The organism is Cupriavidus sp. 207A1 (assembly GCF_057798955.1).
This window is the reverse complement of the sequence record NZ_JBYOJO010000007.1, coordinates 214820-387658: the sequence shown is the minus strand read 5'-3', so window position 1 is coordinate 387658 and position 172839 is coordinate 214820. Positions and strand designations below refer to the sequence as shown.

157 protein-coding genes, 6 tRNA genes and 3 pseudogenes are annotated in these 172839 nt (G+C 67.7%); 68 read left to right on the top strand and 98 right to left on the bottom strand.

The window, feature by feature from the left end:
- Positions 1-1038, top strand: a 1038-nt coding sequence (locus AC3FMM_RS16015) for a bifunctional UDP-4-keto-pentose/UDP-xylose synthase (protein WP_488686920.1), incomplete at its 5' end; no start/stop codon positions are given.
- Between the two features lie 66 nt (positions 1039-1104).
- Here AC3FMM_RS16015 and AC3FMM_RS16010 read toward each other — a convergent pair.
- The 12 genes from AC3FMM_RS16010 to AC3FMM_RS15955 form a co-directional block, all read right to left on the bottom strand.
- Entirely contained in the window at positions 1105-1527 is a 423-nt protein-coding gene (locus tag AC3FMM_RS16010; RefSeq protein WP_115709134.1) for an Hsp20/alpha crystallin family protein, read from the bottom strand.
- 15 nt (positions 1528-1542) lie between these two features.
- The gene (locus tag AC3FMM_RS16005; RefSeq protein ID WP_115709132.1) at positions 1543-1983 is read right to left on the bottom strand and encodes an Hsp20/alpha crystallin family protein; all 441 of its coding nucleotides are present in this window, start codon (positions 1981-1983) and stop codon (positions 1543-1545) included.
- 172 nt (positions 1984-2155) lie between these two features.
- Entirely contained in the window at positions 2156-3244 is a 1089-nt protein-coding gene (locus AC3FMM_RS16000; protein WP_115709130.1) for an alpha/beta fold hydrolase, read from the bottom strand.
- Positions 3245-3367: 123 nt separating this feature from the next.
- Complete coding sequence (locus tag AC3FMM_RS15995) at positions 3368-3784, bottom strand: hypothetical protein (RefSeq protein ID WP_488686919.1); 417 nt, start codon at positions 3782-3784, stop codon at positions 3368-3370.
- Positions 3785-4229: 445 nt separating this feature from the next.
- The gene (locus AC3FMM_RS15990; protein WP_115709126.1) at positions 4230-6128 is read right to left on the bottom strand and encodes a potassium transporter Kup; all 1899 of its coding nucleotides are present in this window, start codon (positions 6126-6128) and stop codon (positions 4230-4232) included.
- Between the two features lie 330 nt (positions 6129-6458).
- Positions 6459-7199: an ABC transporter ATP-binding protein gene (locus AC3FMM_RS15985; RefSeq protein WP_115709124.1), complete on the bottom strand. Its 741-nt coding sequence runs from the start codon at positions 7197-7199 to the stop codon at positions 6459-6461.
- On the bottom strand, positions 7196-7966 hold the full coding sequence (locus AC3FMM_RS15980) for an ABC transporter ATP-binding protein (RefSeq protein ID WP_116312435.1): 771 nt from the start codon (positions 7964-7966) through the stop codon (positions 7196-7198). Before AC3FMM_RS15980 ends, AC3FMM_RS15985 begins: the two co-directional genes overlap by 4 nt.
- On the bottom strand, positions 7963-9042 hold the full coding sequence (locus AC3FMM_RS15975; protein ID WP_115709120.1) for a branched-chain amino acid ABC transporter permease: 1080 nt from the start codon (positions 9040-9042) through the stop codon (positions 7963-7965). The genes AC3FMM_RS15980 and AC3FMM_RS15975 overlap by 4 nt, the downstream gene beginning before the upstream one ends.
- 1 nt (position 9043) lies before the next feature.
- Positions 9044-9910 (bottom strand): branched-chain amino acid ABC transporter permease, encoded by an 867-nt coding sequence (locus AC3FMM_RS15970; protein WP_025582061.1) that lies wholly within the window; start codon positions 9908-9910, stop codon positions 9044-9046.
- Between the two features lie 101 nt (positions 9911-10011).
- Positions 10012-11217, bottom strand: a complete 1206-nt coding sequence (locus AC3FMM_RS15965) for an ABC transporter substrate-binding protein (RefSeq protein ID WP_115709118.1) — start codon at positions 11215-11217, stop codon at positions 10012-10014.
- A gap of 121 nt (positions 11218-11338) precedes the next feature.
- The gene (locus tag AC3FMM_RS15960) at positions 11339-12154 is read right to left on the bottom strand and encodes an alpha/beta fold hydrolase (RefSeq protein ID WP_240987708.1); all 816 of its coding nucleotides are present in this window, start codon (positions 12152-12154) and stop codon (positions 11339-11341) included.
- Between the two features lie 34 nt (positions 12155-12188).
- Positions 12189-13802, bottom strand: coding sequence for a benzoate-CoA ligase family protein (locus AC3FMM_RS15955; protein WP_488686918.1), 1614 nt, complete (start codon positions 13800-13802; stop codon positions 12189-12191).
- A gap of 286 nt (positions 13803-14088) precedes the next feature.
- On the opposite strand from AC3FMM_RS15955, the gene AC3FMM_RS15950 reads away from it, so the two are divergent.
- From AC3FMM_RS15950 to AC3FMM_RS15940, 3 genes and pseudogenes are all read left to right on the top strand, one after another.
- A complete protein-coding gene (locus AC3FMM_RS15950; RefSeq protein ID WP_116312433.1) occupies positions 14089-15036 on the top strand; it encodes a helix-turn-helix transcriptional regulator in 948 nt (315 codons plus the stop codon).
- 101 nt (positions 15037-15137) lie between these two features.
- Positions 15138-16019: pseudogene (locus AC3FMM_RS15945) on the top strand (enoyl-CoA hydratase-related protein); the annotation flags it as partial.
- A pseudogene (locus AC3FMM_RS15940) lies at positions 16013-16210 on the top strand (bifunctional UDP-4-keto-pentose/UDP-xylose synthase); the annotation flags it as partial. The pseudogenes AC3FMM_RS15945 and AC3FMM_RS15940, both read left to right, overlap by 7 nt.
- A 66-nt stretch (positions 16211-16276) precedes the next feature.
- Here the strand turns inward: AC3FMM_RS15940 and AC3FMM_RS15935 are convergent.
- The 12 genes from AC3FMM_RS15935 to AC3FMM_RS15880 form a co-directional block, all read right to left on the bottom strand.
- Positions 16277-16699 (bottom strand): Hsp20/alpha crystallin family protein, encoded by a 423-nt coding sequence (locus AC3FMM_RS15935; RefSeq protein ID WP_115709134.1) that lies wholly within the window; start codon positions 16697-16699, stop codon positions 16277-16279.
- Positions 16700-16714: 15 nt separating this feature from the next.
- On the bottom strand, positions 16715-17155 hold the full coding sequence (locus tag AC3FMM_RS15930; protein WP_115709132.1) for an Hsp20/alpha crystallin family protein: 441 nt from the start codon (positions 17153-17155) through the stop codon (positions 16715-16717).
- A gap of 172 nt (positions 17156-17327) precedes the next feature.
- Positions 17328-18416, bottom strand: a complete 1089-nt coding sequence (locus tag AC3FMM_RS15925; protein WP_115709130.1) for an alpha/beta fold hydrolase — start codon at positions 18414-18416, stop codon at positions 17328-17330.
- A gap of 123 nt (positions 18417-18539) precedes the next feature.
- On the bottom strand, positions 18540-18956 hold the full coding sequence (locus AC3FMM_RS15920) for a hypothetical protein (RefSeq protein ID WP_488686919.1): 417 nt from the start codon (positions 18954-18956) through the stop codon (positions 18540-18542).
- 445 nt (positions 18957-19401) lie between these two features.
- On the bottom strand, positions 19402-21300 hold the full coding sequence (locus tag AC3FMM_RS15915; protein WP_115709126.1) for a potassium transporter Kup: 1899 nt from the start codon (positions 21298-21300) through the stop codon (positions 19402-19404).
- 330 nt (positions 21301-21630) lie between these two features.
- Complete coding sequence (locus AC3FMM_RS15910) at positions 21631-22371, bottom strand: ABC transporter ATP-binding protein (protein WP_115709124.1); 741 nt, start codon at positions 22369-22371, stop codon at positions 21631-21633.
- Positions 22368-23138 carry an ABC transporter ATP-binding protein gene (locus AC3FMM_RS15905; RefSeq protein WP_116312435.1) on the bottom strand — a complete coding sequence of 257 codons (771 nt, stop codon included), beginning with the start codon at positions 23136-23138 and terminating at the stop codon, positions 22368-22370. Before AC3FMM_RS15905 ends, AC3FMM_RS15910 begins: the two co-directional genes overlap by 4 nt.
- Positions 23135-24214 (bottom strand): branched-chain amino acid ABC transporter permease, encoded by a 1080-nt coding sequence (locus AC3FMM_RS15900; protein ID WP_115709120.1) that lies wholly within the window; start codon positions 24212-24214, stop codon positions 23135-23137. Before AC3FMM_RS15900 ends, AC3FMM_RS15905 begins: the two co-directional genes overlap by 4 nt.
- 1 nt (position 24215) lies before the next feature.
- Positions 24216-25082, bottom strand: a complete 867-nt coding sequence (locus AC3FMM_RS15895) for a branched-chain amino acid ABC transporter permease (RefSeq protein ID WP_025582061.1) — start codon at positions 25080-25082, stop codon at positions 24216-24218.
- Positions 25083-25183: 101 nt separating this feature from the next.
- The gene (locus tag AC3FMM_RS15890; protein ID WP_115709118.1) at positions 25184-26389 is read right to left on the bottom strand and encodes an ABC transporter substrate-binding protein; all 1206 of its coding nucleotides are present in this window, start codon (positions 26387-26389) and stop codon (positions 25184-25186) included.
- A 121-nt stretch (positions 26390-26510) separates the two neighbouring features.
- Positions 26511-27326, bottom strand: coding sequence for an alpha/beta fold hydrolase (locus AC3FMM_RS15885; protein WP_240987708.1), 816 nt, complete (start codon positions 27324-27326; stop codon positions 26511-26513).
- 34 nt (positions 27327-27360) lie between these two features.
- A complete protein-coding gene (locus AC3FMM_RS15880; RefSeq protein WP_488686918.1) occupies positions 27361-28974 on the bottom strand; it encodes a benzoate-CoA ligase family protein in 1614 nt (537 codons plus the stop codon).
- Positions 28975-29260: 286 nt separating this feature from the next.
- Between AC3FMM_RS15880 and AC3FMM_RS15875 the strand changes: the two genes are divergently transcribed.
- The 16 genes and pseudogenes from AC3FMM_RS15875 to AC3FMM_RS15800 form a co-directional block, all read left to right on the top strand.
- Positions 29261-30208, top strand: a complete 948-nt coding sequence (locus tag AC3FMM_RS15875; RefSeq protein WP_116312433.1) for a helix-turn-helix transcriptional regulator — start codon at positions 29261-29263, stop codon at positions 30206-30208.
- A gap of 101 nt (positions 30209-30309) precedes the next feature.
- A complete protein-coding gene (boxC, locus tag AC3FMM_RS15870; RefSeq protein WP_326346857.1) occupies positions 30310-32007 on the top strand; it encodes a 2,3-epoxybenzoyl-CoA dihydrolase in 1698 nt (565 codons plus the stop codon).
- A 29-nt stretch (positions 32008-32036) separates the two neighbouring features.
- Positions 32037-33461, top strand: coding sequence for a benzoyl-CoA 2,3-epoxidase subunit BoxB (gene boxB, locus AC3FMM_RS15865; protein ID WP_488686917.1), 1425 nt, complete (start codon positions 32037-32039; stop codon positions 33459-33461).
- A 13-nt stretch (positions 33462-33474) separates the two neighbouring features.
- Positions 33475-34719 carry a benzoyl-CoA 2,3-epoxidase subunit BoxA gene (boxA, locus tag AC3FMM_RS15860; RefSeq protein ID WP_488686916.1) on the top strand — a complete coding sequence of 415 codons (1245 nt, stop codon included), beginning with the start codon at positions 33475-33477 and terminating at the stop codon, positions 34717-34719.
- Positions 34720-34827: 108 nt separating this feature from the next.
- Positions 34828-35217: an antitoxin Xre/MbcA/ParS toxin-binding domain-containing protein gene (locus AC3FMM_RS15855; RefSeq protein ID WP_488686915.1), complete on the top strand. Its 390-nt coding sequence runs from the start codon at positions 34828-34830 to the stop codon at positions 35215-35217.
- The gene (locus AC3FMM_RS15850; protein ID WP_488686914.1) at positions 35177-35929 is read left to right on the top strand and encodes an RES family NAD+ phosphorylase; all 753 of its coding nucleotides are present in this window, start codon (positions 35177-35179) and stop codon (positions 35927-35929) included. The genes AC3FMM_RS15855 and AC3FMM_RS15850 overlap by 41 nt, the downstream gene beginning before the upstream one ends.
- A 122-nt stretch (positions 35930-36051) precedes the next feature.
- A tRNA-Met gene (locus AC3FMM_RS15845) sits at positions 36052-36127 on the top strand.
- Positions 36128-36322: 195 nt separating this feature from the next.
- Positions 36323-36907 carry an NUDIX hydrolase gene (locus AC3FMM_RS15840; protein WP_062798246.1) on the top strand — a complete coding sequence of 195 codons (585 nt, stop codon included), beginning with the start codon at positions 36323-36325 and terminating at the stop codon, positions 36905-36907.
- 40 nt (positions 36908-36947) lie between these two features.
- A complete protein-coding gene (gene aat, locus AC3FMM_RS15835) occupies positions 36948-37700 on the top strand; it encodes a leucyl/phenylalanyl-tRNA--protein transferase (protein WP_116312428.1) in 753 nt (250 codons plus the stop codon).
- A 79-nt stretch (positions 37701-37779) separates the two neighbouring features.
- Positions 37780-38577: an arginyltransferase gene (locus AC3FMM_RS15830; RefSeq protein WP_115709098.1), complete on the top strand. Its 798-nt coding sequence runs from the start codon at positions 37780-37782 to the stop codon at positions 38575-38577.
- Positions 38578-38685: 108 nt separating this feature from the next.
- Positions 38686-39720, top strand: a complete 1035-nt coding sequence (locus AC3FMM_RS15825) for a quinone-dependent dihydroorotate dehydrogenase (protein ID WP_326346855.1) — start codon at positions 38686-38688, stop codon at positions 39718-39720.
- A gap of 436 nt (positions 39721-40156) precedes the next feature.
- Positions 40157-41134, top strand: coding sequence for an ABC transporter substrate-binding protein (locus AC3FMM_RS15820; RefSeq protein WP_092313453.1), 978 nt, complete (start codon positions 40157-40159; stop codon positions 41132-41134).
- Between the two features lie 177 nt (positions 41135-41311).
- On the top strand, positions 41312-42208 hold the full coding sequence (locus AC3FMM_RS15815) for an ABC transporter permease (protein ID WP_012352597.1): 897 nt from the start codon (positions 41312-41314) through the stop codon (positions 42206-42208).
- A 1-nt stretch (position 42209) separates the two neighbouring features.
- A complete protein-coding gene (locus AC3FMM_RS15810; protein WP_012352596.1) occupies positions 42210-43004 on the top strand; it encodes an ABC transporter ATP-binding protein in 795 nt (264 codons plus the stop codon).
- 401 nt (positions 43005-43405) lie between these two features.
- Positions 43406-43786, top strand: coding sequence for a hypothetical protein (locus AC3FMM_RS15805; protein ID WP_488686913.1), 381 nt, complete (start codon positions 43406-43408; stop codon positions 43784-43786).
- Positions 43787-43880: 94 nt separating this feature from the next.
- A pseudogene (locus AC3FMM_RS15800) lies at positions 43881-44042 on the top strand (LysR family transcriptional regulator); the annotation flags it as partial.
- 46 nt (positions 44043-44088) lie between these two features.
- Here the strand turns inward: AC3FMM_RS15800 and AC3FMM_RS15795 are convergent.
- The 3 genes from AC3FMM_RS15795 to AC3FMM_RS15785 are packed head-to-tail and all read right to left on the bottom strand — an operon-like array spanning position 44089 to position 46522.
- On the bottom strand, positions 44089-44358 hold the full coding sequence (locus AC3FMM_RS15795; protein ID WP_115709094.1) for a hypothetical protein: 270 nt from the start codon (positions 44356-44358) through the stop codon (positions 44089-44091).
- Positions 44355-45767, bottom strand: coding sequence for a LutB/LldF family L-lactate oxidation iron-sulfur protein (locus AC3FMM_RS15790; RefSeq protein ID WP_488686912.1), 1413 nt, complete (start codon positions 45765-45767; stop codon positions 44355-44357). Before AC3FMM_RS15790 ends, AC3FMM_RS15795 begins: the two co-directional genes overlap by 4 nt.
- Before the next feature lie 29 nt (positions 45768-45796).
- Entirely contained in the window at positions 45797-46522 is a 726-nt protein-coding gene (locus tag AC3FMM_RS15785) for a (Fe-S)-binding protein (protein WP_116312425.1), read from the bottom strand.
- Between the two features lie 237 nt (positions 46523-46759).
- Between AC3FMM_RS15785 and AC3FMM_RS15780 the strand changes: the two genes are divergently transcribed.
- The 3 genes from AC3FMM_RS15780 to AC3FMM_RS15770 all read left to right on the top strand — a co-directional run bounded on the left by AC3FMM_RS15780 (position 46760) and on the right by AC3FMM_RS15770 (position 49861).
- Positions 46760-47545 carry an IclR family transcriptional regulator gene (locus AC3FMM_RS15780; protein ID WP_012352591.1) on the top strand — a complete coding sequence of 262 codons (786 nt, stop codon included), beginning with the start codon at positions 46760-46762 and terminating at the stop codon, positions 47543-47545.
- Positions 47546-47683: 138 nt separating this feature from the next.
- A complete protein-coding gene (locus AC3FMM_RS15775) occupies positions 47684-48433 on the top strand; it encodes a FadR/GntR family transcriptional regulator (RefSeq protein WP_116312424.1) in 750 nt (249 codons plus the stop codon).
- Between the two features lie 15 nt (positions 48434-48448).
- Positions 48449-49861, top strand: a complete 1413-nt coding sequence (locus tag AC3FMM_RS15770; protein WP_116312423.1) for an FAD-binding oxidoreductase — start codon at positions 48449-48451, stop codon at positions 49859-49861.
- A gap of 67 nt (positions 49862-49928) precedes the next feature.
- Here the strand turns inward: AC3FMM_RS15770 and pbpG are convergent, their stop codons facing one another.
- The 5 genes from pbpG to AC3FMM_RS15745 all read right to left on the bottom strand — a co-directional run bounded on the left by pbpG (position 49929) and on the right by AC3FMM_RS15745 (position 54549).
- On the bottom strand, positions 49929-51146 hold the full coding sequence (pbpG, locus tag AC3FMM_RS15765) for a D-alanyl-D-alanine endopeptidase (protein ID WP_147299821.1): 1218 nt from the start codon (positions 51144-51146) through the stop codon (positions 49929-49931).
- Positions 51147-51418: 272 nt separating this feature from the next.
- Positions 51419-52141, bottom strand: a complete 723-nt coding sequence (locus AC3FMM_RS15760) for a nitroreductase (protein WP_115680017.1) — start codon at positions 52139-52141, stop codon at positions 51419-51421.
- A gap of 16 nt (positions 52142-52157) precedes the next feature.
- On the bottom strand, positions 52158-52616 hold the full coding sequence (locus AC3FMM_RS15755; RefSeq protein WP_112775448.1) for an acyl-CoA thioesterase: 459 nt from the start codon (positions 52614-52616) through the stop codon (positions 52158-52160).
- Positions 52617-52699: 83 nt separating this feature from the next.
- Positions 52700-53626 (bottom strand): DMT family transporter, encoded by a 927-nt coding sequence (locus AC3FMM_RS15750; RefSeq protein WP_116312422.1) that lies wholly within the window; start codon positions 53624-53626, stop codon positions 52700-52702.
- A complete protein-coding gene (locus AC3FMM_RS15745; protein WP_488686911.1) occupies positions 53623-54549 on the bottom strand; it encodes a histone deacetylase family protein in 927 nt (308 codons plus the stop codon). Before AC3FMM_RS15745 ends, AC3FMM_RS15750 begins: the two co-directional genes overlap by 4 nt.
- Positions 54550-54917: 368 nt before the next feature.
- Here AC3FMM_RS15745 and phaP1 point away from each other — a divergent pair, with 368 nt between their 5' ends.
- A complete protein-coding gene (gene phaP1, locus AC3FMM_RS15740; RefSeq protein ID WP_115680014.1) occupies positions 54918-55496 on the top strand; it encodes a TIGR01841 family phasin PhaP1 in 579 nt (192 codons plus the stop codon).
- Positions 55497-55853: 357 nt separating this feature from the next.
- Here phaP1 and lpdA read toward each other — a convergent pair whose 3' ends face one another.
- The 4 genes from lpdA to aceE form a co-directional block, all read right to left on the bottom strand.
- Complete coding sequence (gene lpdA / locus AC3FMM_RS15735; protein ID WP_326346847.1) at positions 55854-57638, bottom strand: dihydrolipoyl dehydrogenase; 1785 nt, start codon at positions 57636-57638, stop codon at positions 55854-55856.
- Between the two features lie 33 nt (positions 57639-57671).
- Entirely contained in the window at positions 57672-58331 is a 660-nt protein-coding gene (locus AC3FMM_RS15730; protein WP_115706649.1) for an Ntn hydrolase family protein, read from the bottom strand.
- A gap of 59 nt (positions 58332-58390) precedes the next feature.
- Positions 58391-60052 (bottom strand): dihydrolipoyllysine-residue acetyltransferase, encoded by a 1662-nt coding sequence (gene aceF / locus AC3FMM_RS15725; protein WP_115709079.1) that lies wholly within the window; start codon positions 60050-60052, stop codon positions 58391-58393.
- Positions 60053-60218: 166 nt separating this feature from the next.
- Positions 60219-62906 carry a pyruvate dehydrogenase (acetyl-transferring), homodimeric type gene (gene aceE, locus AC3FMM_RS15720; protein WP_111519763.1) on the bottom strand — a complete coding sequence of 896 codons (2688 nt, stop codon included), beginning with the start codon at positions 62904-62906 and terminating at the stop codon, positions 60219-60221.
- 424 nt (positions 62907-63330) lie between these two features.
- Between aceE and AC3FMM_RS15715 the strand changes: the two genes are divergently transcribed.
- Positions 63331-65943 carry a PAS domain S-box protein gene (locus tag AC3FMM_RS15715; RefSeq protein ID WP_473703763.1) on the top strand — a complete coding sequence of 871 codons (2613 nt, stop codon included), beginning with the start codon at positions 63331-63333 and terminating at the stop codon, positions 65941-65943.
- A 159-nt stretch (positions 65944-66102) separates the two neighbouring features.
- Positions 66103-66735, top strand: a complete 633-nt coding sequence (locus tag AC3FMM_RS15710) for a response regulator transcription factor (protein WP_012352577.1) — start codon at positions 66103-66105, stop codon at positions 66733-66735.
- Positions 66736-66837: 102 nt separating this feature from the next.
- On the opposite strand, the gene AC3FMM_RS15705 is transcribed toward AC3FMM_RS15710, so the two are convergent.
- Positions 66838-67518, bottom strand: a complete 681-nt coding sequence (locus tag AC3FMM_RS15705; protein ID WP_115680009.1) for a hypothetical protein — start codon at positions 67516-67518, stop codon at positions 66838-66840.
- Positions 67519-67678: 160 nt separating this feature from the next.
- Between AC3FMM_RS15705 and folD the strand changes: the two genes are divergently transcribed.
- The 5 genes from folD (at position 67679) to AC3FMM_RS15680 (ending at position 74011) form a co-directional block, all read left to right on the top strand.
- A complete protein-coding gene (folD, locus tag AC3FMM_RS15700) occupies positions 67679-68530 on the top strand; it encodes a bifunctional methylenetetrahydrofolate dehydrogenase/methenyltetrahydrofolate cyclohydrolase FolD (protein WP_115680008.1) in 852 nt (283 codons plus the stop codon).
- Positions 68531-68658: 128 nt separating this feature from the next.
- Positions 68659-70743 (top strand): M3 family metallopeptidase, encoded by a 2085-nt coding sequence (locus tag AC3FMM_RS15695; protein ID WP_488686910.1) that lies wholly within the window; start codon positions 68659-68661, stop codon positions 70741-70743.
- Positions 70740-71570, top strand: a complete 831-nt coding sequence (gene xth / locus AC3FMM_RS15690; RefSeq protein WP_488686909.1) for an exodeoxyribonuclease III — start codon at positions 70740-70742, stop codon at positions 71568-71570. Before AC3FMM_RS15695 ends, xth begins: the two co-directional genes overlap by 4 nt.
- Before the next feature lie 109 nt (positions 71571-71679).
- Positions 71680-72198, top strand: coding sequence for a homoprotocatechuate degradation operon regulator HpaR (hpaR, locus tag AC3FMM_RS15685; RefSeq protein ID WP_116312415.1), 519 nt, complete (start codon positions 71680-71682; stop codon positions 72196-72198).
- Positions 72199-72217: 19 nt separating this feature from the next.
- Positions 72218-74011 carry a SulP family inorganic anion transporter gene (locus AC3FMM_RS15680; RefSeq protein ID WP_473703762.1) on the top strand — a complete coding sequence of 598 codons (1794 nt, stop codon included), beginning with the start codon at positions 72218-72220 and terminating at the stop codon, positions 74009-74011.
- Positions 74012-74191: 180 nt separating this feature from the next.
- Here AC3FMM_RS15680 and AC3FMM_RS15675 read toward each other — a convergent pair whose 3' ends face one another.
- On the bottom strand, positions 74192-74455 hold the full coding sequence (locus AC3FMM_RS15675) for a DUF1488 family protein (protein WP_018006788.1): 264 nt from the start codon (positions 74453-74455) through the stop codon (positions 74192-74194).
- A 227-nt stretch (positions 74456-74682) separates the two neighbouring features.
- Here AC3FMM_RS15675 and AC3FMM_RS15670 point away from each other — a divergent pair.
- A tRNA-Lys gene (locus tag AC3FMM_RS15670) sits at positions 74683-74758 on the top strand.
- A 134-nt stretch (positions 74759-74892) separates the two neighbouring features.
- Here AC3FMM_RS15670 and AC3FMM_RS15665 read toward each other — a convergent pair.
- Both AC3FMM_RS15665 and AC3FMM_RS15660 read right to left on the bottom strand, forming a co-directional pair.
- Positions 74893-76281, bottom strand: coding sequence for an 8-oxoguanine deaminase (locus AC3FMM_RS15665; protein ID WP_116312413.1), 1389 nt, complete (start codon positions 76279-76281; stop codon positions 74893-74895).
- Positions 76282-76420: 139 nt separating this feature from the next.
- The gene (locus AC3FMM_RS15660; RefSeq protein WP_116312412.1) at positions 76421-77329 is read right to left on the bottom strand and encodes a LysR family transcriptional regulator; all 909 of its coding nucleotides are present in this window, start codon (positions 77327-77329) and stop codon (positions 76421-76423) included.
- Positions 77330-77470: 141 nt separating this feature from the next.
- On the opposite strand from AC3FMM_RS15660, the gene AC3FMM_RS15655 reads away from it, so the two are divergent.
- The 3 genes from AC3FMM_RS15655 to AC3FMM_RS15645 all read left to right on the top strand — a co-directional run bounded on the left by AC3FMM_RS15655 (position 77471) and on the right by AC3FMM_RS15645 (position 79556).
- Positions 77471-77546: transfer RNA gene (locus tag AC3FMM_RS15655), tRNA-Lys, on the top strand.
- A 355-nt stretch (positions 77547-77901) separates the two neighbouring features.
- The gene (locus AC3FMM_RS15650) at positions 77902-78882 is read left to right on the top strand and encodes a tripartite tricarboxylate transporter substrate binding protein BugE (RefSeq protein WP_012352566.1); all 981 of its coding nucleotides are present in this window, start codon (positions 77902-77904) and stop codon (positions 78880-78882) included.
- A gap of 323 nt (positions 78883-79205) precedes the next feature.
- Complete coding sequence (locus tag AC3FMM_RS15645) at positions 79206-79556, top strand: hypothetical protein (RefSeq protein ID WP_115709063.1); 351 nt, start codon at positions 79206-79208, stop codon at positions 79554-79556.
- Positions 79557-79624: 68 nt separating this feature from the next.
- Here AC3FMM_RS15645 and scpC read toward each other — a convergent pair whose 3' ends face one another.
- Positions 79625-81142 (bottom strand): succinyl-CoA:acetate CoA-transferase ScpC, encoded by a 1518-nt coding sequence (scpC, locus tag AC3FMM_RS15640; protein WP_488686908.1) that lies wholly within the window; start codon positions 81140-81142, stop codon positions 79625-79627.
- Between the two features lie 388 nt (positions 81143-81530).
- On the opposite strand from scpC, the gene AC3FMM_RS15635 reads away from it, so the two are divergent.
- Positions 81531-82091: a MarR family transcriptional regulator gene (locus AC3FMM_RS15635; protein ID WP_116312411.1), complete on the top strand. Its 561-nt coding sequence runs from the start codon at positions 81531-81533 to the stop codon at positions 82089-82091.
- A 165-nt stretch (positions 82092-82256) separates the two neighbouring features.
- Positions 82257-87110 (top strand): NAD-glutamate dehydrogenase, encoded by a 4854-nt coding sequence (locus AC3FMM_RS15630; protein WP_116312410.1) that lies wholly within the window; start codon positions 82257-82259, stop codon positions 87108-87110.
- Between the two features lie 21 nt (positions 87111-87131).
- On the opposite strand, the gene AC3FMM_RS15625 is transcribed toward AC3FMM_RS15630, so the two are convergent.
- From AC3FMM_RS15625 to AC3FMM_RS15615, 3 genes are all read right to left on the bottom strand, one after another.
- A complete protein-coding gene (locus AC3FMM_RS15625; RefSeq protein ID WP_115679999.1) occupies positions 87132-87485 on the bottom strand; it encodes a hypothetical protein in 354 nt (117 codons plus the stop codon).
- 97 nt (positions 87486-87582) lie between these two features.
- On the bottom strand, positions 87583-87867 hold the full coding sequence (locus AC3FMM_RS15620; RefSeq protein ID WP_115709055.1) for a hypothetical protein: 285 nt from the start codon (positions 87865-87867) through the stop codon (positions 87583-87585).
- 120 nt (positions 87868-87987) lie between these two features.
- Entirely contained in the window at positions 87988-88380 is a 393-nt protein-coding gene (locus AC3FMM_RS15615; RefSeq protein WP_488686907.1) for a DUF6566 family protein, read from the bottom strand.
- Between the two features lie 184 nt (positions 88381-88564).
- On the opposite strand from AC3FMM_RS15615, the gene AC3FMM_RS15610 reads away from it, so the two are divergent.
- The 3 genes from AC3FMM_RS15610 to AC3FMM_RS15600 all read left to right on the top strand — a co-directional run bounded on the left by AC3FMM_RS15610 (position 88565) and on the right by AC3FMM_RS15600 (position 89869).
- A complete protein-coding gene (locus AC3FMM_RS15610; RefSeq protein WP_111519746.1) occupies positions 88565-88825 on the top strand; it encodes a hypothetical protein in 261 nt (86 codons plus the stop codon).
- A gap of 44 nt (positions 88826-88869) precedes the next feature.
- The gene (locus tag AC3FMM_RS15605) at positions 88870-89376 is read left to right on the top strand and encodes a cupin domain-containing protein (protein WP_116312409.1); all 507 of its coding nucleotides are present in this window, start codon (positions 88870-88872) and stop codon (positions 89374-89376) included.
- A 268-nt stretch (positions 89377-89644) separates the two neighbouring features.
- A complete protein-coding gene (locus tag AC3FMM_RS15600; RefSeq protein ID WP_092313567.1) occupies positions 89645-89869 on the top strand; it encodes a DUF2188 domain-containing protein in 225 nt (74 codons plus the stop codon).
- A 15-nt stretch (positions 89870-89884) separates the two neighbouring features.
- On the opposite strand, the gene AC3FMM_RS15595 is transcribed toward AC3FMM_RS15600, so the two are convergent.
- The 14 genes from AC3FMM_RS15595 to AC3FMM_RS15530 form a co-directional block, all read right to left on the bottom strand.
- Complete coding sequence (locus AC3FMM_RS15595; RefSeq protein WP_154676077.1) at positions 89885-90025, bottom strand: hypothetical protein; 141 nt, start codon at positions 90023-90025, stop codon at positions 89885-89887.
- Between the two features lie 188 nt (positions 90026-90213).
- A tRNA-Pro gene (locus AC3FMM_RS15590) sits at positions 90214-90290 on the bottom strand.
- A gap of 55 nt (positions 90291-90345) precedes the next feature.
- A complete protein-coding gene (locus AC3FMM_RS15585; protein ID WP_115709049.1) occupies positions 90346-90771 on the bottom strand; it encodes a MerR family transcriptional regulator in 426 nt (141 codons plus the stop codon).
- A gap of 116 nt (positions 90772-90887) precedes the next feature.
- The gene (locus AC3FMM_RS15580; protein WP_111519743.1) at positions 90888-91298 is read right to left on the bottom strand and encodes an integration host factor subunit alpha; all 411 of its coding nucleotides are present in this window, start codon (positions 91296-91298) and stop codon (positions 90888-90890) included.
- Between the two features lie 88 nt (positions 91299-91386).
- Positions 91387-93834 carry a phenylalanine--tRNA ligase subunit beta gene (pheT, locus tag AC3FMM_RS15575; protein WP_488686906.1) on the bottom strand — a complete coding sequence of 816 codons (2448 nt, stop codon included), beginning with the start codon at positions 93832-93834 and terminating at the stop codon, positions 91387-91389.
- 60 nt (positions 93835-93894) lie between these two features.
- Positions 93895-94926, bottom strand: coding sequence for a phenylalanine--tRNA ligase subunit alpha (pheS, locus tag AC3FMM_RS15570; RefSeq protein WP_029047729.1), 1032 nt, complete (start codon positions 94924-94926; stop codon positions 93895-93897).
- A 250-nt stretch (positions 94927-95176) separates the two neighbouring features.
- The gene (gene rplT / locus AC3FMM_RS15565) at positions 95177-95533 is read right to left on the bottom strand and encodes a 50S ribosomal protein L20 (RefSeq protein ID WP_008650487.1); all 357 of its coding nucleotides are present in this window, start codon (positions 95531-95533) and stop codon (positions 95177-95179) included.
- A 28-nt stretch (positions 95534-95561) separates the two neighbouring features.
- A complete protein-coding gene (rpmI, locus tag AC3FMM_RS15560; protein WP_006575466.1) occupies positions 95562-95759 on the bottom strand; it encodes a 50S ribosomal protein L35 in 198 nt (65 codons plus the stop codon).
- A 167-nt stretch (positions 95760-95926) separates the two neighbouring features.
- Positions 95927-96448: a translation initiation factor IF-3 gene (gene infC / locus AC3FMM_RS15555; protein ID WP_081479471.1), complete on the bottom strand. Its 522-nt coding sequence runs from the start codon at positions 96446-96448 to the stop codon at positions 95927-95929.
- 47 nt (positions 96449-96495) lie between these two features.
- The gene (thrS, locus tag AC3FMM_RS15550) at positions 96496-98403 is read right to left on the bottom strand and encodes a threonine--tRNA ligase (RefSeq protein WP_115709045.1); all 1908 of its coding nucleotides are present in this window, start codon (positions 98401-98403) and stop codon (positions 96496-96498) included.
- Between the two features lie 350 nt (positions 98404-98753).
- Positions 98754-98830, bottom strand: a tRNA-Val gene (locus tag AC3FMM_RS15545).
- A 21-nt stretch (positions 98831-98851) separates the two neighbouring features.
- Positions 98852-101080, bottom strand: a complete 2229-nt coding sequence (locus AC3FMM_RS15540; protein ID WP_115709043.1) for a RelA/SpoT family protein — start codon at positions 101078-101080, stop codon at positions 98852-98854.
- A 15-nt stretch (positions 101081-101095) separates the two neighbouring features.
- The gene (locus AC3FMM_RS15535; RefSeq protein WP_012352549.1) at positions 101096-101458 is read right to left on the bottom strand and encodes a RidA family protein; all 363 of its coding nucleotides are present in this window, start codon (positions 101456-101458) and stop codon (positions 101096-101098) included.
- A 58-nt stretch (positions 101459-101516) separates the two neighbouring features.
- The gene (locus AC3FMM_RS15530; RefSeq protein ID WP_326346838.1) at positions 101517-102398 is read right to left on the bottom strand and encodes an alpha/beta fold hydrolase; all 882 of its coding nucleotides are present in this window, start codon (positions 102396-102398) and stop codon (positions 101517-101519) included.
- 204 nt (positions 102399-102602) lie between these two features.
- On the opposite strand from AC3FMM_RS15530, the gene AC3FMM_RS15525 reads away from it, so the two are divergent.
- Together AC3FMM_RS15525 and AC3FMM_RS15520 are read left to right on the top strand one after the other, a co-directional pair.
- Entirely contained in the window at positions 102603-103379 is a 777-nt protein-coding gene (locus tag AC3FMM_RS15525; RefSeq protein WP_115679988.1) for a 3-hydroxybutyrate dehydrogenase, read from the top strand.
- Positions 103380-103416: 37 nt separating this feature from the next.
- Positions 103417-103908, top strand: a complete 492-nt coding sequence (locus AC3FMM_RS15520) for a DUF411 domain-containing protein (RefSeq protein WP_326346837.1) — start codon at positions 103417-103419, stop codon at positions 103906-103908.
- A 43-nt stretch (positions 103909-103951) separates the two neighbouring features.
- On the opposite strand, the gene AC3FMM_RS15515 is transcribed toward AC3FMM_RS15520, so the two are convergent.
- Complete coding sequence (locus AC3FMM_RS15515; protein ID WP_414247898.1) at positions 103952-104332, bottom strand: putative zinc-binding protein; 381 nt, start codon at positions 104330-104332, stop codon at positions 103952-103954.
- A gap of 231 nt (positions 104333-104563) precedes the next feature.
- Between AC3FMM_RS15515 and AC3FMM_RS15510 the strand changes: the two genes are divergently transcribed.
- Together AC3FMM_RS15510 and AC3FMM_RS15505 are read left to right on the top strand one after the other, a co-directional pair.
- A complete protein-coding gene (locus AC3FMM_RS15510) occupies positions 104564-104941 on the top strand; it encodes a type II toxin-antitoxin system RelE/ParE family toxin (protein ID WP_115679985.1) in 378 nt (125 codons plus the stop codon).
- Entirely contained in the window at positions 104922-105257 is a 336-nt protein-coding gene (locus AC3FMM_RS15505) for a helix-turn-helix domain-containing protein (protein WP_115679984.1), read from the top strand. The genes AC3FMM_RS15510 and AC3FMM_RS15505 overlap by 20 nt, the downstream gene beginning before the upstream one ends.
- A 68-nt stretch (positions 105258-105325) precedes the next feature.
- Here AC3FMM_RS15505 and AC3FMM_RS15500 read toward each other — a convergent pair whose 3' ends face one another.
- Together AC3FMM_RS15500 and AC3FMM_RS15495 are read right to left on the bottom strand one after the other, a co-directional pair.
- Positions 105326-105964: a CoA transferase subunit B gene (locus AC3FMM_RS15500; RefSeq protein ID WP_018006816.1), complete on the bottom strand. Its 639-nt coding sequence runs from the start codon at positions 105962-105964 to the stop codon at positions 105326-105328.
- A gap of 11 nt (positions 105965-105975) precedes the next feature.
- On the bottom strand, positions 105976-106677 hold the full coding sequence (locus tag AC3FMM_RS15495) for a CoA transferase subunit A (RefSeq protein WP_012352543.1): 702 nt from the start codon (positions 106675-106677) through the stop codon (positions 105976-105978).
- Positions 106678-106858: 181 nt separating this feature from the next.
- Here AC3FMM_RS15495 and AC3FMM_RS15490 point away from each other — a divergent pair, with 181 nt between their 5' ends.
- Complete coding sequence (locus tag AC3FMM_RS15490) at positions 106859-107404, top strand: PAS and helix-turn-helix domain-containing protein (protein WP_092313615.1); 546 nt, start codon at positions 106859-106861, stop codon at positions 107402-107404.
- A gap of 13 nt (positions 107405-107417) precedes the next feature.
- Here AC3FMM_RS15490 and AC3FMM_RS15485 read toward each other — a convergent pair whose 3' ends face one another.
- The 5 genes from AC3FMM_RS15485 to AC3FMM_RS15465 form a co-directional block, all read right to left on the bottom strand.
- Positions 107418-107819: an acyl-CoA thioesterase gene (locus AC3FMM_RS15485; RefSeq protein ID WP_115679983.1), complete on the bottom strand. Its 402-nt coding sequence runs from the start codon at positions 107817-107819 to the stop codon at positions 107418-107420.
- Between the two features lie 52 nt (positions 107820-107871).
- Entirely contained in the window at positions 107872-108900 is a 1029-nt protein-coding gene (locus AC3FMM_RS15480) for a DctP family TRAP transporter solute-binding subunit (protein ID WP_488686905.1), read from the bottom strand.
- Positions 108901-108964: 64 nt separating this feature from the next.
- Positions 108965-110269 (bottom strand): TRAP transporter large permease, encoded by a 1305-nt coding sequence (locus AC3FMM_RS15475; RefSeq protein ID WP_172581733.1) that lies wholly within the window; start codon positions 110267-110269, stop codon positions 108965-108967.
- Entirely contained in the window at positions 110266-110868 is a 603-nt protein-coding gene (locus AC3FMM_RS15470; RefSeq protein WP_115709034.1) for a TRAP transporter small permease, read from the bottom strand. Before AC3FMM_RS15470 ends, AC3FMM_RS15475 begins: the two co-directional genes overlap by 4 nt.
- A 266-nt stretch (positions 110869-111134) precedes the next feature.
- Positions 111135-111920, bottom strand: a complete 786-nt coding sequence (locus AC3FMM_RS15465) for an SDR family oxidoreductase (RefSeq protein WP_041232111.1) — start codon at positions 111918-111920, stop codon at positions 111135-111137.
- A gap of 363 nt (positions 111921-112283) precedes the next feature.
- Here AC3FMM_RS15465 and AC3FMM_RS15460 point away from each other — a divergent pair, with 363 nt between their 5' ends.
- Complete coding sequence (locus AC3FMM_RS15460) at positions 112284-113972, top strand: electron transfer flavoprotein-ubiquinone oxidoreductase (RefSeq protein WP_115709032.1); 1689 nt, start codon at positions 112284-112286, stop codon at positions 113970-113972.
- Between the two features lie 83 nt (positions 113973-114055).
- On the opposite strand, the gene AC3FMM_RS15455 is transcribed toward AC3FMM_RS15460, so the two are convergent.
- From AC3FMM_RS15455 to AC3FMM_RS15445, 3 genes are all read right to left on the bottom strand, one after another.
- Positions 114056-115102 (bottom strand): lipase secretion chaperone, encoded by a 1047-nt coding sequence (locus tag AC3FMM_RS15455; RefSeq protein ID WP_488686904.1) that lies wholly within the window; start codon positions 115100-115102, stop codon positions 114056-114058.
- Positions 115089-116210: an esterase/lipase family protein gene (locus AC3FMM_RS15450; protein ID WP_488686903.1), complete on the bottom strand. Its 1122-nt coding sequence runs from the start codon at positions 116208-116210 to the stop codon at positions 115089-115091. The genes AC3FMM_RS15455 and AC3FMM_RS15450 overlap by 14 nt, the downstream gene beginning before the upstream one ends.
- Positions 116211-116299: 89 nt before the next feature.
- Positions 116300-117187 (bottom strand): flagellar brake protein, encoded by an 888-nt coding sequence (locus AC3FMM_RS15445; RefSeq protein WP_115709026.1) that lies wholly within the window; start codon positions 117185-117187, stop codon positions 116300-116302.
- A 243-nt stretch (positions 117188-117430) separates the two neighbouring features.
- On the opposite strand from AC3FMM_RS15445, the gene AC3FMM_RS15440 reads away from it, so the two are divergent.
- Both AC3FMM_RS15440 and AC3FMM_RS15435 read left to right on the top strand, forming a co-directional pair.
- On the top strand, positions 117431-118147 hold the full coding sequence (locus AC3FMM_RS15440; protein ID WP_115679976.1) for a FadR/GntR family transcriptional regulator: 717 nt from the start codon (positions 117431-117433) through the stop codon (positions 118145-118147).
- Between the two features lie 38 nt (positions 118148-118185).
- Positions 118186-119292, top strand: coding sequence for an NAD(P)/FAD-dependent oxidoreductase (locus tag AC3FMM_RS15435; protein WP_473703752.1), 1107 nt, complete (start codon positions 118186-118188; stop codon positions 119290-119292).
- Here the strand turns inward: AC3FMM_RS15435 and AC3FMM_RS15430 are convergent.
- The 5 genes from AC3FMM_RS15430 to AC3FMM_RS15410 all read right to left on the bottom strand — a co-directional run bounded on the left by AC3FMM_RS15430 (position 119214) and on the right by AC3FMM_RS15410 (position 124976).
- A complete protein-coding gene (locus AC3FMM_RS15430; RefSeq protein WP_115679974.1) occupies positions 119214-120485 on the bottom strand; it encodes an MFS transporter in 1272 nt (423 codons plus the stop codon). The two genes, AC3FMM_RS15435 and AC3FMM_RS15430, sit on opposite strands and share 79 nt — an antisense overlap.
- A gap of 1 nt (position 120486) precedes the next feature.
- Positions 120487-121596, bottom strand: a complete 1110-nt coding sequence (gene aroC, locus AC3FMM_RS15425) for a chorismate synthase (RefSeq protein WP_115679973.1) — start codon at positions 121594-121596, stop codon at positions 120487-120489.
- 85 nt (positions 121597-121681) lie between these two features.
- Positions 121682-122416, bottom strand: coding sequence for a glutathione S-transferase C-terminal domain-containing protein (locus AC3FMM_RS15420; RefSeq protein WP_488686902.1), 735 nt, complete (start codon positions 122414-122416; stop codon positions 121682-121684).
- A 33-nt stretch (positions 122417-122449) separates the two neighbouring features.
- On the bottom strand, positions 122450-124348 hold the full coding sequence (locus tag AC3FMM_RS15415) for an MFS transporter (protein WP_115709018.1): 1899 nt from the start codon (positions 124346-124348) through the stop codon (positions 122450-122452).
- Between the two features lie 181 nt (positions 124349-124529).
- The gene (locus AC3FMM_RS15410; RefSeq protein ID WP_488686901.1) at positions 124530-124976 is read right to left on the bottom strand and encodes a CBS domain-containing protein; all 447 of its coding nucleotides are present in this window, start codon (positions 124974-124976) and stop codon (positions 124530-124532) included.
- Positions 124977-125225: 249 nt separating this feature from the next.
- Here AC3FMM_RS15410 and AC3FMM_RS15405 point away from each other — a divergent pair, with 249 nt between their 5' ends.
- The 3 genes from AC3FMM_RS15405 (at position 125226) to AC3FMM_RS15395 (ending at position 127776) form a co-directional block, all read left to right on the top strand.
- Entirely contained in the window at positions 125226-126536 is a 1311-nt protein-coding gene (locus tag AC3FMM_RS15405) for an O-acetylhomoserine aminocarboxypropyltransferase (protein WP_488686900.1), read from the top strand.
- A complete protein-coding gene (locus tag AC3FMM_RS15400; RefSeq protein ID WP_414247905.1) occupies positions 126536-127360 on the top strand; it encodes an alpha/beta fold hydrolase in 825 nt (274 codons plus the stop codon). Before AC3FMM_RS15405 ends, AC3FMM_RS15400 begins: the two co-directional genes overlap by 1 nt.
- Before the next feature lie 98 nt (positions 127361-127458).
- The gene (locus AC3FMM_RS15395; protein ID WP_115679968.1) at positions 127459-127776 is read left to right on the top strand and encodes an Mpo1-like protein; all 318 of its coding nucleotides are present in this window, start codon (positions 127459-127461) and stop codon (positions 127774-127776) included.
- 961 nt (positions 127777-128737) lie between these two features.
- Here AC3FMM_RS15395 and AC3FMM_RS15390 read toward each other — a convergent pair.
- On the bottom strand, positions 128738-130084 hold the full coding sequence (locus AC3FMM_RS15390; protein ID WP_115709013.1) for a YihY family inner membrane protein: 1347 nt from the start codon (positions 130082-130084) through the stop codon (positions 128738-128740).
- A gap of 185 nt (positions 130085-130269) precedes the next feature.
- On the opposite strand from AC3FMM_RS15390, the gene wrbA reads away from it, so the two are divergent.
- Genes wrbA through AC3FMM_RS15375 form a run of 3 tightly spaced genes read left to right on the top strand, consistent with a single transcriptional unit; the run spans position 130270 to position 132714 of the window.
- A complete protein-coding gene (gene wrbA, locus AC3FMM_RS15385; protein WP_115706561.1) occupies positions 130270-130872 on the top strand; it encodes an NAD(P)H:quinone oxidoreductase in 603 nt (200 codons plus the stop codon).
- Entirely contained in the window at positions 130869-131276 is a 408-nt protein-coding gene (locus tag AC3FMM_RS15380) for a DUF2069 domain-containing protein (protein ID WP_115709011.1), read from the top strand. The genes wrbA and AC3FMM_RS15380 overlap by 4 nt, the downstream gene beginning before the upstream one ends.
- A gap of 19 nt (positions 131277-131295) precedes the next feature.
- Positions 131296-132714, top strand: coding sequence for an FAD-binding oxidoreductase (locus AC3FMM_RS15375; RefSeq protein WP_115709009.1), 1419 nt, complete (start codon positions 131296-131298; stop codon positions 132712-132714).
- 12 nt (positions 132715-132726) lie between these two features.
- On the opposite strand, the gene AC3FMM_RS15370 is transcribed toward AC3FMM_RS15375, so the two are convergent.
- The 8 genes from AC3FMM_RS15370 to AC3FMM_RS15335 form a co-directional block, all read right to left on the bottom strand.
- Positions 132727-133605, bottom strand: coding sequence for an N-formylglutamate amidohydrolase (locus tag AC3FMM_RS15370; protein WP_488686899.1), 879 nt, complete (start codon positions 133603-133605; stop codon positions 132727-132729).
- Positions 133606-133607: 2 nt separating this feature from the next.
- Entirely contained in the window at positions 133608-134645 is a 1038-nt protein-coding gene (locus AC3FMM_RS15365) for a porin (RefSeq protein WP_414247909.1), read from the bottom strand.
- A gap of 164 nt (positions 134646-134809) precedes the next feature.
- Positions 134810-135769 (bottom strand): ABC transporter ATP-binding protein, encoded by a 960-nt coding sequence (locus AC3FMM_RS15360; protein ID WP_116312397.1) that lies wholly within the window; start codon positions 135767-135769, stop codon positions 134810-134812.
- Complete coding sequence (locus tag AC3FMM_RS15355; protein WP_115709001.1) at positions 135766-136728, bottom strand: ABC transporter ATP-binding protein; 963 nt, start codon at positions 136726-136728, stop codon at positions 135766-135768. The genes AC3FMM_RS15360 and AC3FMM_RS15355 overlap by 4 nt, the downstream gene beginning before the upstream one ends.
- 10 nt (positions 136729-136738) lie before the next feature.
- Positions 136739-137695 (bottom strand): ABC transporter permease, encoded by a 957-nt coding sequence (locus AC3FMM_RS15350; protein WP_115708999.1) that lies wholly within the window; start codon positions 137693-137695, stop codon positions 136739-136741.
- A gap of 60 nt (positions 137696-137755) precedes the next feature.
- Entirely contained in the window at positions 137756-138727 is a 972-nt protein-coding gene (locus AC3FMM_RS15345; protein ID WP_115708997.1) for an ABC transporter permease, read from the bottom strand.
- 38 nt (positions 138728-138765) lie between these two features.
- Positions 138766-140394: an ABC transporter substrate-binding protein gene (locus AC3FMM_RS15340; RefSeq protein WP_488686898.1), complete on the bottom strand. Its 1629-nt coding sequence runs from the start codon at positions 140392-140394 to the stop codon at positions 138766-138768.
- A 186-nt stretch (positions 140395-140580) separates the two neighbouring features.
- Positions 140581-141339, bottom strand: a complete 759-nt coding sequence (locus tag AC3FMM_RS15335) for an IclR family transcriptional regulator (RefSeq protein WP_115708994.1) — start codon at positions 141337-141339, stop codon at positions 140581-140583.
- Between the two features lie 243 nt (positions 141340-141582).
- On the opposite strand from AC3FMM_RS15335, the gene AC3FMM_RS15330 reads away from it, so the two are divergent.
- Together AC3FMM_RS15330 and AC3FMM_RS15325 are read left to right on the top strand one after the other, a co-directional pair.
- Positions 141583-142749, top strand: a complete 1167-nt coding sequence (locus AC3FMM_RS15330; protein ID WP_115708992.1) for a thiolase domain-containing protein — start codon at positions 141583-141585, stop codon at positions 142747-142749.
- Between the two features lie 17 nt (positions 142750-142766).
- Entirely contained in the window at positions 142767-143165 is a 399-nt protein-coding gene (locus AC3FMM_RS15325) for a Zn-ribbon domain-containing OB-fold protein (protein ID WP_012352500.1), read from the top strand.
- 63 nt (positions 143166-143228) lie between these two features.
- Here AC3FMM_RS15325 and AC3FMM_RS15320 read toward each other — a convergent pair whose 3' ends face one another.
- From AC3FMM_RS15320 to cysS, 10 genes are all read right to left on the bottom strand, one after another.
- Positions 143229-144104, bottom strand: coding sequence for a pirin family protein (locus tag AC3FMM_RS15320; RefSeq protein ID WP_116312393.1), 876 nt, complete (start codon positions 144102-144104; stop codon positions 143229-143231).
- 133 nt (positions 144105-144237) lie between these two features.
- The gene (locus AC3FMM_RS15315; protein WP_473703026.1) at positions 144238-144813 is read right to left on the bottom strand and encodes an acyloxyacyl hydrolase; all 576 of its coding nucleotides are present in this window, start codon (positions 144811-144813) and stop codon (positions 144238-144240) included.
- A gap of 269 nt (positions 144814-145082) precedes the next feature.
- Positions 145083-148586: a pyruvate carboxylase gene (locus AC3FMM_RS15310; protein WP_488686897.1), complete on the bottom strand. Its 3504-nt coding sequence runs from the start codon at positions 148584-148586 to the stop codon at positions 145083-145085.
- Between the two features lie 218 nt (positions 148587-148804).
- Positions 148805-149734 (bottom strand): adenylate/guanylate cyclase domain-containing protein, encoded by a 930-nt coding sequence (locus tag AC3FMM_RS15305; protein ID WP_414248031.1) that lies wholly within the window; start codon positions 149732-149734, stop codon positions 148805-148807.
- A gap of 282 nt (positions 149735-150016) precedes the next feature.
- A tRNA-Ser gene (locus tag AC3FMM_RS15300) sits at positions 150017-150110 on the bottom strand.
- A gap of 129 nt (positions 150111-150239) precedes the next feature.
- Positions 150240-151493, bottom strand: a complete 1254-nt coding sequence (locus AC3FMM_RS15295) for an aspartate kinase (protein ID WP_115708984.1) — start codon at positions 151491-151493, stop codon at positions 150240-150242.
- Positions 151494-151637: 144 nt separating this feature from the next.
- Positions 151638-153092, bottom strand: a complete 1455-nt coding sequence (gene tilS, locus AC3FMM_RS15290) for a tRNA lysidine(34) synthetase TilS (protein WP_488686896.1) — start codon at positions 153090-153092, stop codon at positions 151638-151640.
- Positions 153058-154029, bottom strand: a complete 972-nt coding sequence (locus AC3FMM_RS15285) for an acetyl-CoA carboxylase carboxyltransferase subunit alpha (RefSeq protein ID WP_115708980.1) — start codon at positions 154027-154029, stop codon at positions 153058-153060. Before AC3FMM_RS15285 ends, tilS begins: the two co-directional genes overlap by 35 nt.
- Positions 154030-154144: 115 nt before the next feature.
- Positions 154145-154996: a DNA-3-methyladenine glycosylase family protein gene (locus AC3FMM_RS15280; RefSeq protein WP_115708978.1), complete on the bottom strand. Its 852-nt coding sequence runs from the start codon at positions 154994-154996 to the stop codon at positions 154145-154147.
- Positions 154993-156381, bottom strand: a complete 1389-nt coding sequence (gene cysS, locus AC3FMM_RS15275; RefSeq protein WP_115708976.1) for a cysteine--tRNA ligase — start codon at positions 156379-156381, stop codon at positions 154993-154995. The genes AC3FMM_RS15280 and cysS overlap by 4 nt, the downstream gene beginning before the upstream one ends.
- 262 nt (positions 156382-156643) lie before the next feature.
- Between cysS and AC3FMM_RS15270 the strand changes: the two genes are divergently transcribed.
- From AC3FMM_RS15270 to AC3FMM_RS15255, 4 genes are all read left to right on the top strand, one after another.
- Positions 156644-157360, top strand: a complete 717-nt coding sequence (locus tag AC3FMM_RS15270) for a tetratricopeptide repeat protein (RefSeq protein ID WP_115708974.1) — start codon at positions 156644-156646, stop codon at positions 157358-157360.
- 70 nt (positions 157361-157430) lie between these two features.
- Positions 157431-158015 carry a peptidylprolyl isomerase gene (locus tag AC3FMM_RS15265; RefSeq protein WP_488686895.1) on the top strand — a complete coding sequence of 195 codons (585 nt, stop codon included), beginning with the start codon at positions 157431-157433 and terminating at the stop codon, positions 158013-158015.
- Positions 158016-158037: 22 nt separating this feature from the next.
- Complete coding sequence (locus AC3FMM_RS15260) at positions 158038-158538, top strand: peptidylprolyl isomerase (RefSeq protein ID WP_012352488.1); 501 nt, start codon at positions 158038-158040, stop codon at positions 158536-158538.
- Positions 158539-158616: 78 nt separating this feature from the next.
- On the top strand, positions 158617-159414 hold the full coding sequence (locus AC3FMM_RS15255; protein WP_488686894.1) for a UDP-2,3-diacylglucosamine diphosphatase: 798 nt from the start codon (positions 158617-158619) through the stop codon (positions 159412-159414).
- Positions 159415-159456: 42 nt separating this feature from the next.
- Here AC3FMM_RS15255 and cysE read toward each other — a convergent pair whose 3' ends face one another.
- The gene (gene cysE, locus AC3FMM_RS15250) at positions 159457-160200 is read right to left on the bottom strand and encodes a serine O-acetyltransferase (protein ID WP_115711614.1); all 744 of its coding nucleotides are present in this window, start codon (positions 160198-160200) and stop codon (positions 159457-159459) included.
- Between the two features lie 303 nt (positions 160201-160503).
- The gene (locus tag AC3FMM_RS15245; protein ID WP_442784890.1) at positions 160504-161322 is read right to left on the bottom strand and encodes an RNA methyltransferase; all 819 of its coding nucleotides are present in this window, start codon (positions 161320-161322) and stop codon (positions 160504-160506) included.
- A 207-nt stretch (positions 161323-161529) separates the two neighbouring features.
- Between AC3FMM_RS15245 and AC3FMM_RS15240 the strand changes: the two genes are divergently transcribed.
- From AC3FMM_RS15240 to AC3FMM_RS15215, 6 genes are all read left to right on the top strand, one after another.
- Positions 161530-162351 (top strand): inositol monophosphatase family protein, encoded by an 822-nt coding sequence (locus AC3FMM_RS15240; protein ID WP_116312388.1) that lies wholly within the window; start codon positions 161530-161532, stop codon positions 162349-162351.
- 216 nt (positions 162352-162567) lie between these two features.
- Positions 162568-162783 (top strand): HP1242/YdcH family protein, encoded by a 216-nt coding sequence (locus AC3FMM_RS15235; protein WP_115708966.1) that lies wholly within the window; start codon positions 162568-162570, stop codon positions 162781-162783.
- Between the two features lie 14 nt (positions 162784-162797).
- Positions 162798-163919: a polyphosphate kinase 2 gene (gene ppk2 / locus AC3FMM_RS15230; RefSeq protein WP_115708964.1), complete on the top strand. Its 1122-nt coding sequence runs from the start codon at positions 162798-162800 to the stop codon at positions 163917-163919.
- A 77-nt stretch (positions 163920-163996) separates the two neighbouring features.
- Positions 163997-164431, top strand: coding sequence for a universal stress protein (locus tag AC3FMM_RS15225; RefSeq protein WP_115679941.1), 435 nt, complete (start codon positions 163997-163999; stop codon positions 164429-164431).
- Between the two features lie 216 nt (positions 164432-164647).
- Positions 164648-167341 (top strand): DNA mismatch repair protein MutS, encoded by a 2694-nt coding sequence (gene mutS / locus AC3FMM_RS15220; protein WP_326346863.1) that lies wholly within the window; start codon positions 164648-164650, stop codon positions 167339-167341.
- A complete protein-coding gene (locus AC3FMM_RS15215; protein WP_115708960.1) occupies positions 167338-168378 on the top strand; it encodes a hypothetical protein in 1041 nt (346 codons plus the stop codon). Before mutS ends, AC3FMM_RS15215 begins: the two co-directional genes overlap by 4 nt.
- Before the next feature lie 66 nt (positions 168379-168444).
- On the opposite strand, the gene AC3FMM_RS15210 is transcribed toward AC3FMM_RS15215, so the two are convergent.
- Positions 168445-168972, bottom strand: coding sequence for an FKBP-type peptidyl-prolyl cis-trans isomerase (locus AC3FMM_RS15210; RefSeq protein WP_025582242.1), 528 nt, complete (start codon positions 168970-168972; stop codon positions 168445-168447).
- Positions 168973-168983: 11 nt separating this feature from the next.
- Between AC3FMM_RS15210 and AC3FMM_RS15205 the strand changes: the two genes are divergently transcribed.
- Positions 168984-170189, top strand: a complete 1206-nt coding sequence (locus AC3FMM_RS15205) for a cupin domain-containing protein (protein ID WP_198035966.1) — start codon at positions 168984-168986, stop codon at positions 170187-170189.
- A 198-nt stretch (positions 170190-170387) separates the two neighbouring features.
- Entirely contained in the window at positions 170388-170630 is a 243-nt protein-coding gene (locus tag AC3FMM_RS15200) for a hypothetical protein (RefSeq protein WP_092313758.1), read from the top strand.
- 87 nt (positions 170631-170717) lie between these two features.
- Here the strand turns inward: AC3FMM_RS15200 and AC3FMM_RS15195 are convergent, their stop codons facing one another.
- Together AC3FMM_RS15195 and bamC are read right to left on the bottom strand one after the other, a co-directional pair.
- Positions 170718-171506, bottom strand: coding sequence for an MBL fold metallo-hydrolase (locus AC3FMM_RS15195; protein WP_488686893.1), 789 nt, complete (start codon positions 171504-171506; stop codon positions 170718-170720).
- Positions 171507-171573: 67 nt separating this feature from the next.
- On the bottom strand, positions 171574-172701 hold the full coding sequence (gene bamC, locus AC3FMM_RS15190; protein ID WP_488686924.1) for an NlpB/DapX family lipoprotein: 1128 nt from the start codon (positions 172699-172701) through the stop codon (positions 171574-171576).
- Between the last annotated feature and the right edge of the window lie 138 nt (positions 172702-172839).

Below are 172839 nucleotides of genomic sequence, written 5' to 3'. Positions count from 1 at the left end.
CTGATTCTCGGCGTCAACGGCTTCATCGGCCACCACCTGACGCGCCGCATCCTGGAAACCACGCCGTGGGAGGTCTACGGCATGGACATGAACACGGACCGCCTGGGCGACCTCGTCGACCACCCGCGCATGCATTTCTTCGAGGGCGACATCACCATCAACAAGGAGTGGATCGAGTACAACATCCGCAAGTGCGACGTGGTGCTGCCGCTGGTCGCCATCGCCACCCCGGCCACCTACGTGCGCCAGCCGCTGCGCGTGTTCGAGCTGGACTTCGAGGCCAACCTGCCGATCGTGCGCGCCGCGGTCAAGTACCGCAAGCACCTGGTGTTCCCGTCGACCTCCGAGGTCTACGGCATGTGCGGCGACGAGGAATTCGACCCCGACGCCTCGCCGCTGGTCTACGGCCCGATCAACAAGCCGCGCTGGATCTACGCCTGCTCCAAGCAGCTGATGGACCGCGTGATCCATGCCTATGGCATGGAGCAAGGGCTCAATTACACGCTGTTCCGCCCCTTCAACTGGATCGGCGCGGGGCTGGACTCGATCTTCGAATCGAAGGAAGGCTCGTCGCGCGTGGTGACGCAGTTCCTGGGCCATATCGTGCGCGGCGAACCGATCAGGCTGGTCGACGGCGGCGCGCAGCAACGGGCCTTCGCCGACATCGCCGACGGCATCAGCGCGCTGATGCGCATCATCGAGAATCCCGGCGGCGTGGCCAGCGGCAAGATCTACAACATCGGCAACCCGGACAATATCCACTCGGTGCGCGAGCTCGCCGAGATGATGCTGAAGATGGCCGCCGACTACCCGGAATACGCGCAGCAGGCGCGCCTCACCCAAATCGTCGAGACCTCGTCGGGCGACTTCTACGGCAAGGGCTACCAGGACGTGCAGCACCGCGTGCCGAAGATCGACAACACCATCGAGGAGCTGGGCTGGCGCCCCGAGATCGGCATGGAAGCGGCGCTGCGGTGCATCTTCGAGGCGTACCGCAGCCCCGTCAGCGATGCCCGCGTGCTGGTCAACCACGGCTGAGCGCTCGCGGCCCATGCAAAGCAGAACGGCGGTGCCCAGGCACCGCCGTTCTGCATCCGGGCATGCTTAGCCCACCGAGACCTCGATCCGGCGCGGCCGCGCTTCATCGCGGCGCGGGATGGTCAGCTTCAGCACGCCATCCTGCAGGTTGGCCTCGATTCCGGACGCGTCAAGGTCCGGGCTGAGCGTGAACGTGCGCGCATAGCGCGGCTGCCGTACCTCGGCATGCTGCACGCGCAGGCCCGCCGGCATTGGCAGCACCGCCTCGCCCTCGATGCGCAGGCTGCTGTCGTGCACGTTGACCTCCAGCTTCTCGCGCGGCACCCCCGGCAGGTCCGCCCACAGCGTAACGCCCGCGGCGGTTTCGAAGATGTCGACGGCGGGGATCAGCGTCATGGCCGGGGCCTCGTCGCGGCGCTGCGCCACGGCACCGCCCTGCCCGGCCGCATTGGCCTGGTCGCGCTGGACGACTTGATTCAAATCGGTCATGGCTACCTCCTCACATTAGCTGACGGTGATGGCACGCGGGCGCGAGGCCTCGCGCTTGCCGACGCTGATCGACAGGCAGCCGTTGGCGTAGCGTGCCTGCACCTTGTCGGGGTCGGCCGCCTGCGGCAGCTCGATCACACGGCGGAAGCTGCCCGCAAAGCGCTCCTGCGCGTAGGGCCGCGCCTCGGCGTCGCCCTCGGGCTGCGTCGCGGCGCGCTCGCCGCTGATGGTCAGCAGGCCCTTGTCCACCGACACCTCGAACTGCTCCGCCTTCAGGCCCGGGGCAAACACCACGATCTCGATGGAGTCGTCGGTGGTGCCGATATTGAGCGGCGGAAACGCACCGAAACGCCCGGAGCGCAGGCTCGACGGAAAGCCGCCGAACAGGCCGGCCATTTGCCGTTGCATCCGGTCGAATTCACTGAACAGATCAGTCCCGAAAATGAAGTCACTCATGGTTGGATCCTCCTTCTGTGCAGCGGGGAGGCGCACGGACGCCTTGTTTCCCGGCCGCCGGCGCGCCGGCTGGCGGGGAAGCCACAGCGCGTTGCTGCAGCGGCTGGGCAATCCTTAATTAGTGTCCGGGCCGGAGGATTTCAAGAGGGGTTGGTGCAGGCTGGCCGGCGCCTCAGGCACCGGCACGATCGAAGCCGGCCTTGCGCGCCAGCACGATGGCCTGGCCGCGGTTTTCCACTTCCAGCTTGGCGAAGATGCTGGTGATATGGTTGCGCACGGTCTTTTCGCACAGGTCGAGGTGGGCAGCGATCTGCGCGTTGTCGCGCCCCTGCGCGATCAGTTCGACGATATCGCGCTCGCGGCGCGTGAGCGCGGTGAACGCGGCGAAGGCGGGAGAGCGCGCCGGCTGCGCCAAGGGCAGGAACCCGCGCACCTCGTCGAGCCAGCGGCGCCACGCCGGCTCGTCCTCCAGCAGCAGGTGGTTGCCGCTTTCCAGCGGCACGAAGCGCGCCCCGGGAATCTCGCTGGCCATCAGGCGGCCTTCATCGAACGGCACGCGCGCGTCGCGCACCGCGTGCAGCACCAGCGTCGGGCACGATACGCGCGGCAGCAGCGCCACCACATCAATCTCGTTGAACACGCGCATGAAGCGCGCCGCATTCAGCGGCGAGGTCGACACCCGCTCCAGTTCATTGAACCAGGCATGCTGCTCGGCGGTGCCGCCGGGAATGAACTGGGTGGTGAAGAACTGGCGGAAGGCGGGGTTCTCCTGGCCCCAGCCGAGTTCGGCCAGCTTGTTCATCAGCTCCGCTTCTTCCAGCAGGCGCTGGCTCAGGTGGTCGCGCTTGAGGCGCCCGCGCGCGTAGCCGCCGTGCAGCACCAGGTGGCTGACGCGCTGCGGATGCGCCACCGCGTAGGCCACGGCGATCGATGCGCCCTGCGAGATACCCAGCAGCGGGAAATGGTCCACGCCGGTGGCGTCGACGATGGTTTCGAGATCGCGCAGCCAGGCATCGAAGGACAGGTCCTCGATGTCGCGGTCGGACAGCCCGCAGCCGCGCTCGTCATAGCGGATCAGCGTATGCGTATCGGACAGCGCCGTGATCATGTGGCTCCACACCGGGCTGCCGACGTCGAACTCCAGGTGGCTCATCCAGTTGGCCGCCTTGACCAGCGGCGCGCCGCTGCCGGTGATGGCATAGGCCAGCCGCACGCCATCGCGGCTGGTGCACAGGCGGATCTGCTGCTTGAACATCGGCATGTCGGGGCCGCGCGGGCAGGAGCTGCCTGCCGGAGGCCGCGGGCCGCGGCCGCCATGCGGGCGCGCCGCGTGACTTCCCTAGCTTAGGCAAAGGACGGGCGGCGCAAAAGCGCCGCCGCGGGTTCAGGACAGGCATTCCCCGCTGCCGCGCGCATCGCTGCGCGCGCCGTCGGTATACGGGTCACGAGAGGGGTCACGAGAGGGGTCACGAGAGGCGGCGCGCGCGCCCTCGGTGAAGACGTCGAAACGCCCCATGCGCGCGCCGTCGGTATAGGGATCCGCCTTGCGCAGTCCGTCCTGGCTCGCGTCGAAGCCGCGCACCCGGCACACGGAAAGGTTGCCGCGCGCCACCACGGGCAGCAGCGCGGTCCCTGCGTCCGGACTGCGCGCGCCCTCGGTAAATGCATCGCGCTGGGCGGCGGCGTGGCGCGGCATGGCAGCGGCCAGCGCTTCGCCATAGGCACCGGCGCGGGCCGGCTGGCTCAGGCCGGCGGCGAGTGCGGCAGCGGCAACGAGGGTGTGGGCAAGATTCCTGTGCATTGCAATCTCCAACTGCGGTAGCCGGCGGCAGGGTCAGCCGCGGCAGCTCCGTCATTCAGGCGATCGGCGGCGAAACGGCGCGGCTGCACGGGATCGCCCGTGCCGTGCAAGCCATGGCCTGGCGCCGGCCGGCTGCGATCCATCAGGGCAGCGGCATGGCGCCGGACTCCGGATTTCCGGGGGGTGCTGGGGCAGTCTGGAAGGCCGCCGCGCCGATGAGGGAACTGCCGCAAGGCGCGGGGCTGAGACAAGCTGAGGGACGCATTGTCGGACGCGGGTCGGTTGGCCGCATGAGGCTACGGTCCCGGTTCGGGCTGCCGCATGGCCGTTTTCCGGGACCTGTGCCCCGCAGCGGGCATTGCCCCAAAATGAAAAGCCCCCGGGGCGCCTGGCGGCGCAGACCCGGGGGCTGGGGGAGCGGGCGGCGGGCGCGGCCCGCGCGCGCTCAGATCTCGACCTTGGTGCCCAGTTCGACGACCCGGTTGGCCGGGATCTGGAAGAAGTCCGACGGCTTGGCGCCGTTCTGGTGCATCCACGCGAACAGGCTTTCGCGCCACATCGGCATGCCCGGCAGCTTGGACGGGATCACCGATTCGCGGGCGATGAAGAACGAGGTCTCCATCAGCTCGAAATGCATGTCCAGCTTGCGATCGGCCAGGTCCAGCACCTTCTGCACGTCCGGCGTTTCCTTGAAGCCGTATTCGGACTTGAGGATAAACACGCCGCCGCCCAGGTCCTTGCAGCTCAGGCGCTGGTCGTCGTCGACGTACGGCACGTCGCGCGTGATGAAGTTCAGGAACACCACGCGCTCATGCAGCACGCGGTTGTGCTTCAGGTTGTGCAGCAGCGAGACCGGCACCGAGTCGGTGTTGCCGGTCAGGAACACCGCGGTGCCCTCGACCCGGTGCGGCGGGTGCGCCAGCAGGCCGGCGATGAACGGCTCGAGCGGGATGCCGTCTTCCAGGCTGCGCGCGCGCAGCAGCTTGCGGCCGCTGTACCAGGTCATCAGCAGGAAGAACGCACTGCTGCCCAGCAGCAGCGGGAACCAGCCGCCTTCGGCGACCTTGAGCAGGTTGGCCGCGAAGAACGACAGGTCGACCACCAGGAAGGCCGCGCCCAGCACCGCGACCAGCGCCGGGTTCCATTTCCAGACGTTGCGCATGCACACCGTCGCCAGGATGGTGGTGATGACCATGGTGGTGGTCACCGCGATGCCATAGGCCGCCGCCAGGTTCTCGGACTTCTTGAACGAGATCACGACCGCGAACACCAGCACCAGCAGCAGCCAGTTGACCACCGGCAGGTAGATCTGGCCAATCTCCGCCGCCGAGGTATAGCGCACCCGCATGCGCGGCAGGAAGCCCAGCTGGATCGCCTGGCTGGTCAGCGAGTACGCGCCCGAGATCACCGCCTGCGAGGCGATCACGGTGGCGCAGGTGGCCAGCAGCACCATCGGGATCAGCAACAGCTCCGGCACCATCAGGTAGAACGGGTTCTCGGCCCCGGCCGGATTGTTCAGCAGCATCGCGCCCTGGCCGAAGTAGTTCAGCATCAGGCACGGCATCACCAGGATGAACCAGCCGATGCGGATCGGGCGCGCGCCGAAGTGGCCCATGTCGACATACAAGGCCTCGGCCCCGGTCAGCACCAGGAACACCGAGCCGAGCACGATGAACGCCTGCAGCGAGTGCTCCACCAGGAAGGTGATGCCGTAGTAGGGATTCACCGCCTTCAGGATTTCCGGCGCCTGCACCAGGTTGTAGACGCCCAATGCGCCCAGCGCGAGGAACCACGCCAACATCACCGGCCCGAACAGCTTGCCCACCGCGGCGGTGCCATGACGCTGGATCAGAAACAGCGCCGCCAGAATCACCAGCGTGATCGGTATCACGAATTGCGACAGCTGCGGCGCGGCGATCTCCAGCCCCTCCACCGCCGACAGCACCGAGATCGCCGGCGTGATCACCGCGTCGCCGTAGAACATGCAGGCGCCGAAGATGCCCAGCATCATCAGCACCCTGGCCTTGCCGGAGCGCGGCGCCACGGTGCGCAGCACCAGCGCCATCAGCGCCAGCACGCCACCCTCGCCGTCGTTGTCGGCCCGCATCACGAACACCACGTACTTGATCGAGACCACGATGATCATGGCCCAGAACAGCATGGAGATCACGCCCAGCACGGCGTCCGTGCTGAAGGCGATGCCGTGCTCCTTGCTGAAGCATTCCTTGAGGGCGTAAAGCGGGCTGGTGCCGATGTCGCCGAAGACGACGCCTACCGCGCCGAGCACCAGCGCGCGCGTGCTGGGGCTCTCGACAAAATAGTGGCTGGTTGTGGATTGGGTCATGAAGTTGGGTCTGCCCGACCGGAGCGCCGGCAGGTTTGTTGGCTCTGCAGCGGGCCGGTCAGATCCGGCGCAACAGCTTGCTGCGCCCGGTGCCGGTGCTGGGTGCGGTTCTTATTGCATTGCACAAACGCGCGCAATTCTAGTGGAACTGTCGACTATCGACCACTGCGGCAAACCGGGATGCCGCTTTCGTGACTTCGGAAGGATGGGAGGGAAGTGGCGGATGGTCAAGCCCCGCGAGAGCAAAACAGCGATACCTTGCGCCCGCAAGTGCCGTTGCGGCAGGGCAACAATAGTGCCTTATACGCCGCTCTCTCTTTCTCTCTCGATTCAGACGCCGAGGTAGCGGTCCAGCGCTTCGGGCTTGCCGGCCAGGTCAGAGGCGGGGCCGGACAGCACGACCCGGCCCTTTTCCAGCACCACGGCACGGTCGGCGTGGGCCAGCACCGAGCGGAAATTGCGGTCGACCACCACCGAGGCGATACCGGTGGCCCGCACCGTGGCGATGACGGCCCAGATCTCGCGGACGATGCGCGGCGCCAGTCCTTCGGTGGCCTCGTCCAGCACCAGGCAGTCAGGATTGGTCATCAGCGCGCGGCCGATCGAGAGCATCTGCTGCTCGCCGCCGGACAGTTGCTGGCCGCCATGAGACAGGCGCTCCTTCAGGCGCGGGAACAGGTCGAGCACGCGCGCCTCGTCCCAGTCGTTGCGGCCATTGCAGCCCTGGCGCGCCGCCATCAGCAGATTCTCGCGCACCGACAGGCTCGGGAAGATGCCGCGCCCCTCCGGCACGTAGGCCACCCCCAGCCGCGCGACCTCGAACGGCTGCGCGCGCGAGAGATCGCGGCCGGCCACCAGGATCCGGCCCTGGCGCTGGCGCACGTGGCCGAGCAGCGTGCGCAACAGCGTGCTCTTGCCCATGCCGTTGCGCCCCAGCAGCCCGACCGTCTCGCCCGCGCCGACGGTGAAGTCGATGTCGCGCAGCACGTGGCTGGAGCCATACCAGGCGTTGATGCCGGTGGCCTCGATCATCGGCGTGGCCGCAGCCGCCGCGGAGTTCTGCAGGTTCATGCGGCCTCGTCCTCTTCCTCGCCCAGGTAGGCCACCTGGACTTCGTGGTTGGTGCGGATCGCCTGCGGGCTGCCGGTGGCGATCACGGCGCCGTTGACCATCACGGTGATGCGGTCCGCGACCGAGAACACCGCGTCCATGTCATGCTCCACCAGCAGGATGGCGTGGCCTTCGCGCAGGCCGCGCAGCAGCGCCAGCATCCGCGCCGACTCTTCCGCGCCCATGCCGGCCAGCGGCTCGTCCAGCAACAGCGCGACCGGCTGCGTGGCCAGGCACATCGCCACTTCCAGCTGGCGCTTCTGCCCGTGCGCGAGGTCGCTGGCGCGCCGGTCCGCCAGGTGCTCCAGCCCGGCGCGCTCCATGGCCTCGTCGGCCAGCGTCGCGGCGGTGCGGCAGCCCTGGGCGCTTTCCCACACCCGCCACGCGCGCTGCGCGCGCGACTGCGCCGCCAGCCGGCAGTTCTCGCGCACCGTCAGCGGCAGGAAAATGTTATTGCGCTGGTAGCTGCGCCCCACGCCATGGCGCGCCAGCCGCGGCTGCGACCAGCCGGTCACGTCCTCGCCCTTCAGGCGCAGCCGGCCCGAGGAAGGCGGCAGTTCGCCGGACAGCATATTGATCAGGGTCGACTTGCCCGCGCCGTTGGTACCGATCACGGCGTGGATCTCATGCAGCGCCAGCGTCAGGTCGACCCCCGCGACGGCGGTCAGGCCGCCGAAGCGGCGCGTCAGCTGCTGCGCCTCCAGGATAGGGGTGGCGGGCGCGTTCATGCGGCCTCCGTATGGCTGCGCGGCTCGGCGGCGGCTTCGTCGGTGCCAGAGCCGGCATCGCCATTGCGGCGGCGCCGGCGTCCGTGCCGCAGCACCGACGGCAGGCTCACCAGCCCGCGCGGCAGCAGCGCCACCGCGACAATGATGAAGCCGCCCATCAGCAGCTGCCAGTGCTTGGTCAGGGTACTGAACCACTCGGCCAGCAGCACGAACGAGAACGCGCCCAGCACCGCGCCGGCGAGGCTGCCGACGCCGCCCAGGATCACCATCAGCATGGCGTTGCCGGACTGGTGCCACGACGCGATTTCCGGATTGACGAAGCCGAACTGGATCGCATAGAGAAACCCGGCCAGGCCCGCCAGCAGCCCGCCCGCGACAAAGGCACCAAGCTGGTAGCGATAGGTGGCATAGCCGGCCGCGCGCATGCGCTGCTCGTTGTGGCGGATGCCGACCAGCGCGTGGCCGAAGCGCGAGCGCAGCACCAGCATCAGCACCGCCACGGTCGCCAGCAGGCCCAGCCACACCAGCCAGTAGAAGTGCATCGGGTCGTTCACCGTCAGCAGGTGCTCGCCGGGCACGGGGAATTCCGGACGGAAGTAGATATAGGTGCCGTCGCTGCCGCCCGCGACCTTGGTGTCGTGGAACACGAAGTACACCATCTGCGCGAACGCCAGCGTCACCATGATGAAATACACGCCGCGCGTGCGCAGCACCAGCGCGCCCACCACCAGCGCCAGCGCGGCCGATGCCGCCAGCGCGCCGGCCAGCAGCACCCAGCCGTTGCCAGGGCCGCTCTGCGGCGCCAGCATGGCGGTGGCGTAGGCGGCCATGGCGAAATAGGCGGCATGGCCCAGGCTGACCAGCCCGGTGTAGCCGATCAGCAGCTGCAGCGAGAGCGCGAAGATCGCCATGATCATCACCTTGCTGAGCAGCTCGATATAGAACTTGTGGCTGTCCGCGGTCAGCAGCAGCGGCAGCCCGGCCAGCACCGCGAAAGCCACCACCCAGCCCAGCGCGGTGGCCAGCGTGGCGTTGCGCGCAGCGTGCCGGCGCGCCGGCAATGTCGTCGGATTCATGTCACCCCGCCTTGAACAGCCCCTGCGGCTTCCACAGCAGGATCACCGCCATCAGCAGGTAGATCAGCACGCCGGCTGCCTCCTGCCAGAACACCTTGCCGAAGGTATCGACAAAGCCCAGCAACAGCGACGCCACCAGCGCGCCCTTGACCGAGCCGATGCCGCCGATCACCACCACCACGAAGCAGACGATCAGCACCTGCGCGCCCATGCCGGGATAGACCGACGACACCGGCGCCGCGATCATGCCGGCCAGCACCGCCAGCGCCACGCCGAGCGCGAACACAAAGCGGTACAGCACGGTGATATTGATGCCAAGCGACTGCACCATCTCGCGGTTGGTGGCGCCGGCGCGGATCATCATGCCCAGGCGCGTGCGGCGGATCACGTAGTACATCGCCAGCGCCACCACCAGGCAGATGGCGGAGATGAACAGGCGGTACACGGGATACGTCATGTCATTGCCGATCGGCAGCGCGCCGTCGAGCAGCGCCGGCACCTGCACGCCGTGCACGTCATCGCCGACCAGGATGCTGCGCAGCTCCTCGAACACCAGGATCAGGCCATAGGTCATCAGCACCTGCTGCAGGTGGTCGCGCTCGTACAGGTAGCTGAAGAAGGCCCATTCCAGCACGTAGCCGAACGCCACCGCCAGCACGATGCCCAGCGGGATGGCGATGAACAGGTTGCCGGTCAGTCCGGCCAGCGTGAAGGCCAGGTAGGCGCCCAGCATGTAGAAGCTGCCGTGGGCCAGGTTGATCACGCCCATGATGCCGAAGATCAGCGTCAGGCCGCTGGCGACCAGGAACAGCAGCAGGCCGTACTGGACGCTGTTCAGGCACTGGATGAGGAAGGAGACGATGTCCATGCGGGCAATACATCAAGGAACCGATAGCGCCACGCATGCTGGTGGCAAGCTCCCTCTCCCGCGCCTGGGAGAGGGGCGCAAACACGCGGGTGTTGAAGCGCTTACAGCCGGCAGCCGCGCGCCGGATCGGCCAGCGCCTTCACCGCCACCGCACTGACCTTGTTCTCGCGCCCGTCAACCTTGCGCAGGTAGAAGTCCTGAACCGGGTTGTGCGCCTTGGACAGCGTGAAGGTGCCGCGCGGGCTGTCGATCCTGGCGCCGCCCATGGCCTTGTACAGGTCGGCCTTGCGCGTCATGTCGCCCTTCACCGCGGTCGCGCCGGCCGCCAGCAGCTGCGCGGCATCGTAGCCCTGCACCGCGTACACGTCGGGCTGCAGCTTGTAGGTCTTGGCGTAGTCCAGGCGGAAATTCTTGTCGCGCGCGTTGCTCAGGCCGTCGGCGTAATGCAGCGTGGTCTCCAGGCCCTGCGCGGCGTTGCCCTGCGCCTCGAGCGTGCCGTCGGTCAGGAAGCCCGAGCCATACAGCGGAATCTTGTCCTTCAGCCCGGCCGCGGCCCAGTCCTTGACGAACTTGACCGCGCCCCCGCCGGCAAAGAACACGAACACGGCATCGGGCTTGAGCGATGCCACTTCGGTGATCAGCGCCTGGAACTCGACATTGGGGAACGGCAGGCTCAGCTCCTTCACCACCTTGCCGCCCTTGGCCTCGAACGCTTCCTTGAAGCCCTTGACCGACTGCTCGCCGGCAGCGTATTTCCAGGTCAGCGTCACCACCTTCTTCAGGCCGCGTTCGCCCAGCACCTGGCCCATGGCATAGCCCGGCTGCCAGTTCGAGAACGAGGTGCGGAAGATGTTGGGCCCGCACAGCGGTCCGGTGGCCTCGTCGACGCCGGCGTTGGGAATGATCAGCAGCGTGTTGTTTTCCTTGGCCACCTTGACGATGCCCATCTGCACGCCGGAATGCACCGTGCCGACCACCACGTCGACCTGGTCGCGCTTGACCAGCTTGGTGGCATTCTCAGGCGCCTTGGCCGGATCGGACTCGTCGTCGACCTTGAAGTACTCGATCTCGCGCCCGCCCAGCTTGCCGCCCTGCTGCTGCACGTACATGCGGAAGCCGTTTTCGATGGCGTTGCCCAGCGCGGCGTAGGTGCCGGTGTACGGCAGCATGAAGCCGACCTTGATCTTGCCGCCGGCGGGGGCGCCGGTCGCGGGGGCCGCGGTCTGCGCGGACGCGCCGGCCATGGCAAAGACGGTGGCGACGGCAAGGCAGGCAGGCGCAAGCCTGCGCGATGGGAAGCGACGCATGGTGTCTCCTGGTGGTCAAGCCGGTTGGCTCGCTGGACCGTTGCCGGTCACCCCTGCCCTTGCCACGGGCCGCCGGCGCATCTGGCACCGGGAACCCCTGCGCAATCGGCGGGAAGCCGAATTATTTTAGGTTTGAAGTATATGCGTTTATATGCCGAACCGCGGCCAGCGTCAACGGATCTTTTTGGTCGCGATGGGGCGAATGTCCGCATCGCGCGAGTTTAAGCAAGGTGGTCTGGGGGGCATATCGATGGATACCCTCGATCTGCGCCATGGTGCCGTACTCGTCGTCCTCGCCCTGCACCGCCAGCACCGGGCATCGGATGCCGGACAGCAGCGGCCGCAGGTCCCAGGCGCGGAATTCAGGGTCGAGCCAGATATCGTTCCAGCCCCAGAACGCCGAATCGACATCCGCGTGGTGGCGCGCCAGCCGCTCGCGCAGGTCGGTTTCGAGATAGGCCTGGCGCGTCGCCGCGATGCTTTGCACCGACAGGTCTTCGACCACGATATGGGGCGCCAGCACGGTGATGCCCGCCACCGCACGCGCAAAGCTGGCAGCGTGGATCAGCGCGATCGAGCCGCCGTCGCTGTGGCCGAGCAGCCAGGGCGTGCCGTGCGCGCGTCCGGGTCCGATTTCGAGCGCATCGAACAACGCGGGCAACGCCTCGCGCGCCTGCCGGTGCATGAAATCGGGGCGCCACTTCTGGTCGTGCGGCCGCGGCGTGGAGCGACCGTAGCCGTAGCGGGAAAACACCAGCCCGCGGTAATCGCCGGCCTCGCAGAAGTCCAGCGGAAAGTCGCGCCACATGCTGACCGAGCCCAGGCCCTCGTGCAGGAACACCACCAGCGGGCGCTGCGCGCGCTGCGGGCGCAGCCACTGGTATTCGATCTGGATGCGGCGGTTGTCGAACGGAATCTCGACCAGGCTGCTGGGCATGGACATCTTGTCTGGTTGCATCGGTTAAGGAAGTTCAGCCGCGCGCGGCCTGCTCGCGCTGGCGCAGGCGGAAGCGCTGGATCTTGCCGGTCGCGGTCTTGGGCAGTTCCGGCACGCATTCGATCTGGCGCGGGTACTTGTACGGCGCCAGGCGCGACTTGATGAAGGCCTGCAGTTCCGCCGCCATGCCGTCGTGCCACTGCTGGCCGGGCCGCAGTACCACGAACGCCTTGGGCTTGACCAGTTCGTCGGCGTCCGTCACGCCGATCACCGCTGCTTCCAGCACGGCCGGATGCTGTGCCAGCGCTGCCTCGACCTCGAACGGCGAGACGTAGATGCCGCCGACCTTGAGCATGTCGTCGCTGCGGCCGGCGTAGGTGTAGTAGCCGTCCGCATCGCGCAGATACTTGTCGCCGCTGCGGGTCCAGGCGCCGACAAAGGTCTCGCGGCTCTTGTCGCGGTTGCACCAGTACATCAGCGCGGCGCTCGGGCCCTTGATGTAGAGCTCGCCGATCTCGCCGGCGGCGCACGGCTGGCACTGCTCGTCGAGCAGCCTGATTTCGTAGCCGGGGACCGGCACGCCGGTGGTGCCGTAGCGCACCGCGCCCGGCCGGTTCGACAGGAAGATATGCAGCATCTCGGTGGAGCCGATGCCGTCGAGGATGTCGCAGCCGAAATGCGCCAGGAAGCGTTCGCCGATATCGCGCGGCAGCGCCTCGCCGGCCGAGGTGCATACGCGCAAGGCCACCTGCGCTCGCGCCGGCAGCTCGGGCGCGGCCAGCATGCCGGCGAACAGTGTCGGCACGCCGCAGAACAGCGTCGGCTTGTGCTCGCACAGCCGTTTGAACACGGCCGCGGGCGTGGGCCGCTCGGCCATCAGCACGGTGGTGGCGCCGACCGACAGCGGGAAGGTCAGCGCGTTGCCCAGCCCGTAGGCAAAGAACAGCTTGGCCGCGGAGAACACCACGTCGGCCTCGCGAATGCCCAGCACCTGCCGTGCATAGAGGTCGGCGGTATGGAACAGGTTGGCGTGGGTATGCACGGTGCCCTTGGGCCGGCCGGTCGAGCCGGACGAGTAGAGCCAGAACGCCATGTCGTCGGGCCCGGTGCTCGCAGTCGTTGCCGGTGTGCGCGTGCGCGCCAGCATCGCGCCGACGCTGCACGACGGTGCGGCGCCGGCGTGCGGTGCGGCCTGGATCACGGTCGGCGACAGCCCGCTCTTGTCGATCGCGGCCTGCATCACCTGCAGCAGCGGCTCGGACACCACCACCGCGCGTGCGCCGCAGTGTTCGAGCATGTAGGCGTAGTCGTCGGCCGTCAGCAGGGTATTGACCGCCACCGGCACCACGCCGGCCAGCAGGCAGCCGAGGAACACCACCGGAAAATCGACCGTATCCAGCGCGCACAGCAACAGGCGCTCTTCCTGGCGCAAGCCGGCCGCGCGCAGCGCGCCGGCGAAGCGGCGGGCCCGCTCGTCGAGCTCGGCGTAGGTCAGCGCGGTGGTGTCGTCGCGATAAGCGGTCTTGGCCCCGCGGCCGGCCGCGAGGTTGCGCGACAGCAGATCGTCGGCGGCGTTATAGCGTGACGGCGGCGCCGCAATGGCACCAGCGGTGCCGGCCGCGGCCGCGGCAAGGGTGGGGGGCGTCATGTCTGCACTCCTCGGGGTCGCGCGCCGCGGCCCGCTACTGCCCCGCGGGCGCGCGCCGGCACCAGGCCAGTCGCTGTTATGGGGACCGGCCGGAATGGAGCCGGAATCCGCTTGTTGATGCATTTTATTTCACATCAACTATTATGCAACCAAGGGAATGCACTATAGGACAGGGTTCGCGGTCGCAGCCGCCTCCGGCACCACTTGGTGCGGCCCCGCTGAACGTATAATGCGCCCCTGCTTTTGCCCGAGCCTTCATTGGCCGCCTCCAACCCCGACCGACACCATGCGCCGCGATTCCGCACCGCTGCCCGCCGCCAGCGCCGCCGAGGCCGACACCCCTGCCGCGCCCGCTGCCAACGCCGAACGCGACCCCTACCTGACCCGGCTGGGCGAACGCATCCGCTCGCTGCGCGCCTCGCGCGGCATGTCGCGCAAGGACCTTGCGCGCGGCGCGGCCGTGTCCGAACGCTATCTGGCCAATCTGGAAACCGGCACCGGCAATGCCTCGGTGCTGCTGCTGCGGCAGGTGGCGCGCGCGCTCGATGTGCCGTTGCCGGTGGTGCTGGCCGAGGTGGACACCCTCAACGGCCAGCAGGCGTCCGAATTCGCGCAGATGGTCCAGTGGCTGGCGCAATTGCCAGCCAGCGACCTTGCGCGGGTACGCGAAGCCTGCCGCCATGCGCTGGCGCCGGAACAGTCCGGCGATGCGCGCCACCGCCGCATCGCGCTGATCGGCCTGCGCGGCGCCGGCAAGTCGACGCTCGGGCGCGCGCTCGCCGCGGTGCGCGACGTGCCCTTCGTCGAACTGAATACCGTGATCGAGCAGGAAGCAGGCGCCAGCCTGTCCGAGATCCACTCGCTGTACGGGCAGGCCGCCTATCGCCGCTACGAAATGCGCGCGCTGGAGCGGACCCTGCGCGAACACGACCGCATGGTGCTGGCCACCCCCGGCAGCCTGGTGTCGGAGCCGGCCACCTTCAACCTGCTGCTGGCGCAGTGCTACACCATCTGGGTGCGCACCTCGCCCGAAGAGCACATGGCGCGCGTGGTGGCCCAGGGCGACATGCGGCCGATGGAAGGCAACCGCGAGGCCATGGCCGACCTGCGCCGTATCCTCGAAGCGCGCGCGCCGCTGTATGACCGGGCCGACCTGTCGATCGACACCAGCGGCCAGGACGCCGCCGCCTCGCTGCAGCAACTGCGCGCCCGGCTGGAGGCCGCGGGCGCCTGAGCTGCCCCGGCGCAGGCCGACAAAGACGTTGCACCACCCGTCTCCATGCACTATATTTCATCAAAAGCCGCAAGGCACGATAGTGCACTCTGGAGACAGCCATGTCCACGCCGGCAATCGCCCCGCAGCACCCCGGCTCGGCCGACGCGCCCGCGCCGGTCACGTTCGAGCGCCACCCCGACCAGTACCGCCACTGGAAGCTGAACTTCAACGGCCCCATCGCCACGCTGGCGATGGACGTCGACGAGGAAGGCGGCCTGCGTCCGGGCTATGCGCTCAAGCTCAATTCATACGACCTCGGCGTCGACATCGAACTGCACGACGCGCTGCAGCGCATCCGCTTCGAGCACCCCGAGGTGCGCACCGTGGTGCTCACCAGCGCACGCGAGCGCATCTTCTGCTCGGGCGCCAATATCTTCATGCTGGGGCAGTCGTCGCACGCGTGGAAGGTCAACTTCTGCAAGTTCACCAACGAGACCCGCAATGCCATCGAGGACGCCAGCCGGCACTCGGGATTGAAGTTCATCGCCGCCTGCAACGGCACTACCGCCGGCGGCGGCTATGAACTGGCGCTGGCATGCGACGAGATCGTGCTGGTCGACGACCGTTCGTCCGCGGTAAGCCTGCCCGAGGTGCCGCTGCTGGGGGTGCTGCCCGGCACCGGCGGGCTTACGCGCGTAACCGACAAGCGCCATGTGCGCCGCGACCACGCCGACATCTTCTGCACCACCACCGAAGGCGTGCGCGGCCAGCGCGCCAGGGACTGGAAGCTGGTCGACGAGGTGGTCAAGCCGGCGCGCTTCGCCGAATACGTGGCCGAGCGCGCCGCGGCGCTGGCAGCGACCAGCGACCGTCCGCAAGGCCACCACGGCATCACCCTGACGCCGCTGTCGCGCACCATCGAGCCGGACGGCTATCGCTACGAGACCGTGCGCGTGCACGTCGACACCGCCGCGCGCAAGGCCACGCTGACCGCCAAATCGTCGAGACCTCGTCGGGCGACTTCTACGGCAAGGGCTACCAGGACGTGCAGCACCGCGTGCCGAAGATCGACAACACCATCGAGGAGCTGGGCTGGCGCCCCGAGATCGGCATGGAAGCGGCGCTGCGGTGCATCTTCGAGGCGTACCGCAGCCCCGTCAGCGATGCCCGCGTGCTGGTCAACCACGGCTGAGCGCTCGCGGCCCATGCAAAGCAGAACGGCGGTGCCCAGGCACCGCCGTTCTGCATCCGGGCATGCTTAGCCCACCGAGACCTCGATCCGGCGCGGCCGCGCTTCATCGCGGCGCGGGATGGTCAGCTTCAGCACGCCATCCTGCAGGTTGGCCTCGATTCCGGACGCGTCAAGGTCCGGGCTGAGCGTGAACGTGCGCGCATAGCGCGGCTGCCGTACCTCGGCATGCTGCACGCGCAGGCCCGCCGGCATTGGCAGCACCGCCTCGCCCTCGATGCGCAGGCTGCTGTCGTGCACGTTGACCTCCAGCTTCTCGCGCGGCACCCCCGGCAGGTCCGCCCACAGCGTAACGCCCGCGGCGGTTTCGAAGATGTCGACGGCGGGGATCAGCGTCATGGCCGGGGCCTCGTCGCGGCGCTGCGCCACGGCACCGCCCTGCCCGGCCGCATTGGCCTGGTCGCGCTGGACGACTTGATTCAAATCGGTCATGGCTACCTCCTCACATTAGCTGACGGTGATGGCACGCGGGCGCGAGGCCTCGCGCTTGCCGACGCTGATCGACAGGCAGCCGTTGGCGTAGCGTGCCTGCACCTTGTCGGGGTCGGCCGCCTGCGGCAGCTCGATCACACGGCGGAAGCTGCCCGCAAAGCGCTCCTGCGCGTAGGGCCGCGCCTCGGCGTCGCCCTCGGGCTGCGTCGCGGCGCGCTCGCCGCTGATGGTCAGCAGGCCCTTGTCCACCGACACCTCGAACTGCTCCGCCTTCAGGCCCGGGGCAAACACCACGATCTCGATGGAGTCGTCGGTGGTGCCGATATTGAGCGGCGGAAACGCACCGAAACGCCCGGAGCGCAGGCTCGACGGAAAGCCGCCGAACAGGCCGGCCATTTGCCGTTGCATCCGGTCGAATTCACTGAACAGATCAGTCCCGAAAATGAAGTCACTCATGGTTGGATCCTCCTTCTGTGCAGCGGGGAGGCGCACGGACGCCTTGTTTCCCGGCCGCCGGCGCGCCGGCTGGCGGGGAAGCCACAGCGCGTTGCTGCAGCGGCTGGGCAATCCTTAATTAGTGTCCGGGCCGGAGGATTTCAAGAGGGGTTGGTGCAGGCTGGCCGGCGCCTCAGGCACCGGCACGATCGAAGCCGGCCTTGCGCGCCAGCACGATGGCCTGGCCGCGGTTTTCCACTTCCAGCTTGGCGAAGATGCTGGTGATATGGTTGCGCACGGTCTTTTCGCACAGGTCGAGGTGGGCAGCGATCTGCGCGTTGTCGCGCCCCTGCGCGATCAGTTCGACGATATCGCGCTCGCGGCGCGTGAGCGCGGTGAACGCGGCGAAGGCGGGAGAGCGCGCCGGCTGCGCCAAGGGCAGGAACCCGCGCACCTCGTCGAGCCAGCGGCGCCACGCCGGCTCGTCCTCCAGCAGCAGGTGGTTGCCGCTTTCCAGCGGCACGAAGCGCGCCCCGGGAATCTCGCTGGCCATCAGGCGGCCTTCATCGAACGGCACGCGCGCGTCGCGCACCGCGTGCAGCACCAGCGTCGGGCACGATACGCGCGGCAGCAGCGCCACCACATCAATCTCGTTGAACACGCGCATGAAGCGCGCCGCATTCAGCGGCGAGGTCGACACCCGCTCCAGTTCATTGAACCAGGCATGCTGCTCGGCGGTGCCGCCGGGAATGAACTGGGTGGTGAAGAACTGGCGGAAGGCGGGGTTCTCCTGGCCCCAGCCGAGTTCGGCCAGCTTGTTCATCAGCTCCGCTTCTTCCAGCAGGCGCTGGCTCAGGTGGTCGCGCTTGAGGCGCCCGCGCGCGTAGCCGCCGTGCAGCACCAGGTGGCTGACGCGCTGCGGATGCGCCACCGCGTAGGCCACGGCGATCGATGCGCCCTGCGAGATACCCAGCAGCGGGAAATGGTCCACGCCGGTGGCGTCGACGATGGTTTCGAGATCGCGCAGCCAGGCATCGAAGGACAGGTCCTCGATGTCGCGGTCGGACAGCCCGCAGCCGCGCTCGTCATAGCGGATCAGCGTATGCGTATCGGACAGCGCCGTGATCATGTGGCTCCACACCGGGCTGCCGACGTCGAACTCCAGGTGGCTCATCCAGTTGGCCGCCTTGACCAGCGGCGCGCCGCTGCCGGTGATGGCATAGGCCAGCCGCACGCCATCGCGGCTGGTGCACAGGCGGATCTGCTGCTTGAACATCGGCATGTCGGGGCCGCGCGGGCAGGAGCTGCCTGCCGGAGGCCGCGGGCCGCGGCCGCCATGCGGGCGCGCCGCGTGACTTCCCTAGCTTAGGCAAAGGACGGGCGGCGCAAAAGCGCCGCCGCGGGTTCAGGACAGGCATTCCCCGCTGCCGCGCGCATCGCTGCGCGCGCCGTCGGTATACGGGTCACGAGAGGGGTCACGAGAGGGGTCACGAGAGGCGGCGCGCGCGCCCTCGGTGAAGACGTCGAAACGCCCCATGCGCGCGCCGTCGGTATAGGGATCCGCCTTGCGCAGTCCGTCCTGGCTCGCGTCGAAGCCGCGCACCCGGCACACGGAAAGGTTGCCGCGCGCCACCACGGGCAGCAGCGCGGTCCCTGCGTCCGGACTGCGCGCGCCCTCGGTAAATGCATCGCGCTGGGCGGCGGCGTGGCGCGGCATGGCAGCGGCCAGCGCTTCGCCATAGGCACCGGCGCGGGCCGGCTGGCTCAGGCCGGCGGCGAGTGCGGCAGCGGCAACGAGGGTGTGGGCAAGATTCCTGTGCATTGCAATCTCCAACTGCGGTAGCCGGCGGCAGGGTCAGCCGCGGCAGCTCCGTCATTCAGGCGATCGGCGGCGAAACGGCGCGGCTGCACGGGATCGCCCGTGCCGTGCAAGCCATGGCCTGGCGCCGGCCGGCTGCGATCCATCAGGGCAGCGGCATGGCGCCGGACTCCGGATTTCCGGGGGGTGCTGGGGCAGTCTGGAAGGCCGCCGCGCCGATGAGGGAACTGCCGCAAGGCGCGGGGCTGAGACAAGCTGAGGGACGCATTGTCGGACGCGGGTCGGTTGGCCGCATGAGGCTACGGTCCCGGTTCGGGCTGCCGCATGGCCGTTTTCCGGGACCTGTGCCCCGCAGCGGGCATTGCCCCAAAATGAAAAGCCCCCGGGGCGCCTGGCGGCGCAGACCCGGGGGCTGGGGGAGCGGGCGGCGGGCGCGGCCCGCGCGCGCTCAGATCTCGACCTTGGTGCCCAGTTCGACGACCCGGTTGGCCGGGATCTGGAAGAAGTCCGACGGCTTGGCGCCGTTCTGGTGCATCCACGCGAACAGGCTTTCGCGCCACATCGGCATGCCCGGCAGCTTGGACGGGATCACCGATTCGCGGGCGATGAAGAACGAGGTCTCCATCAGCTCGAAATGCATGTCCAGCTTGCGATCGGCCAGGTCCAGCACCTTCTGCACGTCCGGCGTTTCCTTGAAGCCGTATTCGGACTTGAGGATAAACACGCCGCCGCCCAGGTCCTTGCAGCTCAGGCGCTGGTCGTCGTCGACGTACGGCACGTCGCGCGTGATGAAGTTCAGGAACACCACGCGCTCATGCAGCACGCGGTTGTGCTTCAGGTTGTGCAGCAGCGAGACCGGCACCGAGTCGGTGTTGCCGGTCAGGAACACCGCGGTGCCCTCGACCCGGTGCGGCGGGTGCGCCAGCAGGCCGGCGATGAACGGCTCGAGCGGGATGCCGTCTTCCAGGCTGCGCGCGCGCAGCAGCTTGCGGCCGCTGTACCAGGTCATCAGCAGGAAGAACGCACTGCTGCCCAGCAGCAGCGGGAACCAGCCGCCTTCGGCGACCTTGAGCAGGTTGGCCGCGAAGAACGACAGGTCGACCACCAGGAAGGCCGCGCCCAGCACCGCGACCAGCGCCGGGTTCCATTTCCAGACGTTGCGCATGCACACCGTCGCCAGGATGGTGGTGATGACCATGGTGGTGGTCACCGCGATGCCATAGGCCGCCGCCAGGTTCTCGGACTTCTTGAACGAGATCACGACCGCGAACACCAGCACCAGCAGCAGCCAGTTGACCACCGGCAGGTAGATCTGGCCAATCTCCGCCGCCGAGGTATAGCGCACCCGCATGCGCGGCAGGAAGCCCAGCTGGATCGCCTGGCTGGTCAGCGAGTACGCGCCCGAGATCACCGCCTGCGAGGCGATCACGGTGGCGCAGGTGGCCAGCAGCACCATCGGGATCAGCAACAGCTCCGGCACCATCAGGTAGAACGGGTTCTCGGCCCCGGCCGGATTGTTCAGCAGCATCGCGCCCTGGCCGAAGTAGTTCAGCATCAGGCACGGCATCACCAGGATGAACCAGCCGATGCGGATCGGGCGCGCGCCGAAGTGGCCCATGTCGACATACAAGGCCTCGGCCCCGGTCAGCACCAGGAACACCGAGCCGAGCACGATGAACGCCTGCAGCGAGTGCTCCACCAGGAAGGTGATGCCGTAGTAGGGATTCACCGCCTTCAGGATTTCCGGCGCCTGCACCAGGTTGTAGACGCCCAATGCGCCCAGCGCGAGGAACCACGCCAACATCACCGGCCCGAACAGCTTGCCCACCGCGGCGGTGCCATGACGCTGGATCAGAAACAGCGCCGCCAGAATCACCAGCGTGATCGGTATCACGAATTGCGACAGCTGCGGCGCGGCGATCTCCAGCCCCTCCACCGCCGACAGCACCGAGATCGCCGGCGTGATCACCGCGTCGCCGTAGAACATGCAGGCGCCGAAGATGCCCAGCATCATCAGCACCCTGGCCTTGCCGGAGCGCGGCGCCACGGTGCGCAGCACCAGCGCCATCAGCGCCAGCACGCCACCCTCGCCGTCGTTGTCGGCCCGCATCACGAACACCACGTACTTGATCGAGACCACGATGATCATGGCCCAGAACAGCATGGAGATCACGCCCAGCACGGCGTCCGTGCTGAAGGCGATGCCGTGCTCCTTGCTGAAGCATTCCTTGAGGGCGTAAAGCGGGCTGGTGCCGATGTCGCCGAAGACGACGCCTACCGCGCCGAGCACCAGCGCGCGCGTGCTGGGGCTCTCGACAAAATAGTGGCTGGTTGTGGATTGGGTCATGAAGTTGGGTCTGCCCGACCGGAGCGCCGGCAGGTTTGTTGGCTCTGCAGCGGGCCGGTCAGATCCGGCGCAACAGCTTGCTGCGCCCGGTGCCGGTGCTGGGTGCGGTTCTTATTGCATTGCACAAACGCGCGCAATTCTAGTGGAACTGTCGACTATCGACCACTGCGGCAAACCGGGATGCCGCTTTCGTGACTTCGGAAGGATGGGAGGGAAGTGGCGGATGGTCAAGCCCCGCGAGAGCAAAACAGCGATACCTTGCGCCCGCAAGTGCCGTTGCGGCAGGGCAACAATAGTGCCTTATACGCCGCTCTCTCTTTCTCTCTCGATTCAGACGCCGAGGTAGCGGTCCAGCGCTTCGGGCTTGCCGGCCAGGTCAGAGGCGGGGCCGGACAGCACGACCCGGCCCTTTTCCAGCACCACGGCACGGTCGGCGTGGGCCAGCACCGAGCGGAAATTGCGGTCGACCACCACCGAGGCGATACCGGTGGCCCGCACCGTGGCGATGACGGCCCAGATCTCGCGGACGATGCGCGGCGCCAGTCCTTCGGTGGCCTCGTCCAGCACCAGGCAGTCAGGATTGGTCATCAGCGCGCGGCCGATCGAGAGCATCTGCTGCTCGCCGCCGGACAGTTGCTGGCCGCCATGAGACAGGCGCTCCTTCAGGCGCGGGAACAGGTCGAGCACGCGCGCCTCGTCCCAGTCGTTGCGGCCATTGCAGCCCTGGCGCGCCGCCATCAGCAGATTCTCGCGCACCGACAGGCTCGGGAAGATGCCGCGCCCCTCCGGCACGTAGGCCACCCCCAGCCGCGCGACCTCGAACGGCTGCGCGCGCGAGAGATCGCGGCCGGCCACCAGGATCCGGCCCTGGCGCTGGCGCACGTGGCCGAGCAGCGTGCGCAACAGCGTGCTCTTGCCCATGCCGTTGCGCCCCAGCAGCCCGACCGTCTCGCCCGCGCCGACGGTGAAGTCGATGTCGCGCAGCACGTGGCTGGAGCCATACCAGGCGTTGATGCCGGTGGCCTCGATCATCGGCGTGGCCGCAGCCGCCGCGGAGTTCTGCAGGTTCATGCGGCCTCGTCCTCTTCCTCGCCCAGGTAGGCCACCTGGACTTCGTGGTTGGTGCGGATCGCCTGCGGGCTGCCGGTGGCGATCACGGCGCCGTTGACCATCACGGTGATGCGGTCCGCGACCGAGAACACCGCGTCCATGTCATGCTCCACCAGCAGGATGGCGTGGCCTTCGCGCAGGCCGCGCAGCAGCGCCAGCATCCGCGCCGACTCTTCCGCGCCCATGCCGGCCAGCGGCTCGTCCAGCAACAGCGCGACCGGCTGCGTGGCCAGGCACATCGCCACTTCCAGCTGGCGCTTCTGCCCGTGCGCGAGGTCGCTGGCGCGCCGGTCCGCCAGGTGCTCCAGCCCGGCGCGCTCCATGGCCTCGTCGGCCAGCGTCGCGGCGGTGCGGCAGCCCTGGGCGCTTTCCCACACCCGCCACGCGCGCTGCGCGCGCGACTGCGCCGCCAGCCGGCAGTTCTCGCGCACCGTCAGCGGCAGGAAAATGTTATTGCGCTGGTAGCTGCGCCCCACGCCATGGCGCGCCAGCCGCGGCTGCGACCAGCCGGTCACGTCCTCGCCCTTCAGGCGCAGCCGGCCCGAGGAAGGCGGCAGTTCGCCGGACAGCATATTGATCAGGGTCGACTTGCCCGCGCCGTTGGTACCGATCACGGCGTGGATCTCATGCAGCGCCAGCGTCAGGTCGACCCCCGCGACGGCGGTCAGGCCGCCGAAGCGGCGCGTCAGCTGCTGCGCCTCCAGGATAGGGGTGGCGGGCGCGTTCATGCGGCCTCCGTATGGCTGCGCGGCTCGGCGGCGGCTTCGTCGGTGCCAGAGCCGGCATCGCCATTGCGGCGGCGCCGGCGTCCGTGCCGCAGCACCGACGGCAGGCTCACCAGCCCGCGCGGCAGCAGCGCCACCGCGACAATGATGAAGCCGCCCATCAGCAGCTGCCAGTGCTTGGTCAGGGTACTGAACCACTCGGCCAGCAGCACGAACGAGAACGCGCCCAGCACCGCGCCGGCGAGGCTGCCGACGCCGCCCAGGATCACCATCAGCATGGCGTTGCCGGACTGGTGCCACGACGCGATTTCCGGATTGACGAAGCCGAACTGGATCGCATAGAGAAACCCGGCCAGGCCCGCCAGCAGCCCGCCCGCGACAAAGGCACCAAGCTGGTAGCGATAGGTGGCATAGCCGGCCGCGCGCATGCGCTGCTCGTTGTGGCGGATGCCGACCAGCGCGTGGCCGAAGCGCGAGCGCAGCACCAGCATCAGCACCGCCACGGTCGCCAGCAGGCCCAGCCACACCAGCCAGTAGAAGTGCATCGGGTCGTTCACCGTCAGCAGGTGCTCGCCGGGCACGGGGAATTCCGGACGGAAGTAGATATAGGTGCCGTCGCTGCCGCCCGCGACCTTGGTGTCGTGGAACACGAAGTACACCATCTGCGCGAACGCCAGCGTCACCATGATGAAATACACGCCGCGCGTGCGCAGCACCAGCGCGCCCACCACCAGCGCCAGCGCGGCCGATGCCGCCAGCGCGCCGGCCAGCAGCACCCAGCCGTTGCCAGGGCCGCTCTGCGGCGCCAGCATGGCGGTGGCGTAGGCGGCCATGGCGAAATAGGCGGCATGGCCCAGGCTGACCAGCCCGGTGTAGCCGATCAGCAGCTGCAGCGAGAGCGCGAAGATCGCCATGATCATCACCTTGCTGAGCAGCTCGATATAGAACTTGTGGCTGTCCGCGGTCAGCAGCAGCGGCAGCCCGGCCAGCACCGCGAAAGCCACCACCCAGCCCAGCGCGGTGGCCAGCGTGGCGTTGCGCGCAGCGTGCCGGCGCGCCGGCAATGTCGTCGGATTCATGTCACCCCGCCTTGAACAGCCCCTGCGGCTTCCACAGCAGGATCACCGCCATCAGCAGGTAGATCAGCACGCCGGCTGCCTCCTGCCAGAACACCTTGCCGAAGGTATCGACAAAGCCCAGCAACAGCGACGCCACCAGCGCGCCCTTGACCGAGCCGATGCCGCCGATCACCACCACCACGAAGCAGACGATCAGCACCTGCGCGCCCATGCCGGGATAGACCGACGACACCGGCGCCGCGATCATGCCGGCCAGCACCGCCAGCGCCACGCCGAGCGCGAACACAAAGCGGTACAGCACGGTGATATTGATGCCAAGCGACTGCACCATCTCGCGGTTGGTGGCGCCGGCGCGGATCATCATGCCCAGGCGCGTGCGGCGGATCACGTAGTACATCGCCAGCGCCACCACCAGGCAGATGGCGGAGATGAACAGGCGGTACACGGGATACGTCATGTCATTGCCGATCGGCAGCGCGCCGTCGAGCAGCGCCGGCACCTGCACGCCGTGCACGTCATCGCCGACCAGGATGCTGCGCAGCTCCTCGAACACCAGGATCAGGCCATAGGTCATCAGCACCTGCTGCAGGTGGTCGCGCTCGTACAGGTAGCTGAAGAAGGCCCATTCCAGCACGTAGCCGAACGCCACCGCCAGCACGATGCCCAGCGGGATGGCGATGAACAGGTTGCCGGTCAGTCCGGCCAGCGTGAAGGCCAGGTAGGCGCCCAGCATGTAGAAGCTGCCGTGGGCCAGGTTGATCACGCCCATGATGCCGAAGATCAGCGTCAGGCCGCTGGCGACCAGGAACAGCAGCAGGCCGTACTGGACGCTGTTCAGGCACTGGATGAGGAAGGAGACGATGTCCATGCGGGCAATACATCAAGGAACCGATAGCGCCACGCATGCTGGTGGCAAGCTCCCTCTCCCGCGCCTGGGAGAGGGGCGCAAACACGCGGGTGTTGAAGCGCTTACAGCCGGCAGCCGCGCGCCGGATCGGCCAGCGCCTTCACCGCCACCGCACTGACCTTGTTCTCGCGCCCGTCAACCTTGCGCAGGTAGAAGTCCTGAACCGGGTTGTGCGCCTTGGACAGCGTGAAGGTGCCGCGCGGGCTGTCGATCCTGGCGCCGCCCATGGCCTTGTACAGGTCGGCCTTGCGCGTCATGTCGCCCTTCACCGCGGTCGCGCCGGCCGCCAGCAGCTGCGCGGCATCGTAGCCCTGCACCGCGTACACGTCGGGCTGCAGCTTGTAGGTCTTGGCGTAGTCCAGGCGGAAATTCTTGTCGCGCGCGTTGCTCAGGCCGTCGGCGTAATGCAGCGTGGTCTCCAGGCCCTGCGCGGCGTTGCCCTGCGCCTCGAGCGTGCCGTCGGTCAGGAAGCCCGAGCCATACAGCGGAATCTTGTCCTTCAGCCCGGCCGCGGCCCAGTCCTTGACGAACTTGACCGCGCCCCCGCCGGCAAAGAACACGAACACGGCATCGGGCTTGAGCGATGCCACTTCGGTGATCAGCGCCTGGAACTCGACATTGGGGAACGGCAGGCTCAGCTCCTTCACCACCTTGCCGCCCTTGGCCTCGAACGCTTCCTTGAAGCCCTTGACCGACTGCTCGCCGGCAGCGTATTTCCAGGTCAGCGTCACCACCTTCTTCAGGCCGCGTTCGCCCAGCACCTGGCCCATGGCATAGCCCGGCTGCCAGTTCGAGAACGAGGTGCGGAAGATGTTGGGCCCGCACAGCGGTCCGGTGGCCTCGTCGACGCCGGCGTTGGGAATGATCAGCAGCGTGTTGTTTTCCTTGGCCACCTTGACGATGCCCATCTGCACGCCGGAATGCACCGTGCCGACCACCACGTCGACCTGGTCGCGCTTGACCAGCTTGGTGGCATTCTCAGGCGCCTTGGCCGGATCGGACTCGTCGTCGACCTTGAAGTACTCGATCTCGCGCCCGCCCAGCTTGCCGCCCTGCTGCTGCACGTACATGCGGAAGCCGTTTTCGATGGCGTTGCCCAGCGCGGCGTAGGTGCCGGTGTACGGCAGCATGAAGCCGACCTTGATCTTGCCGCCGGCGGGGGCGCCGGTCGCGGGGGCCGCGGTCTGCGCGGACGCGCCGGCCATGGCAAAGACGGTGGCGACGGCAAGGCAGGCAGGCGCAAGCCTGCGCGATGGGAAGCGACGCATGGTGTCTCCTGGTGGTCAAGCCGGTTGGCTCGCTGGACCGTTGCCGGTCACCCCTGCCCTTGCCACGGGCCGCCGGCGCATCTGGCACCGGGAACCCCTGCGCAATCGGCGGGAAGCCGAATTATTTTAGGTTTGAAGTATATGCGTTTATATGCCGAACCGCGGCCAGCGTCAACGGATCTTTTTGGTCGCGATGGGGCGAATGTCCGCATCGCGCGAGTTTAAGCAAGGTGGTCTGGGGGGCATATCGATGGATACCCTCGATCTGCGCCATGGTGCCGTACTCGTCGTCCTCGCCCTGCACCGCCAGCACCGGGCATCGGATGCCGGACAGCAGCGGCCGCAGGTCCCAGGCGCGGAATTCAGGGTCGAGCCAGATATCGTTCCAGCCCCAGAACGCCGAATCGACATCCGCGTGGTGGCGCGCCAGCCGCTCGCGCAGGTCGGTTTCGAGATAGGCCTGGCGCGTCGCCGCGATGCTTTGCACCGACAGGTCTTCGACCACGATATGGGGCGCCAGCACGGTGATGCCCGCCACCGCACGCGCAAAGCTGGCAGCGTGGATCAGCGCGATCGAGCCGCCGTCGCTGTGGCCGAGCAGCCAGGGCGTGCCGTGCGCGCGTCCGGGTCCGATTTCGAGCGCATCGAACAACGCGGGCAACGCCTCGCGCGCCTGCCGGTGCATGAAATCGGGGCGCCACTTCTGGTCGTGCGGCCGCGGCGTGGAGCGACCGTAGCCGTAGCGGGAAAACACCAGCCCGCGGTAATCGCCGGCCTCGCAGAAGTCCAGCGGAAAGTCGCGCCACATGCTGACCGAGCCCAGGCCCTCGTGCAGGAACACCACCAGCGGGCGCTGCGCGCGCTGCGGGCGCAGCCACTGGTATTCGATCTGGATGCGGCGGTTGTCGAACGGAATCTCGACCAGGCTGCTGGGCATGGACATCTTGTCTGGTTGCATCGGTTAAGGAAGTTCAGCCGCGCGCGGCCTGCTCGCGCTGGCGCAGGCGGAAGCGCTGGATCTTGCCGGTCGCGGTCTTGGGCAGTTCCGGCACGCATTCGATCTGGCGCGGGTACTTGTACGGCGCCAGGCGCGACTTGATGAAGGCCTGCAGTTCCGCCGCCATGCCGTCGTGCCACTGCTGGCCGGGCCGCAGTACCACGAACGCCTTGGGCTTGACCAGTTCGTCGGCGTCCGTCACGCCGATCACCGCTGCTTCCAGCACGGCCGGATGCTGTGCCAGCGCTGCCTCGACCTCGAACGGCGAGACGTAGATGCCGCCGACCTTGAGCATGTCGTCGCTGCGGCCGGCGTAGGTGTAGTAGCCGTCCGCATCGCGCAGATACTTGTCGCCGCTGCGGGTCCAGGCGCCGACAAAGGTCTCGCGGCTCTTGTCGCGGTTGCACCAGTACATCAGCGCGGCGCTCGGGCCCTTGATGTAGAGCTCGCCGATCTCGCCGGCGGCGCACGGCTGGCACTGCTCGTCGAGCAGCCTGATTTCGTAGCCGGGGACCGGCACGCCGGTGGTGCCGTAGCGCACCGCGCCCGGCCGGTTCGACAGGAAGATATGCAGCATCTCGGTGGAGCCGATGCCGTCGAGGATGTCGCAGCCGAAATGCGCCAGGAAGCGTTCGCCGATATCGCGCGGCAGCGCCTCGCCGGCCGAGGTGCATACGCGCAAGGCCACCTGCGCTCGCGCCGGCAGCTCGGGCGCGGCCAGCATGCCGGCGAACAGTGTCGGCACGCCGCAGAACAGCGTCGGCTTGTGCTCGCACAGCCGTTTGAACACGGCCGCGGGCGTGGGCCGCTCGGCCATCAGCACGGTGGTGGCGCCGACCGACAGCGGGAAGGTCAGCGCGTTGCCCAGCCCGTAGGCAAAGAACAGCTTGGCCGCGGAGAACACCACGTCGGCCTCGCGAATGCCCAGCACCTGCCGTGCATAGAGGTCGGCGGTATGGAACAGGTTGGCGTGGGTATGCACGGTGCCCTTGGGCCGGCCGGTCGAGCCGGACGAGTAGAGCCAGAACGCCATGTCGTCGGGCCCGGTGCTCGCAGTCGTTGCCGGTGTGCGCGTGCGCGCCAGCATCGCGCCGACGCTGCACGACGGTGCGGCGCCGGCGTGCGGTGCGGCCTGGATCACGGTCGGCGACAGCCCGCTCTTGTCGATCGCGGCCTGCATCACCTGCAGCAGCGGCTCGGACACCACCACCGCGCGTGCGCCGCAGTGTTCGAGCATGTAGGCGTAGTCGTCGGCCGTCAGCAGGGTATTGACCGCCACCGGCACCACGCCGGCCAGCAGGCAGCCGAGGAACACCACCGGAAAATCGACCGTATCCAGCGCGCACAGCAACAGGCGCTCTTCCTGGCGCAAGCCGGCCGCGCGCAGCGCGCCGGCGAAGCGGCGGGCCCGCTCGTCGAGCTCGGCGTAGGTCAGCGCGGTGGTGTCGTCGCGATAAGCGGTCTTGGCCCCGCGGCCGGCCGCGAGGTTGCGCGACAGCAGATCGTCGGCGGCGTTATAGCGTGACGGCGGCGCCGCAATGGCACCAGCGGTGCCGGCCGCGGCCGCGGCAAGGGTGGGGGGCGTCATGTCTGCACTCCTCGGGGTCGCGCGCCGCGGCCCGCTACTGCCCCGCGGGCGCGCGCCGGCACCAGGCCAGTCGCTGTTATGGGGACCGGCCGGAATGGAGCCGGAATCCGCTTGTTGATGCATTTTATTTCACATCAACTATTATGCAACCAAGGGAATGCACTATAGGACAGGGTTCGCGGTCGCAGCCGCCTCCGGCACCACTTGGTGCGGCCCCGCTGAACGTATAATGCGCCCCTGCTTTTGCCCGAGCCTTCATTGGCCGCCTCCAACCCCGACCGACACCATGCGCCGCGATTCCGCACCGCTGCCCGCCGCCAGCGCCGCCGAGGCCGACACCCCTGCCGCGCCCGCTGCCAACGCCGAACGCGACCCCTACCTGACCCGGCTGGGCGAACGCATCCGCTCGCTGCGCGCCTCGCGCGGCATGTCGCGCAAGGACCTTGCGCGCGGCGCGGCCGTGTCCGAACGCTATCTGGCCAATCTGGAAACCGGCACCGGCAATGCCTCGGTGCTGCTGCTGCGGCAGGTGGCGCGCGCGCTCGATGTGCCGTTGCCGGTGGTGCTGGCCGAGGTGGACACCCTCAACGGCCAGCAGGCGTCCGAATTCGCGCAGATGGTCCAGTGGCTGGCGCAATTGCCAGCCAGCGACCTTGCGCGGGTACGCGAAGCCTGCCGCCATGCGCTGGCGCCGGAACAGTCCGGCGATGCGCGCCACCGCCGCATCGCGCTGATCGGCCTGCGCGGCGCCGGCAAGTCGACGCTCGGGCGCGCGCTCGCCGCGGTGCGCGACGTGCCCTTCGTCGAACTGAATACCGTGATCGAGCAGGAAGCAGGCGCCAGCCTGTCCGAGATCCACTCGCTGTACGGGCAGGCCGCCTATCGCCGCTACGAAATGCGCGCGCTGGAGCGGACCCTGCGCGAACACGACCGCATGGTGCTGGCCACCCCCGGCAGCCTGGTGTCGGAGCCGGCCACCTTCAACCTGCTGCTGGCGCAGTGCTACACCATCTGGGTGCGCACCTCGCCCGAAGAGCACATGGCGCGCGTGGTGGCCCAGGGCGACATGCGGCCGATGGAAGGCAACCGCGAGGCCATGGCCGACCTGCGCCGTATCCTCGAAGCGCGCGCGCCGCTGTATGACCGGGCCGACCTGTCGATCGACACCAGCGGCCAGGACGCCGCCGCCTCGCTGCAGCAACTGCGCGCCCGGCTGGAGGCCGCGGGCGCCTGAGCTGCCCCGGCGCAGGCCGACAAAGACGTTGCACCACCCGTCTCCATGCACTATATTTCATCAAAAGCCGCAAGGCACGATAGTGCACTCTGGAGACAGCCATGTCCACGCCGGCAATCGCCCCGCAGCACCCCGGCTCGGCCGACGCGCCCGCGCCGGTCACGTTCGAGCGCCACCCCGACCAGTACCGCCACTGGAAGCTGAACTTCAACGGCCCCATCGCCACGCTGGCGATGGACGTCGACGAGGAAGGCGGCCTGCGTCCGGGCTATGCGCTCAAGCTCAATTCATACGACCTCGGCGTCGACATCGAACTGCACGACGCGCTGCAGCGCATCCGCTTCGAGCACCCCGAGGTGCGCACCGTGGTGCTCACCAGCGCACGCGAGCGCATCTTCTGCTCGGGCGCCAATATCTTCATGCTGGGGCAGTCGTCGCACGCGTGGAAGGTCAACTTCTGCAAGTTCACCAACGAGACCCGCAATGCCATCGAGGACGCCAGCCGGCACTCGGGATTGAAGTTCATCGCCGCCTGCAACGGCACTACCGCCGGCGGCGGCTATGAACTGGCGCTGGCATGCGACGAGATCGTGCTGGTCGACGACCGTTCGTCCGCGGTAAGCCTGCCCGAGGTGCCGCTGCTGGGGGTGCTGCCCGGCACCGGCGGGCTTACGCGCGTAACCGACAAGCGCCATGTGCGCCGCGACCACGCCGACATCTTCTGCACCACCACCGAAGGCGTGCGCGGCCAGCGCGCCAGGGACTGGAAGCTGGTCGACGAGGTGGTCAAGCCGGCGCGCTTCGCCGAATACGTGGCCGAGCGCGCCGCGGCGCTGGCAGCGACCAGCGACCGTCCGCAAGGCCACCACGGCATCACCCTGACGCCGCTGTCGCGCACCATCGAGCCGGACGGCTATCGCTACGAGACCGTGCGCGTGCACGTCGACACCGCCGCGCGCAAGGCCACGCTGACCGTGTTCGGCCCCGACAAGCACCAGCCCGCCGACCTGGCCGGCGTGGTCGCGGCGGGCGCGCAATGGTGGCCGCTGAAGATGGCGCGCGAACTCGACGACGCCATCCTGACGTTGCGCACCAACCATCTCGACCTCGGCATCTGGGTCCTGAAGACCGATGGCGACCCCGCCGCGGTGATGGCGGCCGATGCCCTGCTGCAGGCGCACGCCGGCCACTGGTTCGTGCGCGAGACGCTGGGCATGCTGCGCCGCACGCTGGCGCGGCTGGATGTGTCGTCGCGCAGCCTGATCGCGCTGATCGAACCCGATTCCTGCTTTGCCGGCACGCTGCTGGAACTGGCGCTGGCCGCCGACCGCAGCTACATGCTGCACCTGCCCGACGCCCCCGACGACGCGCCGCGCGTGTTCGTCTCGCCGCTCAACTTCGGCCACTACCCCATGCCCAACGGCCACACCCGGCTGGCCGCGCGCTTCTACGGCGACGAGGCCGCGCTGGGCCCGGTGCGCGACCACATCGGCGCGCCGCTGGACGCGCTCAGCGCCGATTCGCTCGGCCTGATCACCGCGGCGCCGGACGATATCGACTGGGAAGACGAGATCCGCATCGCGCTGGAGGAACGCGCCAGCTTGTCGCCGGATGCGCTGACCGGGCTGGAAGCCAACCTGCGCTTCGGCGGCGCCGAGACCATGGAGACCCGCATCTTCGGCCGGCTCACCGCCTGGCAGAACTGGATCTTCCAGCGCCCCAACGCCGTCGGCGAGCACGGCGCGCTGAAGGTCTTCGGCAGCGGCAACAAGGCCCGCTTCGACTGGGATCGCGTCTAGCGCGCCCGCAAGACACAGGAGACCAGGACGTGAGCATCGACTACAGCCAGAAGATCCCCAACAACGTCAACCTGTCCGACGACCGCGCGCTGCAGCGCGCGCTGGAACACTGGCAACCCGCCTTCCTCGACTGGTGGCGCGACATGGGGCCCGATGGCTCGCACGACTTCGAGGTGTACCTGCGCACCGCGGTGTCGGTCGATCCATCGGGCTGGGCGCATTTCGATCACGTCAGGATGCCGGACTACCGCTGGGGCATCTTCCTGCAGCCGGCCGATCCCGAGCGTCGCATCCACTTCGGCGAGCACAAGGGCGAGGCCGCGTGGCAGGAGGTGCCGGGCGAGCACCGTGCCAACCTGCGCCGCATCATCGTGACCCAGGGCGACACCGAACCCGCCTCGGTCGAGCAGCAGCGCCATCTCGGGCTGAGCGCGCCGAGCCTGTACGATCTGCGCAACCTGTTCCAGGTCAACGTCGAAGAAGGCCGCCACCTGTGGGCGATGGTGTACCTGCTGCACCGCTATTTCGGCCGCGACGGCCGCGAGGAAGCCGAGGCGCTGCTGGCGCGCCGCTCCGGCGACCAGGACAACCCGCGCATCCTCGGCGCCTTCAACGAACGCACGCCGGACTGGCTGTCGTTCTTCATGTTCACCTATTTCACCGACCGCGACGGCAAGTTCCAGCTGTGCGCGCTGGCCGAGTCCGGCTTCGATCCGCTGGCGCGCACCACGCGCTTCATGCTGACCGAGGAAGCGCACCACATGTTCGTGGGCGAATCGGGCGTTTCGCGCGTGATCCAGCGCACCTGCGAGGTCATGCGCGAGCGCGGCATCGACGATCCGGCCGAGGTGCGCGCCGCCGGCGTGATCGACCTGCCGACCATCCAGCGCTACCTGAACTTCCACTACAGCGTCACCATCGACCTGTTCGGCGCCGACCAGTCATCGAACGCCGCCACCTTCTACAGCGCGGGGCTGAAGGGACGCTTCGAGGAGGGCAAGCGCGCCGACGACCATGTGCTCAAGGGCGAGGTCTACCGCGTGCTGGAGGTGCGCGACGGCCGCCTTGGCGAGCGCGAGGTGCCGATGCTCAACGCCCTCAACGAAGTGCTGCGCGACGACTACATCAAGGACGGCATGGGCGGCGTGGCGCGCTGGAACAAGGTCTTCGAAAAGGCCGGCATCCCGTTCCGCCTGAGCGTGCCGCACAAGGCCTTCAATCGCAAGATCGGCACGCTGGCCAACGTCCATGTCTCGCCCGACGGCAGGCTGATATCGGAAGCCGAATGGAAGGCCAGCGAGCGCGACTGGCTGGCGACCGACGAAGACCGCGCCTTCGTCGCCTCGCTGATGGGCCGCGTCACCGAGCCCGGCAAGTACGCCAACTGGATCGCGCCGCCGGCGGTGGGCATCAATCGCCAGCCGATGGATTTCGAATACGTGCGCTTCAACTGAAACCAGATACGCCATGGGCGCCCCCGACATCATCAAGCAGCATCTGATCGATCCGGAAATCTGCATTCGCTGCAACACCTGCGAAGACACCTGCCCGATCGACGCCATCACCCATGACGACCGCAACTACGTGGTCCGGGCCGACGTTTGCAACGGCTGCAACGCCTGCCTGTCGCCCTGCCCGACCGGCGCCATCGACAACTGGCGCACCATGCTGCGCGGCCAGGCCTACCCGATCGAGGCGCAGCTGCTGTGGGACGAACTGCCGGCCGAGCTGCCGTTGCCGGAGCTGGACAGCGCGGACCAGACCGCGCCGGCCACCGCCGGCAGCGGCACCACCACGGCCGACGACGCCGCGATCCAGGCGGTCGAGACCAGCCGCCATACCTCGCCGCGCGCACCGTGGTCGGCCGCCCATCCCTATGTGAACCTGCACGGCGTGCGCGTCCCGGTGACCGCCACCGTGGCCGGCAATTACCGGCTCACCGCCGCGGATGCCTCGAGCGACATCCACCATATCGTGCTGGATCTCGGCACCCACTTTTTCCCGATCCTGGAGGGCCAGTCGATCGGCATCGTGCCACCCGGAACCGATGCCGCCGGCAAGCCGCACTACATCCGCATGTATTCGGTCGCCAGCCCGCGCGACGGCGAGCGCCCGGGCTATAACAACCTCGCGCTGACGGTGAAGCGGGTCGAGCAGGACCACGACGGCAAGGCGGTGCGCGGCGTGGCGTCGAACTACCTGTGCGACCTGGCCAAGGGCGACACGGTGCAGGTGGTGGGCCCGTTCGGCTCGACCTTCCTGATGCCCAACCACGCCGAGGCCAGCGTGATGATGATCTGCACCGGCACCGGGTCGGCACCGATGCGCGCCATGACCGAGCGCATGCGCCGCAACCTGGCGCAATTCAGCGGGCGTCGCCTGCTGTTCTTCGGCGCGCGCAATGCCGCCGAACTGCCCTACTTCGGCCCGCTGCTGAAGCTGCCCAGGGACTTCCTCGACATCCACTTCGCCTTCTCGCGCGACCCGGCCACGCCGCGCCGCTATGTCCAGGACGCGATCCGCGAAGCCGCCGACAGCGTTGCCGCGCTGCTTGGCGACGCCAACGGCCATGTCTATATCTGCGGCCTGAAAGGCATGGAGGAAGGCGTGCTGGCGGCATTTGAAACGGTCTGCGCCGGCGCCGGTCTTAACTGGAAGGCGCTGGAAACCACCATGAAGGCCGAAGGACGGCTGCATATCGAAACCTATTAGCCGCGACCCGGGCAACCGCCCGCGCGGCGCCACGGATCTTTTGGGGCAGCCCCTTCCCTTCTGAAATTCATCGCCTATAATCTTTCTGAAGAAACAGGAGCATAGGCGATGCAATCGAGGCGGATTCCCGAAACCGATCCCGCCGGCGGCCCCGACCCCGGCACCACGCTGACCAAGGCGGTCATGCGCGCCGCGGGCTTCCTGGGCATCAGCCAGGCCATGGTGGCAAGCGTGCTGGGCATCAGCACCGCCTCGGTCTCGCGCATGGCGTCGGGCGGCTATGTGCTCGACGCGCACCGCAAGGAGTGGGAGTTCGGCGTCTTGTTCGTGCGCCTGTTCCGCTCGCTCGACGCCATCCTGGGCCACGGCGACCAGGCCCGCCTGTGGCTGACCAACGACAACCTCGCGCTGGGCGCCAAGCCGCTTGAACTGATCCGCACAACCGAAGGTCTGGTCCGTGTCGTTCACTACCTGGACGCCACCCGCGGTCGCATCTGAGCGCCGGCAGTTCGCGCTCACGCTGTGGCGGGCGGTGGAAGCCCAGCATGTGGTCTCCACCATGCCGCTGGTCGACAGCCTGGAGGAACAGGCGGTGCTGGAAGCGGTGCTCGACGCCGGCAAGCCGGCCGTGCCCCTGGAGGCACGCCATCTGCACTATCTGCTGTTCACCCCGTTCCGCTACCCGTCCTCCCCGTGGGGCTCGCGCTTCCGCGCCAGCCAGGACCCGGGCGTGTTCTATGGCGCCAACGAGATCCGCACCGCCTGCGCCGAGCTCGGCTACTGGCGCTGGCGCTTTCTCAACGACAGCCCGGCGCTACCCCGCATCGACGCACGCGCGCAGACGCTGTTCGAAGTGCGGGTCGAGACCTCCGGGGTGGCGCTCGACCAGCCGCCGTTCGACCGCGACCGCGCCGCCTGGACCGATCCGGACAACCACGAACCCTGCCAGGCGTTCGGCCGCATCGTGCGCGAAGCCGGCCTCGGCATGATCCGCTACACCTCGGTGCGCGATCCGCAGCACGGGCCCTGCGGCGCGGTGCTGACGCCGCGCGCGTTCTCGCACCCGACACCGCTCGCCACCACCACGTGGATGCTGACCGTGCGCCGCGACCGCGTGATCTGGCAGCGCGACGACCTGCAGCAGCGCGACAGCTTCGAGTTCGAGGCCGCGCTGTGGCAGCGCACAAGCGATACCCCCGAGGCGCGCTGAACCTCTGCCCCGCCGCGGCGATCTAATCGTTATGGCATGTGGCAATGCGCATCGCCCACAGGTTTTGTTAAACAGGTGTTGCATTGCGCAACCAGATGCCATATAATCTTTTCTTCGACGGACGCGGGGTGGAGCAGTTGGCAGCTCGTCGGGCTCATAACCCGAAGGTCGCAGGTTCAAGTCCTGCCCCCGCAACCAACCGCACAGATGCTTATCTGTGACGCCGTCGACGCAGACAAACCCGCCTTCGGCGGGTTTTTTGTTTGGTGCCGCCAACCCGCGTCGCGCGGGTGCCGCTGCGGCATGCCGACCGATGGTGCACCACCGCTCCTACGGCCCGCCGGTGCTCTCGGCGGGGGTGATACACTTTCGCCATTCTCCCGGACGCCCCTCATGAAATTCTGCTCGAACTGTGGTCATGCGGTCGTGTTGCGCGTGCCTGACGGCGACAACCGCCCGCGCAGCGTTTGCGACAACTGCGGCACCATCCACTACGTCAATCCCCGCAACGTGGTCGGCACCATCCCGGTCTGGGAAGACAAGATCCTGCTGTGCAAGCGCGCGATCGAGCCCCGCTACGGCTTCTGGACCCTGCCTGCGGGCTTCATGGAGATCGGCGAGACCACCGCCCAGGCGGCCTCGCGCGAAACCCTGGAAGAAGCCGGCGCGCGCGTGCAGGTGGGCGAGCTGTTCTCGATCCTGAACGTGCCGCATGTGCACCAGGTGCACCTGTTCTACCTCGCCACGCTCGACGACCTCGACATCGCGCCCGGCGAGGAAAGCCTGGAAGTGAAGCTGGTGGCTGAGGCCGATGTGCCCTGGGATGAACTGGCCTTCCCCACCGTGATCCATACCCTGCGCTGCTTCTTTGCCGACCGCGCCGCCGGCCGGCTGCAGGACGGCAGCTTCCGGCTGCACAGCCTGGACATCGACAAGCCCATGCGCCCGCTGACCAGCCGGGCCACGGTCACGCCCTGAGCGGCAGGCCCGCCGCGCACCGCCCTCCGGCGCAGCCCGCATGATTGCCTGGCTGGACCCGCAAGATCCGTTTCCCCCGGTCGAGCACGCGCTCGGGCCGGATTCCGAGGCCCCCGGCCTGCTTGCCGCCAGCCGCGAGCTGTCGCCGCAGCGGCTGCTGCTGGCGTATCGCCAAGGCATCTTCCCGTGGTATTCGAGCGGCCAGCCGGTGCTGTGGTGGAGCACCGATCCGCGCATGGTGCTGGCGCCGCCGGCGCTGCGCGTCTCGGCCAACCTGCGCAAGACGCTGCGGCGCGTGCTGCGCGATGCCGACTGGGAAATCCGCGTCGACCACGATTTCCTGGCGGTGATGCGCGCCTGCGCGAGCACGCCGCGCGAGGGCCAGGACGGCACCTGGATCACCGATGCCATCGTCGCCGCGTACGGCACCCTGCACCGCAACGGCCTGGCGCACTCGGTCGAGAGCTGGTACCGCGGCGAGCGCGTCGGCGGCCTGTATGGCGTGGCGCTGGGGCGGATGTTCTTTGGCGAATCGATGTTTGCGCACCGCACCGACGCGTCCAAGATCGCGCTGGCGGCGCTGTGCGCGTTCCTCGGCAACCACGGCGTGGCGATGATAGACTGCCAGCAGGAAACCGACCACCTGGCTTCGCTGGGTGCGCGCCCCATCCCCCGCGCCGAATTCGTGGCACATGTGCGCGCGGCAACGGCACAGCCGGCGATCAGTCCGTGGCGGTTCGACAAATCGGTGCTGGAGCGCTGGGCCGGGACACCCGCCGCGCCGGCAGCCTGAATCCCTGGCACGGGTGCCGACGCTGACGCTGCGGACCACCGTGCCAACCGCGCCGTCCCGCCCCGGAGCACCCTGAGTCATGAGCAAGCTGAAGGAACTACCGCTGTCCGCGCTGCAGTTCTATGCCACGGCGCCCTACGCTTGCAGCTATCTCGACGGGCGCATGGCGCGCTCCCAGGTGGCCACGCCGGCGCACCTGATCAATGCCGACGTCTATTCGCGCCTGGTGCGCGCGGGCTTCCGCCGCAGCGGCATCTTCACTTACCGGCCCTATTGCGACGATTGCCACGCCTGCACGCCGTGCCGGGTGCTGGTCGATCAGTTCACCCCGGACCGCTCGCAGCGCCGCGCATGGAACCGCCACCAGCACCTGCAGGCGCTGGTGGCGCCGCTGACCTACGTCGAAGAGCACTATTCGCTGTACCTGCTGTACCAGTCGATGCGCCATGCCGGCGGCGGCATGGACCAGGACAGCCGCGACCAGTACGAGCAGTTCCTGCTGCAGAGCCGCGTCAACTCGCGCCTGGTCGAGTTCCGCGACCCCCCCGGCTCGCCCGAGGCCGGCCGGCTGCGCATGGTCAGCATGATCGACGTGCTCGACGACGGGCTGTCGTCGGTCTACACCTTCTACGATCCGCTCGAACGCAACGCCAGCTACGGCACCTACAACATCCTGTGGCAGATCCGCCAGACCCATGCGCTAGGCCTGCCGCACCTGTACCTGGGCTACTGGATCGCCGACAGCCGCAAGATGGCCTACAAGGCGCGCTTCCGGCCGCTGCAGGTGCTGACCGGCAACCACTGGCACGCGTTCGAGGACGTCGCCGCCGAAGCCCCGGAAGCCGCTGCGCCGGTGCCGCCCGCGACGCAGCCGTAGCCCGGCTCGGCCGCGGGCCACCGCCACGGCCGCCCTCGCGGACGGGCCAGCCGCTACAATGCCGCCCTGGTCCCGACTTCCGCGCCGCCCCGGCGGCCGCCTGCCCACGTGCTCAACGCGCTCTACCCCCTGTTTCGCCCCGCCCTGTTCTCGATGGATGCCGAGGACGCCCACCATTTCACGCTGAACAACCTGCTGCGCGCCCACCGCATGGGCCTGGGCGGCTGCATCGGCAATCGCATCGCCGACGACCCGCGCACGGTCATGGGGGTGCGCTTTCCCAACCCGGTCGGCCTGGCCGCCGGGCTGGACAAGGACGGCGCCTATATCGACGGCCTCGCCGCGCTCGGCTTCGGCTTTATCGAGGTGGGCACGGTCACGCCGCGCGCGCAGCCGGGCAACCCGCGCCCGCGCATGTTCCGGCTGCCGCAGGCGGATGCGCTGATCAACCGCATGGGCTTCAACAACGGCGGCGTCGATGCCTTCGTCGCCAATGTGCAGGCGTCGCGCTGGAAGGCCGAGGGCGGCGTGCTGGGGCTGAATATCGGCAAGAACGCCGATACCCCGATCGAGCGCGCCAACGACGACTACCTGTACTGCCTGGAGCGCGTCTATCCGCACGCCAGCTATGTGACGGTCAACATCTCGTCGCCCAACACCAAGAACCTGCGCCAGCTGCAGGGCGCGAGCGAGCTCGACAGCCTGCTGTCGACGCTGAAGGCCGCGCAGCAGCGCCTGGCCGACCAGCACAAGCGCTATGTGCCGCTGGCGCTGAAGATTGCGCCGGATCTCGACGCCGACCAGATCGGCAATATCGGCGACGCGCTGGTGCGCCACCAGATCGATGGCGTGATCGCCACCAACACCACCATCTCGCGCGAGGCGGTCAAGGGCCTGCCGCATGCCGACGAAGCCGGCGGCCTGTCGGGGCGCCCGGTGTTCGAAGCCTCGACCCGCGTGGTGCGCGCGCTGCACGGCGTGGTCGGCGACGCGGTGCCGATCATCGGCGTGGGCGGCATCTTCGGCGGCGCCGACGCGCGCGCCAAGACCGACGCCGGGGCCAGCCTGGTGCAGGTCTACAGCGGCCTGATCTACCGCGGCCCGGCGCTGGTACGCGAGTGCGCCGCCGCGCTGCGCGGCTGAGCGCGACGGGGCCGGCCCAAGGCCCCGATCCTACCCGGCCGATGCGCCACCCGCACCGCCCGGGTCGAGGAAAACCTCGACACCCTGGTGACACGCAATTGCATGAAGATGCGGCCGCCGCAATCAGGGTAATCCACAAGCAAATCCCGGTTCCCGCGCAATAAAATGCGCCTCGATGGCGGATAGCGGGCGTCTGGCAGCATCGGATGCCCCACTTCCGCATGATGACTATCCATTTCGTGCGCGGGAAGTGGTATCCTCGCAGGCTTATCGCTGTCGCATCCGACGCGTCCGCGCACGCTCCCTCCCGCCGCAGGAAGCCGCCGCGCCCGCCCGGACCGGCACCGTGCGCCAGCATGCGCGCGGGCCAGGACGGCTGACCGAACCATCCGCGGCCGTATCCAATCCAGAACCGAGTTTCGGGGGAGCACACATAATGAAATCCACCAAGGGTCTCGCAGCATCCAAGTCCATCCTGGGCGGCGCCGTGGCGCTGGCACTGCTGTACGGCGGCGCCGTGCAGGCCCAGACCGTCAAGGTGCTGTCGATCGTCGACCATCCCGCGCTGGACGCCATCCGCGACGGCGTGCGCGCAGAGCTGAAGGCGGCCGGCTATGACGCCGACAAGAGCCTGAAGTGGGAATACCAGAGCGCCCAGGGCAACACCGGCACCGCCGCGCAGATCGCGCGCAAGTTCGTCGGCGACAACCCCAACGCCATCGTCGCCATCGCCACGCCGTCGGCGCAGGCCGTGGTGGCCGCCACCAAGACCGTGCCGGTGGTGTACTCGGGCGTGACCGATCCGGTCGCGGCGCAGCTGGTCAAGAGCTGGTCGGCGTCGGGCACCAACGTCACCGGCGTGTCGGACAAGCTGCCGCTGGACAAGCAGGTAGCCCTGATCAAGCGCGTGGTGCCCAAGGCCAAGACCGTGGGCATGGTCTACAACCCGGGTGAAGCCAACTCGGTGGTGGTGGTCAAGGAACTGAGCGCGCTGCTGGCCAAGGAAGGCCTGACGCTCAAGGAAGCCGCCGCGCCGCGCACCGTCGACATCGGCCCGGCCGCCAAGAGCCTGATCGGCAAGGTCGACGTGATCTACACCAACACCGACAACAACGTGGTGTCGGCGTACGAGGCCCTGGTCAAGGTCGCCAACGAATCGAAGATCCCGCTGGTGGCGGCCGATACCGACAGCGTCAAGCGCGGCGCCGTGGCGGCACTTGGCGTCAACTACGGCGACCTGGGCCACCAGACCGGCAAGGTGGTGGTGCGCATCCTGAAGGGCGAGAAGCCGGGCGCGATCGCCTCGCAGACCAGCGACAACCTGGAACTGTTCGTCAACACCGGCGCGGCCGCCAAGCAAGGCGTCACGCTGTCGCCGGAGCTGGTCAAGGAAGCAAAGACCGTCATCAAGTAAGCCCAGCCACGCCCTGCCATGCCGCCGCCGCGAGGCGGCGGATGCGCTGGCCCGGCCTACCCGGCCCGGCCGGAACAGACCAGGGCGAGGCGGCCGGCGGCCCCACCGGGCGTGCCGGGCGCACCGCCCCGAAACCGGCGCCAAGACAGACGCCGGACCCCGCAACAGGATTCCCCCATGTCCCTCTTTTCCCTTCTGGGCGCCCTGGAGATCGGCCTGATCTTCAGCCTGGTGGCGCTCGGGGTGCTGATTTCCTTCCGCATCCTCAATTTTCCCGACCTGACCGTCGACGGCAGCTTCCCGCTGGGCGGCGCCGTGGCCGCGACGTTGATCGCCGCGGGCCAGGACCCGTTCCTGGCGACCGTGGTCGCCATCGCGGCCGGCGCGCTGGCCGGCTGGATCACCGGCTGGCTCAACGTGCGGCTCAAGATCATGGACCTGCTCGCCAGTATCCTGATGATGATCGCGCTGTACTCGGTCAACCTGCGCATCATGGGCCGCCCCAACGTGCCGCTGATCACCGAGCCGACGCTGTTCACCGTGCTGCAGCCGGAGTGGCTGCCCGACTACGTGCTGCGCCCGCTGGTGCTGTTCGTGGTGGTGGTGGTGGCCAAGGTTGGCCTGGACTGGTTCTTCAGCTCGCAGCTGGGCCTGGCGATGCGCGCCACCGGCGCCAACCCGCGCATGGCCCGCGCCCAGGGCATCCCCACCGGCCGCGCCACGCTGGCCGGCATGGCGCTGTCCAACGCGCTGGTGGCGCTGGCCGGCGCGCTGTTCGCGCAGACCCAGGGCGGCTCCGATATCTCGATGGGCATCGGCACCATCGTGATCGGGCTGGCCGCGGTGATCATCGGCGAGACCATCCTGCCGGCACGCCGGCTGATCTGGACCACGCTGGCGGTGGTGCTGGGCGCCATCCTGTACCGCTTCTTCATCGCGCTGGCGCTGAACAGCGACTTCATCGGCCTCAAGGCGCAGGACCTGAACCTGGTCACCGCCGCGCTGGTGACGATCGCGCTGGTGCTGCCGGCGACGCGCAAGAAGCTCTTTGCCCGCAAGAACGGAGGTGCCTGAGATGCTGCGCGCACAAGACCTGAAGCTCACCTTCAACCCGGGCACCCCGATCGAGACCCGCGCACTGCGTGGCCTCAGCCTGGAAATCCCGAGCGGCCAGTTTGTCGCCGTGATCGGCTCCAACGGCGCCGGCAAGTCGACCTTCCTGAATGCGATCAGCGGCGACCAGATGGTCGACTCGGGCCGCATTACCATCGATGACACCGACGTTACGCGCAAGCCTGCGTGGGACCGCGCCCACCTGGTGGCACGCGTGTTCCAGGACCCCATGGCGGGTACCTGCGAAGCGCTGACGATCGAGGAGAACATGGCGCTGGCGATGGCCCGTGGCAGCCGCCGCGGCTTCCGCCCGGCGCTGAACCGCGCCTCGCGCGAGCTGTTCCGCGAGAAGCTGCGCCTGCTCAACCTGGGCCTGGAAAACCGCCTGACCGACCGCATCGGCCTGCTCTCCGGCGGCCAGCGCCAGGCGGTCAGCCTGCTGATGGCCTCGCTGCAGCCGTCGCGCATCCTGCTGCTGGACGAGCACACCGCCGCGCTGGACCCGAAGACCGCCGCGTTCGTGCTGGAGCTGACCGCGCGCATCGTCGAGGAAAGCAAGCTGACGACGATGATGGTGACGCACAGCATGCGCCAGGCGCTCGACTACGGCCAGCGCACGGTGATGCTGCACCAGGGGCAAGTGGTGCTGGATGTCTCGGGCGACAAGCGCAAGGGGCTGGATGTGCCGGACCTGCTGAAGATGTTCGAGCAGACGCGGCATGAGCAGCTGGATGACGATGCGTTGTTGCTGGGGTGACAGCGCGGGCAAGAAAAAATGCGGGGAGCTTCGGCTCCCCGTTTTTTGTTTAGCGCCGATCAGCGGGCGACGGCAACGGGGCGCGCCATGACGCCCAACTGTGCCGACTGTGCGCTCCCGCTCCCGCTTGCATGCCGGCGATAGCCGATGCGCTGAACTGCCCGGTACGCGACGGCGCGCTCGATCTTACCGCTACGTACGCAGAACAGGCAGCAAGGAAGTGTCGTTTAAACGATAATCAAAAAATCGTGGGATTTTTAAACGGCTGCCGGCCAAATTAAACGTTCACGCCGACCCGCCAGTTGTATCCGGATGGTGTTCAGTCGAACTTTACGTTCGCCGGATACGACGCAGCATTGCCCGCATGGCGTTACCCTGACCTGACTGCGCAGGTCGAGTATATGGCTGATGTCATCGACAGGACCATCAGGCAAGAAATGAGGACGGAGGCCGGTATTCTGCAGGAGTGGACCACCGCTCGGCGGATGGTGAAGGACATCATCGACGGTCCTGACGCCGATATCGATCGGATCATCCGCTCGGTCAGGGACAACCAGGGTACAGTCTCGAACAAGCTCCGAAAGGAGTTCCCTGTTCTCGAAAATGTGGAGATCGTGACAGATCTGGTTGGTGCTCTGAAAACCGCCTTCAAGCATTTCGATGGCGGCTCCCCAACCAGTGAATTGCCTGACGAGCATCGGCTGGCCACGGAACCGGTCCGCACCAAGCGAGAGCCTGAAACTCGGCCGGCCCGGATTCGCGACGCCGAGGATAGCGATTGAGTGAGGGGATAAATTGTTCGGCGAGTATGGAGTCGATGACTGATCACGATGCGTTCGCAGCACTGCAAGCCGAGAACGCCCGCCTGATCGGGCTGATGCGATGACGGTATTCGGTGCGAACTGGCCCAATATCGTCGCCGTGCCGATCCGCACCAAGGTCAATGCCTCGGTGCAGATCTTCCATGTGCAGACGGAGCCGCTGTCGCGGCTGTCGCTGGAATTCGTGGAGACGCTGACGGGGACGATGAAGCGTTAGGCCGCGGCGGCGATTGAAGAAGCGGCCGCGGCGAAGCGTGAAGGCCTCAGGCCGTCGCCGCCTTGTCCAGCCACCGCGCCAGCTGGTCCGTCACCGCGCTGCTCGAGAACGAGCAGCTGTCCTGCGCAAACACCGCGGACATCTCCAGCCTGCGCAGCAGTTCTTCCATCGCCTGCCCGTAGACAGGCGGCAGCGCCAGCGCGCTGCCGGCATCGCGCCAGGCGCGCACGAGTTCCTGCGCGGGCATCGACCCCGCGACATGCTGGTCCAGCGCGGCGCGCATGCGCGCCAGCGTTTCCGTGTTGGCTGCGCTCATGAACGCGCCCTCCTTTCCTTGTAGAGTTCGCGGAATGTGCGGCCCGACGGCGCCGGCATGTCGCGGGTTTCGGTCCAGCCCTTGCCCGCCAGCGGCAAGCTGGCAATCAGTCCGTTGCTGCCGCCCATGCGGCCCAGCAGCCAGGCACCGATGCGGGCAGTCAGCGCATAGAGTTCGGGCCGCTTGGCCACGTAGCCCCAGGCCTTCAGCGCAAAGCGCTCCTGCCATGGCCGCAGGCCACGTTCCATCTGCTTTTCGCGCAGCTTGCGCAGCAGGTCCGACAACGGAATCGATGCCGGGCAGACGCGATTGCATTCGCCGCACATGGTGGCCGCCTGCGGCAGGTCTAACGTATTGGCCAGACCGACGTAGCTGGGCGTCAGCACGCTGCCCATCGGGCCGGGATAGACCCAGCCATAGGCATGGCCGCCGATCTTCTGGTACACCGGGCAGTGGTTCATGCAGGCGCCGCAGCGGATGCAGCGCAGCATCTCCTGGAAGTCGCCGCCGATCAGTCCGCTGCGGCCGCCATCGACCAGCACGAAATACATATGCTCGGGACCGTCGCGCTCGCCCTCGGCACGCGGCCCGGTCAGCAGCGAAAAGTAGTTGGAAATCGCCTGGCCGGTGGCCGAGCGCGGCAGCAGCCGCATCACCGTCGCGAGGTCTTCCAGCGTCGGCAGCACCTTCTCGATGCCGGTCACCGCCACGTGCACGCGCGGCATCACCGTGCACATGCCTTCATTGCCCTCGTTGGTGACTACCGCCACCGAGCCGGTCTCGGCGATGATGAAGTTGCCGCCGGTGACGCCCATGTCGGCGCTGAGGAATTCCGGGCGCAGCACTTCGCGTGCCTCACGCGTCATCTCCGGAATCTCGGTCAGCCGCGGCTTGTGGTGGACTTTGGCGAACAGGTCCGCGATCTCGTCCTTGTCCTTGTGTACCACCGGCGCAATGATGTGCGAGGGCGGCTCCGAGTCGTTGATCTGCAGGATGTACTCGCCGAGATCGGTCTCGATGCTCTGCACGCCCATCTCGCCCAGCACCTGGTTCAGGCGCATTTCCTCGGTCACCATCGACTTGCTCTTGATGACCTTCTTCACGCCATGCTCGCGCGCGATCTCGGCGACCAGCCGCGCGGCGTCGGCGGTGGTCTCGGCAAACAGCACGGTGGCGCCGCGGTGGGTCGCGTTCTCTTCAAACGTGGCAAGCCAGACGTCGAGGTTTTCCAGCGCGCGGTTGCGACGCTCTTTCAGGGCCTCGCGCGTGGCGTCGAAATCGATGTCGCGGATCGCCTCGGCGCGCGCCGTGACAAACTTGGTCGAGAGCTTCTTCAGGTTCTGCTGCAGGCGCTGGTCGGCCAGTTTCTGCCCGGCGCGCGCCTTGAATTCCATGCTGTGGACTTGCATCGTGGCGAATTCCTGATGTGTCTGCGCGGTCAGGCGTCGCCTGCCAGCACCTGCGCGATATGCAGCACGCGCGTGCGGCTGTCGCCGGTGCGGCGCAGGCGGCCTTCGATATTGAGGATGCAGCCCAGGTCGCCCAGCACCACCGCATCGGCGCCGGTGGCCTGGATGTTGGTGCACTTCTCGTCGACGATGGCCGTGGAGATATTGCCGTACTTGACCGAGAAGGTGCCGCCGAAACCGCAGCAGGCCTCGCAGTCCTTCATCTCGGTCAGTTGCACGCCTGGCAGGCGCGACAGCAAGGCGCGCGGCTGCTGCTTGACGCCCAGTTCGCGCAGGCCGGAACACGAATCGTGGTATGTGATCTGGCCCGAGAACGTCGACGGCAGGGTCTCGACCCGGGCCACGTTGGCGAGGAAGTCGGTCAGCTCGTACACACGTTCGCGCAGGCGCTCGTAGCGACCGTTCAGTTCGGGATCGTCGCGCAGCAGGTCGGCGTAGTGATGCCGGATCATGCCGCCGCAACTGCCGGACGGCACCACGATGTAGTCGAACATCTCGAACTCGCGCAGGAATTTCTCGGCCAGGTCGCGCGACACCGCACGCTCCCCCGAGTTGTAGGCCGGCTGGCCGCAGCAGGTCTGCGCCTCGGGCACCATGACCTCGCAGCCGGCGGCTTCCAGCAGCTTGAGCACCGAAAAACCGATCTCCGGGCGCATCAGGTCCACCAGGCAGGTGTGGAACAGACCGACTCGCATTGTTGACTTCTCCCAGACCCTGAAACCCCGCAATTATGCGCGCTTGGCGCCGCGGGTGGCGCATAAAGCGTTCATCGGCCTCGTGAATGCGGTGCCATGCACGGCACTTCACGCAGCGACATCACCGGCGGTTTCTTACCGTAATGTCATTTCACCTATTGAAATTTTCACGATGCGAGATAGAATCAGGCAGACGTTTAAAAATGCCGCAAGGCAACATTGCTACTTTTCCCAACCATGTCCGACGCAGACAAGTCACCCGGCAAGACGTCCATCCAGGTCATCGAGCGCATGATGACCCTGCTGGACGCCCTCGCCCAGCATGCCGACCCGGTCAGCCTGAAAGAGCTGTCGCTGGCCACCGGCCTGCATCCTTCCACCGCGCACCGCATTCTCAACGATATGGTGGCCTGCCGCTTTGTCGACCGCTCCGACCCCGGCAGCTACCGGCTCGGCATGCGGCTGCTGGAGCTGGGCAACCTGGTCAAGGCGCGCCTGTCGGTGCGCGACGCGGCACTGGCACCGATGCGCGCGCTGCACCGCGTCACCGGCCAGACCGTCAACCTGTCGGTGCGCCAGGGCGACGAGATCGTCTATATCGAGCGCGCCTACAGCGAGCGCTCGGGCATGCAGGTGGTACGCGCCATCGGCGGCCGCGCCCCGCTGCACCTGACCTCGGTGGGCAAGCTGTTCCTGGCCGCCGACGAGTCGGCGCGCGTGCGCAACTACGCCACCCGCACCGGGCTGGCTGGCCACACCCGCACCTCGATCACCGACCTGGCCAAACTCGAACGCGAACTCAACTGGGTCCGCACCAACGGCTATGCCCGCGACAACGAGGAGCTGGAACTCGGCGTGCGCTGCATCGCCGCCGGCATCTATGACGACTCGCGCCGGCTGGTGGCGGGCCTGTCGCTGTCGGCGCCGGCGGACCGGCTGCAGGACAGCTGGCTGCAGAACCTGAAGGACACCGCGCTGCAGATCTCGCGCGGCATGGGCTACGTGACCGAAGCCGCGGCCTGACGCCACCTGCCGCATTGCCGCCAACGCGCGGGCTGCCAGCGAGGCAGTCCGCGCGTTTTGCTTTTGATACCCCAGATTTTCCACCCTAACGTTTACCCTATGTTTTCAGATAACCAGCAAACCTTATAATCGACTGCCATGCGAACCCGCACCGTCACCCTTACCGAACAGGTCACGCGCCAGTTGCGCGCCGATATCGAAAGCGGCGCCTACCCCGTCGGCAGCCGCCTGCCGACCGGCCGGCAGCTGGCCGAGCAATACGGCGTCAGCGCCGCCGTGATCCGTGAAGTCACCGAGCACCTGCGTTCGCAGGGCTTTGTCGAATCGCGCCAGGGGGTTGGCTGCACGGTGCGTTCGCGCACCGGCGCCTCCGGCTTCCAGCTGCCGCGCGAGCCCCAGCTCGACGCCGGCGAACTGGCCGACCTGTACGACCTGCGCATCGACCTGGAAGGCGCCGCCGCGGCGCTGGCCGCGGTGCGCCGCACCGATGACGACGTGGCCGCGCTGGCGGCACTGCTGCAGCGCCTGCAGGACCGGCTCTACGACCCGCAGCCGGCTGCCGATCTCGACGCGGCCTTCCATATCGGCATCGCCGCTGCCACCCACAATCCGTACTACCGCCAGCTGCTGCAATACCTGAACCTGCAGCTGCACCAGGCCGTCGCCACCGCGCGTGCCAATACGCTGCGCCAGCCGGGCCTGGCCGAGACCGTGCATGCCGAACACGAGGCCATCGTCGCGGCAATTCGCCGCGGCGATGCCGGCGCGGCGCGCGCGGCGGCGGTGGACCACCTGCAAAGCGCCGCACGCCGCCTCGGGCTTGCGCTACGCGCGCGCGACGACGCAGCGACGGCAGCGAGCGCCGCCAGCCCCGCATCCCTTTCCTGAGACCACACCACCATCATGCAAAACGGATCCTTCGCCCAGCGGCTTACCGACGCCCTCGGCCCCGACACCGCGCTGACCCACCCCGACGATATCGCGCCGTGGCTGTCCGACTGGCGCGGCATCTACAGCGGCCAGGCCCAGGCGGTGCTGCGACCCCGAAGCGTCGACGAAGTGTCGCGCGCGCTGGCGCTGTGCCAGCAGGCCGCGGTGCCCGTGGTGCCGCGCGGCGGCAATACCGGCCTGTGCGGCGGCGCCACGCCCGACGCCCGCGCACAGAACGTGGTGCTGAGCCTGGACCGCATGAACGCGGTGCGCTCGCTCGACACCATCGCCAATACCATGGTGGCCGAGGCCGGCTGCATCCTGGGCAACCTGCGCCGCGCGGCGCAGGACGCCAACCGCTTGCTGCCGCTGTCGCTGGCCGCCGAAGACTCGTGCCAGATCGGCGGCAACCTGGCCACCAATGCCGGCGGCGTCAACGTGGTGCGCTATGGCATGACGCGAGAACTGGTGCTGGGGGTCGAAGCGGTGCTGCCCAACGGCGAGGTCTTCCACGGGCTGCGCACGCTGCGCAAGGACAATACCGGCTATGACCTGAAGCAGCTGCTGATCGGCTCCGAAGGCACGCTCGGCGTGATCACCGCGGCGGCGTTGCGCCTGTTCCCACGCACCGATACGCGCAGCGTGGTGCTGGCGGCAGTGGCCTCGCCGGCGCAGTCGCTGGCGCTCTATGAACTGCTGTTCGAGCAATGCGGCGCACGCCTGCAGGCCTTCGAATTCTTTACCGGCGCTTGCCTGGACCTGGTGCTCGCCCATGCCGAAGGCGTGCAGGAGCCGTTTGCGCAGCGCTACCCGGCCTACGTGCTGGTGGAACTGGCCGATACCACCGACGAGGCGGCGCTGAACGCGCTGCTGGAACGCGTCATCGGCGAGGCCCTGGAGCGCGAGCTGTGCCTCGATGCCGCAGTCTCCGCTTCGCTCGCGCAGCTGCAGGCGCTATGGAAGCTGCGCGAGGAGATCTCCGAAGCGCAGCGCGCCGACGGTCCGCACCTCAAGCACGACGTGTCGCTGCCGATCGAGCAGATCCCGGCCTTCATGGCGTCGATGGAAGCCCGGCTGCGCGCGCTCGATGCCGCGATCCGGCCCTTCGTGTTCGGACACTTCGGCGACGGTAACCTGCACTACAACCTGTCGCGTCCCGCCGGCGCCGCCAGGGACTGGGCGGCCACGCAGGGCGATGCCGTGACCGATGCGGTGCTGGACGAGGTGATGCGCTACGGCGGCAGCATCAGCGCCGAGCATGGCATCGGCCAGCTCAAGCGCCATGCCTTCCTGGCAGTGAAGGATCCGCTGGAATTGCGGCTGATGCGGGAGATCAAGTCGGTGTTCGATCCGGCCGGGATCATGAACCCCGGCAAGCTGCTCTGAGCGCTGCCGCACCAAAGCAAAACGCGCCGCATTGCGGCGCGTTTTTTTTCCGGCCAGGCGTGCGCGCTCAGATGCCGCGCGATTGCTGCGAGGCCAGCACCGCGTGGGCGCTGCCCGGACCCTGCGTCAGGTTCGGCGACGACGGGAAACCGCGCTGCGGCGAGGACGGCGAATGCTCGAGCCAGTCCTTGACGCGGTTGGCATCGGCAAAGCGCGACAGCTTGCCGGCCGAATCCAGGAACACCATCACCACATTGCGTCCGTGCACGCGTGCCTGCATCACCAGGCACTGGCCGGCCTCGGAGATAAAGCCGGTCTTCTGCAGGCCGATCTCCCAGTTGCCGCCGCGCACCAGGCGGTTGGTGCTGACGTAATGCTGGGTGCGGCCGAGCACGTTGACTTCATGCTCGGTCTGGGTCGAGTACTCGCGGATGGTCGGGTTGCGGTAGGCGGCGTTGACCATGCGCACCAGGTCGGTCGCGCTCGACACGTTGCTGCTCGACAGGCCGCTGGAATCAACGAAATGGCTGTCGTTCATGCCGAGCTCGCGCGCCTTGCGGTTCATGGCCTGCACAAAGGCCGGCAGGCCGCCCGGGTAGTGGCGGCCCAGCGCCGAAGCGGCACGGTTCTCGGACGACATCAGCGCCAGCAGCAGCAGTTCCTGGCGCGTCAGCTGCGTGCCGAAGCGCAGGCGCGAGCTGCTGTGCTTCTCGGTGTCGCGGTCTTCCTCGGTGATGGTCAGCACCTCGTCCATCGGCAGGCGCGAGTCCATCACCACCAGCGCGGTCATCAGCTTGGTGATCGATGCAATCGGCAGCACGGCGCCGGCATTCTTCTGGAACAGCACCTCGTTGGAGTTCTGGTCCATCACCAGGGCGACGCTGGAGCGCAAGGCCAGCGCATCGTCGGTGTCGCGCAGGCCCATGGCCTCGCCCAGCGACGGCTTGGACGGCGTAAACGCAGCCCGCACCGGGGCCGCGCGCTGCGCTACCACGACGTGGCGCTTGCCCTTCTTCAGCACCACCACCTTGCGCGCGGAGCCTGCTTCGCTCTTCGCGACCCTGGCGTTGCGGGCGCTCTTGGCAACAGGCTTCGAAGCGGTCTTTTTCTCCGTTTTAGCGGATTTTTCCTGCTTTTTGCTTGTTTTTTGCGTGGATGAGGCCTTGGTGGCCGCTTCGGCCACAGGCACCGCGACCATCGACACCGACACCAGTACCGCGGCGGCGACGGCGGACAAAGGTGTGGAGCCGAAGAATCTGGAGAAAATGGAATCAGACCGGAACATGATTCGTTCAGCGCATAGGAATGGCGCTAGTGTAGGAAAGAAAGAAATTGTTAGCAAGATTAAAGACTTACGGACGCTCCTTAAAGTTCGATTCACATACATTTCCACATTGTGGAAAAAGTACGTGATGCGTCACGTCCGCCTTCGAACTCCCGTGCGCTCGACCCAAGCGCAGTCCGGCTCACCCTTGCTACCCCTTTGCAGCGACGAAGCCAATACGGAAAGTCTCTTGAGATATCGGCGCCCATCGTTACATGTTGAAACAAATTTCACTATGAGAGAAAACGCGCAAACCCGCTGACCGGCTCACGTTCCGTGGTGAGGCGGTTTGCGACAGCCTCCGGATCGGCAAAACCCAGCGACATGCCGCACACCACCATTTCCTCCGGTGGCAGCCGCAAGTGGCTGGCGATGATCTTGTGGAACTGCGTGAACGCCGCCTGCGGGCAGGTATCGAGCCCGCGTGCCCGGGCGGCGACCATGATGCTTTGCAGGAACATGCCGTAGTCGAGCCAGCTGCCCTGCTCCATGATGCGGTCGATGGTAAAGATGATGCCGACCGGCGCATCGAAGAAACGGAAGTTGCGCGCATGCTGTTCGTGCATGCGCGCCTTGTCCTCGCGGCTGATCTCGAGCAGCCCGTACAGGTCCCAGCCCACCTTGCGCCGCCGCGACAGATACGGGTCGGCCCATTCGCGCGGATAGTACGGGTACTCCTCCCGATACTTGCTGTCGCGCTCGGGATCTTCATAGGCGGCGAGCACATCGGCGCACAGCTTGGCCTTGGCCTCGCCCGACAGCACATAGACGCGCCACGGCTGCGTGTTGGTACCGGACGGTGCGCGGCTGGCCACCGCCAGGATCTCTTCCACGGTGCTGCGCGGCACGGGCGTATCGAGAAAGGCCCGCACCGAACGCCGCGTCAGGATCGCACGATCCACGCAGTCCACGGCATCCTGCGAGCCGAGTTGCTTCTCGTGGGACATCTTGTTCATCTCCTGTTGCCCCGTCCTATTCCCGCGCGCCCGTCACCGCGCCCGCCGCCGCCAACGGCAGCAGCGCTTCGCGCAACGCGCCCGGCAGCGGTACCGGCCGGCGCGTAGCGCGATCGACATAGACGTGGATGAAATGCCCTTGCGCGGCAGCGACTTCGTTGTCGCCGCTGAACAGGCCGACCTCATAGCGCACGCTCGACGTGCCCAGCCTGGCTACGCGTAAACCCGCTACCACGGTCTCGGGAAAGCTGAGCGACGAGAAGTAGTTGCACTGCGTCTCGATCACCAGTCCGATGGTGTCGCCCGACGTAACATCGAGCACGCCTTGCCGGATCAGGTAGGTATTCACCACGGTGTCAAAATAACTGTAGTAGACAACGTTGTTAACGTGGCCATAGACATCGTTGTCCATCCAACGCGTGGTGATCGGCTGGAAGTACGGATAGGCACTGCGCGATTCGGCTTGCGGTTTCATGGGGCGAGAGAGGGACAGAAGCGAGGCAGTACGAAATGCGAATATTCTGAACCAGCGGCCTACGCGATACGAACGCGCGGCCGCTAGCGACGGATGACAAGCGCGACACCCAGCGCGGCCAGCACCATGCCAGCGGCAGCCAGCGGCGGGAAGCGCTCGCCGAACAAGAGCCAGGCCATCACCGCCGTGGTAGGCGGGGTCAGGTACATCAGGCTGGACACCCGGGTGGCCGCACCCTGGCGGATCAGCAGGAACAGCAGCGAGATCGCGCCGATCGACAACGCCACCACCGACCACGCCAGCGCGCCGAGCATGGCGGCAGTCCACTGCACCTCCCGCGTCTCGAACAGGAACATGAACGGCACGCAGGCAAGCGCCGCCGCGGCGAACTGGATCACCGAACCCATGCGCAGGTCGAACACCGGGCAAAAATGCCGCTGGTAGACCGTGCCCACGGTGATGCTGAACAACGCACCGCCTGCCAGGGCGAGGCTGGCCGGCGTCAAGCCGCTGGTACCGAGCTTGTTGGCCACCACCAGCGCCACGCCGGCAATGCCCAGCAGCAGGCCCAGCCACTGGCGTGCGCCGATGCGCTCGCCCATGCGCGTGGCGATCAGCGCGGTCAGGATAGGCTGCATGCCGACGATCAGCGCCGATACGCCTGCCGGCATGCCTAGCTTGATCGCGGCCCAGACGCCGCCAAGGTAGCCCGCCTGCAGCAGCAGGCCGGCCACCGCGATATGCCCCACCGCGCGCCAGTCGGTTGCGGTCGATCCCGTCACGCGCGGCAGCGGCACGCGCGCCAGCAGCACGAACGGCACCATCAACACCAGCACGCCGGCAAAGCGCAGGAACAGGAAGGTCATCGGCTCCGCATACGGCATGCCGTATTTGGCGACGATAAAGCCGGTGCTCCAGATCAGCACGAACAGCCACGGCATCGATGCCACCCACAGCGTGGCACGCGGGTTGGCCGCACCGCTGCGGCCCGACTCGATCGCCTCGCTCATGATGCAAGCCGCTCGGCAAGTGGCGCGTACCGGGCGTGATATTGCGCGGCGAGCCGCACCGTCTGCGCATGGACGGCAACGGTGTCTTCGATCTGGTTGCCGTAGCCGCCCGCCATGGTCACCGCCACCGGCAGCCGGCGTGCTTGCGCGGCGTCGAACACCAGGCGGTCGCGCCGTGCCAGGCCAGCCATGGTCAGCTTCAACCGCCCGAGCCGGTCGCCCTCGTGCGGGTCCGCGCCCGCCAGGTAAATCAGCAGGTCGGGCTGGAAGCGGCGGAACAGCGTGTCCAGCGCTGTCTGCAACGCCTGCGCGTAGACCTCGTCGTCACAGCCATCCGGCAGGCCGACGTCGAGGTCGCTTGCTTCCTTGCGGAACGGATAGTTCTTCTCGCCATGCAGCGATAGCGTGAATACCGATGAGTCGCCGTGCAGGATCGATGCGGTGCCGTTGCCCTGATGCACGTCAAGGTCGATCACTGCCACGCGGCGCACCGCGCCGTCGCGCTGCAGCACGCGTGCAGCGATCGCGGCATCGTTGAAGACGCAGAAGCCGCCGCCCTTGTCCGCATACGCGTGGTGCGTGCCGCCCGCCAGGTTCACGGCTATGCCTTCACGCAGCGCACTGCGGCAGGCCTCGATGGTGGCGCCCGCCGACCGGCGCGAGCGTTCCACCATCGCTTCGGACCACGGAAAGCCGATCTCGCGCTGGCGCGCCGGGTCGAGCGTGCCGGCCGAGGCCGCCTCTACGTATTCCGCGGTGTGTGCAAGCAGCAGCGCATCGTCGCCGGCACGCGGCGCCTCGGACAGGCGCAGCCCCGGCACCTGGGCCGACACCGCGTCGCGCAGCATGCTGTACTTGCGCATGGGGAAGCGATGTCCTGGCGGCAGCGGCAGCACGAAGTGGTCGGCGTAGAAAGCGAGCATGGAATGAGGCCTGGGCGATCCTGTTCACATCTTGTTGGTGTTTCGGCCTCGGCCGGCCGTACCGGCGCGGGCAGCCTGGCATGGTAGCACCCCTGTCCGGGCATTGCCGGGGGGCCGAGATGGCTACCACGCCACTTGCCGCAAGCACGGTGGAACCGGATTTTGTGCGATGCACAAAATCTCCTTGACATTGATTTGGCTGTCCCTAAAATACGACTTGTTGCGGCGCACAAACGAACAAACAAACGGATTGACGCCCTGACCCACCCACACGCCTGGGCTGGCCGAAACGGCGAAACACCGTCACGGCCCTGACATCTAGGCGGCTTAATTTGCTTGACCTTGAAGTTCACCACTGGAGACCAGCAATGATCCTCACCCCGGAACAAGTCGCAGCAGCACAAAAGGCTAACCTCGAAACGCTGTTCGGCCTGACCACCAAGGCGTTTGAAGGCGTCGAAAAGCTCGTCGAACTGAACCTGCAGGTCGTCAAGACCAGCTTCGCCGAAGGCGTGGACAACGCCAAGAAGGCGCTGTCGGCCAAGGACGCGCAGGAACTGCTGGCGATCCAGGCCGCGGCCGTGCAGCCGGTCGCCGAAAAGACCCTGGCCTACACCCGTCACCTGTACGAAATCGCTTCGGAAACCCAGAGCGAATTCGCCAAGGTGGCCGAGGCCCAGCTGGCCGAAGGCTCGAAGAACGTCCAGGCTCTGGTCGAGAACTTCGCCAAGAACGCCCCGGCCGGTTCGGAATCGACCGTGGCGATCGTGAAGTCGGCAATCTCCGCTGCCAACAACGCCTACGAGTCGGTGCAGAAGGCGACCAAGCAAGCGGTCGAAATCGCTGAAACCAACTTCCAGGCCGCCGCCACGGCTGCCACCAAGGCTGCCCAGCAAGCCAGCGCCACGGCCCGCACGGCAACGGCGAAGAAGGCCGCTGCTGCCTGATAGCCTGCTTTGAAGATGGACCGGCCCCGGCCGGTCCGTTGGCAAAGCCCATCGACGCCCTGCGCAGGCGGTGGGCTTTGCCAACGATGAAGGGAGTGCCATGACCGACCGGCCCGGCGCTGCCTTGTCTGCCGATGTCTCCTCGGTACCGCGGTCTCCTTGTCCAAAGGTATCGTTAAACCCGACCTCTACAGGTCGGGTTTTTTTTGATCTCTCCCCAGGCAGCCTTTCCCCCTTTTCCCCTCTCGCTGCAAGCCGCCACGCATTGGCGTTGACAAGTTAAGGCGGTTAATTGCAAAACCGCGCCAAACAAAGCCCGCCATCACGGCGGGCCTTGTCATCGCAGCGGACAGCGCCTCAGCGCTTGCGCGGCGGCGGCACGTCGGTACAAGTGCCTTCGTAGATCTCGGCCGCCATGCCGATCGACTCGCCCAGCGTCGGGTGCGGATGGATGGTCTTGCCGATATCCACCGCGTCGGCGCCCATCTCGATCGCCAGGCACACTTCGCTGATCAGGTCGCCGGCATGCGTGCCGACGATGCCGCCGCCGATCACGCGGTGCGTTTCCTCGTCGAAGATCAGCTTGGTGAAGCCCTCGTCGCGGCCGTTGGCGATGGCGCGGCCCGAAGCGGCCCACGGGAACACGCCCTTGCTGTACTTGATGCCCTGCGCCTTGCACTCGTCCTCGGTCAGGCCGGCCCAGGCCACTTCCGGATCGGTAAAGGCCACCGACGGGATTTGCTTGGCGTCGAAGTAAGCCTTCTCGCCATGCGCGGCTTCGGCCGCCACGTGCGCTTCGTGCACGGCCTTGTGCGCCAGCATCGGCTGGCCGACGATATCGCCGATCGCGTAGATGTGCGGCACGTTGGTGCGCATCTGCTTGTCGACATCGATAAAGCCGCGCTCGGTCACGGCAACGCCGGCCTTCTCGGCGCTGATGCGCTTGCCGTTGGGCGAGCGGCCCACCGACACCAGCACCAGGTCGTAGCGCTGCGGCTCGGCCGGTGCGGCTTCGCCCTCGAAGCTGACGTAGATACCGTCCGGCTTGGCTTCCACCGCGACCGTCTTGGTGTTCAGCATCACCTTGCCGAAGCGGTCCTTGTTTTTCTTTTCCCAGACCTTGACCAGGTCGCGGTCGGCGCCGTTCATCAGGCCGGGCAGCATTTCGACGACATCGATGTCGGCGCCCAGCGTGCTGTACACCGTGGCCATTTCCAGGCCGATGATGCCGCCGCCGATGACCAGCATCTTGTTGGGCACTTCCGGCAATTCCAGCGCGCCGGTCGAGTCGACGATGCGCGGGTCTTCCGGGATGAAGGGCAGCTTCACCGCCTGGCTGCCGGCGGCGATGATGGCCTTCTCGAAGCGGATCACGGTCTTCTTGCCGGTGCTGCGCTTGCCCTCGCCCTCGGTCAGTTCGACTTCCAGGTGGTGCGGGTCGAGGAAGTTGCCGATACCGCGCACCACCTGAACCTTGCGCGCCTTGGCCATGCCGGCCAGGCCACCGGTCAGCTTGCCCACCACCTGGTTCTTGTAGTGGCGCAGGCCATCCAGGTCGATCTTGGCTTCGCCGAACAGGATGCCGTGGGCGGCCAGCGCCTTGGCCTCGTCGATCACCGCGGCGTTGTGCAGCAGCGCCTTGGACGGGATGCAGCCCACGTTCAGGCAGACCCCGCCGAGCGTGCTGTAGCGTTCCACCAGCACGGTGTTCATGCCCAGGTCGGCGGCGCGGAAGGCGGCCGAGTAACCGCCAGGGCCGGCACCCAGCACCAGCATCTCGCACTGGATATCGGCACCGCCGGCATGGCTGGCGGCCGCCGGGGCGGGCGCTGCGGCGGGCGCGGGCGCAGGGGCCTGCGCGGGTGCCGGGGCCGGGGCTTGCGCCGGCGCGGCGGCTGCTCCAGCCTGGGCCTCGATGGTGCAGATCACCGCGCCCTGGCCCACCTTGTCGCCGACCTTGACCTTGACGTCGACCACCTTGCCGGCGGCCGACGACGGCACATCCATGCTGGCCTTGTCGGACTCCAGCACGATCAGGGACTGCTCCACCTCGACCGTGTCGCCGGCCTTGACCAGCACCTCGATCACTTCAACCGCGTCGAAATCGCCGATATCCGGCACCTTGACTTCGATCACACTCATATTTGCTCCTCTATGCGCGCCCGCCTCTCGGCTTCAGGGCGCGCCGTCGTTGTTGGTTGCTGCGTCGCCGGCCGCCGGCTCGCCGCCCGCGGCATCGTCGGCGAGTGCCGCCGCGGCGTCTTCCTGGTGCAGCCGCACCGTGTGCATCTCGATCGGTCCCGACGAGCTCTTGTCGAACTCCACGCCGGCATCGACGCCGATGCGCGCGATCTCGCCCGCGCCGAGGTCCGGCCGGTCATAGACCGCATGCATCGCGCCCAGCGCGTAGTTGCGGCCCGAGCCGATGCCCCAGAAGCGGTCGAACGAGAACACCTCGCGGTACGAGTAGACGCCGAAGATGCCCGCCGGATTGGCGATCAGGCATACGATCTGCGACGACTCGTAGGGATCGTCATCGTCTTCCTTGGTGTTGACGAAGTAGTCCGTCTTCAGCTTCTCGTGCACCTTCAGGAAGGTGCGGAACACGTCGTCGCGCGAGCCCAGCCTGCATTCCTCGCCCAGGCCCGCCAGCAGCGTGCGCATGACCGGGAAGTGCGCGGTCGTCCCGGCCAGCGCGATAAAGCCGTCGCCGACCGGAAAGACCTTCTGGTTGCGCTCATACGCGCGCGACAGCCGCGTATCGCCGAAGGTGACCAGCGCGTCCGCCGCGATCGCCACCTCGGCGCCCTTCTTGACGACAACACAGGTAGTCATGGCTCGCTCCTATCGTCAGGCTTGGGCGCACACCGGCAATGCCGGTGTGCGCTGCCGAGTTAGAGCAGGATACGGCGGAAGTCCGCCAGCAATTGCGCAAAGTACGTGTTGAAGCGCGCGGCCTCGGCACCATCGATGACGCGGTGGTCCCACGACAGCGACAGCGGCAGCGTCAGGCGCGGCACGAACTGCTTGCCGTCCCACACCGGTTTCTGGAACGACTTGCACACGCCCATGATGGCCACTTCCGGCGCATTGATGATCGGCGTGAAGTACGTACCGCCCAGGCCGCCCAGCGACGAGATCGAGAAGCAGCCGCCCTGCATCTGGTCCGGCTTGAGCTTGCCGTCGCGCGCCAGCTTGGCCAGCTCGCTCATTTCCTGGCTGATCTCCAGCACGCCCTTCTTGTCGGCGTCCTTGATCACCGGCACGACCAGGCCGTTCGGGGTGTCGGCGGCAAAACCGATGTTGAAGTATTTCTTCAGCACCAGGTTGTCGCCATCGAGCGAGGCATTGAAGTTCGGGAACTTCTTCAGCGCCGCGACCGTGGCCTTGATCATGAAGGCCAGCATGGTCACCTTGATGCCGGACTTCTCGTTTTCCTTGTTCAGCTGCACGCGGAAGGCTTCCAGCTCGGTGATGTCCGCTTCGTCATGGTTGGTGACGTGCGGGATCATGACCCAGTTGCGGTGCAGGTTGGCGCCGGAAATCTTCTTGATGCGCGACAGGGCCTTGCTTTCGACCTCGCCGAAGCGGGTGAAATCGACCTTCGGCCACGGCAGCAGGCCAAGCTCGCCACCGCCGCCGCCAGCCGGGGCGGCCTGGGCCGGCGCGGCGGCCTGGCCGGTCATCACGCCCTTGACGTAGCTCTGCACGTCCTGCTGGGTGATGCGGCCCTTGGGGCCGGTGCCGGCCACGCGCGACACGTCGACGCCCAGCTCGCGCGCGAACTTGCGCACCGAGGGGCTGGCATGGGCGGCCTTGCCGCTTACGCCAGCGACGGCCGGCACGGCGGCAGGCGCTGCTGCCGGAGCGGGGGCAGCCGCGGGGGCGGGCGCCGGGGCGGGCGCGCTGGCTGCGGCCGGGGCCGCCGCGGCAGCCTGAGCCGGTGCGGCGGCCGCGCCGGCGGCGCCTTCCAGGATCAGCAGCAGCGTGCCTTCGGACACATTGTCGCCAACCTTGACCTTGACTTCCCTGACCACGCCGCCCTGCGGCGACGGCACGTCCATGGTGGCCTTGTCGGATTCCAGCGTCACCAGCGCGTCTTCGGCGTTGATGGTGTCGCCCGGCTTGACGTGGACTTCGATGACCGGCACGGCATCGTAGTCGCCGATATCGGGCACCTTGACCTCGACGGTGCCGCCACCGCTGGCGGCAGGCGCAGCCGCGGGAGCAGGTGCCGGCGCGGGAGCGGGCGCAGGTGCCGCGGCGGCAGGCGCCGGAGCGGGCGCGGCGGCGGACGGTGCCGCGGAGGCCTCGTTCGCCGCTTCGAGCATCACCAGCACCGAGCCTTCGGACACGTTGTCGCCCACCTTGATGCGGACGTCCTTGACCACGCCGGCCTGCGGCGAGGGCACGTCCATGGTGGCCTTGTCCGATTCCAGCGTCACCAGCGCGTCTTCCGCGTTGATGCTGTCGCCGGGTTTCACATGCACTTCGATGACGGGGACGGCGTCATAGTCGCCGATATCCGGCACCTTGATTTCAATTGCTTGACTCATTCAGTGTCTCCTGAGCAGGCCGGCACGCGCGACATCCGCAAGCGGCGAGATTACCTTCGCCGCCCGCTTCTGTCACGCCGCCATGCCGCAAGGCGCCATCGGGACTGTGCCGGGGCGCCCGCGGCACGGCGTTGCCGTACTGCGGGGGTGGGTGCAGGCTGCCGGATCAGACCGACATCGGGTTGGGCTTGTTCGGGTCGAGGTTGTACTTCTTGATGGCCTCGGCGACCTTGTCGCGGCCGATCGCGCCTTCGTCGGCCAGCGCCTTGAGCGCGGCCAGCGTGACCCAGTAGCGGTCCACTTCGAAGAAGTGGCGCAGCTTCTCGCGCGTGTCCGAGCGGCCGAAGCCGTCGGTGCCCAGCACCACGTAGCGGCGCGGCACGTACGGACGGATCTGCTCGGCGAAGGTGCGCACGTAGTCGGTCGAGGCAATCACCGGGCCGCGCGCCGACTTCAGCTTCTGCGTGACAAAGGCTTCGCGCTGGGTCTCGGCCGGATGCAGCAGGTTGTAGCGCTCGGCGGCCTGGCCGTCGCGCGCCAGCTCGGTGAAGCTCGGGCAGCCCCACAGGTCGGATTCGACGCCCCAGTCCTTCTTCAGCAGCTCGGCGGCGGCGATCACCTCGCGGAAAATCGTGCCCGAGCCCAGCAGCTGCACGCGCGGCGCGTTGCTGTTCTCGACGCCCTTGCGGAACTGGTACATGCCCTTGACGATGTCCTGCTCTACGCCAGCCGGCATTTCCGGGTGCTCGTAGTTCTCGTTCATCACCGTCAGGTAGTAGTAGACGTCTTCCTGCTCGGCGTACATGCGGCGCAGGCCGTCCTGCATGATCACCGCCAGCTCGTACTGGAAGGTCGGGTCGTACGAGATGCAGTTCGGGATGACGGCGTGGAACACGTGCGAATGGCCGTCTTCATGCTGCAGCCCTTCGCCGTTCAGCGTGGTGCGGCCGGCGGTGCCGCCCAGCAGGAAGCCGCGCGAGCGCATGTCGGCGGCGGCCCAGCACAGGTCGCCGATACGCTGGATGCCGAACATCGAGTAGTAGATGTAGAACGGGATCATCTGCACGCCGTGGGTCGAGTACGACGTCGCGGCAGCGATCCAGTCGCACATGGCGCCGGCTTCGTTGATGCCTTCCTGCAGCACCTGGCCAGTCTGCGATTCCTTGTAGAACATCAGCTGGTCATGGTCTTCCGGCACGTATTTCTGGCCTTCCTGGTTCCAGATGCCGACCTGGCGGAACAGGCCTTCCATGCCGAAGGTGCGCGACTCGTCCGGGACGATGGGCACCACGTGCTTGCCGATCTGCTTGTCCTTCAGCAGCGTGTTCAGGATCCGCACGAAGGCCATGGTGGTGGACACTTCGCGGCCTTCGCCGGTGGCCTTGAGCAGCGCTTCGAACGCCTTCAGCTCGGGCACCTGCAGCGCTTCGGCCTTCTGGCGGCGCGCCGGCAGGTAGCCGCCCAGGTTCATGCGCGCCTGGCGCATGTATTCCAGTTCCTTCGAGCCTTCCTCGAAGGTGATGTACGGCACTTCTTCCAGCTTGTCGTCGGCGACCGGGATGTTGAACTGGTCGCGGAACTTGCGGATCGCGTCGACCGGCATCTTCTTCTGCTGGTGCGCGACGTTCATGGCCTGGCCGGCGTCGCCCATGCCATAGCCCTTGATGGTCTTGGCCAGGATCAGCGTGGGCTGGCCCTTGTGCTCGCTGGCGGCCTTGTAGGCGGCGTAGATCTTGTGCGGGTCGTGGCCGCCGCGGTTCAGGCGCCAGATGTCCTCGTCGGACCAGTCGGCGACCATCGCCTTGAGCTCGGGCGTGTTGAAGAAGTGCTCGCGCACGTAGGCGCCGTCCTTGGCCTTCATGGTCTGGTACTCGCCGTCCACGCATTCCATCATGCGCTTCATCAGCAGGCCCTTGGTGTCGCGCGCCAGCAGCGCGTCCCACTTGCTGCCCCACACCACCTTGATCACGTTCCAGCCGGCGCCGCGGAACTCGGACTCCAGTTCCTGGATGATCTTGCCGTTGCCGCGCACCGGGCCGTCCAGGCGCTGCAGATTGCAGTTGATGACGAAGACCAGGTTGTCGAGCTTTTCGCGGCCGGCCATGCCGATCGCGCCCAGCGATTCCGGCTCGTCGGTCTCGCCGTCGCCCAGGAAGGCCCAGACCTTGCGGTCGCCGGCCTTGGCCAGGCCGCGGCTGTCCAGGTACTTCATGAAGCGGGCCTGGTAGATGGCCATGATCGGGCCCAGGCCCATCGACACCGTCGGGAACTGCCAGAAGTCCGGCATCAGCCACGGGTGCGGGTACGACGAGATGCCCTTGCCGTCGACTTCCTGGCGGAAGTTATCGAGTTGGTCGGGCGTCAGGCGACCGAGCAGGAAGGCGCGCGAGTACACGCCCGGCGCCGAGTGGCCCTGCACGAAGACCAGGTCGCCGCCGCTCTGCTCCGACGGCGCGCGCCAGAAGTGGTTGTAGCCGACGTCGTACAGCGTAGCCGCCGAGGCAAACGACGAGATATGGCCGCCGACATTGGTGTGCTTGTTGGCGCGCAGCACCATCGCCATGGCGTTCCAGCGGGTGTACGAGCGGATCCGGTGCTCGATGTCCTGGTCGCCGGGGATGCGGGCCTGCTGCTCGACCGGGATGGTGTTGATGTATTGCGTCTCGGCGTGGAACGGCTGGGTCACGCCGTTCACGCGTGCGTATTCGATCTGCTTGTCGATCAGGAAGGCGGCACGCGCCGGGCCTTCCGCGGCCAGCACGCCCTGCAGGGCGTCGAGCCATTCATGGGTTTCCTGGGGATCGGCGTCGTTGGCGCTCGAGGCGCCGAGGATCTGCTCTGGTACGGCGGACATGACTGTCTCCTGGGTGAATTCTTGGCTTCCGCGTCCGCGCTGGCAGCGCCGGACACGACTCAACGTATGACTCGCACCGACTTGCGGAGATCGGCGCCATTGCCGCCTTGCATCGGGGCCGCCGCCGGGAAACCTGTTCCGGTTTCTCCGCGCGGCAGGCGCATGGCTACCGCCCGCATTCTTGGGTCGGACCGATTCTATGGAAGCCCAATGGCGAGCACAAGGGAAATTTTCAAATTGCGATATCGTTTTTTATAATGTGGAATTATGCGGCAGCGCACCAAGAATCACAGCCCAAGCCGCATGCCCCGTGCCTCCATCCTGCCAGCGCCGGCACGCGGCGCCGGGATTTCATTGGCGCTTTCCCCAAGCGACGCACCGCAATAATCTCGGTACACTGGCCGGTCAGCCGTCAATCCCTCCCATGCCGTTTTTCAACCGCCTCGACCGTCTTTTCCGCAGCCTGCGTGCAGCCATGCTTCCCTCCGATGCGTCGGGTACAGCCAAGGCCGCCGGCGGCGAGTCCGCGCAGGTCCCGCATGCGCCTTCTCCGGCGGCCGGCCTGGGGCCGATCGAAGCGCTGGGACCGGACGACGGCGTCCCGGTCGCGCCGCCGCGCGGCCTGTGGTGGCTGCGCTGGCGCAACCTGGTCGCCACCAGCTGGTTCATGTTTATCCCGCTGGTTGCCATTGTGCTCTTCACCGTGGCCATGGGCGTGATCCTGTGGTCGCTGCACGAGACCGAACGCCAGCAGCAGCGCGACGCGCTGTACCGCGACGCGGCGTGGGCGCAGCAGCGCGTGCGCCTGTCGCTGCTGAGCAACCAGGACCAGCTGGCCTCGCTCGCGCGCGACATCGCCGCCGCGCAGCTGGAGCAAGGTGCCTACCGCACCGCGGCGCAGGAAATCCTGCGCGAGAACCCCGAGATCGTCTTCATCAACTGGCTCGACGCCACCAAGCGCGGGCGCTGGTCGCTGCCGTCGACTTCCGAATTCGCCAGCCGTCTGCGCGAGAACCAGGACCAGCCGCTCGAGCCCGAAGTGCTCGACACCTTCGACGCCGCGCGCGAGACCCAGCGCGTGGTCTACTCGCGCCCTCTGGTCAACGAGCGCGGCGACAGCTTCATGCTGATGGAAGTGCCGATCGTGCGCGACAACGAGTTCCTCGGCACGCTGGGCGCGCTGTATTCGATCAACGGCATCCTGACCCACCTGCTGCCGCCCGAGCTGACCGAGCGCTACCGCTTCTCGCTGATCGACAAGAACAACCAGACCCGAGCCAGCACCTCGCTGCGGCCGGTGCCGGGCAACGCGCTGTCGTACGAGGTGCTGCTCGACCCGCCGGGCCATTCGCTGTCGCTGCGCGCCGACGCCTACCCGCCGGCATCGAACCTGCCCAACAACATGCTGCTGTGGCTGGTGGTGGGGTTGTCCTGCTTCCTGCTGTGGAGCCTGTGGAGCATGTGGCGGCACACCAGCCGCCGCTCCGAGGCGCAGCGCGCGCTGCTGGCCGAGACCTCGTTCCGCCGCGCGATGGAAAACTCGATGCTGATCGGCCTGCGCGCACTCGACCTGAACGGCCGCATCACCTACGTCAACCCGGCCTTCTGCCGCATGACCGGCTGGCAGGAGAACGACCTGGTCGGGCGCCTGCCGCCCTTCCCCTACTGGCCGCCCAACGACCAGCAGGAGATGCAGAAGCAGATCGACCTGACGCTGCAGGGCAAGTCGCCCGCCGGCGGCTACGAGATGCGCGTGATGCGCCGCGACGGCAGCAGCTTCTATGCCCGCATGTACGTGTCGCCGCTGGTCGACAGCCGCGGCCGCCATACCGGCTGGATGAGCTCGATGACGGACATCACCGAGCCCAAGCGCGCGCGCGAGGAACTGGCCGCCGCGCACGACCGCTTCACCACCGTGCTGGAAAGCCTTGACGCCGCGGTGTCGGTGCTGGCCACCGACAAGGCCGAGCTGCTGTTCGCCAACCGCTACTACCGCCAGCTGTTCGGCTGGGAGGCCGAGGGCCACGTCAAGCTGGCCGGCGACGAGCTCGACAAGGACCAGGTTTCCAGCGACAACACCGACTATGTCGATGCCTATGCCGGCCTGCCCGCCTCCGAGCTGATGCCGTACGCCTCCGATGCGCGCGAGGTGTTCGTGCCCGACATGCAGAAATGGTTCGAAGTGCGCCGCCGTTATATCCAGTGGGTCGACGGCCACCTGGCGCAGATGCAGATCGCCACCGACATCACCGTGCGCAAGGCCGCCGAGGAAATGGCGCGCCAGCATGAAGAGCGCCTGCAGTTCACCAGCCGCCTGACCACCATGGGCGAGATGGCATCGTCGCTGGCGCACGAGCTGAACCAGCCGCTGGCGGCGATCAACAACTACTGCATGGGCGCGGTGGCGCGGCTGCATTCGGGGCGCAGCACGCCCGAGGACCTGATCCCGGTGCTGGAGAAGACCTCGGCGCAGGCGGTCCGGGCCGGCACCATCATCAGCCGCATCCGCGGCTTCGTGAAGCGCAGCCAGCCGCAGCGGCGCGAGGCCGCGCTGCACGACATCGTCGCCGACGCGGTGGGCCTGGCCGACCTGGAGGCCACGCGCCGCCGCGTCACCATCCTGACCCGGCTGCCGGCGCCGCCGCTGACGGTCTATGTCGATCCGGTGCTGATCGAACAGGTGCTGGTGAACCTGCTCAAGAACGCGGTCGAGGCCATGGCCGGGCTGCCGGCGATGCGCGCCGGCGGCGTGGTGCGGCTGCACGCGCGGGTCGAGCCAGGCGAGATCGGCGACAACGTCCATATCGACGTGATCGACCAGGGCCCGGGCGTCGACGAGGCCACCAAGGAGCGGCTGTTCGAGCCGTTCTTCAGCACCAAGTCCGACGGCATGGGCATGGGGCTGAACATCTGCCGCTCGATCATCGAGTCGCACCAGGGCCGGCTGTGGGTCGAGAACAATGTCGACGGCATCGGTTGTACATTCAAGATCATGCTGCCGCTGCAGGCGGCGCCGGCCGAAGCCGTGGCCGAATAAGCAGAGCCCGCGCGCGCGGGCCACGCGCACCCTTGCGCATCATCGGATGCCTGGCGCCGGCGGCGCCGCTTCCCCTCCGACGTGGGGGGCCTGTCTCGCCACAGGGGGCCGCTGCCGGTTACACTTCGCAGCAATGAATTGTTGTCCCGAGGAGACTACATGACCGCAACGCCAAACCCCACGCCCCACCGCGGCGAGACCGTGTTCATCGTCGACGACGATGAAGCCATGCGCGACTCGCTGACCTGGCTGCTGGAGGGCAATGGCTATCAGGTGCGCAGCTTTACCAGCGCCGAGCAGTTCCTCGCCGCCTACGACGCCAGCCAGGTGTCCTGCCTGATCCTGGACGTGCGCATGCCCGGCATGAGCGGGCCCGAGCTGCAGGAGCGCATGCTGGCCGAGCAGATCGACATTCCGATCGTCTTCATCACCGGCCACGGCGACGTGCCGATGGCGGTATCGACGATGAAGCGCGGCGCCATCGACTTTATCGAAAAGCCCTTCGACGAGTCCGAGCTGCGCGCGCTGGTCGAGCGCATGCTGCAGAAGGCCCGCACCGACCACTCGACCGCGCGTGAGCAGCGCGCCGCCAAGGACCTGCTGGGCAAGCTGACCACGCGCGAGCAGCAGGTGCTGGAGCGCATCGTGGCCGGCCGCCTGAACAAGCAGATCGCCGACGACCTGGGCATTTCCATCAAGACCGTGGAGGCGCACCGCGCCAACATTATGGAAAAGCTCAACGTCAACACCGTCGCCGACCTGCTGCGCCTGGCGCTGTCGCGCAACAGCTGAGCGGCTGGCGCCCGCCCCCTTGCACGGTGCGGCCGTGGGCCGCACCTGCGCCCCGCTGCGCCACTTCCCCACGCCACTTCCCCACGCCCTGCCGCCCACCGCTCAGCGCCCGAGGTAATCCTCGTCGCGGAAGGTCACCACCCACTGTGGCCGATAGACCACAAGCACTGCGACCAGCATGCCGGTGAGGAAGGCCTCGCCGAAGGCGAGGATCACGGCCCCGAGCAAGGTGTCGGCAAGGCTCAGTGGCTGTCCCGGCATGGCCAGGTAGCGCCAGGCCGCCTGCGCCGTCCCGGCCCCAAGCGCGGCCAGGCCGGCGGTGAAATACCCGTGCCCCAGGATGAATACGAACGGATGGCGCGGCAGCAGGCGCCGCATCGCCGCCTGCAGGCCCGCCGAGAGCAGCGCCGGCAGCAGCGCCAGCCACACGTAGCGCACCCATAGCGCGGCCCAGTCGAACTGGCTCCAGCCGTGCCCGGCCAGGTACTCCAGCCCCAGCAGCGAGACCACGTCCGCGGCGAACAGCGACAGCAGCGCCAGCGGCAGCCCGAACAGCGTCACCATCAGCGTGGCGCCGAGCAGCTGGATCACCATGCCGCCTGCCAGCGTCGCGCGCACCGTCCACAGCAGCGCGACCAGCAGCATCGCGCCCAGCCAGGCATTCTGCAGCGCATCGCGGCGCAGCAGCCGCCAGGGCCGGCGCGTCAGCGCCCACAGCAGCCCGCACACGGACAGCAGCACCAGCAGCGGATCGGATAGCGTCGAGGCAAGCGCGGTAGGCATGCGGCCGATGCTACCAGTACCTGGCCAGCGCGATGGCTGCCGGCGGTCAAGCTCCGTGCGACAGGGCCCGCGCAACCCTTATAATTCCGCCTTTGGCCCTGCCGCGCGCCTGCGCTGGCCGGCGCCGTCACCTTCTCGCCATCACCCCGTCCTGCCTCCCATGCCTGCCCAACTGATCGACGGCAACGCCCTTGCCAAGCAAATCCGCTCCGAAGCCGCCCAGCGCGCCGCCCGCCTGACCGAACGCGGCCACCAGCCCGGCCTGGCCGTGGTGCTGGTGGGCGAAGACCCGGCCAGCCAGGTCTATGTGCGCAACAAGGTCAAGGCCTGCGAGGACAACGGCTTCCATTCGTCGCTGGACCGCTATCCGGCCGACCTGTCCGAGGCCGACCTGCTGGCCCGCATCGACGCGCTCAACCGCGATCCCCGCATCCACGGCATCCTGGTGCAGCTGCCGCTGCCGAAGCACATTGACAGCCACAAGGTGCTCGAAGCGATCGCCCCGGAAAAGGACGTCGACGGCTTCCACGTGGCCAACGCTGGCGCGCTGATGACCGGCGCCCCGCTGTTCCGCCCGTGCACGCCCTACGGCTGCATGAAGATGCTGGAATCGATCCAGTACCCGCTGCGCGGCGCACGCGCCGTGGTGGTGGGCGCCTCCAATATCGTCGGCAAGCCGATGGCGATGCTGCTGCTGCAGGCCGGCGCCACCGTCACCATCTGCAACAGCAAGACCCGCGATATCGGCGCCCACACCCGTGACGCCGACGTGGTGGTGGCCGCGGTCGGCAAGCGCAACCTGATCACGGCCGACATGGTCAAGCCCGGCGCGGTGGTGATCGATGTCGGCATGAACCGCGATGACCACGGCAAGCTGTGCGGCGATGTCGACTTCGCCGGCGTGCGCGAAGTCGCCGGCTACATCACGCCGGTACCGGGCGGGGTCGGGCCCATGACCATCACCATGCTGCTGATCAACACGCTGGAAGCCGCCGAGCGCGCCGCGGGCTGACCTCCCGGGCTTGCCGCCGGCGCCCGATGCGCCACCCGGGGCACTGGAAAATCCACCGCCCCGGCCCCATCTGCGGGAATATCGCCTGACCAAGACCAGCCAACCGAGCAGCCAACCGAGACCACGCCATGGACCACGCCGCCAACGCTACCAATCCGCTGCTGGACTTTTCCGACCTGCCCCGCTTTGCCGAGATCCGGCCGGAGCACATCAGCCCCGCCCTCGATGTGCTGCTGGAACGCGCGCAACAGGCCGTCGCCCGCGCCCAGGATCCCGCCACGCCCGCTGACTGGGCCAACGCCGTGCAGGCGCTGGAAGCCGCCACCGAGCCGCTGGGCCGCGCCTGGGGCGTGGTCAGCCACCTCAGCGCCGTCGCCGATACGCCCGAGCTGCGCCAGGCGCATGCCGAGAACCTGCCGCGCATGACCGAGTTCTGGTCGTCGCTCGGCCAGAGCCTGGCGCTGTACGACAAATACAAGGCACTGGCGGCCAGCCCCGAGTTCGCCGGCATGAGCGCGGCGCGCCACCAGCTGATCGAGAACGAGCTGCGCGGCTTCCGCCTGGGCGGCGCCGAACTGCCCGAAGACAGGAAGCCCCGCTTTGCCGAGATCCAGGAGCAGCAGGCCCAGCTGTCCAAGGCCTTCTCCGACCACGTGCTCGATGCCACCAACGCCTACGCGCTGATCATCGAGGACGAGACGCGCCTGTCCGGCCTGCCCGACGATGCCCGTGAAGCCGCCCGCCATGCCGCGGAAAAGGATGGCAGGGCCGGCTGGAAGTTCACGCTGCACTTCCCCTCCTACTTCCCCGTGCTGCAGTACGCGGACGACCGCGCGCTGCGCCAGACCCTGTACGAGGCCAACGTCACGCGCGCGTCCGAGCTCGGGCCGCAGCACGGGCAGGGCCAGGCCGACTGGGACAACACCGCCAATATGCGCGAGCAGCTGGCCCTGCGCCGCGAAGAGGCGCAGATGCTGGGCTACCAGTGCTATGGCGAAGTCTCGCTGGTGCCGAAGATGGCCGAATCTCCGGCCGAGGTGCTCAAGTTCCTCGACGAGCTCGCGGTCAAGGCGCGCCCCTATGCCGAACAGGACTGGGCCGAGCTGAAGGCCTTCGCCGCGGCCGAGCTTGGCCTGCCCGAGCTGGCACCGTGGGACGTGGCTTATGCCTCGGAGAAGCTGCGCCAGCAGCGCTATGCGTTCTCCGAACACGAGGTCAAGCAGTATTTCCCGGAAGCCAAGGTGCTGGAGGGCCTGTTCGGCGTGGTACAGAAGCTGTTCTCGGTGAGCATCCAGCCCGAGCAGGCGCAGACCTGGCACCCCGACGCGCGCTTCTTCCGCGTCAGCACCCCCGATGGCACGCTGCTGGCCCAGTTCTACATCGACCTGTACGCGCGCGAAGGCAAGCGCGGCGGCGCGTGGATGGACGACGCCCGCGGGCGCAAGGTGCTCGAGCATGGCGGCGTGCAGACCCCGGTGGCCTACCTGACCTGCAACTTCTCGGCTCCGGTCGGCGACAAGCCCGCGCTGTTCACACACGATGAGGTCATCACCCTGTTCCACGAGTTCGGCCACGGCCTGCACCACATGCTGACGCAGGTGGGCGAACTCGGCGTGTCGGGCATCAACGGCGTGGAGTGGGACGCGGTGGAACTGCCGTCGCAGTTCATGGAGAACTTCTGCTGGGAGTACGAAGTGCTGACCGGCATGACGCAGCATGTCGACACCGGCGAGCCGCTGCCGCGTGCGCTGTTCGACCGCATGCTGGCGGCCAAGAACTTCCAGAACGGCATGATGACGCTGCGCCAGATCGTGTTCTCGTCGTTCGACATGCACCTGCATACCGATTTCGATCCGGCCGGTGCCACCTCGGTGCTGGAGCTGTCGCGCCAGATCAATGACCGCGTGCACGTGGTGCCGCAGCATCCGCTGTCGCGCTGGCCTAACACCTTCAGCCATATCTTCGCCGGCGGCTATGCGGCGGGCTATTACAGCTACAAGTGGGCCGAGGTGCTGTCGGCCGATGTCTACGCGGCGTTCGAAGAGGCCGCGCAGCTGTCGGGCACGGTCCTCGACAGCGAAACCGGCGCGCGCTACCAGCGCGAGATCCTGTCGGTGGGCGGCAGCCGGCCGGCGATGGCCTCGTTCGTGGCGTTCCGCGGCCGCGCGCCGCAGATCGACGCGCTGCTGCGCCACGGCGGGATGGCCGCATGAGCGCGCTGGGACTGCCGGGCCAGGGCCCGCTGCGCATTGCCAGCTGGAACGTCAATTCGCTGAAGGTGCGCCTGCCGCAGGTGCTGCAGTGGCTGGCCGAGCAGGACCAGGCCGGCGCGCCGATCGACGCGCTGTGCCTGCAGGAACTGAAGCTGCCCGACGACAAGTACCCGCTGGCCGAACTGGAAAATGCCGGCTTCCACAGCGTCTACACCGGCCAGAAAACGTACAACGGCGTCGCCATCCTGGCGCGCGACGCGAGCATGCCCGGCCCCGTCGACGTGGTGCGCAACATCCCCGGTTTCGAGGACGCGCAGCAGCGCGTGATCGCCGCGACCTATGGCGACCTGCGCCTGGTCTGCGCCTATTTCCCCAACGGGCAGGCGCCCGACTCGGACAAGTTCGCCTACAAGCTGCAATGGCTCGAAGCGATGACCGCGTGGCTGCGCGAGGAAATGACGCGCCACCCGCGGCTGGCGCTGCTGGGCGACTTCAATATCGCGCCGGAAGACCGCGACGTGCACGATCCGGCCAAGTGGGAAGGCCAGAACCTGGTCTCGCCGCCCGAGCGTGCCGCCTTTGCCGCGCTGCTCGAACTTGGCCTGGCCGATGCGTTCCGCAAGTTCGAGCAACCGGACAAGGCATTCTCGTGGTGGGACTACCGCATGCTGGCGTTCCGGCGCAATGCCGGCCTGCGCATCGACCATATCCTGCTGTCGCCGGCGCTGACCGAGCAGTGCAGCGCGTGCGTGATCGACCGTGTGCCGCGCACCTGGGAGCAGCCATCCGACCACACCCCGGTGGTGGCGACGCTGCATTGCGGCTGACCCTGCGCGGCGTGCGCGCCTGCCGGCCGCGCTGGGGCATGGCGCCGATTCAGGCAAGCCCGGGCAAGCCCCGCTCGCCGCGCCCGGCCGTGCCCGCTACACTGCGGGCATGAGCCCTCCCAGCCAGGCCATGTTTCGCCATCGCAATCTCCCCCACCTGCTGCTGCAAGCGCGCGAAGCGTTGCTGGCCGGCTTCCGGCCGATCCTGCGGCAGTTCGGCGTGACCGAGCAGCAATGGCGCGTGCTGCGCACGCTCAACGAGCGCGGGCCGATGGAGCCCAACCAGCTCGCCGAGGCCTGCCTGATCCTGAGCCCCAGCCTGACGCGCATGCTGGCGGGCATGGAAGACGCCGGGCTGGTGGCACGCACGCGCTCGGCCACCGACCAGCGCCGCCAGCTGGTCAACCTGACCAATGCCGCGCGCGACGTCATCGCGCAGATGGAACCACTGATCGACGCCCGCTACCAGCAGCTCGCGCAGCAGCTGGGGGCCGAGCGCCTGGCCGAGGTCTATCGCGCGCTCGACGCCATGCTGGCGAGCCTGGGCCCGCAGCAGGCCACACCTCAATCCACTGCGCCAGCCTCAGCCGCCTTGCCGCCCTCCGAACGCGGTGGCGAAGCCCGCTAGCCAGCGCCGTTTTCCGCCGATGCCCGCGCCCACCACCGCATCCCTGCTGCCACGCCTGTTCCCCTGGAGCCAGCGCGTCGACTCGACCACGCTGCGCGCCGACCTGGTGGCGGGACTGCTCGGCGCCGTGCTGGTGTTGCCGCAGGGGGTGGCGTTCGCCACGCTCGCCGGCCTGCCGCCGCAGTACGGCATCTACAGCGCGGTGGTGCCGTGCATCGTGGCGGCTCTGTTCGGTTCGAGCTGGCACGTCATGTCAGGACCGACCAACGCCAACTCGCTGGCACTGTTCGCGATGCTGAGCCCGCTCGCGTTCGCGGGCAGCCCGGCCTATATCGGCCTGGCGCTGGCGGTGACCATCGTGGTCGGCGTGATGCAACTCGCGGTGGGCACGCTGCGGCTGGGCTCGCTGGCCAACTTTATTTCGCCGTCGGTGCTGCTCGGCTTTACTTGCGGCGCGGCGACGCTGATCGGCCTGTACGCGCTGAAGGACCTGTTCGGCCTGTCGGTGCCGACCGGCACCAGCGCCTTCGGCGTGCTGCGCCATCTGTTCGAGCATGCCGACGCCATCAACTGGGACGCGGCCATGGTGGGCGCGGTCACGCTGGCGGTGACGCTGCTGTGCAAGCGGCTGTGGCGGCGCCTGCCGTTCATGCTGCTGGGCCTGCTGGCCGGCTATGGCGTGGCGCTGTGGCTGAACCAGTCTGGCGGCCACCACGTCAACGTCGTGGGGCCGATTCCGTCGGCGCTGCCGCACTTCCAGGTGCCGGACGTCGACTGGCGCAAGCTGCCCGACCTGCTGGGCATCGCCGCGGCGCTGACCATCGTCGCGCTGGGCCAGTCGATCTCGATCGCCAAGGCGGTGGCGTTGCGCTCGGGCCAGCATGTCGATGCCAACCGCGAGTTCATCGGCCAGGGCCTGTCGAATATCGCGGGCGGCTTCTTCTCCGGCTATATCTCGTGCGGCTCGCTCAACCGCTCGGTGCCCAACTTCGAGGCCGGCGCGCGCACGCCGCTGGCGAGCGTGTTCTCGGCGCTGTGGCTGGTGGCGCTGGTCGCGGTCAGCGCGCCGCTGCTGGCGCAGATCCCGATGGCGGCGATCGCGGCGATGCTGCTGCTGGTGGCGTGGGGCCTGCTCGACATCGCGCGGCTGCGCCGCATCTTCACGCTCAGCCGCACCGAATTCGCGATCGCCATCGGCACCTTTGCCGCCACGCTGGTGATCCGGCTGGAAATGGCGGTGCTGCTCGGCACCGTGCTGTCGCTGGTGGCTTACCTGTACCGCACCTCGCGGCCCGCGGTGCGCAGCCTGGTGCCGGATGCCGACGATCCCGGCCGGCGCTTCACGCCGCTGGACGAGCTGCGCCGTCCGCAGCCGGAATGTCCGCAGCTCAAGCTGCTGCGCATGGAGGGTGCGATCTACTTCGGCGCGGTGCAATACGTGACCGACCGCCTGCACTGGCTGCGCACCGTCAATCCCGGCCAGACCCACCTGCTGGCGATGACCAAGAGCATGAATTTCATCGACCTCGCCGGCGCGGAAATGTGGGAATACGAGCTGAGCGAGCGGCGCGCGCTCGGCGGCGACCTGTACTTCCACCGGCCGCGCACGCAGGTGCTGCAGACCTGGGCGCAGACCGGCTTTACCGACAAGCTCGGCGCCGACCATGTGTTCCCGACCAAGCGGCAGGCGCTGCACACCATCATCGGACAACTGTCGCCGGAAGTCTGCGCCCGCTGCACCGTGCGCATCTTCGAGGAATGCGCGTCGCGGCCTGGCGCCACGGCAGCGACGGCCGCGTCCGCGCAGCCATGAGCGCAGCGCCCGCACAGGCGCGCTTCGCCACGGTCACGGCGGAAAAAAACGGAAGAAACTGGGGATTGCCTGCGCCGGCGGTGCCGGCTGGCAAGCAAGGCCGGACGGCCTATGCTCTGAACCCTGATGCCAGATGGGCGCCCGCGGCTTGCCTGGGGCGGGCCGGGGCATCCATCTGCATCAGATCGGCGCCACGTGGGCGCGCTTGACGACGATAGGCTGCGGCGCGCCCTGCTCGATCAGCACCACGGCGGCGCGTTCGATGGTTTCGCGGCCGGCGCGGAATGCTTCTTCAAGTGACAGCACCTGGTCGGCGCTGAAACCTTCCCACAGTGCTTCGCGTGTCACCACGCAAGTCACCTTCTCGCCATTGACAAGTGCCTGGAACAACAAGCCTTCGTTATTGATGTCGTAGCGCTCTTGCTCTTGGAATTTGATATCCATCGGTGCAGCCCTCCATATGCAAGTGGAGAAACATCCTAACATGGCTCCGGCAAAATCGTATGGGTAGAACCCTATGCGATAGGGTTCATTCGGAAGACCACCGCGACCGCCGTTCGGTTCCGTCGCACACCCCCTTCGCACGCAGGGCTCGTGCGCGTAGCTTGCCATGGCAATTGCGTCAGGCAATTGACAGCGCCGGAAATCATGCTAGAATCTCGTTCTTCGTTGGGGCGTTAGCTCAGTTGGTAGAGCAGCGGACTCTTAATCCGTAGGTCGAGTGTTCGAGTCACTCACGCCCCACCAGCGAATACAAAAAAGGCCGGAAGCAGCAATGCTTCCGGCCTTTTGCTTTTGGCAACGGCCTTTTGCCCTGGGCGGCCCGGACCGCACCGATCCGTTGCGGCAGAGGCCACCGCCCCCGCCGCAACGGCACTGTGTCACGCGCCAACGCTGGCCCGCTCGAACAGCGTGCGCGCCAGCGCGCGATGGCGCAGCAGCACCGCGGGCAGGTCGGCCGTCAGCAGCTCGCCGTCGCGCACTACTTCCCTGCCATTGATCACGCTGGCCGCGACATTGGCCGGCGTGCAGAACACCAGCGCCGCCACCGGGTCATGGCCGGCGCCGGCAAACCCGACCGACGCCAGGTCGAAGGCGACGAAGTCCGCCGACATGCCCGGCGCCAGCGCGCCGATATCGTCGCGGTTGAGCACGCGCGCGCCACCCAGCGTGGCGATTTCCAGCGCCTCGCGCGCGCTCATCGCGGCCGGACCGTAGCCGACCCGCTGCAGCAGCATCGCCTGGCGCGCCTCGCCAAGCATATGCGCGCCGTCGTTCGACGCGCTGCCGTCCACGCCCAGCCCCACCGGCACGCCCGCATCGCGCATGGCACGCACCGGCGCAATGCCCGATGCCAGCCGCATGTTCGAGCACGGGCAATGCGCCACCCCAGTGCCGGTGCGGGCGAACAGCGCGATGCCCTCGTCGTCCAGCTTGACGCAGTGCGCGTGCCAGACATCGTGGCCGACCCAGCCCAGGTCCTCGGCATACTGCGCCGGCGTCAGGCCGAATTTCTCGCGCGAATAGGCAATGTCGTTGTCGTTCTCGGCCAAGTGCGTATGCAGCGACACGCCGTAGTGGCGCGCCATCACCGCCGATTCGCGCATCAGGTCGCGCGACACCGAGAACGGCGAGCACGGTGCCAGCACCACGCGCAGCATCGCGTGGCGCGCGCTGTCGTGGTACTGCTCCACCAGCCGCTGGCTGTCGCGCAGGATGGCGGCCTCCTCTTCGACCACCACGTCCGGCGGCAGGCCGCCCTTGCTGCGGCCCACGCTCATCGAGCCGCGCGCCGCATGGAAGCGCATGCCCATCTCCTGCGCCGCGGCGATCGAATCGTCCAGGCGCGAGCCATTGGGAAACAGGTAGAGGTGGTCGCTGGTGGTGGTGCAGCCCGACAGCATCAGCTCGGCCATCGCGGTCTTGGTCGACACCGCGATCATTTCCGGCGTCAGGTGCGACCACAGCATGTACAGGTTGGTCAGCCACGAGAACAGCTCGGCATCCTGTGCCGCCGGCACCGCGCGCGTCAGGCTCTGGTACATGTGGTGGTGCGTGTTGACCAGCCCGGGCGTGACCACGCGGCCGCGCATATCCAGCACCTGCGCGCTGCCATCGTCCACCATGCGCCGGTATTGCGGCGGCAGCTCCGCGGTGGGGCCGACCCATTGCACCGCGGGGCCTTCGGCGACCAGCGCACCGTCGCGGATCTCGCGGCGCTGGGCGTCCATGGTCACCAGGACGTCGGCATTGAGGGCGATCAGGGTCATGGCGGAATTCCTTCTGTGAGCGGATGGGATTGAGGGCAGATACGATCGCCGCCAGTCTACGGCGGCGCGTTGCCTCTTCCCAAGCACAGAATTCCGAGCAGCCTGTCCACAAAAAGTGGACATCTTCCAGAAGCCCGGCTCAGCGGGCCTGCGCGAACAGCGTCGCCAGCGCGTCGCCGATGCGCTCGGCCATCAGCGCCGCCGCGGCGTTGAGTGGGCCGCCGGCGCGCGCCACCAGTGTCAGCGTCTGGCCCTGCAGGTGGCGGTCGCGCAAGGGCACGTACACCAGCGCCTGGCGCGCGCGCTCCTCCATCACGTCGAGCGGGTTCAGCAGGGCAATGCCGGTCCCCAGCAGCACCAGCTGGCGGATCAGCACGGTCGAGGTCGACTCCGCCACCGGCGACACCTCGATCGCATTGCGCGCAAAGGCCGCATCGAGGATGGCGCGGATCGACAACGACGGCGCCGGCAGGATCAGCGGATAGCCGACACATTCGCTTAGCAGCACCGATGGCCGCGCCGCCAGCGCATGGCCGGGCGGCACTACCGCACCGATCTGCCAGTCGCTGCTGGCCAGCGCACGAAAGGCCGGCAGTTCCGGCAGGTCATAGCCCAGGCCCAGGTCGGCATCGCCCTGCTCCACCGCCGCCACGATATCAGCCACCGGCAGGTCATTGACGCGCACCACGATGCCCGGATAGCGCTGGCGGAAGTCATGCACCAGCGACGGCATCAGCGAGCCCGCCAGGCCTGCCGTCACCGCCAGCGTGACCTCGCCCCGGCGCGCGCCCTTGAAGTCCTCGATGCGCTCGCGCAGCGCGTCGTGCTCGCGCAGCGTCTGGCGGACATGGGCCAGCACCATCTCGCCCAGCGGCGTCAGCCGCAGGCGCTTGTTGATGCGCTCGAACAACGGCGCGCCCAGTTCGGCCTCCAGATCCAGGATCTGCCGGTTGACCGCGGTCGGCGCCACATGCAGGTGCTCGGCCGCCTTGCGGATGGAACCGCGGCGAACGACCTCGTCGAGATAGCGTAGGACTCTGGCGTGCATGGATCTGGCAAACAGGTGGATGCGATGCCGGCGCGGAGGCGCATGATGGCGGCCTGGCATTGTAGCGGTCAGGCTTCGCAAAAAATGCCGCAAAGGCTATTGCGCCGCATCCGATACCTTGCTACAATCTTTTTCTTCGTTGGGGCGTTAGCTCAGTTGGTAGAGCAGCGGACTCTTAATCCGTAGGTCGAGTGTTCGAGTCACTCACGCCCCACCAGCGAATTCAGAAAAGCCGGAAGCCTTGCTTCCGGCTTTTTGCTTTGGCGCTGCCTTAACGCTTGCCTCTCCATCCCGGCCACGCGCGCGATCGGCAACACGGCCCGATTCTTGATACGCGGGTTCTCACCAATTCCCCTGCAGGCGCTTTCCCGGTTGAATCGCTCCGGCGCCATTGTGGAACATAGTTCCGTATCGCGGAACTATCGCAAGGCGCCGGCCGTACCGCATCCCGGCACGGCCCGGTCATGCCAGCCCGGAAAAACCTGACCGCGCGGACGCCGGATCCGTAGCCGATCCGCGGACACGCCTGCAGCCCGGCTGGCGAATCAGTGAAAGAAGAATGGAGGCCCTCCTTGAAAGCAGTCCTTAACGCCGGCGCAGCCGCATGCATCGCGGCCCTCGGCCTGGCCCACGCCGGCCTGGCGCACGCCCAGTCCTACCCTGCCAAGCCGATCCGCCTGATCGTGCCGTTCGCGGCCGGCGGCACCACCGATATCGTGGCGCGCGCGGTGTCCGACGGCCTGGGCCGTGAACTGGGCCAGCCGGTGGTGGTGGAGAACCGCGGCGGCGGCGGCGGCGCCATCGGTGCCGACGCGCTAGCCAAGTCCGCGCCGGACGGCTACACGCTGGGCATCGCCACGGTCAGCACCATGGCGACCAACCCGGCCACCAACCCGAAGAACCCGTACGATCCGCTCAAGGACTTCGCGCCGATCACCAACCTGGTCAACGTGCCCAACGTGCTGACGGTGAATCCGAAGGTCCCGGCCAAGACCCTGAAGGAATTCGTGGCGATGCTGAAGGCCAACCCGGGCAAATACAGCTATGCCTCGGCCGGCAAGGGCAGCATCTCGCACCTGGACGGGGAACTGTTCAAGGACATCACCCAGACCGACATGGTCCACATCCCGTACCGCGGATCGGGCCCGGCGCTGAACGACACGCTGGCGGGCCAGGTCAACGCGCAATTCGACAACCTGCCGTCGTCGATGCCGCATATCCAGGCCGGCAAGCTGCGCGCGCTGGCGGTGGCAGCGCCCAAGCGCGTCGAGGGCCTGCCCGACGTGCCGACGTTTGCCGAAGCCGGCATGAAGGACATGAACAACATGGCCTGGTACGGCCTGGTGGCCCCGGCCGGCACGCCGGCGGCGATCATCACGCGCGTGCATGACGCGGCGGTCAAGGCGCTGCAAGACCCCAACGTCAAGCGCCGCCTGGCTGACAGCGGGGCCTACACCGATGGCAACACCCCGGCGCAGTACGCCGCCCAGATCAAGCGCGAACTGGACCTGCGCAAAAAGATCGCGCGCGACCAGAACATCACGCTGGAATAAGCCGGCCTGGCGGCATCAGCCGCCTCCGGACCGTGAAAACCGGCTGCCGCGGCAGCCGGTTTTTTTATGGGCGGCGCCCGAAAAGGCGCCGCGCACCACTCAGAGTCTTCCTATTTCCGCCGCATTTGATCCCGCACAGCACGCCAGCTCCGCCGGTAACGTTCAATACGTGTAGAAGAAACTTTCACTTTGCGGACACGCGCCGACTCGGTACATTTACCGGGTGCTCCGCAACACCGCGCCGGCATTCGACCGGCCAACGTCCGGCCCCAAAACCGGTTTCGCGCAGGCGCTGCGCGACCGACATTCGCGAGGATAGCAAGATGCTGAAGAAGACCCTGATCGTTGCAGCCCTGGCCGCGCTCGGCGCGACCCAGGCGTATGCGCAGAAAAACTACACCGAAGGCGGCGATCTCTACAGCGGCAGCCACACCAAGAAGGCCGGGCCGAACCAGAGTGCGGCCAAGTCCGGCAAGTTCGACCCGTACACCGACGGCGCCAAACAATCGACCAAGTCGGAGCTGAACAGCTCCGGCAAGAAGTTCGATCCGAACACCGATGGCGCCAAGGCCGGCAAGTACGACCCGTACACCGACGGCGCCAAGGCGGGCAAGACCGATCCCTACACCGACGGCGCCAAGGCGCCCGCCAGCCAGGGCACCAAGGCGCAGTAACCCGCCTTCGTCCAGGCAGACAAACAGCCCGCACGTGCGGGCTGTTTTGTTTCAGGGGTGGCCCGGGCTCAGGCGGCCAGCGCCGGTGCCGGCCGCACCGGCTGCATGGTGCCGCGGTCGCGGAACGCGGCATGCCAGGACAGCGCCTCTTCCACCAGGTGCGGGGTCTGGCCGCCATGGGCGCAGGCACGGCGGAAGTAATCGCCCAGCAGGTCGCGGTATTGCGGATCGGCGCAGTTGGCGATGACGGTGCGGGCGCGTTCGCGCGGCGCCAGGCCGCGCAGATCGGCCAGGCCGTGCTCGGTGACGATGATGTCGACATCGTGCTCGGTATGGTCGACGTGCGCCACCATCGGCACGATGCTGGAGATATCGCCACCCTTGGCCACCGACTTGGTCACGAACACCGACAGGTGCGCATTGCGGGCAAAGTCACCCGAGCCGCCGATGCCGTTCATCATGTGCGTGCCGCCCACATGGGTCGAGTTGACGTTGCCGTAGAGATCGCACTCGAGCGCCGTGTTGATGGTGATCAGCCCCAGCCGGCGCAGGATCTCCGGATGGTTGCTGATTTCCTGCGGCCGCAGCAGCAGGCGCGAGCGGTAACGGTCCAGGTTCGACAGGAAGCGCTGGTACACCGCGCGCGTCAGCGTCACCGACGAGGCCGAGGCAAAGGCCAGGCGCCCCGCATCCAGCAGCTCGATGGTGCTGTCCTGCAGCACTTCGGAATACATCTGCAGCTCGCGAAACGGCGACTCGACCATCCCGTGCAGCACCGCGTTGGCAATGGTGCCGATGCCGGCCTGCAGCGGCTGCAGCGACGGCGACAGCCGCCCGGCGCGCACTTCGCGCAGCAGGAATTCATTGAGATGACCGGCGATCTGGCTGGTGCCGGCATCCGGCGGCAGCGCGTTGGACGGGCTGTCGTCCTTGGCGGTGATGACAATGGCCGCGATCTTCTCGGGATCGATCGGGATATACGGCAGGCCGATGCGCTGCGCGGGCGCGATCAGCGGGATCGGCTGGCGGTACGGACGCTGCACCGGGAAATAGATGTCGTGCAGCCCTTCCAGCTCCAGCGGCATGTTCAGGTTGATCTCGACGATCACCTTGCGCGCCAGCATGGCGAAACTGGCCGAGTTGCCCACCGAGGTGCTGGGAATGATGCCGCCCTGCTCGGTGATTGCCACCGCTTCCACCACCGCGACGTCCACCGGCGCAATCTGGCCCGAGCGCAGCTGCTCGACGGTCTCGGACAGATGCTGGTCGATGAACATGACTTCGCCCGCATTGATCTTGCGGCGCAGCGTGGGATCGGACTGGAACGGCAGGCGGCGCGCGATCACGTCGGCCTCCGCCAGCACCCGGTCGATGTCGTTGCCGAGCGAGGCGCCGGTCATCAGCGTGATGCGCAGCGGCTCGGTGGCGGCGCGACGGGCGAGCGCGAACGGCACTTCCTTGCAGTCGCCCGCGCGCGTGAATCCGCTCATGCCTACCGTCATGCCGTCGCGGATCAGCGCGGCGGCTTCGTCGGCCGAGACCACCTTGTCATGCAGCCTGGCCAGGCGAATGCGTTCCTTGTACATCCTTGATCTCCGTTCTGACGGCCGGCCCGTGCCTGCGCCGTTTGCCCCGTGCTGGCCTGGGGGCTGGTTGCGGGGTCTCCGGCAGGCAGTGTAGCCAGCCACGCTTATTCCAGCGATGATTTAAAGTCATTCATTCAAGTCGCTTTTTTCATAATCCTGCAAATGACGCGCAGCAGTCGGCACTAGTGCGCGGTACCGGCTCAGGACATTCCCGCAGTTGTCACAAATCCGGCAAAAGTTTCTGTTAGTCTCGCCGTTCGGTCGACCCAGCCCGCCCCAGAGGCTGCGGCGGCCGTGCCGCCCGGGCCGGCCATGCTCCGGCCCCTTGCACCCCTTGCGGGTGCCTGTGCATTGCGGTGGCGGCAAAACACAACAGGAGACGCCATTCATGCAGCCAAGACCCCTCGAACCCAGCGAGCCGGTTGTCCTTGCCCTGATTGACGCAGTCACCGCCTGGCAAGGTGCGTTGGACCAGACCCTGCGCGCCTCGGGCCTTAGCTATTCCCAGTGGCTGCTGCTGCGGGCCATCCGCCAGGGTGCCTTCAAGCGCGGCTTGCCGCTGACCGGTCCGATGCCGCTCGAAGCCGCACAATCGGAGACCATGCTCGACGAACTGCGCCGCGACGGCTGGATCGAATTCACCGCGACGGTGGCACCCCGCATCGCCGAAGGCGCCACGGCGCGGGTGCAACGTACCGCGCAGGCGCTGAGCGCGCTGCACAGCGTCTCGGTCGCGGCCTTTAATTCGCAGGAGCGTGCCGCGCTGGGCAGCCTGCTGGACCGGATGAAATCCACGCTGGACGGCCACACTTCACGCCAGGTCAGGGCCGCCTCCGAGGCCCCCCGGCAGGAACGGCACAGCCAGCATAGCCAGCCGCTGCCCTGCCCGGGCCTGCCGCCGGTCGCGCACCGTCCGTCTTCCTGCCCCAGCCTCGCCACGCGCTTCTGAGCGCTGCCCGGGTCCCGCGGCTCGCCGCCGGGACCCGTCCGTGCCCCTCCCTCGCCATCGCCAGTACCCGCCACTTTGTTGCGCCGGGTACTCGGATTTTTCCTAAAGTATGAGCATGCCCCGGCACATGCCCCGGCGGCCCATCGACACCGCGAGGAGGGGAACATGCCGCAGGAGAACGAAGACAAGGTCGCGCACCTGCTGGACCAACTGGCCAACTTCGCGCGCGGGCGGCTGCCGGCGGCGATGTTCAGCGTGGTCGAGCCCTTCCTGCTGCATTACTACGACCAGGCCGATGCCGAAGACCTGTTGCGGCGCGAAGTGGCCGACCTGTACGGCGCCGTGATGGCGCACTGGCAGACGGCGCAGAAGTTCACCCCCGGCAGCGCCCGCATCCGCGTCTACAACCCCAACCTGGAAGAGCACGGCTGGCACTCCGACCACACCGTGGTCGAGATCGTCAACGACGACATGCCGTTCCTGGTCGACTCCGTGACCATGGAGATCAACCGCCAGGGCCTGGCGCTGCATTCGGCCATCCATCCGGTGTTCCGGGTCTGGCGCGGCGGCGCCGGCATCGAGCGGATCGCCCCTGCCGGGGCCGGCGAGGGTGGCGACAATTCGCGCCTGGAGTCCTTCATCCATTTCGAGATCGACCGCACCGGCGAGGCATCGCGCCTCGACGCCTTGCGCAACGGCATCTCGCAAGTGCTGGTCGACGTGCGCGCCGCGGTGGAAGACTGGCCGAAGATGTGCGACATCACTCGCGCCACCATCGGCGTGATGGCGCAGGCACCGGACGCGGCTTCAGCGGAGAGCGTTGAGGCGCGCGCCTTCCTGGAATGGATGATGGACGACCATTTCTCCTTCCTGGGACAGCGGGACTACCAGCTGGTGGCGCGCGACGGACGCTACTTCCTGCGCGGCGTGGCGGGCTCGGGCGCCGGCATCCTGCGCGAAAGCCTGCGCGAACCCGATGCCGAAGACCTGACCCCGCTGCCCGCGGCGGCCACCGCGATCATCGAAGGCAGCTCGCCGATCTTCCTGACCAAGGCCAATTCGCGCGCCACCGTGCACCGGCCCGGCTATCTCGACTACGTCGGCGTCAAGCTGCTCGACGAAAACGGACAGCTGTTCGGCGAGCGGCGCTTCGTCGGCCTCTACACCTCGACCGCCTACATGGCGCCGATCGCCGACATCCCGCTGGTGCGGCGCAAGTGCGCCAACATCCTGGCACGCGCCGGCTTCCTCGCCAAGGGCCACCTGTACAAGTCGCTGGTCACGATCCTGGAGCAATATCCGCGCGACGAACTGTTCCAGGCGACCGAGGACGAGTTGTTCGACATCACCACCGGCATCCTGCGGCTGCAGGAACACCAGCGCACGCGGCTGTTCGTGCGGCGCGACCGCTTCGATCGCTTTGTCTCGTGCCTGGTGTTCGTGCCGCGCGACAAGTACAACACCGACCTGCGCCAGAAAATCCAGAAGCTGCTGACCGCGGCCTTCCACGGCACCAGCTGCGAGTTCACGCCGCTGCTGTCGGAATCGCCGCTGGCGCGCATCCAGCTGACCGTGCGCGGCGAGCCCGGCACCATGCCCAGGGTCGACACACAGGAGCTGGAAGCGCGCATCGTGCATGCCAGCCGCCGCTGGCAGGACGACCTCGCCGAAGCGCTGCACGAAAGCCACGGCGAAGAGCAAGGCAACAGGCTGCTGCAGCGCTATGGCGGCTCGTTTCCCGCCGGCTATCGCGAAGACTATCCGGCGCGCACCGCGGTGCGCGATATCGAGCTGATGGAGCACGCGGTGCGCGGCAACGGCATGGCGATGAACCTGTACCGCCCGATCGAGGCCGCGCCGGGTGCGTTCCGTTTCAAGGTGTACCGCGCCGGCGAACCGATCGCGCTGTCGCTGAGCCTGCCGATGCTGGAGCACCTGGGCGTGCGCGTCGATGAAGAGCGCCCTTACCTGATCGAGCCCGACAGCGGCGCGCCGCTATGGGTGCACGACTTCGGGCTCGAAATCGCCGATGGCAGCAGCGCCGCGGAGTTCGACATCGCGCGCGTCAAGGCGCTGTTCGAGGATGCCTTTGCGCGCGCATGGCACGGCGAGATCGAGAACGACGACCTCAACCGCCTGGTGCTGCGCGCCGAACTCGCCGCGCGCGACGTAACCATCCTGCGCGCCTACGCGCGCTACCTGCGGCAGGTGGGCTCCACCTTCAGCGATGCCTATATCGAACGCGCGCTGACCGGCAACGCCGCCATTGCCGCAATGCTGGTGGCGCTGTTCGTGGCGCGCTTCGACACCTTCAGCCAGGTCGCCGCCGACACCGCGCGCCAGGCGCGCTGCGACAAGCTGCTGGCCGATATCGGCACGGCGCTGGACAAGGTGCCCAACCTCGATGAAGACCGTATCCTGCGGCTCTTCCTCGGCGTGATCAACGCCACCGTGCGCACCAACTATTTCCACCGTGGCGAGGACGGCCAGCCGCGCCCCTACCTGTCGTTCAAGTTCAATCCCGCGCTGGTGCCAGGCTTGCCGGAGCCGCGCCCGATGTTCGAGATCTGGGTCTACTCGCCGCGCGTGGAGGGGGTGCACCTGCGCGGCGGACGCGTGGCCCGCGGCGGCCTGCGCTGGTCGGACCGGCGCGAGGACTTCCGCACCGAAGTGCTGGGCCTGATGAAGGCGCAGATGGTCAAGAACACGGTGATCGTGCCGGTCGGCTCCAAGGGCGGCTTCGTGGTCAAGCGCCCGCCGCCGCCCACCGACCGCGACGCCTTCCTGCGCGAAGGCATCGCCTGCTACCAGACCTTCCTGCGCGGCCTGCTGGACCTGACCGACAACCTCGTCGGCGGCGAGCTGGTGCCGCCACCCGACGTGGTGCGCCACGACGACAACGACCCCTACCTGGTGGTGGCCGCGGACAAGGGCACGGCCACGTTCTCGGACTTCGCCAATGCGATCTCGGGCGAGTACGGGTTCTGGCTGGGCGATGCCTTCGCCTCCGGCGGCTCGGTCGGCTATGACCACAAGAAGATGGGGATCACCGCTCGCGGCGCCTGGGAATCGGTCAAGCGGCATTTCCGCGAGATGGGCGTCGACATCCAGTCCACGGAATTCACCGTCGCCGGCATCGGCGACATGTCGGGCGACGTGTTCGGCAACGGCATGCTGCTGTCGCCGCATATCCGCCTGGTGGCCGCGTTCGACCACCGCCACGTCTTCCTCGACCCGGATCCGGACCCGGCGCGCAGCCTGCAGGAACGCGCGCGGCTGTTCGGGCTGCCGCGCTCTAGCTGGGCCGACTACGACGCGACGCTGATTTCCGCGGGCGGCGGCATCTATCCGCGCACGGCCAAGACCATCCCGCTGTCGCCGCAGGTGCAGGCGGTGCTCGGCATTACCGCGAGCGCGCTGTCGCCAGCCGAACTGATCCACGCCATCCTGATGGCGCCGGTGGACCTGCTCTACAACGGCGGCATCGGCACCTACGTCAAGTCGAGCCAGGAGACGCACCTGCAGGCGGGCGATCGCACCAACGATTCGGTGCGCGTCAATGGCAGCGAACTGCGCTGCAAGGTGGTCGGCGAAGGCGGCAACCTCGGCTTTACGCAACTGGGCCGCATCGAGTTCGCGCGCAAGGGCGGCCGCATCAATACCGATGCCATCGACAACTCTGCCGGCGTCGACTGCTCCGACCACGAGGTCAACATCAAGATCCTGCTGGGACTGGTGGTCGCCGACGGCGAGATGACCGAAAAGCAGCGCAACAAGCTGCTGGCCGAGATGACCGACGAAGTCGGCCTGCTGGTGCTGCAGGACAACTACTACCAGACCCAGGCGCTATCGGTCGCCGGCCGCAGCAGCGCCGCGCTGCTCGACGGCGAGGCGCGCCTGGTGCGCTGGCTGGAACGCGCCGGGCGGCTGAACCGCGCGCTCGAATTCCTGCCGTCGGACGAGGACATTGCCGAGCGCAAGCTGGCCGGCGAAGGCCTGACCTCGCCCGAGCGCGCCGTGCTGCTCGCCTACAGCAAGATGTGGCTGTACGACGAACTGCTGGGCTCGGACGTGCCGGAAGACGTCCTGGTTGCCGGCCTGCTCGCGGATTACTTCCCGGTGCCGCTGCGCCAGCGCTACGGCGACGCCATGCAGCGCCATCCGTTGCGGCGCGAGATCCTGTCCACACACCTGACCAATATGCTGGTCAACCGCATCGGCGCCACCTTCGTGCACCGGATCATGGAAGAAACCGATGCGCGACCCGCCGATATCGTGCGCGCCTGCCTGATCGCGCGCGACGTGTTCGGCCTGACCGCGCTGTGGCAGGAGATCGACGCGCTCGACAATCGCGTCGCCGACGCCGAACAGGCGCGCATGTTCGGGTCGGTGGCGCTGCTGCTGGAGCGCGCTTGCCTGTGGTTCATCCGCTATCTGCGCAGCGGCAGCAGCGCCACCGAAGACCTGGCGCGTTTTGCGCAGGCGGCACAGTGGCTGGCGCCCCGCTTGCCGCAACTATTGCCGCAGGCCGATGCCACGGCGTTGACCGAGCATACGCGTGCGCTGATCGAGGCGGGGGTGGGCGAAACGCTGGCCGCGCGCGTGGCCGGCAGCGAGATCTCCGCCGCGGCGCTCGACATCGCCGAAGTGGCCGCGGCGTGCGAGCGCAGCCTGGAGCTGGTGGCCGGGGTCTACTTCGCGCTGGACAGCCACCTGAGCTTCAGCTGGCTGCGCGACCGCGCGCTGGCGCTGCCATCGGACACCCACTGGGACTTGCTGGCACGCACTACCACGCTCGATGATCTGGGACGGCTCAAGCGCGCGCTGACGGTCAGCGTGCTGTCTCAAGCGGGAGATCAGGCCTCGCCGGAAGCGATGATCGACGCCTGGCGCGCCAGCCGCCATGGCGCGCTCGAACGCTTTACGCGCATGCTGGCGGACCAGCGCGCCTCCGGCGCGGCGGGACTGTCGATGCTGTCGGTCGCGGTGCGCGAGATCGGCATGCTGGAGCGAAGCTAGCCGCCCCGGCTGCCTGCCGGCTTACTCGTCGGTGTCAGGGTCAGGATCAGCGCCGAGGTCCGCATCGGCGTCGGCGCTGCGCGGGCGCAGCTCGAGCCCGAGCAGGATCAGCAGCTCGAACGCATCGGACAGCAAGTGTTTCTGCCGCGGCAACAGGCTGGCGTACGGCATGTCGTAGATCGACTGATGCGCCGCGCGCTCGCCCTTCAGGCCACGGTCGCGCGCGATGTCCGACAGCAGCGCGGCAAAGCCGGACAGGTCCTGCGCCGCCAGCGCCGAGTTCAACACCTTCGCGATAACTTCGGGCGAAGCGTTGGCCCAGCCCATGCGCTCGGCATTGGAAGCGGGGTCGTTGGGAAGGTCGGCAAAGTCCATATTGTGTTTAACGGTCCTGCCTAAACTAGCTTAAGCCGCCAACGATGTGAATTTGACCCCACACAGGTGGGGTGACATGGCCTGCCACCGGTGCCGGTCAGCGCGATGCGGGCTTGGCGCGGCCCTGGGCCGGTGCCTTCCGCGCTACCTTCGCCGGCGCCTTCGGCCCTGCTTCGGCGCGCCGCTTCGCCGGTGCCTGTTGCGCGGCGCCGGCGGGTACCTGGCGATAGGTCGTGCTGCCATCCTTGGCCGTGCGCGCCACGACATGGTTGCGCGCGCCACACTGCGGGCAGCGGAACACCAGTCCCTGCCCTTCATCGCGGATCTGCACCTCGTCCGGCTCCCAGCTGGCGCCACAAGCCTGGTTCCCACAAACAAACATGAATTCTCCTGGAGGATCGTGCCGATCGACTGTCGGCACGGACGCGATTATCAGGCCTGTCGCGCGCCAGCGGGTCGATTTGTCGCCGATTGCGCCGGTCGGCCGGGATGGCCCCGCGCTTCAACCATTGCGCTGCACCCATTGCTGTGCCCACGCAATCGCCGCTGCCCGCGCCTCGTCCGGCGTGGCATGGGTGATCGGCGGCGCCCCGCCTTCCAGCACCACCGCGCCCGATTCCCAGATATCGCACAGCGCCTTGAACCGCCCCATGCCGAGCGCATGGCAGAACACGTGGATGACGAAGCCGCGGTACTCGACCACGTCAGTGGCGGCATCGGTCAGCACCTGGTCCGCGGTGACATCGGCAGGCAGTGGCGCATCGGACTGACGCGGTTCGCGCTGACCAGCGGCCGTGCGCGCCGACTGCGCCCACCGCGCCAACGCGCCCCCGGCCGCGGCGCCAAGCAGCACGCCAAGGCCGAACCAGCAGGCTTTGCTTCCGCTTCCAGCCATGGCATCTCCTGTAGCGACCCGGCGGTCGCGGCAAGACAGCGTCGTGAGGACTGTCACCGGTTTCAGGTTATACCAGGCAGCGCCAACGCACCGCCGCCCCATCGCCCGAAATTGAGAATCGGGAGGATGACCGAACGGCATGCCGCAGCTATACTGTACATTCATACAGTATCAGGACACTGCCATGCCCTTGTACCAGTCCGATTCCATTCTGCTCGAAGCCCATTACTTCGGCGACGACACCGAATCCGTACGCCTGCGCTGCGGCAGCGTCTGCGTCAACGCCGGCGCCATCGTGGTCGACGGCATCGAGCCGCGCCAGCTGCAATCGCTGCGCTGGACGCCGGACTTCCTGTCGTTCGAGTCGCAAGGCATGCGCCACCGCTACCCGGTGAGCCGCCCGGCGCTGGTCGGTCCCGCGCAGGCGCGCTTCGCCCTGCTCTAAGCTACGCCCTCCGATTCCACCGATGCGCCGCGCGCCATGCCCCCATGCCAGACCTGAGCCCGACCGCCCGCCAGCTGATCCACGCACTCGACCTGCGGCCGCATCCGGAAGGCGGCTACTACCGAGAAACCTATCGCAGCGAGGAGCGCGTCGCATGCCAGGACGGACGCACGCGCGAGGCCTGCACCGCCATCCACTACATGCTTTGCGGCAACGACTATTCGGCCTGGCATCGCATCCGCTCCGACGAACTGTGGCACTACCACGCCGGCTCCCCGCTGGACGTGCACCGCATCGTCGACGGCACCATCGTCACGCAGCGCCTGGGCGACCCGCTGCGGCATCCCGGCGCAGCGTTCCAGGCGCTGGTGCCGGGTGGCCAGTGGTTTGCCGCCGAACGCGCGGACGCTGGCGACCCCGAGGACTTTGCGCTGGTCGGCTGCACCGTCGCGCCGGCCTTCCAGTTCAGCGAATTCGAACTGGCCAGCGCGGCGACGCTTGCCGGACTCGTGCGCGGACATGACATGCGGTGTCAGCGGCTGCTCCGATAGCGCCGCACAAAAAAACAGCCCGCCGCGGCGGGGTGCGGGCGGGCTGGTGAGTACAGCCCATCCAGTCTATGTGCACCTGCGTCGGCGCCATGCCCCGAGCATCCCGGTATCCGGGCGCTTTTTCTGATTTCCGGCCCGAGGGGTCACATGGCTAATGCCGCTACCGACAACTGCGCCGCAAAAGACACCGGCGCTGTCAGACGGTCACCGATACCGTCCGCGGGAAGCAGCGTGGAGACTAGGGCATCTTCCACCACGGAGGTGCGCCATGCCGGCCAAGAACATCCACGTCGTACCGCTCGACAACGGCTGGGCCATTGAATCCGAAGACGGCGCGGGCGGGCGCCAACTTTACGCGACGCAGGAAGACGCGATCGCCGCGGGCACCGAGAAAGCCCGGCAACTCCATGCAGAACTGCTCGTCCACGGCCGTGACGGCCGCATCCGGATGCGCAACAGCTTTGGCAACGACCCTCGCGATATCCAGGGCTGAACAGTCCACAGCGCGTCAGCCGCCGCTGGCGCGCTGCCCTTCCACACGCGCGCGCGTCGCGTAATAAGCAAGCACCAGCGATGCAGTCAGCGCCAGGCCGGCGACTGCCAAGGCGATGCATGTGGTGCCGACGATCCCGTTGCCCTTGTCGCTCATTGCTGCCTCCGTCGCGATGAAGTCCACTGTGCCACCACTATAGGTGCAACGGGCTGAATCGAAAAACGGCCATGGCTGCGCTCACGCGGAGACCACACTCGTTGCAGGCGCGAAGTAGCACGCGTCTGCCACCGGGACACGGAAATAAAAAAACCCGCTTGGCGATTTACCAAGCGGGTTTTTTTGTCTGGTCGGGGCGAGAGGATTTGAACCTCCGACCACCTGCACCCCATGCAGGTACGCTACCAGGCTGCGCTACGCCCCGAAGCAAAAGATTATAACAGAAGCATTTCTCGTATGACTAGCTCCTGACGTGGAAATTATCCGTCCTTCGCGATCTCGCGCAGCTGCGCCAGCAGGTGCTGCACGTCGACAAGGGCAGTGCGCAGGCCGGCGATGTCGACCGACAATACCGGCGCTTTTTCCCCGCCGGCTTCCATCGATTCCTGCGTTGCCGTGGCCGCGCTGTGATGACGCCCTTCGTCGAGGCGGTTGCGCGCGCCGTTAATGGTAAAGCCCTGCTCGTAGAGCAGCTCGCGGATGCGGCGGATCAGCAGGACTTCATGATGCTGGTAGTAGCGGCGGTTGCCGCGGCGCTTGACCGGCTTGAGCTGCGTGAACTCCTGTTCCCAGTAGCGCAGCACATGCGGCTTGACGGCGCAAAGCTCGCTCACCTCACCGATGGTGAAGTAGCGCTTGGCCGGGATCGGCGGCAACGCGATGCGGTCGCTGGGTTTGTCCGACATGCAGTGTGTAGACGAGCGTCAGGCCATGCCGGCCAGGTGGTTGGCGCGCGTCACGCGCGCGCCCAGAAGAATACCGATGCCGGCCTCGGGAAGCAATCCGCCGTTCGGGTGACGGGTCAGCCGGCGATGCCGGCGCGTTCTTCGACCAGGCCCTTGAGCTTCTGGCTGGCGTGGAACGTCACCACGCGGCGCGCGGTGATGGGGATGACTTCGCCGGTCTTGGGATTGCGGCCGGGCCGCTGCGGCTTGTCGCGCAACTGGAAGTTGCCGAAACCGGAAAGCTTGACGCTGTCGCCCTGCTCCAGCGCTTCGCGGATGACATCGAAGAAGGCCTCGACCATGTCCTTCGACTCACGCTTGTTCAGGCCCACCTGGTCGAACAGCATCTCGGCAAGCTCGGCCTTGGTCAGCGTGGGAACTTCGGTCGCGCGGGCGTCCGGCATTGCCTCGTCAAGGGAGGATGCCTGCCGGTCGCTCATCTCACCCAGTGCTGCAGCGGTCATGGAATTCGCGTCTCGATCATTCATGTCGATCGCTCGAGTGTCTGTCTGGCGATCCGCCCGGGGCAAGCCCGGGCGCCCTTTTTTATGGTGCTCCGTCGGTGCTGCCGACGAATCAGCCGCGCAACCGCGCCTGGAAGGCTTCGGCCACCGCGTCGACCATGCAGCGCACCGCGCTGTCGACGGTTTCGTCCTGTAGGGTCGACCCAGTATCTTGCAAGGTCACCCGGAACGCAAGGCTTTTCTCGTCCGCGCCAATGGCCGTGGAAGCGCCCTTGGGACGGAACTCGTCGAACAGCGCCAGGCCCTGGCAGAAGCGGCCGTAACCCTGTTTTTCCAGGGCCGCGCGCATGGTGTCGAGCAGGTCCTGCACGCGTACCGATTGCTTCACGACCACGGCCAGGTCACGCACGGCCGCGGGGAACTTGGAGATCTCGGTGTACGCCGGCAGGCCGGTAGCGCGCAGCGCGTCGAGCCGCAACTCGAACAGCACCGGCGCATGCGCCAGCTCATATTCCTGCAGCCAGCGCGGATGCAGTTCGCCGACCACGCCCACCGGCTCGCCGTCGAGCAGCACACGCGCGGCGCGGCCCGGATGCAGCGCGGGATGCGAGACCGGCTCGAAGCGCGGCACGCGCGGATGGAACAGCGCCTCGACATCGCCCTTCACATCGAAGAAGTCGACATTGCGCGTGGCGACGCCCCACTGCTCTTCGAACGCCGGGCCGTAGGCGATGCCCGCAGCCATCATCGGCTGGTCATAGCCGGCCACGGTCAGCCCGCCGTCCTTGACGCCGGCGTCGCGATGGAACACACGGCCCACCTCGAACAGGCGCACGCGCGCGGCCTTGCGATTGAGGTTGTAGCGCACCTTGTCGACCAGCCCGCCGATCAGCGTCGAGCGCATCACCGCCAGCTGGCTGGCGATCGGGTTGAGCAGGCGGATCGGCTGATCGTTGGCGGCAAAGTCGCGCTCCCACTTCTCTTCGACGAAGGCGAAGTTGATCACTTCCTGATAGTCGCGCGCCGCCACGGCGTGGCGCACCACGTGGGTCGAGCGGCCGGCTTCGTTGGTCGGGCGCATTTCGCTTTCGGCGACCGGCGGGCGCGCCGGGATGCGCTCGAAGCCGTAGATGCGCGCGACTTCCTCGATCAGGTCTTCTTCGATCTCGATGTCGAAGCGGTAGCTCGGCGGCGTGACCTCGAACACCTCGCCTTCGGCGCCCTGCGCACGCGTGAACGGCAGCTGCAGGCGCTGGAACACATCGGCGATGGCCGCCGGCGACAGCTCGATGCCGAGCACGCGCTCGGCGCGCGCCACGCGCAGGCTGACCGGTTTGCGCACCGGCAGGTTGACCACGTGGTCGTCCACCGGGCCGGCCTGGCCGCCGCAGATCGCGAGGATCAGCGCGGTGATGCGCTCGATATGCTCGACCGTGGTGGCGTAGTCAACGCCGCGCTCGAAACGATGTCCGGCGTCGGTCGAGAAGTTGTAGCGGCGGCTGCGGCCCTGGATCGCAGCCGGCCACCAGAATGCGGCCTCGAGGTAGATGTCGGTGGTGTCGAGCGTGACCGCGGTGCTGTCGCCGCCCATGATGCCGGCCAGGCTCTCGATCTCCTTGTCGTCGGCGATCACGCCGACCTGCTCGTCGACCTCGATGGTGTTGCCGTTCAGCAGCTTGATCTGCTCGCCCTTGCGGCCCCAGCGCACGTCCAGGCCGCCATGGATCTTGTGCAGGTCGAACACGTGCGACGGACGGCCCAGCTCCAGCATCACGTAGTTGGAGATATCGACCAGCGCCGACACGCTGCGCTGGCCCGAGCGCTCCAGCCGCTGCACCATCCACAGCGGCGTGGCGGCACGCGCGTTGACGCCGCGGATGATGCGCCCGGAAAAGCGGCCGCACAGGTCGGGGGCCGATACCTTGACCGGCAGCTTGTCCTGGATCGTCACCGGCACCGGCTGCATGTCGGGCAGGTTCAGCGCGGCGCCGGTCAGCGCCGACACCTCGCGCGCCACGCCGTGGATCGACAGGCAGTCGGCCTTGTTCGGCGTCAGCTTGATGACGAAGACCTGGTCGTCCAGGTCCAGGTACTGGCGAATGCACTGGCCGACCGGTGCGTCTTCCGGCAGCACCATCAGGCCGCCGTGGTCTTCCGACAGCTTCAGTTCGCGCGCCGAGCACAGCATGCCGTAGCTGTCGACACCACGCAGCTTGCCGACCTTGATCTCGAACGGCTTGCCGCCGTCCTCTGCCGGCGGCAGCGCGGCCCCGACCAGTGCGCACGGCACCTTGATGCCGGGCTTGACGTTGGGCGCGCCGCACACGATCTGCAGGGTTCCACCGGTGCCGGCATCGACCTGGCACACGTTGAGGCGGTCGGCGTTGGGATGGCGCTCGGTCGACAGCACGTGCGCAACCACCACCTTGTCGAACGGCGGCGCGACCGGGCCCACCTCTTCCACTTCCAGGCCGGCCATGGTCAGGCTGTGCGACAGTGCGTCGGTGGAGATCTTTTCAGGGTTGGCGAAGGTGCGAAGCCAGGATTCCGAGAATTGCATGGCGCTTCTGATCCGGTAAGTATTCGGTGTAGTCGGTGACGAGTTTTGACGATGCGCCGCTCAGGCGAACTGGCGCAGGAAGCGCACATCGCCCTCGAAGAACAGGCGCAGGTCGTTGATGCCATAGCGCAGCATGGTCAGGCGCTCGAGGCCGGAGCCGAACGCGAAACCGATATAGCGCTCGGGATCGAGGCCCATGTTGCGCAGCACGTTCGGATGCACCTGGCCCGAACCGGAGATTTCCAGCCACTTGCCATTGCCGAAGGCCATGTCGATTTCCGCCGACGGCTCGGTGAACGGGAAGTACGACGGACGGAAGCGCACCTGGATGTCATCGCGCTCGAAGAACTTGCGCAGGAAATCGGTGTACACGCCCTTCAGGTCGGCAAAGCTGACGTCCTCGCCGATCCACAGGCCTTCGACCTGGTTGAACATCGGCGAGTGCGTGGCGTCGCTGTCGACGCGGTAGGTACGGCCCGGGCAGATCACCTTGATCGGCGGCATCGCCTTGCCCGCGTACTTTTCCACGTGCATCTTGGCGTAGCGCACCTGCATCGGGCTGGTGTGCGTGCGCAGCAGCAGGAGCTTGTCGTCGCTGTCGCGGCCGTCGACGTAGAACGTGTCCTGCATCGAACGCGCCGGATGGTTGTCCGGGTTGTTCAGCGCGGTGAAGTTCATCCAGTCGGTTTCGATCTCGGGGCCGTCGGCCACGTCGAAGCCGATCGAGCCGAAGATCTGCTCGACGCGCTCCCAGGTGCGCATCACCGGATGCAGGCTGCCGCGCGCCACCGCGCGGCCCGGCAGCGTGACGTCGATGGCCTCGGCGGCCAGGCGCGCGTTCATCAGCGCATCGGCCAGCGCCTGGCGGCGCGCCTGCAGCGCGGCTTCCACCTGCTGCTTGACCTGGTTGATGCGCGCGCCCTCGCTCTTGCGGGTCTCCGGGTCGAGCTTGCCGAGGCCCTTGAGCAGTTCGGTCAGCGCGCCGGTCTTGCCCAGGAAGCGGGCCTTTTCGTTTTCCAGCGTGGCGTTGTCATTGGCGGCGGCGAAAGCGGCCTGGGCGTCAGCGACGATTTGGTCCAGATCCTGAGACATGGCGGCGGTCGTGGAGTGTTCTGGCGTCGGCGGAACCCTGTCGCGAAACAAGGCCGGCCCGACGTGGGTTGGCACTTCGTGCGGTATGCGTTTCCGGATGCAGTCTCGTCAAGCAACGCAAAACGGCATCCGGAACCGCAAATAAAAACGGGGCTCGATGAGGAGCCCCGTTTCAGCAGACCTTGCGGTCAGCGGTCGACCTTGCGGTCGGTGCTTGCCCGGCAGCGCTTGCGCGCTACCGGAGCCGGCATCAGGCAACGGTGGCTTTCACCTGGTTGACGATGGCGGCAAAGGCAGGCTTGTCGTGAATAGCCATGTCCGACAGCACCTTGCGGTCCAGTTCAATCGAGGCCTTCTTCAGACCGTTCATGAACACGCTGTAGGTCATGCCATGCTCACGCGTCGCGGCATTGATACGCGCAATCCACAGAGCGCGGAACACGCGCTTCTTGTTGCGGCGATCGCGGTACGCGTACTGGCCAGCACGCATGACCGCCTGCTTGGCGATGCGATAGACATTATTGCGACGGCCGCGGTAACCCTTGGCAGCGTCGATAACCTTCTTGTGACGGGCCCGTGCAGTGACCCCACGCTTTACTCGAGGCATGTAATTCTCCTTTCGTTGTCGTCAGGGGTTATGCGTAAGGCATCATCGCGCGCACCGACTTCAGATTCGTCTCATGGACGTCCTGAGTACCGCGCAGTTGACGCTTGTTCTTGGTGGTCTTCTTGGTCAGGATGTGACGCTTGAAGGCCTGGCCACGCTTGAACGAACCGTTCGGACGGGCAGTAAAGCGCTTGGAAGCGCTTTTCTTCGTCTTCATCTTCGGCATGAAAAACTCCAGCTCATATGACATGCATGCAGGTGGACGGCTTACGCCGACGCTTGCAAGACCCGCATCCACTTGTTGTTGCACGATGGTCCTTGCGGACCCCGCGCGACTTCCGCACGAAGCAGCGCCGGGATGACTGGCATCCCGGCCGCCGCACCGCGCAGGAATTACTTCTTCTTCTTGGGGGCGAGCACCATCACCATCTGGCGCCCTTCCATCTTCGGCATCTGCTCGACCTGGCCGATCTCTTCCAGGTCCGCCTTCAGGCGTTCGAGCATGCGCGCGCCGATTTCCTGGTGGGCCATCTCGCGACCACGGAACCGCAGCGTGATCTTGGTCTTGTCGCCATCTTCCAGGAAGCGCTTCAGGTTGCGCAGCTTGACGTTGTAGTCGCCATCATCCGTACCCGGCCGGAACTTGACTTCCTTGACCTGGATGATCTTCTGCTTCAGCTTGGCCTCGTGGGCGCGCTTGGCTTCCTCGTACTTGAACTTCCCGTAATCCATGATCCGGGCGACGGGCGGAGTCGCGTTGGGGGCGATCTCCACCAGGTCCAAGTCCTTGTCCTCAGCCAGCCGCAGAGCGTCCATGAACTTGACGATGCCGAGCTGCTCGTTATCAACCCCTACCAGGCGCAGTTCAGGCGCGCTGATTTCCCGGTTGATGCGATGACCTTTGTCCGTAGCGATGTTGCGTTACCTCAAGAAGACAAAAAAACAAGCCGTGCTCACCACCCTCAGGCTTTGCTGGCGACGTCGTGTTGCAGACGCTCAGCAAACGCGGAGACAGGCATCACACCCAGATCCACGTTGCCACGGGCACGCACGGCCACTTGATTGGCATCCCGCTCCTTGTCACCCACTACCAGCAGGTAGGGGACCTTTTGAAGCGAATGCTCGCGGATTTTATACGTAATTTTCTCGTTACGCAAATCGGCCTTGGCCCTAAACCCTTGTTTTTGCAGCAATTGCACGACGCTTTCGGCGTATTCTGCCTGCGAATCCGCAATATTCATCACCACCACCTGGTCCGGGGCCAGCCAGGCCGGCAGCGCACCGGCGTGGTTTTCCAGCAGGATGCCCAGGAAGCGCTCGAACGAGCCCAGGATGGCGCGATGGAGCATCACCGGGCGCTTGCGCGAGTTGTCCTCGGAGACGTACTCGGCATCCAGGCGCTCGGGCAGTACCAGGTCCAGTTGCAGCGTGCCGCACTGCCACGAGCGGCCGATCGCGTCCTTGATGTGGTATTCCACCTTCGGGCCGTAGAAGGCGCCCTCGCCGGGCAGCTCCTCCCAATCCACGCCGCAGGCGCGCAGCGCCAGGCGCAGGCCTTCCTCGGCATGGTCCCAGATCTCGTCCGAGCCGGCGCGCTGGTCCGGGCGCAGCGACAGCTTGACCTTCACATCCTTGAAGCCGAAGTCGTCATAGACCGAGAACGCCAGTTCGTTGAAGGCCTTGGCCTCGGCGACGATCTGCTCTTCCGTGCAGAAGATATGCGCATCGTCCTGCACAAAGCCGCGCACGCGCATCAGCCCGTGCAGCGCGCCGGACGGCTCGTTGCGATGGCAGGCACCGAACTCGGCCAGGCGCAGCGGCAGGTCGCGGTACGAGCGCAGGCCGTGGTTGAAGATCTGCACATGGCCCGGGCAATTCATCGGCTTGATCGCGTAGTCGCGCTTCTCCGACTCCGTGACGAACATGTTCTCCTTGTAGTTCTGCCAGTGGCCTGACTTCTCCCACAGCGAACGATCCATCACCTGGGGCGTGCGCACCTCGTCATAGCCGGCTTCCGTCAGGCGGCCGCGCATGTACTGCTCGACGGCCTGCCACACCTGCCAGCCCTTGGGGTGCCAGAACACCATGCCGGGCGCCTCTTCCTGCAGGTGGAACAGGTCCAGCGTCTTGCCCAGCTTGCGGTGGTCGCGCTTCTCGGCCTCTTCCAGCATGTGCAGGTAGGCTTCCTGGTCTTCCTTCTTCGCCCATGCCGTGCCGTAGATGCGCTGGAGCATCTCGTTATTGGCATCGCCGCGCCAGTAGGCGCCGGCTACCTTCATCAGCTTGAAGACCTTGAGCTTGCCCGTCGACGGCACGTGCGGCCCGCGGCACAGGTCGACGAAATTGCCTTCGCGGTACAGGCCGATTTCCTGGTCGGCCGGAATCGAGCCGATGATCTCGGCCTTGTACTTCTCGCCCATCGACTCGAACAGCGCCACCGCCTCATCGCGGTTCCACACTTCGCGCGTGACTTTTTCGTCCTTGCGGGCCAGTTCCGTCATCTTCTTCTCGATGGCGGCGAGGTCTTCCGGCGTGAAGGGGCGCTTGTAGGCGAAGTCGTAGTAGAAGCCGTTCTCGATCACTGGCCCGATCGTCACCTGCGCGTCCGGGTACAGCTCCTTGACGGCATAGGCCAGCAAGTGCGCCGTGGAGTGGCGGATCACATCGACGCCGTCGGCATCCTTGTCCGTGACGATGGCCAGTTCCGCATCGCGCCCGATCCTGTAGCTGGTGTCGACCAGTTGGCCATCCACCTTGCCGGCCAGCGCGGCCTTGGCCAGGCCGGCGCCGATGCTCTGCGCCACTTCGGCAACCGTCACCGGGCCGGGAAACTCGCGGCGGGACCCGTCCGGCAGCGTGATTGCGATCATTTCGACTCTCCAGGTTCCGCCGGCGGCGCCTTGCACCTCGCCTGAGCGGATCAAACTGCATCTTGTGGCACCGGCCCGCATGCCTGCGTGCTGGCGATCTGTTCTTGGCTGCCCCGCCCTGCCGCGCGGGAAGGCGGCAGCTTATCAGGGCTGCTGGCAAGCGACGGACGAAAAAAAACGCGGCCAAGGCCGCGTTTCTCTTTGTCAAACCCGATCCAACCGGGCCGAAGGCGCACCTCGACTACTGTCGCTTGCCAGCGGTAGTAGTTCGCGGTGTCATAACCATGATGCGCTTCCGTTCCGTATGGGGTTGAATCGGACTTGCTTTACTTCTTTCTACTGCAATTCGTTGGTAGGCTCGATTGGACTCGAACCAACGACCCCCACCATGTCAAGGTGGTGCTCTAACCAGCTGAGCTACGAGCCTAGCGAAGCCGCAAGTATAGCATCACTTTCTTTTCGCCTGCAACACCCCCTGGACTTCCTCGATCAGCAGCAGCGCCCGCTGCAGCTGCGTGGCCTCGGAGACCTCGGCGGTGAACTGCATGCGCGCCACGCCCTTGCTGGATAGCGTCTTGACCCCGGTGACGTTGATCTTCTCGCGCGACAGCACTTCGGAGATGTCGCGCAGCAAGCCTTGCCGGTCGATGGCCTCGACCTGGATATCGACCGGATAGACCGCGGCGTGGCTTTTCTTGCCCCACTCGGTCTGGATCACCCGCTCCGGCGCGCGCGCCGACAGTTGCTGGAAGGTATGGCAGTTGCGGCGATGGATCGACACCCCGCGCCCGCGCGTGACAAAGCCGACGATCTCGTCGGGCGGCGCCGGCTTGCAGCAGCGCGACATCTGCGTCATCAGCGAATCGACGCCCACCACCAGCACGCCGCTCTTGGCGCCGCGCGCCACGCTGGTGGCGCGGCTCTTCTTGGTGACGGCGTCTTCCTCGCTCAGCGGCGCCTGCACCTCGCCCTCGGGGTGGCGCAGCGCGTGCTCCACATGGCGCAGGCTGAACTCGTCCTTGGCCACCGCGGCGAACAGTTCGTCGGGGGTCTTGAAGCCCAGCCGCGTCGCCAGGTCTTCCAGCTTGACCGCGGTCTTGCCTTCGCGCTGCAGCGTCTTGTCGATCAGCGCGCGGCCCTGAGCGATGGTTTCCTGCGAGTCCAACGCGTTGAACCACGCGCGCACCTTGGCGCGCGCGCGGCTGCTGGCGAGGTAGCCGAGGTCGGCATTCAGCCAGTCGCGCGACGGCCCGCCCTGCTTGACCGCGATGATCTCGACGGTCTGGCCGTTCTTGAGCGGCGTGTTCAGCGGCACCATGGTGCCGTCCACGCGCGCGCCGCGGCAGCGGTGGCCGAGGTCGCTGTGCAGGTAGTAGGCGAAATCCACCGCGGTCGCGCCCTGCGGCAGCGCCACCACGCGCGCCTGCGGCGTCAGCACGTAGATGTGGTCGTCGATCGCGGCGTGCTTGATCTGTTCCCACGATTCGTCGTGCGCCACGCTGTGGTCGGCATCGTCCTTCCACGCCAGCAGCTGGCGCAGCCAGGCGATCTTTTCGTCGTAGCGCTCGCTGGCGGAGAACTGCCCGGCATAGCCGCGGCTGCCCGCCTCCTTGTAGCGCCAGTGCGCCGCCACGCCATATTCGGCGAAGTGGTGCATCTCGTGGGTGCGGATCTGCACCTCGAAGGCGCGCCCGTCGTCGCCGATCACCACCGTGTGCAGCGACTTGTAGCCGTTGGCCTTGGGCCGCGAGATGTAGTCGTCGAACTCGCGCGGGATCGGCTGCCAGATATGGTGGACGATGCCGAGCACCGTATAGCAGTCCTTGATATCGTCGACGATCACGCGGAAGGCGCGCACATCGTACAGGTCGGCAAAATCAAGCTCCTTGCCGCGCATCTTCTTCCAGATGCTGTAGATGTGCTTGGGCCGGCCGCTCACCTCGGCGCGGATGCCGGCGGTGGCCAGTTCGGACTGCAGCCGCGCGATCGCGCCGGCGATATAGCCTTCGCGCTCGATGCGCTTTTCATCCAGCAGCCTGGCGATGCGCTTGTAGGTATCGGGCTGCTCGAAGCGGAACGCCAGGTCTTCCAGTTCCCACTTCATCTGCCAGATGCCCAGGCGGTTGGCCAGCGGCGCGTAGATGTCGAGCGTTTCGCGCGCCACGCCGGGCAGCGGCGACTGCTTGGTTTCAGCCAGCCAGCGCAGCGTCTGCAGCCGCGAGGCCAGCCGCACCAGCACCACGCGGATGTCCTGCGCAAACGCCAGCAACATCTTGCGCAGCGCCTCGACCTGCTCGTGGCGCGCCTGGGCTTCGTTCTTCGACGGCGCGGCCGACTCCACCTCAGGGCGATTGCCGGCGATGGCGCCGATGCGCAGCAGCTGCCGCACGCCGTTGACCAGCCGCGCCACTTCCTCGCCGAAGCGCGGCTCGATCTCGGCCTCGGTCTCGGGCACGAATGCCGCCAGCCCGAACAGGCACGCTGCCGCGCGCGCGGAATCGTCCACGCGCAGGCCGTCGAGGATGCGCAGCATCCCCTGCGCGTGCGACTGCACGTTCTCGCCGGTGGGCAGCGCCACGCCGGCGCCGTGCTCGCGCACGTACGCCAGTGCGCGCTCGACCAGCTCGGTATCCGGAATGCCCGCGACCCGGCCAGCCAGGTCGGTCGACGTCACCATGTCACAGCGCCTGCATCAGTTGAGCGCAGCGGTCACCACCACTTCGATCAGGTAATCGGGATTGGCCAGGCGGGCTTCGACGGTGGCGCGCGGCGGCGTGTTGCCTTGCGGCACCCAGGCATCCCAGACCTCGTTCATCTCGCCGATCAAATCGATGTTGGTCAGGAAGATCTGGCACGACAGGATGCGGGTCTTGTCGCTGCCGGCCTCGGCCAGCAGGCGGTCGATATGGCCCAGCACCTCGCGCGTCTGGCCGCGGATGTCGGCCTTGGGATCGACCTCGGGCACCTGGCCAGCCAGGTACACCACGCCGTTGTAGACCGCGTATTCGGACAAGCGCTTGCCGACGTGGGCGCGCTTCAGTTCAGGAAGACTCATGGCAATGCGTAACTCGATAAAAACAGCCGGATGGCAACCTGGCCGCAACAGGGCGCGCTCAGGCGCCGGTAAAGAACTGGCGCACGATCGCGATCTGCGCCGGATCGACAAAGGTGGGGGCGTGACCCACATCGGGCACTTCCACCGAACTCACATGCCTGCCGCGCGCCACCATCTCGGCCACGGTCTCGCGCAGCAGCAGGTCGGACTGCGCGCCGCGCACCACCAGCACCGGGGCCTCGATGGCTTCGAAGCTGCGCCACAGCGCGGCTTCGCCGGCGGCGATGGCCTCGGGCGTGGATTTGCGGAACGGCACCGCCAGCTGCGGATCGTAATGCAAGCCCCATTCCAGGCCGTCGGCGCCCTGCACCGGCTTCAGGATGGCGGCGTTGAGCTCGCGCCACTGCTCGGCGCTGTGGCGCCCGAACGAGGCGCTGATGGTCTGCAGGTACGCCAGCCCTTCCTCGAAGGTCTTGAAGCGCACCGGCAGGCCCAGGTAGGCACCGATGCGCTCGACCGCCGAGGGAGCGATCCGGGGACCGACGTCATTGAGCAGCAGCTTGCGCACCGGCGACTTCGGCAGGCCGGCAAGGCCCATGCCGATCAGGCCGCCCATCGAGGTGCCGAACCAGTCCACCTGCTCGACGTTGAGCCGCGCGATCAGCGTGACCATGTCGGACACGTACTGCGGCACGATGTAGCTGTCCGGATTGGCCAGCCATTCCGAGCGGCCGCGTCCGGCCACGTCTGGGCATACCACGCGATAGTCACCGCACAGCGCGCTGGCGACGGCGTCGAAGTCGCGCCCGGTGCGCGTCAGGCCGTGCGCGCACACCAGCACGCGCGGATTGGCGGGGTCGCCCCACTCGTGGTAGGCCATGCGGTGCAGGCCCGCGGGACTGATGCACTGGACGAAACCGAGACGCGGACTGGCAGACATCTGGACTCCCTGGCAAACCGGACGCAAGGCGCCAGCAGGCGCCGCGGCCGGAAGTTGAGCAAAGCTGGATTGTACGCCGCAGCGGGTACAATGCCACAGCACAGTGTCCGCGCCCCGCGCGCGGGGCGCGCACCGCCACGGCGCGCGCCGCCCATCCGGCGGCTGTCCTGTCGTGGCGTTCCCTTTCTCTCGACGGAGGCTTACATGCTCAACGGCAAGACCGCCCTGGTGACTGGCTCGACCAGCGGCATCGGGCTCGGCATCGCAAAGGCGCTGGCGGCGCAGGGCGCCCACATCATCGTCAACGGCTTTGGTGACGCGGACGCCGCAAAGAGCGAGATCGCGCAGGCCGGCCAGGGGATCCGCGTCGGCTACCACGGCGCCGACATGAGCAAGGCGGCCGAGATCGAAGACATGATGCGCTACGCCCAGGCCGACTTCGGCGGCGCCGACATCCTGGTCAACAATGCTGGCATCCAGCACGTCGCGGCCATCGAGGACTTCCCGCCCGAGCGCTGGGACGCGATCATCGCCATCAACCTTACCTCGGCCTTCCATACCACGCGCCTGGCGCTGCCGGGCATGAAGCAGAAGAACTGGGGGCGCATCATCAATGTCGCCTCGACCCACGGGCTGGTGGCATCGGCGCAGAAATCGGCCTATGTGGCGGCCAAGCACGGCATCGTCGGCTTCACCAAGGTCACAGCGCTGGAAACCGCGCAGACCGGCGTGACCGCCAACGCGATCTGCCCGGGCTGGGTGCTGACGCCGCTGGTGCAGAAGCAGGTCGAAGCCCGCGCGCAGAAGGAAGGCATCCCGGTCGAGCAGGCCAAGCGCGAGCTGGTGCTGGAGAAGCAGCCCTCGGGTCAGTTCGTGACGCCCGACGAGCTGGGCGCGCTGGCCGTGTTCCTGTCGTCCGAAGCCGCCCGCCAGGTGCGCGGCGCGATCTGGAACATGGATGGCGGCTGGGTGGCGCAGTAAGGTGCCGCATCCGGGCGCCACAAAGGAGCAAGAAGCCATGATGCAACGACGACGTTTCCTCGGGACCCTGGGCGCGCTCGCGCTCGGCACGCTCGCCGTGGGCGTGCTTGGACCCGCGGCGGATGCGTTCGCGCAGGCGAAGCCGCTGGCCATCGACGTCTACAAGAGCCCGCTGTGCGGCTGCTGCGAGGAATGGGTCAAGCACCTGCGCGCCAACGGCTTCACCGTGACGGTGCACGACGTCGAGGATACCGGCGAATACCGCAAGCGCTTCGGCATGCCGGAGCGCTTCGGCTCCTGCCACACCGGCCATATCGCCGGCTATGCGATCGAGGGCCACGTGCCCGCCGCCGATATCCGCAAACTGCTGGCCGCCAAACCCAGGGCGGTCGGGCTGGCGGTGCCGGGCATGCCGGTCGGCTCGCCGGGCATGGAACAGGGACCGCGCAAGGATCCCTTCGACGTGCTGCTGGTCAAGGCCGACGGCGCCGCCTCGGTGTTCAGCCGCCACAACAAGCCGGCGGCCTGACGTGCCGCCGCGCCGGATGCGCCGCGGCGCATCCGGCCATGCCCTACTCCCCTGCCAGGCGCCGCAGCGCCGACTCGACCTCCCGCCACACCGCCTCGGTCTCGCCCTCGGTGCATTCGCCGTGCTGGCGCTTGACCGCGCCCAGCCGGTTCAGCACCAGGTGCTGGTCCGGCACCACGCCCGCGTTGGCCAGGCACGCCTGCACGCAAGCCAGCGGGCACCCGTCCAGCGCCAGGATCGGCCGGCCCGATCGCGCCACCCGCGTCAGCGCCGGCACGCCGCCGCCCACCCCGCTGATGCACGACATCTCCGCGCGGCCGCTGCGGTCCAGCCGCACCGCGCAGGCATTGGCCAGCTGCGCCACGCTGGAGCAGCCGGAGCAGGCGTAGACCAGTGGCAGGGATCGGGTGGGGGAAGCGGGCATCGCGCACCTTCCATCAAATCGGTTCATCGCAGGGGGCAACGCCCCTACGGAAAGCGGCCAGCTTAGTGGCAAGGCCAGTAGCCCGGCCATTCGCCGAAAGAGCTAGCAGCCTCGTTCACACGACATAGGTCGAAGCACCACCCGCCCCCTGTGGCGGACTGAAGCCTGACTCAAATCAAGTCTTGCGTTTCCGGCGGCGCTGGTTTATACCAGTTCAGGTATATTACCTGGATGCCAGCCAAGGAAAAACCACTCTTCTGGATCGGGAGCAGCAAGAAGGACCTGACGGCGCTTCCGCTCGACGTGCGGAGGTTTTTCGGCCATGCCCTGCATTTTGCCCAGCGTGGAGAGCGACATGATGCGGCGAAGACTCTAAAAGGTTTTGGCAGCGCCGGGGTGCTCGAAATACTCGAGGACGACGCTGCCGGCACGTACCGCGCCGTCTATACCGTGAAATTTGCTGAAGCGGTGTTCGTCCTTCACTGCTTCCAGAAGAAGAGCAAACGCGGCATTGCCACGCCGAAGGCAGACATCGAAATCATTGGCGCCAGGCTGAAGGTCGCCGAAGCGCTGGCATGGGAGTTACGACATGGCAAAACGCAGGATTGACGGCATCGAGGTCGAGGCCAGCTCCGGCAACGTGTTTGCCGACCTGGGCGTCCCGGAGGCCGACAAGCTCCGGATCAAGTCCGGACTGGCCATCGAGATCACGCGAGCCGTACGCAGCCTTGGCCTGACCCAGGAAGAAGCGGCCCACCGCATGGGCATCCCGCAACCGAAGGTCTCCGGACTGCTTCGCGGCGACTTCGCCAACCTGTCGGAGCGCAAGCTGATGGACTGCCTGAACCGGCTTGGGTACGACATCGAAATCACGGTCAGCCCCGCGCCGGAGCCGATCGGCCACCTCACGCTCAAAGTAGCCTGAAAACAAGAACCCCCTGCAAGCGCATAGCTTGCAGGGGGTTGCTGATGTCGGCGTGCGCCCGAACCTGCTTACAGCAGCGGCGCCCCCGTCTTCGCCTGGATTTCCTCGCGGCTGACGCCCGGCGCGGTCTCCACCAGCTTGAGGCCGTCCGCGGTCACGTCGATCACGCCCAGGTCGGTGATGATGCGGTTGACCACGCCCACGCCGGTCAGCGGCAGGTTGCACTGCTTCAGGATCTTGAGGTCCTCGGTGCCGTCCTTTTTCTTGGCGGTGTGTTCCATCAGCACCACCACGCGGCCGACGCCGGCGACCAGGTCCATCGCGCCGCCCATGCCCTTGACCATCTTGCCGGGGATCATCCAGTTGGCCAGGTCGCCCTTCTCGCTGACCTGCATCGCGCCCAGGATGGCCAGGTTGATGTGGCCGCCGCGGATCATCGCGAACGAGTCGGCCGACGAGAAGATCGACGAGCCCGGCAGCGTGGTCACGGTCTGCTTGCCGGCATTGATCATGTCGGCGTCGACCTCGGCTTCGGTCGGGAACGGGCCGATGCCGAGCAGGCCGTTCTCGGATTGCAGCCAAACTTCCATGCCTTCGGGCACCCAGTTGGCTACCAGCGTCGGCAGCCCGATGCCCAGGTTGACGTAGAAACCGTCCTGCAGCTCGGCCGCGGCGCGCGCGGCCATTTCGTCACGTGTCCATGCCATGATGGGTCTCCTTAGCTGGCCGCGCGCACGGTGCGCTGCTCGATGCGTTTCTCGGGGTTGGCGTTGAGCACCAGGCGCTGCACGAAGATGCCGGCCAGGTGGATCTCGTCCGGATCCAGCTCGCCGGTCTCGACGATCTGCTCGACCTCGGCCACGGTGACCTTGCCCGCCATGGCGCACATCGGGTTGAAGTTGCGCGCGGTGCGGCGGAACACCAGGTTGCCGGCCTTGTCGGCCTTCCAGGCCTTGACCAGCGCGACGTCGGCGGTCAGCGAACGCTCCATCACGTACTTTTCGCCGTCGAATTCGCGGATTTCCTTGCCTTCCGCGACGATGGTGCCGACACCGGTCTTGGTGAAGAAGGCCGGGATGCCCGAGCCGCCGGCGCGCAGTTTTTCGGCCAGCGTGCCTTGCGGGGTGAATTCCAGCTCCAGTTCGCCGGCCAGGTACTGGCGCTCGAACTCCTTGTTCTCGCCCACGTAGGACGAGATCATCTTCTTGATCTGGCGCGTGGCCAGCAGCAGGCCCAGGCCGAAGCCGTCGACGCCGGCGTTGTTGGAGATGCAGGTCAGCTGCTTGGCGCCGCTGTCGCGCAGCGCGCCGATCAGCGCCTCGGGGATGCCGCACAGGCCGAAACCGCCCACGGCGATCGTCTGGCCGTCGCGGACGACGCCTGCAAGCGCTTCTGCGGCGCTGGCGTAGACCTTGTTCATGCTTCGCTCCTTCCTCGGTAGTCCCTGTCGATCTCCCCGCCGGCGGGTAGTGCGGCGGGCGACGCAAGGAAATTGTAACGGTACAATCGGCAACGGGCGGTCGGCCGTCGCCGTAACGCGTCCGACCGACAGCATACGCAAGCACAGCCGGCTACGCCATTACGTAAAAATACATAAGCAGATGCCCGCCATCGACTACCAGACCGCCTTCCAGCTCGCCCCCGTGGGCCTGGTGCTGTCACGCGAGCGCGTGATCGAGGATTGCAACGAAGAGGTCTGCCGCATCTTCGGCACCACGCGCGAGGCCCTGCTGGGCCAGTCGTTCCAGGTGCTCTACCCCACCGCCGACGAGTTCGAGCGCACCGGCGCGCGCATCGCGCCGATCATGGGCAAGCGGGGCATGTATTCGGACGAGCGCATCATGAAGCGCGCCGGCGGGGAGCTGTTCTGGTGCCACGTCACCGGCCGCGCACTGGACCGGGCGCAGCCGCTCGGCGCCGGCATCTGGACCTTCGAGGACTTGTCGCAAAAGCGCCAGGTCACCGCCGAACTGACCGCGCGCGAACGCGAGATCGCGGCGCAGCTGGTGGAAGGCAAGACCAGCAAGCAGATCGGCAAGCTGCTGGCGATCAGCCCGCGCACGGTCGATATCTATCGGGCGCGGCTGATGAAGAAGTATGGGGCGAGTACGTCGGTGGATCTGGTGCAGCGGCTGGTGGCTCACTGACACTGAAAAACAATCACCCTTCGATGATCGCCCGAATCTCCGCCGGCACCGGCACCGATTTCTCCGCCGCATAATCGCACCACACCACCTTGGCGCCCCCCTCGGCCCACACCACCTCCGGCAGGTCGGTGCGCCGGATTTCCATGCGCGTCTCGAAGCTGGTGCGCCCCAGCTGTCCCGCATACACGCGGCATTCGATCTGGCCCGGATAGCGCAGCTGCTTCAGGAAGGTCATATGCGCGTTGATGATGACCGGCCCCTGCCCGTTCGCATCCTTGCCGCCGCGGCCCAGCGACGCGAACCACTCGATGCGCGCCTGCTCCAGGTACTGGAAATAGACGGTGTTGTTGACATGGCCCATCGCATCCATGTCGCCCCACCGGATCGGCATGACCACCGTGTAGACGTGTTTCATCGAAGCCTCCAATGCAACAGGCCCGCCGACACTGGCGGGCCTGCTTCATGACTTAGCGCTTGGCAATCGCGCCTTCGGCCTTGGTGACAAGGTCGGCGCCGATCTGCTTCTTCCACTTGTCGTAGACCTTGGCGGTCGCCTTGCGGAAGGCGTCGTGCTCGGCCGGCGTCAGGTGCGTGACCTTGACGCCGTGGGCTTCCATCTCCTTCCACGCGGGCGCACCGGCCTCGGCCAGGCCCTTGCGGGCCAGCGCGATTTCCTGCTTGCCGGCGTCGATGGCGGCCTGCTTGACGATCTCGCGGTCGGCCGGGGTCCAGCTTTCCCAGATCTGCTTGTTGACCACGAAAATCAGCGGGTCAGCCACGTAGCCCCAGGTGGTCACGAACTTCTGGCCCACCGTGTACAGCTTGGCAGCGGCGAACACCGATTGCGGGTTCTCCTGCCCGTCGACCGCGCCCGAGGCCATCGCCGGCTGCGCGTCGGCCCAGCTCATCTGGGTCGGGTTGGCGCCCAGCGCGTTGAAGGTCTCGATATAGAGCGGCGAACCCACCACGCGCAGCTTCATGCCCTTGAGGTCTTCCGGCTTGCGGATTTCGCGCTTGGAGTTCGACACCTCGCGGAAGCCGTTCTCGCCCCAGGCCAGCGGCACCACGCCGGCCTTCTCCAGCGTGGCGAAGATCGACTTGCCGACCTCGCCCTGCGTCAGCGCGTCCAGTGCCTTGTAGTCGGGCATCAGGAACGGCAGCGAGAACAGGTTCAGTTCCTTGACCTGCGGCGACCAGTTGATGGTCGAGCCCACCGCCATGTCGATCACGCCCTGGCGGATCGCCGAGAACTCGCGGGTCTGGTCGCCGGCCACCAGCGAGGTGCCCGGGTACAGCTTGATGTTGATGCGGCCGTTGGTGCGCTGCTTGACCAGGTCGGCCCAGATCTCGCCGCCCTTGCCCCACGGGAAGGCCGGGCCGAGCACCAGCGACATCTTGTACTCGGACTTGTAGGTCTGGGCCATCGCACCGGCGGGCGCGAAGGCGGAAGCGGCCAGGGCGGCGGCCGTGGCGAGCATCAGGGCACGACGTTTCATTTCATCTCCTCAGGGGAAAAGCGTCAGGTTCTTGTTGGTGAATGCAAAATCAAGACAACAGCGATCAATAGCCAAGGTACTCCGGCAACCACGTCGCCAGCGGCGGATAGGCCAGCACCATCAGCATGGCGACAAACATCGCCAGCAGCATCCAGATCACCCAGGGCACGGTTTCCTCCATGCGCACGCGCGCGATCCGGCACGACACCATCAGGTTCACGGCCAGCGGCGGCGTGAACTGGCCCAGCGCCACCTTCAGCGTCAGCACCACGCCGAACCACACCGGGTTCCACTGGAAGGCATTGGCGATCGGCAGCAGCAGCGGCACGAAGATCAGGAAGATCGAGATGCCGTCGAGGAACATGCCCACCGTCATCAGCAGCAGCACGATCAGCGCCAGCACGCCGTACTCGCCCAGCCCGGAGGTGGCGATCGCCTGCGCCAGCGGGTCGATCACGCCGAGCGTCGACAGCGCATAGGCGAAGATGCCGGCCAGCGCCACCACCAGCAGGATCACCGCCGAGGTTTCGGCCGCCTCCTGGAAGATCGTGAACAGGTCGCGCATGCCGATGCTGCGGTACACCACCATGCCGACGAAGAGACCATAGACCACCGCCACCACGGCGGCCTCGGTCGGCGTGAACCAGCCGGCGCGCATGCCGCCCAGGATCAGGAACGGCGCCACCAGGCCCCACGCGGCCTCGCGCAGGCTCTTCCAGAACGGCGGGCGCGGCAGCGCGGCTTCGGCGGCGCCCATGTTGTGCTTGCGCGCCAGCCACACCGCCGGCACGATCAGCGCGATGCCCGCGAGCACGCCCGGGATCATGCCGGCCGCGAACAGCGCCGGCACCGATGCGCCCGGCACCAGCACGCTGTAGATGATGAACGCCACCGACGGCGGGATCAGGATGTCGGTCGCGGCCGCCGCGCCGACCACCGCGGCGCTGTACGAGCCGGGATAGCCCGCGCGCGACATCGCCGCGATCATCACGCCGCCGACCGCGGCCGCGTTGGCCGGGCCCGAACCGGAAATGCCGCCGAGGAACATCGCCACCAGGATCGCCACCAGCGGCAGCATGCCCGGACCGCGGCCGACGACGGCGATGGCAAAGGTCACCAGCCGCTGGGCCACGCCGGAGCGGTCGAAGATCGAGCCCACCAGCACGAACATCGGGATCGCCAGCAGCGGATACTTGGCCAGCCCCGCATAGAAGTTCTGCGGCACGGCCAGCAGGCCGAACATCTGCGTGTCGAGATTGGACAGGCCGATCGCGACCAGGCCGCCCAGGCCCAGCGACACGCCGATGGGCACGCCCAGCAGCATCAGGCCGATGAAGACCACGAACAGGATGATGGCAACCAGCGTCATTTCGCACGCTCCGTCGCCGACCGGCTCTGTTCATGCAGCGCCTTGAGCGCGCGCACGTTGCGCGCCATCAGCGCCAGCGCGCGCAGCGCAATGCCCGCCGACAGCACCGGCAGCCAGATCGAGTACCACCAGCTTGGCACGCCGATGCCGGGCGAGGTCTCGCCGAAGGTGTATTCGTCCCAGGTGATGCGCGCACCCAGCACCGCCAGCGCGATAAACATCACCGCCACCGCCAGCGCCGACAGGACCGCCAGCCTGCGCTGCCGTGCCGCGCTGCCGCGCTCGAAGAAGAATTCGATGCGGATATTGCGGTCGCGCGCCACCGCCGCGCTGCCGGCCACCAGCGCCAGCACGATCATCAGGAACACCGAGAATTCCTCGGTCCAGGCGAACGACTCGTCGGTGAAATAGCGGACCACCACGTTGGCGAAGGTGATGCCGACCAGCAGCACCATCACGATCACGCCAATCCAGTCCTCGATGCGGGGCGATACCCGGAATTCAGCGTCCTGCGCTTCGTCGGCGGCCTGCGGGATCACCGCGGAATCGACGACGTGTTGCGGCACGGCGTTGCGCCGTGCCTCTGGTTGTTGCTCCATCTCCCCGGCCTCCGGTCCAGGGCCGCTCGGGCCATGCGGCCACCGCGGCGTTCTCGCTTTGTATGTAAAGACTTAATCTGCAGACATGGCGGATTATGCCAAGACTGGCCTGCCACGCACGAAATTTCTGAAGTTTGACGCGTACTGACGACGGCGCGCCCAAGGGGACCGGATAAGCCCAGGGTTGGCGCTCGGGCATCTCGCGGCGCTTTTGGCGCGTGGGCGGGATGCGGGGGACTGCGCCCCCGGTGTCAGCGCGCGGGCGCTCAGACCATGCCGTCGTCGGCGGTGATGACGGCGCCGTTGATGAACTGCGACTGGTCCGAGGCCAGCAGCAGCAACAGGCCGTCGAGGTCTTCCGGCTTGCCCAGGCGCTTGCGCGGCAGCATCTGGATCAGCTTCTGCCCGGCGTCGGAATCCCAATGGTGGTGGTTGATATCGGTGTCGATATAGCCCGGGCAGATGGCGTTGGAATTAATGCCATGGCGCGCCCATTCCAGCGCCATGGCCTTGGTCATGTGCACCACCGCCGCCTTGCTCATGCAATAGACGCCGATCTGCGACAGCACCTTCAGCCCGGCCACCGACGCGATATTGACGATGCGCGCCTGCGGCAGCGGGCTGCCGTTGCGCTCGGCGCCCTTGGCGCGCGCGATCATGCGCTTGGCGACTTCCTGCGCGACGAAAAACGCGCCGCGGGTGTTGGTGTCGAAGACGAAGTCAAAGTCTTCCGGGGCCACGTCGGTCAGCTTCTGCGTGGTTGACACGCCGGAGTTGTTGACCAGGATATCGATGGCGCCGGCTTCGGTCTCGGCGTGCGCCACCGCGGCGCGGATGCTATCCGGGTCGGTCACGTCCAGGCGCACCACGTGCGCGCTGCCGCCCTCGGCCTCGATCGCGGCGCGCAGTTCCTTGAGCCGCTCGGTGCGGCGCGAGGCCAGCACCACCTTGGCGCCGGCGGCGGCCAGCACCGTGGCGAACCGCGAGCCCAGCCCGCTCGAGGCGCCGGTCACCAGCGCCACCTTGCCTTCCAGATTGATCGACAAACCCATGATTACCTCTTGTGCGGGAGCCCCTCAGCCCTCATCAGGAGCAGAAGGCAGCATATCAAAAAAAAGAACGACCGTTCCAAAAAAATCCTTGCCTGTGGGTGGCGAGTCCCGGACAATGCCGGAGATTCTAAGAACTTGGCCCGCAAAGGGAAAGAGGGAAAACGCGCGATCCGGCCACCTTCGGACGCCGTTCCAGCGCTGTCTGATCGCCGTTCGATGGCGAAATGGCGCCGATTCACCGCCGCGTCCGCGCGGCTCCCCCTGGCAGCCCCGCGCCGCGCCCGGGCCCGGTTCTCAGCACAACGATCACCGCATTTCCCACAATTGCCAGCTAGCAGCAAAGAAACAGAGGGTTAGAGACAAATGGATCAGCAACAGCTCCTGGAGCAGTTCGGCCCGCGCGAAGCCATGGAATACGACGTGGTCATCGTCGGCGGCGGCCCCGCCGGCCTGGCCACGGCCATCCGCCTGAAGCAACTCGCGCAGGAGAAAGGCGCCGACGTCAACGTGTGCGTGCTGGAAAAGGGCTCCGAGCCCGGCGCCCACATCCTGTCGGGCGCCATCATGGACCCGCGCGCCCTGAACGAGCTGATCCCGAACTGGAAGGAGCTGGGCGCGCCGCTGAACCAGGCCGTGACCGAGGACAAGTTCCTGTTCCTGAACGAGACCGGCTCCAAGGGCACGCCGCCGGCGCTGCTGCCCGAGTGCTTCCACAACGAAGGCAACTACATCGTCAGCCTGTCGAACGTGGTGCGCTGGCTGGGCCAGCAGGCCGAGGCGCTGGGCGTCGAGATCTTCCCTGGCTTCCCGGCCGCCGAGGTGCTGTACAACGAAGACGGCTCGGTCAAGGGCGTGGCCACCGGCAACATGGGCATCAACAAGGAAGGCGAGCCCACCGACAACTTCCAGCTCGGCATGGAGCTGCATGCCAGGTACACGATCTTCGCCGAAGGCGCGCGCGGCCACCTGGGCAGGCAGCTGATCGCCAAGTTCGGCCTCGACGCCGGCAAGGACCCGCAGAGCTACGGCATCGGCCTGAAGGAGCTGTGGGAAATCGACCCGGCCAGGCACAAGCCCGGCCTGGTGGTGCACACCGCTGGCTGGCCACTGGACCCGGCCACCTACGGCGGCTCGTTCCTGTACCACATGGAAGACAACAAGGTCGCGGTCGGCTTTGTGGTCGGGCTGGACTACACCAACCCGTGGCTATCGCCGTTCGAGGAATTCCAGCGCTTCAAGACCCATCCGGAAATCCGCCAGTACTTCGAAGGCGGCAAGCGCCTGTCGTACGGTGCGCGCGCCATCACCGCGGGCGGCCTGCTGTCGCTGCCCAAGACCGTGTTCCCGGGCGGCGCGCTGGTCGGCTGCGATGCCGGCTACCTGAACGCCTCGCGCATCAAGGGCAGCCATGCCGCGATCAAGACCGGCATGCTCGCCGCCGAGGCCGCCTACGACGCGCTGCAGGCCGGCCGCCAGCACGACGAGCTGAGCGCCTACCCGGCCGCGTTCGAGCAGAGCTGGCTGTACAAGGAACTGCTGCAGGCCAAGAACTTCAAGCAGTGGTTCAAGAAGGGCCGCACCACCGCGACGCTGATGACCGGCATCGAGCAATGGCTGCTGCCCAAGCTGGGCATCCGCAACCCGCCCTGGACCATCCACCGCGCCAAGCCGGACCACGTGTACCTGAAGCCGGCGGCCGAATGCCAGAAGATCGAGTATCCGAAGCCGGACGGCAAGCTGACCTTCGACCGCCTCAGCTCGGTGTTCATCAGCAACACCAACCATGAGGAAAACCAGCCGGCGCACCTGACGCTGAAGGACGCCAGCGTGCCGGTCGACATCAACCTGAACAAGTACGCGGGCCCCGAGTCGCGCTACTGCCCGGCGGGCGTGTATGAGTTCGTGCAGGACGAAACCTCGGGCAAGGAGCGCCTGCAGATCAACGCGCAGAACTGCGTGCACTGCAAGACCTGCGATATCAAGGACCCGACCCAGAACATCGTCTGGGTGACGCCGGAAGGTGGCGGCGGTCCGAACTACGTCGGCATGTAAGCCGGCCGCGCAAGCGCGCTGGCAATCGAAAACGGCACCGTATTTTCCGGTGCCGTTTTTCTTTTTATGCGACCGCGGAGGCGTTAGCGTGCCTGCCGCCGCGCTGCCATCGCCTGGTCGACTACCTCCGCCTGCAGCGCCTCGCTCGGATTGTCGAAGGCCTGCCTGCGCAGCGTGTCCAGCTGCAGCCGCCGATCCTGCTCCGACAAGCCTGTGAACGCCTCGATCTGCGCGCGGCGCGCGGCGTAGTCGTGGTAGCGCTGCTGCCATGACTGCTCGGCCTGCGCCTGCTGCTGGTAGCGCTGCGCGACCTCTGCGCCGTAGGCCTGTGCCAGCGCGGCGCCGATGTCCTGTGTGCTGCGTCCGGCCGCCTGCAGGTCGGCGATAGTGTGGCTGATGGCCTGCGGACGCGCGCTGGCTTCACGCGCGGCACGCAAGGGCTCTGGCAGCGTGGCGTCGAGCTCGGCCAGCCGCTGCCGCCGCTGCGCGTCGTCCAGGCCGGCCTGCGACATGATCTCCAGCCGGGCCAGCATGGCCTCGTCATAGGCCTGCTCGTCGCCGAACCAGGCCTGCGCCACCTCGGGCAGCCAGCGCTGGCGCGCCGCGTTGCGCTGCGCCAGCAGCGCGCGCAGCTGCTGCACCTGCTGTGCATCCAGCTTGCCGTCCGCATCCGCGAGCGGCTTGTGCGCGGCCTCGGGCTGGATCTCGGCCAGGCAGGCCACATAGCGGCGCCACAGCTGCCACGCCTGCCCGGCCGCGGGCTGGTGCACATGGCGGCGGATATCGTCATGCACCAGCGCATCGAGCGCATCGATGCCGCCGGCGTCGTGGCGCGCGCTCAGGAAATAATCGAAATAGGTGCGCAGCGCGCGCGTCAGCCGCAGCGTGCCCGCGCCATCGGCCTCGGGGCCTGCGGGCATCTCCACGCCGGCGAGCGATGGCCAGGTGGCGGCGCCAGCGGGCGCCGCATCTGCCGATGGCGCAAGCGGACCCGCGGCGATTGCCACCGCCGCCTGCCGCGGCACCGGCACCTGAGCCGGCGGCATGGTCAGCCAGTACACTGCAGCGGCCGCGGCGCCGGCCGGCAGCAAGGCCAGCCATAACCGCGGCGCACGCTCAGAGCTGGTCATTGCGCAGCCGATTGGCGTGGTTCAGGATGACCGCGCGCGGATCGGCATCCTGGTACAGGCCGGCCATCTGGTTGACCTCGTCGAGATGGTTCCAGTAGTAGCCGGTGGCCAGCACCCTGCCCCACTTGCTGCTGCACACCGAGACCAGGCCGTCATTGGCACCGGCGCCCTTCAGCGCCATCAGCCCCGCCGAGGTCGACATCATGACCGTGGACGGGTCCAGCAGGTTGGAACGCAGCAGGCTGAGCGGGCCGCCCTGCCCGGTCCAGGAATACGCGGCCTGGGTATGGGTGACGAGGTTGCCCGCGGCGTCGCGCGCCTGGCGCTGCTCGGACACGGCGCCGGGGCTGTCGCAGTCCGCGCCCAGTGCGGATTGCGTGCCCGGCATCAGCGTGGCATCGAGCCGCGCATTCTGCTCGGCGGCACCGCGCGTGGTCAGGCTCTTGAGCGAGGCCAGCGCATCCTGGTCCAGCGCCTGCCCGTTGCTGATGCCGTTGAACCAGCCGACCGTGTCGAACACGCCCTGGATGATGCTGACCAGTACCGGGCCAGCGATGGGGATGGCGCCAATGCCGTTGATCAGGTCGAGCACGGTATCGGCCACTTCGCTGCCGCGGTGCGGGCTGCCGATGGTGGTCACCGACGCCACGTCCTGCGGCGACATCGCCGCCAGCATGCGCGAGGTGGGCCCGCCCTGGCTATGTCCGATCAGGTTGACCTTGTCGGCGCCGCTCTCCAGCTTGACCGCGCGCACATAGGCCTGCAGCGCCAGCGCACGCTCGGCATCGCTGTTGAACGACGGCACCGTCGCCACATAGACCTGCGCGCCATGGGAACGCAGCACTTCGGGGATGCCATACCAGTAGTCGAGCACGCCGGCCATTTTCGCCGCACCGGTCAGGCCGTGGACCAGCACGATCGGGTAGCGCGTCTTCGCGTAGTCGCCATTGACGGTGACCGCGGCGACGGGTGTCGGCTGCGCCAGCATGGCTGCGGCGGCCAGCGCCGCGGCGGTGCCTGCCAGCCTGCGCCGGGATTTGCGGGACTGCTGCTGCGTGCGCGCTACGGGCGTGCGTTGCCCGCACGCGTGGTGTTCGCCGTGCTCCATCTGGTCTCCTCGGTGGTGGGTCTTTTTATGCTGGAAGCAGTAAAGGCGGCCCGATCCGTGGAGACAATCAAAACATTAGCGGATTCCCTCTAAACGGCTGCTACCGCGGCGGGTTGCACCGGCATGCGGGTGCTCGAAAGCAGCTGTTCGTAGATGTAGCACTGCAGCAGCGTCAGTTCGCGCTCGGCCAGCACGTCGAAGGCCACGCCGAAGGCGGGAAAGTCGGCATCGTCGCCGGCGGCCCCGGCTGGCGCCATGCGGACCCAGCCATCGATCACCACCTCGCTGTCCAGCGACGCTGTACGCAGGTTGAAGCGCAGGCGCACCCGGCTGCCTGGCGCCGGGGCCGGCGCCGTGGTCTGCACCAATGCGCCACCGGTGCTGAGGTCGGACAACAGCGACAGGCGCGCCACACCGCGGTCGATGCCGTCGTCATCGGCCGGTTCGGTCAGGTAAGCGGCCAGGCGGGTCGGTACGCGCGCCGCCTTGCGCACCGGCGTCGCGTGCTGCTGCACTGGCGCGGACAGCACCAGGTAGCGGAACGGGCTGCGGCACACGGCGGTGATGGTCGAGGTAAAGCTGTGGATGGCCTGCCCGGAGAAGCCGCGCAGCACTACGCCATCGCCGGCCTGCAATGGCAGGTCGCGCCCTCCCAGCTGCGGCCAGGTGATGAAGAGGCCCTGCTCGATAAAGCCGATCAGTCGGCTCGCGGCCGGGCGCGCGGCCTCGCCGTCGAGCTTGACATGCAGCAGCGTGCCGACCTGCAGGCCGAGCGGCCCGCTGGCGGGGCGCAGTTCGTCGGCGGCCTCGTCGCCGGCATCGTCGCGGCAGACCGTGCCGTGGTGGAACACCAGCGCCAGGTCGCGCGCATCGGGAATGATGTTGCCGCTGCCGAGCACCAGGTTGCCTTCGCCATCGAGCAATGACCAGGGCAGCGGGTGGCCGACGGGGAGATCGTTAGGGGTGAGCTGGATCATGGCGGTTTGCAGTTGGCCCCGGCGTGGGCGTGCTGGGACGCGACGAGCCCTGGGCGGAACTGACGCACGGACTCCGCCACCTGTATTGGGCTTCTATCGGCGCCAGCGCGGCGAAATTTAGTCCGGGGCGATGGAGGTCGAGGTCGCATGTGTAGCATCGGCTACCTCCGGCAAGCTTGACGCGCCGCAAAGTTGCGGCCAGAATCCGAAAAAGCTGTCAGACAGCCTGACACATTGAGCGCCATGACTACCCTCCTGCCCCGCCCGGCTTCGCTTGCCACCCGTATCGCGCAGACCCTGCATGACGACATCCTTGCCGGCCGCTACGGCGCGGGCGCGCGCCTGCCGGCCGAGTCCGCGCTGGCCGATGCCTTCGGCGTCAGCCGCCCGATCGTGCGCGAGGCCATTGCCCAGCTGAAGGCCGACGGCGTGCTGGTGACGCGCAAGGGCTCTGGCGCCTATGTCTCCGAGACCCCGGGCGGCCAGGCCTGGCGGGTGGCCGGCGCGCCCGATGGCGGCCCCACGCTGGCACAGCTGTTCGAGCTGCGCCGGGTGGTGGAAACCGCCTGCGCGGAAATGGCGGCGCAGCGGCGCACCGCGGCCGACGTCGAGGCCATCCGGGCCGCACTGGCGGCGATGCAGGCGCAGGCCGACGGGCGCGGCGACATGGCCAGCGCCGCCGCGGCCGACATGGCGTTCCACCACGCCATTGCCGAAGCCGCGCACAACCCCTGCTTTACCGGCCTGACGGATTTCGTCGGCCAGCAGATGCTGGCCGCGCGCCAGCGCGCGTGGGAGAACACCGCGCGGCTGAGCAGCGCCACTGGCGCGCCGCGCGCGGCCGACCATGAGCATGCCGCGCTGGCCAAAGCCATTGCCGCCGGCGACGCCACGGCCGCGCGCAAAGCCGCGCAGCAGCACCTGGCGGCCGCCGCCGCGCGCCTGGGCCTGCCCGCCTGAAGCCAAATATATCGAGACCCCTGAAGCAAGGAACAACCATGGACACAGTGGATTGCGTCGTGATCGGCGCCGGCGTGGTGGGACTGGCGGTCGCGCGCGCGCTGGCGCTGCAAGGCCGCGAAGTGATCATCCTGGAAGCCGAGAACGCCTTCGGCACCATCACCAGCGCGCGCAACAGCGAGGTCATCCATGCCGGCATCTACTATCCGGCCGGCTCGCTCAAGGCGCAGCTGTGCGTGCGCGGCAAGGCCATGCTGTACGACTATTGCGCCAGCCGCCACGTGCCGCACCAGCGCTGCGGCAAGCTGATCGTCGCCACCAGCGCGGCCCAGGTGGCGACGCTCGAAGGCATCCGTGCCAGGGCGGCCGCCAATGGCGTGGACGACCTGCGCCTGATCGATCGTAGCGAGGCGCAGGCGCTGGAGCCGCAGCTGCAGTGCCATGCGGCGCTGCTGTCGCCATCGACCGGCATCGTCGACAGCCATGGCCTGATGACGGCGCTGCTGGGCGATGCGGAAAACGCGGGCGCGATGCTGGCGGTACAGTCGCCGGTGCTGGGCGGCGCGGTCACGCCGGACGGCATCCGGCTGGAGGTCGGCGCGGAAGGCGGCAGCGCCACCACGCTGCTGGCGCGCACGGTGGTGAATTCAGCCGGGCTGACGGCACCGGAACTGGCACGCCGCATCGACGGCATGCCCGAATCCCACATCCCCCCGCAGTACTACGCCAAGGGCTGCTATTTCACGCTGGCCGGCCGCGCGCCGTTCTCACGGCTGATCTACCCCGTGCCCGAGGCGGCAGGACTTGGCGTGCACCTGACCATCGACCTGGGCGGCCAGGCGCGCTTCGGCCCCAATGTTCGCTGGATCGACGAGATCGAATACGGCGTCGACGCGGCGGACGCCGACGCGTTCTATGACGAGGTGCGCCGCTACTGGCCGGGCCTGGCCGACGGCGCGCTGCAGCCTGGCTATGCCGGCATCCGCCCCAAGATCAGCGGCCCGCATGAAGCCGCGGCGGACTTCCGCATCGACGGCCCCGCCGTGCACGGCGTGCCGGGGCTGGTTCACCTGTTCGGCATCGAATCGCCGGGGCTGACCTCGTCGCTGGCGATTGCCGAGCGGGTCTGCGCGGCGCTGGACTGAAGCGCGCCGTCCCCTTCCGCGCGAAAGCTCATCACCGCGCAGAAGGCCCCCGCCGCCGCGGCCACGGCGGCGAGTCCGAAGGTATGCGCCGGCGCCAGCGCGTTCCAGGTCCAGCCCATCGCCAGCCCGCCCAGCGTGCCGCCCACGCCGTAGGAGATGCCGGTGTACAGCGCCTGCCCGCGCCCCTGCAGCGGTCCGGCAAACCACGCCTGCAGTCGCTTCAGGCTGGCGCTGTGGTGGGCGGCGAAGGTGGCCGCGTGCAGCACCTGCACCACCGCCATCAGCCACGCGAACTGGGCCAGGTAGCCGGTCAGCCCGAAGCGCAGCGCGGCCAGCACGAAGGTGCCCGCCAGGATGGTGCGCAGCGCGTAGCGCGCGAACAGCACGCCCTGGTAGTAGAAGAAGACGATCTCGGCGACCACGCCGATGGTCCACATCACGCCGATCGCGAACTTGCTGTAGCCCAGCGTCTCCAGCCACAGCGAGTAGAACACGTAGAGCGCCGCGTGCGCGAACATCATCAGGAAGGCCGACGCCAGGAACCAGGCCACGTCCGGGCGGCGCAGCAGCGGCAAGGCGCGCGGTGGCGTCGTGCGCGGGCCCTCGTCGGCGGCGTCGCGCATGGTCAGCACCACCCCGGCCAGGATTGCCAGCAGCGCGCTCGCCACCCACGGGAACGCGCGCATGCCGACCGCCTCGAACAGCGCCCCGCCGGCCAGCACCGCGCCGATAAAGCCGAGCGAGCCGAACATGCGGATGCGGCCGTAGCTGTGGTCGAAGGCGCCGTAACGGCGCAGCGTGGAAATGGTCAGCGCATCGCCCAGCGGCGACATCGCGCTGGTCAGGAGGCTCAGCGTCAGCATCATCGCCATCATGCCGCCGTAGCTGCCGACGCCAGGCAGCAGCAGGAACGCCAGCAGCGAAGTGAACGCGCTGACGCGCAGGATGCGCACGCGCGTGTGCATCATGTCGGAGAGCCAGCCCCACAGGTAGGGCCCGGCGATGCGGCTGACCTGGAAGCTTGCCATCAGCACGCCGATCTGCACCGGGTCGAAGCCGCGGTCGGCGAAGTACAGGCTGACGTAGGGCGAGATCAGGCCGACGTAGCCGTAATAGCCCAGGTAAAAGAGCCCGAAGCGGGCATGGTCGGGGCCGTCGGCCCCGCTTTGGCCGCCCGCACGCTGCGGCGTCAAGTCAGCGGGTCTGGCCGGCCTGCGCGGGGATGCGCGGCGTTTCGACGCGAACGTCGCCGCACTGCGCGCGGTGGCGCAGCGCGTGGTCGACCAGCACCAGCGCCAGCATGGCCTCGGCGATCGGCGTGGCGCGGATGCCCACGCATGGGTCGTGGCGGCCGAAGGTCTCGACGGTGGCGGCGTTGCCGGCCTTGTCGATCGATTCGCGCGGGGTGCGGATCGAAGAGGTCGGCTTGATCGCCAGCGACACGGTGATGTCCTGCCCGGTGGAGATGCCGCCCAGCACGCCGCCGGCGTTGTTGGTGCGGAAGCCCGCGGCGGTCAGCTCGTCGCCATGCACGCTGCCGCGCTGCGCGACGCTGTCGAAGCCGGCACCGATCTCGACGCCCTTGACCGCGTTGATGCCCATCATGGCGTGCGCGATATCGGCATCGAGCTTGTCGAACAGCGGCTCGCCCAGCCCCACGGGCACGTTGCTGGCCACCACTTCGATGCGCGCGCCGACCGAGTCGCCGTCGCGGCGCAGCGCGTCCATATACGTTTCCAGCTCAGGGATGATGTCGGCGTTGGCGGCGAAGAACGGGTTCTCCGGCACGTGCGACCAGTCGGTGAACGGCACCGCGATTTCGCCCAGCTGCGACATATAGCCCCGGATCTCGGTGCCGTACTGCTCGCGCAGCCATTTCTTGGCCACCGCGCCCGCCGCCACCACCGGCGCGGTCAGGCGCGCCGACGAGCGGCCGCCGCCGCGATGGTCGCGGATGCCGTACTTCTGCCAGTAGGTGTAGTCGGCATGGCCCGGGCGGAAGGTCTCGACGATATTGCCGTAGTCCTTGCTGCGCTGGTCGGTGTTGCGGATCAGCAGGCAGATCGGGGTGCCGGTGGTCTTGCCCTCGAACACGCCGGACAGGATCTCGACCTGGTCCGGTTCCTTGCGCTGGGTGACGTGGCGTGAGGTGCCGGGCTTGCGGCGGTCCAGGTCGCCCTGGATGTCGGCCTCGGTCAGCGCCAGGCCCGGCGGGCAGCCGTCCACCACCGCGCCGATGGCGGGCCCGTGCGATTCGCCGAAGGTGGTGACAGTGAAAAGCAGGCCAAGGGTGTTGCCGGACATGATGGAAACCGCACAGGAATTGGGGACGGCCTCCATTGTAAGGCCAATGGCGATGCCCGGGCGGCCCCTGGCGGTGCGGAAACGCTCAGGCGGCCACGCCCTGCGGCACCGGTCCGGCGGCCAGCTCCGGATAGAACTCGGCGCGCATCCGGGCCATATAGGCCACCAGGTTGGCATGCCCCTCGGCCGCGGTGCGGATGGGGGTGTCGAATACGGGGCACAGCAGGCTGCCGGCAAAGGCAAAGAGCGTCGCATCCGCCCCGCACGGCCGGTCGCCCATCAGGTAGCGCTTGTCGCCCAGGATGTCGGCGATCGAGGCCACGCCCTTGCTGGCCAGCGCCACCAGCTCTTCCTCGCTATGCCGGCCCAGGCCCTGACCCCACAGCGTCTTGCGCACCTTGTAGCGCACCAGCCGCTCGGCCAGGCCGCGTACCGGCGCCGGCACGCTGCGGAAGAACTGGGCCGGGCCCTTGTCGAAATTGGCCTGGTCCAGCCAGCGCACCCGCGCCACCGCCCAGTAGAGATGGTCCTCCATCAGCTTCTCGGCGGCCCAGGCAATGCCGCGCTCGGCCGGGCTCAGGCCCTCGTCGAAATCGATGTGGTAGGTCTTCTCGATATGCCAGCGGATCATGGTGGAATCGGCCACGACCCGGCCCATGTCGTCCAGGTACGGCAGCTTGCCCTTGGGCGCGCGCCGCAGGCTGCCGGGGCGCGCGTGGTATGGCAGGCCGGCCAGCTTGAGCAGCATCTCGGCCTTGGTAACGAAGGGGCTGGCATCGGGCAGCCCGAAGGCGGGGCCGAAGGTGTAGAGCGTGATCATCGTTGGTCGGGTTCCGCGTGGGAGCACATGGGTTCAGCGCCAGTCGCCGCGCAGGGCCTGCACCATCTGCTGCAGCCCTTCCGGGGTGGCCGACTCCGGCGGCACCGGCTCGCCCACCACCAGCTCGAGCCGGTTCAGGATGCCGCGCCGGAACGGCCGCGACATCGCCGGCGCTCCCTTGCGCGAGAAGAAGCTGCCCCACAGTCCGCGCAGCGCCATCGGCACCACCGGCACCGGGGTGCGTCGGATGATCTGCTGCACGCCCTGCTTGAACGGATTGATGTCGCCGGTGGCGGTGATCTTGCCTTCGGGGAAGATGCAGACCAGGTCGCCGTCTTCCAGCGCCCGGGCCACGGTGTCGTAGGCACGCCGCAGCATCTCGGGGTCTTGGTGCGCCGGCGCGATCGGGATCGCCCGTGCCTGGCGGAAGAACCACGACAGCAGCGGCACCTTGAAGATGTTGTGGTCCATCAGGAAGCGCACCGGGCGCGGGCTGCATGCCATCAGCACCACCGCATCGGCAAAGCTGACGTGGTTGCACACCAGCACCGCCGGACCGTCCGCGGGGATGCGCTCGGCATTGATGCGGCGCAGGCGATAGAGGGTATGGACCAGGATCCACGCGATAAAGCGCAGCAGGAATTCCGGCACCAGCGAATAGATATAGACCGCCACCACCGCATTGAGCAGCCCGACCACCAGGAACAGCTGCGGGATGGTGTAGCCCGCCTGGGTCAGCGCCACGCCCAGCAGCGAGGCCGCGATCATGAAGAAGCTGTTCAGGATGTTGTTGGCGGCGATGATGCGGGCGCGGTGCGTGGGCGCGCTGCGGCTCTGGATCAGCGCGTACAGCGGCACGCTGTAGAAGCCGCCGAACATCGCCAGCAAAAACAGGTCGGCCAGCACGCGCCAGTGGTGGGGCGCGGCCAGGAAGGCGCCGACGCCGCTCAGCGCGGCCGGTGCCTGCCCCTGGCTGGCAAAGTACAGGTCGACCGCGAACACGGTCATGCCGATCGAGCCGAACGGCACCAGGCCGATCTCGACATGGCGTCCCGACAGGCGCTCGCACAGCAGCGAACCGGTGCCGATGCCCAGCGAGAACACCGCCAGCAGCAGCGTCACCACGTTCTGGTCGCCGCCCAGCACATCCTTGGCGTAGCTGAAGAACGAGGTCAGGAAGGTCGCGCCGAGGAACCACAGCCATGAAATGCCGAGCAGGCTCAGGAACACGGTGCGGTTGCCGCGCGCCAGCACCAGGTTGCGCCAGGTCTCGGAAAACGGGTTCCAGTTGATGCGCAGGTCCGGCTGCGGCGCCGGCGACGCCGGGATGCGGCCAGCCACCAGCCGCCCGGCCACGGCGATGATCACGCAGGCCGCGCCCACGTACAGCGGCCCGACCATGGCGCCGCCCTGTTGCAGCCCGGCCAGCTCGCCACCGATCAGCGTGCCGATCAGGATCGCGACGAAGGTGCCCATCTCGACCAGCCCGTTGCCGCCGACCAGTTCGCTCTCGTCCAGGTGCTGCGGCAGGTAGGCAAACTTGACCGGCCCGAACAGCGTGGAATGCAGCCCCATCAGGAAGGTGCCGGCGTACAGCAGCGGCGCGCTGTGCCAGGCAAAGCCGGCCAGGCCCAGCACCATGATGGCGATTTCCAGCGACTTGACCAGCCGGATCAGCCGCGACTTCTCCAGCTTGTCGGCGATCTGCCCGCTGGTGGCCGAGAACAGCACGAACGGCGCGATAAAGATGGCCGAGATCAGGAACGCCGCGCTGCGCGCGTCGACGCCCTCGAACAGCGCCGTGTGGTAGGTCACCAGCGAGGTGAAGGCGACCTTGAACACGTTGTCGTTCATCGCCCCCAGGAACTGGGTCCAGAAGAACGGCGCGAAACGGCGCAGGCCGAGTAGTCGGAACTGGCTGTGTTGGCTCATGAATGGGCCGGTCGGTCGGGGGACCGCCAACGGAAACGGGAACGCCGGCTAGTGTGCCGCAGCCGCGGCCTTGGCGCCACCTTGCCGCGGCCGCGTGGCGGCAACCGAGGGTATTTCCGCAGGCGGCGTCAGGCGGCTGAAGGAGGCTTGGGGTGGCTTCAGCCGGCGCGGCCCGGCGCCATCACTCGGCGCGCTCCTCCGGCCAGTCGCGGATATACGCCTTGAGCATCTTGTTCTCGAAGCTCTGGTCCTCGACCACGGCCTTGGCGACGTCGTAGAACGAGATCAGGCCCATCAGCGTACGGTTGTCGAGCACGGGCAGGTAGCGGGTGTGACGCTCCAGCATCATCCGGCGAACCTCGTTGACGTCGGTTTCCATGGTGCAGGTCAGCGGCGCATCGTCCATCACCTTGCGGATGCTGCTGCTACCGACGTTGCCATTGTTGCGGGCCAGCGTCTCGATGATCTCGCGGAAGGTCAGCATGCCGACCAGGTCGCCGTACTCCATCACCACCAGCGAGCCGATATCGTGCTCGGCCATGGTGTGCACGGCGACCAGCAAGGAGGTGTCAGGCGTCACGGTGTAGAGCGTATTGCCCTTGATCTGGAGGATGTCGCTGACTTTCATGGTGGTCTCCGCTGCCTGCGCTCACACTGAGCTGAAACTGAGGGTATCGCGCCGGCCGTGGCACCGGGGGCGATACCGGTCGCATTGTTATCTGTCTATGGGTGTGCGGGCACCGTGTGCCCGTTGGCCGATGCTAGCCCAAACCCGCCGCCAAAGTAAAGCGGGAGGCCGGTTTGCGGGCCGCCGGCGCGCGTGGGCAGGCGCACGATGCTACGATGCTGGCCGGAGACAACTCAAGGCCGACCGACCATGTCCGGAACCCGCTTCGACACGCTGGCGCTGCACGCCGGCGCCGCGCCCGACCCCGCCACCGGGGCCCGCGCCACCCCCATCCACCTGACCACGTCCTTCGTGTTCCGCGACAGCGAGCACGCCGCGTCGCTGTTCAACATGGAACGCGCGGGGCACGTCTACTCGCGCATTTCCAACCCCACCGTGGCGGTGCTCGAGGAACGCATCGCCGCGCTCGAGAACGGCGCCGGCGCCATCGCCACGGCCTCGGGCCAGGCCGCGCTGCACCTGGCGGTAGCCACGCTGATGGGCGCGGGCTCGCATATCGTGGCTTCGTCGGCGCTGTACGGCGGCTCGCACAACCTGCTGCACTACACGCTGCGCCGCTTCGGCATCGAGACCACCTTCGTCAAGGCGCGCGACATCGACGCCTGGCGCGCTGCCATCCGCCCCGAGACCCGGCTGCTGTTCGGCGAGACGCTGGGCAACCCCGGGCTGGACGTGCTCGACATCCCGACCCTGGCGCAACTGGGCCAGGACCACGGCATCCCGCTGCTGGTGGATTCCACCTTCACCACGCCCTACCTGCTGCGCCCGTTCGATCATGGGGCCGGCCTGCTCTACCACTCGGCGACGAAGTTCCTGGGCGGCCACGGCACCACCATCGGCGGCGTGCTGGCCGAGGGCGGCACCTTCGATTTCGAGGCTTCGGGGCGCTTTCCGGAGCTGTCCGAGCCCTACGAGGGCTTCCACAACATGGTGTTCACCGAGGAAAGCACGGTCGCGCCGTTCCTGCTGCGCGCGCGCCGCGAGGGCCTGCGCGATTTCGGCGCCTGCATGAACCCGATGGCGGCATGGCAGCTGCTGCAGGGCGTGGAGACGCTGCCGCTGCGCATGAGCCGCCATGTCGACAACACCCGCAAGGTGGTGCAGTTCCTGGTCTCGCACCCGATGGTGGAGTCGGTGTCTTACCCGGAACTGGAATCCCACCCCGACTACGAACTGGCCAAGCGCCTGCTGCCACGCGGTTGCGGCGCGGTGTTCAGCTTCAACCTGAAGGGCAACCGCCTGGCCGGCCAGCGCTTTATCGAAACCCTGTCGCTGTTCTCGCACCTGGCCAATGTCGGCGACGCGCGCTCGCTGGTGATCCACCCCGCGTCGACCACGCACTTCCGCATGGACGCGGCCGCGCTGCAGTCGGCCGGCATCACCGAGGGCACGATCCGGCTGTCGATCGGGCTGGAAGACCCGGATGACCTGATCGACGACCTCAAGCGCGGGCTGAAAGCGGCCGAGAAGGCGATGAGCGGCAAGGGAGGGCAAGCCTGATGGAACTGAACCTTGCCGGCCAGCCGGCCTACGCCTATACCGGCGGCAAACCCTTCGATCCCGCCCTGCCGTGCGCGGTCTTCGTCCACGGCGCGCAGAACGACCACAGTGTCTGGGCGCTGCAGACGCGCTGGTTCGCCAACCATGGCTTCTCGGTGCTGGCGGTGGACCTGCCCGGCCACAACCGCAGCCAGGGCGCGCCGCTGGCCACGGTCGAGGCCATGGCGGACTGGGTCATGGCGCTGGTGGCCGCCGCCGGCGTTACGGCGCCGGCCTTCGTGTTCGGCCACAGCATGGGCTCGCTGATCGCGCTGGAATGCGCGGCGCGCCATCCGCAGGCGGTGCGCGGCATCGGCCTGCTGGCCACGGCGTATCCGATGAAGGTCTCGGACGCGCTGCTGGACGCCTCGCTCAACCGCGAGGGCGATGCCATCGCCATGGTCAACACCTGGTCGCATTCAAGCCTCGCCAACAAGCCGTCGTCGCCGGGCCCCGGCGCGTGGATGCATGGCGGGAGCCAGCGGCTGATGGAACGGGTGTCGCGCAACAACCCGCAGGCGCATGTCTTCCACAATGATTTCTCGGCCTGCAACGCGTATGCCCACGGCGAGGAGGCTGCCGCGGCGGCGACCTGCCCGGCGCTGTTCATCACCGGCAGCAAGGACATGATGACCTCGCCCAAGGCGGCCCAGGCACTGGCCGGCAAGATGCGCAGCGCGAGCGTGGTGACGGTGCCGTGCGGCCATGCGCTGATGGGCGAGCGTCCGGATGAAGTGCTGGATGCGCTGGCGGCGTTTGCGCGCAAGGTGGTGGCGGCGGGCTGACGCTGGTCCCGGACGGCCGGCCACGCCGGCGGCCGTCCCCCCTGCATCGCGGCGCGGAAGGTCTACACTGCAGCAAACAAGACCTGCCGGAGACAGCCATGGCCCACGCCCGCGCACGCGAGTTCGAGAATTTCGCGGCCTTCTATCCCTACTACCTGAGCGAACACCAGAACCGTACCTGCAGGCGGCTGCATTTTGCCGGGTCGACGGTGGCGCTGCTGTGCCTGGTGGCGCTGGTCGTGACCGGCAATTTGTGGTGGCTGCTCGCCGCGGTGGTGGCGGGCTATGCGTTCGCCTGGGTCGGGCACTTTGGCTTCGAGAAGAATCGGCCGGCTACGTTCCGGCATCCTATCTATAGCCTGATGGGGGATTGGGTGATGTATTTTGATGTCTGGCGGGGGAGGATTCCGTTTTGAAAGGGGGGACGGGGCTTGGCGCTTATTTGGGATGGTGGTTGGGGGTGACATGCTGTCGGCCCGTTGAAGCGTCGCGGGGGCTGTCGGTGACATGCTGTCGGCTTTTGGGCCGCCGGGTTCCGCCCTGCTGGGCGGGTCACTTTTTGGCCGAGCGCCAAAAAGTAACCAAAAAACGCGTTGATTGCCCTGCGGGCGGCATGTCTTATCGTAGTGTGCCTGGGGGTTTTCGTACGGGGCTGGGCTTCCTCGCATAGCGGGACTGCCTGCCGCAGGGGTGCACCACGGTAGCAGGGGCGTTGAAGTGTTGGTTGAACGAGCCCAGAGCGCGGAGTGGTCCCTGCTGCCGGCCTTACCGCAGGAACGCCTACGGCTGCGCTGCGCGCCGGCCCTCTCGCGCGGCGTTGGCCCTGGGCACGGAACGCGTCGCTGCGCTCGCTTGGCGCTGCCGGTCTGTGGCCCGGGCTGAGAATCGTACAGCGCCTGCGACTGCGTTCGCGCAACCGCCAAATGACCGTCACCACAATTGAGCCTGCGCAGCAGCCGCAGGCGTCCCCGCGATACGGCCGGCAGCAGGCTGCCTACACCCTCATTGGGATTGTCCAATAGTGGGTGATCGAAGGCACCGCCCCTGACTCACATAGCGTAGCAGGGCCGAGCGGGCAACCACGCCCAAACGGAAAGCACCGCCGCTCGAGCCACCAACGCCGTGAAATTGATTGCCAGCCGCATAGGCGACGCGCTTTTTGGTTACTTTTTGGCGCTCGGCCAAAAAGTGACCCGCCCAGCAGGGCGGAACCAGGCGGCCCAAAAGCCGACACCATGTCACCAACAGCGACCACCCTAAATAACGCCAACGTCGAACGAGAAACAGATCCCCAGCTACGCCAGCGAAACAGCCCACGCCCGTCAAGAACGAGTCCCGCCCAATCAAGCCCCAGCCAGCAAACCAGCTAATCAAAAATCAAACCTGCCCATGCCACCCCGGCGGCACCACCTCCAGCGCACGCCGCGGGCGCTGCCCGTCGCCATCGCCGGCCGTCGGCGGCAAATCGACCGGCTGCTGCCGGAACACCGCCTCCAGCGTCTGGTCCAGCTGCGGATTGTCCAGGATCGACTTGAGCGCATCCGCCCCGCGCAGATGCTGCGCCAGCGCCGTGCGCGGCAGTCGCGGCAGGTTCAGCACCAGCCGGTCGTGCAGCGTGCGCAGCGTCACCTGCGACGGGTCGCACAGCAGCGCCCAGTGGGCCTGGCCACGCTCCTGCTGCAGGCGGCCGACCAGGTGCATGGCCTTGAGCTTGTCCAGCAGGCTGGACAGGTAGTCCGCCTCGACTCGCAGCTTGCGGCTCAGGTCCAGTTCGCCGACGCTGCGCGGCACGTCGTCGCGGGCGCGGTAGAGCAGCAGCAGCACGCCCAGCGCGTCGAAGAACTCGCTGCCGGCAAAGCTGCGGCGGCGCCAGTAGCCCTGCCGGATCACCGGCAGGTTGGCGGCGATGGTGGCGCCCAGCAGGGTCACCAGCCAGCTCAGGTAGATCCATAGCAGGAACAGCGGCAGCGCGGCGAAGGTGCCGTAGACCGCGGTGTAGGCCGGGATCTCGGTGATGAAATAGCCGAAGCCGCGCTTGGCGAACTCGAACGCCACCGCCGCGACCAGCCCTGCCACGATGGCATCGCGCCACTCGACATAGGCGTTGGGCACCGCCGTGTACAGGAAGGCAAAGGCCAGCGCCGACAGCAGCACCGGCGCCGCGCCCACCAGCAGCCCCAGCCCCACCGGCATGGTGCCGACATAGCCGGCCGAGATCGAGATCAGATAGGAACTGATCGACAGGCTCGCGCCGATCAGCACCGGGCCGAAGGTCAGCACCGCCCAGAACACCAGCACCCGCTGCGCCAGCGGGCGGCGCTGCTTGACGCGCCAGATCGCGTTGAGCGCGTCTTCCACGGTCAGCATGGTCAGCACCGAGGTCACCATCAGCCCGCCCAGGCCCATCGCGGTCAGCCCGCGCGCGCTCTTGGCGAACATGCCGAGATAGCGCTGGATCGATTCGCTGACGTTGCCCGGGATCAGGTTCTGGAACAGGAACGCCTCGATGGCGTTGCGGAAGTCGCGGAACACCGGGAACGCGGCCAGCAGCGCGAAGGCCACGGTCAGCACCGGCACCACCGCCAGCACGGTGGTGAAGGTCAGGCTGGCCGAGACCTGCGGCAGCCGGTCTTCGGCGGCGCGGCGCAGCGCATAGCGCGCCAGGGCACGCACCTTTTGCAGGTTCCATTCCCGGCGCAGGCGGGCGACGCGGGCTCCAATCATGCGCAAGCAACCTCCTGGATCTGGTGTGTCGGATCGTCTGTCGAATTCAAGGATGGCCCCGTTGCGCGTGCGGCGCGTGGCCTTCGGGAGATGGCGCGGGGGGCGCATCTATAATACGCGCATTGTTGCCGGCATCCTCGCGCATCCCCCCTTCGCTGTCCCTTCACCGCCGGCCGTCCCGCTCCATGACCGAGATCCTCGTCCTGTACTACAGCCGCCACGGCAGCACCCGCAAGCTTGCCGAACTGATCGCCACCGGCATCGACAGCGTCCCCGGCGCCCAGGCCCGCCTGCGCACGGTGCCGCCGGTTTCCACCGTGTGCGAGGCCACCGCGCCGGACATCCCCGCCGACGGCCCGCCCTATGCCGAGCTGCGCGACCTGGAGGAATGCGCCGGGCTGGCGCTGGGCAGCCCCACCCGCTTCGGCAACATGGCCGCGCCGGTGAAGTACTTCCTCGACGGCACCGTGGCCCAGTGGCTGTCGGGCGCGCTCGCCGGCAAGCCCGCCTGCGTGTTCACCGCCACCGGCAGCCTGCATGGCGGGCAGGAGACCACGCTGGTGTCGATGATGCTGCCGCTGCTGCACCATGGCATGCTGATCCTGGGCCTGCCCTATTCCGAAAAGGGCCTGATGACGACGGCCTCGGGCGGCACACCTTATGGCCCCAGCCACCATGCCCACGGCGACAACCGCGGCCCTGTCACCGAAGACGAATCGGCGCTGGCCCTGGCCATGGGCCGCCGGCTGGCGCAGACCGCGCTGCGCCTGGCCGGAGCGCAGGCATGACCCCCGCCGCGGACAACGACCAGGCCCTGCACAGCCCGTGGCTGTACCGGCTCAGCGTGGGCAGCCTGCTGGCGCTGCTGGCGCTGTGCATTGCCTGGGAATGGTTCCTGGCGCCGCTGCGGCCGGGCGGCTCGTGGCTGATCCTGAAGTTCCTGCCGCTGCTGCTGCCGCTGCGCGGCGTGCTCACGCGCAACCGCTACACCATGCAGTGGTCGTCGATGCTGATCCTGCTGTTCTTCACCGAGGGCATCGTGCGCGCCACCAGCGACCGCGCGCCCTCGTCCACGCTGGCGTGGGTCGAGGTGGCGCTGACGCTGGTGTTCTTCACCAGCACCATCCTCTACCTGCGGCCGTACAAGCGCCGCGCCCGCGCCGCCGCCAAGGCCGCGGCGCGCAAGTCCTGAATCGCGTCCACCCATCGCCATGACCTCGCCTCAAGACTCCTTCCTGGCACTGTGCCGCGCCGCGCTGGGCCCGCAGCACGTGCTGACCGACGCGGCCGACCAGGCGCCCTACCTGACCGACTGGCGCAAGCGCTATCGCGGCGAGGCGCTGGCAGTGCTGCGCCCCGGCACCACCGCGGAAGTCGCCGAGGTGGTCCATGCCTGCCATGCGCACCGGATCGCCGTGGTGCCGCAGGGCGGCAACACCGGCCTGTGCGGCGGCGCCACGCCGGTGGCGGGCGCGCCGCAGGTGGTGATCTCGCTGCAGCGGCTCAACCGCATCCGCCAGGTCGATCCGCTCAACAACACCATCACGGTCGAGGCCGGCGTGGTGCTGCAGCAGCTGCAGGAGGTGGCGCGCGAGCACGGCCGGCTGTTTCCGCTAAGCCTGGCGGCCGAGGGCAGCTGCACCATCGGCGGCAACCTGTCGACCAATGCCGGCGGCACCGCGGTGCTGCGCTACGGCAACACGCGCGAACTGTGCCTGGGACTGGAAGTGGTGACGCCCTCCGGCGAAACCTGGCACGGGCTGCGCGGCCTGCGCAAGGACAACACCGGCTATGACCTGCGCGACCTGTTTATCGGCGCCGAAGGCACGCTCGGCATCATCACCGCAGCGGTAATGAAGCTGTTCCCGCTGCCGCGCGCGTCGGTCACGGCGCTGGCCGCGGTGCAGAGCCCGCGCGCCGCGCTGGCGCTGCTGGCCATCGCCCAGTCGCACGCCGGCGCCATGCTGACCGGCTTCGAGCTGATGTCGGCGCTCAGCATGACGCTGGTGACGCGGCACTTCCCGCAGCTGCGCTATCCGTTCGCCGACATGCATCCGCAGCTGGTGCTGCTGGAGCTGTCCGACAGCGAAAGCGAAGCCCATGCGCGCGGTATCTTCGAGACCATGATGTCGGCCGCGTTCGACGCCGGCGTGGTCGCCGACGCGGTGGTGGCGGAGTCGGTGCAGCAGTCGCGCGACTTCTGGAACCTGCGCGAGCATATTCCGCTGGCGCAAGTGGAAGACGGCAAGAACATCAAGCACGATATCGCCGTGCCGGTCTCGCGCGTCGCGGACTTTATCGAGTGCACCGACGCGCTGCTGCAGAACGCCTTCCCCGGCGCGCGCATGGTCACCTTCGGCCATCTCGGCGACGGCAACCTGCACTACAACGTGGCGCCGCCGGAGGGCGTCGATCACGATGACTTCCTGGCGCACCAGGACCAGGTCAACCGCATCGTGCACGACAGCGTGCGCTCGCATAACGGCTCGATCTCTGCCGAGCACGGCCTGGGCCAGCTCAAGCGCGAGGAGAACCGGCATTACAAGAGCGAGGTCGAGCTCGCCATGATGCGGGCGATCAAGGGCGCGCTCGATCCGCTCGGGCTGATGAACCCCGGCAAGGTGGTGTGAGCGCGCCTGCGCTCAGCGGCGCAGCTCGGTGTGGCGCAGTTCGGTCTGGCGCAGTTCGGTCTGGATATAGGCCGCCACGTGCTCGAGCAGCTCGTCGAGATGCCCGCGCAGCACGGCAAAGCCCGCATGCTGCCCCAGCGTGGCCTCGTCCATGTACAGCGCCCGGTTGATCTCGATCTGCAGGCTGTGGCGCCGCTGCGCCGGATCGGCATAGGCGCGGATCAGTTGCGCGCCCTTGTACGGCCAGTTGATGGCCACATGGTAGCCCAGGCTGCGCAGGCACTCTGACACCAGCTCGATGAACGCCGCCGAGCAAGTCGCGCCGTCGCCGTTGCTGACGACGAAATCGGGCCGTGCCGCGCCGTTGTCGACGTTCATCGCATTGCCGCGCGACTTCATCGAATGGCAGTCGAGATGCCACACCGCGCCGCAGCGCGCATGGTGCTGCGCCAGCAGTCCGGACAGTGCCGCGTGGTACGGGTCGTAGTAGGTCTTGAGCAGGTATTCCGCCATATGCGGCGACAGGGTCGCGGCATAGACCGGCACGCCGGGCAGCGCCAGCCGGCGCAGCACGCCCATGCCGCGGCCGGACTTGTCGCTGGGGCGCACGTCATAAGGCATGGCGCCGTCGATCAGGTCGGGATCGATATCGTCGCGGGCGCGGTTGACGTCGACCAGCCAGCGCGGGAAGTCCGCGCACAGCAAGGTGCCGCCCACCCGCGGCGCATGCGCGAAAAGCTGGTCGACATAGGCGTCCCAGCCCGTCAGCAAGGCTTCGGGCGGCGCCGCCAGCGGCAGGGTCTCGGCATGCAGCAGGCCGCTGTGCGGGGAATCCACCACCAGCGGCAGCGCCGCCCCGGCCGGTTCAGTCAGCGAATACGGAAGCGTCATGGTCAGAATTTGTGCTGGATGCCGACGCCCACCGTGGTCACGGTGTCGCCGGACTTGTGCGAGTTGGGATCCTCGCGGTCGAAGAAGACATAGGGCATGGTGCGCTTGCTCAGGCTGTAGCCGTAGCCGGCCTGCACCTTGCTGAGCCGGCCCTGCGGGTCGCGCTGCACCGCGCGCTGCATGTAGTTGACGGTGAGCTTGTGCGCGCCGTACGGCACCGAGAAGCCGACCAGCCAGTACGGCACGTCGGTACGCGAGGTCGCGGTGCCGGCGTAGCGGTCGCGCCCGACGATGCCGTAGAGGTTGACCACGGTGAAGTCGTACGAAGCCACCGCCTGCACCTTGTCGCGGAAATCGTTGGCCACCAGGCCGCCGCTCTTGGCATCGCGCGAATAGCCCAGGCCTGCGGAGAACTTGCCGGCGGCGTAGTTCAGGCCCAGGTCGAACTGGCGGAAATCGTCCTCCGCCTGCACCGGCGGCCGGGTATTGGGCGTGGTCGAATCCGGCCCCGCCAGGTTCATGCGCGCCCGCAGCGAGAAGCCGCCGAAGCTCGGCGTCATATACCCCAGCGCATTCGACACGCGGTTGCGCGCATTCAGCACCTTGGTGCCGATCGCTGTGGCGCCCGCATCGTGGATGGCGAAGTCGACGTTCTGCGTCACCTGCGAATAGATCGGCGAACCCACGATCGTCGCCGAATCCAGCCGGCCCAGCGCGATCGCGCCAAAGCCGCCCTGCAGGCCGACGAAGGCATGGCGGAACTGCGGGTTGGTGGCGACGCCGTCGTCGGCGCCGAAACCCTGCTCCAGGCCGAACGCCGCGCGCAGGCCGCCGCCCAGCTCTTCGCTGCCGCGCAGGCCCCAGCGCGAGGCGTTGTCCGCCATCTGCGTGCCCCGGCCCTCGGGCCCCTTCTGGTATTCGATGTCGGTGTCGATGCGGCCATACAGCGTCACCGTTGCGTCGGCCGCGGCCGACAGCAGCGCCAGCGCGCTGCCGAGGCAGGCGCGTGCGAGTGCGCGCCGGGTGTGGATACCGTTCATGCTGTTGCTCCCCTGTCGTGGTCTGTCATGCAAGAAATCCCCCCTCTGTGGTCCAACTGCCGCGTGTTGCGCCCGCGCAGCGCGCACGCACCCGCCCATCCCGCGCGGGCGGGATGGAACCATTCGATCGGGAACGTAAGCGGGCCGCGCCGGGCGGCGGCTATCTAGTCATTCAGGTGACAGGCGGACAGGCGTCCGCCGATATCGCGCAGCAGCGGCACCTGCGTCGTGCAGCGCGCGCTCGCGTGCGGGCAGCGCGGATGGAAGGCGCAGCCACCGGGCGGCGCCAGCGGGCTGGGCAGTTCGCCGCGGATGGGCTGGTGCGCGGGCGGACTGGCGCCCAGGCGCGGCGCGTCGGCCAGCAACGCGCGCGTATAGGGATGGTTAGGCGCGGCGAACACCTCGCGCGCGGGGCCGCTTTCGACGATGCGGCCCAGGTACATGATCACCACGCGATCCGACATATGCTCCACCACCGCCAGGTTGTGGCTGATGAAGACATAGGTCAGCGCGTGCTCGCGCCGCAGCTGCATGAACAGGTTGATGATCTGCGCCTGCACCGAGACATCGAGCGCCGACACGGCCTCGTCGCAGATCAGCAGGCGCGGACGCAGCGCCAGCGCGCGCGCGATCGCCACGCGCTGGCGCTGTCCGCCGGAGAACTCGTGCGGATAGCGCTCGGCATAGCCGCGATCGAGCCCCACCTGCTGCAGCAGCTCGCCGGCGGCGGCGGCGGCGCGCGAGCGCTTGACCAGGCCGTGGTAGACCGCGCCTTCGGTAATGGCCTGGCCGATGCGAAGGCGCGGGTTCAGCGACGCATAGGGATTCTGGAACACCATCTGCACCGCGCGGTGATAGGCGGCCGAAGCGAGATCGGCGCGCTGGCCTTGCCATGCGATCTCGCCGCCGGTCCGCGGCAGCAGGCCGGCCAGCATGCGCCCCAGCGTGGACTTGCCGCAGCCGGACTCGCCCACCACGCCGAGCACCTCGCCCTGGCGCACCTGCAGCGAGACATCGTTGACGGCATGCACCGCCTGCGCCGGCTTGCCGGCCATGCGCGCGAGCAGGCCGGGCTTGAGCAGAAAGCGTTTCTGCAGGTTGTGCGCTTCGAGCATGACCGTCATGCCGCCTCCAGGGGATAAAAGCAGCGCAGCGTGCGGCCGCGCACAGTGGTTTCGACAGGGACCTGGGCGCACGCCGGGCGCGCGCGCGGGCAGCGCGGCGCGAAGGCGCAGCCCGGCGGCAGCGCCGCCAGTGCCGGTGCCGCGCCCGGGATCGCGCGCAGGGTGGCGCCGCGCATCGCCGGCGTCGGCAGCGAATCGAGCAGGCCGCGCGTGTACGGATGCAGCGGCCGTTTGATCAGTTCGTCGACCGGCCCCTGCTCCACCACGCGGCCCGCGTACATCACGCAGACACGGTCGACCAGGTCCTTGACCACGGCAAGGTCGTGGCTGATCCAGATCGCCGCGGCGCCGGTCGCGCGCACCAGCTGCTTCATCTCGTAGAGGATCTGCGCCTGGATGGTGACGTCGAGCGCGGTGGTGGGCTCGTCGGCGATGATCAGGTCGGGCCGGTTGATCAGCGCGTTGGCGATCGCCACGCGCTGGCGCATGCCGCCGGACAATTCGTGCGGATAGGCACGCATGCGCTCCCGCGGCGCCGGGATGCCGACCCGCGCCAGCGCATCGACCGCCTGCGCATGGGCCTGCGCGCGGGTACGGCGGTGATGCACCAGCACGGTCTCGGCGAGCTGGTCGCCCACGCGCATCACCGGATTGAGCGACATCATCGGGTCCTGGAACACCATCGCGATGCGGTCGCCGCGCAGGGCCTGCCACTGGCGCGGCGAGCACGCCAGCAGCTCCTGCCCCTTGAAGCGGACCGAGCCGCCGGTGACGCGACCGGGCGGGTCCAGCAGGTTCATCAGCGAGAACGCCGTCACCGACTTGCCCGAGCCGGACTCGCCCACGATGCCCAGGATCTCGCCCGGCTCCAGCGTGAACGACACGCCGTCGACCGCCTTCACCGCCCCGTGCGCGAACGCGAAGCTGGTGCTCAGGCCGGAAACTTCCAGTAGTGCCATGCCGGGCTCCTTATGCTTCCAGCCGCGGGTTGAGCACGCGGCGCAGGCGGTCGCCCACCAGGTTGATCGAGCCGATCAGCAGCACCAGCGCCACGCCCGGGAACACGCTGATCCAGTACTTGTTCGACAGCATGTATTCGAAGCCATTGGCGATCAGCATGCCCAGCGACGGCTGCGTGCGCGGCAGGCCGATGCCGAGGAAGCTCATGGTGGCCTCGAGCGTGATCGCATGCGCGATCTGCAGCGTGCCGGTCACCACCAGCGGCGCCATGCAGTTGGGCAGGATATGGCGGAACATCACGCGCAGCGCCGGCAGCCCCTGGCCCAGCGCGGCCTCGACATATTCCTTGCGTCGCTCCACCTGCGCCGCGCCGCGCACGGTGCGGGCAAAATAGGCCCATTGCACGATCACCAGCGCCAGCAGGGTCTTGTCGACGCCCTGCCCCAGCACCGCCAGCAGGATCAGCGCCACCAGCACCGCCGGCAGGCTCAGCTGCAGGTCGACCACGCGCATGATGGCGGCATCGACCACGCCACCGAAGTAGGCCGCGGCCAGCCCGACTGCGCTGCCCACCATCAGCGCCACCACCGCGCTGATCACGCCCACGCCCACGCTGATGCGGATGCCGTAGAAGATGGCGCTGAGCAGGTCGCGCCCGGCGCCGTCGGTGCCGAGCCAGTAGTGCGCCTGGCCTTCATAGCCCGTGCTGCCAGGCCGCAGCTCGGAATCGATCACCGACACCGTGGCAAGGTCATAGGGGTTCTGCGGGCTGAGCGCATGGGCCAGCACGGCCACCAGCAGCAGCACCAGCAGCAAGGCAAGCGCGGCGGCGCAGACGCGGTTGGCGCAGAAGCGCCGCAGCAGCGAAGGGCGTGCCGGCGGCGCGGCGGCTGGCGCCGGCGGGGCCGCGGCCGGCGCCGGGAGCGCGGGAACGGCTTCATCGTTTTCGGATAGAGGCAGGGACATCGGTTCAGTCTCGGTCTTCGGTTTCAGTCTTCGATAGCGGGGGAACGGACGCGGCGGGAGCTAGGCGGCCTTGTGCCGCAGGCGCGGGTCGAGCACCACGTACAGCAGGTCGACCACCAGGTTCAGCACCACGAACAGCAGCAGCGTCACCAGCAGGTACGCCACCACCACCGGGCGATCCAGCGCCAGCACGGAATCGATGATCAGCTTGCCCATGCCGGGCCACGAGAACACCGACTCGGTCACCACCGAGAAGGCGATCAGGTGGCCGAACTCCAGCCCGACCACGGTCACGATCGGGATCAGCACATTGGGCACCACGTGGCGCAGCACCAGCCGCGCCCCGCCCACGCCCTTGGCGCGGGCAAATTTGATGTACTCCTGCCCCGCCACCTCGCGCGTGCCGGCCTCGGTCAGCCGCGCCACCAGCGAGATCTTGAACAGCGACAGGGTCAACGCCGGCAGCAGCAGGAAGCGGATGCCCTCCCAGCTGGTCACCGACAGCGGCATGCCCAGCACCGTGCTGACCGGCCCGCGCCCGCCCGACGGCAGCCAGCCCAGGTTCACCGAGAACACCAGGATGCCGATCATGCCGATCCAGAAAGTGGGCATGATCACGCCGCCGAGCGAGGCCGCCATCAGCATCCGCGCCAGCCGGCTGTGCGGCTTCAGGCCGGCGTAGACGCCCATCGGGATGCCGATGCCGAGCGACAGCAGCAGCGCCGTCACCGCCAGTTCCAGCGTGGCCGGCACGCGGCTGACGATCAACTCGATCGCGGGCCGGTTGTAGACGAACGAGTCGCCGAGGTCGCCGTGCAGCGCGCCCTTGAGGAAGCGCAGGTACTGCTGCGGCACGGGCAGGTCCAGGCCGAGCGCGTGGCGCGCCTCGGTGATCTCCTGCTCGGTGGCGGTGGGGCTGACCAGCAGGTGCACCGGGTCGCCGATCAGGTTGACCGCGCAGAACGTCAGCACCGACATGATCCAGAGCACCGCGATGCTCTGCAGCAGCCGTTTGAGTAGGGTTTCAAGCATGGTAGGAAGCCGGTGGTAGGCGGATACGGAGTGGCACGTCAGCGTTGCGGCACGGCCGGCGGTGCCGGGCGGATATTGCCGGCATAGGTGAAGCCGTCGCTGCGCGGCTGCACCACAAGCCCGTCGCGATAAGCCCAGGCGGCGCGCAGGTGATGCAGCGGGACGATACCGGCGTCGGCCGCCAGGCGCTCCGCCGCGCCCTGCTGCGCCAGTTCGCGCGGGGCCGGCGCCATGGTGCGCATGGCCTGCGCGATCAGTTCGTCGACGGCGGCGTTGGCATAGCCGCTGCGGTTGTTGGCGCCCAGGCCGGCGGCCTTGTCCTGCGCATGCGCCACCGCCACCAGCGGCTCGAGCGAATCGCCGCTGACCGCGCCGATGCCGAGCAGGAAGGCGCTGAACTCCGGCTTGCCGCCGGCGCCGCCCGAGGTGGCGCGGGTGATATAGACCGAATACGGCAGCGTGCGCACCTCGGTGCGGATGCCGGCGCGGGTCAGCATCTGCCCGACCGCTTCGCAGGTCTTGGCGTCGTTCAGGTAGCGGTCGTTGGGGCAATGCAGCGTCAGGCGGAAGCCCTGCGGATAGCCGGCCTGCGCCAGCAGCCAGCGCGCCCGCTCCACGTCGGCGCGCGGCGCCGGCACCGCCGGGGCGAAGCCGAAGAAGCCCTGCGGCACCATCTGGCCGGCCGGCACGGAATCGCCCTTGGTCACGCGCGCCGCGATCAGGTCGCGGTCGATCGCCAGGCTGATCGCCTGCCGCACCCGCACGTCGCGCAACGGGTTGGCCGCCAGCGGCTGACCCGCGTGGTCCTGCACATAGGGCGAGACCGCGCGAGCCTGGTCCAGTTGCAGGTAGTTCAGCATGTACGAGGTGGCGGCGACGGTGCGGATGCGGCCGTTGGTGCGCGCAAAGGCCTCGGCAATGCTGGCCGACGAGGCGTCGATCACGTCCACCAGACCGGACAGCAGCGCCGAGGCCCGCGCCGGCTCCTTCGGGATGAACTGGAATACCACCCGCTGCCACGGCTGCGGCCCGCCCCAGTAGCCCGGATTGCGCGACAGCGTCAGCTGCTGGCCATGCTCCCACGCCACCAGCCGGTACGGGCCGGTGCCGATGGCGGCGCCGCCGTGCGCGAAATCGGCCTCGCGCACGCCGGGGCCGAGCGAGCGCGGCAGCATCGCCACCATGCCAAGGTTCTGCGGCAGCACCGGGTTGGGCGAACGGGTGCGCACGCGCAACGTCAGCGGCCCGGTGACCTCGACCGCCGCCACCGACTTCAGGTAGGTGCGGAAGGTGCGCGCGCCCGGCAGCTTCATCGCGCGCTCGATCGAGTAGCGCGCATCGTCGGCGGTAAATGGTTCGCCATTGCTGAAGCGCACGTCGGGACGCAGCTGGAACTCCCAGGTGCGGTCGTCCAGCTGGCGCCAGCCAGTGGCCAGCTGCGGCACCGGGCGCAGCGCGTTGTCCAGGCCGACCAGGGTTTCGTAGACATGGCCCCACAGGTTGCGTCCGGTGGCGTCGAGCACATGGGGATCGGCAGCGCTGATCTCGGCCTTGTAGCCGATGCGCAGGTCGGCGGCCCGCGCGGTGTTCGCGCCAGCGATCAGCGCCGTGGCGGCCAGTGCGACGGCGGCAAGGCGCGCCCGCAAGGAAACGGCTGGGTTGGGCATGGTGGGGTGGTTCGCTTCCCGATACATTGTTTCATTCAGTGATACCGTGTACCGAAGGATAAGACATCGACATGGGTCCCGATAAGCAGGGTTTACCCCCGAGCCGTGCATCGGGCCCAAAAAAAACGGCGCCGAAGCGCCGTTTGGGACGGGAAGTGCGCGGGACGTGGCCGCGCGGTACCGGGTTCAGCCGCCCGCGTAGCCGAGTGCCCGCGACAGGTTGGCGGCCTCCGCCACCACCATCGCCACATGGCTGTCCAGCGCCTGCTGCGTGGTGCGGCTAGCCGGGCTGGCAATGCTCAGCGACGCCACCGCGGCGCCGCTGTGGTCGCGCAGCGGCGCCGCGGCAGAGACGGCGTCGGCATCGCGCTCGCCCACCGAGACCGCATAGCCGGCGGCACGGATCGCCGCCAGTTCGTCGCGCAGCGCCTGCGGCTCGATGATGGTTTTCGCGGTGAAGCGCTCCAGCGGTTGCGCCAGCACCGCCTCTGCCACCTCGGGTGCGGCGAATGCCAGCAGCAGCTTGCCGGAGGCCCCCACATGCAGCGGCCGCCGGTTGCCGATCTCGGTATGCACGCGCACCGATTGCGTCGACTCGTGCCGCGCCACGCAGACCGACTCGAGCCCGTCGCGCACGCGCACGATCACGTTTTCACCGCAGGCCGCGCCGATCGCCGCCAGCCGCGGGCCCACCAGCTTGACCAGGTCGAACTGTTCGCGCGCGGCATTGCCGACCAGCAGCGCGTTGTAGCTGAGCTTGTAGACCGCCGCCGGCGACTCGCGTGCGATCAGGCCGCGGTGCTCGAGCGTGGTCAGCAAGCGGAACGCGCGCGCCTTGGTCAGTCCGGCGCGCCGTGCCAGTTCGGTCACGCCCAGCGATGGGTGCTCAGCCACCAGCATCAGCAGGCCCAGGGCCTCATCCACCGCTTCAACGATGTAGGTCATCGATCCTTTTGGTTCAGACTCAGAAATATCCAGCGCAGATTGTAGCGGTCGCCGCAATCGTTCGCGCGCCAAGTGCGTCGCGCCAGGCTTGGATGGCCGCGTCCCCGCCCGCACCGAATACACCCTTCGGCACTTCCGAATACAAGGCAGCGGGCAAGCTACGCAATACTCTCGGGATCGCCGTGCCAGCATTGCGCCCGCACCGCCCCCGCTGGCACCACCTGACGCACCGAAGGAGAACAGATGAGCATCAACGGCAAGGCCTACATCGTCGGGGCCTACGAGCACCCGACCCGCAAGGCACCTGACAAGACCGTGGCGCAACTGCATGCCGAGAGCGCCAAGGGCGCGCTGCAGGACGCCGGCCTGACGCTGGCCGACGTCGACGGCTATTTCTGCGCCGGCGACGCGCCCGGGCTGGGCGCGGTCAACATGGTCGACTACCTCGGCCTGAAGGTGCGCCATGTCGATTCCACCGATACCGGCGGTTCGGCCTACCTGGTCCATGTCTCGCACGCCGCGCAGGCGATCGCCGCCGGCAAGTGCAACGTCGCGCTGATCACGCTGGCGGGCCGCCCGCGCTCGGAAGGCTCCACCGGCACGCAGGCGCGCAACTGGGGCGCCAACCTGCCCGACCTGCCGTTCGAAAGCCCGTTCAGCCCGGTCACCGTCAACCTGTACGCGATGGCGGCGATGCGCCATATGCACGAGTACGGCACCACCGCTGAGCAGCTGGCCTGGGTCAAGGTGGCGGCGTCGCACCACGCGCAGCACAACCCCCACGCCATGCTGCGCGACGTGGTCACGGTCGAAGACGTGCTGAATTCGCCGATGATTTCGGATCCGCTGCACAAGCTGGACTGCTGCGTGGTCTCGGACGGCGGCGGCGCACTGGTGGTGGCGCGACCGGAGATCGCCGCCACGCTGCGGCGGCCCAGGGTGAAGATCCGCGGCGCCGGCGAATACATCAAGGGCCAGCTCGGCGGCGAAGTCGACCTGACCTGGTCGGGCGCGCGCTTCTCGGGCGCCACTGCGTTTGCCGAAGCCGGCGTGACCCCGGCCGACATCAAGTACGCGTCGATCTACGACAGCTTCACCATCACCGTGCTGATGCAGCTGGAAGACCTGGGCTTCTGCAAGAAGGGCGAAGGCGGCAGGTTCGTCGCCGACGGCAACCTGATCTCGGGCGTCGGCAAGCTGCCGTTCAATACCGATGGCGGCGGCCTGTGCAACAACCATCCGGCCAACCGCGGCGGCATCACCAAGGTGATCGAGGCCGTGCGCCAGCTGCGCGGCGAGGCCCACCCCGCGGTGCAGGTCGCCAATTGCGACCTCGCGCTGGCGCAGGGCACCGGCGGCTACCTGGGCTCGCGCCACGGCAGCGCCACCCTGATCCTCGAACGTGAATAAAGCGCGGGAGCACTGACATGACGACCCCCCACATCCCCGCCGTCTACAAGGCGCCCGACGAACAACCCGACAACCTGCCGTTCTGGCAGGCCGCGCGCGAAGGCCAGCTGCTGGTCAAGGTCTGCGACGACTGCGGCAAGCCCCACTGGTATCCGCGCGTGCTGTGCCCGTTCTGCATGGGCACCACCTCGTGGAAGCCGGCCAGCGGCCGCGGCACCATCTACACCTACAGCGTGACGCGCCGCGCCGGCCCCAACCCGTTCTGCATCGCCTACGTCAAGCTGGACGAAGGCGTGACCATGATGACCCATATCGTCGACTGCGATCTCGACACGGTGCGGATCGGCCAGAAGGTGCAGGTCAAATTCTCGCCCAGCGACGGCGGCGCGCCGGTGCCGACCTTCACGCTCGCCTGAGCCGGCGTGGCCGGTAGCGGGCATTGCGCCCGCCACCTGCCACAGCCCCCTTGCTGCGAATTTCTACTGCCGCCCCGCGGCCATGCTGCCGAAGCGGCCGCTGCTGAAGTCGCGGAACGCCTCGGCGATCTCCGCCTCGGTGTTCATCACGAACGGGCCGTGGCCGACGATGGGCTCGTCGATCGGCTCGCCGCTGAGCAGCAGCACCATGGCATCGGTGCCGGCCTCGATGCTGACCGCATCGCCGGCGCCATCCAGCACCACCATCTCGGCATCGCGCACGGTGGCCTCGGCGTTGACCGTGACCTTGCCGCGCAGCACCACCAGCGCGGTATGCCAGCCCTCGGGCAGCGCCAGGCGCGGACTGGCGCCCTGGTTCAGGCGCATGTCCCACACGTGCATCGGCGTAAAGGTGCGCGCCGGGCCGCGCTTGCCTTCGTACTCGCCGGCGATCACGCGTACCGTGCCGGCGCCGTCCGGCATCGGCACCGCCGGGATATCGCGGTCGACGATGGCCTGGTAGCCGGGCGCGGCCATCTTGTCGCGCGCCGGCAGGTTGACCCACAGCTGCACCATTTCCAGCGCGCCGCCGCTTTGCGTAAACGCGGGCGAGTGGAACTCTTCATGCAGGATGCCGGCGCCCGCCGTCATCCATTGCACGTCGCCCGGACCGATGACCCCGCCCTGCCCGGTCGAGTCGCGATGTGCGACCTCGCCCTTGTAGACGATGGTCACGGTCTCGAAGCCGCGGTGCGGATGCTGGCCCACGCCGCGCGGACGCTGCGTCGGCGTGAAATCGGCCGGGCCGGCGTAGTCCAAAAGCAGGAACGGGCTCAGCTGTTTGCCGTGGCTGGTGTACGAGAACATCGAGCGCACCGGGAAACCATCCCCGACCCAGTGCGGACGCGGTGCGCTGTAGACACCCAGAATGCGCTTCATGTCGATCTCCGAGAGTGCCGGCCAGGCGGGGCCGGCAATGATCCATGAAGCGATGATAGGTGCCGCGGCCAGTGCGCGGTAGACGGCGGGATTGCGATGCAGCGTCCTGCCGCTGGAACGATGCCGCCAGCAATCAGAAGCGGTAGCGCACGTATCCCATGCTGAAGTTGGTGCCTGGATTCGGGTCCTTGATCCCGCCGTTGGACAGGTGCTGGAAGCGGTAGCCGATGGTCAGCCGCTGTGCCTTGCCGAAGGCGACGCCCACGCCGATCATGTCGGAAAACTGGAAGGCCGAGCCCATGCGATGGCCGCCGGCGATTTCGGTGTGGCTCAGCACGCGCAGGCCTACCGAGGCCTCGACGAACGGCGTGACATGGTCACCCGCATAGCTGAGGCGGAAGATCGGCGACACGCCGAACTCCATCAACTGGCTCGACGGCCGCGACGACAGCGCGCGCCAGTTGGCAACATTGACCTCCCCGTCCAGCGCCAGCGCCAGCCGGCTCGACAGCTGCCACTGCACGATCTCGTCCCAGCGCGCCGACACTTCGTATTTCTCCACGCCGTGCCGGTTGTCGCGCCCATAGCCCGCCTGCATCGAGAATCCCGCCGCGCCGGCGGCGGACGGCAGCGCCAGCAGGGCAGCCGCAACCGACACCAGAGCCGCGCGCGGCAGCCCCCCTGACAATGTGTTTTTCTTCACTGACATCCGTATCTGTCGGGCAGCGCCTGCGAGATCGACGCGCCACCGCTTTGCTTTGATCACGGCTCGACACGATAGCAGCGCTTCGACATTGCAGAAGCCCGTTCCAGGCAAACACAGTGTTCCAAAGCCGGAACAATGTTTCGGGGCGTGCTACGAAGGGGAGGCATGGCCGCCCGGCTGCAGCGTCATTCAGACAAAAAAACCCCGGCAAGACCGAGATCTTCCGGGGTGCCATGGATGGCCCGCACAGGCGCGGCGGGCCGCGCCGGCTGTCAGTCCTTCAGTTCCACCAGCAGGTCCTTCGCCGCCACCCGATCGCCCGCCTTCACATGCACCGCCGCGATCTCGCAATCGCGGTCCGCGGCGATATGGGTCTCCATCTTCATCGCCTCCAGCGCCAGCAGCGTGGTGCCCGCGGCCACGCGCTGGCCGGGCTGCACCGCCACCGTCACGATCGAGCCCGGCATCGGCGCGGCAACATGCAGCGAGTTGTCCGGCTCGGCCACCGCCCGGCCCTGGCGCGCGGCCGCGGCCTGCGCGGTGCTGCGCTGTTCGACCAGCGTGGTGCGCGACTGCCCGTTCAGCTCGAACTGGACCTTGATCTTGCCTTCGTCGGCATCGGGATGGGTGCCCTGCAGCGACACCAGCAGGGTCTTGCCGGGCTCGATGTCGATCGCCACCTCTTCCTGCGGCTGCAGGCCGTACAGGTAGGCCGGCGTGGGCACCACCGAGGTATCGCTGTACTGGCGCACATGCGCGTGGTACTCGGCGGCCTGCTTGGGGTACATCAGGTACGAGGCCAGCTGGCGGTCGTCGAGCGGCTGCTCGCACGCCGCCGCGCCCGCGGCGCGGGCCGCGTCGAGGTCGACCGGTGCGATCTGGTCGCCGGGCCGGTACGGCGCCGGCGGCTCGCCGCGCAGCACCTTGCGCGACAGCGCGGCCGGGAAGCCGTCGGGCGGGAAGCCCAGCTCGCCCCGGAACAGCGACACCACCGATTCCGGGAAGGCGATCTCCTTGCCCGGGTCGCACACGTCCGCCGCGCTCAGGTCGTTGGCCACCATCATCAGCGCCAGGTCGCCAACCACCTTGGAGGTCGGCGTGACCTTGACGATATCGCCGAACATCTGGTTGACCTCGGCGTAGGCGCGCGAGACCTCGGTCCAGCGGTGCTCGATGCCAAGCGAGCGCGCCTGCTCGCGCAGGTTGGTGTACTGCCCGCCCGGCATCTCGTGGCGGTACACGTCGGCGGTGCCGGCGCGGATCTCGGATTCGAACGGCGCGTAGTAGCGGCGCACCCCTTCCCAATACATCGATGCCTCGTGCAGGCGCTCCAGGTTCAGGCCCGGATCGCGCTCGCTGCCGGCCAGTGCCGCGGCGATGCTCGACAGGTTGGGTTGCGAGGTCAGCCCGCTCATCGCGTCGAGCGCGCCGTCGACCGCGTCGCAGCCGGCCTCGATCGCGGCCAGCGCCGACGCGGCCGAGATGCCGCTGGTGTCGTGCGTATGGAAGTGCACCGGCAGCCCGGTCTCTTCCTTGAGCGCCCTGACCAGCGCCGCGGCCGCCTGCGGCCGGCAGATGCCGGCCATGTCCTTGATGCCCAGCACGTGCACGCCGGCCTGCTGCAGCTCGCGCGCGATGCCGACGTAGTACTTCAGGTCGTACTTGGAGCGCTTGGGGTCGAACAGGTCGCCGGTATAGCAGATCGCGCCCTCGCACAGCGCGCCGCTTTCACCGACGGCATCGATCGCCACGCGCATATTGCGCACCCAGTTGAGCGAATCGAATACGCGGAACACGTCCACGCCGGCGCTGGCCGCCTGGCGCACGAAGAAGCGCACCACGTTGTCGGCATAGTTGGTGTAGCCGACCGCGTTGGAGCCGCGCAGCAGCATCTGGAACAGCACGTTGGGCACGCGCTCGCGCAACTGCTCCAGGCGCTGCCACGGGTCTTCCTTGAGAAAGCGCAGCGCCACGTCGAAGGTGGCGCCGCCCCAGCACTCCAGCGAGAACAGCTGCGACAGCTCGCGCGCATAGAACGGCGCGATCGGCAGCATGTCGGCGCTGCGCATGCGCGTGGCGAACAGCGACTGGTGCGCGTCGCGCATGGTGGTGTCGGTCAGCAGCACCGGCTTCTGCTCCAGCATCCAGCGCGAGAACTTCTCCGCGCCCAGTTCGCGCAGCCGGTCGCGCGTGCCGTACGGCAGCGCGGCGCTGGTGTCGATCGCCGGCAGCACCGGCGCGGGCAGCGGCAGCGACGGCAGCGCGCGGCCGCTCATCTCGGGATGGCCGTTGACGCTGACTTCGCCCAGGTAGCGCAGCAGCTTGGTGGCGCGGTCCTGGCGTTTGGCAAAAGCCAGAAGCTCCGGAGTCTTGTCGATAAAGCGCGTGGTGACGTCGCCCGAACGGAACGCGGGATGGTTGATGACGTTCTCGAGGAACTGCAGGTTGGACGCGACGCCGCGGATGCGGAACTCGCGCAGCGCACGATCCATGCGCCGCATCGATTCCGGCGCGGTCGGCGCCCAGGTGGTGACCTTGACCAGCAGCGAATCGTAGTACGGCGTGATCACCGCGCCGCCATAGGCGGTGCCCGCATCGAGGCGCACGCCGAAGCCCGCCGCGCTGCGATATGCGGTGAGGCGGCCGTAGTCCGGCAGGAAACCGTTTTCCGGGTCCTCGGTGGTGATCCGGCACTGCAGCGCATGGCCGTTAAGGGCGATGTCCTGCTGCACCGGCACGCCCGCGGCGCGCACCACGATCCTGCCGTCGGCATCGCGCGTGTTCTCGGTCATGCCGATATGACCGCCCTCGGTGATGCGGATCTGCGCCTTGACGATATCGATGCCGGTGACCATCTCGGTGACGGTGTGCTCGACCTGGATGCGCGGATTGACTTCGATGAAGTAGAACTGGCCGGAGTCGGCATCCATCAGGAACTCGACCGTGCCGGCGTGGGTATAGCCGACCGCGCGCATCAGCCGCAGCGCCGACTCGCACAGCGCGCCGCGCCCGGCAGCGTCGAGATACGGCGCCGGCGCGCGCTCGACCACCTTCTGGTTGCGCCGCTGCACGGTGCAGTCGCGCTCGTACAGGTGCACCAGGTTGCCATGCGTGTCGCCCAGCACCTGCACTTCGACGTGGCGCGCATTGCGCACCAGCTTCTCGACATAGACCTCGTCGTTGCCGAATGCCGCGAGCGCCTCGCGCCGCGCCGCGGCCAGCGCGCCCTCCAGGTCCTGCTCGCTTTCGAGCACGCGCATGCCGCGCCCCCCGCCGCCCCAGCTCGCCTTCAGCATCAGCGGATAGCCGATGCCGGCGGCCAGGCGCTTGCACGCCTCCAGGTCATGCGGCAATGGATCGGTGGCCGGCATTACCGGCACGCCCGCGGCGATCGCCGCGTTGCGCGCCGCGACCTTGTTGCCGAGCTTGCGCATCACCTCCGGCAACGGGCCGATCCAGCGGATGCCGGCATCGATCACGGCCTGCGCGAACTCCGGGTTCTCCGACAGGAAGCCATAGCCCGGATGGATCGCGTCGACCCCGGCCTGCCGCGCAATGCGCAGGATGTCGTCGATATCGAGATAAGCCGCCAGCGGCTTCTTGCCCTCGCCGACCAGATAGCTCTCGTCGGCCTTGAAGCGATGCAGCGCGAGGCGGTCTTCCTTCGAATAGATCGCCACCGTGCGGACGTTCATCTCGGCGGCCGCGCGCATCACGCGGATGGCGATCTCGGAGCGGTTGGCAATCAGCAGGGATTGGATCGGGCGGTAGTCCATGGCGGCAAGAAAATAGCCCTCCGTGCGCGGTGGCCACGGAAAGTCGGGTGATGGGGAATGGCGGATCACAGGCGGCAACCAGCATGCGCCTGCATCCTGGTGGGCGCAAGAAACGAGCCACCGACGCTCTTGTTGATTTACAAAAGGATTTTCAGCGCCGCCACGCCGGCCTGGAATTCAAAACTGAAATTCCCACGCCGTTTTCATGCGAATTCCAGCTATCGCCCCGCGCTGGCCTTGTCCACCTGCAGGGCGAATTCGATGCACTCCGCGCTCGGCCCCGTCCACTGGCCAAACCCGATCCAGCCGTGTCCCCTCAGCGTGACCTCGTCGCGGCGCAAAATGAATGGCTCGGCGCCATCCATGCTGACGTGGGTGCCGTTCGAGCTCCTGTCGATCAGTACATAGCGGCCGGCGCGCGGCTCGGCCATGGCCTGGAACCGCGACGCCAGGCGGTCCGACACCACGATGGTCATGCCGGCGTCACGCCCGATGGTGACCGGCGCCGAGACCGCGTTCATCTCGACCACGGTGTCCCGGTAGCGCAAGGTGAGGAAAGCGGCATGCGACAGCGGCTCCTTGAACCCCGCGATCAGGGTCAGGTCGGTGGCCTGCTGCCAGATCGCCTCGTACAACTCGACCGGCTGCGCCCTGCCGCGCACGTGGATCGGGTACAGGTAGCGCGTCATCTGGCGCAGCGGCGCGGGCAGGTCCGCCACCGCGTCCTTGCTGGTGATGATCTGGCCGCGCGCGGCGAGCCCGGACAGCCGCGCGGCCAGGTTCACGGCATCGCCGAAGACATCGCCGGACGCGTCGAACAGGATCGGGCCATGGTGGAAGCCGATGTGGGACGACATGGTGAAGCCGGCCACGGGCGGCAGTTCCGCAACGGCCCGCTGTATGTCCAATGCCGCCTGCAACGCCTGCTCTGCGCAGGGGAACAGCACCATGACCTCGTCGCCGATGGTCTTGATGAGCCGGCCTTGCGAGGCCTCGGAACAGGATTTCATCGCAGCGATGCAACGGCCGACCGCGGCAAGGGCGGCGGCGTTGCCCGCGCGCTCATAGAGCCGCGTACTGCCGCTGACATCCGCGAACAGTACCGAACCCTCCGACGCCTGGTGTAGCAGTTCCCGGTCCATGTGCATCCTGATCCGTCCCGCCATCGCGGTGAGGCGATCCGGCCAGCTGCCGGCGCCACGCCTCCGCATGCAGGGAATTCTGGCACCGGCAAAGCCGATGCTCAATATGAATCTGGAGCACGCCGGACGAGGAAGTAAAGGAGAATCGGCGCACGCATCGGGGGAGCGGCGCAAGGCCACGCGAACGGATTGCCGATGGGGTGGGATGCGCCCTGCGGGGCGCCAGAAAAAACAAAACCCCGGAAGACCGCGATCTTCCGGGGTTCCGCCGCCAAGGACGGTTGTCATTGGCGGAGACGGAGGGATTCGAACCCTCGATCCAGGTTTTGGCCCGGATGCTCCCTTAGCAGGGGAGTGCCTTCGACCTCTCGGCCACGTCTCCCAAACTTGCGTTGTGTGAGGGAGCCACACAACGAAGCGCGTATTCTAGCGATGCCGCCGGGGTTGGTCAATGAAAAATCGATGACTCAACACAAATTTTGCGGCCTCGCCAGAAAAGCTTACGAACGGGTCACGCCTGTTCCAGTTCGAAGGCCTTGTGCAGCGCGCGCACGGCCAGCTCCATGTACTTCTCGTCGATCAGCACCGAGATCTTGATTTCCGAGGTGGAGATCATCTGGATGTTGATGCCCTCTTCCGACAGCGTGCGGAACATCTTGCTGGCGATGCCGACGTGCGAGCGCATGCCCACGCCCACCACCGACACCTTCGACACCTTGGGGTCGCCCGACACGCTGCCGGCGCCGATGTGCGCCTTCACGCCATCGTTCAGGATGGCCAGCGCGCGCTGGTACTCGCCGCGCGGCACGGTGAAGGTGAAGTCGGTCTTGCCGTCGACGGACTGGTTCTGGATGATCATGTCGACGTCGATGTTGGCGTCGGCGACCGGGCCCAGGATCTGGTAGGCGATGCCGGGCTTGTCGGGCACGCCCAGGACGGTGATCTTGGCTTCGTCGCGGGCAAAGGCGATGCCGGAGATGACAGCGGCTTCCATGGTGGAGTCTTCTTCCTCAAAAGTGATCAGCGTGCCCGAGTGCATTTCCTGCTCGAGCGGCATAAGCGGGTCGGTCAGCGACGACAGCACGCGGGTCTTGACGCGGTACTTGCCGGCAAACTCCACCGAGCGGATCTGCAGCACCTTGGAGCCCAGGCTGGCCATTTCCAGCATTTCCTCGAAGGTGATCTGGTCCAGGCGGCGGGCGTCCTCGACCACGCGCGGATCGGTGGTGTAGACGCCGTCGACGTCGGTGTAGATCAGGCACTCATCGGCCTCGATCGCGGCGGCGATGGCCACGGCCGAGGTGTCCGAGCCGCCGCGGCCGAGCGTGGTGATGTTGCCGTCGTCGTCGATGCCCTGGAAGCCGGTGATCACGACCACGCGGCCGGCGTCGAGGTCGGCCAGGATGCGCTCGTCGTCGATCGATTCGATGCGGGCCTTGGTGTAGGACGAATCGGTCTTCACCGGAACCTGCCAGCCGGTGTAGCTGACGGCGTCGATGTCCTCGCCGTGCAGGGCGATCGCCAGCAGCGCCACGCTGGCCTGTTCGCCGGTGGAGGCGAGCATGTCCAGTTCACGCGGAGCGGGCTGGGGCGAAATTTCCTTGGCGAGTCCCAGCAGGCGATTGGTCTCGCCCGACATGGCCGAAGGCACCACGACTACGCGGTGACCGGCGCGGTGCCACTTGGCCACGCGCTTGGCGACATTCTTGATGCGTTCCGTGGAACCCATCGAAGTGCCGCCGTATTTGTGAACGATGAGAGCCATCTTCTTGTCGACGCCAGCGATTGTGCAAAGCCCTTGAAAATACACGAAGCGGGCCGGTCAGGCAAGGCGCACGGGGACTATCTGCGCCAGGCCGGATGTGATGCCAACGGCTGGCGAACGCCATCGAACCGCCGTTCGGCAAGGTCAGCGCGGTGGCATTGCCAGCGTCGGCGCCTGCGGATGCCACGCCACGCGCCAGCGCGGCGCCGGCGCTGCGTCGGGCCAGCGGCGATGCATGCCCAGCCCGGCGGCCAGCACCAGCGTGTCGCCGGCCCACAGCAGCGGCAGCCAGGCCCTGCGCCAGGCCGGGATGCCGGCCTCCTGGCAGGCCTGCTTCAGCGCCCGGGCGGGGCCGCCGGGGCGCAGCACGATACGTTCGCCGCCGCTGCGCGCGGCCAGGCGCAAGGGCTGGCGCAGTACCGCTTCGGGCACGCCGAAGGTGTCGTCGCGAAAGAAATGTAGTTCGCCGCGCCAGGCGGGCACGACGATGCGGGCCTCGCCGCGCCAGTCCAGCAGTACGGGCTCTGGCACCTGCGCCGGCGGCGGCACGCAGGCCAGCACGCGCTCACGGAAACGACGCAGCACCAGGCCCTCATGCGCGATGGCGGGCTCGCCGCCGGCGTGCGCGACCAGTTGCCCGCACATCGCCGCCAGCCGCGCGGTGGACGGGGCGCGCACGCCGAGGTCGCGCAGCCACAGGCGCAGCACCGCATCGGCCTGCGCGCCCGGCAACGCGCGCAGGCCCGGCAGGTCGAGTTCAGACAGCGTGTCGGCGTCGCGGCCAGACCGCACCAGCGTGGCCAGCGTGGCGGCAGCCATCTGGTCGATCAGCGCGCCGGCCTGCGCAAAATGCGCGGCGGCCTGCACCACGTTGACCGCCAGCGCCGGAAACGCCGCCTGCAACGCCGGCAGTTGCTGGCGCAAGGCGTTGCGCGTGTAGCGGCCGTCGGCATTGGACGGGTCGTCGATCCACTGCAGCGCGTTGGCGGCACAGTATTGCTCGATGCCGGCGCGCGGCACGTCCAGCCACGGACGCAGCAGCATCACGCCGCTGTGCGGATCCAGCGGGCGCATTGCCGGCATTCCGGCCATGCCGGCCACGCCGGCGCCGCGGAACAGCCGCAGCAGCACGGTCTCGACCTGGTCGTCCAGGTGGTGGGCAAACAGCAGCAAGCGCGCGCCGCTGTCGGCGCACATCGCCGCCAGCGCGGCATAGCGCGCGCGCCGCGCGGCGGCTTCCACGCCCTCGCCCGCCGCCGGCCGCACCGACACGCGCCGCACGAAATAGCCGACCTGCCACTGCGCGCACAGCGCGGCGCAGAAGCGGTCCCAGTCGTCGGCCTCGGCCTGCAGGCCGTGATGGACATGCAGCGCCACCACGCGCGCGCCATCGCCCGCCTGCGCCACCGCCGCGCGCGCGGCATGCAGCAGTGCGACCGAGTCGCGCCCGCCCGACAGCGCCACCGCGACCGTCGACGGCGCCGCGGTGGCACCGCCAGAAACAACAAAGGCCGCACCGGCCTGCAGGGCCTGTGCGACCTTGTCGGTCAGCCGGGCGGACGGGTCAGTCCTGGGCGCCGGTTTCCTTGAACTTGCCATAGGCCAGCAGGCGCTCGTAGCGGCGTGCCTGCAATTCCTTCACGCTGATGCCCTGGAACTGGCGCAGCGACTCGGCCAGCGAGCGCTTGAGCATCGCCGCCATGCCCTTGTAGTCGCGGTGCGCGCCGCCCAGCGGCTCGCTCACGATCTTGTCGATCAGGCCCAGCGCCTTCAGGCGGTGCGCCGTCAGGCCCAGCGCCTCGGCGGCTTCAGGAGCCTTCTCGGCGGTCTTCCACAGGATCGAGGCGCAGCCTTCCGGCGAGATCACGGCGTAGGTGGCGAACTGCAGCATCTGCACCACGTCGCCCACGGCAATCGCCAGCGCGCCGCCCGAACCGCCTTCGCCGATGATGGTGGCGATCAGCGGCACCTTCAGGCCTGCCATCACGTACAGGTTATGGCCGATGGCCTCGGACTGGCCGCGCTCTTCGGCGTCGATGCCGGGGAATGCGCCCGGGGTGTCGACGAAGGTGAAGATCGGCAGCCCGAACTTGTCTGCCAGCTCCATCAGGCGCTTGGCCTTGCGGTAGCCCTCGGGCTTGGGCATGCCGAAATTGCGCATGGCGCGCTCTTTCGTGTCACGGCCCTTCTGGTGCCCGATCACCATGCACGACTGGCCATTGAAGCGCGCCAGGCCGCCGATGATCGACAGGTCGTCGGCGAAGGTGCGGTCGCCGTGCAGTTCGTGGAAATCGGTGAAGATCTCGCGCACGTAGTCCAGCGTATAGGGACGCTGGGGGTGGCGGGCGATTTGCGCAACCTGCCACGGGGTCAGGTTGGCATAGATGTCCTTGGTCAGCTGCTGGCTCTTGCCGGCCAGCCGCGAAATCTCTTCGGAAATATCGACAGCCGAATCGTCCTGCACGAAGCGCAGTTCTTCGATCTTTGCCTCGAGTTCGGCAATGGGCTGCTCAAAATCCAGGAAGGTGGTTTTCATAAAATCACACGTACCTGTCTGTGAAGGGGCGCATTCTACCGGAAATTGGCCGCTATCTTAGCGCCTGCCGGATAGCCTGCAATGCACCTGGAGTTAATTTTTATTGCCGCAATGCCTAATACGTCACTGGCAAGGGGTCGAGGCTGCGCCACATATACCAGGTCGCCACGGTGCGCCACGGCTCCCAGTTGGCCGCCACCTCGCGCGCCTCGCTGCGCGTCACCGGCTCGCCGCTGAAATAGTTGGTGGAGATGGCGTTGATCAGGCCGACGTCGTCGAGCGGCAGCACATTGGGCCGCATCAGGTTGAACATCAGGAACATCTCGGCGGTCCAGCGGCCGATGCCGCGGATCTGCGTCAACTCGGCGATGACGGCCTCGTCGTCCATCTGCGCCCACTGCGCGACATGCACCGTGCCGGCCTTGAAGTGCCCGGCCAGGTCGATCAGGTATTCCGCCTTGCGCTTGGACACGCCGCAGCCCGCCAGCTTCTCGGGGCCCGCGCGCAGGAACTGCGCCGGCGCCAGCCGCGGGCACACCGCGTGCAGGCGCTCCCACACCGACTGCGCGGCCTTGACCGAGATCTGCTGGCCCACCACCGCGCGCGCCAGCGTGACGAACGGGTCGCCGCGCGAGACCAGGTGCGCGGGACCGTAGGTCGGGATCATCTTGCGCAGGATGCGGTCGCGCTTCATCAGGTCCGCGCACGCCTCGTCCCAGTATGCAGGGCGCACGGCATCGGCGACGGTCTCGACCGGCAGCGGCACCGCCTGGGCTTCCGGCAGCACGACCTTGGCGTTGCGCGCGGCCTTTGCCGCGGAGCGCGTGGCGTCCTTGCTGGTGTCCTTGCCATCCGGCAGCGGCGCCTCCCTGGCGCCGGCCTTGCCAGGGCGCGGGCCGGCCGCCTTCGCCCGGCCCGCGGTGGCGGGCGGCGTGGCGGCAGCGGGCTTGCGCGCGGCAGCGTTCAAGCACGCCTCCACTCGGTGGCACCGCCCGGCTTGTCTTCCAGCACGATGCCCCCTTCCAGCAGCTGCGCGCGGATGCGGTCCGCCTCGGCGAAGTTGCGCTCGGCCTTGGCGGCCTTGCGCGCCGCAATCAGCGTTTCGATCTCGTCCGGCGACGGGCCGTCAGCGGACTTGCCGCCCTGCAGGAAGGTGTGCGGATCGCGCTCGAGCAGCCCCAGCGTGCCGGCCAGCCCCTTGAGCTGGCGCGCGGCCGCGGTGGAGCCGGTGCGGTTGATCTCGCTGGCCAGGTCGAACAGCACCGACATCGCGATCGGCGTGTTGAAGTCGTCGCCCATGGCCTCGGCGAAGCGCTTCGCGTGCGGCTCGTCCCAGTCCACCGCGCAGCCGCCCGGCTGGCTGTCCTTGAGCGCCGTGTACAGGCGCGTCAGCGCGTGGCGCGCATCGTCCAGGTGCGCGTCGCTGTAGTTCAGCGGGCTGCGGTAGTGCGCGCGCAGGATGAAGAAGCGCACGACCTCGGCGTCGTACGCCTTCAGCACCTCGCGGATGGTGAAAAAATTGCCAAGCGACTTGGACATTTTCTCGTCGTTGATGCGCACGAAGCCGTTGTGCATCCACAGGTTGACGAAGGGCTTGCCGCTGGCGCCTTCGGACTGCGCGATCTCGTTCTCGTGGTGCGGGAACTGCAGGTCTGCCCCGCCGCCATGGATGTCGAAATGCTCGCCCAGCAGCGCGCAGCTCATCGCAGAGCATTCAATATGCCAGCCCGGGCGGCCGGCGCCCCACTTCGAATCCCACTTGCTCTCGGGCGGCTCGCTGGCCTTGGCGGATTTCCACAGCACGAAGTCGAGCGGGTCCTGCTTGGCATCGTTGGCGCTGACACGCTCGCCGGCGCGCAGGTCTTCCAGCGACTTGCCGGACAGCTTGCCGTAGCCGTCGAACTTGCGCACCGAGTAGTTCACGTCGCCGTCGCTGGCCTGGTAGGCCAGGCCCTTCGCCTCGAGCTTGCCGATCATGTCGAGCATCTGCGGCACGTAGTCGGTGGCGCGCGGCTCGTAGTCGGGACGGATCACGCCCAGCGCGGCGGCATCCTCGTGCATGTACTGGATGAAGCGCGTGGTCAGCTCGCCGATGGTCTCGCCGTTCTCGACCGCGCGGCGGATGATCTTGTCGTCGATATCGGTGATGTTCTGCACATACGTCACCTCGTAGCCGGCGGCGCGCAGCCACCGGTGCACCATGTCGAACACCACCATCACGCGCGCGTGGCCGACGTGACAATAGTCGTACACGGTCATGCCGCACACATACATGCGGACCTTGCCGGGTTCGATTGGCACGAATGGCTGCTTCTCACGCGCGAGCGTGTTGTAGATGTTGAGGGGCTGCATGAAACGAAGTGAGTGGTGAGAGGAGTCTGCCGGTTCCACACGGCAGGCAGCGCGAACGCCGCTGCTGGCGCAATGCCGTCGCGCCCCATATCTTACCGGAAGGCGGTGCGCGAGTCGGACCCGCGGCCCGGCCGGCCGGCGCGCATGCACGTGCGCACGCACGTCGTGCATGAACACCGCACGCCTGGCCGCCGCGGCATCGCCTTCGTGCCGCACTTGCCGCTTTGCTAGAATGCCGCGGAGTATAACGGACCCGTCCTCAATGAGCCTGCCGCTGCCCTCCCCGTTTTCTGCCGTCTCCGCTACGCGCACGCGCCGGCGCGGATCCCGCACCGTCCTGCCGCTGCTGGCCCTGGCCGCGGCGCTGGCAGGCCCTGCGTCCGCGCAGAACGGCCCGCTCTCGCTGGCGGTGCCGACCTCGCCGGTCGGCGGCATCCAGTCGACCGACCCTGGCATGGGCGAGGCCCAGCAAGCCGCCAACGCGCGCCGCTACGAGGACGCCATCAAGGGCTTCGACCGCGTGCTGGCCACCAACCCGCGCAATGCGCAGGCACGCTTCCAGCGCGCCTGGGCACTGGCCCAGGCGGGCCGCGAAGACGAGGCGATCCAGGCCTTCAGCGAGATGGCGCAGGACTTTCCCGAACTGCCCGAGCCGCACAACAACCTGGCGCTGCTCTATGCCAAGCGCGGCGACCTGAAGCGCGCCGAAGCCGAATTGCTGCTGGCCACCGAGGTCAAGCCCGCCTTCGCGGTCGGCTACACCAATCTGGGCGACGTCTACCGCCGCCTGGCCGAGCAGGCCTACACCGAAGCGCTGCGCCGCAATCCCGGCGATGCCCGCGCCAGTGCGGGCCTGCGCCAGCTGGCGCCGGCTTCCGCCGTGGCAGCGCCACCGAAGCCGGCCGCACCCGCGGCCACCGGCCGCAAGGCGGCGCCGGGCGGGCGCCAGTCGCCGGCCAGCGCCCCCGCGGCCAACTGACAGCAGTCATCCGCAGGCCCGGCGCGGCATGCCCGGGCCGTGTCCATCCCGACTTACCGGAGTTCCCTTCATGATCCGTTCCCGTCGCATCGTCATTGCCGGCCTGGCCGCAGGCGCCCTCGCGCTGACTTCGTTCAGCGCGCTGGCCCAGCAGAAGGCCGCCGAGCGCGTCCAGTTCGTCACCAGCGCCGGCAAGTTCACGGTCGAGCTTTATCCCGAGGCCGCGCCCAAGACCGTCGCGAACTTCCTGGAATATGTGAAGAGCGGCTTCTACAGTGGCACCATCTTCCACCGCGTGATCAACGGCTTCATGGTGCAGGGCGGCGGCTTCGACCGCGACATGAAGGAAAAGCCCACGCGCGCGCCGATCCCGCTGGAAGCCCGCAGCGGCCTGAAGAACAAGGCCGGCACGGTTGCCATGGCGCGCACCAGCAACCCGGATTCGGCCACCGCGCAGTTCTTCGTCAATGTGGTGGATAATCCGAATCTCGACTACCCGCAGCCGGACGGCAATGGCTATGCCGTCTTCGGCAAGGTGGTGGAAGGCATGGACACGATCGACAAGATCAAGGCCGTGCCGACCACGGCCTACGGCCCGATGCGCAACGTGCCGGCCGCGCCGATCGTGATCGAGTCGGCCACCGTCGTCAAATAATTACCGAACAGAGGAAACCGCCATGTCCAAGGTACAGCTGCAGACCAACAAGGGTGTCATCACCCTGGAACTCGACGCCGAGAAGGCCCCAAAAACGGTTGAGAACTTCCTGTCGTATGTCCGCAAGGGCCACTACGACAACACCATCTTCCACCGCGTGATCAAGAACTTCATGATCCAGGGCGGCGGCTTCGAGCCCGGCATGAAGCAGAAGGACACCGACGCCCCGATCGAGAACGAAGCCGGCAACGGCCTGAAGAACGACCGCTACACCGTGGCCATGGCGCGCACCAATGCGCCGCACTCGGCCACCGCGCAGTTCTTCATCAACGTGGTCGACAACGACTTCCTCAACTTCTCGTCGCCCACCCCGCAGGGCTTCGGCTATGCCGTGTTCGGCAAGGTCGTCGACGGCACCGACGTGGTCGAGCAGATCAAGGGCGTGCGCACCGGCAGCTCGGGCTTTCACCAGGACGTGCCGCTGGAAGACGTCGTGATCGAGAAGGCCGTCGTCGTCGAGTAAGCCGATGCCTGCCGATTGCGGTACCGTGCGCGCGCGCGTGCCGGCCTGCGTGCCGGCCTTCTTCTCCCGACACCACGCATGACCGCAATCTCCCACACGCCGGTGGCCGGTCCCCTCGAGGTACAGGCGCCGGCGTGGTTCATTTCAGACCTGCATCTGACGCCCGGCATGCCGCGCACGCTGGCAGCCTTCGAGCGCACGCTCGAGCGCGCCGCCGCGCAGGCGCGCGCGCTGTTCATCCTGGGCGACTTCTTTGAATTCTGGGTCGGCGACGAAGAAACCGAGGCGCCGTTCGCGCAACGCGTGGCGCTGGCGCTGCGCGCGCTGGCCGCGCACGGCGTCGCGGTGTACCTGATGCACGGCAACCGCGACTTCCTGCTGGGCCGGCGCTTCGCCGGCGCCGCCGGCGCCACGCTGCTGCCCGACCCCACCGTGATCCACTGCGCCGGCCAGCGCGTGGTGCTGAGCCACGGCGACATGCTGTGCATCGACGACGAACGCTACAACCGGTTTCGCCACTGGACCCGCAAGCGCTGGGTGCAGCGCGTGTTCCTGGCGCTGCCGCTGCGCGCGCGCCTGGCGGTGGCCCGCAAGCTGCGCGCCGACAGCGAAGGCAACCGCGCCAGGCAACGTGAGGCTGGTGTCGCGGCACCGGCGATCTATGGCGATGTGGCGCCCGCGGCGGCGGCGCAATTGCTCGGCGCCGCCGGCGCATCGCTGCTGGTCCATGGCCACACCCATCGCCCGGCACGCCATGAAGACGGCGCTGGCGTGCGCTGGGTGCTGACCGACTGGGACCTGGATGGCGCGCATCCGCGCGCGGCGGTGCTGCAGCTGGACCGAGACGGCTTCCGTCTGCTGCCGCAGACCGACTGACCGGCGCCGCGGGCGAGCGGCGCCGCCCATGCCTGCACGCCGTTACTTCATCAGCTTGCGCAGTTCGCTGGCATCGAACGGGTCGTTCGGGGTGTTCTCCAGGTGTTCGCCAAGCCGGTCGAGCGCGGCCAGCACGGCCTCGATGCGGTCATGCTGGACCGCGGCATTGTCGATCAGGCTCTTGAGCGCCAGCGACACCGGGTCGTCCGCGTTGGGCGTGATGCCGTAGGCCGAAAACTCCTGCCTCGCGCCCTGCTGCACCGACGGCGCATCCGGCAGGATGATGCGGGCCGGAATGCCCACCGCGGTCGCCCCTGGCGGCACCGGCTTGAGCACCACCGCATTGGAGCCCACGCGCGCGCCGTCGCCCACCACGAATCCGCCCAGCACCTTGGCGCCCGCGCTGACCACCACGCCGACACCGAGGGTCGGATGCCGCTTCTGGCCCTTGTACAGCGACGTGCCGCCCAGCGTCACGCCCTGGTAGATGGTGCAGTCGTCGCCGATCTGCGCGGTCTCGCCGATGACCACGCCCATGCCGTGGTCGATGAACACGCGCCGGCCCAGCGTCGCCGCCGGATGGATCTCGATGCCGGTGAAAAAGCGCGACCAGTGCGAAATCCAGCGGCCCAGCCAGTGCCAGCCCGCGCGCCAGCACGCATGCGCCAGCCGGTGCAGCAGCACCGCGTGCAGGCCCGGATAGCAGGTCAGGACTTCCAGGCGGCTGCGCGCGGCGGGATCGCGCAGCATGATCGTGTCGATATCTTCCTTCAGGCGAGAGAACATCTTGGTCGTGTCGTGGTGCCGCGCCGTGCGCCACGACACGCGGGCCAGGGCCCGGGGCGGGGTCGCCGGCGCGGTCGGGGGCCGGTGAAGAGGATCAGGAGTGTAAGGGATTTGCCGGCCCGCCTTGCGGCGCCGGCGTTTGGCCCCTGATCCGCCAGGGACATTGCTGCGATGCTGCGATCAACATCGACCGGGCCTGCGCCCACCCGCGGCGGCAGGACGCCCGGCCACGCCGCCTCGGCATGCACCGGCCTGGTCCCACATCGCATCGCTACGGGTTGCTGCCACAGTCCTTTGCTCCTGTCACCGGTCGGCCTGCGGGCCGGACTGGTTCTGCGCGGCAATCAGCATGTGCTTGGCGATGCCGCGCAGGATGTTCACTTCCTCGCGCTCGAGGCCGCTGCGCGCCAGCAGGCGGCGCAGCCGGGTCATCAGCTTGCGCGGATTGGACGGATCGAGAAATCCGATCGCCTCCAGCCCGGTCTGCAGGTGGCCGAACATGGCCTCGACCTGTTCCGCCGTGGCCGGCTCGCCAGCATAGCCGATATTGGCGCCCGCGTCCGGGGCCGCCTCCAGCAGCGCCAGCCGCATCTCGTAGGCGACCAGCTGCACCGCCTGCGCCAGGTTCAGCGAGGCATAGGCGGGATTGGCGGGGATATGGGTCACGGCGTTGCAGCGCTCCACCACCTCGTTGGGCAGGCCATAACGCTCGTTGCCGAACACGAACGCCACGTCGCCGCTGCCGGACAGGGTCTGGCGCGCCCGCGCGGCGGCGGCGCGCGGCAGCAGCCGCGGCGGTCCGAACTCGCGCTGGCGCGCGGTCATGGCGACGGTCAACGCGGCCCCGGCCAGGGCCGCATCGACGTGGTCGACGATCACGGCGGCGGCCAGCACGTCGTCGGCGCCGCTGGCCATGGCCACGGCATCGGGATGCCGCAGCACCTCGGGCTCGCGCGGCGAGACCAGCACCAGGCTGCCGAAGCCCATGGTCTTGATCGCCCGCGCCACCGAGCCGACGTTGCCGGGATGGCTGGTTTCGACCAGCACGAAGCGCACGCGGCCGAAGGCATCCCCGCCTGACGTGGGGGTGGCGGGCTGGCTCGTATCAATTGCCGGGTTCATATACAATTCGGGGTTCTTCTTTGGCGCGGCGCCAGGTTTATGCATGCGCGCGGGACGTTCGCGACACATTTATTTGCGAAGCGTCCTGCAGCAAGGCCGGCGACGCCCCACGTTCTTCTACAATCCGTTGTGTTGTCAGCTGCCCATGAGCGGGCGAGCGGCGCTTTGGCGCCCCGCCGCGCGGTCGTGGCCGGCCTGGAGAGATTCATGCATCCGATGCTCAATATCGCCATCAAGGCGGCCCGCAAGGCGGGATCCATCATCAACCGCGCGTCGCTCGACGTCGATCTGGTGCGCGTCTCGCGCAAGCAACACAACGATTTCGTTACCGAGGTCGACCGCGCCGCCGAAGCCGCGATCATCGAGATCCTGCGCACGGCCTACCCGGAACACGGCATTCTAGCGGAAGAATCCGGCCAGTCCTGGACCGAAGAAGAAGCCACCCATGAGTACACCTGGGTCATCGACCCGCTCGACGGCACCACCAACTTCATCCACGGCTTCCCGCAATACGCGGTTTCGATCGCCCAGCTGCACCGCGGCACGCCGGTGCAGGCGGTGGTCTACGACCCGACCCGCGACGAGCTGTTCACCGCCTCCAAGGGTGCCGGCGCCTTCCTCAACAACCGTCGCATCCGCGTCACCCGCCGCGACAAGCTGGCCGACTGCCTGATCGGCACCGGCTTCCCCTTCCGCGACCTGGAAGGCGTGGAGGAATACCTCGAGATCTTCGCGCTGATGACGCGCAGCTGCGCCGGCCTGCGCCGCCCGGGCGCCGCCGCGCTGGACCTGGCCTACGTCGCCTGCGGCCGCCTCGACGGCTTCTTCGAGCGCGGCCTGCAGCCGTGGGACATGGCCGCCGGCATGCTGCTGATCACCGAGTCGGGCGGCCTGGTAGGCAACTACGCCGGCGAGCCGCGCCAGCTGGAACAAGGCGAAGTGCTGGCCGGCAACCCCAAGGCCTTTGCCCAGATGGTGCGCCTGCTGTCGCCGTACTCGCTGGACAACGCCAAGCCCACCGCCGCCTGACCCCTGCAGATGGCCTGAGCGGCCATGCAAGCACGCCCGCCGCACCCCGGCGGGCGTTTGTTTTTTTGGGGCCGCACGCCGGTGCGCCCCGCGTGCGGCTTCGTCTCATACCCCGGCGAGCCATGATCCTGGTCAAGGCCGCGCCGCCCTGCGCTCACCAGAATGAATCCATGCGCCACGCCATGTGCGCGCGGATCCAGCCACAGGAGAGCCAGCATGTTTCCCGAGTACCGCGAACAGATCACCGCCCTCAAAACGCAGGACGCCCGCTTTGCGCGGCTGTTCCACCGCCACAATACGCTCGACCAGGAAATCCATAACATGGAGGCGGGCTTGGTGCCGGCGTCCACCTTCGAGATCGAGCGGCTGAAAAAGGAGAAGCTGCTGCTCAAGGACCAGCTCTATCAGATCCTGCGCCGCACCACCGCCTGACCGGAGGCGCGCAGATGACCGATCGCGACACCCTCCCCACCCGCATCCCCACCCGTACCCCCACCACCACACGGCCGCGCGCCACCGCCAGGGGCGATGTGCTGCCCACCCGTTCGGCGCTGTCGGCGCAGCGCAATGAAGTCGACAGCGCCGTCGAAGCCGCGGTGCAACTCGCGGCAAGCGGCATGCAGGACATCCTCGCCAGCCAGGCCGGCGATGGCGCCGGCATGCTGGGAGCCGTCCGCACCCTGCTCGACGGCCTGGCGCCGGACGAGGCCGCGCAACTGCGCAGCCTCATTCTCGAGGGCGACCCCGCCGCCTGGCAGGCCGGCCGCCAGCGCCACCCGGACGATGAGCTGTCCGCCGGCTGGCGCGAAGGCGCGTACCCGTACCAGAACCTGATGTCGCGGCGCGGTTACGAGAAGCAGAAGTACCGCCTGCAGGTCGAACTGCTCAAGTTCCAGGCCTGGGTGCGCGAGACCGGCCAGCGCGTGGTGATCCTGTTCGAAGGCCGCGACGCCGCCGGCAAGGGCGGCACCATCAAACGCTTCATGGAACACATGAACCCGCGCGGCGCCCGTGTGGTGGCCCTGGAAAAGCCCACCGAGGCCGAGCGCGGGCAATGGTATTTCCAGCGCTACGTGCAGCACCTGCCGTCTGCTGGCGAGATCGTGCTGTTCGACCGTTCCTGGTACAACCGCGCCGGCGTCGAACACGTGATGGGCTTCTGCTCGACCCGCGAATACCAGGACTTCCTGCAGCAGGCGCCCGACTTCGAGCGGCACCTGGTGCGCAGCGGCATCCACCTGTTCAAGTTCTGGTTCTCGGTCAGCCAGAAGGAGCAGCGCCGACGCTTTCGCGAGCGCGAGATCCATCCGCTCAAGCAATGGAAGCTCAGCCCGGTCGACGTTGCCTCGCTCGACAAATGGGACGACTACACCCGTGCCAAGGAAGCCATGTTCGCGCATACCGATACCGCCGATGCGCCATGGACGGTGATCCGCTCCGATTGCAAGAAGCGCGCGCGGCTCAATGCACTGCGCTACATCCTGTCGCGCTTCCCCTATGCCAACCGCGACACCACCGCCATCGGCCAGCCGGATCCGCTGATCGTCGGGCGCGCGCTGGCCAACTGAGCGCGGCAAGACCGGGCTCCGCCCTCGTGTGCCCGGCTCGCGCCATTCGCTTCACACAACAACTGAAAAAGGACCCCATGTTCAAGCACATCCTGCTCCCCGTCGACGGCTCGGAGCTGTCGCACCAGGCCGTCTCCGCCGGCATCCAGTTCGCCCGCACCGCCGGGGCACGGCTCACGCCCTACATGTGCGTGGAGAGCTATCCCTATGTGCTGACCAGCGACAGCTCGCACGAAAAGCGGGACGCCTACCAGCAGCGCGTCGAAGCCGAGGCGCGCCAGGAACTGGCCAAGGTCGAGTCCGCGGCCGCGCTGGCCGGCGTGCCGTGCAGCGGCCACGTCTCCAGCGCTTCGGCGCCGTACCAGGGCATCATCCATGCCGCCCGGGACCTGGGCTGCGATGTCATCTTCATGGCCTCGCACGGCCGCCGCGGACTCAGCGGCCTGCTGCTCGGCAGCGAAACGCAGAAAGTGCTGACCCATAGCAACATCCCGGTGCTGGTGTTCCGCTGATCCTGCACCCGCGCAGCGCGGCTGCGCCGCTTCGGCGGCAGCACCGTGCTGTACCATATCGCCCATATTCGAAAACGCCCCTTCGTGCCGCGGCCACAGGCCGCCGGAGCAGCGCCCGGCCCGCCCCCGCGGGGGCGCTTTTCTTGGCACGCAAGGTGCGTTCGGCGCGGATCGGGCGGCACGACGCAGGCCCACCGCCAGACAGGCTAAATGGCAATGGGATTGCAGAAGAAAACCGACCCTGAACAGGCACAGGCAGACGCCGCAGGCAGCCGCCACACGCCCATGATGCAGCAATATTTGCGCATCAAGGCGGACCACCCCGACACCCTGCTGTTCTACCGCATGGGTGACTTCTATGAACTTTTCCATGACGATGCCGAGAAGGCCGCGCGCCTGCTCGACATCACGCTGACCGCGCGCGGCGCGTCGAATGGCGTGCCGATCCGCATGGCCGGTATCCCCTTCCATTCGGCCGACCAGTATCTGGCACGGTTGGTAAAGCTGGGCGAGTCGGTGGCGATCTGCGAGCAGATCGGCGACCCCGCCACCAGCAAGGGGCCGGTGGAGCGCAAGGTGGTGCGCATCGTCACCCCCGGCACGCTGACCGATGCCGCGCTGCTGCCCGACAAGGCCGATACCTTCCTGATGGCCGTGCACCAGCAGACCACGCGCCGCGGCGTCAGCAAGACCGGCCTGGCGTGGCTGAACCTGGCCAGCGGCGAGCTGCGCCTGATGGAATGCGAAGCGGCGCTGCTGGGCCGCGAGCTGGAGCGCATTCGCCCGGCCGAGCTTTTGTATGCGGATGGCATTGACCTGCCCGCACTGGCTTGCGCACGAACCCGCCTGCCGGAATGGCATTTCGACCAGGACGCCGGCACGCGCCGGCTGCGCGAGCAGTTGGGCGTGGCCAGCCTGGAACCGTTCGGCTGCGCCGGTCTGGGGGCCGCGCTGGGCGCGGCGGGCGCGCTGCTGAACTACGCCGCCACCACCCAAGGGCAGTCGCTGCGCCATGTGCAGGGCGTGAAGGTCGAGCGCGAATCGGAGTACGTCGGCCTGGATTCCGCCACCCGGCGTAACCTGGAACTGACCGAAACGCTGCGCGGCGGCGAGTCGCCGACGCTGTTCTCTCTGCTGGACACCTGCTGCACCGCCATGGGCAGCCGCGCGCTGCGCCACTGGCTGCACCACCCGCTGCGCGACCCGGCCGTGCCGCAGGCGCGCCAGCAGGCCATCGGCGTGCTGATCGACCAGGGCACCGACGCGCTGCGCGGCGCGCTGCGCCGGCTCGCCGACGTCGAGCGCATCACCTCGCGGCTGGCGCTGCTCAATGCGCGTCCGCGCGACCTGTCGTCGCTGCGCGACACGCTGCGCGCGCTGCCCGAGGTGCAGGCCTGCCTGCGCGACGACCAGGGCAGCATGCTGCTGGCGCAGACCCTGCAGGACCTGGCCGTGCCGCAGGACTGCCTGGACCTGCTGGTGCGCGCCGTGGCCGAAGAGCCCGCCACCGTGGTGCGCGACGGCGGCGTGATCGCGCGCGGCTTCGATGCCGAGCTCGACGAGCTGCGCGATATTTCCGAAAATTGCGGCCAGTTCCTGATCGACCTGGAAGCGCGCGAGCGCGCCCGCACCGGCATTGCCAACCTGCGCGTCGAGTTCAACCGCGTGCATGGCTTCTATATCGAGGTCACCAACGGCCAGGCCGACAAGGTGCCCGACGACTACCGGCGCCGCCAGACCCTGAAGAACGCCGAGCGCTACATCACGCCCGAACTCAAGGCCTTCGAGGACAAGGCCCTGTCGGCACAGGACCGCGCCCTGGCGCGCGAAAAGCAGCTCTACGAGGGCCTGCTGCAGGCACTGCTGCCGCATATCGCCGAGCTGCAGCGCGTGGCCGCCGCGCTGGCGCGGCTGGACGTGCTGGCGGCCCTGGCCGAGCGCGCGCAGACGCTGGACTGGTCGGCGCCGGAGCGCGTCGCCGAGAACGTGGTCGATATCGTGCAGGGCCGGCACCCGGTGGTCGAAGGCCAGCTCGCGGCGGAGTCGGTGGCGTTCATCGCCAACGACTGCCAGCTCAACGAGGCGCGCAAGCTGTTGCTGATCACCGGCCCGAACATGGGCGGTAAATCGACCTTCATGCGCCAGACCGCGCTGATCGTGCTGCTGGCCTGCGTCGGCGCCTATGTGCCGGCGCGGCGGGCGGCGATCGGACCGATCGACCGCATCTTTACCCGCATCGGTGCCGCCGACGACCTGGCCGGCGGGCGCTCGACCTTCATGGTCGAAATGACCGAAGCCGCTGGCATCCTGCATCACGCCACCCCGGCATCGCTGGTGCTGATGGACGAGATCGGCCGCGGCACCTCGACCTTCGACGGCCTGGCGCTGGCCTGGGCGATCGCGCGCCACCTGCTGTCGCACAACCGCAGCCATACCCTGTTCGCCACGCATTACTTCGAACTGACGCAGCTGCCGCAGGAGTTTCCGCAGGCGGCCAACGTGCACCTGTCGGCGGTCGAGCATGGTGACGGCATCGTGTTCCTGCACGCGGTGCAGGACGGCCCGGCCAGCCAGAGCTACGGCCTGCAGGTGGCGCAACTGGCGGGCGTGCCGCAGCCGGTAATCCGCGCCGCGCGCAAGCACCTGGCCTGGCTGGAGCAGCAATCCGCCGACGCTACGCCTACGCCGCAGCTCGACCTGTTCGCCGCACCGCCGACGCCGGACGGCGACGACGCCTGGGATGACGACGCTGCCGCCACGGCCGCCTCCGCCCCAGCGCTGGCGCCCGAGCAGGCAGCCGTGATCGACGCGCTGGCCGATATGGATCCGGACACGCTGACGCCGCGCGCGGCGCTTGAGGCGCTATACCGGCTCAAGGCGCTGGCGGGCGAGGCGGTCGATACGGCATGAAGGCGCTGCTCCGGGGCCTGCCGAGCCTGCTGCTGCCATGGCTGTGCCTGGCCGCCATGGCGGCGGCCGCGCCGCACGCGCTGGCGGCGCGGGCGCCGGCCAAGCCGCAGGTGGTGCGAGTTGCGCTGATCGCCGACCTGCCGCAATGGCCCGCCGCGGAAGCCAGCCTGGCGACGCTGCTCGACCACTTCGCCGAGCGCAAGCTGAACCTTGTGATCCACGCCGGCGGCATCAAGGGCGATACGGAGTCATGCAGCGACGCCGTGCTCGGCAGCCGCCAGCAGCTGCTGAGCCAGTCGCCGCTGCCGCTGATCTACGTGCCGGGCGAAACCGACTGGTCCGAATGCAGGCTGCCGGTCAATGGCAGCTTCGACCCGGTCGAGCGGCTGAGCCGGCTGCGCGAACTGTTCTTTCCGGAAGACGCCACGCTCGGACGGCAGACGCGGCCGCTGGTGCGGCAATCGGACCAGGCGCTGTTCCGCAGCTTTCGCGAGAACATGCGCATCAGTGTCGGCGACGTGCTGATCGTCGGCCTGAACGTGCCGGGCGACAACAACCACTACCGCGACGAAGGCGGCCGCAACAGCGAATTCGAGGACCGGCGCGAAGCCAACCGGCAGTGGCTGGCGCGGGCGTTCTCGGTGGCGCGCCAGCGCGACCTTAACGGCATCGTCGTGGTCGCCCATGCCGATCCGCATTTCGCCAACGGCTGGGAGAAGAAAGGACGGCCCACGCTGCTCGACGGCTTCATGCGCCATCGCACGCGCGATGGCTACCTGGAATTCAAGCGGCAGCTGCGCGACCTGAGCGCGCGCTTCAACGGCCACGTGTTGCTGGTGCACGCCGCCGGCAGCGGCGCCGACAGCGGCTTCGGCATCGACAAGCCGCTGCGCGACGCGGCCGGCAAGGTGATGCAGAACTTCACGCGCGTGTCGCTGCCGGCCAGCTCGATCTCGCAATGGGCCGAGTTGGTGATCACGCCCGCCGCGGCGTCGCCGTTCGCGGTGGTGCTGAAGGACGCCCCGGCACCGAACTGACGCGCGCGCCAAAGCAAAGAAGCCGGCAACGGCCGGCTTCCTGGTGACAGCACTGCAAGCGAAAGCTCAGTGCAGCGTGCGCGGGGTATCGTCGTCCTCGTCTTCGTCCACCACTTCAACGCCCGAGGCGCCGTGGGCGTGGCCATGCTCGACTTCCTCGGCGGTGGCTTCGCGCACTTCCGAAACCTTCAGCCAGAAGCGCAGCGCCATGCCGGCCAGCGGATGGTTGCCGTCCAGCACGACCTTGTCCTCGGCCACGTCGGTCACGGTGTAGATGACGGAGTCTTCTTCGTCGCCGTCCTCGGGCATGCCTTCGAACTGCATGCCGACTTCGAGCGGCTCGGGGAAGCGGTTGCGCGGCTCGACCTTCACCAGGTCGGCATCGTAGTCGCCGAACGCGTCTTCCGGCTCCAGCTGCAACTGGGTCTCGAAGCCGGTGTCATGGCCGTCGAGCGCTTCCTCGATCTTGGGGAACGTGCCATCATAGCCGCCGTGCAAATAGACCATGGCTTCATCTGACTCCTCGATCAGATTGCCTTGCGCGTCCGATAGCTTGTACATCACGGACACCACCGTGTTCTTAGCGATTTTCAATTCTTGACTCCATGAACGATTCCGCATTATACGCGCAGGCCCTGCCCCCTGGCCCCGTCGATCCAGACACTCCGCTCGACCTGCTTGGTGGCATGACGCCTGCTGCATTCATGCGGGATGTCTGGCATCGCAAGCCCTTGCTCATTCGACAGGCGGTGCCGGGAATTGTGCCGCCGGTGTCGCGCGATGCGCTTTTCGATCTCGCCGATCGCGACGATGTCGAATCGCGCCTGGTGACGCACTTCCGCAACCGTTGGAAGCTCGCGCATGGTCCATTTGCGCGCGAAAACCTGCCCGGCGTCAAGACCCGCCAGTGGACGCTGCTGGTGCAGGGCGTCAACCTGCACGATGCCGCCGCGGCGGAACTGATGGGCCGCTTCCGCTTCGTGCCCGATGCGCGCCTCGACGACGTGATGATCAGCTACGCCACCGATGGCGGCGGCGTGGGCCCGCACTTCGACTCGTATGACGTGTTCCTGCTGCAAGTCTCGGGCCGACGCCGCTGGCGCATTTCGTCACAGACCAGCCTCGAGCTGATCCCTGAGATGCCGCTGAAGATTCTTGCCGACTTCAGCGCGGAACAGGAATGGGTACTGGAACCGGGCGACATGCTGTACCTGCCGCCGCAATATGCGCACGATGGTATTGCCGAAGGCGAATGCATGACCTGCTCGATCGGTTTCCGCGCACCCGCCTATCGCGAATTGGCCGGACACTTCCTGGCATGGCTGTCGGAAACGGTGGAAGACAACGAGGATCTCGGCGGCCGTTATGCCGATGCCGGCGAGCGCGCCGCGGCCCGTCCCGCGCAATTGCCGGCGGGCATGGCCAAGGCGGTGGCGGAACGGCTCAAGGCACTCCAATGGAACAGCCAGATGGTGTCGGAATTCCTTGGCAGCCATCTGTCCGAGCCCAAACCTGGCGTTGAATTTGCAGAGATCGCTGACATGCCGTTGCGCCGTTATGCGACACTTGCGTCCCGGCATGGGGTGGTGCTGGCGCCGGCATCGATTGCGCTTTACGACCGGGCCAATTTCTTCCTGAACGGAGAAGCCTATGAGCCGCCGGCCGAATTGATGCCGTGGCTGAAGAAGTTGGCCGATAATCGGCAGCTTAGTGCGCAGGAGGTCGAGAACTGTGCCGATCTGCCCGATTTGATGGAAACCTTCCATCACTGGACCCTGGAAGGATGGTTGCAATTGGGGCCGCGGCTGTAATAATGCGTAACATTGCGAATCAGCAAATTTCGGCGCTACACAAGCCGGGAAAACGCGGATATAATCGTTGGCTGGCTAGTACTGTGGACCACTGCATATGTCGGCACCCGGGAGGGCCTAATTTTGCAGTTCAAGAGCGATAATTACCGGTAATTATTCATCGCCTGTTTTTCGTTATTACAAGTTAAAGGACGAACAATGAAGAAGTCTCTCCTGATCGCATCGCTGCTGGCCGCTGTTGCTCTCGCTGCTTGCGGCAAGAAGGAAGAAGCTGCCGCCCCGGCCGCTGACACGGCTGCTCCGGCTGCTACCGCTCCTGCTGCTGAAGCTTCGGCTCCGGCTGCTGAAGCCCCGGTCGCTCCGGCTGCTGACGCTTCGGCCCCGGCTGCTGACGCCTCGGCTCCGGCTGCTGACGCTTCGGCTCCGGCCGCCAAGCAGTAATCGGTTTCTGACCGATAAAAAAACCGGCCTTCGGGCCGGTTTTTGTTTTTGGGGCGCGCCCTCGCGCGGTCCCTGCAGCCACGGGCCTCAGGCCCGCACCGCCTGCCACGCCAGGCCTTCGTCCTGGTCCGCCACCAGCACTTCGCTCGGCCTGGCGCCCAGCGCCGCCGCCAGCGCACCGGTGGCCAGTTCACGCGTGTTGTTCTGCTTGCTCAGGTGGGCCGCCACCACGCGGTTCAGGCCGTCATGGGCCACCTGCGCCAGGATGCTGGCCGCGACTTCATTGGCCAGGTGGCCGAAGTCGCCGCCGATGCGCCGCTTGAGCGAGGCCGGATAGACCGAATTGCGCAGCAGCTCGCGGTCATGGTTGCATTCGAGCACCAGCGCATCGACGCCCGCCAGGCGCGCGGTCAAGTAAGGCGTTTCCATGCCCGCATCGGTTAGCACACCAAGCCGTGCCTGCCCGTCCGACAGCACGAACTGCACCGGCTCGCGCGCGTCGTGCGGCACGGTGTAGGGCAGCACCTGCAGGCCGCCGATGGCGAAGCCATGGTCGGCACAGCAGACCCGCACGTCGGCCACGTCGGCGCCGCGCAGGTGCGAGGTGGCCAGCCAGGTGCCGTGGCTGGCATAGACCGTCAGGCGATGGCGCGCGGCAAAGGCATAGGCCGAACCGACATGGTCGCCATGCTCATGCGTGACCAGCACGGCGTCGAGCTGGTCCGGCGTGACGCCCAGGCGCTCCAGGCGCCGGGCGGTCTCGCGGATGCCGAAGCCGCAGTCCAGCAGCACGCGGGTGGTGGTGGTGTCTTCGCGGGATTCGATCAGCAGCGAGTTGCCCTCGCTGCCGCTGCCGAGGAAGGCGAAGCGCATCATGGCCGCGCCCTCCCCGCCAGGCACCGGCCGGGACGGCCGGCTGGCAAGCCAGCACTCATGCGCCGGCTCAGTGCAGTTGCTCGTCGAGCAGCGACAGGATGCGCTTGCCGACTTCGCCGTTCTCCGGCTGGCCAGCATCGTTGAGCACCGTCACCAGCGTGCCGCTGCCCGTGCCCTTGAGCGAGACGCGGTACTTCTTGGCGGTCTTGGGATCGTCCGGCTTGGTGAACAGCTTGGAGAAGAAGCCGCGGTTGTCGACCGTGTTGCGCGGGTCGACATAGCGCACGTAATACAGCCCTTGCGCGCGATCGCGATCTTCGACGGTGAAGTTGACGCGGTCCAGCGACAGCCCCACCGAGCGCCAGGCACGGTCGAATGGCTCGGGCAGCTGCAGCGCCGGGGCGCCATTGACCTGGGCCAGGTACGACTTGTTCGGCGTGGCACCGTCGGCGCCGGCAGCGGCACCCGCGGCGGCCGTGGTGCTGGCGGCAGCGCCCGCCGCCGCGGCGGTATTGCCGGCCGGCGTCGGGCTCTTGGCCATGCGGTCGGCCTGCTCCTTCTGCACGCCCAGGCGCTGGGCCAGGCGCGACAGGAACTCGGCTTCCAGCTCGGGATCGGCCGGGCGCGGGGTCCACACCGTGCTCGACTTGTCGATGCCGGTCAGCTGTTCCTGAGCGCCACGGTGGCTGATGAAGACTTCCAGCGTGCCGTTCTGCGCGCGCTCGACGCGGGTGCGGAACTTGTCGCGCTCGGAGGTGGAGTACAGGCCGTCGAACACCTTGCCGATGGTATTGCGGATGATGTCCTGCGGGATCTTGGCGCGGTTCTCGGCCCAGTCGGTTTCCATGATGCCGGTCTCGGGCGAGTCCTGCACCAGCAGGAAACCGCTTTCCTGCCAGAAGCCGCGCAGTTGCTGCCACAGCTGGTCGCCGCGCATGCCGTTGCTGATCACCAGCCAGCGCTGGTTGCCGTCGCGCTCCATGCGGATGCCCTGCGCCGACGGCAGCACGTTCTCGGTCGGCGATTGCTCGCGCACCTTGGTGGCCTGGCTGTACGTCGACAGCGTCGAGGTGCCGTTGGCATCGGGTACCGAATAGCGCCGGTCGCCTTCCAGCTTGGTCAGGTCGGGCGGCACGTCGAGCGTGGGCGTGCGCTTCGAGGCCGACGACTTGTAGTCGATCTTGTCGGGCTGCATGGCCTCGTTGAGGCTGCTGCAGCCGGTCAGCACACCGGCAGCAAGCACGGGCACAACCAGGGCGGGGGGGGGGGGGGGGGGGGGGGGGCCGCCGGGGGGGGAGGAAAAGGATTTGAAGGAAAAAAACAGAAGGAAAAA

Excerpts from the sequence above, each read along its gene's own strand:
- AC3FMM_RS15885 (WP_240987708.1), bottom strand. The coding sequence starts at position 27,326 with ATGCCCAGCAGCCTGGTCGAGATTCCGTTCGACAACCGCCGCATCCAG.
- pheT (WP_488686906.1), bottom strand. The coding sequence starts at position 93,834 with ATGCAATTCTCGGAATCCTGGCTTCGCACCTTCGCCAACCCTGAAAAG.
- AC3FMM_RS15600 (WP_092313567.1), top strand. The coding sequence starts at position 89,645 with ATGCCGGCCAAGAACATCCACGTCGTACCGCTCGACAACGGCTGGGCC.
- AC3FMM_RS15530 (WP_326346838.1), bottom strand. The coding sequence starts at position 102,398 with ATGTCTGCCAGTCCGCGTCTCGGTTTCGTCCAGTGCATCAGTCCCGCG.
- AC3FMM_RS15390 (WP_115709013.1), bottom strand. The coding sequence starts at position 130,084 with ATGATTGGAGCCCGCGTCGCCCGCCTGCGCCGGGAATGGAACCTGCAA.
- AC3FMM_RS15975 (WP_115709120.1), bottom strand. The coding sequence starts at position 9,042 with ATGAATCCGACGACATTGCCGGCGCGCCGGCACGCTGCGCGCAACGCC.
- AC3FMM_RS15625 (WP_115679999.1), bottom strand. The coding sequence starts at position 87,485 with ATGGACTTTGCCGACCTTCCCAACGACCCCGCTTCCAATGCCGAGCGC.
- AC3FMM_RS15480 (WP_488686905.1), bottom strand. The coding sequence starts at position 108,900 with ATGAAACGTCGTGCCCTGATGCTCGCCACGGCCGCCGCCCTGGCCGCT.
- AC3FMM_RS15665 (WP_116312413.1), bottom strand. The coding sequence starts at position 76,281 with ATGACCCTGATCGCCCTCAATGCCGACGTCCTGGTGACCATGGACGCC.
- AC3FMM_RS15930 (WP_115709132.1), bottom strand. The coding sequence starts at position 17,155 with ATGAGTGACTTCATTTTCGGGACTGATCTGTTCAGTGAATTCGACCGG.
- AC3FMM_RS15350 (WP_115708999.1), bottom strand. The coding sequence starts at position 137,695 with ATGTCCCTGCCTCTATCCGAAAACGATGAAGCCGTTCCCGCGCTCCCG.
- aat (WP_116312428.1), top strand. The coding sequence starts at position 36,948 with ATGATTGCCTGGCTGGACCCGCAAGATCCGTTTCCCCCGGTCGAGCAC.
- AC3FMM_RS15965 (WP_115709118.1), bottom strand. The coding sequence starts at position 11,217 with ATGCGTCGCTTCCCATCGCGCAGGCTTGCGCCTGCCTGCCTTGCCGTC.
- AC3FMM_RS15770 (WP_116312423.1), top strand. The coding sequence starts at position 48,449 with ATGCAAAACGGATCCTTCGCCCAGCGGCTTACCGACGCCCTCGGCCCC.
- AC3FMM_RS15715 (WP_473703763.1), top strand. The coding sequence starts at position 63,331 with ATGCCGTTTTTCAACCGCCTCGACCGTCTTTTCCGCAGCCTGCGTGCA.
- AC3FMM_RS15395 (WP_115679968.1), top strand. The coding sequence starts at position 127,459 with ATGGCCCACGCCCGCGCACGCGAGTTCGAGAATTTCGCGGCCTTCTAT.
- AC3FMM_RS15215 (WP_115708960.1), top strand. The coding sequence starts at position 167,338 with ATGAAGGCGCTGCTCCGGGGCCTGCCGAGCCTGCTGCTGCCATGGCTG.
- aceE (WP_111519763.1), bottom strand. The coding sequence starts at position 62,906 with ATGTCCGCCGTACCAGAGCAGATCCTCGGCGCCTCGAGCGCCAACGAC.
- AC3FMM_RS15985 (WP_115709124.1), bottom strand. The coding sequence starts at position 7,199 with ATGAACCTGCAGAACTCCGCGGCGGCTGCGGCCACGCCGATGATCGAG.
- AC3FMM_RS15905 (WP_116312435.1), bottom strand. The coding sequence starts at position 23,138 with ATGAACGCGCCCGCCACCCCTATCCTGGAGGCGCAGCAGCTGACGCGC.
- AC3FMM_RS15855 (WP_488686915.1), top strand. The coding sequence starts at position 34,828 with ATGCAATCGAGGCGGATTCCCGAAACCGATCCCGCCGGCGGCCCCGAC.
- AC3FMM_RS15500 (WP_018006816.1), bottom strand. The coding sequence starts at position 105,964 with ATGGCATGGACACGTGACGAAATGGCCGCGCGCGCCGCGGCCGAGCTG.
- cysE (WP_115711614.1), bottom strand. The coding sequence starts at position 160,200 with ATGTTCTCTCGCCTGAAGGAAGATATCGACACGATCATGCTGCGCGAT.
- thrS (WP_115709045.1), bottom strand. The coding sequence starts at position 98,403 with ATGATCGCAATCACGCTGCCGGACGGGTCCCGCCGCGAGTTTCCCGGC.
- AC3FMM_RS15750 (WP_116312422.1), bottom strand. The coding sequence starts at position 53,626 with ATGAGCGAGGCGATCGAGTCGGGCCGCAGCGGTGCGGCCAACCCGCGT.
- AC3FMM_RS15680 (WP_473703762.1), top strand. The coding sequence starts at position 72,218 with ATGCCCGCGCCCACCACCGCATCCCTGCTGCCACGCCTGTTCCCCTGG.
- boxC (WP_326346857.1), top strand. The coding sequence starts at position 30,310 with ATGTCCACGCCGGCAATCGCCCCGCAGCACCCCGGCTCGGCCGACGCG.
- wrbA (WP_115706561.1), top strand. The coding sequence starts at position 130,270 with ATGACCGAGATCCTCGTCCTGTACTACAGCCGCCACGGCAGCACCCGC.
- AC3FMM_RS15370 (WP_488686899.1), bottom strand. The coding sequence starts at position 133,605 with ATGACGCTTCCGTATTCGCTGACTGAACCGGCCGGGGCGGCGCTGCCG.
- xth (WP_488686909.1), top strand. The coding sequence starts at position 70,740 with ATGAGCGCGCTGGGACTGCCGGGCCAGGGCCCGCTGCGCATTGCCAGC.
- AC3FMM_RS15450 (WP_488686903.1), bottom strand. The coding sequence starts at position 116,210 with ATGGAGCACGGCGAACACCACGCGTGCGGGCAACGCACGCCCGTAGCG.
- AC3FMM_RS15730 (WP_115706649.1), bottom strand. The coding sequence starts at position 58,331 with ATGACTACCTGTGTTGTCGTCAAGAAGGGCGCCGAGGTGGCGATCGCG.
- AC3FMM_RS15925 (WP_115709130.1), bottom strand. The coding sequence starts at position 18,416 with ATGCCGATGTTCAAGCAGCAGATCCGCCTGTGCACCAGCCGCGATGGC.
- AC3FMM_RS15490 (WP_092313615.1), top strand. The coding sequence starts at position 106,859 with ATGCCCGCCATCGACTACCAGACCGCCTTCCAGCTCGCCCCCGTGGGC.
- bamC (WP_488686924.1), bottom strand. The coding sequence starts at position 172,701 with ATGCAGCCCGACAAGATCGACTACAAGTCGTCGGCCTCGAAGCGCACG.
- AC3FMM_RS15340 (WP_488686898.1), bottom strand. The coding sequence starts at position 140,394 with ATGCCCAACCCAGCCGTTTCCTTGCGGGCGCGCCTTGCCGCCGTCGCA.
- tilS (WP_488686896.1), bottom strand. The coding sequence starts at position 153,092 with ATGGCAAGTTCAAGGAAACCGGCGCCCAGGACTGACCCGTCCGCCCGG.
- AC3FMM_RS15710 (WP_012352577.1), top strand. The coding sequence starts at position 66,103 with ATGACCGCAACGCCAAACCCCACGCCCCACCGCGGCGAGACCGTGTTC.
- AC3FMM_RS15485 (WP_115679983.1), bottom strand. The coding sequence starts at position 107,819 with ATGAAACACGTCTACACGGTGGTCATGCCGATCCGGTGGGGCGACATG.
- AC3FMM_RS15515 (WP_414247898.1), bottom strand. The coding sequence starts at position 104,332 with ATGCCCGCTTCCCCCACCCGATCCCTGCCACTGGTCTACGCCTGCTCC.
- AC3FMM_RS15475 (WP_172581733.1), bottom strand. The coding sequence starts at position 110,269 with ATGACGCTGGTTGCCATCATCCTGTTCGTGGTCTTCATCGGCCTGATG.
- AC3FMM_RS15605 (WP_116312409.1), top strand. The coding sequence starts at position 88,870 with ATGCCAGACCTGAGCCCGACCGCCCGCCAGCTGATCCACGCACTCGAC.
- AC3FMM_RS15405 (WP_488686900.1), top strand. The coding sequence starts at position 125,226 with ATGTCCGGAACCCGCTTCGACACGCTGGCGCTGCACGCCGGCGCCGCG.
- AC3FMM_RS15285 (WP_115708980.1), bottom strand. The coding sequence starts at position 154,029 with ATGAAAACCACCTTCCTGGATTTTGAGCAGCCCATTGCCGAACTCGAG.
- AC3FMM_RS15535 (WP_012352549.1), bottom strand. The coding sequence starts at position 101,458 with ATGAGTCTTCCTGAACTGAAGCGCGCCCACGTCGGCAAGCGCTTGTCC.
- AC3FMM_RS15995 (WP_488686919.1), bottom strand. The coding sequence starts at position 3,784 with ATGCACAGGAATCTTGCCCACACCCTCGTTGCCGCTGCCGCACTCGCC.
- AC3FMM_RS15610 (WP_111519746.1), top strand. The coding sequence starts at position 88,565 with ATGCCCTTGTACCAGTCCGATTCCATTCTGCTCGAAGCCCATTACTTC.
- AC3FMM_RS15325 (WP_012352500.1), top strand. The coding sequence starts at position 142,767 with ATGACGACCCCCCACATCCCCGCCGTCTACAAGGCGCCCGACGAACAA.
- AC3FMM_RS16000 (WP_115709130.1), bottom strand. The coding sequence starts at position 3,244 with ATGCCGATGTTCAAGCAGCAGATCCGCCTGTGCACCAGCCGCGATGGC.
- AC3FMM_RS15455 (WP_488686904.1), bottom strand. The coding sequence starts at position 115,102 with ATGACCAGCTCTGAGCGTGCGCCGCGGTTATGGCTGGCCTTGCTGCCG.
- AC3FMM_RS15240 (WP_116312388.1), top strand. The coding sequence starts at position 161,530 with ATGCATCCGATGCTCAATATCGCCATCAAGGCGGCCCGCAAGGCGGGA.
- AC3FMM_RS15225 (WP_115679941.1), top strand. The coding sequence starts at position 163,997 with ATGTTCAAGCACATCCTGCTCCCCGTCGACGGCTCGGAGCTGTCGCAC.
- AC3FMM_RS15695 (WP_488686910.1), top strand. The coding sequence starts at position 68,659 with ATGGACCACGCCGCCAACGCTACCAATCCGCTGCTGGACTTTTCCGAC.
- AC3FMM_RS15705 (WP_115680009.1), bottom strand. The coding sequence starts at position 67,518 with ATGCCTACCGCGCTTGCCTCGACGCTATCCGATCCGCTGCTGGTGCTG.
- AC3FMM_RS15775 (WP_116312424.1), top strand. The coding sequence starts at position 47,684 with ATGCGAACCCGCACCGTCACCCTTACCGAACAGGTCACGCGCCAGTTG.
- AC3FMM_RS15660 (WP_116312412.1), bottom strand. The coding sequence starts at position 77,329 with ATGCACGCCAGAGTCCTACGCTATCTCGACGAGGTCGTTCGCCGCGGT.
- AC3FMM_RS15900 (WP_115709120.1), bottom strand. The coding sequence starts at position 24,214 with ATGAATCCGACGACATTGCCGGCGCGCCGGCACGCTGCGCGCAACGCC.
- AC3FMM_RS15510 (WP_115679985.1), top strand. The coding sequence starts at position 104,564 with ATGCCAGCCAAGGAAAAACCACTCTTCTGGATCGGGAGCAGCAAGAAG.
- AC3FMM_RS15580 (WP_111519743.1), bottom strand. The coding sequence starts at position 91,298 with ATGAATGATCGAGACGCGAATTCCATGACCGCTGCAGCACTGGGTGAG.
- AC3FMM_RS15470 (WP_115709034.1), bottom strand. The coding sequence starts at position 110,868 with ATGGAGCAACAACCAGAGGCACGGCGCAACGCCGTGCCGCAACACGTC.
- AC3FMM_RS15755 (WP_112775448.1), bottom strand. The coding sequence starts at position 52,616 with ATGAAACCGCAAGCCGAATCGCGCAGTGCCTATCCGTACTTCCAGCCG.
- AC3FMM_RS15890 (WP_115709118.1), bottom strand. The coding sequence starts at position 26,389 with ATGCGTCGCTTCCCATCGCGCAGGCTTGCGCCTGCCTGCCTTGCCGTC.
- AC3FMM_RS15255 (WP_488686894.1), top strand. The coding sequence starts at position 158,617 with ATGACCGCAATCTCCCACACGCCGGTGGCCGGTCCCCTCGAGGTACAG.
- AC3FMM_RS15780 (WP_012352591.1), top strand. The coding sequence starts at position 46,760 with ATGTCCGACGCAGACAAGTCACCCGGCAAGACGTCCATCCAGGTCATC.
- AC3FMM_RS15830 (WP_115709098.1), top strand. The coding sequence starts at position 37,780 with ATGAGCAAGCTGAAGGAACTACCGCTGTCCGCGCTGCAGTTCTATGCC.
- AC3FMM_RS15365 (WP_414247909.1), bottom strand. The coding sequence starts at position 134,645 with ATGAACGGTATCCACACCCGGCGCGCACTCGCACGCGCCTGCCTCGGC.
- AC3FMM_RS15795 (WP_115709094.1), bottom strand. The coding sequence starts at position 44,358 with ATGAGCGCAGCCAACACGGAAACGCTGGCGCGCATGCGCGCCGCGCTG.
- AC3FMM_RS15380 (WP_115709011.1), top strand. The coding sequence starts at position 130,869 with ATGACCCCCGCCGCGGACAACGACCAGGCCCTGCACAGCCCGTGGCTG.
- lpdA (WP_326346847.1), bottom strand. The coding sequence starts at position 57,638 with ATGAGTGTGATCGAAGTCAAGGTGCCGGATATCGGCGATTTCGACGCG.
- AC3FMM_RS15955 (WP_488686918.1), bottom strand. The coding sequence starts at position 13,802 with ATGACGCCCCCCACCCTTGCCGCGGCCGCGGCCGGCACCGCTGGTGCC.
- AC3FMM_RS15840 (WP_062798246.1), top strand. The coding sequence starts at position 36,323 with ATGAAATTCTGCTCGAACTGTGGTCATGCGGTCGTGTTGCGCGTGCCT.
- AC3FMM_RS15330 (WP_115708992.1), top strand. The coding sequence starts at position 141,583 with ATGAGCATCAACGGCAAGGCCTACATCGTCGGGGCCTACGAGCACCCG.
- AC3FMM_RS15745 (WP_488686911.1), bottom strand. The coding sequence starts at position 54,549 with ATGCTCGCTTTCTACGCCGACCACTTCGTGCTGCCGCTGCCGCCAGGA.
- AC3FMM_RS15435 (WP_473703752.1), top strand. The coding sequence starts at position 118,186 with ATGGACACAGTGGATTGCGTCGTGATCGGCGCCGGCGTGGTGGGACTG.
- AC3FMM_RS15420 (WP_488686902.1), bottom strand. The coding sequence starts at position 122,416 with ATGATCACGCTCTACACCTTCGGCCCCGCCTTCGGGCTGCCCGATGCC.
- AC3FMM_RS15875 (WP_116312433.1), top strand. The coding sequence starts at position 29,261 with ATGCGCCGCGATTCCGCACCGCTGCCCGCCGCCAGCGCCGCCGAGGCC.
- aroC (WP_115679973.1), bottom strand. The coding sequence starts at position 121,596 with ATGTCCGGCAACACCCTTGGCCTGCTTTTCACTGTCACCACCTTCGGC.
- AC3FMM_RS15810 (WP_012352596.1), top strand. The coding sequence starts at position 42,210 with ATGCTGCGCGCACAAGACCTGAAGCTCACCTTCAACCCGGGCACCCCG.
- AC3FMM_RS15805 (WP_488686913.1), top strand. The coding sequence starts at position 43,406 with ATGGCTGATGTCATCGACAGGACCATCAGGCAAGAAATGAGGACGGAG.
- AC3FMM_RS15790 (WP_488686912.1), bottom strand. The coding sequence starts at position 45,767 with ATGCAAGTCCACAGCATGGAATTCAAGGCGCGCGCCGGGCAGAAACTG.
- AC3FMM_RS15195 (WP_488686893.1), bottom strand. The coding sequence starts at position 171,506 with ATGATGCGCTTCGCCTTCCTCGGCAGCGGCAGCGAGGGCAACTCGCTG.
- AC3FMM_RS15990 (WP_115709126.1), bottom strand. The coding sequence starts at position 6,128 with ATGACCCAATCCACAACCAGCCACTATTTTGTCGAGAGCCCCAGCACG.
- AC3FMM_RS15445 (WP_115709026.1), bottom strand. The coding sequence starts at position 117,187 with ATGATCCAGCTCACCCCTAACGATCTCCCCGTCGGCCACCCGCTGCCC.
- AC3FMM_RS15260 (WP_012352488.1), top strand. The coding sequence starts at position 158,038 with ATGTCCAAGGTACAGCTGCAGACCAACAAGGGTGTCATCACCCTGGAA.
- AC3FMM_RS15270 (WP_115708974.1), top strand. The coding sequence starts at position 156,644 with ATGAGCCTGCCGCTGCCCTCCCCGTTTTCTGCCGTCTCCGCTACGCGC.
- AC3FMM_RS15910 (WP_115709124.1), bottom strand. The coding sequence starts at position 22,371 with ATGAACCTGCAGAACTCCGCGGCGGCTGCGGCCACGCCGATGATCGAG.
- AC3FMM_RS15815 (WP_012352597.1), top strand. The coding sequence starts at position 41,312 with ATGTCCCTCTTTTCCCTTCTGGGCGCCCTGGAGATCGGCCTGATCTTC.
- rpmI (WP_006575466.1), bottom strand. The coding sequence starts at position 95,759 with ATGCCGAAGATGAAGACGAAGAAAAGCGCTTCCAAGCGCTTTACTGCC.
- AC3FMM_RS15615 (WP_488686907.1), bottom strand. The coding sequence starts at position 88,380 with ATGGCTGGAAGCGGAAGCAAAGCCTGCTGGTTCGGCCTTGGCGTGCTG.
- AC3FMM_RS15205 (WP_198035966.1), top strand. The coding sequence starts at position 168,984 with ATGAACGATTCCGCATTATACGCGCAGGCCCTGCCCCCTGGCCCCGTC.
- scpC (WP_488686908.1), bottom strand. The coding sequence starts at position 81,142 with ATGTACAAGGAACGCATTCGCCTGGCCAGGCTGCATGACAAGGTGGTC.
- AC3FMM_RS15820 (WP_092313453.1), top strand. The coding sequence starts at position 40,157 with ATGAAATCCACCAAGGGTCTCGCAGCATCCAAGTCCATCCTGGGCGGC.
- AC3FMM_RS15245 (WP_442784890.1), bottom strand. The coding sequence starts at position 161,322 with ATGAACCCGGCAATTGATACGAGCCAGCCCGCCACCCCCACGTCAGGC.
- cysS (WP_115708976.1), bottom strand. The coding sequence starts at position 156,381 with ATGCAGCCCCTCAACATCTACAACACGCTCGCGCGTGAGAAGCAGCCA.
- AC3FMM_RS15345 (WP_115708997.1), bottom strand. The coding sequence starts at position 138,727 with ATGCTTGAAACCCTACTCAAACGGCTGCTGCAGAGCATCGCGGTGCTC.
- AC3FMM_RS15295 (WP_115708984.1), bottom strand. The coding sequence starts at position 151,493 with ATGGCTCTCATCGTTCACAAATACGGCGGCACTTCGATGGGTTCCACG.
- AC3FMM_RS16010 (WP_115709134.1), bottom strand. The coding sequence starts at position 1,527 with ATGACCGATTTGAATCAAGTCGTCCAGCGCGACCAGGCCAATGCGGCC.
- aceF (WP_115709079.1), bottom strand. The coding sequence starts at position 60,052 with ATGAGTCAAGCAATTGAAATCAAGGTGCCGGATATCGGCGACTATGAC.
- AC3FMM_RS15465 (WP_041232111.1), bottom strand. The coding sequence starts at position 111,920 with ATGGGTTTGTCGATCAATCTGGAAGGCAAGGTGGCGCTGGTGACCGGC.
- AC3FMM_RS15635 (WP_116312411.1), top strand. The coding sequence starts at position 81,531 with ATGCAGCCAAGACCCCTCGAACCCAGCGAGCCGGTTGTCCTTGCCCTG.
- AC3FMM_RS15525 (WP_115679988.1), top strand. The coding sequence starts at position 102,603 with ATGCTCAACGGCAAGACCGCCCTGGTGACTGGCTCGACCAGCGGCATC.
- AC3FMM_RS15970 (WP_025582061.1), bottom strand. The coding sequence starts at position 9,910 with ATGGACATCGTCTCCTTCCTCATCCAGTGCCTGAACAGCGTCCAGTAC.
- ppk2 (WP_115708964.1), top strand. The coding sequence starts at position 162,798 with ATGACCGATCGCGACACCCTCCCCACCCGCATCCCCACCCGTACCCCC.
- AC3FMM_RS15375 (WP_115709009.1), top strand. The coding sequence starts at position 131,296 with ATGACCTCGCCTCAAGACTCCTTCCTGGCACTGTGCCGCGCCGCGCTG.
- AC3FMM_RS15920 (WP_488686919.1), bottom strand. The coding sequence starts at position 18,956 with ATGCACAGGAATCTTGCCCACACCCTCGTTGCCGCTGCCGCACTCGCC.
- AC3FMM_RS15785 (WP_116312425.1), bottom strand. The coding sequence starts at position 46,522 with ATGCGAGTCGGTCTGTTCCACACCTGCCTGGTGGACCTGATGCGCCCG.
- folD (WP_115680008.1), top strand. The coding sequence starts at position 67,679 with ATGCCTGCCCAACTGATCGACGGCAACGCCCTTGCCAAGCAAATCCGC.
- AC3FMM_RS15505 (WP_115679984.1), top strand. The coding sequence starts at position 104,922 with ATGGCAAAACGCAGGATTGACGGCATCGAGGTCGAGGCCAGCTCCGGC.
- AC3FMM_RS15265 (WP_488686895.1), top strand. The coding sequence starts at position 157,431 with ATGATCCGTTCCCGTCGCATCGTCATTGCCGGCCTGGCCGCAGGCGCC.
- AC3FMM_RS15915 (WP_115709126.1), bottom strand. The coding sequence starts at position 21,300 with ATGACCCAATCCACAACCAGCCACTATTTTGTCGAGAGCCCCAGCACG.
- AC3FMM_RS15980 (WP_116312435.1), bottom strand. The coding sequence starts at position 7,966 with ATGAACGCGCCCGCCACCCCTATCCTGGAGGCGCAGCAGCTGACGCGC.
- mutS (WP_326346863.1), top strand. The coding sequence starts at position 164,648 with ATGGGATTGCAGAAGAAAACCGACCCTGAACAGGCACAGGCAGACGCC.
- AC3FMM_RS15460 (WP_115709032.1), top strand. The coding sequence starts at position 112,284 with ATGGATCAGCAACAGCTCCTGGAGCAGTTCGGCCCGCGCGAAGCCATG.
- pbpG (WP_147299821.1), bottom strand. The coding sequence starts at position 51,146 with ATGTTCCGGTCTGATTCCATTTTCTCCAGATTCTTCGGCTCCACACCT.
- AC3FMM_RS15645 (WP_115709063.1), top strand. The coding sequence starts at position 79,206 with ATGCTGAAGAAGACCCTGATCGTTGCAGCCCTGGCCGCGCTCGGCGCG.
- AC3FMM_RS15310 (WP_488686897.1), bottom strand. The coding sequence starts at position 148,586 with ATGGACTACCGCCCGATCCAATCCCTGCTGATTGCCAACCGCTCCGAG.
- AC3FMM_RS15315 (WP_473703026.1), bottom strand. The coding sequence starts at position 144,813 with ATGTCAGTGAAGAAAAACACATTGTCAGGGGGGCTGCCGCGCGCGGCT.
- AC3FMM_RS15320 (WP_116312393.1), bottom strand. The coding sequence starts at position 144,104 with ATGAAGCGCATTCTGGGTGTCTACAGCGCACCGCGTCCGCACTGGGTC.
- AC3FMM_RS15415 (WP_115709018.1), bottom strand. The coding sequence starts at position 124,348 with ATGAGCCAACACAGCCAGTTCCGACTACTCGGCCTGCGCCGTTTCGCG.
- AC3FMM_RS15760 (WP_115680017.1), bottom strand. The coding sequence starts at position 52,141 with ATGAACAAGATGTCCCACGAGAAGCAACTCGGCTCGCAGGATGCCGTG.
- AC3FMM_RS15675 (WP_018006788.1), bottom strand. The coding sequence starts at position 74,455 with ATGGATATCAAATTCCAAGAGCAAGAGCGCTACGACATCAATAACGAA.
- AC3FMM_RS15235 (WP_115708966.1), top strand. The coding sequence starts at position 162,568 with ATGTTTCCCGAGTACCGCGAACAGATCACCGCCCTCAAAACGCAGGAC.
- AC3FMM_RS15410 (WP_488686901.1), bottom strand. The coding sequence starts at position 124,976 with ATGAAAGTCAGCGACATCCTCCAGATCAAGGGCAATACGCTCTACACC.
- AC3FMM_RS15950 (WP_116312433.1), top strand. The coding sequence starts at position 14,089 with ATGCGCCGCGATTCCGCACCGCTGCCCGCCGCCAGCGCCGCCGAGGCC.
- AC3FMM_RS16005 (WP_115709132.1), bottom strand. The coding sequence starts at position 1,983 with ATGAGTGACTTCATTTTCGGGACTGATCTGTTCAGTGAATTCGACCGG.
- AC3FMM_RS15200 (WP_092313758.1), top strand. The coding sequence starts at position 170,388 with ATGAAGAAGTCTCTCCTGATCGCATCGCTGCTGGCCGCTGTTGCTCTC.
- AC3FMM_RS15520 (WP_326346837.1), top strand. The coding sequence starts at position 103,417 with ATGATGCAACGACGACGTTTCCTCGGGACCCTGGGCGCGCTCGCGCTC.
- AC3FMM_RS15935 (WP_115709134.1), bottom strand. The coding sequence starts at position 16,699 with ATGACCGATTTGAATCAAGTCGTCCAGCGCGACCAGGCCAATGCGGCC.
- AC3FMM_RS15595 (WP_154676077.1), bottom strand. The coding sequence starts at position 90,025 with ATGAGCGACAAGGGCAACGGGATCGTCGGCACCACATGCATCGCCTTG.
- AC3FMM_RS15360 (WP_116312397.1), bottom strand. The coding sequence starts at position 135,769 with ATGACGGTCATGCTCGAAGCGCACAACCTGCAGAAACGCTTTCTGCTC.
- boxA (WP_488686916.1), top strand. The coding sequence starts at position 33,475 with ATGGGCGCCCCCGACATCATCAAGCAGCATCTGATCGATCCGGAAATC.
- AC3FMM_RS15960 (WP_240987708.1), bottom strand. The coding sequence starts at position 12,154 with ATGCCCAGCAGCCTGGTCGAGATTCCGTTCGACAACCGCCGCATCCAG.
- AC3FMM_RS15630 (WP_116312410.1), top strand. The coding sequence starts at position 82,257 with ATGCCGCAGGAGAACGAAGACAAGGTCGCGCACCTGCTGGACCAACTG.
- AC3FMM_RS15620 (WP_115709055.1), bottom strand. The coding sequence starts at position 87,867 with ATGTTTGTTTGTGGGAACCAGGCTTGTGGCGCCAGCTGGGAGCCGGAC.
- rplT (WP_008650487.1), bottom strand. The coding sequence starts at position 95,533 with ATGCCTCGAGTAAAGCGTGGGGTCACTGCACGGGCCCGTCACAAGAAG.
- AC3FMM_RS15355 (WP_115709001.1), bottom strand. The coding sequence starts at position 136,728 with ATGGCACTACTGGAAGTTTCCGGCCTGAGCACCAGCTTCGCGTTCGCG.
- AC3FMM_RS15335 (WP_115708994.1), bottom strand. The coding sequence starts at position 141,339 with ATGACCTACATCGTTGAAGCGGTGGATGAGGCCCTGGGCCTGCTGATG.
- AC3FMM_RS15585 (WP_115709049.1), bottom strand. The coding sequence starts at position 90,771 with ATGTCGGACAAACCCAGCGACCGCATCGCGTTGCCGCCGATCCCGGCC.
- hpaR (WP_116312415.1), top strand. The coding sequence starts at position 71,680 with ATGAGCCCTCCCAGCCAGGCCATGTTTCGCCATCGCAATCTCCCCCAC.
- AC3FMM_RS15440 (WP_115679976.1), top strand. The coding sequence starts at position 117,431 with ATGACTACCCTCCTGCCCCGCCCGGCTTCGCTTGCCACCCGTATCGCG.
- phaP1 (WP_115680014.1), top strand. The coding sequence starts at position 54,918 with ATGATCCTCACCCCGGAACAAGTCGCAGCAGCACAAAAGGCTAACCTC.
- AC3FMM_RS15895 (WP_025582061.1), bottom strand. The coding sequence starts at position 25,082 with ATGGACATCGTCTCCTTCCTCATCCAGTGCCTGAACAGCGTCCAGTAC.
- AC3FMM_RS15400 (WP_414247905.1), top strand. The coding sequence starts at position 126,536 with ATGGAACTGAACCTTGCCGGCCAGCCGGCCTACGCCTATACCGGCGGC.
- AC3FMM_RS15880 (WP_488686918.1), bottom strand. The coding sequence starts at position 28,974 with ATGACGCCCCCCACCCTTGCCGCGGCCGCGGCCGGCACCGCTGGTGCC.
- AC3FMM_RS15495 (WP_012352543.1), bottom strand. The coding sequence starts at position 106,677 with ATGAACAAGGTCTACGCCAGCGCCGCAGAAGCGCTTGCAGGCGTCGTC.
- AC3FMM_RS15305 (WP_414248031.1), bottom strand. The coding sequence starts at position 149,734 with ATGCACATGGACCGGGAACTGCTACACCAGGCGTCGGAGGGTTCGGTA.
- pheS (WP_029047729.1), bottom strand. The coding sequence starts at position 94,926 with ATGTCTCAGGATCTGGACCAAATCGTCGCTGACGCCCAGGCCGCTTTC.
- AC3FMM_RS15540 (WP_115709043.1), bottom strand. The coding sequence starts at position 101,080 with ATGGTGACGTCGACCGACCTGGCTGGCCGGGTCGCGGGCATTCCGGAT.